This window comes from Limosilactobacillus oris DSM 4864 (genome assembly GCF_001434465.1).
Classification (GTDB): Bacteria; Bacillota; Bacilli; order Lactobacillales; family Lactobacillaceae; genus Limosilactobacillus; species Limosilactobacillus oris.
In genome coordinates, this window is record NZ_AZGE01000002.1 from 1 (window position 1) to 202,663 (window position 202,663).

The window sequence follows — 202,663 nt, forward strand, 5'->3', positions numbered from 1 at the left end:
CCATCAGTACTTAAAATTGTAGAGCCAATGAGATAGATAGACAGTCGTTGATGAAAATCAGCGGCTGTTTTTATTTTTAAATTAGTTAAACGCTTTAACGAACGATTTACTTATTGAAAACCGTTATAGTTCGTGTTATTTTATTAGGTATTGAGAATTGATGAGAGGTAATTAAGAAATGGAAGAAAAAGCACAACTATTAGTTGGACCGGACGAAAAAATTTCGACAACGGAAGCGACCCTGCTAGGACTACAGCACGTCCTAGCAATGGACGTTTACGTGCCGCCAATCATTCTCGCCGGGATGCTGGCAATGGGGGCCGCTGATTCAACTGGTCTCCTGCAAGCAACTTTTTTGGCGGCGGGGATCGGCACGATTTTGCAAACGGCACTCTTTATGAAGATGCCGGTGTCGCAGGGACCGTCATTTGTTCCGCTGAGTGCCGCTGCTGGTGTTGTGATGGCCAGCGGGGGTCTCAAAGGAGCTGGAATGGCGACCTTACTAGGCGCCTTGGTCGTCGGGGCCGTCCTGCTAATCCTTCTCGGACTGAGCGGGGTATTTCAAAAGATTATTAACTACCTGGTACCGGCGGTGGTCGGGGGAACCATTATCACCTGTGTGGGCCTGTCTCTAATCCCGTCCGCCCTGAATGATAATATCTTTGAGGCGGCTGGCAACGTCTACCAGAATATGGAGCTGGCAGCGGTGACCGCGCTGACTCTGCTAATTTGTGTCGGCATTAGTATTCGCTTCCCGAGAGTTCAAAAGCTCTTTAAGGCTGGTTCGATTGTCATTGCCTTATTAGTTGGAACTGCGCTCAGTGCAAGCATGGGCCGCTTTGACTGGCACTCTGTTGCGACCGCCCCCTGGTTTAGTCTGCCCCAACGAACGATTCTCCACTGGGGAATTCACTTTGACCTTACGGCGATTTTTACCTTTATTATTATCTACGCGATTTTGACGACTGAGACAACCGGAACTTGGTTTGCCATGGGCGCCGTCACCAACCATACGATTACGAAGAAGCAATGGAATCACGGAATCGTCGGCGAGGGGCTAAGCTGTCTGATTGCTGCCTTTGCCGGGACAACCCCCGTAACGGGTTACTCCACCAATGCCGGAATTATCTCGATTACTGGAGTTGCAAGCAAGCGGGCCTTTATTTCCGCCGGCTGCTGGTTTATTCTCCTCGGCTTCTTTACTAAGTTGTCAGCGTTTCTGGCAGCGATTCCCGCACCGGTTATTGGGGGAGTATTCGCCATCATTACCGTGACGATCATGCTGAATGGCTTGAACGTCATCCGTAATTTAGATACGGGCGAAAGCGACATCTACGTTATCGGCTTGCCAATTATCCTGACGATTGCCCTGGTTCTGCTGCCTAAGCACGTCCTAAACGCGGCACCGCAGATGTTGCAATACCTGTTGGGATCACCAATCGCGATTGCAGCGATTACCGCGATTATTCTTAATATCTTGATGCCGCGGCGGCAGCACCTTTAAAATCTGGATGAAGGTAGTTAATTTTGTAGAAAACGATGCCGTAGCTGGCTTTTCATCGAAAGTTCAAAACGGCTGTGTTTGATTTTTCCAACCAAACACAGCCGTTTTATTTTTGCGCTCACTTTTTATTATCTTGAAAAAACTTTACAAAAAGATTGCAAAATAAATAAATTGATTTAAACACTTGATATGACTGGGATTCTTTAGTATTATGGATAGGTGCTTGAGCATTGGCGGGCAGTTTTGCCCTGCCCCCATACTGGTTTAAGCTGCGAAGTGTTGATGCGGAAGGTTGCGACACACCCGGCCGCTTTGCCACAGGATGTGGCGGTAATTTCCGCGGAGCTAGTCAAATTTTAAATCTGACGAAGGAGGGAACATAATGGCAAATCAAAAGATTCGTATTCGGTTAAAGGCTTATGAACACCGTATCCTTGACCAATCAGCAGACAAGATTGTGGATACCGCTAAGCGGACAGGTGCTCAGATTTCAGGTCCAATCCCGTTACCAACTGAACGGACTATCTACACGGTTATCCGTTCACCACACAAGTTCAAGAAGTCTCGGGAACAATTTGAAATGCGGACTCACAAGCGTCTGATCGATATCATTGACCCAACACCAAAGACTGTTGACGCATTAATGAAGCTCGACCTGCCAAGTGGTGTTGACATCGAAATCAAGTTGTAATTATTTCTACTTAATTTATTAAAACAATTAAATTGGAGGTGTACTCATGGCCAAAGGAATCTTAGGTAAAAAGGTTGGAATGACTCAAGTATTCACTGACAATGGTGAATTAGTTCCAGTTACTGTTATCGACGTAACGCCAAACGTTGTTATGCAGATCAAGACCGTTGAAAATGACGGTTACAACGCTGTTCAACTGGGCTTCGATGACAAGCGCGAAATCTTGAGCAACAAGCCTGAACAAGGTCATGCAGCAAAAGCAAATACAACCCCTAAGCGCTTCATCGGTGAAATCCGTGACGCTGAATTAGGGGATGACATCAAGGTAGGAGACGAAGTTAAGGCTGACGTCTTCGCTGAAGGTGAAACAGTCGACGTTACGGGTGTTACCAAGGGTCATGGTTACCAAGGTAACATTCACAAGGATAACCAGTCACGTGGACCAATGGCTCACGGTTCTCGTTACCACCGTCGTCCAGGTTCGCTGGGTGCCATCATTAACCGTGTCTTCAAGGGCATGAAGCTCCCAGGCCGGATGGGTAACAAGACTGTTACGATGCAACACTTACAAGTTGTTAAGGTTGACTTGGATAACAATGTCTTGCTCATCAAGGGTAACGTTCCTGGCGCTAACAAGTCATACGTTACGATTAAGAACTCTGTGAAGGCTAACACTAAGAAGAGCCTGAGCAAGCAACACAACAAATAATCAGAAAGGAGGAAGTTAATAATGACTAGCGTTAATTTGTACAAGCAAGATGGTAGCCAAAACGGCACGATCGAATTAAACGCCGCTGTGTTTGGTATCGAACCAAACCAAAACGCTGAATTTGATGCTATCCTGCGTCAACGTGCTTCTTTGCGCCAAGGTACCCACGCCGTTAAGAACCGTTCTGCGGTTAGCGGCGGTGGTAAGAAGCCATGGCGGCAAAAGGGTACTGGTCGTGCTCGTCAAGGATCAATTCGGGCACCACAGTTCCGTGGTGGTGGAATCGTCTTCGGACCTTCTCCACGTTCATACAAGTACAACCTGCCACGCAAGGTTCGTCAACTTGCAATCAAGTCAGCACTTTCCCAAAAGGTTCTCGACAACACATTAGTTGTTGTTGATGCATTGAACTTTGATGCACCAAAGACCAAGGAATTTGCTGGGGTAATGAACAACCTGAACGTTGCTGAAAAGGCCTTGATCGTTGTTACTGACGACGACAAGAACGCTGCATTATCAGCACGCAACCTGGCAAACGCAACTGTTGTTACTCCTGCCGGGGTTAACATCTTAAACGTTGCTGACGCCCAAAAGGTAATCATTACTAAGTCAGCTCTTTCTCAAGTAGAGGAGGTGCTCGCATAATGGAAGCACGCGATATTATTTTACGTCCAGTTGTTACCGAAGCCTCAATGGCCGGGATGGACGACAAGCGTTACACTTTTGATGTTGATTTACGGGCAACTAAGACTCAGGTCAAGAATGCCATTGAAGAAATCTTCGGTGTGAAGGTTGTTAAGGTTAACATCATGAATGTTAAGGGCAAGAAGAAGCGTCAAGGTCGTTACGTCGGCTACACTAAGCGTCGTCGTAAGGCAATCGTTACTCTTTCTGCTGATTCAGATGAAATTAAGCTGTTCAACGACAACAGTGAAAACTAATCATTAAAAAAAGGAGGAAAACATAGTGGGAATTCGTAAGTACAAACCTACTACTAACGGTCGCCGGAACATGAACGGTTACGACTTCGCTGAAATCACGAAGACGACGCCTGAAAAGTCATTGTTGGCTCCATTAAAGCACACTGCCGGCCGGAACAGCTATGGTCACATTACTGTTCGTCACCGTGGTGGTGGTGTTAAGCGTCAATACCGGATCATTGACTTTAAGCGGATCAAGGATGATGTTCCTGCAACTGTTAAGGCCATCGAATACGATCCAAACCGTACTGCTAACATCGCACTCTTGGGTTACGCTGATGGTACCAAGTCATACATCATCGCTCCTAAGGGTCTGAAGGTTGGCATGACTGTTCAATCTGGTCCAGATGCAGATATCAAGGTTGGTAACGCTCTTCCATTGAAGAACATTCCAGTTGGTACTGTTATTCACAACATTGAATTAAAGCCAGGCAAGGGTGGTCAGCTTGCTCGTTCAGCAGGTGCTTCTGCTCAATTACTTGGTAAGGATGAAAAGTACGTCTTGGTACGTCTTTCATCTGGTGAAGTACGGATGGTTCTTGCTACCTGCCGTGCCACTATCGGTACTGTTGGTAACGACGAACACGCCCTCTTAATCAAGGGTAAGGCTGGTCGGACCCGTTACGCTGGTCAACGTCCACACGTTCGTGGTTCTGTTATGAACCCTAATGATCACCCACATGGTGGTGGTGAAGGTAAGCAACCAGTTGGTTTACCATCTCCTCTGTCTCCATGGGGTAAGAAGACCGTTGGTAAGAAGACACGTTCACATAAGGCTCGTTCAAACAAGTTCATTGTTCGTGGTCGGAAGCGCGGTCCACACACTCGTTAATATATTACGTTTATTACCCGAGAGGAGGTACACTAAATGGGTCGTAGTTTGAAGAAGGGACCTTTCGCCGATGCTTCGTTACTGAAGAAGGTTAAGGAGCAGGAAGGTTCTGAAAAGAAGACGGTCATCAAGACCTGGTCACGTCGTTCTACCATTTTCCCAAGCTTCATTGGTTACACATTTGCTGTTTATGATGGTCGGAAGCACGTACCAGTTTACGTACAAGAAGACATGGTAGGTCACAAGTTGGGCGAATTCGTGCCAACTCGTACTTTCCACGGTCACGCAACTGATGACAAGAAGACAGGTAAGTAAAGGAGGGTGAATTAAGAAATGGCTGAAAACATCACTTCCGCTAAGGCAACTGCCAAGATGGTCCGTGTTCCTGCCCGCAAGGTTCGCCTTGTTTTAGACGCAATTCGCGGCAAGAGCGTTGCTGAAGCATTCGCTATTCTGAAGTTCACCAGCCGTGGTGCCGCTTCAGATGTTCAAAAAGTCTTAAATTCTGCTGTTGCAAACGCTGAAAACAACTTTGATTTAGATCGTGCTTCATTGGTTGTCAGCGAAGCCTACGCAAACGAAGGACCAACTTTAAAGCGGTTCCGTCCTCGTGCAAAGGGTTCTGCTTCACCAATTAACAAGCGGACTAGTCACATCACAGTGGTTGTTACAGAACGATAGGAGGAATAAATAGTGGGTCAAAAGATCAATCCTAATGGTTTTCGTGTCGGAGTCATTCGCGATTGGACTGCAAAGTGGTACGCTGATAAAGACTTTGCTAACTACCTGAACGAAGACCTTCGGATCCGTAAGTACATTGAAAAGCGACTTGCTGATGCCTCTGTATCAACCGTTGAAATTGAACGTGCCGCAAACCGCGTCAACGTTTCAATTCACACTGCCAAGCCAGGAATGGTTATTGGTAAGGGTGGTTCAGAAGTTGAAGCACTTCGTAAGGAATTAAACAAGTTAACTGGCAAGCGTGTCCACATCAACATTGTGGAAATCAAGAAGCCAGACTTGGATGCACACCTGGTTGGTGAAAGCATCGCACGGCAACTCGAAGCACGGATTGCTTTCCGTCGTGCAATGCGTGGAGCAATGCAACGGGCTATGCGTGCCGGCGCTAAGGGTATTAAGACTCAAGTTGCTGGTCGTTTGAACGGTGCTGATATGTCACGGGTTGAATCATACTCTGACGGTACTGTTCCATTGCACACTCTCCGTGCCGACATTGATTACTCTTGGGATGAAGCGAACACTACTTACGGTGTCCTGGGTGTTAAGACTTGGATCTACCGTGGTGAAGTTCTTCCTACCAAGAAGAATGAAAATGATGATGAACAAGGAGGGAAGTAAAACATGCTAGTACCAAAGCGAGTAAAGCACCGTAAGGTTCAACGTGGTCACATGCGTGGCGAAGCTAAGGGTGGCAAGACGGTTACCTTTGGTGAATTTGGTTTGCAAGCACTTGATTCCCACTGGATCAGCAACCGGCAAATCGAAGCCGCTCGTATTGCGATGACTCGTTACATGAAGCGTGGTGGGAAGGTTTGGATCAAGATCTTCCCTCAACTTTCCTACACCAGTAAAGGTGTTGGTGTCCGGATGGGTAACGGTAAAGGTGCTCCTGAAGGATGGGTTGCTCCAGTTAAGCGCGGCAAGGTAATGTTCGAAGTAGGGGGCGTTTCTGAAGAAGTCGCTCGTGAAGCTTTACGTCTTGCCGGTCACAAGTTGCCAGTTCGCACTAAGATCGTACAACGTGAGGAAGTAGGTGGACAATCTAATGAAAAGTAAAGATTACGTACAAGAACTGAATGGATTAACCACTGACAAGCTACTTGACCGTGAAAAGGAATTGAAGGAACAATTGTTTAACTTGCGTTTCCAATTAGCTACTGGTCAATTGGAAAACACTGCAAGCCTTAAAAAAGTACGTAAGGACATTGCACGGGTTAAGACAGTTCTTCGTCAACAAGAATTAAACAAATAAGAATACGAAAAGGAGGATTAGCGCATGAGTGAAGAACGTAATGCACGCAAGGTTTATCAAGGCCGCGTTGTTTCTGACAAGATGGACAAGACCATCACTGTCGTAATCGACACTTACAAGAGTGCCCCAATTTACGGCAAGCGTGTTAAGTACTCAAAGAAGTTCTACGCACACGATGAAAACAACGAAGCAAAGACCGGCGACACTGTACAAATCATGGAAACTCGGCCATTATCAGCTAAGAAGCGTTTCCGTCTTGTAAAAGTTGTCGAAAAGGCTGCTACCCTTTAATTAGCAGATAACTCTTAAATTCGTATTCTAATTCTTATTTGTAAATGGAAGGAGGACATTAACCGTGATTCAACAGGAAAGTCGGTTGAAGGTCGCTGATAACTCCGGTGCTCGTGAAATCCTTGTCATCAAGATCTTGGGTGGTTCCCGAGTTAAGACTGGTAACATCGGTGACATTATTGTTGCTACTGTAAAGCAGGCAACACCAGGTGGCGTTGTCAAGAAAGGTGACGTTGTTAAGGCTGTCGTTGTACGGACCAAGCATGGTCTGCACCGTAAGGATGGTTCTTACATCAAGTTTGATGAAAACGCCGCTGTTTTGATCAACAACGATAAGAGCCCTAAGGGTACCCGTATTTTTGGGCCAATCGCTCGTGAACTTCGTGGCGATGACTTCATGAAGATCGTTTCTCTGGCTCCAGAAGTTCTGTAAGATTAACCAAAAATAAGGAGGTGCACAATCAACATGCTCATTAAAACAGGTGACAAAGTTCGCGTTATCGCCGGTAAAGACAAGGGTAAGGAAGGTAACGTTAAGCAAATCTTCGCTGCCCAAAACCGTGTAATCGTTGAAGGCATTAACATGGTTAAGAAACACCAAAAGCCAAGCAACGCAAATCCTAACGGTGGCGTTATTGAAACTGAAGCTGCTATCAATGCTTCAAACGTAATGCTGATTGATCCTTCTACCAACGAACCAACCCGTGTTGGTTACAAGTTCGTTGATGGCAAGAAGGTTCGGGTTGCCAAGAAGTCTGGCAAGACCATCGACTAATCGAGGAAAGGAGGAATAATTACTAATGGAAAACCGTTTAAAAGCTAAGTACGAAAGCGAAATCCGTCCTGCATTGATTGAAAAGTTCAACTACACTTCAACGATGCAAGCGCCAAAGGTCGACAAGATCGTCTTGAACATGGGTGTTGGTGATGCCACTACTAACTCCAAGAACTTGGACGAAGCCGTTGAAGAATTGGGCTTGATTGCTGGTCAAAAGCCATTGATCACTAAGGCTAAGAAGTCCATCGCCGGCTTCCGTCTTCGTGAAGGAATGCCAATTGGTGCTAAGGTAACCTTACGTGGTGAACGGATGTATGATTTCTTGGACAAGTTAATCAACGTAGCATTGCCACGGGTTCGTGACTTCCACGGTGTAAGCAACAAGGCCTTTGATGGTCGTGGTAACTACACTCTTGGTATCCATGAACAATTAATTTTCCCTGAAATTGATTACGATAAGGTTAACCGGGTTCGGGGCTTGGACGTAGTCATTGTTACTACTGCTGAAAGTGATGAAGAATCACATGAATTACTTGCCCAACTCGGCATGCCATTTGCTAAATAAGGAGGTTCCACAAATTGGCTAAAAAATCAATGATTGCTAAGTGCAACCGTCCAGCGAAGTTCTCAAGTCGTGAATACACGCGTTGTGCACGTTGTGGACGTCCGCACTCAGTTTACCGTAAATTCCACCTATGCCGGATTTGCTTACGTGAACTTGCCCACAAGGGACAAATTCCTGGTTTAAAGAAGGCTAGCTGGTAAACAAATCACCGACAAAAGGAGGAAAACATCGATGTCTATGAGCGATCCAATTGCAGATTTCTTAACGCGGATTCGTAATGCTAACATGGCACAACACGAATCAGTTGAGGTTCCTGCATCTAAGATGAAGAAGGACATCGCCGAAATCTTGAAGAATGAAGGTTTCGTTCGCGATGTTGAATATGTTGACGATAACAAGCAAGGCATCATCCGTGTGTTCTTGAAATATGGCAACGACGGTCAACGCGTTATTTCTGGCTTGAAGCGGATTTCAAAGCCTGGTCTGCGGTCTTATGTTAAGGCTGATGCTGTGCCAAAGGTTCTTAACGGATTAGGTATTGCTATTATTTCAACATCTGAGGGTGTTGTAACCGACAAGGTAGCTCGCGCCAAAAAAATCGGTGGCGAAGTTATCGCTTACGTTTGGTAAGATATTATATAAAGCTAGGAGGTGCACGCATGAGTCGTATTGGTTACAAGGAAATTGACTTGCCACAAGGTGTAGAAGTATCCCAGGAAGGCAACGTCGTAACTGTTAAGGGTCCTAAGGGAACTTTGTCACGTGAAATCTCACCTTTGATTAAGATGACGGTTGCTGACAACGTGATTAAGTTTGACCGTGATGATGATTCCAACAAGATGAAGATGATTCACGGTACTACCCGGGCAAACGTTAACAACATGGTTGAAGGTGTTGTTGATGGTTACAAGAAGGTCCTGAAGTTAGTCGGTGTTGGTTACCGTGCTCAATTCAAGGGCAACAAGCTGATTTTGACGGTTGGTTACTCCAACCCAGTTGAAATGGACAAGCCGGAAGATATTGACATTAAGGTTCCTGACAACACTACTATCGAATTAAGCTCCATCAACAAGGAACACCTTGGTGATTTTGCTGCCCAAGTTCGTGCCGTTCGTTCACCTGAACCATACAAGGGTAAGGGTATTCGTTACGAAAACGAACACATCATCCGTAAGGAAGGTAAGACTGGTAAGTAACCTTGAGAGGTTAATCTACCGTCTACGAATTAAACTATACTATTTAATAAGAGGTGACTGTTGTGATTTCTAAACCAGATAAGAACAAGATCCGTCAACGCCGTCACATGCGCGTTCGCGGCAAGATCTCTGGTACTGCGGAGCGCCCACGCTTAAGTGTTTACCGTTCAAACAAAAACATTTACGCTCAATTAATTGATGACGTAAAGGGTGTGACGCTCGCAAGTGCCTCCACAAACGACAGCGAAGTTAGTGGTAAGACGAAGACTGAACAAGCTAGCGGCGTTGGTGCATTGATTGCCAAGCGTGCTGCTGACCAAAACATCACGAACGTTGTGTTTGACCGTGGTGGGTACCTGTACCATGGTCGTGTTCAGGCTTTGGCTGAAGCTGCTCGTGAAAACGGACTTAAATTCTAAGGAAAAGGAGGAATAACCTGCAATGTCAGAATACATTGATCCAGCAAAGTTGGACTTAGACGATCAAGTTGTTGCTATCAACCGGATTACCAAGGTTGTTAAGGGTGGTCGTCGGATGCGGTTTGCTGCCCTTGTTATCGTCGGCGATCGTAAGGGTCACGTTGGTTTTGGTACTGGTAAGGCTCAAGAAGTTCCAGAAGCCATCCGCAAGGCTCAAGCTGCTGCTGAAAAGAACCTGATTACTGTTCCAATCGTTGGTACTACTATTCCGCACGAAGTTATCGGTACTTACGGCGGTGGTAAGATCATGTTGAAGCCCGCCGTTGAAGGTTCCGGGGTTGCTGCCGGTGGTGCGGTTCGTAACGTTATGGACCTGGCCGGGGTTGCCGATGTTACTTCCAAGCGTCTGGGCTCCAACACGCCAATCAGCGTGGTTCGGGCTACTTTCGAAGGTCTGAAGCAATTGAAGAGTGCTGACGAAGTTGCTAAGCTTCGTGGCGTTTCAGTAGATCACTTGGCTGAATAAGGAGGGCACTAATTATGGCTAAAGTTAAAGTTACCTTAATCCACAGTGTTGCCCACCGTGAACCAACCCAACGGAAGACCGTTCAGGCCTTGGGCTTAGGCAAGATCGGCAGTTCAAACATTCTGCCAGACAATGCCGCAACACGTGGTCAAATTTTCAAAGTTGCACACTTAGTTTCAATCGAAGAAGTTAAGTAATTAAAACTAAATAATAAGGAGGTGCCTACCAAATGAAGTTAAATGAATTGAAGCCTGCTGAAGGTTCTCGTTCAAAGCGTCTTCGTAAGGGTCGTGGTCTTTCATCAGGTCACGGTTTCACTTCAGGACGTGGTACTAAGGGTCAAAAGGCTCACGGCAAGACTCGTCTTGGTTTTGAAGGGGGTCAAATGCCACTCTACCGGCAAATTCCTAAGCGTGGTTTTACCAACATCAACCGCAAGGAATACGCTATTGTTAACTTGACTGCCCTGAACAAGTTCGATGACGGTGCTGAAGTTACTCCAGAAGTTCTGGTAGAAAACGGAATCGTTAAGAACTTGAAGAGCGGTGTTAAGGTTCTTGGTAGCGGTAAGCTGGAAAAGAAGTTAACTGTTAAGGCTAACAAGTTTTCTGCTTCAGCGGTTTCAGCAATTGAAGCTGCTGGCGGTAAAACTGAGGTGATGTAATTTGTTCAAAGCCGTCATAAACACGTTAAAGGTTAAGGAGATTCGGAAGAAGATTCTCTTTACCTTATTCGTGTTGATTGTTTACCGAATTGGGGCGGCTATCACTGTTCCTGGAGTTAACGCTGCAGCTTTGCAGGAAATTTCCTCGACCGGGTTAGCATCGATCCTCAATACCTTTAGTGGTGGTGGCTTGGAAAACTACTCGTTGTTTGCAATGGGGGTTTCCCCGTACATCACCGCCCAGATTGTTGTTCAACTGCTGCAGATGGATATTGTTCCGCGGTTTGTTGAATGGAGTAAGCAAGGGGAAGTTGGTCGGCGAAAACTTAACCAGGCAACCAGGTGGTTAACGATTGTCCTTGGATTTATCCAATCAATTGGGATTACCGCCGGGTTCAACGCGTTAAGCACGATTAAATTGGTTAACCACCCCAATCCGCAGACTTACCTAACGATTGGTTTGATTCTGACGGCGGGGACGATGTTTGCTACCTGGATGGGGGACATGATTACCGAACGTGGTATCGGTAATGGTGTTTCAATGCTGATTTTTGCCGGGATTGTTGCACAAATGCCCGGTGCGATGCGGCAACTCTGGGACGATCAAATTGCAGGAGAATCCGGTGCGGCCTTATGGTCAGGAATCGGCTTCATTGCGTTAGTTGTTGTAGCATTATTAATCATTGTGGCGTTCGTAACTTGGGTCCAACAAGCTGAACGTCGGTTACCGATTCAGTATACTCGTCGGACAACTACTTCACCATCAAGCAGTTACCTCCCGTTAAAGATTAACGTTTCTGGGGTTATTCCAGTCATCTTCGCTGGTTCCTTTATTTCAACCCCGCAAACGATCTTGATGGCTTTCCAGCAAAACCATGGTGGTGACACTTGGTATCAAGTACTGACAACGATTTTTAATATGCAATCCGGTCCGGGGATCGCCTTGTATACGTTGTTGATTGTTGTATTTACCTTTTTCTACGCCTTTGTTCAGGTTAATCCGGAAAAGCTCGCAGAAAACTTGCAAAAGCAGGGTTCCTACATTTCTGGTGTTCGGCCGGGAAAAGGAACGCAAACTTTTGTTTCAGGTCTGTTAATGCGTTTAAGTACGGTTGGTTCGCTCTTCTTGGGATTGATCTCCTTAATCCCACTGATTGCCAGCAACGTCTGGAACCTTAGCCAGTCAATCGGCTTGGGTGGGACCAGCTTATTGATCATCGTCCAGATTGCCCTGGATGTTATCCGTCAATTAAACGGGTTAACGATGAAGCGTGAATATATTGGATTTATTCGTGAACCAGAAGGAGGAAATGGCAAATGAGTATGAACCTTGTTTTAATGGGGTTGCCTGGTGCCGGTAAGGGTACCCAAGCGCAAAAGATTGTGGAAGATTTCGATATTCCTCATATTTCAACTGGGGACATCTTCCGTGCGGCAATTAAAAACGAAACGCCAATGGGAGTTGAAGCTAAGAAGTACATCGATAAGGGTGAATTAGTTCCGGATGAAGTGACGAACGGCATTGTTAAGGAACGACTTGCCCAGGATGATACTGCCAAGGGCTTCATGCTTGATGGCTTTCCTCGCAATCTTAACCAGGCTGCGGCTTTGGATAAGATGTTAGCTGAGAGTAACCGGCAATTAGATGCTGTCATCAATATTCACGTCGAACCAGATGTGCTGGTAGAACGGTTAAGTGGTCGGTTTATTTGTCGCAATTGTGGTGCAACGTATCATAAGATTTACAATGCGCCAAAGGTAGAAGGAACGTGTGACGTCTGTGGCGGCCACGAATTCTACCAACGTGATGACGATAAGCCAGAAACGGTCAAGAATCGTTTGGATGTCAACATTAAGTTGAACACCCCACTGGTAGATTACTACCAAAAGCAAGGTGTTTTGCACACGATCGATGGCCAACAGGACATCGATAAGGTTTATGCAGATGTCAAGAAAGTGCTTAATAGTCTCTAAAGATGCTTGATAACTTGCGCTAGACAGCTACTTATGCTAAACTAGGCAAGGTTTATCTAGCTGACAGTGGGGAGTAGTGCGCTTTCCACCGTTTTTACGTAATTTCTTGATTAAGCAAGGAGGAACCGTTTCGTGGCAAAAGCCGATGTGATTGAAGTTGAGGGTAAGGTTACTGAAACCCTGCCTAACGCGATGTTTAAAGTTGAACTGGAAAATGGGGCGGAGATTCTTGCTCATGTCTCAGGAAAGATTCGGATGCACTACATCAAGATTCTGCCTGGGGACCGAGTAAAGGTTGAAATGTCTCCATATGACCTTACCAAGGGTCGGATCACGTTCCGGTTTAAGTAATAATTGTTGATCTAGGAACTCTTAGGAGGATTTTTAAGGATGAAAGTAAGACCATCAGTCAAGCGGATGTGCGAGCACTGCAAGATCGTTAAGCGTCATGGACGTGTTATGGTGATTTGCTCTGCTAACCCAAAGCACAAGCAACGTCAAGGTAAGTAATTTTATTATATAGGAATGGAGGTGCACTAAATGGCTCGTATTGCAGGTGTCGATTTACCTCGTGACAAGCGAATTGTAATCGGCTTAACTTATATTTACGGTATCGGTGATTCCACTGCTAAGAAGATTCTGGAAGCTGCCGGTGTTTCTGAAGATGTTCGTGTTCGTGATTTAACTCCGGACCAAGAAGAAAAGATCCGTGGTCAAGTTGAAAACATCCAAGTGGAAGGTGACTTGCGCCGGGAAGTTTCAATGAACATCAAGCGTCTGCAAGAAATTGGTTCATACCGTGGTATGCGTCACCGTCGTGGTTTACCAGTTCGTGGTCAACACACGAAGAACAACGCTCGTACTCGTAAGGGTAAGGCGGTAACCATCGCTAACAAGAAGAAGTAATTTAATTTTATAAAAAAGGAGGTTAGTACTAGATATGGCAACCAAAAAAGGTACGCGTAAGCGTCGTGCAAAGAAGAATGTTGAAACTGGTGTTGCGCACATTCACTCAACATTTAACAACACTTTGATCATGATTACTGACGTTCAAGGTAACGCCGTTGCTTGGTCATCAGCTGGTGTCTTGGGCTTTAAGGGTTCACGGAAGTCAACTCCATTTGCTGCCCAAATGGCTTCAGAAGCTGCTGCTAAGCAAGCTATGGAACACGGTATGAAGACTGTTGAAGTTGAAGTTAAGGGTCCAGGTTCTGGGCGTGAAGCTGCAATCCGTGCTCTGCAAGCAACTGGTTTGGAAGTTACCGCAATCCGCGATGTAACTCCAGTCCCACACAATGGTTCTCGTCCTCCAAAGCGTCGTCGTGTTTAATGGACATTTGGTGGAGAACCTGTTTTCCACAATTTGTCTTTTGTTAAAAATGCGCACCACGTTTGAAAGGGGTACAGGGATAGAATGATCGAATTTGAAAAGCCAAACATTCATAAAGTTGAAGAAACGGATAACTACGGCAAGTTTGTTGTAGAACCACTTGAGCGCGGTTATGGGACGACTCTTGGTAACTCACTGAGACGGGTTCTCATTGCTTCATTGCCAGGTTCAGCAATTACTACCATGCAAATTGATGGTGTTTTGCACGAATTCAGCACGGTGAAGGGTGTTACTGAAGATGTTACCCAGATTATCTTAAACCTTAAAAAGGTTTCGCTGAAAATCAATTCTGAAGACCAAAAGGACTTGGAATTAGACGTCAAGGGACCTGCTAAAGTAACCGCCGGTGATATTCAAGGTGATAGCGAAGTATCTGTCTTGAACCCTGATTTGCATATTGCAACTGTCGCTGATGGTGCAGAATTACACATTAAGATGACAGCTGATAAAGGTCGTGGTTACCTTTCAGCTAATGATAATAAGGCCCGGATGGAAGATTTGGCCATCGGTGTACTGCCAATTGATTCCATTTATACTCCAATCGAACGTGTAAACTACACCGTGGAAAATGCGCGGGTTGGTCAACGGAGTGATTTCGACAAGTTGACCCTGGATGTTTGGACTGATGGTTCAATTACACCAACCGAAGCGGTTAGTTTGGGTGCTAAGATTTTGACTGAACACTTGGCAATGTTTGTTAACCTGACTGAAACGGCGCAAAATGCCCAAGTGATGGTTGAAAAGGAAGAAACCCACAAGGAAAAGACGCTTGAAATGACGATTGAGGAACTGGACTTGTCTGTTCGTTCATACAACTGTCTCAAGCGTGCGGGAATTAACACCGTTAAGGAACTGACTGATCGGACCGTTTCTGACATGATGAAGGTTCGGAACTTAGGACAGAAGTCATTAGAAGAAATTAAGCTCAAATTAAATGACCTTGGCGTTTCATTCCGCCAGGATGATTAATTGATACCAATTGCAAAGGAGGGAACCAGTTCATGAGTTACCGTAAATTAGGACGTACAAGTTCACAACGTAAAGCTTTATTACGTGATTTAACTACTGATTTGATCGTTAATGGTCAGATTACCACTACTGAAGCACGTGCAAAGGAAGTTCGCAAGACCGCTGACAAGATGGTTACACTTGCTAAGCACGGTGACCTTGCTTCTCGCCGGAAGGCTGCTGCCTTTATCCGTAATGTTGTTGCGGATGTTAAGGAAGACGGCGATGACATTCGGATCCAATCTGCACTTCAACACCTGTTTGAAGAACTTGCACCAAAGTATGCAGACCGGAACGGTGGTTACACGCGGATTTTGAAGACCATGCCTCGTCGTGGTGACGGCGCTCCAATGGTTATCTTGGAATTCGTCGACTAATTACTGACAAACTAAATACGTAATAAAGAATCACTATCATTGATGGCATAGAGCGTTACGATGGTGGGGCGACCCTAGTCTAGCTCGAATGCGGAAACCCCGTGCGCCGCAATGGTAAGTGATTTTTTATTTTAAACGTTTTTTGGAGGCCACTAGCGATGGGTTCGGACGTGCTGCCAGTCGAGGAGACTTTTGGCTGGCAGCAGTTGGGAATGAGCCCCGGTCCCTTAGCTATTTCAAGGATGATAAGGCGGCAGTGCAGCAGCTGACGAGCCAGCTTTTGACCAACTTTCTTCCCCACACAAAAAAGCTCCCCCAAGCAACTAACCAGGTCACTTGGGGGAGTAGGTGGAATTAAATTATCAGGCTAGGCACAGCTCAATACTAGTGGGTAAAGCCGTACTTCTTGAGCTCAGTCCGTTGGTGGCTGACAATGTGGGAGTTATTTAACTCGTCAATTGCCCGCTTCATATCTTCAATGAAGTCGTGGGCCATGTTCATTCCCAGGTCAGCCCGGCAGACAATCCGTTGAACTTCGATGTTGTCGAGGTTTTCCGGCAGTGGGTAGGCTGGTACTTGCCAACCCTTCATCCGGAGACGGTCAGCCAGGTCGTAGAGGGTCCAGTCAACGCCATCGTTAATCTTGTGCTTGTAGCAGACAATTGGCAGTTCGGAACCGTCATTGACGATTTCAAAGTGGCCTAACTTGGCAATTTCACTGGACAGGTAGACGGCAACGTCATGGGTCCGCTTTTGGATTTCCTTGTAGCCATTAAAGCCGAAGCGGACAAAGTTGTAGTATTGACCGATGATTTGCGAGGCACTCCGTGAGAAGTTGATCGCCATGGTCGGCAGTTCACCACCAAGGTAGCTGACCTTAAAGATCAGTTTGTCTGGCAAGAACTGCTTGTCGCGCCAGAGAACCCAACCAATCCCTGGGTATACCAGGCCGTACTTGTGACCTGACGAATTAATGGAAACAACGTTCTTCAGCTGGAAGTCCCACTTGATATCTGGCTCCATGAACGGTGCGTAGAAACCACCTGAGGCGGCATCAACGTGGATGTAAACCTTGTAAGGAGTCGTCTTATTATAGGCTTCGACCAGGTCGTTCAGCTTGGCGATGTTATCATAACGGCCTGTGTAGGTAATCCCCATGATACCAACGATCCCAATCGTGTATTCGTCAACATAGTCCATTACCTTTTCCATGTTAAGCGACTGGTGCTGTTCATCCATTGGGACGGTCCGCAGTTCAATGTCAAAGTAGGTGGCAAATTTTTCCCAGCAAACTTGGTAGCCGGAAGAAATAACCAGGTTTGGCTTGTGGGCGTGAATGTCCAGGCCCAGCTTCTTGGCCCGTTCCCGCCAGGCAAACTTCATTGCCAGGCCACCAAGCATACATGCTTCAGAAGAACCGACCGTGGAAGTCCCCATGTAGTTCTCAGCGGGTTGAGCGTGCCAGAGGTTAGCAATAATGTTAACACAGCGGTTTTCTAGTTCAGCCGTCCGTGGGTATTCTGACTTATCAATGGCGTTTTTATCCATTGTTTCGGCCATGATTTTCGTTGCATTTGGTTCCATGTAAGTCTGACAGAAGGTTGCCAGGTTTTCACGGGCGTTTCCTTCATCCAGAAGTTGGTCCTTAACGATCCGGTAGGCAATCCGCGGTTCCACCGGCTTTTCGTTCAGCTGATACTTTGGAAGAGGGTGATCCGAAGCATAGGAACCAAAAATGGGATCGAGAAAGTTACGATTTTCTTTACTGTTTTTACCATATAATCCAGCCATAAATAGATAACCTCCTAATTTTGATGTGCAGGTTTACTTGCTGTCTCGTTTTCATCTGAAACAGCTTCTGGGACAATGTGATGCTCACCACGAGTAATTGGTGGTACTGCTGGAATGACATCCTGGGCACTGAGGTGCTGGGGATTGTCATTGTGATGGTGGTGCCCCCACTTGTGGTGGAAGGCGTAGATGATAAATGGCAGTATCAGCGCAATAATAAAGCTAATGATTAAGACACCCAGATAAGCGGAATCGGATGATCTTGGCAGCGTGCTCGGCGGAACGAACGAGATACCGAAGGCAAAGAGGGATACTAATAATCCACAGATTGAAACAACGGCCTTGCCAAAGGTTCCACCAGGGATTTCATAGGTACGTTTCAGCTGCTTCTTCTTGAAAATCAAGACGAGGTAGCCAATGAAGAAGAGCAGGTAGCCGACCAGGTAGATAACCACGGTCAGCGACATGGCGGCGAAGAACGAAACGTTATCGCTGCCACCCCCGAAGGTCAGGACCGCGTCCCAGATTGAAACGATGATCCCTTGGACCACGATTAGCGGGATTGGTACTCCCGACTTGTTGGTCTTCCGGAACCACCGGGGAAGAATTCCCTGCTGGGCGGTTGCGAACATCCCCCGGGAAGGGCCAATGACCCAGGAACTAATCTCGGCCATGACCCCAGCGGCAATCATCAACGCAATCAGCTTGACCAGCCAGCCGAGTTGGGGATTGATGTAGAGCAACAGGTAGTTAAAGGCCTGGACAACCCCCGCACTAAGTGAAATTTCCTTGGCTGGGACAACCGCGGCGACGGTAAAGCCACCAAAGGTATCCAGGCAGATTGCGAGGATTACCAGGATGAACATTGCCAAAGGATAATTCCGTTTGGGCCGCTTTAATTCGTTAATGTGCGAAGCTGAGGCTTCGACCCCCATGTAGGCTAAGACAAATGAAACAAAGACTACCAGGGTATTGAGATGAGCGAAGTCAGGGACAAAGGCCCGGGCTGAAAAGCTGAGCTGCAAGGGACCTCCCTTGATGATGTACCAGATTGCTAAAACAAAGAGAATTACTGAAGGAATTAAGATCCCAAGTGAAAAGCCCCACTTGGCGATTCGTGCAGTGTACTTGGTTCCCGCGAATTGTGAAAAGGTCAGGAGCCAGAAGATAATCAGGACCCCAAAGAATTTAATGACGGGAACCTGGTTAAGAGCCGGCCAGTTGAAGACGAATGATAATGCCCCCAAGATGAAGTAAATCATCGTGATAAAACCGACCGTGATTTGAAACCATTGAAAGAAGATGGCCGCAAATCCCCACCGCTCGCCAAGGGTGTGCTTGACCCAGCTGAAAATTCCGCCACCATTCTGGTTCCAACCATTAACGGTTGCCATTTCGGCGGCACAGAGTGCAACTGGCAGGAACCAGAAGATTCCACCAAGGACCAGGAAGAATACCAGGTGCAGCTTGGCGGTAGCAAAAGTTGGGTACTCATACACCGTCAAGACCATTGATGCGGTGAGTGAAAAGAAACCAAATAAAGTTAGGTTTCGGGCGACTTGTTTGCCATTACTATCCATGAGCTTCTCCTTTCTGTTTATGATTTGATAAACACTTTACCCAGGCTTTATTGTTATAAAATCAATTACAATCAAAATGATACTTTTAGTTTAATCATAAAGATTATTAAACTAAAACAGTAACCACGGGAAATGTTTACCTTGCTTATGGTATATCCGGCATTGAACGAAATGTCAAATAATAACCTGATATACGTTTGCCGTATATCTGCTTGATATGAGCTGAGAATTAATTACGGGATTTTGCTTTCGCCTGATAACGAATGGAAAATATATAAGAAATCGGTCCTAAATAATTGCTAAAAGCAGGCAGAGAAGTGAAATATACGGGTGGCGTTTTGGAAAGATTTCCCAATTTACTAACTTTTCCAGCAAAATTCCTGTAACTTAGCGCGGTCTTTGTTAGAATAAAGAAGATTAATTTGGAAAGGAACCGACGGCGTGGACGGGATCAAGTTAGAAAACATTACGTATACATATCCGGGGGCAAGCCAACCGGTGCTCAAAAAGCTCAACCTCCAGCTTCCCCGGGGGCAATGGACGACCCTGATCGGTAAAAACGGGAGCGGGAAGAGTACCATTGCCCGGCTGATCGATGGGCTGCTGGTGGCTGATGAGGGGCAGGTCATCGTCAACGGCCTGACTGTGACCGAAGACCACTTAACGACGCTCCACCGTCAAGTAGGGATCGTTTTTCAAAATCCCGATAACCAGTTTGTCGGGGCGACGGTCGCCGATGACATTGCCTTTGGGCTTGAAAACCAGCAACTGCCACGGGACGAGATGACCAGACGGATTGACAAGGCCCTGGCCCGGGTAGGGATGAGTCAGCTAGCGGATACCGAACCGAGCCTCCTCTCTGGGGGACAGAAACAGCGAGTGGCGATTGCCGGGATTCTCGCCTTAGAACCCCAGGTGATCATCCTGGACGAGGCCACTTCAATGCTCGACCCGGCTGGCCGGCAGACCGTGTTAAATCTCCTGGCCCAGTTGCGGCAGGAGGAGTCACTGACTATTATTACAATTACCCATGATCCGGTGGAAATGACGATGGCCGATAAAATCGTGGTGGTTGACCAGCAGGGAATCGCTGATGAAGGTCCGGCCGGCGAGATTCTCTGCCAAGCCGATCTGCTGCACCGTCTGGGAGTCGGTATTCCCGTGGCTCAAGATTTGAGCGAACGGCTGGCTGCCCTGGGAGTCGCTGTTCCAGCGGGCTACTTAACAACAAACGAAATGGTGGAATGGTTATGCCGGAAATTAAGCTAAATAACGTCGCCTTTGCGTATTCCAATAGTAAGCAGCGTGCTTTGACGGAAGTTAACCTGACAATTCCGGCAGGGAGCTATACCGCCTTGGTAGGTCATACTGGTAGCGGCAAATCAACACTCGTGTCCTTGATTGACGGCCTGTTGAAACCGACGGCGGGGCAGATCACGGTGGGAAAACAGACTGTTGATGCGAGTGCTCGTCGCCAGGACCTGGCTAAACTTCGCCAGCACGTGGGTTTCGTCTTTCAGTTCCCGGAGCAGCAATTATTTGCGGAAACTGTCGCTAAGGATATCGCCTTTGGTCCCGAAAACCTTGGCTGGGGCCAGGAACGGGTGGCTACAGCCGTTCAGGAAGCGCTGAACGCGGTTGGCCTGCCCGCGGACCTGGCGGAACGGTCACCGTTTATGCTCTCCGGGGGCCAGATGCGGCGGGTAGCGATTGCCGGGGTTCTGGCAATGCAGCCGGAGGTCCTGATCCTGGACGAACCGACGGCGGGATTAGATGCCAAGTCGACGGAGCAGTTATTGAACTTAATTGCCACGTTCCACCAGGAAGGCCGGACGATTATCTTGATTACCCACCAGATGGAACAGGTGGCGCGCTATGCCGACCAGGTGGTCGTAATGAACCACGGGCAGCTGGTGACCGCGACTACCCCGGCGCAACTGTTTGCTGATAGCCAGCTCATGGCGGCTAATCAGCTGAACCGGCCGGCCGCGGTTCAGATTGCCCATCAGCTGCGGAAGCGGGGCGTCGACTTGCAGGCAGTGCTGACCCTTGACCAACTAGCGAAGACCCTGGCACCCCGGCTGAAAGGGGGAACGGACTAATGACTAACGCGATTGTTTTTGGTTCCTACGTTCCCGGTGATTCACGTCTTCACCGCCTTGATCCCCGGGCAAAGCTGTTGCTATGTATCGCCTATGTTATCCTCGTTTTCTTTGCCAATAGCTGGGCAACCTGTCTGTTACTGGTAGCTGCACTGCTGGTAACCATGGTGATGAGCAGGGTCAGTTTTCGGCTTTACTGGCGGGGGATTCGTCCCCTGGCATGGATTATTTTGTTAACGGTGGCTTTTCAAGTTCTGTTTAGCACCGGAGGACCGGTTTACTGGCGCTGGTGGCTATTTACTGTGACCCGGGATGGATTAGTCAATTCACTCATTATTTTCTTCCGCTTCATGGTGATTGTTACTGCCTCGACGGTCTTGACCGCGACCACGCCGACCCTGCGGATTGCGGACGCTCTCTCCTGGTTGATGCAGCCGCTGAAGGCCATTAAGGTTCCCGTGAACCAGATTACCCTGATGATTTCGATTGCCCTGCGGTTTATTCCGACCATTATGGATGAGGCGGTCAAAATAGCCAATGCTCAGCGGTCCCGGGGGATGAACCTTGACGAGGGAGGACTGATTCGGCGTCTGACCCGGATGGTTCCAATCCTTATCCCGTTGTTCGTGGATTCCTTTAAACGAGCGGAGGAGCTGGCAACGGCAATGGAGGCCCGGGGGTATGATCCAGCGGCTCCGCGGACGCATTACCGGCAGCTGCACTGGTACCGGCGGGACACGGTCAGTCTGTTGCTGCTGTTGGCCCTGGCAGTAGCGGTACTGACCCTCCGTTTCGTAATTTGACTGTTAGAAAGGAAAAGCAAATGTATCGTTATAAAATTACCTTTGCCTACGACGGGGCGAACTTCTCGGGCTTTCAAATCCAGCCCCACAAGCGAACGGTAGAGCAGGTCCTGAAAAACGCGGTTAATAAAATCGCCAAGTATCCTGACCCGCCGATCAGTGTGATTGGTTCCGGGAGGACTGATGCTGGGGTCCACGCCCTTAACCAGGTCGCCCATTTTGACCTTCCTTACCAGCTGAGCGACGAGTCGATGCGGAAGGCCCTTAACAGTCTGCTGCCCTTAGATATTCTGGTAAAAAAGGCCGAGCGGGTCGACGAAAGTTTTCACGCCCGGTATAGCGCCCACCGAAAAACTTACCGGTACCGGGTCGACCAGGGGGACTTTGTTGACCCCTTCAAGCGTAACTACACGGCGCACTATAAGGTGCCGGTCGATATTGACAAGATGCGCTTGGCTGCTAAGGACTTCATTGGTGAACATGACTTTACGAGCTTTGTGGCCTCGGGGAGCCAGGCAAAGAGCAATGTTCGGACGGTGGAAAAGATTACCGTTGACCGTGATCCAGCGCAAAACGAGGTCGTGTTTGAATTTACTGGTAACGGCTTCTTGTACAACCAGATCCGGATTATGGTCGCCTTCCTCCTGGAGGTGGGCAGCGGCCAGCGCCCGGTTAGCGATGTTAAACGGGTGTTAGCGGCGAAGGACCGAACCCAAGCCCGGATGACAGCCCCCGCTAGCGGCTTGTACCTGGTCAGCGTTGATTACGGTCCTGACGGCAAAAACAATTGACGAACAATCGAGAAGAAGGTATACTAACACTTGGTATTTCTTTTCCATCTAATAACTCGGTACACTATTATATGTAAAAGAAAACAAAATTGGAGGAACTAATCGTGAGAACGACATACATCGCTAAACCTGGTGAAGTTGATCGCAAGTGGTACGTTGTCGATGCTAAGGATGTCCCAATGGGTCGTCTGGCCACCGTCGTCGCATCTATCCTGCGTGGTAAGAACAAGCCAACATTTACTCCCCACGTTGATACTGGTGACAACGTTATCGTTATCAACGCTGCTCAAGTTAAGTTAACTGGTAAGAAGGCATCCCAAAAGATGTACTACCGTCACTCAAACTACCCTGGTGGTTTGAAGCAACGGACTGCCGGTGACTTCCTTGCTAAGGAACCAGAGAAGTTATTGGAAACTGCTATTAAGGGTATGCTTCCACATAACTCCCTTGGTCACAAGATGGGCTTAAAGCTGCATGTTTACGCTGGTGAAGACCACAAGCACGCCGCACAAAAGCCTGAAGCATTGGACATTACAAACTTAATCTAAGGAGGGAATGGAATTGGCTCAAACTGTACAATACAGAGGTACTGGTCGTCGTAAGGACGCTACCGCACGTGTTCGCTTAGTACCAGGTTCTGGTCAGATTACTATGAACGGCAAGGCAATCGAAGACTACATTCCATTTGCCAACTTACGTGCTATTGTTAACCAACCATTTGATGTTACTAAGACTAACGGTCAATATGACGTTATCGCTAACATCAACGGTGGTGGCTTCTCTGGTCAAGCCGGTGCAGTTCGTCACGGTATCGCCCGTGCCCTGCTCACCGTTGACCCTGACTTCCGTGACGCTTTGAAGAAGGCCGGTCTGTTGACTCGTGACCCTCGGATGAAGGAACGTCGTAAGCCAGGTCTGAAGAAGGCTCGTAAGGCTGCTCAATTCAGTAAGCGTTAATATTCGATTGGCGTTTCAAACAAAAAAGCTGGGATTTTGTTCCCGGCTTTTTTTGTTATCACAGATAACAAAGAAAGCAGCACAGTAGCTGGCTGGCAGTTCAGACGCTGATAACTCAGCGCTTGAACTACCCCAAATAGGCGTAGCCATCCTTGCGGGGGTGGGGAAACGAAGTCGCTCACGACTTCTGCCCCACTCCCTTTTGTTTTTAAATCGTAAACCAGTTCCCGCGGGAAAAATGCTATAATCAACATTGGTTATTTTTAAATTATGATTGAACGAACGATTACTCAGGGAGGACACTACCATTGGCAAAGCGGAAGAGAAGAAAATCACGGAAGAATAATTCGGGACTCAAGGTCCTCATCTGGATCCTCGTCATTATCGCGCTCTTCTTGGGCGTTTATGCGGCCCATCACTATTACCGGATCTGGAACCAGCAGCGGATTGAAAAACAGCTGCAGCGCCAGGACCAGCAGGCTAAGCAGGCGTTCATTAAGCAGGTGGCCCCCGAAGCCCAGGCCATGCAGAATTCTTACCACGTGTACGCGTCCGTTACGATTGCTCAAGCAATTCTCGAGTCGCAGTGGGGGACTAGCCAGCTCGCTTCCCAATACCACAACCTCTTTGGTATTAAGGGGACTGACCCGAACACTTCCCGGGTGTTGACTACTAAGGAGTACATCAACGGCCATTGGATCGTCACCAAGGGACGGTTTAAGGTCTATGACAGCTGGAGCGACTCTATCAAAGACCATACCAAGCTGATGTTAAACGGAACTGACACGAATAAGGAAAACTACCAAGCCGTGGTCCAGGCTACCAGCTATCAGCAGGCGGCCCGGGAACTGCAGAAGGCTGGCTATGCGACCGACCCAAACTACGCGCAAAAGTTAATTTCGGTCATCCAGACCTATAAGTTATATAATTATGATAAGTAAAAGTTAAAGGAGCACTTCTTCATGCAAGAATTAAACGAAAAAATCAAGCAGTTTGGGACGGTCCTTCCGGGCAACGTCTTGAAAGTCGACGCCTTTTTAAACCACCAGGTGGATCCGGAGTTAATGTTGCATGTTGGTCAGGAATTTGCCCGGCGGTTTGCTGGTGAGGGGATTACTAAAATCTGGACGGTCGAATCATCAGGAATCGCCCCGGCGGTGATGACTGGTTTAGCGATGAAGCTCCCCGTGATCTTTGCCCGGAAGCACAAGAGCCTGACGCTCAACAATAACATGTACGTGGCGGACGTCTACTCCTATACCAAAAAGACGACTAACCGCATTTCGATTTCAAAGAAGTACGTTGCTCCTGATGATAAGGTCCTAATGATTGATGATTTTCTGGCGAATGGTCAGGCAGTTGAAGGAATGCTGGAAATTGCCGACCAGGCCGGCATCCAGGTTGCTGGAGCCGGAATTGTGATTGAGAAGAGCTTCCAACCCGGCGGCCAGGAACTGCGGGACCGGGGAGTACGGGTAGAATCGTTAGCCCGGATCAAGTCATTGGCTGATAACCAGATTGAGTTTGAAGAAGACTAAGGGGGTTATTAAATGAGTGGGGATGCACTGTATCCAGGAAGTACGCTTGGCATTATTGGAATCAACCGGAACGGCGGGGCGCTGATTGCCGCGGCTAAAAAGGCGGGCTTTAACGTGGGAGTATACGTCGACCACGCTCAGCCGGCAATTACCAAGATGGCCGACTTTACAATCGTTGGTGCCTACAACGATAAGGATAAGCTGACGGAATTTGGCGAAAATAGCGATGCGGTTATTTACCAAACGCCGAATATTGATTCCCGGGTAATCCGTTTTCTGAGCCAGTTTGCGGCGGTTCCTCAGGGGATCAATGGCCTGGAAATCGTTCAGGACCGGCTGATGGAACGGGCCTTCCTGGACCAGATCAACATTAATATCGCTCCTTACGTGACGGTGGTTAGTCTTGACGACGTCTACCAGTCTATTGACTCTATCGGCTACCCGGCCCTCTTAAAGCCGATTCAGCGGGGAATTGGGGAACAATCGATGATGATTTCTCGCCAGTCGGATATTGCCCGGGCGGCGGACTTCATTAGTACGGGGACCTACCTCTTGGAGTCGTGGATCGACCACACCGCGGAGTATACAATGACGGCGGCCACGGATGGGGACCAGGTGGAAATCTATCCCCTAGCGAAGCTGCAATTTTCCGCGGACCGGCAGCTGATTGCCGTTGCCACTCCCGCCGTGGTTGATGATGACCTCTTGACGGAAATGCAGCGGATCGTGAAGAGCGTTGCCAGTTCGCTAGAATACCACGGGGTGTTCTCACTGAACTTCTACGTTACGGCTAATGGCTCCCTGTACGTGAAGAACATTGAGCTGGGGATGACTTCCATTGCCAACGTCTACGACAGCTCCGCTAACGTGACCCAGTACGAGGAACAGCTACGGGCCGCGGTCGGCATGCCATTGCATATTGTGCGGTCGTTGCAGCCGGCCCTCTTGATGGTGATTCGGAAGAAACAGGAGGCCGCAATCCAACGGCAATGGCTGCTCAAGGATAACTGGCAGTTCCGTTTGTTCGACCTGCCAGCGGTTGATGACGATAGTCTGATTGGCTTTGTTTGGGTGACTGGCAGCAGCAGCCTGGACGAGCTGGAGGACCAGGTCGACGACACGGAGGTCTGGGACGAGCCGATTGCCCCGAATGACGCCCCGCAGAATAACGATGACGATGAAATTTTATAAGATCTGAACAACCTGTCAAAAAGGGCCGGACGGCTAGCTAGTCGCGAGGCCCTTGGTTATTTTTCTCGCGGCTTTTTTGTTATAATATTAGCCGATTGAATTTGAAGAGAGGATGGAACGGCGTGAGCAATAGTCAAGCATTATTAGAGGGAATGAACGATAAGCAGGCCGAGGCGGTTCTGACGACGGAGGGGCCACTGCTGGTCATGGCTGGAGCCGGTTCAGGGAAAACCCGGGTGTTAACGCACCGGGTTGCTTACCTGATTGAAGAAAAGGGCGTTTTGCCGTGGAATATCCTGGCAATTACCTTTACCAATAAGGCTGCCAAGGAAATGCAGGAACGGGTCGGCAAACTTCTTGGTGAAGGCGCCCAAGACATCTGGGTGTCAACCTTCCACTCCCTGTGTGTCCGGATTCTGCGGCGCGACATTGAAAAGCTCGGTTATAACCGGGCCTTTACGATTGCCGACACGAGCGAACAGCGGACGCTGATGAAGCAGGTCTGTGCGGAACTCAACATTGACCCAAAGAAGTTTGACCCGCGGAGCATTCTCAGTACCATTTCCAACGCTAAAAATGCTCTGCTGACGCCTAAGGACTACGCCGTCAAGGCCGGCAGTGACAACAATCCCCACAGCATGTACAGTCAGGTCGTGGCTCGGGCCTACAAGCTCTACCAGGAGCAATTAGAGGCCAACCAGGCCCTCGACTTTGACGACCTGATTATGAAGACCATCGAGCTGTTTGAGCAGGACCCGGAAACGCTGGAATTCTACCAGGACCGCTTCCACTACATCCACGTCGACGAGTACCAGGACACCAACGACGCCCAGTACAAGCTGGTCCACATGCTGGCGGACAAGTATGAAAACATCTGCGTCGTCGGGGATGCCGACCAGAGTATCTACGGCTGGCGGGGTGCTAACATTGAAAACATCCTGAACTTTGAACGGGACTACCCCGGTGCCCACACGGTAATGCTGGAGCAGAACTACCGGTCCACGCAGAACATCCTGGATGCCGCCAACGAGGTCATTAAGAATAACAACGGGCGGAAGGATAAGAACCTCTGGACCGAAAACGGGCAGGGAGACAAGATTAGCTACTACCAGGCCCAAAACGAGCATGACGAGGCCCAGTACATCGTCTCCAAAATTCAGGAGGAACATGCCAAGCACGGTTACCACTATAACGACTTCGCCATCCTCTACCGAACCAATGCCCAGTCGCGGGTGATCGAAGAAACCTTCATGAAGTCAAGCGTACCTTACACGATGGTTGGCGGTCATAAGTTCTATGACCGGAAAGAAATTCGGGATATTCTGGCCTACCTGACCCTAATTGTTAACCACCAGGATTCAATGAGCTTTAGCCGGGTCGTCAACACACCGAAGCGGGGAATTGGTCTGACCAGCGTGGAACACCTGCGTGAATTTGCCAACGACAACCACTGGTCCCTGCTGGAAGCCAGTCAAAACGTTGATATTGCCAACACGATTACCGCCCGGACCCGGAACAAGCTGGCTGATTTTGGTCAATTAATCAAGGACCTGGATAAGCAAGCGGAATTCCTGAGTATCACGGAATTGACCGACCAAATTCTGGAACGGTCGGGCTATAATAAGATGCTGCAAAAGGACAATAGTCTGGAGGCCCAGGCCCGGCAGGAGAACCTGGACGAATTCAAGTCGGTGACCCAGGAATACGACAAGCAGCACGCCGACGATGACGTTGATAACCGCCAGAAGCTGGTGAACTTCCTCGCCGACCTGGCCCTGGTGTCCGACCAGGACGACGTTGACGAACAGGCGCCGGCAGTGACCCTGATGACCCTGCACGCGGCTAAGGGGCTGGAGTTCCCAGTCGTCTTCCTGGTTGGGATGGAAGAGGGGATTTTCCCACTGTCCCGGGCCCTGCTGGAGGATGATGAGCTAGAAGAAGAGCGCCGCCTGGCCTACGTGGGGATTACCCGGGCCAAAAAGAAGCTCTACCTAACTAATGCGGTTTCCCGTCTCTTGTACGGGCGGGTGCAGCGTAACCAACCGTCCCGCTTTGTGGAGGAAATTAGCCCCGAATTGCTCGAAGAAGAAGGCAGCGGGATGAATAGCTTTGGCGGCAGCATGCCATTTGACAAGCGGGCAGCCCTCAAGCCGACCTACCGTAGTCAGCAGAAGCACCACTACCGCGATGCCGGCAAGCGGGTGGCCCCCGTTACCAACACCGGAACCGGCGCGGATAAGTTGAGCTGGAAGGCCGGCGATAAGGTCACGCACAAGAAGTGGGGCCAGGGAACGGTTGTTAAGATTAGTGGCACCGGTAACGACATGGAGTTGGAGATCGCCTTTCCTAACCAGGGGGTCAAACGCCTCCTTGCCAGTTTTGCCCCGATCAAAAAGGTGACGGATTAATTAGAGAAGTGAGGCCTAAAGAATGGATAAACAAATACCAGTCGACCAGTTGACGCTGGCGGCGGCCAAGCAGGAAATTGCCCCGCTCAGAGAGCAGCTGACCAAGTGGGGGCGGGAATACTATGAGCAGGATAACCCCTCAGTTGAGGATTATGTCTATGACCGGGCCTACCAACGGCTGGTTGAGCTAGAGCAGCGGTTTCCAGAACTTAAAACTAGCGACTCCCCGACCCAGCACGTTGGTGGGGGACCGACGAGCGAACTGATCAAGGTGACCCACGAAATCCCAATGCTATCGATGGGGGATGTGTTCTCCATCGATGAACTGATGGACTTCAACCAGCGCCAGCAGGATAACGGTGACGTGAGTGTGACCCCCGAGTACAATTTGGAACTCAAAATTGACGGCCTGTCCCTCTCGCTGGTTTACGAAAATGGCCGGCTGGTCCAGGGATCGACCCGGGGAAACGGGAATATCGGGGAAGACGTCACGGCTAACGTCATGACGATCAAATCGATTCCCCACCAGCTCCCGGAACCGTTGAGCTTGGAATTCCGTGGCGAATGCTACATGCCGAAGGAGTCATTCGTCAAACTCAACCAGGAACGCGAAGCGGCGGGCCTGTCGGTCTTTGCTAACCCGCGGAACGCAGCGGCAGGAAGCCTCCGCCAGCTTGACCCCCAGGTAACCGCCCGCCGGGACTTGGCAACCTTTATGTACTACGTGCCGGAGTACCAGAAACTCGGCGTGCGGACCCAGGCGGCGGCCCTTGACCGGATGCGGGAACTGGGCTTTAGCGTGAACCCCCATAACCGGGTGGTGCACAACCGGCAAGAGATTACCGACTATATCGAAGAGTACACCGCTCAGCGGGACCAACTTTCTTATGGGATTGACGGAATCGTGGAAAAAGTTAATGACCTCGACACTGAGAATGCCCTGGGAAATACCGTTAAGGTACCGCGGTGGGAGATTGCCTACAAGTTCCCACCGGAGGAGCAGGCAACGGTCGTCCGCGACATTGTCTGGACGGTCGGCCGGACCGGAAACGTGACCCCGACCGCGGTCATGGATCCGGTTCAATTAGCGGGGACCACGGTCAGTCGGGCTTCACTGCATAATCCTGACTACCTCCGTGAAAAGGACATCCGGCTTGGCGATACCGTTTACCTCCACAAGGCTGGTGACATTATTCCTGAAATTTCCCGGGTCGACTTAAAGAAGCGGCCGGCGGATAGTCAGCCTTACCAGGTGCCAACGACCTGCCCGGTCTGCGGTTCGGACCTCGTTCACCTAGATGATGAAGTGGCGCTGCGCTGCGTCAACCCGATGTGTCCGGCCCAAATCAAGGAGGGGCTCGCTCACTTTGCTTCCCGGAACGCGATGAATATTGATGGCCTCGGTCCAAAGATTATCCAACAGCTCTGGGATAAGGAACTGGTCCATGATGTGGCCGACCTGTACAGCCTGACCCACGACCAATTATTAACTTTAGATAAATTTGGCGACAAATCGGCAGCCAACCTATTGACATCAATTGCGAATAGTCGTAATAATTCTGTCGAGTGCTTATTATTTGGCTTGGGGATCCGTCATGTCGGTGCCAAGGCAGCGCGGCTGATTATGGAGCACTTTCAGAACTTAGACCGCTTGCTGGCGGCTAGTGCCGACGAGGTCGCGGCTGTCGACGGCATCGGTCCGACAATCGGCGACAGTGTCCAGACTTACTTTGCTAACGAGCAGGTGAAGAAGCTCGTTGACGAACTGCGGGCCGTGGGGGTCAACTTTGACTACCATGGTTCGGTAGTGCCGGCAGCCACCGATAGCGAGTGGAACGGCCGCCGGGTTGTCTTGACGGGCAAACTGGAAGAGCTGACCCGGGCGGATGCCAAGCACTGGTTGGAAGCACACGGTGCTAAGGTAACTGGGAGCGTATCAAAGAAAACTGACATTGTCATTGCGGGGACGGCAGCCGGCAGCAAGCTGACCAAGGCACAGGACCTGGGAATTATGGTCTGGGACGAAGCCCGATTTGCCCAAGCAATGAAGGAGGAACAATAAATCGTGAAGCTAACTATCAAGAAAATTGCAACCGCCACAGCGTTGCTGGTGAGCATGGTCGTGCTGGCCTCATGTGGGAAAAATTCGTCGAAGAATTACAGCACTACCGGGTCGGGCAATGGTAACTACCAAGGGGTTATTCAAAACGGCCGTTACAAGACTAGCAAGGCCCGCGGAATTAACGTGGCCCAAAACGATAACCAGCTTAACCAGAAGAGCTTTGAAAGCGGCCTGACTCAGGTTTCCAAGCGGGTCTTTTCACCGAAGAACTATATCTTCCAGGAAGGGCAATACTTGGATACCAGTACCCTGCAAAGCTGGCTAGCACGCAAGTCCGCTAAGAATCCTGAGGGACTCAACCCGGCCCAGGGGAAGAAGAGTGACCCGAATCCTGAGTACGTCCAGCAGATTGAAGAGCAGGACTACATGACGGATAACGGCCGGTCGATGAAGCTCAAGGGAGTGGTGATCGGGGTCGGGATCAACTCCGAGTACAATTACCAAAAGAAGACGGACGGGCCGTCCTATACGAAGAAGATTAGCCAGGACGAAATGGAACGTCAGGGCAAGATTGCTGCCCAGAAGATTTTGACCCGGCTGCGGCAGAAGAAGGCCCTGAAGAATGTGCCAATCGTGATTGCCCTCTACAAGCAGGCTCCAGATGACAGCCTAGTCGGCGGGAGCTTCTTCGCTTACAGCAAGAACAATGGCAACAAGGTTAGCGGCTGGACGAAGCTTGATTACAAGACGATGGTGCTGCCAAAGGCGTCCGCTACGAACGCGCAAAATAGTGCGGACTCAACCGATAACGATAACTTCGCTAACTTCAAGAGCCAGATTCAGAACTTCTTCCCGAACCTGAGTGGGGTGACCGCCCAGGCTCAGTACCACAACGGTAACCTTTCGGGGATGCACATCACGGTAACGACGCAGTTTTACAGCCAGACGGAAATTACCAGCTTTACCCAGTACATTGCCCGGGCTGCTAAACGTTACCTGCCGAGCGGGATTCCGATTGATATCCGGATTCAGTCGGATTCTGAAATGCAGGCAATCGTTTACCGGGATGCCGGTTCTGATACCTTCCGGACCCACATTCTGGATTCATACTAATTCTTAATAGGGGGAGCGTGACAGAAGTCATTTATGACTTCGTCTTCACGCCCCCGCAAGCACAAAGAGGGCTTCAGCGTTCGGCTTTGCCGAGCACTGGAGCCCCTTTGTGTACTGCGCTATTCTCCTTTTATTAAAGTAATCGGGCTTATGTCACAGCCCCTTTGCTATTCCAGCACATAAATCAATAAAAAAATTGCCCATTCTGTGCTAGAATTGTTAAATGTATATATACTTAATTTTGAGAAAAGAGGTCGAAATGATGGCCAGTAAAATCACTGAGCAGGAAGTAAAGCACGTTGCAGAACTTGCTAAGCTGGAATTCCCCCAGGATGAGCTTGAACAATTCACGACTCAGCTGGGAAGCATTATCGATATGTTTGAGGAAATTGCAAACGAAGATACGGACGGTGTCGAGCCAATGACGAACGCGACTGACCGGGTCAACGCCCTGCGCGAGGACAAGGCAGTCAAGGCCAGCAAGGAAGAAACTGCTGCTTTGCTGAAGAACGCTCCGGACGCGGATGACGGTTACATCCGGGTTCCAGTAATCATTGATGAAAGTGAGGATGGCGAATAATGGACTTTTACGAAACTGACCTCAGCCAGCTCCACGATGACCTGGTGAACAAGAAGATCAGCGCCACGGAACTGACCAAGGAAACTTTTGACCACATCAAGGCCAATGATGACCAGGTCAAGGCCTTCCTGACCCTGGACGAAGAAGGGGCCATGAAGCAGGCCCGGGCAGTTGATGAAGCCGGGATCAGCGCTGACCAGCTGGTTGCCGGGATTCCGCTGGCGGTTAAGGATAACATTCTGACCAAGGGCCTGCGGACGACCGCAGCTTCCAAGATGCTGGAAAACTTCAACCCCGTTTACGATGCTACGGTCGTTGAAAAGTTGAAGCAGGCGGGCTACGTTAACGTTGGGAAGACCAACCTGGACGAATTTGCCATGGGTTCTTCTACGGAAAATTCAGCCTTCTTCACCACCCATAACCCATGGGACCTGACCCGGGTACCAGGTGGTTCTTCAGGTGGTTCTGCGGCTGCCGTTGCCGCTGGTGACGTTCTTGGTGCGCTTGGTACTGATACCGGTGGTTCCATCCGGATGCCCGCTTCCTTCAACGGAATTGTCGGCATGAAGCCAACTTACGGGCGGGTTTCTCGTTGGGGAATCATTGCCTTTGGGTCCAGTTTTGACCAGGTCGGCTGGCTGACCCGGTCCGTTAAGGACAACGCCTACCTGACCGCTTTGATTGCCGGCAACGATGAGCACGACACGACCTCCTCACTCAAGGCGGTTCCAGACTGGGCTGCCCAGCTGAATGACTCCACGAGTATCAAGGGCCTCAAGATTGCCGTGCCAAAGGAATACTACGATGGTCTGCGTGCTGACGTGAAGGAAGTTATTAAGGCCGCCCTGGACCACTTAGAGTCCTTGGGCGCGACCGTGGACGAAGTGAGCCTACCTCACACCCACGATGGTGTTCCGGCTTACTACATCCTGGCCTCATCCGAAGCCTCATCGAACTTGCAGCGGTATGATGGGATTCGTTACGGCTACCGTGCTCCAGAAGCGAAGAACCTGGAAGAAGTTTACGTCAAGTCCCGTTCCCAAGGGTTCGGGGATGAAGTTAAGCGTCGGATCATGCTGGGGACCTTCTCATTGTCAGCCGGCTTTTATGACGCCTACTTTAACAAGGCCGCTAAAGTTCGTCGGCTGATTAGTGATGACTTCACGAAGGTCTTCAAAGATTATGACCTGATTGTCGGTGCTACCGGGGCTTCGACCGCCTTTAAAATTGGTGCCGAAATCGACGATCCGAAGACGATGTACATGAACGATGTGCTGACCGTGCCGGTGAACATGGCCGGGTTGCCAGCAATGTCACTGCCGGCCGGCTTCTCCGCTGAAGACGGGATGCCAGTTGGTCTCCAATTAATCGGGAAGCCGTTTGATGAACAGACGATCTACAACACCGGTTACGTCTTTGAACAGACGACGGACTTCCACAAGAAGACTCCACAGTTAGGAGGACAGAACTAAGATGAATTTTCAAACAACCATTGGGCTTGAAGTCCACGTGGAATTAAAGACAAATTCCAAGATTTACAGTCCTTCACCGGTCGAATATGGTGACCAGCCGAACGCTAATACCAACGTTATTGACTGGGGGTACCCCGGGGTACTGCCGACGTTGAACAAGGGCGTTGTCCGTGATGGGATTATGGCCGGCCTGGCCCTCCACGCCCAAATTGCACGGCGGATGCACTTTGACCGGAAGAACTACTTCTACCCGGATAACCCAAAGGCCTACCAAATTACCCAGTCTGCGACGCCAATCGCCCACGACGGCTGGATTGAAATCGAGGTCGACGGTAAAAAGAAGAAGATCGGGATCGAAGAGATGCACATCGAAGAAGATGCCGGAAAGAACACTCACACCAGCAAGTATTCCTACGTCGACTTGAACCGGCAGGGAACGCCGCTGATCGAAATCGTTTCTAAGCCGGACATCGCTTCGCCAGAAGAAGCGGTGGCCTACTTGGAAGCACTCCGGCAACGAATCCAATTCACCGGGATTTCCGACGTGAAGATGGAAGAGGGGTCAATGCGGGTTGACACTAACATCTCGATCCGGCCAATCGGCTCTGATAAGTTTGGAACCAAGACGGAAATGAAGAACATCAACTCCTTCAACTACGTCCGCAAGGCGCTGGCCTTTGAAGAGAAGCGGCACCAGAATGTTTTGCTCTCTGGTGGTCAGATTGCCCAGGAAACGCGGCGGTATGACGAACCGACCGGAACGACGATTTCGATGCGGTCCAAGGAAGGGGCCGACGACTACCGTTACTTCCCAGAACCGGACCTGCCGCCAGTGGAAGTCAGCGAAGACTGGATTAAGGAAATCGAGGGCGAAATGCCGGTAATGCCGGGTGAACGGCGGAAACACTACGTTGACGACCTCGGCTTGTCCGACTACGACGCCATGGTGCTGACCCAGACCAAGGAAATGTCCGATTTCTTCGAGGAAGCAATCAAGGATGGTGGCGATCCAAAGCGGGTGGCTAACTACCTAATGAACGACGTCAACTCCTACCTGAACGACCAGCACGTTGACCTCCAGGACACCAAGCTGACGCCAGCTAATCTGGCTGGAATGGTTAAGCTGATCGACGACGGAACGATTTCTTCCAAGATGGCGAAGAAGGTCTTCAAGGGAATTCTGAACGGGGAAGAACCACAGGCCTACGCTAAGGAACACGGTCTGGTTCAACTGTCTGACCCGGCTCAGCTGCAGCCAATCGTCGATGATGTCCTGGCAAACAACCAGCAATCCGTTGACGACTACAAGAACGGGAAGGACCGGGCTGTTGGCTACCTGATGGGGCAGATCATGAAGCAGACTCACGGAAAGGCCAACCCGAAGATCGTTACCCAACTGCTGATGAAGTCGCTGCAGGCGATGTAGGAGGCTGACGATGCGTAAACGAGCACGGATTATTTACAACCCGACTGCTGGTCGTGAGGCGCTCCGCAAAGACCTGGTCGATATTTTAGATATCTACGAAAAGGCGGGCTACGAAACGAGCGCCTTTGCGACGACCCCGGCGCCGAACTCGGCAAAGAATGAGGCGACGCGGGCGGCCAAGGAAGGGTTTGACCTGATTGTGGCCGCTGGTGGTGACGGGACCTTGAACGAGGTTATCAACGGGATTGCCGGGCTGGAACACCGGCCAACGATGGCAATCATTCCGGCTGGGACCACTAACGACTACGCCCGGGCACTGCGGATTCCCCGTGATGATCCGATTGCTGCCGCTAAGCTGATTTTGAAGAAGAACAAGAAGTTCAAAATCGATATCGGCAAGGCCGGTGACAACTACTTTATGAACATCGCGGCGGGGGGAACGCTGACGGAACTGACTTATGACGTACCGTCGTCGATGAAGTCCCTCTTTGGCTATGCGGCTTACCTGGCAAAGGGGGCCGAACTGCTGCCGCAGATCAAGCCGGTGGACGTTTCAATCAAGTATGATGACCAGGAATACCGGGGCACGGCGTCGATGATCTTGCTGGCGCTGACTAATTCGGTCGGTGGCTTTGAACAGATTGTGCCGGACGCGTCGCTGGATGACGGTAAGTTCACCATGATTATCGTCAAGAAGAGCAGTCTGGCCGACATGCTGGCGCTGATGGCGAAGGCCTTGCAGGGAAAGCACCTCGACGACCCGCGGATTATCTATGCCAAGGCGACCGATGTGGATGTGACCCCATTGAGCAAGGAAGACCGGTTGATGATCAACCTTGATGGTGAATACGGCGGGGACGCACCGATGAAGTTCCACGATTTGAAACAGCACATTGAAGTGGTCGCAAACCTGGATGAAATTCCGGATGATGCGATTACCGATTCAGCCGACTTCCAACGGGTCGAAAAGGACTTCGTGGAAGGTGTCGGCAAGATAAGTGATGAAGATAAGTAATAGAAGTGCGGAGCCAGCTCCTCGACAGAGCGTACGACTAGCTAGAACATTGGTTGGCACGGCAACGGGCCGAGCGAGCATTCACACCTAGGGTACGATCCTGTGCTGGCGAAGCACGTTATCTTGATGAAAGTCGAATCAACAATATAATAACGAAGCCGAGAGAAATGCTGTTTTCTCTCGGCTTTTTGTCTGGGTGCGCCTTTGCTTGAAGCAGTGGGCGGATTTTGTAATAATAGTCATATCGAATAATCGTTAATGGAGGCAAAATCGTGAAAGTAAACGTTCCGGTACATAAAAATGAAGAATACCAGGCCAAGGTAATTGATTTGACCTACGAGGGCAACGGGGTCGTCAAAATTGCTGACTTCCCGGTCTTTGTACCCAACGCCCTGCCGGGGGAAGAAGTGACGGTGCGGGTCACCAAGATGACAAGGAACTTTGCCTGGGGCCGGGTGATGGCTTGGCAGACGAAGAGCGCCGACCGGGTGGACGTAAAAGACAAGAAGTATATCCAGACCGGGATTGCACCACTGGGCCACTTGAAGTACCCGGCCCAGTTGCGCTTTAAGCAGCACCAGATTGAGGAACTATTGGCGAAGGCCCACTTGGATGATATTAAGGTGGCGCCGACGATGGGGATGGAGCGGCCTTACCACTACCGGAATAAGGCCCAGGTGCCCGTCAAGCTGGTCCGGGGCAAGCTGGAAACCGGCTTTTATAAGCGGGGCAGCCACACCCTGGTGCCGATTGAAGACTTCTATATTCAAGATCCGAAAATTGACGAGGCGATTGTCGTCGTTCGGAACCTCCTGCGGAAGTACCACGTGACGCCGTATGACGAGCGGACCGGCAAGGGCGTCATCCGGACGGTGATGGTGCGCCGGGGTTATTACAGCCATGAAGTGATGGTCGTTTTGGTCACGAACACGAAGCGGTTGCCGATGAAAGAGCAGATTGTTGACGGGATCGTGGCCGGGGTGCCGGAAGTAAAGAGCATCGTCCAGAACGTCAATGATAAGCGGACCAATAAGCTGCTGGGCGAAACCAATAAAACGCTGTGGGGCAAGGACGAAATCCATGACCAGTTGCTCGGCATTGACTTTGCAATTTCGCCGCTGTCCTTCTACCAGGTTAACCCGCAGCAGACAGAGCGGCTGTACCAGACGGCGATTGACAATGCAGGGCTGGATGGCGGCCAGACGGTGATTGATGCCTACTGCGGGATTGGGACGATTTCGCTGGCGGTGGCTAAGCACGCCAAGCAGGTCTACGGGGTCGAGATCGTGCCCGCCGCGATTGCGGACGCCAAGCACAATGCCAAACGAAACGGCATTAAAAACACTGAATTCGTGGTCGGAAAGGCCGAAGAGCAGTTTGCCAAGTGGCAGGCGGCGGGCCTGAAGCCGGACGTGGTGATCGTCGACCCACCGCGCAAGGGCCTGGCGGAGTCGCTGATTGAGGCGACCGGCAAGATGGCACCACAAAAAGTGATCTACGTGTCCTGCAACCCAGCCACCCTGGTGCGGGACATTCAACGGTTCGCGGAAGTCGGTTACCACGTCACGAAACCCATCCAGCCTGTTGACCAGTTCCCGCAGACGACGCATGTGGAGTGCGTGACGGTGCTTGAGCGCACAGAAAAATAGCCTATAAGCGCCGGTTTGAAGGTATTCCTGACATATTAAAAGTGTACTAATTCCGCTTTTGACGCTTGGAATTAGTACACTTTTTACTTATTGAGCTAGAGGGTCGAGTGGACAGCGTGCTGGATTTTTGGGTTGTATGTGCAAGTGTCCGTTTTGGAGAGTTGGAGTTGGTTAAGGTGATGAAAGGAGCTGCAATGGTTGACATAACGGGGATAACGCCCGGTGTCAAAACGACTAAATTTAGGTGGCCTAGGTTAAGTGAACAAGTGTACAACAACAGATTATTGACTTATTCCCATATTGTTATGATTTAGCAGGACAATGGCGTACTCGACCTATAATTTAACCGCTAAGGAGAATTTAATATTTATGGATTTAGAAAAATACAAGGTATTAAAAAATAAAAGAATAGCTGAAGTATTAGATGGTGACGAAACATTTGGCGATTTTGAGAGAAACGATACTGGCTCTTATTTTGGTGTTGCTGATTTAAAAATAGCTATGCCGAGATTGAGCGGGCCAGATATTTGTGATGTGGCAAAAACATTTGGCTCGACAACAGAATATACCGGTATAAAGTCTCGATGGCAATATATGTTTGATTTAATTGATTATGGTATTAGTTCGGGAAAAATACCAAGCATACTTGCCTATCTATTTGATGAATCTAATTTTACTAGAGATATTAATACTGAACTAAGTAGGGACGAATTTAAAAAATACTATGAGTTATCTGTTAAAAGTGCACTTGAAAGAATTAACACAATACTTCATTTTGGTGGAAACAAAGTGATTATGGATAATCGAATGGTTTTGATTGTGTCTAATAACACATCAGATCCTGAGATATCCATTAAGAATATAAGAAGCGTAGATCGTGATTATATAAAACTGTTATCTAAGAGAGCAATAGGTAATGTTGATAGTGGAAATTATGATAGTGCATTAACACAAGCTAGAACTATCTTAGAGGAAACCTTTGATTACGTACTTGAAGAGCGGAATATTAAGCCTAGCACTAAAGGTGATATAAATAAACTTTATAAACAAGTTAAAGACGAATATAAAATGCACGAAGATAGAAATGCTGATAAAAGGATCAACCGCTTATTATCTGGGCTAGAAAATATAGTTTCAGCAGTATCCGAAATGCGTAATAAAAATAGTGATTCTCATGGTGTTGGCGAAAAACGGTTGACAATTGATAAACATCATGCACGGTTAGCAGTCAATGCTGCAACAACAATGGCAGACTTTATTTTGTCGGTAGAAAAGAAAGCTAATAGTGAGGATGATTACTAAATGAATAATTTTATAAAACTTCATGTAGAAAGATATAGATTATATCTTCTTGCATTAGGCTTTAGTCTAATAGAATATTCAATAATGGTATATGCTGGAATTTGGGATAAGAAGTTAAATAAATCAATTATTAAAGGAGCGCATGTCTTTTTAAGAGAATATGGTAAATTTGGAGCAATTCCATTAATTGTACTTTTATGCGGATTAATAATCGTTTTGGGGTATTTTATCTTTAAAATACGTATTGCTTCTCGAAGTTATTGGGCGTTAACTCTTATTTCATTAATTGTTATGCCAATAATTTTTTTAGAGTGGCTGAGTAAAGTACACTTAAACTCGCTGATATCTTTAGGAACTGTCATTTGCTTTATATGGGTTTCATATACCGTTATAGTTGGTACTATTTGGTTATATGACTGGATAGTAAAAGATAGTCAGACTATGTTAGCAAAACTTACTTTTATCTGGAGTGTGCTAGCAGCCTTACTTGGTTATAGTATTGGGAGGTCAAAATAATGCGTAAATTAATAATGGAGGATCAACCAATACCTATAATTACAGGGGTAGTCGGGTTAATTGTAAACCTGATTTATTTCTTCAATGCAAATAGTTTTCTAAAAAATTATGGTATTAAAAATTTTAACAATTTTACTGAAGTCGTTCCAAAAATAATACAAAATAATGATGTAGAACGACTAGCTCTACTGGCTGGTGTAGGGTCGGTATTGATTATAGGCCTATTGGTAGTTACATGGTATTGTGCAATTAGGCCGGTCATAGATGCAGTTTTTGAAAATAATGTTTTGTGGTGGTTCACAATATCAATATATATTCTTAATGTGGTAATGACGATAGCTTTGATTAGAGCCGTACTCTTGCTATGGGGTATTCTTGTGATTTGTGGGGTTTATTCTGCGGCAAATTCGAATTCCGCATCATAAAAAAAGACACCCAGCCAAAATAACTGAGTGCTGTCATGCTAAATATTTACATCATAACTTTAATCACTTCACCATCTTTGAACGTGAACTCCATGTAGCGTTGAAAGATGGTGATTTTTTCGATTAATCGGCGAACTAGTTGCGGATCGAATTCTTGAAGACCATGTTGATGTTCATCCACAAAATCACTGACCTGGTCGATATTGTGGAGCCTAACTTGATTTTCGGATTCAATCTCCTGGACCTTTTCCTTTTGTTCACGTAGTTCCATCACTTGCTGCGTGAGGTCGTTGCAGTTTTGATGCTGGTTAGCTGCTTGGATTAGCTTTAACTGCGCCTTTTCTAGTCGTTTATCCAGCTCATCAATCGTAGGACCTTTAGAATTCTTAACGATTTTCATGATATTGGCTTTGATTTGCTTATCCGCCAATTCATGACTTTCGATTAATTGATTGATGGCGTCCAGGGTAGCGGCTTTGAGAAAAGGTTCCTTGATATTGCGGATCATGCAGCGCCGGCCTTTTTTATTGCGTTTGATACGGCTGGCACAGCGCCAAACTGCAACCTTAACAGGGTTGTACCACATATTTCGCTGAAAGATGTCACCGCATTTGCCGTAGTAAACTCGTTGGGAAAAGCAGTACTTGCTGTTGATCCGTCGGTGTTTGCCGTTCTTAGTGGTGATTCCGTTGTGGCGCCGCCGGATCAAATTCTGCACCTGCATAAAGACGGACCTGGGAATGATGGCGGGATGATCGTTCTCAACATAATATTGCGGCATGATGCCATTGTTTTTAACGCGTTTCTTGGTTAGGAAGTCAACGGTGTAAGTTTTCTGTAATAGAGCATCGCCCATATACTTTTCATTCTTGAGGATCAAGGCAATGCCGCTAGAGTGCCAATTAGTTTTCTTGCCACCCGTTAAGGCACCGTCTGCCTTAAGCGATTCGGCAATTTGCTTCATCGTCATCCCTTGCAGGTAGCTGTAGAAGATCCGTTTGACCGTTTTGGCTTCCTCTGGTTCAATCACCAGGTTGCCATCTTTATCCTTGGTGTAGCCGAGAAAGTGATTATGGTTGATCAAAACTTTGCCTTGCTGGTAACGGTATTGCAAGCCGAGCTTAACGTTCTGCGATAACGACTCGCTTTCTTGCTGGGCAAGTGAAGCCATGATGGTGATGAGCACTTCACCTTTGGCATCCATGGTGTTGATATTTTCTTTCTCGAAGAAGATGGCTACATTGATGGCTTTAAGGTCACGAATGTATTTTAAACAATCGATTGTGTTTCGAGCAAAACGGCTAATTGACTTGGTGACAATCAGGTCAATCTTGCCTGCCTTGCAAGCCTTGATCATTTTATTGAATTGATCACGCTTTTTAGTATTAGTCCCCGAGATACCATCATCGGCAAAGATTCCAGCAAATTCCCAGCTGGGGTCTTTTTGGATCAATTCTTTGTAGTGGCTAACCTGTGTTTCATAGGAGTTAGCCTGTTCATCGAGTTCAGTGGAAACCCGGCAGTAGGCAGCAACTCGCAGCCTTTCTGATTGTGGTTCATCTGGCGAACGGTTAATATTGTTGCCGCGTTGCTGATGAGCTGGAATGATACGTACTTTACCCAATTAAATCCACCTCGCTTTTAATGATGCTATACAGATATTCTGCTTGCTTTAATGGTTTGTTAAAACGCTAGCGAATTACCTCATGATAGAAATGCTGGCTGACACGGACTTCCTTTGGCAGGTGTTCAGCTAAATTCAGCCCGCATTTGAGTTGAAAGACAATTTTGTGTTGGCTATTAGCTTTGATGGCCTGAACAAAAGTTTTGAATACTTTAGAATCAAAGTTCTTCATCATTTGTCCTTGCTGGCACCAGCGAAGGAGATCACGAAAATCTTCCAGGCTATTAGCCTTATCAGTATTGTTACTGTTGATTTGCTTGATCCGTTGTTGGCATTGATAGGTACTTTGTTCCAGTTCAGCAGTTTGATTAATGTACATTACCTTATCGATTAAGGCTTTTTCTAATAAGCTCATCAGCGTTTCAGCTTTCTGATCGTTGGCTTTAATTTGCTTAGTTAACTTACCTAGTTCTCCGTCTGGATCATTGAAATGTTCTTTTAACTCTTGTACCAATGGTGAGAGCAAAAATTTCCTGCTGAAAATTAATTTATTCATCATGGTGCAAAAGGCATTTTGAATGTTTTTTAGGAATTGCCTTTACTGGACAGCCCTTTGCTGAATGCAAATGCTTTTGACAAGCTCAGCGATCTTATTAGAACGTGTCTGACGCTTGAAAGTGTAGCCACAATGTTTACAAAGGATCTTGCCGGAAAATAAGTAGTGTTGTTGATACTTATGACTGCCGGGCTCGGTATTTCGCTTCCTTTGTGATTGGAATTAGTACACTTTTCGTGTCTTGTGATAGGGATTGAGCGGACAGTATGCCAGATTTTAATGTTGAGTATACAAGCGTCCGTTTTGGTAAAATAAAGTAAATTAGCAAGTACAACCGTAGGAGAGCATCAAAATGATTATGTGGACCATTCAGCCTTATAGCGTATACCAGCAGTTGGTAAAAGATGGCTACTTTTACTGTGATCCCAACCAATCAGAAAATTTGCAATATTCTGATTTTCGCTTAGCCTATCGATGGATGATCAAGCAGTTAAAGGCCAAGGTAAATCCACCTTGTAATCAAATAACCACACCGTTGTGGGCCTGGTATCGGAGTCATGATTATTGTCATCAACGTCCAGACTTCCGGTGGTCTAAAACTTATTCAGATGAGGTATGTATTGAGTTTGATATTCCGGAAGAGGAAGCCCTTTTAAGTGATTTTGAAGGCTGGCATTTCGCTCTAAATAATTGGTATTACTCGTCGGCGACTAATGATGAAGACTGGGAGCGAGATGAAAAGTGGTTTGCTAATTTAAGCAAGCATAAGCAACAACGTGTTAAGGAAAAGTCTTGGCAGAGAATCTTTGATATTACTCCACGGTATGGTGAGTGGACCAGAAATGGTGACGCAGTTCAAGGGTGTTTTTGGCTATTGCAGATGAACCAGGTGCGCAAGGTGTGGAGACTGAAGAAGGGAGAAAAAGTTCATGAAATTTATTCAGTATAATCTCACCGGGGACGTGGTTGAAGAATACTCGACTGATATTAGTAAATGGTCGGCTTACCCGTTAGGTGAGAAAGTGCGCATCACCACAATTACTGGAAAAGAATATGTCGGCTTTTGGAATACCTTCATAATGGATCATCAATTGCCAACAGAAATTAAAGTTGACTTGGATGAGGAAACGGGGGAACTTAGAAGTAATAAAGATATCGCGGATTATGTGCCCGTAAAGGAAATTGCCAAGGTAGAAGCCATTTTACACAGCAACCCACGGTGGGGGACACGGGCGACAAATGAATTTGTCTTTGCAAAGCCGGTAAAAATAGATCCTGAAATAAGCTCATTTTTTAAAAACTGGCCACAAAAAAGCACCCAGCCAAAATAGCCGAGTGCATATCCCGAGTATTCAAATTCTAACTTTAATTATTTCAACATCTTTGAATTAGAACCCGTGGAATAAAATAAGATAATTTTAGGTAGTGAGCACGGTCGTTATGATTCCGAAAAGTATCCCGATAATCAGAGTAAAAGTGCTAAACTGGTAGAAAAGGTTTGGGAGGCCCAATTTATGCCCAAAGCATTATTAATTATTGACTACACCAATGACTTCGTTGCCGATGACGGTGCGCTGACCGTCGGCAAACCCGCGCAGCAGCTTGATTCTTACCTCACGGAACTGGCTGAGCATTTCTATAAAAATGGCGACTACATTATTTTTCCCACCGACGCTCATCATTTGCACGACCCTTTTCACCCGGAATCTAAGCTCTTTCCGCCACATAATATTATTGGAACGCCAGGACGTACTCTCTATGGTAAAGTTGGCGAATGGTTCCAGGACCATCAGGACAGCGAACGGGTCTACCAGTTTGCTAAAAACCGCTACTCATCTTTTCAAAACACCAACCTGGATAACTACCTGTGCGAGCGCCATATTACCAATTTGTGGATTAGTGGTGTCTGCACCGACATCTGTGTCCTCCATACGGCCATTGGTGCCTACAATCTTGACTATCAACTGACGATTCCAAAGCGTGGCGTTGCTACTTTCACGCCACACGGTGATGAATGGGCCTTTGACCACTTTAAGAACAGCCTCGGTGCTACCATTGTTGAATAGAAGTGAGAAATAGTAAAAGCATTCTAGCTCGAGATATGAAAATCCGGCCATTGATTTTTGGAATTCCAGAAATCAATGGCCGGATTTGTCTTATATTAATTAAAAATAATCCCTGGCCAAAATAGCTGAGTGCCGGATAGCTTAAATGTGTTTTGACAGTACCTTACATTGTAGGGAAATGCTGGAATATTCCTCGCAATAGTGTTCCGAGAATGGGAAGGATGAGGGTATAACGGTGCTTGAACGTAAAACAGCTATTAAAGTAGCACCATTTCTGGACTGCAATAGCATATATTGATTTAAATATTTCTCATAGTTAATTAAAATGGGCGAAATAAAACTTCATAGAAATTAGTTAGGGGGAGGTATATCAGATTAGCAAACTAAATAGAAATTGAGGTATACTTGGAGCAAAAGCTTGATTTGCTGGTAATCTTTTAGTGTATTCCCCATATACGTGGGGGTGATCCCTATTGAAGTCATGCGACGGCACGTTTGAGGAGGTATTCCCCATATACGTGGGGGTGATCCTAAAAAAGAATGGAGATGAAGAGTCTCCTCTTCGTATTCCCCATATACGTGGGGGTGATCCCAGGGGATGCTTAAAGGCACGACGCCACGGGTCGTATTCCCCATATACGTGGGGGTGATTTTTATGCGGTATTCCGTGCCCTATTTTTCTTCTGTATTCCTCATGTGAGTGTGGGCTTCCGTACTTGCCACTTTCTTTCCGGCATTATGTCCTATTCTCAGTGTGTGTGTTATGCCAGGAAGCATTCCAACGGTGCTTCCTTTTTAAGTGCGGAGGAAAATAATCATGAGTAAGGAATATTATTGTCAAGGCGATGTGTTGTACTTTGATTTTGGTACCCTGGAGGGAAATGAAATCGGGGGTATTCGGCCAGCAGTAGTATTATCTACGAATACCTACAATAAGCACACACATTCATTAATTGTGCTGCCAGTTACTACTCGGGGCACTAATTTTAACTGTTATGTACCTTTGTACGGGTATAAGAATGTTCATGGACGAGTTAATACAGCACAGATCTACAGTTTTTCGACAGATCGAGCGAGGTCAATGGCAATTGATCATTTAACATTCGAGGACTTTCGACGTGTCCGTTTAAGAACAATGGAGAATATTTTGTAATAGGTTAGCGCATGAAGAAATTTACTTACTTTTCGTGCTCATGAAAAACTAATCCTATGTAAGAATTAATTATGGTAAACTTGTAACTGGTTTCACAACGACGAAGCCAACCAACGCAATTTGCTACGCTGATTGGCCTCGTCGTTGTCGTATATGTATGTTTGGAGGATATTGTGCTATGGAACTTAATAGTTTGACCTTGATATTATTGGCAGCTGTAATTGTTTGTACTATTGCGACCTACTTGGTATATAAACAGCAAGGGAAAAGCAACTTTGTGTATGGAGTTGCCATTGTAACCGCAATTGTTTTTGTATTATTTTGTGGGGTGGGCCTAACTACTCATCATAAGAACTCAAAATATATCAATGCCTATAATGATATATGCAAACATGCTAAAGCGCTTAATGATATTGCAAATAATGGGTATAGTGCAGCTTCAAAAGAGGATAAAGACCATGGTGTGGGCCATCATTTTGATGCCATGAAGAAAGATCTTAGTGTAATGAAGGAAAATAATACAGGTAAGTATAACTTAATAAGTAAAGCAGAATCAAAACGAGATAAAGCAAGTGAACCATTTGAAGATGGAGAAATGCCAGTGTCATTTGGTTCATCAGCTGGATCATTGGATGATCCATCATTATTTAAAACAGTACAATGAACCGTTTAGAGAGCTAGAAAATATTATTAACACAAAACAAACTGAGTAAAATGACAGTTTTATAAAGAAAATTTCGATGGTAAAATAAAAAAGTGCACTGGTGACCACCAATGCACAAGCCTGATTATAGGAGCTGATCCGATTGGAGAAGTTCTTCATTGCGCTTGGCTGGTGGTGTATGGCAGTACACCAGAATAGGAGCGCTTTTGCTAAACTTATCAGCCCAATTGTTGAAGTAATATAACTTCACTGTGGCTATATCATAGCATGGTTTAGCGACTTGAGCGACCGTTCAGCATTTATGCTGGACGGTTTTTCTGTTATTAGAGGCAAACGAGTAGTGAGCAATCATTACTCGTTTTTTCGTAAAGAAAATTTAGTCGAAATTGTGATCATAAAAACCAAATCAGTGGAAAGAGGTAATCATCATGTCAATTACGATGAAAGATGTTTTTATTACTTGGAATAACTCACTTACGTCCGCGAATACTATGAAGAAATATAACCTATCAGTAAAGCTATATTTCCAAATGGTTCTAGGAAAAGAGCCATATGATATTTCGGAATCAGATCTAAAGAATTTATCGTATGGCGATACGGTAAATAAGTTTGTTGCTCCATTACGAAATAAAGGGGTAAAAGATTCAACGATAAAAAGTCATTTGATTTAATCTTGGCTTATTCGTGCCGAAATTTCTTTTGAAAATAATAATTGCTTTAAAATTTTAAATTCAAGGATAATTAATAGTGGTTTTATTAAAGAACTCACATAGTTTTTTCCTGGTCGTTACCTTGAGAGTAGTGAAACAAGGTAACTGAAATATTGTACTATTATGGCAATAAATTGCAGGTTGTAAGGATATAATAATACTTCCATATGTGTGTGGGAGTGATTTCATGTCCAGTGTCCAGACTCGGAAGTTCTAAAGGTATTTCCCTGAAGTAGCCTCAATTGATTTTTATAATAATTCTGGTAAACGATTAGCGCAAATTAATGTAGGTGGGAGACCACATAATCGATGGGAAAAAGTACTTCTAAATACTCATATAGGTTATTTTCATGATGAAATTGGAGGCACCAGAAAAGTTAATTATTATGAGCGTGGCCTTGTCGCTAAAGTAAAGTGTATATGGAATGAGGACCAGTAGTTTAACAGGGAGAACAAGGCTTCATACATTGATGTGAATTTCGGCTGAAAGAGGTCGAGACACGTATGGTAGTCGGAGGTGTTGGTTCAATTCCAACCGCCCTCACTCTGCATCTGCAATCAGCAGGTGCTTTTTTGTGCCTCAGATTATGTCATTTTCTATGTGAGTGTAGATGGTGATCCTGGCGTATCCTTATTGCAAGACATTATAATGACAATGTTCACATTGCATTCAACCCCTGTACTTGCTAAAATTGCAGTGAAACGTTTTCATGGGGGAATATAAAATGGGTAAGCTGTCAAAACAAGCACTTTCATTGTGGGCAAAGAAGGAAAATCGGGAGGGCCAAGAACTATGGCTTCCATTAGTTGCACACTTGGTTGATACTAAAAATGTTATCAGCTGGTTGTACAGCCATTGGTTAAATGACAGCCAGCGTCAGCTTTTACAACAAGATTTAACAGCGTCTGAAATTGAACAACTGGTTAAATTTGTTGGCTATTTTCATGATATTGGTAAGGCCACTCCAGCTTTTCAAACGAAACCTTCTTATAATCGTGATTACGCTCTTGACGATGAACTGACAGAAAAGCTCTTGCAAAGTGGATTTGAAAAACTTGCTGAATATAATCCTTCTTCACGAAGTAAATCTCCTCATGCTCTAGCTGGAGAGACCATCTTAGAAAACGCCGGTTTGAACACATTTGTCGGTGCTATTATTGGCGCCCACCATGGTAAAACTGTTGGGGAATTTTTTGATTCCCAACGGCAATTTAATACATATACTAGTAATTATCTTCTATCTGATGGCAATGAAAACTTGCAAGCAGAATGGCAAAAAACTCAGCAGGAGTTAATCGACTATGGTCTGTCAGTGACTGGTTTTACCAGTTTAGAGGAAGTTCCACAAATCACGCAGCCCCAAGCAGTTTTACTAACGGGTCTGCTAATTATGGCTGACTGGATAGCCTCCAGCGAGTTCTTAGGTACTGATCAAAGCCAACCGATGTTTCCACTAATTAGTCTTGACCAAGGCTTCACTGATTTAGATATGGAACAGCGTTTTGAACAGGCAATTACTACGTGGGATATTAGTGGTCATTGGACACCTCAAATAATTTCTAACGTTGATCAGCAATATGATAAGCGTTGGCATTTCAACCCACGACCGGTTCAACATTTGATGTCAGAAGTGATTGGTCAAATTGCCGATCCTGGAATTATTATTGTTGAAGCGCCGATGGGAATTGGTAAGACAGAGATTGCCCTAACTGCTGCCGAACAACTTGCTTTCATGACAGGGGCATCTGGACTATTCATGGGCCTACCAACGCAGGCTACGAGTAATGCGATGTTTAGTCGGGTTGACAAATGGGTTGATAAGTTAGCAAAGGAAGAGAACGTTAGTCTGCCAATTCGCTTAATGCACGGGAAAGCCCAGTTTAACCGTGAAATGAAAAGTCTCCCCAACGCTCAAAACATAGATAGTCCAAATTCGGTCGTGGTTAACAGTTGGTTTTCTGGTAAAAAATCAATGCTAGCAGATTTTTCGATTGGAACAATTGATCACTTACTATTAATGAGTTTAAAGCAGAAACATCTTTTTCTTCGCCACCTGGGTCTTAGCGGCAAAATTGTGATCATTGATGAAATCCATGCCTACGACACGTACATGTCCTCGTATTTAAAGCGGGCTTTACAGTGGTTAGGTACATACCATATTCCAGTAATTGCCCTATCTGCGACCCTACCGAAGGAAAAGCGAACTGAATTAGTGAAGGCCTATTATCGGGGGAAATATGGTCATCAATTGGAACAAACGGATAATGCTTGGCGAGATAGCCAAGCTTATCCGCTATTGACTTACCTTGATGGAACGGAGGTAAAGCAATACAACCAGTTCCCTAAACCGACTAAATCCCAGGAAGTTAAAGTTGTTCGCTTGGATTGTGATGATCAACAGTTAGTAGCTAAGGTAGCTGATAGCATTAAGAATGGGGGTATCGCTGGAGTAATCGTCAATACCGTTAAACGAGCCCAGGAACTTTCCCGCTTATTACCAAAGGGGCTGCCACAAATTGTCTTGCATTCCGCCTTCTTAGCACCGGACCGAACTAGATTAGAAGAACGGCTTCAAGCCGCTATCGGCAAGGGAGCTGAGCGCCCAGAAAAGTTGGTTGTAATCGGGACCCAGGTGCTAGAGCAATCATTAGATATAGATTTTGACGTTTTGTTTACCGATATTGCACCGGTTGATTTGATTCTGCAACGAATGGGAAGACTACACCGTCATGACATTCACCGACCAACCGGCCTAGCAACGCCAACTACCTATGTATTGGGGATTAATGCCTTTGGTGATTACGGCGATGCAAATGAAGCAATTTACGAAAAGTATTGGTTGATGAAAACTGATCACTTTCTTCCTGAAACTGTCAAGTTGCCAGCCGATATTTCACCATTGGTGCAGGCGGTTTATGACCCTGTAACTGACAAGGAAGTTTCTGAGATCGAAGAGGCAAGTGCTCAGACGGAACAGGCTGAAAAGATAGCTAAAAGGAAAGCAAGAGTTTACCAGATTGCTGTCCCTAAAGAGCACGAGAATCTCTATGGCTGGCTGGATCGAGATCAACAAGGAATAGCAAATGATGATGCCGCAGCAGAAGCTGCTGTCCGTGATATTAAGGAGACGCTGGAGGTAGTAATGATTAAGCACACTCCGGTTGGCGATTTCTTAGTTGACGGAAGAAACTTGACCGATGTTGACGAAAGTGAAATTGCACAACAAGTAATCCGCCTGCCTAACCGGATAACTCCGGACATTGCGAAGGCAATTGATGAATTAGAGAAGCGGACGGATAAGTATTATCATAACTGGCAAGACAGTCGATGGCTAAAGGGGATGCTTGCTTTACCGTTAGATGAACGTTTAAGCGCCGAACTGTTGGGCTGGCGGCTTAGTTATTCGCCTCAATTGGGCTTGCAGTATGAAAAGGACGAAGAAAATGAGTGAGAAAAGTTTTAATTTGGTGACTGAGCCCTGGATCAAGGTCATCGATGAAGATAACCTTGAGCAGACTGTGTCACTAGAACAATTATTTACAAACGCTGCCCACTATCAGCAGCTTGCTGGCGAGATGAAATCGCAGGACTTAGCAATATTACGGTTTCTATTAGCGATTTTAACCACGGTATATTCCCGCTATAATGCTGATGGGAAACCATATGAATGGTTGACGATTGATGAGCAATCAATGCGACCGGTGTCTTTTGATGAAGATGAATTTGAAGATAGTGGCAAAGACGACTTACTACAAACTTGGAATGGCTTGTACCATGCACAGCATTTTACAGAGATTGTGACCCGTTACCTGCAGAAGTACGCTGACCGCTTTGACCTTTTAAGCTCAGAGCATCCTTTTTACCAAGCTACACGGGCCCAGTACGATTCACTGGTGCCGAAAAATAAGGTTGTTGCTAAGGGAAAAGGAACCGTGGCGGTTAAGCAGATGAACCGGACGATTTCGGAAAGTAATAACAAGCCGGATATTTTCTCGCCTAATACATCACCGCATAAAAATGACCTTTCGCTTGCGGCGTTAGCCCGTTGGCTGATTACTTACCAAAACTTTACGGCGGTCACTGATAAGACCAAAGTAGTTGCTAAGGAAAAATTTTCTGTTTCACCTGGTTGGCTATACGGCCTTAATCCAGTTTTTGCGACTGGGAATAATCTTTTTGAAACGCTGATGCTGAACTTAGTGTTAGTTCCCCAAGGGGTTGATTTAGAAATTGAAACCATTAGCCAGCAGCTAGCTTGGGAGCTCCCAATTGAGGAGTACGTTAAAGCCCGGCTCACGGGGATTGTACCGGGGAATCTAGCTGAGCTTTACACAATTTGGTCACGGGTGATCCATATTGAGTGGGATAATGGGCAGCCGTTGATTTTTAGTGCGGGTTTGCCGAAACTTGATAATCACGAAGCCTTTTTGGAACCGATGACAATTTGGAAATTTAACAAAAAGGACAAGGAGTGGCAACCCAATTTACGTTGGCTGAATTCATTAGGCAAGGCGATGTGGCGCAATTTTGGTCAGTATATAAGTGTTCAACAGGCAGAGAACAGTCAGCGCGAACCAGGAATTGTTACTTGGCTCCATCTATTGCAAAGTAAAAAAACAATTGCAGATGAGACAGCTTTGCGCCTCACTACAGTAGGCTTGATTAACGATGGTAACGCAACATCCCAATCACCCGCTGCCGAATTCGCTGATGAAATGCAGATTAACGCAGATGTTTTGTTTGATCCCAACCCGGAAAAACGCCTTCAGTGGCCGAAACGGATTGAGGACACTGTTGAAATGACTGAAAAAGTTGGTGCACTTGTCTGGTACTTTGCAAATCACATTATGGAACTTCGCGGTGTGAAGGATGATGGTGCGTTTGCCAATCGAGTGTCAGCTCGCTTTTACGAACGGCTAAACCGGCCCTTCCGAGAATGGTTGGCTGGTTTGACCAATAATGACGAACGTGATGAGAAAGTTAACCTTTGGAAACGGACGGCTAAACAGGTCGCCGTGCAAACGGCTGATGAATTATTAAACTCAGCAACTCCGCAGGATATTCGGGGAAGGGTAAAAAATGCTGATGGTGACCAGCACAATATATTTACCTATTACCGGATCTTTAGGGCTTCTGTCAACAAGGTGCTGGGAATCGAAGGAGGAAAGAGCTAATGGCGCGGATTGAAACTGTTACAAGCCGAATTATTCATCAAATTTGGGGGAATGGTAACCCAAACAAGGCGGTGTTAGCAGCACTGCGAAATACCAATGATGTCTTGAACAAAAAAGCAACGGTAGTGTGGCCACTACTATTGGATGCTTTGGCAAAGAATGACCTAAGTAAAACTGGACGACCAACATCAGCTGAACGGGCAGTTTTTGCAGCCTTACATTGTTACGCTGTTTACCAGCAGGGGAATCAAGCCAGCTGTGGATATGCGGACAAGGGCCATGGCGGGAAGCCGCTTTTTAAAGCCCTAGCTGAGCTGCGTAAAGATCCAACAACCCGCGCGGCAATTGATCGTCGGGTGCAAAACGTTCTCGGGAATACTAACCCTGGTAGTGTCATTAACGCGGTTGGCCATCTTACCTCAATCTTAAAGAGTCGCTCATCGCAAGAGGTGATAAACTTTGCTCAACTTGGGCAAGATTTCTACTACCTTCAATTTAGTAATGAGAGCGCCCGCGAGGTTAGCTTAAAGTGGGGGCAGCAATATTACTGGCAGTCGGGAAAGCAAGTAGCTGAAAAAGGAGAATAACTATGAACAAGCCTAATTTATATGTTGATATCAATGTTTTACAATCGGTCCCTTCATCAAACATCAACCGAGACGATACCGGTGCACCGAAAACAGCATATTACGGGGGCGTAGTCCGGTCACGGGTTTCTTCGCAAAGCTGGAAACGCGCAGTCAGGATGTTGTTTAAGGACCAAAGCGCGGATGCGGAATGGCTAGCCGGTATCCGGACAATGCGGGGCCCGCTGTTGTTAGCAAATGAATTGCAAAAGCAGGACTCGAACCTGTCGTCAGATGAGGCAATGGAACAAGCTGTTGCGGTCTTCAATAAGGCTAAAATTAAACTTGATAAGAAGACCAATCAGACGAAGGCATTGTTGATGTTGAGTCATGGGCAGATTGAAAAACTAGCTGAATATGTTCTCCAAAACTCGGAGCTGGATAGCAAGGCGGTAAAAGAAGTCCTCCAGGGTAACCACTCATTGGACATGGCGCTTTTTGGCCGCATGGTTGCTGATGATCCGTCGTTAAACGTTGACGCTGCTTGTCAGGTTGCCCATGCTATTTCGACTCATGAAATTGTCCCTGAGTATGACTACTACACGGCAGTTGATGATGAAAAGGCAGATGATGAATCTGGTTCGGCAATGATTGGGACGATTGAATATGACTCGGCTACACTGTACCGGTATGCTAACGTTAACGTCAATGAGTTAGTTCACAATCTCGGAGATGTCGATACGGCGGTTAAAGGGCTTCAACTTTTTGTGAAGGATTTTGTTCTATCCATGCCGACAGGGAAGCAAAACAGTTTTGCCAATAAGACGGTGCCACAATACGTTCTGGTAACGGTGCGGGAAGATACGCCAGTTAACCTTGTCTCCGCATTTGAAGAACCGGTTCAGTCCCGTCATGGCTACTTACAACCATCAGTGAAGCAGCTAGAAAAAGAATATCAAGATACCCAGCAATTTGTTCAAACGCCGCTTGCTAGTGTTGTGGTGACGAATAAAGAATCAAAAATCAATACGAAAGCGACTGATGTTGATGACTTAGTAAGTAAGGTTACCGAAGTCATTGAAACGAGGGTTAGCGATGAAAACCTTAACGATTAAGCTGACGGGGCCACTACAATCGTATGGTAACGAAGCAACTTTTAGTCGGCGAACAAGTTATCACTACCCCTCTAAAAGCGCAGTTATCGGTTTAATTGCCGCCGCGCTGGGTTACCGACGGGGAGACTTGCGAATCAAACGGTTAAATGAGTTAAAAATGGCGGTTCGGATTGACCAGCCAGGACGGACCTTAACTGATTTTCAAACGATCGAGTATAACCAGAAAAACGGTAAACGAAGCTTGTCCTACCGTGATTACTTACAAGACGCGGTTTTTGTTGTCGCAGTCGCGGGTGAAGACCAGCAAATTAAATTGATTGAAACAGCACTCCACCACCCTAAATTTCAACTATTTCTAGGGCGGCGGGCGAATGTACCAGCAGGACTATTGGTAACGCAGGTTTTTGATGAGGAGAACCCTGCAGTTGTACTTAGACAATATGAATGGCAGGCTGCTAAATGGTATCAACGACAGCAGCGGCAGCCAAAATATGTAGCAGAAATAATTGCAGATGCTGACTTAGCAAAAGCAAATTTAACAACGTTCGTGAAAGATAATGTCGGTAGTTTTAGTCAGGATCACCGATGGCACTCGTATCGGACAATTATTAGTATGGATGTCGAATTGGAAAACAGACAGTATCATGGTCAGGATACCAGCCATGACATAATGGCAAATCTAGAGGGATGATCTATGTATATATCACGGGTAGAAATTGATGATCGGAATCGTCGTAAAATTAACGATTTAAGCCATTTAGGTGCTTACCATAACTGGGTTGAGAATTGTTTTCCAAGTGAAATTGCTCAGCATGAACGACGTCGCCATTTGTGGCGAATTGATCAGTTACATGGTAAACGTTATTTGCTCATTGTGAGCGAGGATAAGCCAGAGGCGACAGGAATGTTAAGGTATGGTGTTGCTGGGACCGCGATGGTTAAAAAATATCAGCCGTTCCTAGAAAAGATTACGTTAGGAGAGGTAATGCAGTTTCGGTTGACGGCTAACCCGACATACCGGACTGATGGAAAAGTATACCCCCACATTACTGTTGATCAACAAAAAAATTGGCTACTACGAAAAGCTGCTGCAAACGGTTTTGAAATTATGAAGAATTCAGATGGTAGTAATGCCTTTGATCCGATTAGTCGAGATTGGCCGGTTCTGTATCATCAACGGCAGGTAAAAATAAGTCGGGTCTCTTTTGAGGGTGTTTTACGTGTTACTGATGTAAATAAGTTTAAGGATGCGTTAACCCATGGAATTGGCCGCGAAAAAGCGTATGGAATGGGGATGCTCACAGTAATCCCCTTGAGGAAGTAATAATGGTTAGTAATTATGGAGCCCCTAAAACGGAATTAGGCGAGCTAGGCCGCGTTCAGGATCGAATTACCTTTTTATATTTAGAACACGCTCGGCTTAACCGCCAAGACAGTGCGGTCACAGTTGTAGACCAACGGGGAACTGTTTATATTCCGGCAGCAATGGTTAGTGTTTTACTACTTGGACCGGGAGTTGATATTACTCACCGAGCAATGGAATTAATTGGTGATTCTGGAGTATCAGTAGTGTGGGTCGGTGAACATGGGGTTCGGCAGTATGCTCATGGCCGCTCCCTAGGTCACTCCGCTCGTTTCCTAGAGCAGCAAGCCAAATTGGTCTCCAATCGACGGTCACGTGTGATGGTGGCACGGAAGATGTATCAAATGCGTTTTCCCGGTGAAGACGTTTCCAAGCTAACAATGCAACAGTTACGAGGAAAAGAAGGAGCACGGGTTCGTCGGGTATATGCGGAGCAGTCAAAGAAAACCGGCGTTGCCTGGGAGAAACGGGAATACAAAGTTGATGATTTTAATGCGTCGACACCGATTAATAAGGCATTGACAGCAGCTCACCAGGCCCTCTATGGCTTGTGTTGTAGTGTGATCGTTGCTTTAGGCGCTTCGCCCGGGTTAGGCTTTGTCCACACTGGGCACGATCTGTCATTCGTTTATGACTTTGCGGATTTGTATAAGGCGCAATATTCAATTCCGGTAGCTTTTCGGATGACAGCTAAGCATGGGAATAATGACATTGCGGACTGGACTCGTCGGGGAATGCGGGATGCGTTTGCTAATGGGAAATTAGTGGTTCAAATGGTGAAAGATTTGAAATTTTTGCTAGAGATTGATGACGAGGTAACAGCGGAAACAATGCACCTGTGGGACGATCGCCAGGGGTTGCAAGAGTTTGGTGTTCAGTATCATGAGTTTGATAGTGAGGATGAGCAAAACTGATTGTTATAGCATTAACGAAAGTGCCAGCAGCTTTACGAGGAGATTTAACCAAGTGGTGCCAACAAATCCAGACAGGGGTTTACGTCGGTAATGTCAATGCACGGGTTCGTGAGCGATTATGGGAACGGATCGTTAAGAATATTGGCCAGGGTGAAGCAACACTTGTCTATAATACTAATAATGAACTTGGCTATATGTTTCGCACAACGCGCAAGGATAAAGAAGTGATTGATGCGGATGGAATTCCACTCGTCAAATCCCTGTTCCAAACTCAAACAACTAAGCATGGTTTTAGTAATGCTTATAAGTATCATCAGGCTAAAAAATTTAGTCACCCGAAGATTAAGGGATTAGACTTTGTTAGCTTAGATTTGGAAACAAGTGGATTGAATCCATCCTCTGCGCAGATTATTTCAATTGGAGCGGTGAAACGAGTAGCTGGGCACACGACAACTTTTTATCGGTTAGTAAAGCTGGAATCGGGCAAGAAAGTGCCGGTGGATATTGCCCGCATGACTGGATTAAATAATGAGCGTTTAGCTGCGGAAGGCGTGTTAGTTAAGGAAGCATTGATAGACTTGCAGGCCTTTACGAAGGGCCTGCCAATTGTTGGTTATAACTTACTTTTTGATGAACGCTTTTTGCAAACTGCAGTTATTAGAACGGGCATTGTTCAGTTTAATAATAAGATGGTAGATGTGTTGCCATATGTTAAGACGACTGATAAGTTTTGCGATAATTATCATTTAACAACTGTCCTAGCCAAGTATGGCGTTAAAAATGAGCAACCACACAATTCATTAGCGGATGCAACAGCGACTATGGAGCTAGTTGATAAACTCATTAAAATTTACGGCTTTCGAATATAAAAACCGCGGCCCATCAGGGATCTTTTAGTGTATTCCCCATGTACGTGGGGGTGATCCCTCGGTGAACCTGTAAATGCAGGGTGTACGTTTGTATTCCCCATGTACGTGGGGGTGATCCCTGTCATGGTGCCCAAGAAAGATGGTACAGAAAGTATTCCCCATGTACGTGGGGGTGATCCCTGACATGGTTAGTCCTCCCTTAAATACTTGTGGTATTCCCCATGTACGTGGGGGTGATCCTCACCTTTATCGAATTTCATATTCCCCTCTTTTGTATTCCCCATGTACGTGGGGGTGATCCCTTTTAGGCGCCTTAGGGCGTCCTGAACTTTATAGTATTCCCCATGTACGTGGGGGTGATCCCCAGTTCGTGAACGAGTGTTTGCTTAACGTGCTGTATTCCCCATGTACGTGGGGGTGATCCTAGTGCCGCAGCCAATTGGGTTAGGCCGAATCAGTATTCCCCATGTACGTGGGGGTGATCCGAATTCGACGGTTACAAGGACCACATGGATGTTGTATTCCCCATGTACGTGGGGGTGATCCTAACCCCCTTTCGTTTAAGCACAGTTTCTACTGGTATTCCCCATGTACGTGGGGGTGATCCTGTATTTTCTACGCCTGACAGGGATGGTCGATAGTATTCCCCATGTACGTGGGGGTGATCCCATTTAGCTCATACCAAGGACTTACTAGCAGAAGTATTCCCCATGTATGTGGGGGTGATCCCATTTTAGAAAGCGCTGGACCGGCCTTTCCACCGTATTCCCCATGTAAATGGGGGTGATCCCGGACAAACTACTTGGCGGGACGATCGGCGGCCGTATTCCCCATGTATGTGGGTGGATCCCATATACGTAGGGCTAAGCTATCGCATTTCTCGTACGGTATGTTGTATAATACAACCATTAACTTTTGGTATTCCCCATGTGTATGGGGGTGATCCTGAAACGATATTCAATGAGATGGATATCCAAGCGTATTCCCCATACTTGTGGGGGCAATTTACTATTAGTACTTTCTTTGATAGTATTCAGTTGCGTTGATATATCAAGGAGTACGTATTTCCTTAATTTGCGCCACTATTGCAGTGCCAGAAAAAGGCGTTGTAGTAGTGGCTTTGCTATTTTTTAAAGAGCAGCCCCATATTTACATTAAGGATTATCAGCAATTTTTCTTGAATAAGGGATAATAATCCTGTATTTATATTAGAGAGCCCCACTGTTTTAAATAGGAATTAGAAGACCAGGAGGTGACCTTTTTGAGAGAATACAAAAATAAGGAAGAACTCAAAAGTGAAATTAATAAGTCATTCGGAAAATATATTTCTGAATTTGAAAACATTCCAGAAGCTATGAAGGATAAACGGGTCACCGAAGTTGATAGAACGCCAGCAGAAAATCTTGCTTATCAAGTGGGGTGGACGACCCTCGTCCTCAAATGGGAAGAAGACGAACGGATGGGTCTCCAGGTTAAAACACCATCAGATAAATTCAAATGGAATCAACTGGGTGAGCTATATCAGTGGTTTACGGACACCTACTCACATTTATCCCTGCAAGAATTGAAAATAAAATTAAATGAAAATATTAATTCTATCTATGCAATGATCGACTCACTGAGCGAGGAAGAATTATTTAAGCCTCATATGCGAAAGTGGGCCGATGAAGCAACTAAAACAGCGGTTTGGGAGGTATATAAGTTTATTCATGTAAATACTGTTGCGCCTTTTGGAACTTTTCGAACTAAAATCAGAAAGTGGAAGAAACTAGCGCTATAAATTTTAAAAGTTTCATGAATCGTTATTAAGTGTGAACACCTACAATCCCCCATATTAAAAACACCTGACATTCAGCTTTATTAGGTTGAGTATCAGGTGTCTTATTTGTGTCACTGCTTCTCTTCTTCGTCAACCTTCTTAATTACCCGTTTAACTTTATCCAGGGGGTAGGGAACCTCGCTGCGTTTATAATAATGCTTACTCGTGACCGTCAGTTCTTGTTCGCTATCACCCTCGCCGACTGGCACTAGGACACTATCCCCTGGTCGGATCGTGTCATCATCAGTCAAGTAGTTATACTCACGGCCGTCCTCGAAGAACTTAACGCCGATGTAAATCACCTCATCCAGGCAGCGCCGCCTCCGCGTGTAATAATTGCTATTTAACAGGGCACCAGTTTGGAATATCCAGCAGCTCGTCAATCGTATGCATCAAATCAGCCCAAGGCGCAGGGAGACAATAGCGCTCGTAGTCCCCGCTAAACCTAACAGCCGGTAATATTCGCCGCTTAATCAGGCAGTTAAAATGCCCCAGTTGCCCATTATCCTCCGCTGCATTGGCCGGGATACCCGGAATAGTAGCCGTAAAATCAACCGGATTAAGACGGTCAAGCAACGGCAGCTCACTTTCGGGCCACTGGAAGGTCGTGGTGACTACCGGTCCGTCGGCAAATTGGCGGCGGTAAGTCACCGCATTAGGCACGCGCGTTAGCACTAGCTGTTCCTGGTACCCGTCGTCTTCCTCATAGTTGACCACGAATTCTTCAATGAAGTCCTCGCGGCCATTACCGTCGAGAGCCATCAAGTCGGCGCGGTTTAAGCAATCACGGATTTCCATTGCTAGCTGGTTGATTACCGGCTCATCGGTTGGGTAATCATTAAAAGTCCAGGAGTCACCGTCACCACTCCAGATGGTGGTAGAAAGCGTGGAACTAGGATTGCTACCGTCCGAGCGGCTGCCAAAGTAATTGAGCAATACCAAAATGCGTTTTAAGAAAGATGCGGCCTTCGCGGGCGCAACCTGAAAATACTCAGTGGGTTGTCCAGCAATCGGCCGGCGCTGGTAATCGTTAAAGACCAGTGACCGAGAAGTGCAGCTGCCGTCGATATTAATCGTCAATTCCTGTCCCCACTTGCCACCAGGAATCTGGCTGTCGTGCCAGGGCATATAAGGATTTCCAAACCAGATTACTGCTTTTTGCGGCTGACCAAAACTCTGCAACAAACTACTTTGCTGATTCTCCATGGAGGTCCCCTCCCTTAGTGAGTTGAAATAGTTAAAGGAAGTATAACTATCTTTGCAATAATTATACTTCCTTTATTTAGTGTCCACGATGCTTATTGCGATGTTTTTGAACGCGCTGTTGGTAACGTTGCTTTTTCAGCAACCGCTGGTGGGCGGAGCGTGTAGCTTTTCGTCTTAGCTGCTATGTGTAAAATTCAAATTTTTCGTTCAGCTCCGCAAAAAAGGTATATGCTATTCAAAAAGCGGTGATTTTAGATGCGGCAAATTCCGGTTAAACAGGCCCAGACAGAGCTGAAACGGCTTGTAAAAGTAAAAACCAATCAGCGAGTTACCTTACTCACAAATAAAAAGGACCGTTCCCTGACGATTACCAGGACGAACGGTCAACTGACCCTTACTGAGCAGGGCTACGTCGACCAAACAGTAACGTATCCCACCAGTGTTGCCAAACACCAACTGATGGCTGCCTTTAAACGGGAATTTCCGCGCAGCCACCAGCTCTATATCAGCCACGAACAGTTATGAATTACTAAGGGGAGCAAGTTAAATGGAAGTTAATTTTTATCAGGCGGGCTGTAAAAACTTTTTCAAAAAGCATGTTCAGCAAACTGACTTAATTAAAAGCCGGATAACGGCCGCAATCGACCAGGAACGACTGACGGGGATGAGCAAGGTTAAGCTCGCCAGCAGGCACCGGGTCAATGGCTGCCCGGTATATGAATTTCGTCTCAATCTAGGGAAAATTGGTTCCGCCAGACTTGCTTTTACAGTCGCAAATGAGCAGGCTACGGTTTACTTTATTAGCAGCAAATTGCAGAAGAGCTCCTTTAGCCACGATGTTGAGCGCATTATTGAGAAAATTTGCTAGCATTGTAAAATTCAATAGCGCAGGAGCTGGGTGTTGGTCAAACGCTGATAAATTAGCATTTGGCCAACACCAAATAGGGCTAGTTTCGCGTCGAAAGATAAACACCAAAAATCAGCTCGTCAGCCGATTTTTGGTGTTTTTTCTCCCTTTAAATTGACTTCGCATTGTTCCACTTGTATGTTTTAGATGCTAGGAAAGCTCAATCCTGGTCAATCCGTTTAATGACCTTCGCCGGACCACCGCCCACGACGACATTCGCTGGGACATCCTTGGTAACCACCGAGCCGGCAGCAATCACGGCCCCGTCACCAATCGTTACTCCAGGGCAGATGGTACTGTGACCACCAATCCAGACATCGTTGCCGATGGTGACCGGCTTGCCGATTGCCAACCGCTCCTGCCGGCCCTTCGCCGTCAGCGGGTGGTTGACGGTGTAAATATCCGTATTCGGTCCAATCCAGACGTTATTGCCAATGTTAACCGGGGCAATGTCGAGGACGGTTAAGTTATAGTTAGCGAGGAAGTTGCCGCCGACATGGATGTTCTTGCCGTAATCCACGTTGAGCCGGCTGTGGACCACCAGGTTCTTCCCGGCCGAGCCAAAGATTTCCCGGGCCTTCGCTTCCTGCTTTTCCGGTTCGTTCTCGGGAATGGCATTAAACTCCTGACAAAGCGCCGCCGCGTTGATCTTTCGACCGGCCACTGCGGGGTCATTGAACTTATACCATTCGCCGTCTTCTAACTTTTGCAATTCGCTTTTTGTCATTTTAAGCCTGCTCCTTACTGATTAACTGCTTTTCTTCTGGAAAATCCGCTGATAAAGAAAGGTTACGTAAGTCCTTGAAGTTTTGCAAAGTTTCCGTGTACTTTTCGATTGCCAGGTCGGATGAAACCTTCCCTAGTGGCAGGCGGGCTGGTAAATTATCCAGATGATTTTGTACCTGGTTGATGATGATTGCGGCCGCCTTAACCGGGTCACCGGGTTCGTGATGGGCGCCGTCAGCCATCTGCTTAATGAAGTCACCAAACTGGTTGTAGTCCTCGTGGGTTGGCATTGTCTTGTTAGAGGAACGGCCAGCCCAGTCAGTCCGGAAGCCGCTCGGTTCAACCAGCATCGTCTTGATCCCGAGGTCCTTAACTTCCTTGGCAATTGATTCGGTAATCCCTTCCACGGCATATTTAGTTCCGTGGTAGAAGGCAAGGGTTGGGAATGAATATAGGCCGCCGATGGAAGAAAAATTGACGATTACACCGGACTTTTGCTTGCGCATAATCGGCAATATTTCCCGGGTAATATCTACTAATCCCCAAACGTTGACGTCAAACATATACTTAACGTCAGCGAGGTTGGATTCCTCAAAGGTTCCGAAGTAGCCGAGACCAGCATTGTTGACCAATACGTCAACCGTGCCGAATGCGGTTACGGCGTCTTTAGCCGCATTTACAACTTGTTCGTGGTTGGTGACGTCTAAGATGACCTTGGCAATCTGGCCGTGGTTGTATTGGTCGAGGTAGTCTAGTTGGCCGAATTTCCGGGAAGTGGCGACTAGGTTAACGTCGTCGCGTTGGGCCAACTGGGTTGCTAACTCCTTACCAAATCCGGTGTGGGTTCCAGTTACTAACCATGTCTTTTTCATCATTAAACTCTTCCTTTCAACTCTTTAGTTTCGAATTTCATATGTTATGATACGAGTTAAACTATAGTTTAAGTCAACAGGGAAAGGGGATTTTTAAATGCGCTATTCAATTGGTCAGGTTGCAGAAAAGTTAGCTGTGCCGACGTCGACCCTCCGCTTTTACGATAAGAAGGGGTTACTGCCGTTTGTCGACCGGGATGAAGCCGGGCGGCGTAGTTTCAAGGACAATGACCTGAACTTCCTGGAAGTTATTGAATGTATGAAGAAGTGTGGGATGACTATTAGTGAAATCCGCCATTTCATCGAACTCTGTATGGCCGGGGACGTTACCCTGGATGCTCGCTATGACCTCCTAGCAAAAGAAGAAGCGGCGGTAACCAAGCAGATTGCGGAATTACAGGAACAACTCGCCTTCCTCCACTATAAGATGTGGTATTTTAAGACCGCCGTAGAAGCTGGGACGGAGAGGATCCACACGGTTGAGACTGACGAAGGTGAGCGGGTGGCACCCGATATTCAAGAACAGTATCGGGCCGCGCTTGCCAAATGTCACGATATCGACGAGCTAATTAAATTGGGGCAAAAATAAACTATCCTGTCTGCCGGCATTCGTGTTGGAAGCGGGAAGTATAATCCGTCGTCAAGACTAGCTAGTGTTTTATTTCCTGGGAAATTCTCCGCCAGGAGCCTGCTTAGTCACTGCTGGTTAATCCATATAACATTTAAGGGGCCAATCAGATTGAATGCAGTGTCAATCTGACTGGTCCCTTGATATTACTTAATCTACTAAATACTGTTTAGCGTTCGTCACCCGAACCAAAAATGTCAAGCAGGCTGACGAAGAGGTTGATAAAGTCAAGGTATAACTGTAAGGCCCCCAGGACTGCCAGTCCATTGACGGAGAGTTCATCCCCGTAGCCGGTATAAATGCTTTTCATTCGTTGGGCATCCCAGGCGGTTAGAATGGTGAAGATAATGACAGCAATAACGGAAAGGACGTAGTTGACCGCGGGGCTATGGAGAAAGAGGTTCACTAGCATGGCAATAATCAGTCCAACCAGAGCGGCCGTCGCGTATGAACCTAACCGTGAAAAATCACGGTGAGAAAAAGTACCAATCAGGGCCATCGTGAGAAAAATTCCCGCGGAGGAAACGAAGGCGGTCGCAATATCGGCACCAGTATATGAGCCAGCAATAAAGGCAAAAGTGATCCCGTAAATAACCGCGGTAATGATTAGCAGGACGAAGCTCACACCGGGGCTCCGGGTAGCGTTAAAGCTGATTCCAAAGGTGAGGAAGATGGGGAGGAGGATGATTAGCCAAATTCCCCACCGGTTATTGGTCAAGAAAGCAGTGAACTGGTTAGCAAATACGTTAGCAACCAGCCAGGCAGTCAGAGCAGAAATTAATACCGCAAACGTCATTAAGCCATACATCTTTGTTAAGAATCTATTCAACCCACTAATATCGGCGACCGGCCGCCGGTCTGAGGGAAATCTATCCATAACTGACACTCCTTTCACAAAGTTAACTCACTATTTATTTATATGATATAAAGAAAGTAATTGAATTGCAATTAATTAGCAGTGATGGGGAAGGGAGAGAGATGAGCTGCTGGCTTATTACGTAATAATTATTTATAATATCGTTAGTCAACGGTAGAATAACGCAATAAATGTGCTAATCCCAGGAGGAGATTTATAAATGACTAACCCAGTAATCGAAGAATTGCGGCGGGCAGGGGTTCAGTATCAGCTGCTCAACCATCCCCCAGTGTATACTGCTCAGGAAGCGGACCGGTACGTACAGGGTCACCAGTTTGCCCGCACGAAAAATCTCTTCTTGCGGGCCAGGCAGGAATTTTACCTGGTAATCGTGGACGAAAAGAAGCGCTTAGACCTACGGGCACTTCGAAAGCAGCTTCACAGTACACGGTTGCAGTTTGCGACGGCAGAACAGCTCCGGGAACGGTTAGGAATTACCCCCGGGGCGGTCTCACCGCTAAACCTTATCAATAACTCAGGCCATGATGTACGGGTGGTGATGGACCGGACGATTGTTGAACAGGAACGACTCATCGGCTGCCACCCCAATACCAACCGGCAGACAGTTATCCTAGCACTTCCCGCTCTTCTGGCGTTGCTGAAACGCTGGGGGAATGAGGTCACTATTTTGGACTTATAGAAAGAGGCTTTTTCAATGGCTTATGATTTTAAGAAGGAACAACGAACCTTATACCGCCCTGGTGAGCAGCCGCTCGTGGTGGACGTCCCGGCAATGACTTTTTTGACTGTTTGGGGGCATGGGGACCCTAACCAGCCGGGAAGCGAATACCAGCAGTCGATTCAGCTCCTGTATGGGCTTGCGTATACTATTAAGATGAGCAAGAAGGGACCCGTTCAACCGGCGGGGTACTTTGATTTTGTCGTCCCGCCGCTGGAGGGCTTTTGGTGGCAAGAAGGGATCAACGGGATGGACTACGAGCAGAAGGAAAAGCTGGCGTTCATTTCCTGCCTCCGGGTTCCTGACTACGTGACCCCGGCAGTCTTTGACTGGGCAGTCAAGGAAGCCACGGCCAAGAAGGGACTTGACTTTTCCCGGGTCAACCTGCAAGTCCTTACGGAGGGAAAGTGCGTCCAGGTGCTGCACCGAGGGCCGTTTGATGATGAGCCCGCGACGGTCAGCAAGCTCCAGCAGTTTATCGAGCAAAATAACCTGCAGCTGGACTACTCTGACCAGCGGCACCACCATGAAATCTACCTCTCCGACCCGCGGCGCACAAAGGTGGAAAATCTTAAAACGGTGATTCGCCTCCCGGTCAGCTAACAGCCGTGGGGTCAGCAGATTCTTTGGATAACAAAGCGCTTACCGTAGCAGCGGTGGACACTTCCGTTAAATAGTTGCTTGAAGCTACACCTTTTGGCGAACTATAATCGACAATATTGGCATAAAAGAGAAAGGAAGTCGCAAGAGGTTTGAAAAAATTAATCCATAATCACTTTTTTGCCCTGCTTGCCTGGGTAGTCATCCTAGTGATCTCCCTGGTGGCGCTGCCAAACGTCAACCAGCTAACGCGGGAACACTCACAGATCACACTGCCTAACAGCACCCAGAGTCAAATTGCACAGACAATTGAACAACAGCACTGGGGACACCACGTTAATAACACCTACCAGGTCGTGGCGGTCTTTAGCAACGGTAACCAAAAGATGTCGGCCGCTGACCGGCAAAATGTCCAGAAAACGGTCGACCGTTTGCAAAAGCACCAGGACGAATACGGAATTAAGGCCGTGATGGGCCCCAACGATAATGCTGCCACCCGGAAACAATTAATCTCTAAAGACCAGACAACCCAACTGGTTCAGTTAAACATCAGTAAAAAGCACGGGACCCTGCAAAAAATTAACCGGCAGCTGTCCACGGCGGTGAAGACCACTGGCTTAAAGACGTACATTACCGGTGCCGACATCTTAAACGATGACTTCTCCGGTGCCGTGCAGCAGGGGATCAAGAAGACGGAAGTAATCTCAGTAATCTTTATCTTTATTGTGCTCCTGATCGTCTTCCGCTCCCCAATTACCCCGCTGATTTCGCTGCTGATGGTCGGGGTTTCCTTCATGACCTCGTTTAGTATCGTTACTAACCTGGTTGATAAGTTTAACTTCCCCTTTTCCAACTTTACACAGGTCTTTATGATCATTGTCTTGTTTGGGATTGGGACCGACTACGACATCCTCCTTTACAACCAGTTTAAGGAAAACCTTGGTAAGGGGATGGAGAAGTGGGCCGCGACGAAGGATGCCCAGGAAAAGGCTGGCCGGACGATCTTATACTCCGGTTCGTCCCTCCTGATTGGGTTTACCTCGCTGGGCCTGGCCCGGTTTTCGGTGTACCAGTCGGCCGTTGGGGTCGCGATTGGGGTCGCGGTCCTCTTGATTGTCCTTCTCACGCTGAACCCGTTCTTTATGGCGGTGCTCGGCAAGAAGATGTTCTGGCCGGATAAGCGGTTTACCGGTGAATCGAGCAGTAAGATTTGGCAGCGAATGGCCAATAATTCCGTTCACCACCCAGTAATCACGTTGATTCTGGTGTTCGCTATCCTCCTTCCCATTGGCTTGGTCAATCGTAACCAGCTGAACTACAACGACGCTGATGAAATCAGCAATTCTACTCCGTCTAAAAAGGGCTTTAACGTGGTGGAAGACCACTTTTCTAAGGGGACTGCCGAACCGGTGACGGTTTATATCAAGTCTAACCACCGGCTTGATAACGAAAAGAACCTGCTGCTAATTGATCGCCTGACGAACCAGCTCAAGGATAGTGCTGACGTGAAGACGGTAACGTCCGTGACCCAGCCAGCAGGCTCGAAGGTTCGTCAGCTGTATGTCAACAACCAGCTCCAGCAGCTGACCGGCCAGCTTGGTGCAGCCCAGAGCAGTCTGTCCCAGTTGTCCGCGGGTTTGACTGGTCAAGCGGCAATGCAGGCTGCGGCGACCGGCAGCGCTAGTGGAGCCGCGTCAGAACAGGCGATGATGGCCGGAATGGGTCAGATGTCGTCGGGCCTGCAAGCTGGCGGTGACTACCTCAGCGGCCTGCAAAAGTCGGCCGCGGCGGATAGCTTTTACATTCCGAATAACCAGCTTAAAAACGCGGAATTCCAGCAGTCAGTTAATAATTACCTGTCCGCTGACAAGAAAACCGCTAAGCTGATGGTAATCCTGAACTCAAACCCGAGTGCTAGTCGGGCAACTACCGCAGTCAACGGTCTGACCAAGATTAGCAAGTACTCGCTAAAGGGGACTGCCCTGGGGCACGCGACGGTGGTCGTTGGTGGTCAGAGTTCCAAGATCAACGATACCAAGACGGTTGCCGGTGGCGACTTTATGCGGACCGCCATTATTATGATTGTGGGGATTGGCTTAGCATTGGTTTACGTTACCAGGTCACTCCTCCAACCGGTTTACGTGCTGGGGACCCTGGTGACGGCCTACATGGCTTCGCTATCGATTACCCACTTACTGACCCGGTTGATTCTCGGACGGCCGATGCTGACTTGGAACACGCCGTTCTTCAGCTTTATCATGCTGATCGCCCTCGGTGTCGATTACAGCATCTTCCTCATCATGCGTTACCGGAATACTGACAACCAGCACCACCTGCCGACGGAGCGGATCGTAATGGCCGCGTCGGCAATCGGAACGGTGGTCATTTCGGCCGCGGTTATCCTGAGTGGGACCTTTGCTTCATTGATTCCATCGGGGATTCCAACCCTAATTGAGGTGGCGATGGCGGTAATTATCGGGCTGATTATCCTGGTAATTATCATTCCACTGGTCGTTCCAAGCACGATCCACCTGACCTACCCAATGCGGTCAGCAATGCGTGATAATCAGGCTAAACGAAAGGGAGCGGAACAGAATTAGTTCTCGTTAACCCGCCCAAAGAATAAATGAGCCCCAGGGATCGGCTTTGCCGAGCTCTGGGGCTCACTTCGTAATAGTCTCAAAAACCCGGTGTGAGCCTTTCGAGTGCTTCACACCGGGTTTGCTGTTTAGCTACTGGTTAATAATTTCCTGGTACTTTTGCGGCACCCAGCGAATCAGTTTGTACAAGCCGTAGAAACTCAGGGCGGTTAAGCCGGTCAGGGAAACGACCAGGAGAACGGTAAACCATCCCGCCTGGTGGAAACTGAGCACTGCCGTGTTGCGTCCTTTTCGCTGGTCAACGGTCGGCGCCCCGACACAAGAGCGCGAGTAGTGGCGCAACTGGTGTCCGTTGACCACTAAACGGGATTCCTGGTAGGTCACGATTGGCAAGCGTACGGTTCCAGCATGGGTGGCCCGCCAAGTCAGTTGGAGCCGGCCGCCCGGCAGGACCGTGTGCTTGAACTCCTTCGAATGGCCGATAATCTGGTCCTGGTAGGCGTAAGACCGCACGTATTTTTTATGCAGGTATTTTTCTGGAATTGGCAGGTAGTCTGGGGCCCGCTTTTCCACCCGGAGGAGGAGCTGCCCGGGGTAGTCATTATGAACCGCACGCCGAATGCTCTTTGTGTTTGGCGTTACCCAGGCAAGGGCGGATGAAGTATTCAAGACTTCGTCCGACTCATAAATGGCGGTGCGTTGGAACACGCTGGTGGTGGTGGGAATCGCCACTTGGAAGAGGGCGAAGAGGAGCAGCCCTGTGATGACTCGGAGCCGGAGTTTATCAGCTTTAGGCGCCATCACGAGCTGCTGGCAGCTGCAGGCGACTCCCGTCAGCAGCAGGGGATAGGCGATTACCGTCAGGCGGTTGGGAAACTGCAGGGTAGTCTGTAAGCCTGGCAGCGCGTGCTGGACCATTGACCAGGGGAACCAGACCGAGCTGATGAAGAGGATTACGGCCCCCATGATAGTAACCGTGGTGTTGACGAGTGACTTGCGGAAAGTCACGAGGACGTACAGTAGCTGGAGCAGGAAGAGGAGCCAGCAAAAATAGATCAGGTAGTCCCGGGTGCTTGAAAAGCGGGAGGCCTTCAGGGCGTTATCGACCATGTCAAACGGCGCTGGCTTGGCAATGTGGTTGTGGAGGTTGAGCATCAGCAGGGCGCCCCAGACGTTGGCGGTCAGGACAATCGTTCCCGCGATTGCCTTGAGGGTCGCCACCAGCATCTGTCCCCGGTGGTTCGTTCGGATTAGTCCAATCACGAAGAAGGGGACGAGGGTGAGCGTGAAGAAAAGCGAACTGAGGAGGTGAATCTGAACAATAATGGTCATCAGGCTCATTAGTGGCAGCCAGTGGACAGGGCGTGCTTGATCCTGGAGCATGGTGATGCCCAGCATTATCATGTATGGTGCAAGCGCCGCCCCCCAGGCATTCATGTTCTGCGCTAGTTCCCAGCGGGGTAGCCAACCGAGGCAGAGAAAAATCATGCTGACAAGGAGGGCAATCCGCCGACTGGCCTTGACCTTGATTGCCAGCTGGTACATGCCCACGCCACCGATGAAATAGACGAGGAAGCTAGAGATGACCTGGTAGCGGAACCAGGTGCCCAGCAGGCCGAGGAGGATCCCGTTAAGGTAGGCAAAGAGGGGACCATAGACGGCATTGATTACCCGGCCACTTTGCTGGAAGGAAAAATTACTTTGAAAATAACTCCAGCTGCCCTGCTGAATTTGCTTGGCAGTATCGTAGAAACGGTTGAAGTGGAAAATTGAGTCAGTACCGAGAATAACCCCGTGAGAAATCAGCTGGGGGTACATAATGATGTAGATCATCGTGGCAATTGCCAGGTAAGGCAGGGCCCAATTAAGCACCTTTTTGCATTTTACTTTCATTATCCATCTCACATTTTACTTTAGTAGTTAACACAATTATTACTATTATAAGCTAATTAGTATTAGGCTGCTGAATGAATTTGAACCGTTTTACCCAAATTGTCGCAAAATCCGCCAACGTGGAATCGCTTTCGGGGTGTACAATAACGGTATCTTATGAGTGAAAGCAGATGAAAAAATGATCTCCATCTTCCTGTCCGCCGTCTCCGGTGTCCTGATTATCCTAATAATGGTCGTCGTCGGCTTCGTGCTGAACGAGCGCGGCTGGTTTAACGAACAATCGCCCAGAATTATTTCCCGGCTCGTCACCCAAATCTCGCTTCCGTGCTACATGGTGACCACGATCATGCACGACTTTTCGGCGGGGCAGTTGAAGACCCTGCTACCGGACCTTCGCTATCCGGTGATTTCCATGCTGATTCTCTTTGCCCTTTCCTTTGCGGTGGCACGAGCAATTGGCATCAAGCGCGCCCACATTGGTCTCTTTTCGTCGATGTTTTTTAATTCCAATACCGTCTTTATCGGCCTGCCCATCAACCTTGCCCTATTCGGCAACTCATCGATCCCGTACGTTCTCGTTTACTACATGGCGAACACGACCTTTTTCTGGACACTGGGTGTCTGGCTGATTCAAAGAGACGGTTTGCACGAGGCCAAGATCGACCCACTCACGGCCCTCAAGAAGATTTTTTCGCCGCCACTGCTGGGCTTTATTCTGGGGGTCATTTTAGTAATGCTCCACGTCAGCCTGCCGAAGTTTATCATGAGTGACCTCTCCTACATCGGCGCCCTGACGATTCCGATGTCGATGATCTTTATCGGGATTGCGATTTCCAACGCTGGCCTCAGCCGGATGCGGCTTTCCCGGGACGCCTGGGGAATTTTATTGGGCCGTTTCCTCTTTGCACCCGCGCTGATGGCCCTGTTGGTATTGCCGAGTTCAATGTCGCCGCTGATGAAGCAGGTCTTTATTCTCCAGGCTGCGATGCCAGTAATGACTAACGCCCCGGTTGTTTCGAAACTCTACCACGCTGACGATAGCTACGCCGCCATCATGGTGACGGAAACGACGGTTCTGAGCGTGATTGTGATTCCAATCCTAATGGTAATCATCAAGACCTTCCTGTAGGATTTCTTGGTAAAGGCAACGAAAGTACGCTATTATTGAAAGGGTAAAGGGAGTGCGAGAATGAAGATGGTAGACTTAGTAATCGTTCGTCATGGTCAGAGCCAGGCCAACCGGGATAACATTTTCACCGGTTGGACGGATGTCCCGCTGACACCGAAGGGAATTGAGCAGGGCGTCGCGGTCGGCAAGGCACTCAAGCGGACCGGCATTCAATTCGCCGATGCCAACACGTCCTACATGGCCCGGGCGATTGTCACGACTAATATTATTTTGGGTGAAATTGACCAGTTATATATTCCGGTCCACAAGACCTGGCGCTTGAACGAACGCCACTATGGCGCCTTGTCCGGGAGTAATAAAGCTGTTGTGAAGGCGGAAGTCGGTGCTGACCAGCTGCACCGCTGGCGGCGAGGTTATACAGAAGTGCCACCGAAACTTACGCACCACCAGCACGACCGCCGTTACGACCGGCTTGGGGTACAAATGCCGTTGAGCGAAAGCCTGGCGATGACCCAGCGGCGCTTGCTGCCGTTTTGGCAAGACCAGGTGGCTCCCCGGCTCCTGGACGGCAAAAACCAACTGATCGTAGCCCATGGGAGTTCGTTGCGGGCCCTGATTAAATACCTGGATAAAATTCCAGACGATGAGATTGACCAGGTTGAAGTACCAAATGGGAAGCCAATCTGGTATCGGTTCGATGAGCACCTGCACGTAGTTAAGAAGACCTTTATCACGACGGAGGATGAATAAGATGGCAATTCATGAGATTGAAAACAATCCAGGGCTGACGGGACAAGTACGCCTGATTGACAACGTTACTTACGCGGCAGTGGATGGGCGGCCGCTTAAAATGGCGATTCTGGAGCCCTGGACCCAGCGCTTCCCCCTCAAATACCATCCTGCACCCCGGCCGCTGATCGTCTTTGTCCAGGGGAGCTCCTGGCGGGTTGGCAAGATGGGGGAACAGATTCCTCAGTTGGTTCAGTTTGTTAAGGCGGGCTATGTTGTGGCGACGGTTCAACACCGGAATACCCTCGATGGCTACCCGTTCCCAGCCTTCCTGGAGGACGTTAAGACGGCCATCCGCTACCTGCGGCGGCGAGCAGTTAAGTTTGCAATCGACCCCGACCGGGTAGCGATTTGGGGGACGTCCTCCGGTGCCAACGCGGCAATGCTGGTCGGCCTGACCGGTGATGATCCCCGTTATGCTGGTCACCTCTATCGAACTGAGTCCGACCGGGTCAACGCGGTCGTCAGCTGTTTTGCCCCGATGGATGTGCTCGACACCTTCGACTACACGGCGGCGGTTCCGGGTAGCGAACTGCTCAAGTTCTGCTTGCTGGGGATGGACCGCAAGAAGTGGCCGGAAATTGCTAAGGAGATGAGCCCGCTCGACCAAGTCAAACCGGGACAGGACTACCCACCATTCCTTCTCTTTCACGGTGATGCTGATAAGGTCGTCCCTTACCAGCAGATGGTCAAGATGTACGATAAGCTGTCAGCGGACGGCTATGATGTCGCTGCTTACCGGGTAAAGGGTGCCAACCACGAAAAGGACTTCTGGAGCGAGCGAGTCTACCAGACCGTCTTGGAATTCTTGGATAAAAAAGTGAAGTAAGTAAAAAAGGAGTGGAAAATAACCTCCTTGACAAGGCGTATGACTAGCCTAGGACGATAGTTGACACGGCACGGGTCGGCTATCGTTCGTAGGCAAATAGCCTTGTGGTTACGACACGCAGTTAGCCTATTGGTTTTCCACGTTATCTTTATAATAGTTAAGAACTAGCAAGAGACTGGTGAGAAAATGAAGTTTTCTCCCAGCCTCTTTTGCTATCTATTAAATTTATTCTTTTAGGCCAGCGTTCCCATTGGGTCCCATGGCTTGAGGACGATTGGCTCTTGAGCCTGTTCCTTCAGCAGCTTGTCAGACAGGTACTTCTTGTTGATGACAACCTGGAAGCAGTACTGGTCCATCCACTCGTCGCTCATGACGAAGTAGCCCTTGTGACCGACCTTGTTGCCCCAGGAGTTTTCGACCTTCCACTTGGTTGGCTTGCCGTCCACAATGTCAACCCCGGTCAAGACCATTGCGTGGTCCATCATGCTCTGACCGTAATCAAGCATTTCTGCCTTGGTCATGTCGAGGTCCACGTCGAAGAGTTCGTCGTACTTGTAGGTGTTGAGGGCCATAATCCCGAGCTTGGTTTCGGAGTACTTAACGACATCGGAACCGAACCAAACGCTTTCGCCGGCCTTTAACTGATCAATTGCCAGTTGCTTGAATTCGTCCATTGGCAGGTTGAGGTGCTTGATCTGGCGACCACCGACCACGTTCCCTAGCATATCAATGGTGTAGGTCTGGTGGTACTTCTTGTCCGCGGTCGGGGCCTGGATGATTGATACGTAGTCGTCCAAGTTCCAGCCGACGTACTTCTTAAAGAATTCCTGCGGCGTGATGTTGGCGTCGCGGTGGTATTCGTTATCCTTCTTGGTCCGGTATTCGAAGTCAAAGTGTTGGACTGGTTCGCCAAAGGTGTAGGCCAACATCCGGTAGACCTCGTTGAGCATCTTCTGCCGGGTGGCGTTTAATTCGTCTTCGCTGGCGTGGTCGTTGTTGATCATCCCCCGCAAGATGACGGCGTCGTGGCGGAGTTTGTTGTTTAAGACGTCGTTGATTCCCCGGGAGTTGCTGGAGTTGAATGATTCTGGCATGGCGGCCTTTGGCATCACCCCGTACTTGCTGATCAGGGCACAGAGCATATCCCATTGTCCACCGTCGCTTTGCGGTGCAGCCATCAGCCAGGATACCTTCCGGCTATCAGTGGGCTTGTTGGCCGTCCGAATAACGTTTTCGTAGAAGTAGTTGGCCTTTTCAAACTTGTCCCAGAAGAATTGGTAGGCCTGGGAAAGCTCAAAGTTGTCGGGCAGGTTGAACTTTTGCTGCATTTCGTGGCGCATGGTGTTAAGTGCGGCAAACATCCAGCAGCGGCCGGATTGCTTTTGGTCGGCCACGTCTCCCGTCTTGAGGTCAATCGAAAAGTGCGGGGTATCGTCAGCAATGGAGTGCCAATCAAAGCTGGCGTTGCGGACCCCGTTTTTGGTGACGGTGCGCTCTAAGACGCGACTGTCCCGCCGGCTGTTGTAGTCGGCCCGGAAATTAGCGATGTCTTCGTCAGAAATGGAAAAACTCATTAAAAATCCTCCTTAGCATTACTTAAACTTTATTATAAAACAAAACGAACAGGGAGTGGGACAGAACTAGCTTGTCTAGTTCGTAGTCCCACCCCCGCAAGGATGGATACGCCGCGCAGCAAGCCTATTTGGGGTAGCTCAAATGCTGATTTATCAGCGTTTGAACTACCAGCCAGCTACTGCGTTGAGGCATTACTAGCTTTAAAATATTAAAAGGTTGGGTTAATTCCCAACCTTATCTAAATATCCGTTACCGGGCGTGCAAAACTTTCGGACCATCCTGGGTGCCGACGATGACGTCGTTGACCCGGTTGAGGAAGAGACCGGTTTCGACGAGCCCGACCATGTGGATCAGTTCGTCGGCCAGTTCTACCGGGTGGTCAATTTCTTCCAGGTGGAGGTCGATGATGTAATTCTTCTCGTCGGTCAGGAACTTGTGGTCACCGTCCATCCGCCAGCTTGGCTTGTAGCCCTTCTTTTCCAGCCGGTTGAAGACCAGTTGGGCGCCAAAGGGGATGACTTCGACTGGCAACGGGAACTTGCCGAGCTTGTGGACCAGCTTGCTTTCGTCAACGATCCAAATGATCTTGTTGGAGGCATTGGCAACGATCTTTTCCCAGAGGAGGGCGCCACCGCCACCCTTGATTCCCTGGAAGTCGTCGCTGACCTCGTCGGCCCCGTCGATGCATAGGTCGATGTGGTCAACGTCGTCAATATCCTTGATGGTAATTCCCAGATCACGGGCCTGCTTAGCTGTCCGGGTGGAAGTCGTAACCCCGATGATGTCGGTGAGCTTGCCTTCCTGGACCTGCTTGCCGAGTTCATCGACCATGTAGCGAACGGTGGAGCCTGTTCCCAGGCCGACGATCATGCCGGACTTAATGTACTTGACGGATTCCCGTCCCGTTTGTGCTTTTAATTCGTCTTGATTCATTTTCATCCTCCTAGTTGAGATTGATCCGATCTTTTGGCAATAGCAGTTCTTGGTATTCCGGATGCTGCTTAAACTGGGCCTTAGCGTAAGGACACATCAATTTGACGGTCCAGTGCTGCTCCTTGGCGTAGTCCACAAAGTGTTGAACCAGCTGGGCAGCGATGCCCTGGCCCTGGTAATCAGGGTGGACAAATACCCGTTCCACCACGACCCGGTCGTCGCTGACGGCGGGGAAACTGATTTCGCCAATCAACGGCTGACCAGGGTCACTGGCAACAATCCGGTGATCTTCAACTTGAAATTGCATCTTAATCACATCCAATCAACTTTAATTTTCAATAAAGTCAGCTGAAAAGTCAAGCTAAGCAATACCATTCACTTTTAATCTATCCTATAATATTAAAAGCACTGATTACGTTAACGAGGTGAATGAAAGTGAAACGTGGATTTAAAATTGTCACAGCCAAGAAGGACCAGGGGCTAACCCTCCCCCAGCGGCAGACAGCTCAGGCCGCAGGGTATGATTTTGCTGCCTCAGAAGATTTTACCTTACCCTCAATTTGGAAGGGGAATTTTCTCAAAGCACTGTGGACCCTTCACCAGCAAAAGCAGCTGGGCGACGCTGATTTTCAGGCGGCGGATAAGTGCCTGAAACCATACCTGGTCCCAACGGGCATCAAGGCCTACATGGGCAAGGACGAGTTCCTCCTGTTAGCCAACCGGTCGAGTGGTCCCCTCAAGCGGCGGCTAATCCTGCCTAACGGGATTGGGATTGTTGATGCCGACTACTATGACAACGAGAGCAACGAGGGAGAAATTTTCTTCCAATTAATTAACTTTGGCTTGAAAGATTACCACATCAAGAAGGGCGAACGGATTGGCCAGGGAATTTTCCTGCCCTACCTGCTTGCCGATGAAGAAACAGCCCCCCAGGCCCAGCGAACTGGTGGCTTTGGTTCAACGAAAAAGTAAGGAGAAATAAGGAATGGCAAAGGTACGGACACAGTACGTGTGTCAAAATTGCGGTTATAGCTCCCGCCGTTACCTTGGTCGGTGCCCCAACTGCGGGGAATGGAACTCGTTGGTAGAAGAACAAGTTCAATCAGAAAGCAAGGCCGCGCCGACGCGGGCAACGACGACCCTGACCGGGTTGGTTGCTAAGCCGCAAAAAATTAGTGAAATTAATAGTAAGGAAACGCCCCGGGTTAAGACCAAGCTCAATGAGCTGAACCGGGTTCTCGGTGGTGGGATCGTTCCTGGCTCCCTAATCCTGATTGGTGGGGATCCCGGTATCGGGAAATCAACCCTCCTTCTTCAGGTTTCCGGCCAGCTCAGTGACGAACACCACCGGGTCCTGTATGTTTCAGGAGAGGAAAGCGGCACCCAGATTAAGATGCGGGCAGAACGCCTCGGCGTGTCCGGGGATGAATTTTACGTTTACCCGGAAACCAATATGGATAGTATTAAGGAAACGATCCGTGACCTCAAGCCCGAATACGTAGTGATTGACTCTGTCCAAACAATGCAGGCAACGGACGTCAGTTCAGCAATCGGTAGTGTTTCTCAAATTCGGGAAGTTACTGCCCAGTTGATGCAAATTGCCAAGAGCAATAACATTACGGTTTTCGTCGTGGGCCACGTGACTAAGGGCGGTGCCTTAGCCGGGCCGAAGATTTTGGAGCACATGGTGGACACGGTGCTCTACTTTGAAGGGGACCTCCACCATACTTACCGGATCCTCCGCTCGGTCAAAAACCGTTTTGGCTCGACCAATGAACTGGGGATTTTTGAAATGCACACCAACGGCCTCAGTGAGGTCCAAAACCCCTCAGAGATTTTCCTTGAGGAACGACTTCGTGACGCCACCGGCTCTTCCGTAGTGGTTTCCCTGGAGGGGACGCGGCCCATTCTGGTAGAAATTCAAGCCCTGGTGACTCCCACGGTCTACGGGAATGCTCAGCGAACTGCTACCGGTTTGAGTCGAAACAGAGTATCATTGATAATGGCCGTCTTGGAAAAGCGGGCCAACCTGATGCTGCAAAATCAGGATGCCTACCTCAAAGCAGCGGGCGGTGTCAAGCTGGATGAACCGGCAATCGACCTGGCAATCGCGGTCAGCATTGCTTCCAGCTACCGGGACAAGGGGACCCGTCCCGCTGACGCCTTCGTTGGCGAAGTCGGTTTGACCGGTGAAATTCGCCGGGTGAACCGGATTGAACAGCGGGTCGCTGAGGCGCAGAAGCTCGGCTTTGAACGAATCTTCATCCCCAAGAACAACTTAAAGGGGTGGACACCACCAACCGGGATTGAGGTCGTCGGGGTTACGACTTTGCGTGAAGCACTCCGGCTGGCCCTCGGCTAGGTTAATTTTAAGGAGGGATGCAATTAATGCTGAAACGAATAATTCGCTTGATTTATATTTTGCTTGGGGCAACGGTTGGTTTTTACTACCTGCCACTGCTCTGGGATGTTTTTAACTGGCAACTTGACCGTTCGCTTTTGTTCTTCATGGATGTTGCCATCGGTGCTATTATTTTTTGGTTATTATCCTTAGCACTCATGAAGCCAACCCTGAACGTGATTCACCAGGTGGAACACGACCTGACCAGCAAGAGCCCGATTTATATCTTCTTTGGGGCCCTGCTCACAATCCTGGGCCTTGTGCTGGCCGTCCTAATTTCAATTCCCCTCTGGCGGACACGGATTCCGGTGATCAACAATGTTTTGCCGATTCTGCTGATGGTCGTCTTCAGTTACTACGGCTTTAAGATTGGGACCTCACGGTTGGATGATTGGAAAAACCTGGCAACCCTGCGCCGTAATAAGGAAGCCGGGGGTCAGCATGAGGTCATCAAGCAACAGGACGCCAACTATCACCATTACAAGATTTTGGACACTAATATCCTGATTGATGGGCGGATCTACGACCTGGTCAAGACCGGCTTCTTAGAAGGAACCCTACTGGTGCCGAATTTCGTCCTCTACGAGCTGCAATACATTGCTGACTCGGGCGAAAGCATCAAGCGGGTCCGCGGTCGGCGGGGCTTAGATATTTTGAATAAGCTGCGCAAGGAAAAAATCGTTCCAATCGAGATGTACGACGGTGATTTTGAGGATATTCCGGAAGTCGATAGTAAGCTGATTGCCCTCGCCAAGAAGGTTAACGGGGCGATCGTCACTAACGACTACAACCTCAACAAGGTCATCCAGTTCCAAAACGTTGATGTCTTAAACATCAATAACCTGGCAAAGTCGCTGCGTCCACGGGTCATTCCGGGCGAAAAGCTCAACGTGGTCGTGGTCAAGAAGGGGACCGAACGCCAGCAGGGGGTTGCCTACCTGGATGATGGCACGATGGTCGTAGTTGAGGATGGCCGTTACTTCATGAACCAACCGATTGAGGTCGAGGTCACCAGCGCCCTCCAGACGGATGCGGGGCGGATGATTTTTGCCCGGCCGGTACACTCCCAAAAGGGAATCAATAGTCAAAACCCTGCCAAGGATAAGAAGGACAAGAAGTAGTCTCAAAATGATGAATTAATAATGGCTAGGTGCGTGACGGCACACAACCAGTCTTTCGAAAGCAAAATGGGCTGTGACATAAGCTCTATTACTTTAACAAAAAGGCGAACAGCGCAGTACACAAAGGGGCTTCAGTGCTCGGCAAAGCCGAACTCTGAAGCCCTCTTTGTGCTTTCTAAAGACTAGCTGCGCGTCTTCACGCTCCCATCTGTGTACTGCGCCGTTGTTTGGCTAGCTAGTACAAAAAAAGAGATAGCTTGGGAGCTATCTCATTAGGGAGTATTACGATAATCTTGGGGGAGATTTCGCAATTTTTATTATTTTTTCGGTTACTATTGGGAGGAGTAATTGAAAAATAATAGGTTTCATTGAATGTAGTAAGGATTGCTCCTTGCTACGGTTATTATAGTAACAATTAAATGTGAAGAAAGTATGACCAAAATTCCAAAAATTGTTTATGGTGAGAAAATCCCGAACCGGTAGGCCGAATGTGTTAAAATTATTGGGAAGATTTCAATCAACGATGGGAGAAGATCAAAATGCTGAAGATATACAATACTTTAACCCGGCAAAAAGAAGAATTTAAGCCCCTCCACCCGGGGGTTGTTAATATGTATGTCTGTGGTCCCACCGTTTATAACTATATTCACATTGGCAACGCGCGTAGTGCCATCGCCTTTGATACCGTTCGTCGCTACCTTGAGTTTAAGGGCTACCAGGTCAACTACGTTTCTAACTTTACCGACGTGGATGACAAAATGATCAAGGCCGCTCATGAGCAGGGGATTACCGTGCCCCAACTGGCGGATAAGTTCATTCAGGCTTTTATGGCGGACACGACGGCGGTTAATATTGAACCGGCAACCAGGCACCCCCGGGCAACCGAAAATATTCCCGACATTATTGCCTTTGTCCAAACACTGATTGAGAAGGGGTATGCTTACGAAAGCGACGGGGATGTTTACTACCGGGCGCGGAAGTTTGCCCACTATGGTCAGCTGTCTGGGCAGTCGATTGACGACCTGGAAGTTGGTGCCAGTGAACACGTCAGCGCCGATGAGATTGGCAAAAAGGAAGACCCGATGGACTTCGCCCTCTGGAAGGCGGCCAAGCCCGGTGAGATCAGCTGGGATTCCCCATGGGGCCAGGGTCGTCCCGGCTGGCACATCGAGTGCTCGGTAATGTCCACGAAGTACCTCGGTCAGACCCTGGATATTCACGCCGGTGGGCAGGACCTTGAATTTCCCCACCACGAAAATGAAATTGCCCAGAGTGAAGCGGCGACTGGCCAGCCCTTCGTCCGCTACTGGATGCACAATGGCTTTGTAACGATTGGCAAGGACAACGAGAAGATGAGCAAGTCCCTGCACAACTTCATTACTGTCCATGACATTATCAAGACGGTCGACCCGCAGGTGCTGCGCTTCTTTATGGCAACGACCCAGTACCGGCGGCCTATCCAGTACAGTGAGGATAACCTGACGGATGCTAAGAATAACCTGGAACACATCCAGACCGCTTATGACAACCTGACCTACCGGCAGCAGGACGCGGCAACGGGAGACGATGCACTGGTGACCCAGCAGTTGGCAGACTTTACCGCGCGCTTTACCACGGCCATGGATGATGATATCAACGTGCAAAACGGGATTGCCGTGGTTTATGAGCTGGTCAAGGCGGCCAACACTTACGCTCAGCAAGCAGCAGTCAAGCAGGGAGCCCTCCAGGCATACAAGGACAAGCTGGCCCAGCTGATCAGCATTTTTGGCATCAAGCTCGTTGCTCATGATAACCACATTGACGACGAGCAGATCAAGGCGCTGATTGAGGAGCGGAACCAGGCCCGAAAGAACAAGGATTTCGCCCGCAGTGACCAAATTCGGGATGAATTAAAGCAACAGGGGATTATCCTTGAAGATACTCCCCAGGGAACGCGTTACAAGAAGGAGCAGTAATAAGCAAAAGTATGGAAGAAGCAAACTACCAGCAGTTGAACGGGATTGCGCTCGCCTACCTTGGCGACGCCGTCTATGAAGTATTTATCCGCCAGCATTTATTAAGCACGGGGCTTAGCAAGCCCACCAAGCTGCAGCACATTGCGACCCACTACGTCTCAGCAAAGGCTCAGGCAGCGCTGATCGACCTGATGAAGGCTGATGAGCTCTTGACCGCGGAAGAATGGGCCTACTTCAAACGGGGCCGCAACGCTAACAGCCACACCCACGCCAAGCACACCTCGGTGCTGACTTACCGTATTTCGACGGGGTTTGAGGCCCTGATGGGGTACCTCCAGCTTTCAGGGCAGCAGGAACGACTGGCTGAACTAGCAGCATGGTGTATTAAACAAGTTGAAGAAGGGCGGACAAAGCATGAAAACTGAAAATACTGACTTTATTATTGGGCGCCACCCCGCGGTAATGGCCCTCAAGGCCGACCAGGAGATTAACAAGGTATTCGTCCAGGCCGGACTGAAAGCGGACGCGATTGCGGAAATCATTAAGCTCGCCAAGCAGAAGCGTCTGGTAGTTTCCACGGTTCCGAAGACGAAGCTGGACCAGCTGACTGACCACCAAAACCACCAGGGGGTAGCGCTGGCAGTGGCGGCTTACCAGTACGCTGACTTGGACGACCTCTTTGCAAACGCCGCCCAAAAGCATGAGGACCCGTTTTTCCTGATTTTGGATGAACTGGAGGACCCCCACAACCTGGGCTCGATTATTCGAACTGCTGATGCGGCTGGGGTGCATGGGATTATCATTCCCCGGCGCCGGGCAGTGGGGTTGACGTCGGTCGTGGCGAAGACTTCAACGGGAGCGTTGGAACACGTACCCGTTGCCCGGGTCACTAACCTCGTTCAGACCGCCAAGGAGTTGAAAGACCGTGGTGTCTGGCTCTTTGGAACTGACATGAAGGGGCGGGACTACCGGACCTGGGATGCCCATGGGGCCGTTGCACTGGTAATCGGTAATGAAGGCAAGGGAATTTCGCCCCTGCTCAAGAAGAGCTGCGACGAGATGCTGACGATTCCGATGATTGGCCACGTTCAGAGCCTTAATGCCAGTGTTGCCGCCAGTCTGTTGATTTACCAGGGCTTTAATTCCCGGCACCCCTTATAAGCCCGGTTAGCTTGCTTTTCCCTGGGGATCCGTGATAGTCTATATTGTACGTGGAGGTGTTAGTATGTCCCGAAAGAAGGTGGCCTTGGAATGTACCAAGTGTGGGGCGCGGAACTATACGGTGGCCGCTAATCCACACCGCCAAGCCCGGTTAGAGCTGCGCAAGTTTTGCAAACATTGCGGGGAATATACATTGCACCGCGAGAGTAAATAGTGGAGGATACTATGCACTTGATTCGATTTATTAAAAGTGTTAATCATGAAATGAAGCTGGTTGTTTGGCCAACGGCACGGGAAAACCGGCGGGATACGACAATTGTTATTTCCCTGACCCTATTTTTCGTCCTGTTCTTTGCCCTCTTCGACTGGTTAATTCAATCATTTATGAAGCTATTTGTTTAACAATAGTGGCAAAACAAATAGTGGTCTGTTATACTAACTGTGATGAGCTTCGTGGAGATACGAAGTTTTTTTATTTTGGCAAAAGTTAAATCAAAGAGGAGGATTCATCGTGGAATCGCATGAAAAACGTTGGTATGTGCTGCATACCTACTCTGGTTACGAAAACCGGGTGAAGAGCAACTTGGAGTCACGGGCCCAATCAATGGGGATGCAGGACTACATCTTTCGGGTAGTGGTTGCGGAAGAAACGGTTCGGGAAGTTAAGGATGGCCAGGCTAAAGAGGTCACTGAAAATACTTTCCCCGGTTACGTCCTGGTCGAAATGATCATGACTGACCAAGCGTGGTACATCGCCCGGAACACGCCAGGGGTAACCGGATTCTTGGGTTCTCACGGTGGTGGTTCCAAGCCAACGCCACTGCTTCCCGATGAAGTAGAACGGATTATGAAGCGGATGGGGGCTGACATTACCGTCAGTGATATTGACGTCAAGGAAGGCGACACCGTCAAGGTAATTGCCGGACCGTTCGCTGACCTGACCGGGAAGGTTACCGAAGTCGACCATGAAAAGCAGAAGCTGAAGGTCAATGTCGAAATGTTTGGCCGGGAAACGTCTGCCGAATTAGGCTTTGACCAGGTCGACACGGTGGAATAGTTGAACTTCGCGAGGGGCCGCCCCATTAGCAGTTGCTTCGCGGAAAGGGCAACATCCAGGCTTGAAATGCCCGCCTAATTATGGTATTTTTTTAAGGTATGCTATTAACATACTGTGGGAGAGGTAAATTTTCTGCCTCATCATGACCACAACACGGACTAAGGAGGTTTTGTCTCGTGGCAAAGAAAGTAGCTAACGTTGTCAAGTTGCAAATTCCTGCCGGTGCAGCAACACCAGCTCCACCAGTAGGTCCTGCACTTGGACAAGCAGGTATTAACATCATGGGCTTCACGAAGGAATTCAACGCACGGACTGCTGACCAAAAGGGTATGCTGATCCCAGTTGTAATTACCGTTTATGAGGACCGTTCATTTGACTTCATTACTAAGACGCCGCCTGCTGCTGTCTTACTGAAGAAGGCCGCTGGTGTTGAACACGGTTCCGGTGAACCTAACACGAAGAAGGTTGCTTCTGTAACCAAGGACCAAGTTAAGGAAATCGCCGAAACGAAGATGCAAGATCTAAACGCCGCTGACGTTGAAGCAGCGATGCGCATGATCGAAGGTACTGCACGGAGCATGGGCTTCACTGTTGAAGGCTAATTGCTCGGCAGTCCGGACGTACCATTAAAGTGGTGCGTCTCCGTGGGAGGTATTAACTCCGCTAGACCACATTTGCAAGGAGGAAAAAACACAAGATGGCTAAGAATCGTGGTAAGAAGTACCAAGATGCGCTTAAAAAGGTTGACACTAAGAAAGCTTACGCTGTTAACGACGCAGTTCAATTGGTAAAAGACATTGACTTTGCTAACTTTGACTCATCAATCGAAGTTGCATTCAACTTAAACGTAGATACTAAGCAAGCAGACCAGCAATTACGTGGTGCCGTTGTTTTGCCTAACGGTACTGGTAAGGACCAAACCGTGATCGTCTTCGCTGAAGGTGACAACGCTAAGGCTGCTGAAGAAGCCGGTGCTGACTTTGTTGGCTCCGATGACTTGGTAGAAAAGATCCAAGACGGCTGGTTAGACTTTGACGTTGCAATCGCTACGCCAAACATGATGCCTAAGGTTGGTCGCCTGGGTCGGGTCCTTGGTCCTAAGGGCTTAATGCCAAACCCGAAGACTGGTACGGTTACGATGGACGTTGCCAAGGCTGTTTCTGACGCCAAGGCTGGTCAAGTAACCTACCGGACTGACCGAGATGGTAACGTTGCTGTGCCATTTGGTAAGGTATCCTTTGACACTGACAAGCTGGTTGAAAACCTGAAGACGTTGGAAGACATCGTTGTTAAGGCTCGTCCTGCTTCAGTGCGTGGTACTTACATCAAGCACGCATCCATCGCTTCAACTTTCGGCCCAAGTGTTACGCTTGACCTGGAAAGCTTCTAAGCATGGGATAATTAAGAGAGGCTGGGAATTAACTCAACCTCTTTAATATTTTGTAGATTAATAATGCCTCAGCGCAGTAGCTGGCTGGCAGTTCAAACGCTGATAAATCAGCGTTTAACTAACCTAGCCATCCTTGCGGAGGTTCGAAGACAAACACCCCAAATCAGCTTGCTAGCCGATTTGGGGTGTTTTTTCTCACTCTCTTTTTTATTTTTTAAATTAATTTACTGATGGTAACGGCCGGTTTGAACCAAATTTAATTTAAATTAGCTTCTTGCAAAATGTGCTTCACAATCGCAACTTTGTATTGTATACTACAAAACAATGATATTTCTATTAGAAATATCTAATTTATTATTAACCACGAATAAGGAGTGACGACAATGACAGAGTTTAAATTTTCTAAACGAGTTCCAGCAGACGGCACGGATGCGGTTGGGGCCATTTTAAAGGCAGCGGCGGATCCGCAAATTATTTCCTTTGCTGGTGGTCTGCCAGCTCCTGAATTATTCCCGGTTAAGGAAATGCAGGCGGCGGTTGACCTGGCTTTTGAAGAACACGGCCAAGAAGCCATGCAATACGGGGCCGCTAAGGGGGTAACCGCCCTGCGTGAACAAATCTTAGAACACGTCAAACAAAAGGAAAACGTGACGGGTGAGTTAGAAAATGTCCTGGTAACCACCGGTTCTGAACAGGTGCTGGACTTAGTAGGGAAAGCGTTTGTCAACCCTGGCGACACCGTCCTGGTTGAGCAACCGACCTACCTTTGTGCCCTAGACGTCTTCAAGTCTTACGGTGCTGATTTCGTCAGTGTCGAGATGGATGATGACGGGATGAAGATGGACGCCCTCGAGGCAGCGCTGAAAGCGAACCCATCGACTAAGTTAATCTACACGGTGCCAAACTTCCAGAATCCGACTGGGCGGACAATGCCAGCGGACCGGCGCCAAAAGCTCGCCGAGTTGGCTGCTAAGTACGATGTCCTGGTGTTGGAAGACAACCCGTACGGTGAGATTCGCTTTGCTGGCCAGCACGTGCCCGCGGTTAAGTCCTTTGACAAGGATGGCCACGTCCTTTACATGAGTACTTTCTCGAAGACTCTGGCCCCCGGCTTCCGGCTCGGCTGGTTAGTGGCCGATGCCAAGGTAGTTGATAAGCTGACGGTGCTTAAACAGTCTGCTGACCTCCATACCGACAACCTGGCCCAGTACGCCGTGGTTGAATTCCTGGCGCATAATGACTTAGACGCCCATGTTAAGGAAATCAGCGCGCTCTATGGCAAGCGCAAGGAATTGATGGTTGAAGGAATCAAGGAATACTTCCCGGCCGGCGTTAAGTACACCGATCCGGAGGGCGGAATGTTCCTCTGGGTTGAAGTGCCGGGGGTTGATGACACGGTTGAGTTATTTAAGCAGTGTCTGGAACACAGCGTGGCCTTTGTCCCGGGCGACCCGTTCTTTGCTGGCAAGCCACAGCCAGGGGCCTTCCGCCTGAACTATTCCAATGCCGAAGAGGACAAGATCAAGGCGGGGATGAAGCAGTTGGGTGAAGCCCTCCAAGAAGCAGTAAAGTAAATTAATTTAATTTATAGAAAAAATGACCTCCAGAGTTGTAGAAAGCTCTGGAGGTCATTTACGTTAAGTTCGAATTATTTTAATTTCATGCTCTCTAATGGTACCAGGTGTGTGTGGTGCCGTAGCTTGTAATAGAAGTAGAAGAAGATAAAGAGCGGGACGGACATGTAGGTAATCAGGATGTTGGACCAGTCCAGCTTGATGAAGGCGTCAACGTTCTGTCCAGCAATCACGATGACGCAAAGGACAAAGGCAAAGATGGGGCCAAACGGGAAAAGGCCGGCGTGGTAATCCAATTCGTCCAACGTATGGCCCTGCCGCAGGAAACCACGGCGGAAGCGGAAATGGGCAATAGCAATCCCCAGCCACTCCATAAAGCCGCCTAAACTATTCGCGGAAATCAGGTAGTTGTAGACATTGGGACCGATAAATTGGAGGGCCCACATGGCGAGGCTAAGCGCGGCCATTGCCAGGAAACTCAAAATGGGAATCCCCCGGCGGTTAACGGCCCGAAATCCCTTCCAGAGGAAACCGTCCATTGACTGGGAGAAAAGAATCCGGGAGATAGCGTACAGCCAGGAGTTAGCCGATGACAGGACCGCAATTAAGATTACAAAATTCATGATGCCCGCGGCGTAGCGCAGCCCCGCATACTGGAAGATCAGCGTGAAGGGACTGGTGATAATGTCCTTGACGTCGGAACTCAATAGGTTCTTATTCGTGTAGGGCAGGATGCAGGCGATGACAAAGATCGTCAGGACGTAGAATAATAAGATTCGCCAGAAGGTTGCGTGGATTGCCCGGGGAACACTGTGCTGCGGATCGGCAGACTCACCGGCGGCAATGCCGACCATTTCGGTTCCCTGGAAGGAGAAACCGGAGACGACAAAGGCACTGATGATACCGGGAATTCCGTTGACAAACGGCGCCTGCTTGTAGGTAAAGTTCTTAAAGCCGAGCGCGTGATGCCCGCCGATTAGGCCCATGATAACTGCAATGCCGACAATTACGAAGATAACTACGGCCGCGACTTTGAGCAGGGCCAGCCAAAACTCGGTTTCCCCGTATGCCCGGACCGAGAAATAGTTAATGATAAAAATAATGACAAAGGCAAGCAGGCTGAAAATCCAGCCGGGAACGTGGGGAAACCAGAAGTTCATAACGATGCCAACGGTTGACAGCTCAACTGCCACGGTAATCGCACCGCAGAACCAGTAATTCCAGCCCATTGCGAAGCCGAGCGCTGGGTCGACGTAGCGGTTGGCGTACTCCGCAAACGACCCGCTGCGGGGATTATAGGTTGCCATTTCAGCTAGACTGGTCATCAAAAAGAACACCATTAGTCCCATAATGGAATAGGCGACGAGGCTGCCACCGGGACCCGCCGTGGTGATAGCTGAACCGGAGGCAATAAACAAGCCGGTACCGATCGTGCCGCCAAGAGCAATCATTGACAGGTGGCGGGACTGGAGCGTGTGCCGGATATGGCCTTGATTATGCAAATTAATCACTCCTTCTTTACGATACCCAGTTTAATGATTTCCTTACTTAATGTAAAATGCTTATTTTAGAAGAATTATAATTCGAAAAAGGAATCGGGATAGATTGCAAAAGGTGCTTTACAGCAAGCCAACGACTATGCTATACTATCAAAGTTGATTAAATATGACTCTGCCTAAGACTCAGGTGGCACCTGCCTTAATATTGCCTGCCGAGGAAGAAATGTAAATTCCTTCTCTATGTCTGCGGTCATAGGGATTTTTTTATAAATCCGATCAAAATACATTGCAGGAGGTGAAAATTCATGAGTGAAGCAGCTATTGCTAAGAAGGCGGAAGTCGTTAAGCAAACCGCTGATTTGATTAACGCCGCCCAATCAGCTATCGTTGTTGATTACCGTGGTTTGACTGTTGCCGAAGTTACTGACTTACGTAAGCAACTCCGTGATGCCGGTGTCAAGATGTCAGTTATCAAGAACAAGATTCTTGACCGGGCCGTTGAAGGTACCGACTACGAAGATCTGCGGTCAACTTTTGTTGGTCCAACTGCTGTGGCTTTCTCCGATGAGGACCCAATTGCCCCAGCTAAGATCTTGAAGAAGTTCGCTGACGACCACGACGCTCTTGAAATCAAGGGTGGCTTCATCGAAAAGAGTGTCAAGACTCTTGATGAAATCAACGAATACGCTACGATGCCTAGTCGTGAAGACCTGTTGTCCATGCTTGCATCTGCATTGCAAGACCCAATGCGGAAGATTGCCCGGGCAGTCAAGGCCGTTGCCGACAAGGAAGACGAAGCCGCATAATTACCGTTTATCGGTTCAATATCAAATCAAAATCAATTACCTAAATATTGGAGGAAATAAACATGGCTTTTGATAAGGATGCTATCATTGCTTCATTAAAGGAAGCATCAATTTCTGACCTTAACGATCTTGTTAAGGCAATCGAAGAAGAATTCGACGTTTCAGCTGCTGCTCCAGTTGCTGTTACCGGTGCTGCCGGTGGCGACGCTGCTGCTAAGGACAGCTTCACTGTTGAATTGACTGAACCAGGTGCCGCTAAGGTTAAGGTTATTAAGGCCGTTAAGGACATCACTGGTGTTGGCCTGAAGGACGCTAAGGACCTTGTTGACGGTGCTCCTTCTGCTATCAAGGAAGACGTTAAGGAAGACGAAGCTAACGACATCAAGGAAAAGCTTGAAGCCGCTGGTGCTACTGTTACCCTTAAATAGTTCTTTAGCGAGGTTGGGTATTAACCCAGCCTCTTTTTTATTTTAAAATTAATTCTGTCACGGCGGAGCTGACTTATTATTAGGAATTGAAAAAAGGGGAGTGAAATGAGGGCGTGTAGCGCACTCCCGCTTTTTTATAGGTGCTGCCTAGAGGTGAATAGATCACCGCACACCTTCAATTCTGTTATCTACTGATTAGCCGTTTAAAAGCCCGCCGGCACTTCTTTCTTATGATTTGATTTTTATTAGTCGATAGTCAAGGAAAGCTACTAGCCATTATCAATCACTAGGTCGCCAAAATATCGATATAAAAAATTTAATCGTCCTTGAAAGTAAGCGCTTTGCGTTGTACACTTAACATGTAATAAGCAATTATTGTTAAACTGTGATAAGTTATTTTGTTTACTGGAGGGGATTAACAATGGATATTGTTAGTTTAGCGCGTTTCCAGTTTGCAATGACGACGGTTTTCCACTTTTTCTTTGTTCCGTTTACTATTGGGACAGGGCTCGTCGTTGCAATCATGGAAAGCATGTATGTCCATACGAACAACCCGTCATATAAGAAGATGACGAAGTTCTGGGGCAATATCTTTATGCTGAGTTTCGCAGTCGGTGTCGTTACCGGGCTGATCCAGGAATTCCAATTTGGGATGAACTGGTCGGACTACTCCCGTTTCATGGGGGACATCTTTGGTGCGCCACTGGCCTTTGAAGCCCTGCTGTCGTTCTTTATTGAGTCTACCTTCATTGGTCTCTGGGTCTTTACCTGGGACCGGATCAAGAAGGGTCTGCACTTATTCTTCATGTGGATGATTGTTTTCGGGACCATGACGTCCGCCCTGTGGATTTTGACGGCGAACTCGTTCATGCAGCACCCGGTTGGCTTTACTGTTCGTAACGGTCGGGCCGAAATGGTTGACTTTGGGGCCCTGCTTTCTAACCCGCAATTAATTTTTGAATACGCCCACGTAATGCTGATTGCCATCTTGACTGGGGCAACCATTATTACCGGTTTGGCCGCTTTCCAATTATTGAAGAAGCGGGCACTATCCGATGAAAACAAGCTGATTTACCACAAGACGATGCGGGTCGGCTTGACCTTGATGCTGATCTTCTCACTGGGTGCCATCGTCGCCGGTGATATGCAGATGCAGTACCTGATCAAGGAACAGCCAATGAAGTTTGCGGCAACCGAAGCGGTTTACAAGACCACCAAGAGTCCGGCACCGTGGACGGTCGTTGGGATTGCCGATACCAAGACCCATCAGGTCAAGGGAAAGGTTGAAATTCCTGGTGTTCTGAGTGTTCTTTCCTACCACAAACTGTCTGGTTCAGTTGAAGGGATGGAAGAAATTAACGCCCAGCTTGAAAAGAAGTATGGTACCCACATTGATGGGCAGAAGATGAATTACTACGTTCCGGTTAACACCCTCTTCTGGAGTTTCCGGGTAATGTGTGGCTTTGGGGCATTGCTTTTCTTGGTATCAATCGTCGGTTTGGTTATGACCAGGAAGAGTAAGCCAACCCTTTACAACCACCGGTGGATGCTTTGGGTCTTGGCAATTTTGACCTTCTCACCATTCTTAGCCAACACTGCTGGTTGGTTCATTACCGAATTTGGGCGGATGCCATGGACGGTTTACGGTCTCTTTACCGTTGCCCAGAGTGTTTCGCCAAACGTTTCGGTTGCGTCACTGTTGACGTCCAATATTGTTTACTTCGTCCTCTTTACCGTTCTGGCAATTATCCTGATTGCACTGATCGTTCGCTTCCTGCGTAACGACCCAGTGGAATGGGATGAGGCCCAGGCAGATAAAAAGGCCACGGATCCATTCGCAAAGGGGGCCTTCTAAATGTCATTTCTGCAAATCTTATGGTTTATCCTGATTGGCGTCCTGTTTGCGGGCTTCTTCTTCCTGGATGGCTTCGATTATGGGGTCGGTATGGCTGTTGGCACGCTTGCCCACAACGAGGGTGAACGGACGCAGCTGATCCGGTCAATTGGTCCGGTCTGGGACGGCAACGAGGTATGGCTAATCACTGCTGGTGGTGCCATGTTCGCGTCATTCCCGTACTGGTACGCAACCCTGTTCTCTGGTTACTACCTGATTCTACTGCTGATCTTGGTCAGCTTGATTCTCCGGGGTGTTTCCTTCGAGTTCCGGGCAAAGAGCTCTGATAGCAAGAAGCCGATTTGGGACCGGATCATGGCCTGGTCCAGCTTCTTTGCTCCTTTCCTCTTCGGGGTGATGTTCATCTCGATGATCAAGGGGATGCCAATTGATGCCGCGGGCAATATCCACGCCCACTTCTTTGACTACTTTAACTGGTTCTCAATCGTTGGCGGGATTGCCCTGGCACTGCTGACCTACCTGCATGGCCTAAACTACATTACCTTGAAGACCAAGGGGCCAATCTCTGAACGGTCCCAAAACTACGCCCAAGCACTCTACTGGGTACTGTACGTTGGTGAAGTAGTCTTCGCACTGCTCCTATTGTTCCAGACCGACTTCCTGGCGGTTCACCCAATTGCCACGCTGGTATGCCTGGTTCTGATCGTCGGCTTCTCTGTTTGGGCCCACGTTTCGACCTTTAAGAACAAGCAGGGGCAAGCATTTACAGCGAGCGGCTTAACCTTGATTGCGCTGGTTGCACTGATTTTCTGTGGACTCTTCCCACGGGTAATGATTTCTTCAATCAGCAGCAAGTTTGATTTGATGATTCAGAGTGCATCCTCATCCAATTACACCTTAATTGTGATGACGATTGCTACGGTTATTTTGGTACCATGCGTCTTGGCATACACGGTCTGGGCTTACTGGATCTTCCGGAAGCGGATTGCGATGCCACGCGTAGGGGAGGCAAATTATTAATGATTGATCGAGAGCTATTTCAACTCGCGGGAGCTAAATCAATCAGTCGAAAGCTTGCGGGACTGGACGTTCTGCAGGCTTTTTTGATTGTTGGACAGGCGCTGGCACTAAGCGCCGTGATCACACAACTGTGGCGGGGACATGCGCTAAACTGGCCGCTGCTGCTGGCGTTTGCGGCGTGCTTCACCGGCCGCCAGCTCTTGAACTGGCTGAGTGAACGCTGGTTAGACCATTACGCGGGGCAGACTGCGCAAGTATTACGCCGCCGGTTGCTGTCCAAGCTCTTCCAACAGGGCCCCGCGCTGGTGCAAGCACAGGGGACGGGGAGCATGATTACGATGGTTCTTGACGGGGTGGCGGAAGTCCGTCAGTACATCAAGCTAATCTTTTCAAAGACCCTGACGATGATGATCGTACCGGTGATTGTCCTGGTTGCGGCCGGCTTCTTAGACCTGCGTTCGGCAATTATCCTGCTGATTATGTATCCGTTGATCGTAATGTTTATGATTATTCTCGGGAAGGCGGCCCAGGCGAAGGCGGAGAAGCAGTTTGGCAACTTCCAGAAATTATCAAATAATTTTATTGATTCACTGCGGGGAATTGCGACCTTGAAGTACTTGGGCCTGAGCAAACGCTATTCCAGGAGCATTTTCAATTCGAGCGAGCACTTCCGGGAACGGACGATGCGGGTGTTGAAGATTGCCATGCTGTCGACCTTTGCGCTGGACTTCTTTACGACCCTTTCGATTGCGGTAATTGCGGTTTACCTCGGTTTTGACCTGATTAAGGGGAAAATCGACTTATATCCCGCCCTCGCCGTTTTAATCTTGGCGCCGGAATATTTCCTGCCGATTCGCAACTTTGCCAGCGACTTCCATGCGACCCTCAACGGGAAAAATTCGTTTAAACGGATTCACCAGTTGATTAACCGTCCGGTGGCGCCGACTGCCGACCTTTCCCTGCATGAATGGCAGGCGGGGGACGAATTAAAGCTGGACCAGGTTCAGTTTAAGTACCCGAATGGGGTTGCCATCGCGCCCCTGTCACTGGGGATTCGTGGCTACCAAAAGGTCGGCATTATTGGGATGAGCGGCGCCGGGAAGACGACCCTGATCAACCTGCTCAGCGGCTTCTTGACCCCTACCGCCGGCCAAATTACCATCCAGGGGCAGGCCGCGACCACCCTTGATATCCCTGACTGGCGCAAACAGCTGCTCTATATTCCACAAAACCCGTACGTCTTTACGGCGACCCTGCGGGAAAATATCGCCTTCTACACCCCGGACGTTAACGATGAGCAGGTCTTGCAGGCAATCAAGGTGGTTGGCTTAGAGGACCTCCTTGCCGACCTGCCAGACGGATTGGACACTGTAATCGGCAGCGGCCGCCGGGTGCTGTCCGGTGGCCAGGCCCAGCGGATTGCCTTAGCCCGGGCCTTTCTGGATAAACAGCGGCGGGTCATGATCTTTGACGAACCGACTGCCCACCTGGATATTGAAACCGAGTTAGATTTGAAGAAGCGGATGCTGCCGTTGATGGATCACCGGCTGGTATTTTTCGCTACCCACCGGCTGCACTGGATGAAAGAGATGGATTATATTTTGGTGATGAATCATGGCCAGTTAGTTGGGCAGGGGACCTTTGCTGATCTCCAGCAGCACAATGAATACTTCCAGCAGTTGATGAAAGAAATGCGGGGTGAAGACTAGATGTTTAAGCGGATTCCCTTATTACGCGCCTTAAAAGCTGACCGCTGGGTGCGGCCCTTTTTGCGACGTTACCGGAAAACGTTGATTTTTGCAATTTCCGTTGGAATCGTTACTTTTATCTGTGGCGCCGGGTTAATGTTCAGTGCCGGTTACTTAATCAGTAAGTCGGCGACCCGGCCAGAGAATATCCTGTTGGTCTACGTACCAATTGTTTTGACCCGGGCTTTCGGAATTGCCCGTCCAGCCTTCCGTTATCTGGAACGGCTGGTGAGCCACAACTGGGTACTCAAGATGACTTCCCGTTTGCGGCAGCGCCTCTACGATACTTTAGAGCATGATGCAGCGTCGTTTTCTAGCAAGTACCAGCTTGGTGACATCTTGGGGCTCCTGTCCGATGATATTCACCACATCCAGAATTTATACCTGCGGACCCTCTTCCCAATGTTCGTGGCCTGGGGATTGTACGCCCTGATTGTGGTTGCCTTCGGAATCCTGTCTCCGCTGATGGGACTGTGGATGTTGCTCCTCTTTGGCCTGATGATCTTTGCCATCCCGCTCTGGTCAGTGTTGGTCAACGGGGCCCGGCAGGAGTACGAGAAGCAGGTTAAGGACCAGCTCTACGTTAACCTGACCGATAACGTTCTGGGAATTGCTGACTGGGTGCTGGCTGGGCGGAGCAATGCCTACCTCCAGCTTCACGACCAAAATGAACAGCAATACCTGGCAACTGCCCGGGCCATGCACAAGTTTGAGCGGCTACGCGACTTCTTGATGCAGGTACTGGTCTTGCTGTTAGTGCTTAGCCTGGTTATCTGGGGTGCGGCCCGGTTCGGCGGTCAACCCGGTGGCCCGGCAAACTGGATTGCGGCCTTCGTTTTAGCGGTCTTTCCGCTGATTGATGCCATCGCGCCCCTGCCTGCCGCAGCCCAGGAGACCAACGTCTATACCAATTCCTTGGTGCGGTTAAACGATCTGCCGGCACTTGCGGAGCGGCTAAGCACGGCGCCAGCTATTAAGGCCCCCTATGAGCTGAAGGTTCAGGATCTCCACTACACTTATCCCCAAACGAGCAAGGAAGTGTTGCGGGGCATTAATTTAACCATCAAGCCGGGGGAAAAACTGGCAATCCTGGGACGGAGCGGCGCCGGGAAGAGCACCCTGGCAGCACTGCTCCGTGGCGACCGGATCCCGTCAGCTGGGAAGGTAACTTTGAATGGGGTCCCGACCGACCAGTTTGGTGACCAGATTGCTGACTACATCAGCGTCATCAACCAGCAACCCTACCTGTTTAACACGACGATTGCCAACAACATTCGGCTGGGAAATGAAGAGGCGAGCGATGATGACATCTGGGCGGTCCTCCGAAGAGTGGGGTTAGCCAAGATGGTGGCGGCCCTGCCCCATGGTTTAGACACCAAGGTTGATGAGGCGGGCCTGCGCTTTTCTGGTGGGGAACGCCACCGGTTGGCTCTGGCGAGGATTTTGCTCAAGGACACGCCAATCATCCTGCTGGATGAACCGACAGTCGGTCTTGACCCGATTACCGAGCAGGCCGTTATCAATACGATTTTCGAGCAGCTCGCTGGTAAAACGCTGATTTGGATTACCCACCACCTGCAGGGAATTGACCAGGTCGACCAGGTAATCTTCATTGAGGATGGTCAGCTTGCCATGCACGGGACCCCGGCAGAATTATGGCAAAGCAACCAGCGTTACCGGAAACTAAAAAAAGCCGACCAGGGACTTTAATCCTGGCGGCTTAGTTGCTGCGCTTTAGTAGGCGGTTCGTCATTTGTTGTAAGAACAGACGTGCTTTTGTGGCCGGAAGTTTAGTCAACTCAGTTAGCGCCCCCTGGGTGAACTGGGTGGCGAGCTGCCGGCTCTTTTCAACGGCGCCCCCGGCAATGACGTCCTGTTGAACCCGCTGGATGTCTGGCGCTGTTAACTGGCGTTCCTTGGCAAGCAGGGGCTTGATTTGCTCGGCAGCGGCCGGTGTTTCCAGGGCCATTAGCAGGGGGAGGGAGTAGACCCCGGTGGCGAGGTCTTCAAGCACGGGCTTATTGAGCTTCTTTCCCCCGGTATAGTCGAGAATATCGTCCAGCATTTGGAAGGCAATCCCCAGCTGCTGACCGAAGGCGGCGGCGCTTGCTACCTGTTCAGTGGTGGCCGCCGCGAAGTAGGCTCCTTCCTGCGCCGCCAGCTTGAACAGGGCGGCGGTTTTCCCCCGCACGTTGGCGAGGTAGTCGTCGAGCGTTTGCTGGAGGTTAAAACGCTGGTCCATCTGTCCCAACTCGCCATCTAGGATCTGCCGCATTGCCCGGGCGTTGACCTGCAGGTAAGGAGAAGCGGGGATGGCTTCCAGGAGCAGGTCGAAGAAGACCGTGAAGAGCAGGTCACCAGCGTAGACTGCGGTGTCCTTGCCAAAACGTGCTTGGATACTGACGGCTCCCCGCCGTTCGGGTGAATCGTCGATGATGTCATCATGAATTAAGGTTGCCATGTGGAGGACTTCGATCGACGCTGCCAGTTTAATTAAGCGTTCATCGTTCCGGCTGCTTGGCGTAAAAATCTGACTGGTCAAGAGGAGGAGGGCCGGCCGGAGGTACTTGCCGCCATTGTTCGCCATGGTCAATAGGGCGGTGTGCAGCTCCGCATTTTGGCAGTCAATGCGTTCTTGGATGCACTGGTTGACGGCTTTGAGTTGGGTGCTGATAAGTGGATAAGTTTGCCAATTGTTATTCATAGTAATGATTTTCCTTATATGCTGTCTTTAGTTATAATTATACCGAAAGGATGTGGTTTAGTGTCGTTAAATGTGTTCTTGGAGCTAGTTGAAATCAAGGCGAAGACGGCGAGTGTGGTACCCTTCCTATTGGGAATGGCGTTTAGCCTGTATTACTTCCACTCGCTGAATTGGCCCTTAGCAATTATCTTTTTCGTGGCAATGCTCTTATTCAACATGGCGGTTGATATGCTTGACAACTACAACGATTATAACCATGCAGTTGATAAGCAAAACTACAAGCGGAAAACGAATATTATCGGTCGTGAGCAGCTCTCCCCCCGACTGGTATTAACTTTATTAGTCAGCTTTTCCGTGGTGGCTGCCCTGCTGGGATTATGGCTGGTTTACCAAGCCGGGTGGCCGGTCCTGTGGATGGGAATCTTTTGCTTTGCGGTCGGAATCCTCTACTCATCCGGGCCGCACCCGCTTTCCAGCTTGCCACTAGGGGAACTATTCTCTGGCTTTACGATGGGCTTTATGATCGTCCTGCTCAGCGTCTACCTGAATTCCTACCAGCAGTTTGAATGGAACTGGGCAACGCTATGGCGGGTCTTCATTGTCGCCTTGCCTGATGAATTATGGATTTCCAACCTGCTCCTGGCGAATAACATTTGTGATGCCCAGGAAGATGAAGATAACCAGCGGACGACCATCGTCCACTTTATTGGTAAGCGCAACGCCCTAATCGCGTTTTCAGTCAAAAACGTGCTTGCGTTTGTCATGATTATTATTTCGCCATTTTTGAAAATTGCGCCAATGACTGTATGGCTGTCACTTGTTATTTTACCGTTTACTTATCACCAGAACAAGTTGCTGATGGAAAAGCAGGTGAAGAAGGAAACCTTTATCTGCGGGGTTAAAATCCTGCTGGTCGGTTCGCTGGCTCAGCTGCTTACCTACTGGCTCGGTGTTTTAATCTAATAAGCATAATTGGAGGAACTGAAAAATGAAAAAAGTTGTTGTATTAGGTGCTGGCTATGCCGGCCTCAAGACCGTCGTTGAGTTGCAAAAGAAGTGTCGGGGACAGCTCGAGATTACCCTGGTCGATGAAAATGACTACCACTATGAGGCAACTGACCTGCATGAGGTTGCTTCCGGGAACCTGCCGGCTAGCAAGATTACTTTCCCAATCACCGATGTGTTAGATCCACGGATGACGACCCTGATCCTGGCTCACGTAGCGCGGGTCGATGAGGAGAAGCACCTGGTAATCCTGGATGGACATGCGCCGCTGGAATACGATTACTGTGTCTTTGCTCTCGGCTTCGTTTCTGAAACCTTTGGTATTAAAGGCGCGGCAGAAAACAGCCTGCCAATGACCGACGTCAAGGAAGCGGAAGCCATCCATGAGCACATCATCAAGCAGATGGAAGACTACCGGCAGACGAAGGACGAAAATGACCTGCGGATAATCATCTGCGGGGCTGGTTTTACCGGAATCGAACTAGCCGGGGCCCTTGCTGATGCCCGGGTGCGCTATGCTAAGCTCGCTGGGGTCACGCCAGACCAAATTAAGATTGACATCATTGACGCTTCCAAGCGGCTTCTGCCAATGTTCAATGATAAGCTCGCCGATTATGGGATCAAGCTCCTGGAGAAGCTGGACGTCAACATCATTACCGAAGCCCTGATTCAGGAAATCCAGCCGGGCGTGGTTCTGTACAAGGGCGCAAATGATGAAGAGGGGACCCCATTGCACAAGATTGTGGGCAACACGATTATCTGGACGACCGGGGTCAGCGGCAGTCCGGTCGTGGCTGAATCACACCTGCAAGAACGGCGCGGCCGGGTAATGGACACAGCCCACCTGACCGCTCCTGATCATGATAATCTTTACATGATCGGTGACGTGGCTGCGGTAATGCCACCTGATGGCAAGCGGCCATACCCAACCACTGCTCAGATTGCCCTGTCGATGGCTAATTACGTTGCCAAGGACATCGCTGCCCGGGTCAAGGGGACGAGCCGTCCGGGGGCCTACACTTACAAGTCCCTGGGGACGGTGGCCTCCGTCGGTAACACTCGTGCCTTTGGTGAAGCTGGGGGCCACTCCTTTAAGGGCTATCCGGCTTCGGTCATGAAGAAGATGATTATGAATAAGTCGCTGATGGAATTGGGCGGCTTCAGAGAACTGTTTGCCAAGGGCCGTTTCGACCTTTACCATTAGAATGATGAAAGAGAGCGTGACTGAAGTCATTTCACGCCCCGTCGTATTTTTTAGAAAGCACAAAGAGGGCTTCAGAGTTCGGCTTTGCCGAGAGCACTGAAGCTCCTTTTTTTATGGACATATTTACGGTTAAATGTTTAGGAGGTTGTTGGTCAATTGTACTATTCTGCGACAAATTAAAGAAAACGCTTACCAACGGCCAAGCTAAATAAGTTAAAATAAAGGTGTCAGCTAAGACAAATTTTAGGAAAGGAAGGTCTAGTTCAATGCTATTTCAAGTTTATGGTAGCCAATCAGGTTGGCAATTTTTCGGTTGGATTCTCGTATTTATTTGCCTGGTGGTTACCAACGAAATCGCCCGGCGGACGAGAGTCGGCGGCCTCTTCTTCTTTGTGGTCCTCCCGATTGCACTGACGATTTACTTTATTGCCATTTACGTCTGTGCTGGGCAGGGGCAAGCCTGGGCGCTGCACAATCCGACCTATGTTCATATGAACAGCTGGTTCCACTATGCCAAGCTCTATGCGGCGACCTTCGGCTGTATCGGTTTTATGATCCTCAAGTACCACTGGGGACACCTGGGAAAGGCTTACTGGTTTAAGATTTTCCCGTTCGTGATTGTGGCGATTAATATCTTTATCGCCGTGGGGAGTGACTTTGAGTCGGCGATTCGGGGGATGCACGCCCTCGAAACGACCGGTAGCCAGTGGTGGCTCTCCTCCGAAGGGGTGTGGCTCTACGGTGGCTGGTGGAACGTCCTCAACGGCCTGGCCGGGATTATCAATGTCTTCTGTATGACCGGCTGGTTCGGGATTTACTCCTCCCGTAATGAGCAGGATATGCTGTGGCCGGACATGACCTGGGAATTTATCCTGGCCTACGATGTCTGGAACTTCGAGTACACTTACAGCAACCTGCCGACCCACTCTTGGTACTGTGGTTTGGCCCTGCTGTTGGCACCAACTTTTGCTGCTGAATTCTGGAACAAGGGTGGCTGGATTCAAAACCGGGCGAACACCTTAGCAATCTGGTGTATGGTTGCCCAAGTCTTCCCGCTCTTCCAAGATCACAGCAAGTTCTCAGTTCTGCCCGTTCTTTACAAGGACGGGGTCATGAACCCGGCAGTTCACCCAACTGCTGCTGGTCCGCACATGATGGGAATCATTGCCGTCTTCTCAATTGTAATTAACGTGGTTGTCTTCACGGATATTTGGAAGCGGGCAATCAAGCAGCACATCAACCCATACCTGCAACCGGTATTCGTTGGTACCAGGGATTACGACGAAGCAATGGCCCGTCGTTAATACCGCTGCTTTAGTAATAGTGGGGAGCGTGATTATCTGCCTCCCATTGACGCGCAGGCTCCAGAGTTCGGTTTTACCGAGCACTGGAGCCTGTTTGTGTTTATTAAAGTTTCCAGCTCCCATTATCTATTCTCCAACAAAGAGAGCTCTGGCTACTGTTGTGAGCACGCAAAAAACAGCATAAGAAAAGACCCGTGAGCGACGGCAACAGCTCACGGGTCCGTGTGATTAACGAAGAACGTGCTTCGTTTTAGTGACTGCCAGCATGGTGAACATTACCAGCAGAGTGGCTCCGGTATCCATAGTAGAATTGGAGAATTGCAACTAAGATGTTGATCCAATTCATTGCGGTAAACCAGCCGTCAATTCCACTTCCGACTGGCCCGGCCATGTAGTAGACACAGAAACCGATAATAATGGCACAAACATTAATCCAGGTGAAGGTCTTTTGCAACTTCTGATCGTCGAGTCTGAACCACATCCAAATGACGTTAATAACGAACCAAATGGCTAGAATCCAAAATACAGTGTTAAACATAAGACATCCCTCCTTAGATCATATTGGTTACCGCGAATAATAAATAACGTTATTTATTATTCACTTTAATTATAACTTCACTTTGCGATAAAGCAAAGCATAACGGTTTTAAAATGATTATTAATGGATTAAAACGAGCAGATTAATCCATTGAGGAACACCAGTCAACTTTTATCCTAGTTATCCGCTTTCCGCTCCTTTAAGAGTTCAGTAATCTCCTTGAGGTATTCGGCTTCCGGCGATGGCTTGGCTGGTGCTGGCGCCTCTTTTTTCCGAAAGCGGTTGATTCCCTTTACCAGCATGAACACTACGAAGGCAATAATCAGGAAGTTGATTACGGCATTCAAAAAGGCACCGTATTTGAACTGGGCGTCGCCGACGGTAAAGACGAGGTTGGAGAGGTCGATTTTACCGACAAAGAGTCCCACCAAGGGGTTGATTAAATTGGTGACGAGTGAGTTGACGATTGACGTAAACGCAGCCCCGACAATGATCCCAACGGCCATATCAATGACGTTGCCCCGGGCGATAAAGTCCTTAAATTCTTTGAGCATAGCATCCTCCTTGATTATTTTAGTAACCATATTGTAGCAAATAGGGAGGGGACTTAGCTATCTTAGGCGCTGAACTTAATTAAAAATCAAGGGAAGGCGCGGAATAAGCAGTGCGGGCAGCTTCTTGGATAAATAAGAGTGAGCAAAAACGCTCAAAATCGGCTAGCAAGCTGATTTTGAGCGTTTGTCTTTCGCTGCGCGGTTAGGTGCGAGGTAGATTGATTGATTTAGGTAATTGGTAATTAGTTAGTTTTCTTCGACACCCGTACCGTTGTAGCAGCGTTCCAGCAGTTCCTTCAACTGGCTAACCAGTGGTTCTACCGGGTTAGTCGTCGTACATTGGTCTTCGTAGGCCAGGACGGCTAATTCATCAACGACCTTGTCGAATTCTTCACGGGAAACCCCGTTCGCCTTTAAGCTCAGGGTAACCCCACATTCATGGGCAACGTCGATGTACTTTTGGGCGTATGCTTCGGCCAGTTCTTCATCCGTGTTGCCTTTAAGGCCGATGAAGCGGGCTAGGTCAGCGTAGTCCTTAGTAGCGTGGTAAGTTTCGTAGTGTGGCCAGAGAGCCAGCTTTTGCGGCCGCTTGGCGTTAAAGCGGATTACCTGTGGCATGGCGATGGCAATCAGCAAACCGTGAGGGAGACCGAACGCCCCACCCATCTTGTGGGCCAGGGAGTGGGTGATTCCCAGGAAGGCCTGTCCGAACGCCATCCCGGCCATCGTGGAGAAGTCGTGCATCTTCCGCCGGGCAAGCTTGTCGCCCTGAACAGACTTCGGCAGGTATTCCATCGCGCCCTTAACGGTTTGCAAGGACCAACCACGGGTGTAATCAGTTGCCATGACGGAAACGTAGGATTCAGTGGCGTGGCAGAGAACGTCTAAACCCGTGTAAGCAGTCGTCTTAGCTGGCACAGTTTCTACGAACTGGGAGTCAACGATGGCGATGTTTGGCGTCAAGGCGTAGTCAGCCAGTGGGTACTTCACGTGGGTCTCGGAGTCGGTGATAACCGCGAATGGCGTTACTTCTGAACCAGTCCCGGAAGTCGTCGGAATCCCGATCAGTTGGGACTTGGTTGGCTTCTTGATCTGGTAAGCCCGCTTCCGGATATCAAGGTACTTTTGCATTACCCCGTACCAGGAAGTTTCTGGGTGCTCGTAGAACATCCACATTGCCTTAGCAGCGTCCATTGGTGAACCACCACCGAGGGCGATGATCGTGTCCGGCTTGAAGTCGTTCATCATTGCGACACCCTTTTCGACGGTGTGCGTCGATGGGTCTTCTTCAACGTCATCGAAGACGAGGAATGGGGTTTCGTTTTGCCGTAAGCGGAGTTGGTCGATGACCCGTTGAACGTAGCCCCGCTTGCTCATTCCGGGACCAGTAACGATGAAGGCCCGGTTAATGTTTGGAATATCGCGCAATTCTTTCAGTGAATTCCGTTGAAAGTATACTTTTGGGGGAATCTTAACCCATTGCCGGTTTTCCCGCCGCTTAGCGATTACCTTAATGTTTAAGAGGTCCCAGTCAGTAACGTTGTGAGAAACGGAGTTACCACCGTAGGAACCAGTCCCCAGGGTCAGGGATGGGGTCATGTTGTTATAGATGTTACCAATCCCACCGATACCTGATGGGGAGTTAACGATAATCCGGGAAGCCCGCATTTCGAGGCCGTACTTGGTTGCCAGGTCGTCATCCAAGGTGTGGATAGCGGCCGTGTGCCCTTCACCACCGTAGTGCAGCAGTTGCCGACAGATGTCAAAGGCATTTTCATGGGAGCTAGCCCGATACATGGTTAGCACTGGTGACAGCTTTTCGGCGGACAGTGGGTAGTCATCACCAACACCGTCGATTTCGGCAATCAGGACCTTAGTGTTGTCAGGGACGTTCTTCAAACCGCACATTTCCGCGATGGCGTTAGCAGAACGGCCGGCGATTGGGCCCCGTACTTGGTGCCGTTGTGGGTCAATGAAGCCGTCGGAGAAGGTTTGCAGTTCGTTTGGCTTAACGAAGTAGCAGTTCCACTTCTGGAATTCTTCCTTAACTTGGTCGTAAATTTCGTCATCAACTACGACGGAGTTTTCGGAGGCACAGATCATTCCGTTATCGAAGGTCTTGGAAAGAACGATGTCGTAAACGGACCGTTCGATGTTGGCTGACTTTTCGATGTAGGCCGGACCGTTACCAGGACCAACCCCTAAGGCTGGGTTACCAGAACTGTAAGCGGCCTTAACTAAGCCGGGACCACCAGTAGCCAAAATCGTGGCGATGTTCGGGTGCTGGAGCAGGGCGTTCGTGTTTTCACGGCTGCATTGTGGGATCCATTGGATCATGTTCTTTGGCGCACCCGCTTTTTCAGCAGCTGCCTGGAGGATCTTCGCGGTCTTTACGGAAGATTCAAAGGCCTGCGGGTGGAACGAGAAGATGATCGTGTTCCGGGTCTTGGCGGAGATGATTGACTTGAAAATCGTGGTGGAAGTAGGGTTGGTAACAGGAACTACTCCGGCGATGATTCCCAGTGGGTCCGCAATGGTGATCGTTTGGTCTTCGTCGTTGTTTTCGATGATGCCAACCGTCTTGTCATGGCGGATGTTGTTCCAGATGTATTCACTGGCGTAGATGTTCTTGATGGCCTTATCTTCGGCAACACCACGGCCAGTTTCATTTGCGGCGCTGACCGCTAAGTCCATGTGATGTTCTTCCGCTGCCAGAGCCATGGCCTGACAGATGTTATCTACTTGCTCTTGTGTAAAGTTACGCAACTGGTCAAAAGCAACTTGGCTCTTTTGAACCAATCCATCGATCAGTTCGTGGGCCGCTTGCTGCTTGTCTTGCTCAGTTTGCTTTTGCTCAACTTGATGTTTCTTTGAAGTTGCCATAATCAAGTTTCTCCTTCGTTTCTTATGTTTTTGTTACCTTTTGAACATGATTAATAGTACACTAGGCGGCCGTTCTTTTCAATAGTCTTGTGACTGATTGCACAATGGTTGATAGGAGTGAATTCGCTTCCAATCTGATGGTAGCAAGGCCGTGGTTGCTACAAAAAAGATTGGTATAAATTTAGTTTAGGTCCAGTTTGCGCAATCGGTTGCACATTTGACGATGATCACTGGTTCACAATTGCTAGAGGACGGGGGAGAAACCAAAAAGAGTTGTGACATAGGTCCTATTACTTTAATAAAAAGTGAACAACGAGGAATGACTACGCTAAGCCATTTTTAGCTTTAAAACAAAAAAGAGACTGAGTTAATTCTCAGTCTCGAATGCTGGTTTCTAACTATTTATAAAGAATCAATCCTTAGGGAAAGGTTAGTCCCGGGAATTCTTATCTTTTCCGGCATTAGGGTCCATGATCCGGTAATCGTCATCCTTCATTGCTTCCACTTCACCAAGCCGGTAGCCGTTACCAACCTGGCTAAAGAAGTCGTGGTTGGAAGTGGAAGTAGAAATCCCGTTCATTACGACGGGGTTGACGTCAGCTGCCGTATCTGGGAAGAGTGGATCCTGCCCCAGGTTCATGAGGGCCTTGTTGGCATTGTAACGGATAAAGGTCAGAACGTCATCGGTCCACCCAATCTTGTCGTACAGCAGGTGAGTGTACTTCTCTTCGTTATCGTAGAGTTCGTACAGGAAGTTGTACAGCCAGTCTTTCATGTCCTGCTGTTGCTTTTCGGTCCGTTCATGCAGACCCACTTGGAACTTGTAGCCGATGTAGGTACCGTGGACAGATTCGTCACGCAAAATCAACTTGATGATTTCCGCCACGTTGTTTAACTCGTTGTGTCCCAGGTAGTAGAGGGGAGTATAGAAACCAGAATAGAAGAGGAAGGTTTCCAGAAAGACGTTAGCAACCTTTTTCTTTAACGGATCTTCCGCCGGGTTCAGGTACATGTTAGCAATCTTCGTCGCTTTGTTCTGCAAGTACTCTTCGGTATCGGACCAGTTAAAGATTTCGTCAATTTGGTCGGGAGTATTGAGTGTGGAGAAGATAGTGGAGTAACTCTTGGCGTGGACGGATTCCATGAACTGGATGTTGTTCAATACCGCTGTTTCGTGCTGGGTCTTAACGTCTTCTTTGAGGGCCGTCAGCCCGGCCTCAGATTGGACGGTGTCCAGCAGGGTCAAGCCCCCGAAGACGTGGCCCACGGTCCACTGGTGGTCTTCATCGAGGTTGCGCCAGTCGTCCATATCATTGGAAACCGGGATCCGGGTGTCCAACCAAAACTGTTCAGTCAGTTTCTCCCACGTTGCCTTGTCAATCATGTCGGAAATCTCATTCCAATTGATGGCCTTATATTGGTTTAATGGTTTAAATTCTTCAAGTTTCATTTACCTAGCCTGCTCCTTAAATTAATCAACCTATAATATTTTAATTGCATTCAAATTTTAGCAATGATTTTTATGAAAATCAAATGACGCAGCTTTCACACTGGTTGGCACCAATCTCGTCATTATCATCCGTAAAGGTCCGGATGTAGTAAATTGACTTGATTCCCTTCTGGTAGGCATAGTGCCGGAGGATATTCAGGTCACGGGTCGTCATCTTGTTGGTCCGGCCATTCTTCCACTCATAGAGGCCTTCCGGGATGGTTGACCGCATGAAGAGGGTCAAGGACATGGATTGGTCAACGTGTTGCTGTGCGGCGGCATAAGTGTCAATGACCTTGCGCATATCGATGTCGTAAGCGGAACGGTAGTAAGGCATCGTGTCATTAGACAGGTATGGCGCTGGGTAGTAGATCTTCCCAATCATCTTTTCTTGCCGTTCTTCGACCCGGTTGATAATTGGGGTCAGGCTGGCAGTGGAGTCATTGATGTAGGAAGTGGACCCGTTTGGTGCCACGGCGAGACGGTACTCATTGTAGAGCCCGTCCTGCATGACCTTTTCTTTGAGGGCTGCCCAGTCGGCTGGCCCTGGGATGAAGATTCCGTGGAAAAGGTCTTTAACGACGTCAGATTGTGGTCCCAAGTCCTTAGTGGTGTACTTATCGAAGTAGGAGCCATCAGCGTAGCTACTCTTATCAAAGTTATGGAAAGTTTCTTGCCGTTCCTTGGCAATTTCGTTTGAAGCGACTAATGACCAGTAGTTGAGCAGCATGAAGTAGACGCCGGTAAATTCGATGGCAACCGGGCTGCCGTACTGGATATGGTTTTTAGCCAGGTAACTGTGGAGCCCCATTGCTCCCAGACCAACGGAGTGGGCGAGGGCGTTACCGCGCTTGATACTTGGGACGACGGTAAGGTTTTCAACGTCACTAATGTGGGTTAAGCCCCGCATCATGGCACGGACGGAGCGGCCGAAGTCTGGACTATCCATCATGTTAGCGATGTTGGTAGAACCGAGGTTACAGCTGATGTCGGTTCCCAGAGTTTCGTAAGACTGGTCATCGGCAACCTTGGATGGGACCTGAACCTGGGCGATTTCTGAGCAGAGGTTGCTCATGACGATCTTACCGTCAATCGGGTTGGCCCGGTTAACCGTATCGATGTTGATGATGTATGGGTAACCCGATTCCTGCTGGAGCTTACTGATTTCATCTTCCAGGTCCCGAGCATTAACCTTTTTCTTGCGAATTTCATCATTAGCGACCAGGTTGTCATACTCTTTGGTAATGTCAACGTAGGAGAAGGGTTTGCCGTAAATCCGTTCCACGTCGTAAGGGCTAAAGAGGTACATATCCTCGTCCTTTTCAACTAACTCATAGAACTTATCGGGAACCGTAATCCCAAGGGACAGGGTCTTTAGCCGGATCTTTTCGTCGGCGTTTTCTTTCTTAGCACCGAGAAATTCAATAATATCCGGGTGGAAGACACTCAGGTAGACCACACCGGCCCCTTGCCGCTGGCCGAGCTGGTTGGAATAGGAGAAACTGTCTTCCAATAATTTCATAACCGGGACAACCCCACTAGCGGCCCCCTTGATCTTTTTAATTGGGGCGCCAGCCTCCCGCAGGTTGCTGAGGTTGATCCCAACGCCACCGCCAATCTTGGAGAGCTGGAGCGCGGAGTTGATAGTCCGGCCAATCGTGTTCATATCGTCAGTAGCCTGGATGGCAAAGCAGGACACAAATTCCCCCCGCCGTTTTCGGCCGACGTTAAGAAAAGTTGGGGTAGCAGGCTGGTAGCGCTGGTGGATGATTTCGTCCGCCAGGTCCATTGCGAGTTCTTCATCCCCATCCGCTAGGTAGAGAGCGTTCATTGCGACCCGGTCAATGTAGTTTTCCAGGTAGTATTCCTTGTCATCCGTCCGGAGAGCGTACTGGGCATAGAACTTGTAGGCTGCCATAAAGGAGTGGAAGTGGAAATCCTGAGCCTTTAAGTAGTCATAGAGCTTGGTCAAAAAGGCTGGGCTGTACTTGTCCACAAAGCCTTCTTCGATGTAGTCATTATCTTCTAGCCACTGGAAGCGGTCCGTTAATGAGGCAAACTGCTTGGTGTTGGGCCGGACATTTTGGGCGATGAAATCCGCCAGTGCTTCCTGGTCCTTGTCCAGTTGGATCTTGCCGTTACGGGGGATATTGACTTCGTTGTTGAGGTCGTAGTATTTAACTTTGGTAATATCAATGTCAGATAAGGCCATGATTAGTAAGTGCTCCTTCTAAAGATTGCTGAAACAATAAGCAAACCAGGCACGCTCATGGGTGCGCCTGGTTTGAAACGGGGTCGGATATCAAATTAGTTAGGCCAGTGCCTGCAAGCGATCCGGCCGGAAGCCAGAAAAAGCACTGCCGTTAGGTAATTTGACTACTGGGGTGGCCAGAAAACCAGCTGCCTTTAGCTGGTCAACGTATTCCGGCTGTTCGTCAATATTGTGTTCAACAAAGTTGATTTGGTGCTGTTGCAAAAACTTTTTGGTCATCTTGCATTGGATGCAGTTGTTTTTAGAAAAAACAGTAACCATAATGAAAACCTCCCAGGAAATTAATTCGTAGTTGATGTTACTAAGTATAGCTGGAATATCGAAAAAATCAATTAAAAAAAGTACCACATATTGTGAATGACAATCAGTGAAACACAATATGTGGTACGGAGCACGCTGACTATTTTAGCGTGAAACTTTTTTATTTAATCACTAGATAAGTTTTCGGAACTAATTTAATATTATACACTGAATTAGGACGAGATGGCGAAAAATTTGAGGAAAGTTTGCAATGGAAAAAGAACAACAAAAATTTATGGCGGCGGCCTTAGCTGAGGCCCGGCAGGCAGCAATCTTAAACGAGGTGCCGATTGGGGCAGTCGTGGTTAAGGATAATCAGATCATTGGACGGGGGCACAATATGCGGGAGCATTTCCAAGACGTCACCTACCATGCTGAAATGTTAGCAATTATGGAGGCCTGTGAACGACTTCATAGTTGGCGGTTGGAAGATTGTGACCTGTATGTGACCCTGGAGCCTTGCATTATGTGCAGCGGCGCCATTATCAATGCCCGGATTGCCAATCTCTATTACGGGGCGGCTGATCCTAAAGCCGGGGCGGTTGATAGTCTTTACCACCTACTGGCTGATTCACGGCTGAACCACCAGGTCCGGGTAGAGAGCGGAATTATGCAGGCTGAATGCAGTCAGGTGCTAAAGGAGTTCTTTCGGGCAATTCGGCGGCGGAAAAAGGCCGCCCGCAAAAAAGGTCGGGCAGGAGACTAGCATTTCCGACTGAAGTAGTGTATTATACTAATTGCCGTAAGGCCTTAGGGCAAGGGTGCGCTTACGAACCGTGTCAGGTCCGGAAGGAAGCAGCACTAAGTTTGATGTGCCTTGTGCTCTAAGTTTGATTGAAATTAAAGCGGGAGAGCTGTCGTTAGCCACAGCTCTCCCTTTTATATTCTTAATTATTCCAAATTTGTTGGGAAGAGCAGAAGTTTTATTATCGAAAATTAGCAGAAAGCTAGTATAATATTTAAGTAATGTACTAAGAATGAAGAAAGGAAGCCACGCGATGAGTTACCAAGCATTATACCGGGTTTGGCGTCCCCAGCGCTTTGACGAGCTAGTGGGGCAGCAGGTGGTCACGCAGACCCTGAAGAACGCAATTGTCACCCACCAGATTAGTCACGCTTATCTCTTTGCGGGGCCCCGGGGGACCGGTAAAACATCTGCCGCTAAAATCTTTGCCAAAGCCATTAACTGCCACCATCTAAAGGATGGCGAGCCGTGCAATGAGTGCGCTATTTGTAAGGCAATCACGCACGGCCAGCTCAATGATGTGATCGAAATTGATGCCGCCTCAAATAACGGGGTGGAGGAAATTCGGGATATCCGGGATAAGGCCAAGTACGCGCCGACCCAAGCGGATTACAAGGTTTATATTATCGACGAAGTGCATATGCTGTCGACGGGAGCCTTCAACGCGCTGCTCAAAACGCTGGAAGAACCACCGGCAAACGTGGTCTTTATCTTGGCAACGACTGAGCCGCACAAGATTCCTTTGACAATTATTTCTCGGGTGCAGCGCTTCGACTTTCGGCGAATTTCTGCCCAGGACGCTTATGAGCGGATGAAGTATATCTTGGACCAAAAACAAGTCCAGTATGAAGAAAAAGCCCTCTGGGTGATTGCTAACGCGGCCGAGGGCGGAATGCGTGACGCCCTGAGTATTCTTGACCAGGTATTATCCTTCAGTGATAACCAAGTCCAGCTCAAGGATGCTCTGACGGTGACGGGGAGTGTTACCAAGCAGTTGCTGGAAAAGTATTTCTTTGAAGTAACGGCTCACAAAAGTGCCGACGCCTTGAACACGATGAAGGACATCCTTAATGCGGGTAAAGACGGGCAACGCTTTATTGAGGACTTGATTTCCTTCATCCGGGACGTACTCCTGTACCAAGAATCACCCCAACTCATCATGGTCGAGAGTACGGGACTGACCGACGAGGACTTCCAGAAGATGAGTGCCGCGGCCCCGGCAACGGTCTTGTACCAGATGATTGACGCGCTTAATGGCATTCAAGAGGAGATGCGGTTCACCACTCACCCCGACGTTTATCTAGAAGTGCTGACGGTTAAACTGGGGCAGATCGATGACCAGTCGGCGCCTGCCACCACCTCGGTGCCAGCAAAACAGCCGCAGTCAACTAGTGCGGACCAGCAGACGATTGCCCAGCTAGAGGCAACGGTTAAACAGCTACAAGCCAAGGTCAGTCAACTACAGGCGGCCCCACCGACGGCCGCCGCGGCAAAGCCCGTTAAGCAGCCGAGCCAGCCCCGGGTTCAACAACGCAACGTGGAGGTCAAACTCAGTCAGATTAACCCGGTGCTGGGCAAGGCGACCCGGCGGGATCTGGTGGAAATCCAGGGGCTCTGGCAGGAACTCCTATCGAAACTCAGCGTTCCCCAGCGGTCGCTGCTCCATGTTTCCAAACCGGTGGCAGCCAGTACCGGCGGTGTAATTGTTGCTTTCGACTATGCCTTCCTCTTTCAGCAGGCGATGGATGACTCGGCCCTCCTGTCCAGTATGGAACAGGGCTTACAGGAACTGACGGGGACCGAACGCAAGGTGGTGTTTGTACCGAAGGATAAGTGGCCGCAAATCAGGCGAGAATATATCCGGGACCACGGACTGGATAAACGCCAACCGGCTAATGAGGCTCCGGCTCCGACGCCAGCTAGCCAGCAGGATTCGGCGGAGGCGGCCAGTGCTGACCAGCAATCCCCGGCAACCGGCGATTCAGCCGGGCCGGCTGATCCGGTCAGCAAGGCGGAAGAGCTTTTTGGCAGCGAAATCGTTAAAGTAGAAGATAATTAATAGAAAAGGAATGATGGATAATGATGCGCGGAATGAATATGCAGCAGATGATGAAGCAGGCTAAGGCAATGCAGAAGAAAATGATGGCCGAACATGAAGAACTGGCTAAGCAGGAATTCATTGGGAAGGCTCCCGACGACATGGTGACGGCGACGTTCACGGGGGATAACACCCTGGTTGACTTGAAGATCAAGCCGGAAGCAGTTGACCCTGACGATGTAGATATGCTGCAAGACCTGGTTGTTGCCGCTATTAATGACGGGATGAAGCAGGTTAATGACGCCACTCAGCAGAAACTGGGCAAGTACACGCGCGGCATGGGGATGTAGGCACGATGCAGTACCCAGAACCACTAGCTAAGTTGATTGAGAGCTACACCAAGCTCCCCGGAATCGGCCAAAAGACCGCGACCCGGCTAGCCTTTTATACTTTGGGGATGCAAGAAGACGACGTGACTAACTTTGCTAAGTCGTTGTTGTCGGCGAAGCGGGATCTTCATAGTTGTAGTATTTGCGGCAACATTACTGAGGATGACCCGTGCCCGATTTGTCGGGACAAGACCCGTGACCAGTCACAGATCCTGGTGGTCGAACAGTCGCAGGATATTATGGCTCTTGAGCGGATGCACGAGTACCATGGCCTTTACCACGTCCTCCACGGGGTAATTTCACCGGTAGCCGGAACGGGACCTGAAGACATTAACATTGCTAGTCTCCTGAAACGGCTGCAAAAGAACGAAGAGGTCAAGGAAGTTATCATCGCGACGAACGCGTCATCTGATGGCGAACTAACGGCCGGCTACCTTGCAAAGTTAATCAAACCGGCTCAAATCAAGGTTACCCGACTAGCCCATGGCTTGTCAGTCGGGGCTGACATTGACTACGCTGATGAAATGACGTTGTTTAAGGCGGTTCAAGGACGAACGGAGATGTGAAAATGCTGTTTAAACGTCAGTCCGACCGGGTTAAGCAGGCCCGAAACCAACACTTGCTGGACACGATTTATGATACTAAGGCGAGCTGGGATCACGCCCGCGAAACCCAGCGGGCCGTTTATGAGGCCAACGTCAGCAGTGAGCTGCGTGACCGGGCAAAGATCCAAGAGCAAAAGTACCTTTACCTATACAACATTGCCCGGCGGTGTAAGGTGCATGGCAAGTTGAATAAGGGGGTCATCAGTCAGTGAGTGCGCAAGTACAGGGAAAATTTATTTCGTTTGAGGGCCCGGATGGAGCAGGGAAGACCAGTGTCCTCCGGGCGATTCAGCAGCAACTGGTTGACCAGCTGGGTGCCGACCGGGTAATGTATACGCGGGAACCGGGGGGCAACCACATCTCGGAGCAGATTCGCCAGGTATTATTTAGTCCCGAAAATACGGATATGGATGGCCGGACTGAGGCGTTGCTGTTTGCGGCCGCTCGGCGTCAACATATCGTTTCAGAAATCGTCCCTGGCTTACGGGCGGGCAAAGTCATCCTGTGTGACCGCTACGTTGATAGTTCGATTGCCTATCAGGGAGCGGGCCGCCACCTCGGCGAGCAAGTGATTTGGCAGATGAACCAGTTTGCAATCGATGGCCTGCTGCCTGACCTGACAATTTACTTAGACGTCGAATCGGAAGTTGGCTTGCGGCGGATTGCCGAGCACCGGGCTGACCAGGTGAACCGGTTGGATGAAGAAAAGCTGGCCTTCCACCAGACGGTGCGGGCCGCCTACCTTCGCCTGTACCAGGCCCACCCGGATCGGATCAAACTGATTGATGCCGGCCAGCCGTTGGACCAGGTGATTGCCGCTGTTGCGCAAACAATTCACCAGCGTTTTCCAGACCTATTTGAATAACAAACATTAGGGGTGAGTACGATGAAAATGATTATTGCAATTGTTCAATCTAAGGATAGCAACCGCCTGCGGAAGGCCTTCAACAAGGCGGAAATCCAGGTTACCCAACTATCCACGACCGGGGGCTTCCTTCGGGAGGGCAACGCAACCTTCTTAATTGGGGTCAAGGATGACCGGGTCCAGACGGTTCTCGACGTAATCAAGAAGAACGCGGAATCGCGGGAACAGTACGTGACCTCTCAAATGCATATCGACGCTGAGGGTGGGTCAGCCTTCCCGGTTAATGTGCGTATTGGCGGGGCGACCGTTTTCGTATTGCCGATTGAGCAGTTTCTTAAATTTTAAGCAGGTGATCTAGGTGGCAGGCAAACAAGCAACGACAGCCCAGGAACTCCAGCCAGGCTTAGTTGAACGGCTGAAGAGGGTAATTGATAACCAGGAATTGGCACACGCTTACCTCCTCGTTGGCCCTGCTGGTTCAGGAAAAAGTGAAGTGGCGCGGTGGTTAGCATTGCACCTCTTTTGCTTGCACCCGCAAAATAACGAGCCCGACTTGACCTGCCCGGAATGCCAACGCATTTTGAGCGGCAACCATCCTGACGTGGTAGTCGCTGCACCAGAGGGCCGGCAAATTAAAGTTGACCGGATTCGTTACCTTAAAAGCGAGTTTACGAAAAGCGCGATGGAGGGGAGTCAAAAACTCTTTATCATCCAAGATGCGGAGAAAATGACCACCAGTGCGGCTAACAGCTTGCTGAAGTTTATTGAAGAGCCGGGGCCGGGAACCTACATTTTGATGTTGACTAGCAATAAGAGTGCCGTCCTGCCGACGATTCAATCCCGGACCCAGGTATTAGAGATGGCCCCGCTAAAACGGGCGGACCTCCTCGGGGTGTTGGCTGACCGGGGGATTAGCCACCGCCTTTCACAAGTGGCGGTAGGGCTGACTGACTCGGTAGCAGCAGTCGAGGCGTGGTGTGCGGATGACTGGTTAGCTAATGCCATCCAGGGAGTGCTCCGGTGGTACCAGCATGCCAGTGCCGGGCAGATGATGGCCTTTGTTGACGTGGCGACGGACCTGGTCAAACTGGCCGGCCATGACCGGGAACACCAGCAGGTACTCTTGGACTTGATTACCCTCCTCTGGCGGGATACCCTATTGGTGGCGAGCGGAGTGACTGAAACGACCCGTTTACATTTTACGGATGAACTGGAGTTGCTTCGTCAGGTCAGTCAACAGCACTCGCTCAAGCAGCTACTTGCGGTCAGCCAGTTAACGTTGGCCACCCGCCACCAGCTAGAACAAAACATTAGTTTTCAAAACGTCAGTGAGCAGTTGACGATTCAAATTGTCCAGACTTTGAACGGGAAAACGGGGGCGCGCGCATGAACGAAAACCAGCAGCAAAATAATATCTACGACAACCTCGCCAAGCTGGGGAGCCACTTGACGGAAATGGGGAACGAACTGGCGGCGTTAAAGTCGCAACTGAACGTGGCTCTGGCTCAGAATGCTGAGCTGACAATTGAAAATCGCCACCTTCAAGAGGCCATCAAGAAGCTCCGGGACCAGCACGGGGAACAACAACTTTCCACGGGGCGCCGGACGTTAAATGAGCTTTATCACCAGGGCTTTCACGTTTGCCGAAAACACTTCGGCGAACGCCTCGCCCCCCATGAAAGCTGTATTTTCTGTGATGAGGCCATTTTTAGTGGCATGGACGAACAGAGTGGAAGACAGGAGTAAGTGTGATGCAGCAGGTAAGCAGTTTTAATAATGAACAGACGGGCCGTCTCTATCTTGTGCCGACCCCGATTGGCAACTTGGACGATATGACCTTTCGGGCCATTAAGACCTTACGGGCAGTTGACTTGATTGCCGCTGAAGATACGCGTCATACCCAGCAGCTGCTCAATCATTTTGAAATTACGACCCGCCAAATCAGTTTTCACGAGCATAATACCGAGCAGCGGATCCCAGAACTGCTGGCTAAGCTCAAGGCGGGGCAGCAGATCGCCCAGTGCAGTGACGCGGGGATGCCGTCGATCTCGGACCCGGGAAAGGAACTGGTCGCCGCGGCAGTGGCTGCTGGAATCCCGGTTGTGCCACTGCCCGGTGCCAATGCTGGCCTGACCGCCCTGATTGCTTCGGGCCTCGCACCCCAGCCATTTTACTTTTATGGCTTTTTGGAGCGAAAACACCAGCAGCAGGTCAGTGAGCTCCAGGCACTTGTCAACCGGCCGGAAACAATGATTTTCTATGAAGCTCCTCACCGGCTAAAAAAAACATTGGCAACGCTGGCCGAAGTATTGGGTGATGATCGGCAGGCCGTCCTAGCACGGGAACTGACGAAGCGTTATGAGGAGTTCAGCCGGGGGACACTGGCTGAATTACGGGATTACTTCATTGACCACCAGCCCCGCGGCGAATTCGTCGTCCTGGTTGCCGGCAATGACCACCCGGCAGATGAGCAAGGTGCGGGCGAAGGGACCCCCGTGGAACAGGTGGACCAGGAAATTGAGCGCGGGTTATCAACGAACGCCGCAATCAAGCTGGTTGCTAAGCGGAACCGGCTCAACCGGCAGGACTTGTACCGGGAATACCACCACATAGGAGAATAATTGTGACAAAGTTGATTCAAAATGCTAATTGCTATGAAATGCAGCACCAGCTGACTTACTATGAGTGCACTGATTCCGGCCATCCCAGTATGAGCATGTTGCTGAGCATGATGACGATGGTATCAGATGCCCATTCGATTTTTGTGGGTTTGGACCGGACCGCGGTTGATAAGAGCGGGGGCGCCTGGGTGATTGTTGGCTATGAGGGACAGCTAGCTCCCCACCAGCCCCATTTTGGCGAACAGGTAATCATTGGCACCCGGGCGCTGGCCTACAACCAATTCTTTGCCCTGCGGGAGTTTTGGCTATCGGACCTTGACCACCAGCAGCAATATGTCCACGTTAAGGCCCTCTTTGTGATGATGGACTTAAAGGCCCGGCGGCTGATGCGGATTCCCGCCGAACTGATCACCCCCTTTGCGTCACCCCTAAAGAAGCGACTGCCGCGGTTAGCTAAGCCGGAGCAGCTGCCCACCAAGTACGCGGCGCGTGACTACCAAGTACGGTACTTTGATATCGACATTAACCACCACGTCAATAATGCCCGCTACCTGGATTGGATGTTGGATCCGCTGGGGCCGGACTTCCTGCGGGGACACCGGCCGGTTGCCTTTAGGATTAACTACGAGGCCGAGGTTCAGGAAGGGGCAACGGTTGAAAGTCGTTACTACCTCAAACGGCAGGAAAAAGGGATCACCACAGTTCATGAAATTTGGGCTGGCGGCCGGTGCTGTACTACGGCCGAACTAGAATGGCAACCAGTTTAGTGATGAATACACGTCTGAAAGTTGGCTTTAGAGTCGATTTTCAGGCGTGTATTCTTTTATCCTCCAGCTAATTCCTGGCGAGCGGTGAATATTAGTTCAGTAATGGATTCCATTTTGGCCCGGCGTAATCATAAGCTATAATGGATTTATAGAGAACTGCGAACCAGATTGAGGAGGGATAGAATGGCCAAATCACTAACAGCAGTAATTTACTTGGAGCCTAACCAGGTAAGTTTACGCATTATTGAACTGCCAAGTCTGAAGGTAGTTAACAATGTTCAGTCTGGCGCCCTGATGGTTGGTACTGAGAAGATTGCCAACTATGCTCAGAATATGGAAGCAATTGTCAACAACCTAGACGGCTTCAAGCAACTGGTCAAGGATTATCAAGTCAAGGAAATATCGTTTTACGGGGCCTTGGAAGACCTGGATGAGGTCACAGCCCAGTACGTGGCCGATCAATTGGAAGTGCGGTCAGGACTCAGAATTCACTGGCTAAACAATAACCAGCTGATGGCCCAATCAATGAGCTGTGTCGTTACCCACTTAGCAGAGTTTAATAAGCTAAGCAAACACTGTCTTTACCTGGTGAGTCTGGGTCTGGATTCGATGACCCTGGCCTTTTTCCACCACGGTAACTTTGAAACTCTGTGGGAACTTGACCTCGGGGGCGCGCAAATCAGCCGCCTGGTGGAGCGCCTGCGGCAAACCACCACTAATCCAGAGGAAATCATCCAGGATTATATCAACAGCAAGCTGGGCTATATTGCCCCAGAACTGATCCAAAAGAAAAAGACGACCCTGCTGATTCAAAATGCGCCGACCCTGGCTAAGCGCTACATTGAGCGCCGGCACCACTTAGGCGAAATCCCTGGGGAAATCTTTAGCAACCCCACCGACCGGATCGACCTGCTGGCACCAAGCCAGCGTCTCTGGGACGAAGAACTGGTCGAGGGGCGCCAACGGGAGCTGCTGGTGCCGAACTACCTGGTAATTGCCCGGGCGGCTGAGTTGATCCACCCGACGAATATTTACGTAACCGACATTTCGGTGATGGACGGGCTGACGAACGGGATTGCCGTTAATAATGACCAGTCGCGTCAGCAGATTCACACCATGATTCGAACTTCGGCCCACGACCTGGCGGAACGGTACGGGGTCAATAATGGTCACCAGCGTTTCGTGACTAGGTTTGCCCTGCAATTCTTTGACCAGCTGCGGCCAATCCACCGGCTAGGCAACCATGAGCGCTTGCTGTTGGAAATTGCCAGCATGGTTGATGATATTGGGAATTTTATCAACCAGAGCGGCCACTACCGCCACTCGGCTTATATCCTGCGGGCGAACCCGCTGATTGGTTTGTCGGACGAGGACAACCGAATTATTGCCGAGGTGGCCCGTTACCACAGTGCGGAGTCACCGACCGCAATGCAGCCGCACTACCGGCACTTGGACGATGATATTCAGCTGACGATTGCCAAGCTGGCCGCGATTTTGCGGGTGGTGGATTCCCTTGATGATTCCCGCCAGCAAAAGATTACGGCGGTCAGCCTCAAGTTGACGAGCGATAATCGCTTGAAAATCAAGGCGACTGCAAACGACGACCTTGTTCTAGAGAAGTGGTCGTTTAGTTCGAAGGCCAAGCTGTTTAACGATGTTTTTGGGATTCAACCGGTCTTAATTGAGAGGGGCAATTAGGAATGTATAAGGACTTTTATAAACCAGAAAACTACGTCAACCGGGAACTCAGCTGGATTGATTTTAATGGCCGGGTTCTCGGTGAGGCGACCGATGTCAGCAACCCGCTGTTGGAACGGGCGAACTTCCTTGGAATCACCCAGAGTAACGTTGATGAATTCTTCATGGTCCGGGTGGCGTCCCTGCATAAACTGGCCGCGGCCAACGTCACGACGACTGATGCCTCGGGCCTTACGCCAGAAGAGCAGCTCAACGCCGTTAACCGCAAGGAACATCGGATGGTCCAGGAGCGTTACGAGATTTACAACCAGCAGATCATTCCCCAGTTAGCCAAAGAGCAGATTAATATCCTCCATATCAAGGACCTGGATCAGAAGCAGTACGAGTTCATCCGGCGCTACTTCAACGATGAATTGATGCCGGTACTGACACCAATGGCGGACGACAGCTCCCGGCCGTTTCCGTTTATCTCCAATAGCTCCCTCAACATTGCCATCAGCTTGCGGCGGGATCCGACCGCCCGGCAGCCTGGCAAGCGTGAAACCCTGGAAGGGGACCAGGAGGTTAATAAGAAGCAAAACGAGCCCCACGATGACCGTCAAGAAGCAGAAATTAAATTTGCGACGGTCCGGGTGCCTGAGATTTACAAGCGCCTAGTCCGTCTGCCGGGTGAAAACAACTTTATTCTGATTGATGAGCTGGTAAAGGAATTCCTGTCCATGCTCTTCCCGGGATACCAGATCTTGGCGACAGCGACTTACCGGGTCATGCGGGACATGGACCTGGACGTGGCGGAAGAAGATACTTCCGACTTGCTGCGGGCCGTCAAGCACCAGCTCCGGGAACGGGAACACGGTCAGGTAATGCGCCTGGAGGTTGAAGATACGATTGATGAGTGGCTGGAGGACCAGCTGATTGATAACCTCCACGTCTCGGAACGGTCAATTTACCGGGTGGACGGGCCAGTTGACCTGACCTTCCTGAAAAAATTATCGGGGATGGTCGATGACCATGCTGACCTGCGCTTCAAACCGTTCAAACCCTACTTAAACCCCCAGCTGGATATGGAGCATAACATCTTCAAGGCCATCCGCCAAAAGGATTACCTGGTCCAGCACCCGTATGACAACTTCGACGCGGTGGTCAACTTTATCCACCAGGCGGCGACCGACCCCGCCGTGCTTGCGATTAAGATGACCCTCTACCGGGTTTCCGGCAATTCACCGATTATCAAGTACCTGGGAATGGCGGCCCAGCAGGGAAAGCAGGTTACCGTGCTGGTCGAGGTCAAGGCGCGGTTTGACGAGCAGAATAACGTTCGCTGGGCCCAGCGGTTGGAACAAATGGGCTGCCACGTCATCTACGGCTTGGTTGGCTTAAAGACCCACTGTAAGGTCGCCCTAGTAATCCGACGGGACGAGGATGGCTTGCGCCGGTACATGCACCTGGGAACCGGAAACTATAACGATGTCACCGCGCACTTCTATACTGACATGGGGCTGTTTACCTGTGCCCATGAATTAGGGGTCGACATGACCAACCTCTTTAACATGCTCTCCGGTTTTGCCCGTCCGCCGTACTTCTACCAGCTGCGGGTTTCGCCAGACGGGATTCGTAACTTCATCAACCAGAAGATTGACGACCAGATTGCGGTCGCCAAGTCCGGCAACCCGGCCCTGATTCGGATGAAGATGAACTCCCTGTCGGATAAGCAGATTATCGCCCACCTCTACGACGCAGCAGCTAACGGGGTCAAGGTTCAGTTGCTGGTGCGGGGGATTACCTGCCTGCGCAACGACCTCCCGGAATTGCATAACAATATCGAAGTCCACTCGATTGTCGGCCGCTTCCTGGAACACTCCCGGATCTACTACTTTGAAAGCAATGGTCACGAGGAAATCTACCTTGCCAGTGCCGACATGATGACCCGGAACTTGAACCGGCGGGTAGAGGAACTGTACCCGGTTACCCAAGCCGATACCAAAGCCCGGGCTATCCAAATCTTTGATATTATGTGGCGGGATAACGTCAAAACGCGGGTCCTGGAAGGAGACCACTATGAACGGCTGGATCGTGACGGTGCGGCACCGTTTAATTCGCAGGAATACTTTGTTCAAGAGGCGGTCCGCCTGAACAAACAGGATAATAAGCAGCAAAAGGCCCGCCGGCACTTCCCAAATGTTTTTGAGACCCTCTCGAAACACGTCCCGAGCCTGCACTTAAAAGAAAAGGATGATGCTAATGGCAAAGACGACTAGACTCGCGGTGATTGATCTTGGTTCCAACTCGGTCCGGCTGAAAATTAGTGAACTGCTCCCGGATAATGAGGCCGTGACCAAGCAATATGTTAAACGCTACGTCCGCCTCTCTTCGCAAATGGGTCCGGAAAAGACACTGAAAAAGGAACCGGTAGAACGAACGCTGGATGCACTGTGGGAATTTCGTACCATCTGTGATCAGTATTCGCGCCTCAAGGTGATTGCGGTAGCAACGGCGGCAGTCCGACAGGCGCAGAACCAGGCGGAATTTCTGCAGCGGGCGAAAAAGGAGACCGGTTTTGACATTCAAGTGATTTCCGGAGCCCAGGAAGCCTACCTCGACTACGTGGGGGTAACCCATAGCTTAGAAATAGACCGGGGACTAATTATTGATACCGGGGGTGCCAGCATGGAGCTGGTCGGTGTGGAAAGCGGGGCGGCCGAAGAAACCATCAGTATCCCGCTGGGTTCGGTGATTTTGTCCCAACGTTACCACCTCGGCGATCAAATTCAGGCTGCCAACCTTTTTGACGCCATGGTTGAAGTTGATGAGGCCCTGTCACATCAGCGCTGGCTTAGTCGCTTCCGGGGCAGCCGAATTATTGCCCTGGGCGGTTGCAACCGGGCCCTGGCCAAGATTTACCGCTGGCGGAACGCGGTTGCTGGCAAGGCGGCCCCCATTCATGGCCTGACGATGACTTCGACAACGGCTTTTCAGATCATGCACGAACTGCTGGAAGGCGACCGGGCAAGCCGGGCGGCCATCCGGGGGGTTACCCGGGAACGGGCCGACGTGATTGTGGGCGGCCTTCTTCCACTGCTAGCCCTAATGCGTCAGCTAGCGATTGATGAGGTCGAGTTCAGCAACAGCGGTCTTCGTGAGGGGCTCCTGTTCAAGTACCAGGAGCACAAGCTGGACTTTGGCTAGTTTTACTTTCTTTTACTAAAATTTACTAATTATTTTAGTAGGTCTGTGCTACAATTTGGGTAAACAGAGTTCAGTCGTCAGTTACTGGCGGTAGTTGAAGCAAGGAGGAAATAAGATGGCAATTCTAGTTGCTGGTGGGGCCGGCTACATTGGCTCCCATATGGTGAAGAACTTGGTAGAACATGGTGAAGACGTGGTTGTCGCTGATAACCTGTCAACGGGTCACCGGGACGCAATTAACCCGCAGGCTAAGTTTTACGAAGGTGATATCCGGGACCGGAAGTTTTTGGACCAAATCTTTGAGAACGAAGACATTACCGCGGTAGTTCACTTTGCGGCCTTCTCAATTGTGCCAGAATCAATGAGCAAGCCATTGAAGTACTTTGATAACAATACGGGTGGAATGATCACCCTGCTGGAAGCGATGCATGATCACGGGATCAAATACATCGTCTTCAGTTCAACTGCCGCGACCTATGGGGTTCCTGAACACATGCCGATCAAGGAAACGGATCCGCAAAAGCCGATTAATCCTTACGGCCTGAGCAAGCTGATGATGGAAGAAATGATGGCCTGGGCAGACAAGGCATACGGGATTAAGTTTGTTGCCCTCCGGTACTTCAACGTTGCGGGAGCGGCCCCGGACGGCACGATTGGTGAAGACCACGGTCCAGAAACCCACCTAGTACCGATTATCCTTCAAGTGGCGCAGGGGAAGCGGGACGAACTAAGCATCTTTGGCGACGACTACAACACCCCGGACGGGACCAATGTGCGGGACTATGTTCACGTCATGGACCTGACTGATGCCCACATTCTGGCAATCAAATACTTGGAGGCCGGAAACAAGAGCAACGCCTTTAACCTCGGCTCCTCAACCGGCTTCTCCAACAAGCAGATGCTAGAAGCAGCCCGGGAAGTTACCGGCAAGCCGATTCCTGCTAAGATGGCACCGCGGCGGCCAGGGGACCCCGACTCGCTGGTAGCAGCCAGTGATAAGGCCCGGGAAGTGCTGGGCTGGAAGCCGAAGTACGATGATGTTCACGACATCATTGCCACGGCCTGGAAGTGGCACTCGACCCACCCTAAGGGCTACGATGACCGGGACTAATTTAAGAGAAAACGTTACGGGCTGAGAAAGTCCGCTGTAAAATAGCCTTCAAAGCTCGGTAAAGCCGAACTCTGAAGGCTGTTTTTGCGTTCTCAAAGAAGGGGGAGCCTATTGCTGCGACTTGCTAGTCCTTAGCGGTGTTATGACCGGGTTTGCTGACCAGTGGAAACCGCTGTCCGTCGCGTAATTTAAGAGTTTTCTTTTTGCGCCCGACTTTCAACCAGCAAAAGCGGGGTGGGTGTGATAAGATGGTCTATGATTGAAAGGATGATCGAAATGAAAGTACTTGCCATTGACACCTCAAATCACCCAATGAGTGTTGCCCTAGTTGAGGATGAGCAGCTGCTCGCCACTACGACTTTGAACATGGTTCGCAATCACAGCATCTACCTGATGCCGACAATTGATAACCTATTTAAGCTGGTTCAGTGGACCCCCGCGGACCTTGACCGGGTCGTTGTGGCCCAGGGACCTGGTTCGTATACGGGAATTCGGATTGCCGCGACGACTGCTAAGACACTGGCGGACACGCTGAAAGTTGCGCTGGTGGGTGTTTCCAGCTTGGAAGTAGTCGCACGCAATGTCCTCCCCACCAGTGACCAGGTAATCGTGCCCTTCTTTGACGCCCGCCGGGGAAACGTCTTTGCCGGAGCCTACCAGTGGCAGGACAGTCGGCTTGTCAACCTGATTGAGGACCAGCACTTGGCAATGACGACCCTGCTGGACCAATTAGGTCGGGTGGACCGGCCGGTGATTTTACTGGGCCACTTGACCAAGCGAATCCAGGACCAGTTTGATGACCTGCCGGCAAACGTGAGCCTAGCACCGCGGGCGTACGGGATTCCATCGACTTATCAGCTGGCACTGGCCGGGGAAGACCGACCAGCGGTCCAAGCAATTGATCCCTTTGTGCCGCACTACCTGCGTATTACTGAAGCGGAAGCCAACTGGCAGAAACTACACCCAGGAGAAAATAGACAAAATTATGTTCGAGAAGTTTAAGTCATGGTACCACTGTACCATTAATGCCCGTCGACAACCGTTCCTGGATTTTAGTCGGCGGCTAGTCATGATTCAGGGCCGCCACTTTACGGTCCGGCAGGCAACTGAACAGGATATTAACCGGATGGTGCAGATTGAAGAGCGGATTTACGGAACAGCACCGTGGAGTTACGCTGCTTTTCAGCTAGAATTACAGCGCCACCATGACCGTCTGTACCTTGTGATTACCAGCGATGAAGAGGTTGTTGGTTTTATCGGGACGGCAGTGGATTGGTACCACTTGGACCTCCACATTACCAACCTCGGGGTGACGCCGGGATGGCAGAAAAAGGGCCTGGGAACGTATTTGATTAAGACCGCGGTAGCCTATGCCCGCCATTTGCAGCTCCGTTCCCTGAGTTTAGAAGTGCGGGTGCATAACTTGGCCGCCCGGCACTTGTATGAACAGTTTGGCTTTCGTGAACAGCAAATCAAACACCGTTATTATTTAGATAACCACGAGGACGCGATTGATATGCAGGCAGACCTTTTGAGTAGAGGAGAATAAGAGCACATGGCAGAACGAAACTTAATTCTTGCCTTTGAGACAAGTTGTGATGAAACAAGTGTGGCGGTTATTGAGGACGGAACGAAGATCCTCTCTAACATCGTGGCCACCCAGATTGACAGCCACCAGCGCTTTGGCGGGGTGGTGCCGGAGGTTGCGAGTCGGCACCACATTGAGTGGATTACCCGCTGTATTGACCAGGCATTGACTGAAGCGGGCGTTGACTACCCAGATCTAATGGCCGTGGCTGTTACCTACGGCCCGGGCTTGGTTGGTTCTTTGCTAGTCGGAGTTACTGCGGCGAAGGTGGTTGCCTGGGCGCACCACTTACCGTTAATTCCGGTAAACCACATGGCGGGGCACCTCTATGCCGCCCGGTTTGTGGGGGAATTTAAGTATCCCCAGATGGCCCTGCTGGTTTCCGGCGGGCACACGGAGCTAGTGTACATGCCCAAGGAACATGAATATGAAATCGTCGGTGAAACCCGTGACGACGCCGCTGGTGAGGCCTATGACAAGATTGGTCGGGTCCTGGGCGTGAACTACCCGGCGGGGAAAACGATTGACGAGTGGGCTGCCCAGGGGCAGGACGCTTTCCACTTCCCCCGGGCAATGGAAAAGGAGGATAACCTGGACTTTTCCTTTAGCGGACTCAAGAGCGCCTTTATTAACACCGTCCATAACGCTGACCAGCGGGGGGAAGAACTCAACAAGTATGATTTGGCAGCCAGCTTCCAGCAAAGCGTGGTTGACGTGCTGGCAGAAAAGACGATGCGTGCGCTTGACCAGTACCCGGTTAAGCAACTGATTCTTGCCGGCGGGGTCGCGGCTAACCATGGCCTACGTGACCGGCTGGACCATGATATGGCTAAGTACCATTCCAACGTGACTATGCTGCAAGCACCGCTCAAACTCTGCGGAGATAATGCCGCAATGATTGGTGCGGCGGCGGCAGTCGACTACCGGCATGGCGACCGGGCCGCGTGGGACTTAAATGCGGTTCCGGGACTGATGTTTGACCGGGCAAAGGAATAGGTTGTTTTCCCGCACTATCTTTATAAGAGTTAAGAAGAAATAACGAAGAGACTGGGCATTAAACCCAGTCTCTTCGTTACTTTAAAGATAACAATACGACGGCGCAGATGGCAGGCAGGTCAAATGGGTTAGCTGCGCGTCGACAGGGTGGGACAGTTCTGTCCGCCGCCCATGTTTAACCATTAGCTTTATTAACCGCGTCCATCACGGCATAGCGAAAGCCGTTTTTTTCCAAAGCTTCGACCCCGCGGATGGTGGTGCCGCCGGGAGAGGTTACCTGGTCACGGAGCTGGGCAGGAGTCAGCCCGGTTTGGAGGGCGAGCTTGCCGCTGCCGTTGACCATGCTAGCGGCGAGCCGGTAAGCAGTCGACCGGTTCAGACCGTATTTAACGCCGGCATCTCCCAGGGCGTCCATCAAGACATCGACGAATGCCGGCCCGCAACCGCCAATGGTGCCTACAATGCCGAGCTGGCTTTCTGGAACCCTGATGATCTCTCCTAGTGGAGTCAGCACGTGGTTGATTTTGTCAAAAGCAGGTGCCATAACGTGGCCTCCTAAGGCAAGGCCAATTGTTCCGGCATTAACTGCTACCGGAATGTTGGGGATGATGGCAGCGAGCGGGTTAGTGGGCAGGATTGCAGCAATGTCCGCCAAGCGAATCCCCGCGGCTGCAGAGATAATTACTGTGTGGGCGGGGAGGGCTGCTAGTTCCTCCAAGACCGCCAAGGTGACCTTGGCAGGCGTGGTAATTATAACGACGGCTGACTTTTTGCTGACTACTTCTTCAGAGCTGTTAACCAGACGGAAGCCGGCCTCCTGAGCAAACTTGCTAACCCGTGGGTTGACCGGGTTCATACCGATAATATCATCCTCGTGCTGGTTCAAGAGCCCCTTGATAATTGCTGAGCCCATCTGACCCACGCCGATTACTGCGATTTTCATTTCATCGTCCTCCTCTGAGTTGTTGCCCCTATTTTACAATAGAAGCGGTGGTTAAAACTTAATTTGGGGAAACAATTGACATTACATTAAAGAAAGATTAAAATGCGATTAATAAGAAATGTAAAACGACGGATGAGTACGTTCCCGTTGGGGCACACAGAGAGCCTCTGAAATGCTGGAAGGAGGTTGCTGACGGAACGAAAAATGGTCTGCCAATTGTTTGCGCTGACGAGCTATTTGAGTGAGTTGGCGCCGGGTGAGTTCCGCTAACAACTCCAAGTGTAGTAACTTAGCAAGGCTGTTGCTGTGAGGCAGCAGTAAATTAAGGTGGTAACGCGGGAGCCCTCGTCCTTTTTGGATGGGGGCTTTTTGAATTTAATGGGGTGGTAAAGGTGAAGATAAAAGTAGCACTGGGACAATTTAATATTCAGTTTGCGCAACCGGCAGCAAACCGTACACGGGTGCGGGAACTGGTTGCCGCCGCAGCAGATGGTGAGGCGGACGTGGTCGTATTACCGGAAATGTGGAATACCGGTTACGCCCTTGATAAGTTGCCGGCGCTGGCGGACGAAGGGGGCCAAGAAACGTTGGCGTTGCTTCAGGAGCTGGCTCGTCAGTACCAGGTGGGAATCGTTGGCGGCTCGGTAGCGGTCAAAATTGGCCCGCACTTTGTTAACCGGACACTTGTGGTTGATCCATTAGGAAACTTGCTGGGACAATACGATAAGGTCCACCTCTTTGGACTGATGGCGGAAGACCAGTACCTGCAAGCTGGCAATCAGGAAAACTACTTCCGGCTGGCCGGGGTCCCCAGCGCCAGCTTCATCTGTTATGACCTCCGCTTTCCGGAATGGATTCGGACTGTTGCCCGTCACGGGACTGACCTTTTGTACTTCCCGGCGGAATGGCCGGCGGTGCGGATTCCGCAATGGGAAATCCTGCTGCGGGCGCGGGCAGTCGAAAACCAATGTTTCGTGGTGGCCGTAAACCGGGTTGGCGACGATCCGGATAACCACTTTAATGGTCACTCTCTGGTAATCGATCCCCTGGGCCGGGTAATTGCCGATGCGGGGGAGCGTGATGGAGTCATCTTTGCCGAGATTGACCTTGACCAATTGGGAACGGTAAGGGGACCGATTCCGGTCTTTGCTGACCGGCGCCCAGAACTATATAAATAAGAGAAAAGGGGAATAAGCATGGAATTTCAACAATCACACTTACTTGATACACTGCCGAAGCAGTTCTTTGCTAACCTTGTGGCAAAAGTAGGCCAAAAGGTTGCCGCGGGGGTTGACGTTATCAACCTGGGGCAGGGGAACCCCGACAAGCCAACCCCTGACTATATTGTTCAAGCGACCCAGAAGTGGGTTGCTGATCCACAGACCCATAAGTATTCACCGTTTCAGGGCCTGCCAGAATTTAAGCGGGCGGCTGCCGACTTTTACCAAGAAAAGTACGGGGCCCACTTTGACCCGGAACAGGAGGTCGCTATTCTTGGCGGTTCCAAGATTGGCCTGGTTGAACTGCCCTGGGCGTTGATGAATCCGGGTGATACCTACTTGCTGCCGGATCCTGGCTACCCGGATTACTTTTCCGGCGCGGCCCTGGGCGGCGTTAAGTTTGAGACGGTTCCCCTGCTAGCGGAAAATAACTTTCTACCGGACCTCCAGTCCATCCCGGAGGAAGTTGCCCGGCGTGCGAAGTTCTTTTACCTCAACTACCCGAATAACCCAACCGGTGCAGTGGCGACGAAGGAGTTCTATCAAGAACTGGTGGCGTGGGCGCAAAAGTACCATGTGGGAATTATTAGCGACTTCGCCTATGGTGCCTTGGGCTTTGACGGGCAGGCACCGTTGAGCTTCATGCAGACTCCGGGGGCCAAGGAGGTCGGAATTGAATTTTATACCTACTCCAAGACCTTTAACATGGCCGGCTGGCGAATTGCCTTCGCGGTGGGGAATCGGGACATTATTAGTGCCCTGAACTTAATCCAGGACCACCTGTTTGTCAGCCTTTTTCCAGCACTGCAAAAAGCGGCAATTGATGCGCTGCGGGATTCCCGGCGGGACGCGGCCATTGCGGAAATCGTTCACCGCTATGAGGAGCGGCGCGACGCCTTCGTTAACGCCGCGGAAAAAATCGGCTGGCACGCCTTTGTTCCGGCTGGGACCTTTTATGCCTGGATGCCCGTGCCGGACGGTTACAGCAGTGAATCCTTTGCCGACCTGCTGTTGGATAAGGCCGGCGTGGCGGTCGCACCCGGAAATGGTTTTGGCGAACATGGCGAGGGCTATGTGCGGATTGGCCTTTTGATCTCGCCAGAACGGCTGGAAGAGGCAGTGGAACGGATTGGCAAGCTAAACCTATTTCAATAAAATGGGGCGGGCTGTGACATTAATCTGGTTACTTTAATAAATGCAAGAACCAACTAAGCTCCAGTGCTCGGCAAGACCGAACTCTGGAGCTTAGTTATACTTTCTAAAAGACTGGCTACGTCCTAGTCACAATTAATTTTCCTGATCAAAGTTTTCCAACTCTTCGGCCGCTGCCGTCCAGTCCAATTCAACTTCTTCGGACTGTGCCTTGAGCTGGTCAAGTTCCTTCTGCAGGTCGGTCAGCTTGCCGATATCGGTTGCCACCTCCGGCTTGCTCATCTCTGCTTCAATATTGGCTTGCTGGTCTTCTAGCTGGGCCATCTGCTTCTCTAAGTCGTCGACTTTTCGTTGCAGCTTGCGCCGGGCCCGTTGCTGGTCCTTGCTTTGCTGGTATGATTGCTTCCCCTGTGAAGAGGCGGGAGAGGACTGGGCTGAGCTTGCTGGATTAGGTGCCGTTGCCTTAGCAACCGTGGCGAGGTAGTCATCGTAGTCACCCTCGTAGTGCTTGATGCCGTCTTTGCGCATATCCAGGATGTCGGTTGCCACTTGGTTGATGAAGTACCGGTCGTGAGAAACGAAGAGGACCGTGCCAGGGAATTCGTTGATGGCACTCTCGAGGACTTCCCGACTATCGATATCCAGGTGGTTGGTCGGTTCATCCAAAATCAGGAAGTTGATTGGCTGAAACGAGAGCTTAGTCAGTTCTAAGCGGGCCTTTTCTCCCCCTGATAGCTCGTGGACGACCTTATAGACGTCATCGCCGACGAAGAGAAAACTTCCCAGGAGGGAGCGAATATCCTTTTCCGGTACTTCTGGATGGTCATCCCATACTTCTTCCAGCACCGTCTTATCAGCGTGAAGTTGCTGCTGTTCCTGATCGTAGTAGCCAACGTCCAAGTTGGCGCCGAATTTAACGCTTCCGCTGACCGCCGGAATTTTATTGAGGATGGTCTTGAGCAGGGTTGATTTGCCAATCCCATTCGGGCCAATAATTCCGACCCGGTGGGGCTTACGAACTGCAAAGGACAGGGGGCCAGCCAAGACTTGATCGTCATAGCCGACCTTGAGTTGGTCAACATCCAGCACTTCATTGCCGCTGGCCTTTTCGCTGTGGAAATGAAAGTGGATGGACTGGTCATCGGTCACTGGACGGTCCAGCCGCTCCATCTTTTCCAGTTGCTTGCGGCGGGCCTGAGCACGCTTAGTGGTCGATGCCCGGACGATGTTACGGTTTACGAAATCCTCCAGTTTAGCAATCTTTTTTTGCTGCTGGTCGTAGTGCTTCCACTCCGCCTTTAGCCATTCCTGCTTGTGCTGGACAAACTGAGTGTAGTTGCCGGTATAGTGCCGGAGGGTGCGGTTGTCTAAGTCATAGACGTCCTTGACAACGTGGCCCAGAAAGTAGCGGTCGTGGGAAACAACCAGCAGGGCGCCCTGGTAGCTCTTGAGGTAGTCTTCTAGCCAGGCCAGCACGTTCATATCCAAGTGGTTAGTTGGTTCGTCTAGTATTAGCAGGTTGGGTGCCTGTAATAAAATCTTAGCCAGTGCCAGCTTGGTCTTTTGCCCACCGGAAAGGGCGTTGACTGGAGTGTCGTAGTATTCTTCGCCGAAGCCAAAGCCGGTGAGGATGCCCCGCATTCGGGATTCATACTCAAAACCGCCCCGTTTTTTAAAATCCCCCTGGAGGCGGTCGTACTGTTCCATTACCCGGCCGTATTGGTCGGTCGTGGCGTCAAGGGTTGCCAGCTGCTTTTCCAGGTCATGGATCGTCTGTTCTTCTCTATGCAGGTCGGCAAAGACGGTATCAAGCTCTGCCCAGATGTTGTTTTGACTATCTAAACCCTGGTCCTGGGCCAAGTAGCCGATGGAAAGGTCCTTCGCCTTGCTGATGGTTCCTTCGTCGGGACTGGTAATTCCCGCAATCATTTTTAACAAAGTAGTTTTGCCGGCTCCGTTGCGGCCAACCAGCGCCGTACGGCCGTGCTCCTGGATTTGCAGGTTAATATTATGGAAGAGAACGTCGGCCCCGAAGCGGCGCTCGACGTCGTTTGTTTGCAACAGAATCATTTTGAAACCTCGCTAATATCATTATGCTAACAATCATTATTTTAGCAGATTTCCCCTTATTTTATTAAAAAAGTGGAATTATTTTGTATACCGCTTCACAAAACGACGGTTAATTGCTAGAATAGTTAGGAACTAAATTTCACAAGAGCGACGTGGCCGTTCAACTAATAAGTTATATCCCAATCACTTTACAGGACACGTCGCAAAAGAAGATGAATAGGGGGATAAAGATGACAACAAAGAAAATACCACGGGCGACGGCGCGGCGGTTACCTATCTACTATCGCTACCTGACGATTTTACTGAACGCGAAGAAGGAACGGGTCTCATCGACCGAACTATCCGAAGCGGTTCAAGTTGATTCGGCGACGATTCGGCGGGACTTTTCCTACTTTGGTGAACTGGGAAAGCGGGGCTATGGATATGACGTAGCGAGCTTGTTAAAGTTCTTTAAGGGGATTTTGCACCAGGATTCACTGGTCAGCGTGGCCCTGGTCGGGGTCGGTAGCCTGGGAAGCGCCCTGCTGAACTTCAACTTCCACCAGGACACGAACCTGCGGATTAGCGCGGCCTTTGACACTAAGCCGGAATTAGCGAATAAGATCAAGAGTGGGATTCCGGTATACCCGGCAACGGATATTAAAAAGCAGCTCCAGGAACAGCAAATTGACATTGTCATTTTGACGGTTCCCGGCGAACATGCTCAGGAGGTTGCGGACCAGCTGGTTGAAGCCGGTGTCCGGGGAATCCTAAACTTCTCACCAGTCCGCCTTTCCGTACCGAAGGAGGTTCAGGTACAAAATATTGACCTGACTAATGAACTGCAAACACTGATTTACTTTATTAAGAACTATTCTGATAATAAGAAATAGTGATATTTCCCGTCTGATACTCTGGGGTGTCAGCGGGATTTTTTATTACCTGAAATAGTCAAAATTAGTCAAACTTATCAGTTGCTTTTTAGGTCAAGGGTGGTGTATAGTAAGAATTGCGGTTAGCACTTAACAAGCAAGAGTGCTAAAAGCAAATTTATTAATTAACAAGATGGAGGGATTGACGTGTTAAAACCATTAGGAGATCGCGTTGTTCTACAAGCTGAAACTGAAGAAGAAAAGACGGTTGGTGGGATTGTCCTTGCTTCCAACGTAAAGGAAAAGCCGACTACTGGTAAGGTAATTGCCGTTGGTGAGGGACGGACCCTTGATAACGGTCAAAAGCTTGCTCCAGCTGTTAAAGAGGGCGACCGGGTACTGTTTGACAAGTACGCCGGCAATGAAGTTGAATACAACGGCGAAAAGTACCTTGTCGTTCACGAAAAGGACTTAGTTGCTGTAATCGACTAGCATAATATAAAGATAGAACATAACACTTTAAAAACAAATTTCTTATTTGAGGTGACAATATAATGGCAAAAGACATTAAGTTTGCAGAAGACGCCCGCGGCGCAATGCTCGCTGGTGTAGATAAGCTGGCTGATACCGTTAAGACAACGATGGGGCCAAAGGGACGGAACGTTGTTTTAGGTCAAAAGTACAGCAACCCTACGATTACTAACGATGGGGTTACGATTGCAAAGAGTATCGACTTGGAAGACCCATTCGAAAACATGGGTGCTAAACTGGTCGCTGAAGTTGCATCTAAGACTAACGACATCGCTGGTGACGGGACGACTACTGCCACTGTACTGGCACAGGCAATCGTTAACGCCGGCATGAAGAACGTTACTTCTGGTGCTAACCCAGTTGGCATCCGGCGGGGGATTGACAAGGCCACCAAGGCGGCTGTTGAAGCACTGAAGAGCATGTCACACGAAGTTAAGACGAAGAGTGACATTGCCCAAATTGCTTCCATTTCTGCTGCTAATCCAGAAGTTGGTAAGCTGATTGCCGACGCCATGGAAAAGGTTGGTCACGATGGTGTCATCACGATTGAAGACTCCCGTGGTGTTGACACGAGTGTTGACGTTGTTGAAGGGATGAGCTTCGACCGTGGTTACATGTCCCAGTACATGGTAACTGACAACGATAAGATGGAAGCCGACTTGGACAACCCATACATCCTGATCACCGACAAGAAGATTAGCAACATCCAAGACATCTTGCCATTACTGCAAAGTGTTGTTCAACAAGGCCGTGCCCTGTTGATCATTGCTGATGACATCACTGGTGAAGCTCTGCCAACCCTTGTTTTGAACAAGATTCGGGGAACCTTCAACGTCTGTGCTGTTAAGGCACCTGGCTTTGGTGACCGGCGGAAGGCTCAATTACAAGATATCGCTGTTTTGACCGGTGGTACTGTTATCTCCGACGACCTGGGGATGAACCTGAAGGACGTTACCGTTGATCAATTAGGTCAAGCTAACAAGGTTACTGTTACCAAGGACGCAACGACGATTGTTGACGGTTCCGGTGCTAAGGAAGCAATTGCTGAACGGGTTGACCAAATTAAGCAGGCAATTGCAAACACGACTTCAGACTTTGATAAGGACAAGCTGCAAGAACGCCTGGCAAAGCTTTCTGGTGGGGTTGCCGTTGTTAAGGTCGGTGCCGCTACTGAAACCGAATTGAAGGAAAAGAAGTACCGGATTGAAGATGCTTTGAACGCTACCCGGGCTGCTGTTCAAGAAGGTTTCGTACCTGGTGGTGGTACTGCCCTGGTAAACGTTATTCCAGCACTTGAAAAGGTTGAAGCCAGTGGTGACGAATTGACTGGTGTCAACATTGTTAAGGCTGCCCTGGAAGCACCTGTTCGTCAGATTGCTGAAAACGCTGGTGTAGAAGGCTCAGTAATCGTTAACGAATTGAAGGGCCAAAAGGAAGGCATTGGTTACAACGCTGCCGACGACAAGTTCGAAGACATGGTTGCTGCCGGAATCGTTGACCCAACGATGGTTACCCGTTCTGCCCTGCAAAACGCAGCCTCAGTTTCTGCCTTGCTGTTAACGACCGAAGCAGTCGTTGCTGACAAGCCAGAACCAGAAGGCAGCCAACCAGCCGCACCACAAGGCGGTGCCGGCATGGGCGGTATGATGTAATTTGAAGTTAAGTTAAAGAAAAAGGGGGCTGGGAATTAATCCCAGCCTCTTTGCTATTTTAAACATGATAAGGCTACAGCGCGGTAGCTGGCCGGCAGTTCAAACGCTGACCAATCTTGAGCTTCCTTAAATGGGCTAGCTGTGCGTCGACGGGGTGGGACGATGAACTGGTCAAGCCGGTTCTGCCCCACTTTTTTGTTTAGGGGGAATATTTCCCGGGAAATATGAGCAATTATGGCGAAAATCAGAATTTTCATCGCCATGGTGATTGAAAAGTAGGATAATTAGTTGTAACATTGTTCAGTCATACGAGGATGATAAAATACTTAATACTTAACTGAGTAGGAGGATAGCAATGTGGCGTTATCTTAAACGTGTATTAATTGGGAAACCATTGAAGACCCTGGATGAGGGGCAAACGCACCTGACGAAGTTCAAGGCGCTGGCTATGCTTTCGTCTGACGCGATTTCGTCAGTGGCATATGGTCCTGAGCAAATTACGACTGTCCTGGTAACACTCTCAGCGGCAGCGCTCTGGTACTCGGTACCGATTGCCGCAATTGTGCTAGTCTTGCTGCTGGCAATTACCCTTTCGTACCAGCAAATTATCCGGGCATACCCGAGCGGCGGTGGTGCTTACATTGTTGCCACCCAAAACTGGGGAAGCAATGGGGGACTGGTTGCCGGCGGTTCGCTGCTGGTCGATTATATGCTGACCGTCGCGGTTTCCACGACCTCTGGGGTTGAGGCGATTACTTCCGCTGTGCCGGCCCTCTATAAATTTTCGATTCCGATTGCGATTATCATTGTCCTATTGATTATGTTCATGAACCTGCGGGGGATGAGCGAGAGCGCTAACTTCCTGACGGTGCCGGTCTACTTTTTCGTTATTATGATTTTTATCATGATTGTGTGGGGAATTTATAACGTGGCGACAGGCCACATTCATTACCAAGCCCCGGCTGACTATGGCACGCCGGTTGCTGGGATGAGCGTTGTCCTGTTTATCCGGGCTTTCTCTGCCGGTTCCTCATCGCTAACCGGGGTGGAAGCCGTTAGCAACGCGGTACCTAACTTCAATAAGCCTAAGGAAAAGAACGCTGCGACGACCCTGGCAATTATGAGTGCTATCTTGGCCTTCTTCTTCATTGCCATTATCTTCTTCAGCTTCTTCATCGGGGTTGTGCCCAATGGCCGCACCACGGTTCTCTCCCAAATTGCCCTGGCGATTTTTGGTGGTCATGGGATGGGCTTTTACCTCTTGCAGCTGTCGACGGCCATGATTTTGGCGGTAGCTGCCAACACTGGTTTTTCAGCCTTTCCGATTTTGGCTTTTAACATGGCAAAGGATAAGTACATGCCCCATGCCTTTATGGACCGTGGGGACCGGCTAGGTTACTCGAACGGGATTATTTCCCTGGCGGTCGGGGCCATTATCCTTATCTTGATTTTCCATGGGCAAACCAACAGCTTGATCCCCTTGTATGCTGTCGGGGTGTTCGTACCGTTCACCCTCTCCCAGTCCGGAATGATTATTCACTGGTTCCGGAAGCGGGAAGGCTGGTGGGTTGGCAAAGCCTGCATTAACTTTGTCGGCGCGGTCATTTCCCTTTCGCTAGTAGCCTTCCTGTTCTGGCAGCACTTTGGCAATGTTTGGCCATACTTGATCATCATGCCACTGCTCCTTTATATGTTCCACAAGGTCCACAGCCACTACATCAAGGTGGCGGCCCAGTTGCGGGTAGCTGAAAAGACGAAGGTTCAGCTCCACGATTACGATGGGGCGACGGTGATCGTCCTGGTTGGTAACGTCACCCGGGTGACCCGGGGGGCAATCAACTATGCACGGTCAATTGGGGACTACGTCATTGCCATGCATGTTTCCTTTGATGAAAATCCGGGCAAGGAACATAAGACGGCCAATGAATTTAAGGCCGAGTATCCGGATGTCCGGTTCGTGGATATTCATTCTTCCTACCGGTCAATTGCCAAGCCGACGTTACGCTTTGTTGATGTAATTGCCAAGCGGGCGGAAGCGCGGAACTACTCGACAACTGTCTTGGTACCGCAGTTTATCCCTAAGCACCCTTGGCAACTAGCGCTGCATAACCAGACCAGTGTCCGGTTGCGTGCGCTGCTGAACTCACGGGAAAACATTATCGTGGCCAGCTATAACTACCACCTTCACGAGTAACGGGGTGTTATAAATGTCAAAACGACAGATTTTAATTGGCGGTGCATTTGCCATCGGCCTGTTCCTAATGGCGGGCTATACAATTGATAACCGGGGCTTCCATTCGGGAATCTACGGAATCCTCGGCAGCATTTTACTTGTGATAGCGTACCTGGGAGCGTTTTGGCCCCAAATCAAGGCCGGCGACCGTCACGCTCGCCGGCTTGCCTGCTGGTTGGCGGCTTTGCTGGGCCTGATAATTATCTTGGATATTGCAGAAGCATTACTTGCATAAAAAGCGGTGTGCACTCATAAAATTAGGAAACGTCCCAAATTGGCTGTTGAGCTAATTTGGGACGTTTGGTGTATCTCATGTAAATTTATTCAGCAGGATTATATGGGATTTCGTGAAAATGACTGCCCATTTTTTGAATCTCTAATTGGTGGTTAAAACGGTTTTGTAGCTGGGCAATTGTGTCATCGGCCGTAGCTTCGTTGATAAAAACGTTTGTGGTGACGTTGACACCATAATCTTCATTGCTGACGGCTAGCTGGTGCTCTTTGAGGTAGTAGAGGAGGGCATCATGCTGGCGATAGCTGACAGTGATAGCGATTTGCAGCTGTTTGATTCGCTGGACGACTCCTGCGCGGTGGACGGCTTCGGTAGTAACGTTGCTGTATGCACGGATGAGGCCGCCCGCCCCCAGCTTGATGCCGCCGAAGTAGCGGGTGACAACGGCGACGACATTATGGAGCTTCGCCATCTGCAGCGACTCCAGGATAGGGACCCCTGCCGTCCCACTCGGTTCCCCATTGTCACTCTCCCGCTGAACCTGGTCCTGGTCCCCAACGAGGTATACAAAGCAGTTGTGATTGGCCTTTCGGTTGGCTGCCTGTACTTCCTTGATGAAGTTCTGGGCGTCTTCTTCACTGCTGATCCGCTGGAGTGAGCAGATAAAGCGAGATTTTTTGATTACTAGCTCGGTTTGGCTAGCGTTGGCAATGGTTAAAAAGGGTGTTGTCATAATTTAAACTTCTTTCGTGAAAAAATATGGTTTATGCGTATTTAAATAGTGAAGGGGGGCATTGAGATGCTGGAAGATTATTATGGCCGCCGGGTCCTGGTGGGACGAGATGAAATAGTGCCCGCACACGTTCAGACCCTACCGACAATCACGGTTCAAACAAGAGAAATCATCTGTCACCGGTGCGGTCAGCGGACTCCTAAGCTGGTTGCAGCACTTCCTAATAACGAGTATTACTGTCCCCACTGTATTAACCTGGGGCGAGTTTCAACACTATGCAAATTTTATCATGTTCCGGAGCCAAATCAATTTACGATTAGTCAGCCGGTCCTGACCTGGCGCGGTCGGCTGTCGCCATTACAAGTTACGGCTGCACAGCGTGTCACTGCTGGTATGGTGGCCCACCAGCGCCAGCTCCTCTGGGCGGTCACCGGTGCCGGCAAGACGGAAATGATTTTCCAGGGAGTGGCTGCCTGTTTGGCACGGGGAGAACGGCTTGCAATCGCCTCACCCCGGGTCGACGTCTGCTTAGAGCTCTATCCCCGTTTGCAGGCGGCCTTCACTAATACGGAAATGGCTCTTCTGCATGGCCGGCAGTCACAACCGTACCGCTATGCACAATTAACGGTGTGTACGACTCACCAGCTGTTACGGTTTTACCATGCCTTTGACAACTTGATCATTGATGAGGTTGATGCCTTTCCGTATGCTGCTAATCCGGTTCTTTTTTATGCTAGTCAACAGACAAGTAAAACGCAGGGGGGTCAGCTTTTTTTGACCGCTACTCCGGGTGAATACTTGCTCAACGAGGTCCGGCACCGCCGCTTGCAAGTGACCTACCTGCCCTTACGCTATCATGGCCACCTCCTGCCTGAAATCAGGTGTCACCTTGCCCGGCATTGGCGACGACAAGTTCAAAGGGGGAGGTTGCCGACAGAGATGTGGCGGCGATTGCAGACCAGTTTACACCAGGGGCACCGTTTCCTGCTTTTCGTGCCCCACGTTGCTGACCTGACGACCGTAGCCCGGGCTTGCACTCGTCACTTCCCTGCCACGAGCTTCACAACTGTCCATGCGCAGGATCCAGAGAGGCTGGAGAAAGTGCAGGGGATGCGTGACCAGCGGTATAGTTTTTTAATTACAACGTCGATTTTAGAACGCGGAGTGACCTTTCCAGAAATTGATGTTTTTGTACTCGGGGCCGATGATGATATCTTTTCGAGCGCGGCCCTTGTCCAGATTGCTGGTCGGGCGGGCCGGTCTGCCAGTCGGCCCGGTGGTCACGTTGACTTTTGGCTGACTGCCCGTTGCCGGCGGGTTAGCAGGGCCATGCGGCAGATTCGGTATATGAATCAGAAGGGGCGGTGCTGTCAGCGTGAACTGTCTGCTATGTAACGGCCCAGTCGCTGCCAAGTTAACGATTCGGGAGCTCATTTGGCCCGGGCGCTTAGTTATGCCGGTAGTTTGTCCGAAGTGCCGCCAACAATTTATGCCTCTTGAGGGCGAACAACGTTGTCCCGCCTGTTGCCGTCTGCAGGATACTTCCCAGCTCTGCCCAGAGTGCCGCTGCTGGCGCCAAATGTATTCCTGGAAGCTAACTCACCAGGCCCTGTACTGTTATAATACGGCGATGAAGGAGTTTATGCACCAGTATAAATTTGCCGGGGACTACCGTCTTCGGGCTGTCTTTGCAGCTGAATTCACGGCAGCAATTCGTCAGAAGCGCGCAGAGGTCGTGGTGCCAATTCCCGTTACCCAGGCCACCATGGCGACCAGGGGATTTAACCAGGTTACAGGGTTGCTTGGCGGTGTTAAGTTAACGCCGTGTTTCCAGCACCGGACACTAGAAAAGACCGCCCAGTCTCACAAGAGCCGCCGGGAACGTCTCCAGACACCCCAGCCGGTTGCCCTTAGCGGTCCGGCAGCTGATCTGGCTGGGAAACGGGTCTTATTAGTCGATGATGTTTACACGACCGGGCGCACTCTCTACCACGCCGCAGACTTACTCTATCAGGCTGGGGCAGCTAATGTTATAAGTATTTCTTTAGCCCGTTAAATTACTTTAAATGATTTGTGAATAAATTTGTGAATTAATGATAAGTACACTATAATATAAGTAGGATATGAGAAGAGTGGTCCTTCTGATATCAGAACAAGCGATTGCTTGGACTGAAAGGAGAGAAGTACAATGTTAAAGTTCAATATTCGTGGTGAAAATGTTGAAGTTACTGACGCAATTCGGGACTACGTGGTGAAGCGGATTAGCAAGCTGCAAAAGTTCTTCGAAGATAGCGTCGAAGCAACTGCCCACGTGAACTTGAAGGTTTATCCAAACCGTACTTACAAGGTTGAAGTTACTATTCCGCTCCCGTACTTAACATTGCGGGCTGAAGAAACCTCTAATGATATGTATGGCAGTGTTGACTTGGTAACCGACAAGCTGGAACGCCAAATCCGGAAGTACAAGACCAAGGTTAACCGGAAGTCCCGTGAAAAGGGCCTGAAGAACCTTGAATTCGTTCCTTCAGATGATGACTCTGCAAGTGATGAATTAAAGATTGTCCGGACCAAGCAAGTCTCACTCAAGCCGATGGACCCTGAAGAAGCGGTTCTGCAAATGGATATGCTGGGTCATGACTTCTTCGTTTTCCAAGACGCTGAGACCAATGGGACGAGTATCGTTTACCGTCGTCGCGACGGCCGGTACGGTTTGATTGAAGCAGAATAAATCATGTCCGGTGAGGATACTCATTGGTAATTGCCTCTAGGATTCGGGTGCCGAGTTCTAGGGGCTTTTTGTCTAGTGCAATTGGTTTTCAATCGCCCGCCAACGTGGTAAAATGTTACAGTTAGAATTAAAAATATAATTGGCTTGAGTAGTACCTTTTATTCAGAACTCAAGCCTGAATTAGGAAGGACGCTTTTATGGCCAACATTTTAAAAAAATGGATTGAAAGCGATCGTCGTGAATTGCGGCGGATTAATAAAATAGCTGATAAGGTTGAGTCTTATGCTAAGGCGATGGAAGAGCTCAGCGATGACCAACTGAAGGCAAAGACGGACGAGTTTCGTCAGCGTTACCAAAAGGGGGAATCACTAGACGCACTCCTACCGGAGGCCTTTGCGGTTGCCCGGGAAGGCGCTAAGCGGGTTCTCGGTCTGTACCCATTTCACGTTCAAATCATGGGGGGGATTGTCCTCCATGAGGGGAACATTGCCGAAATGAAAACCGGTGAAGGGAAGACCCTGACCGCGACGATGCCGGTATACCTAAATGCCATCTCCGGGAAAGGGGTTCACGTTATTACGGTGAACGAGTATCTTTCCAAGCGGGATGCCACTGAAATGGGGCAGTTATACAACTGGCTCGGTTGCAGTGTTGGCATCAACAACTCCGAAATGAGCCCTGACGAAAAGCGCCAGGCTTACCAGGCGGATATTATGTATTCCACCAACAGTGAAATTGGTTTTGACTATCTGCGGGATAACATGGCGGTCTACAAGGAAGATCAGGTTCAGCGGGGCCTGAACTACGCCATCGTCGACGAGGTGGACTCGATTTTGATTGATGAAGCCCGGACGCCGTTGATTATTTCCGGGCCAGGAACGGGAACTTCAAAGCTGTACAAGCAGACCGACCGCTTCGTTAAGCAGCTCAAGAACGAAGTCGATTACAAGATTGACCTGGAATCTAAGACGGTTTCACTGACTGACGAGGGGATTAAAAAGGCAGAAAAATACTTTAACCTGAAAAACCTTTATGATCCTGAAAATACGGCCTTGACCCACCACCTTGACCAGGCACTGCGGGCTAACTACATCATGCTTCTGGATAAGGACTACGTGGTTTCTGACGGTGAAGTGCTGATCGTTGACTCCTTTACCGGACGGGTTATGCAGGGCCGGCGGTTCTCTGACGGCCTCCACCAGGCAATCGAAGCCAAGGAAGGGGTCAAGATCCAAGAAGAAAACAAGACGATGGCCAACATTACCTACCAGAACTTGTTCCGGATGTACAGCAAGCTGGCCGGGATGACCGGGACTGCTAAGACGGAACAGGAAGAATTCCGGGAAATTTACAACATGGAGACCATCACGATCCCAACTAACCGACCAGTTGCACGGAAGGATGAACCAGACCTCCTTTACCCAACCCTACAAAGCAAGTTTGCGGCCGTGGTCAAGCGGATCAAGAGCTTGCACGCCAAGGGACAGCCAATCCTGGTTGGGACCGTGGCGGTGGAAACGTCTGAATACCTTTCCCACCTGTTGGACCAGGAACACATCCCGCACGTGGTTTTGAACGCCAAGAACCACGCTAAGGAAGCCGACATTATCAAGAACGCCGGCCAGCGGGGGGCAGTAACGATTGCCACCAACATGGCCGGTCGGGGGACCGATATTAAATTGGGCCCTGGTGTGCGGGAACTCGGTGGCCTAGCTGTTATTGGGACTGAACGACACGAGTCGCGGCGGATTGATAACCAGCTCCGGGGCCGGTCTGGTCGGCAGGGTGACCCGGGCTTATCCCAATTCTACCTTTCCCTTGAGGATGACCTGATGAAGCGGTTTGGTGGCGAACGAATCAAGGCTTTCCTTGACCGGATGAAGGTTCAGGGGGAGGATGCCGTAATCAAGAGTCGTTTCCTAACCCGGCAAGTTGAGTCGGCTCAGAAGCGGGTTGAAGGGAACAACTATGACTCCCGGAAGAACGTGCTTCAGTACGATGATGTAATGCGTGAGCAACGGGAAATCATCTACAAGGAGCGGCAACAGATCATTACGGAAGGCAAGTCCTTGAAGTGGGTCCTGATGCCGATCTTTAAGCGGACCATCCAACGAGAGGTGGAACAGCATACCCTAGGTGATGAAAAGGTTTGGGACCTGCAAGGAATCGTTGACTTTGCCGAAGAAGTGCTGGTTAAGCCAGACACTGTTTCCGTGAAGGACCTCCAAGGCAAGTCACAGGATGAGATGGTTGACTTCCTGATGAGCTTTGCCGAAAAGGTTTACGATGAAAAGAAGCAGATTTTGACTGACCCGTCCCAGATACTGGAATTTGAAAAGGTCGTTCTCCTGCGGGTGGTTGATTCGCACTGGACCGATCACATCGACATCATGGACCAGTTCCGGCAGTCTGTCGGCCTCCGGGGGTACGGTCAGCTGAACCCGTTGGTGGAATACCAAACGGCGGGCTACCACATGTTTGAGCAGATGGTGGCTGATATTGAATACGAAACTACCCGCTTATTTATGAAGTCTGAAATTCGGCAAAACGTTACCCGCTAAGCGTGGCAACTAAGAACATTACTACAAGGTACGGCAGTTCGGTGACCCATGGCGGTACCACTGCCGTATGTTTGTAACTGGAGGAATTGTTGATGGAATTAAGTGAAGCCAAGAAGAAAATAGAAGCAATGCAGCAGGAAGCTGCCCGCTTCGGGAGGTCTCTTTGACCTCGATGCCCTTGACGAGCAAATCGCGGAAAATGAGCACCAGATGGCCCAGCCTGATTTTTGGAATGATAATGAAAGGGCTCAGAAGCTGATTAACGACAATAACGATTTGAAGGCCAAACGCGACACCTACGTTGCCCTCCGCGACCAGCTGGCGGACTTGGAAACAAACCTGGAACTGCTGGAATTAGAGCCGGATCCGGAGCTGGAAAAGGAGTTTGCGACTAGCTTTGCCCAAACTGAAGAGGCCTTGCAGCAGTACCGGCTTAACCAGCTGCTGAGTGAAAAATATGACAGCAAAAACGCCATTCTTGAAATCCACCCGGGGGCAGGGGGGACGGAAGCCCAGGACTGGGGTGAAATGCTCCTACGGATGTATGTCCGCTGGGCCGAACAGCACGGCTTGACGGTGGAGACGGCTAACTACGAGCCCGGTGAAGTCGCCGGGATCAAGAGTGTGACCCTGCTGATCAAGGGGCACAATGCCTTTGGCTACCTCCGCAGTGAAAAGGGGGTCCACCGGCTGGTCCGGATTTCACCATTTGATTCTGCTGGCCGGCGCCACACCTCATTTGCGTCGGTCGATGTAATGCCTGAACTGGATGATAGTGTCGAGGTTGACATTAACCCGGCCGACCTGCGGGTAGACACCTTCCGCTCCAGTGGGGCTGGTGGTCAGCACATTAACAAGACCGAATCGGCGGTCCGGATCACCCACCTGCCAACCGGACTGGTGGCTTCTTCACAGGCGGAGCGGTCGCAGTTGCTTAACCGGCAGACCGCGATGAATATGTTAAAGTCAAAGCTGTATGAACTAGAAGAGGAAAAGAAGGCTAAGGAGCGGGCTGAAATTGAGGGCGAACAGCTCGAGATTGGCTGGGGCTCCCAGATTCGCTCCTACGTTTTCCACCCCTACACTCTGGTAAAGGATAACCGGAGTGGCCATGAAACCCATAATGGGCAAGCGGTGATGGACGGGGACCTCGATCCCTTCATCAATGCCTACCTGCAATGGAAACTCAGTCAGCAAAATCCGCAATAAAAGCGATTGCAGTTCCGCTGGAAAGTCGTTAAGATTTAAGGTAAAGGAGTGGTTAGATGAGGGAAAGTCGACGGAAACGGTTAACCAGGTCCGGGTCTGACCGGATAATCGCCGGTGTCTTTGGGGGCTTTGGTCAGTACTTTAACTGCTCAGCAAACTTCCTGCGAGTGGCGTATGTGATCCTCAGCATCCTCAGTGGTATTGTCCCTGGCGTCATCATCTACATCATTATGGTGCTGATTATGCCGCCGGATCCCCAGCATCCCGGCTTTTTGGGCTTCATCAAAAGCCTGAGCGATTGGCAGCAGGGAGTAGCCACCAGCCACAATCAGCGGCGCAAGCGGCGGACGCTGACTGATGTAGAAGAAAAAGATATTAAAAGAAATGGAAGATCATCATGACATTTTGGAAGAAAGTGCTAATTGACACTGTCCTGTTTATTGCCCTTGCCAGCTTATTTGTTGGTACGGGGATGTTCTATGTGGGCAGTGCCTGGATGGCCTTACTAGCGGCGTTTATTTTGGCAATTCTTAACGTCGCGGTTAAACCGATCCTATTGATTTTGTCACTGCCAATTAATATTTTGACCCTTGGTTTGTTCAGCATTGTTATTAATGGCTTGATGCTTGAGCTGACCTCCCATTTGATTGGCTCTTACAATTTTGGCTTTTCATCTTTTTGGTCGGCAATGCTCATCGCCATCATCATGTCGGTCTGCAACACGATCATTAGTAGTCATCAGAATAATTATTAAGGAGTGAGCGAGCGTGCCAAACCATGTTACTGTGCAGGAATTAGTTGATAAGGTCCGTCTAAAGGTTTTGCAGGGGGAGGATTACCTTGGCCGCACCATAACGACCAGTGATATTTCCCGGCCGGCCTTGGAGTTTGCCGGTTACTTCAAGCACTATCCGGCCATGCGGATCCAGTTGCTCGGGATTACCGAAATTTCCTTCTCGAAGGACCTTACCCATGACCAGATGGTGGAGTACATGACACGGATGTGTACTCCGCAAACACCGTGCTTCGTCATCTCGACGAACCTACCGATCCCCGCGGAATTGAAAACGGCAGCGGAAGAGGCCCATATCCCAATCCTGGGGACCCACCTGACTTCATCACAAATCCTAAGTAACATGACCTCCTACCTGTTGGGCCGGCTGGCCCCCCGGAAGTCGCTCCACGGGGTATTAGTTGACATCAGCGGGGTCGGTGTCCTGATTACCGGTGACTCTGGTGTTGGTAAGAGTGAAACGGCCTTGGAATTGGTTCGGCGCGGTCACCGGCTAGTCGCGGATGACCGGGTGGAGGTCTACGCGCGGGACGAGCAAACCCTGATTGGGACAGCCCCGGCGATTTTGCAGCACCTGATGGAAATTCGGGGAATTGGAATCATTGATGTTTCGACCCTTTACGGGACCGGGGCGATTATGCCGGTGGACAACATCAGTCTGATCGTTCACCTGGAGACCTGGACACCGGATACCAAGTTTGACCGCCTGGGGGACCGGGGGGATACCCAAACCATTCAGGGGGTTATCCTGCCGAAGGTCTCGGTACCTGTTAAAACGGGGCGGAACCTCGCTATCATCATTGAATCAGCGGCGATGAACTACCGGGCCGAGACGATGGGCTACGACGCTACGAAGACTTTTGATGAAAACCTGAACCGGCTGATCAAGCAGAATTCGGCTCGTGATAGCAAGGAGCAGGGGAAGTAATGGCGGCGGTAGCAGCGGCGCTGAACCCGATTGCTTTTCAGCTCGGCGCCATCCAGGTTCACTGGTACGGAATCATCATCGCCAGCGGGGTTGTGCTAGCGCTGGTTCTAGCGGTTCGCGAGGGCCAGCGGCTAGGAATCCCTGAGGACGACTTTTACGATTACCTGCTCTGGGCAATTCCCACAGCGATTATTTGTGCCCGGCTTTACTACGTAGCCTTTCAGTGGCCGTACTATTTCCGCCACCCGGGAGAAATTATCGCGGTCTGGGACGGCGGCATTGCAATCTACGGCGCAATCATCGGGGGCTTTATCACCCTGGTAGTTTTTTGCCGCCAGCGTCACTTAAAGCTCTGGACCATGCTGGATGTTATTTCACCAACGCTGATTATGGCGCAGGGAATTGGCCGGTGGGGCAACTTTATGAACCAGGAAGCCTTTGGCGGGGTTACTAGCCGGGCAGCCTTGGTTGCCCAGCACATTCCCGCTTGGATCATTAACCAGATGAACATCGGCGGTGCTTACCGGGTGCCGACCTTTCTATATGAGTCACTCTGGGACCTCAGTGGTTTTGTCCTCTTGATGCTTTTGCGGCACCGTCCCCACCTGTTCAAGCAGGGGGAAGTCTTTTTGACTTACGTGATCTGGTATGCCGCGGGGCGATTCGTCATTGAGGGACTGCGGACTGATAGTTTGATGCTGGGGCCAATCCGGATTTCCCAGCTGCTATCCGTGCTTTTCCTGGTCGCCGCACTGGTTGTCATGGTTGCCCGGCGACGGACGAAGAAGTTGGCATGGTATTGGACAAGTAAATAGGATTTTAGTTAAGGAGAATGGTTATGGCAGAAAAAATTGCAGTTTTAGGTGCAGGCTCATGGGGAAGTACCCTTGCTAATATGCTGGTAGAAAATGGTCATTCCGTGATGTTGTGGGCGCGCAACCAAAAACAGGTCGACCGTCTAAACACCGAACATCGCAATCCAGAATACATGAAGGACCTTGTCTATTCCGATCAGTTAGTTGCTACCACTGATATGCGGGCGGCCGTTAAGGATGCCGCGGTTATTCTGATCGTCATCCCGACCAAGGGCCTTCGCCAGGTCGCCAAACAGTTGGATCAATTGCTAGGGGAACTCCAGCAGCAGCCGTTGATCATTCACGCGACCAAGGGACTGGAGCAAAACACCTATAAGCGACCATCCGAAATGCTGAAAGAGGAAATTGCCCCTGAGCACCGGCGGGGGATCGTGGTACTGTCTGGTCCTAGTCATGCGGAGGACGTTGCCATCAAGGACATGACTGCGGTCACGGCAGCCAGCACGGAGATTGATAATGCCAAGGAAGTCCAGAAGCTCTTTAGTAATTCCTATTTCCGGGTCTACACCAACGATGACGTAATCGGAGCTGAATTTGGCGCGGCCTTGAAAAATATTATTGCCATCGGGGCGGGGGCGCTCCAGGGACTGGGCTACCACGATAACGCCCGGGCGGCCCTGATTACCCGGGGACTTGCCGAGATTCGCCGGCTCGGGGTTGCCTTTGGTGCGAACCCAATGACCTTCATTGGCCTGTCCGGGGTCGGTGACCTGGTAGTAACGGCGACGAGTAAGAATTCACGAAACTGGCGGGCTGGCTACCAGCTAGGCCAGGGGCAAAAACTCGCTGACGTGATTCAAAACATGGGAATGGTAATTGAAGGGGTCTACACGACAAAGGCGGCCTACGAGCTGAGCCGGAAGCGCCAAGTCAAGATGCCGATTACCGAGGCCTTGTATGAAGTCCTCTACTCTGGCAAGGACATCAAGGATGCTATTTCCCAGCTGATGAGTCGGGACTTAACGTCAGAAATCGAATAAATATGGTAAAATACTCTTGGAAGACTTTGAGAGAAATTGAAGTTACGAAAGGACTTATATTGTTATGAAACGTGTTCGCAAGGCAATCATCCCAGCAGCGGGATTAGGTACTCGTTTTTTGCCTGCTACTAAGGCATTAGCCAAGGAAATGCTGCCAATCGTTGATAAGCCAACGATCCAATTCATTGTTGAGGAAGCACGCAAGTCGGGGATCGAAGACATCGTCGTTGTTGATGGTAAGAATAAGCGGTCAATCGAAGACCACTTCGATTCCAATCCAGAATTGGAAGATAACCTCCGCTCCAAGCATAAGGATGAGATGCTGAAGCTGGTAGAAGAAACGACGGACGTCAACATTTACTTTATCCGCCAATCCCACCCGCGGGGGCTCGGGGATGCCGTGCTGACTGCGCGGGACTTTATTGGTGACGAACCGTTTGTGGTAATGTTGGGTGACGACTTGAACAACATTAACAACAACGGCCAGCCGCTGACGAAGGAACTGATTGAAAGCTACCAGCAGACTGGCGCTTCGACCCTGGCGGTAATGCGGGTTCCTCACGAAGATACCGCTAAGTATGGTGTGATTAACCCAAGCAAGGAAGTTACCCCGGGTCTGTACAACGTGACGAGCTTTGTAGAAAAGCCCGCACCAAAGGACGCACCAAGTGATTTAGCCATCATCGGCCGCTACGTCTTTACGCCAGAAATCTTTGACGTCTTGGCTAAGACTAAGCCGGGCAAGGGGAACGAAATCCAATTGACTGATGCTATCGATACTCTGAACCAAACTCAACGCGTCTTTGCCCGTGAATACAAGGGTGACCGTTACGACGTTGGTAACAAGTTTGGCTGGGTCAAGACTAACATCGAATATGGGTTGAAGCATCCCCAAGTCAAGGATGAGCTGCGTGAATACATCAAGGCATTAGGAGCCCAACTGACAGCTGAAGACAAGAAGAGCAGCAAGTAAGCACGAATAAGGTACCGCGGCTAATTTGGTCATGGCACCTTTTTCTTATTTTTAGTAAGCAAAATGATAGACAAACTGTTTGTCAACGATTATCATGTGGATAGTAATTCGCTTGAGGAGGAATGAATCATGGCAGAAGAGAAAAAATACGATGTCATTATTATCGGTGCCGGCCCTGGTGGGATGACGACGGCGCTGTACGCTTCACGAGCTAACTTGAAGGTTGTCATGCTGGACCGGGGAGCTTATGGTGGTAACCTCAACAACACTGCTTCAATCGTGAACTACTCCGGCTTCAAGGACGTGCAAGGTCCAGAGCTGGCGGAAAAGATGTACCAGGGAGCAACCCAGTTTGGTGCAGAATATGCCTACGGAACCGTTACGAAGGTTGAAGTCGATGGGGCGAACAAGAAGGTCACGACTGATATGGGGGAAACCTATGTTGCCCCCGTTGTGGTAATTGGGACCGGTTCTGACCACCGCAAGCTCGGCGTACCGGGTGAAGAAGAGTTTGGTGGCCGGGGCGTTTCCTACTGTGCAGTCTGCGACGGGGCCTTCTTTAAGGGCAAGCACTTGGTTGTTGTCGGTGGCGGTGACTCCGCGGTGGAAGAAGGGCTCTACCTAACCCAGCTGGCTTCCAAGGTGACTGTTCTGGTACGGCGAGGTGAACTCCGGGCTCAACCAATGCTCCAGGATGAGGCCAAGAAGAACCCAAAGATGGAGTTTGTCTTCAACACGAGCGTTACTGAGATCATGGGTGATGACGTCAAGGTGACTGGCGTCAAGACCCACAACAACGAAACCGGTGAAGATGGTGAACTGGCAGCCGATGGGGTCTTTATCTATGTCGGTAATATCCCGCTGACTAAGCCCTTTGCCGACCTGGGAATCCTGGACGACCAGGGCTGGGTCAAGACTGATACCGTGATGCAGACCAGCATTCCGGGAATCTATGCCATCGGTGATGTGCGCGAAACGCCGCTGCGGCAGATCGCCACTGCCGTTGGGGACGGTGCCATTGCCGGTCAACAGGTTTTCCAATACATCAAGAGTCAGGAATAATAATCTGATGACAAAATCCGCTCAACGGACAAGATGTTCGCTGAGCGGATTTTATTATTCTTCTTGCCAGGATGACATTTACGCAGCTGATCTGAGTTACTACCCAATCAGTAAGTTTTTAACCACCACTGGCCGCTGCCTGAAAAATTTTCCAGTGCTTTGAATAAAAGTTTAGTAAAACAATGAGTAAAAACGGCACCCACCAGGAAGATGCGGTATACTATGTACAGATTAAAGAAGTAAAGGAGACTTTATTGTGAGCTGGAAAGACACATACCAAGTATGGAAAGAGCGGACTGATTTAGAGCCTAAACTCAAGCAAGAATTAGCCGCCATGACCGATGAACAGGAAATCAAAGACGCCTTTTATGGCCCACTGTCCTTTGGTACCGCCGGAATGCGGGGCTTGATGGGACCCGGAATCAACCGGATGAACGTGTACACGGTTCGGCAAGCAACGGAAGGTTTGGCTACTCTGATGGATTCACTCGGCGATGAAGTCAAGCAGCGCGGGGTGGCGATTGGCTATGATTCCCGGCACAACTCCTACCGCTTCGCCCATGACTCCGCTCGGGTGCTGGGAGCGCACGGGATTAAGGTTTACATCTACGACAACGTTCGGCCAACGCCTGAATTATCATTTGCCGTTCGCCAGATGGAAACTTACGCTGGAATTATGATTACTGCCAGCCACAATCCGAAGGAATACAACGGTTACAAGATTTACGGTGAAGATGGGGGCCAGATGCCGCCGAAGGAATCCGACATGATGACCGGCTACATCCGCAAGATTGATGACATCTTCGACATCCAACTAGCCGATGAGCAGGAAATGCTGGATAACGGCTTGGAAACCATCATGGGTGAAGACGTTGACCATGCCTACCTCCAACTGGCAAAGGAAGTCACGGTCAACCCTGAACTGGCTAAGCAGTATGGCAAGGACATGAAGTTCGTCTTCACGCCCCTGTGCGGAACTGGCCGGATGCTGGGTGAACGGGCCCTCCGTCAAGCCGGCTTTACCAACTTTACGATTGAACCTACCGAAGCCCAACCGAATGGTGACTTTCCTGGCTTGGAGCACCCGAACCCAGAGTTCCCCGAAGCCTTCGTTCGCTCAATTGCCCTAGGGAAGAAGATTGACGCTGACGTCCTGATTGCGACCGACCCAGACGCGGACCGACTGGGGTGTGCCGTTCGCCAGCCAGACGGTGAATACCAGTTGCTGACGGGGAACCAGATTGCCACGATTATGCTGGCCTACATCCTGGAAGCCCGGAAGCAGGCGGGGACCCTGCCAAAGAATGCGGCGGCTGTTAAGTCAATCGTTTCCACCAACTTTGCGGCTAAGGTTGCCGCGAGCTACGGTGTCGATATGATTAACGTCCTGACCGGTTTCAAGTGGATTGCGGACCAGATTCACCAGTACGAAACTGGCAAGGCTGACCACACCTTCATGTTTGGCTTTGAGGAAAGCTACGGCTACCTGATTAAGCCATTCGTTCGGGACAAGGACGCCATCCAGTCACTGACCCTGCTGGCAGAAGTTGCTGCTTACTACCGGAGTCGTGACATGACCCTGTACGATGGCTTACAGGAACTCTTTAAGAAGTACGGCTACTTCCGTGAAAAGACGATTGCCAACACTTACGCCGGGGTCGACGGTCCTGCTAAGATTCAGAACTTAATGAAGAAGTTCCGGGAAGAAGCTCCAGCTGACTTTGCTGGTCACAAGGTGGCAGTCACCGAGGACTTCTCCAAGGGCACGAAGACGACCGCTGACGGCCAGGTCAGTGAGTTGGGGATTCCAGAATCCAACGTCCTCCGCTACGTCTTGGACGACGAAACTTGGATTGCTATTCGCCCATCCGGAACTGAACCAAAGCTGAAGTTCTACATCGGTACTAGCGCTGACTCACTGGACAAAGCCAATGCTAAACTGGCTGACTTTGAAAAGGCACTGCAAGCATTTGCCGAAGAATAAATTAATTTGAAATCAAATGGGGCTGTGAGGTGGCTGAAACCACGTCGCGGCTCTTTTTATAATGGTCAGATTATTAGACGAATGCATGTTTGCATGATACACTAAAATGTGTCTAAATTAGCGGTATGGCGCCGCAATAAGCAACGGGAGGAACAGCTTGTGATTTATCGTCAAGCAGACCGAAAATTTGACCTAGTTTCTGATTACCAGCCGACCGGGGACCAGCCGGAGGCCATTGACCAGCTGACCAAGGGAATTGAAAATGGTGATAAGGCCCAGATCTTGCTGGGGGCCACTGGGACCGGGAAGACTTTTACCATTTCTAATGTCATCGCAAACGTCAATAAACCGACCCTCATCTTGTCACATAACAAGACACTGGCGGGGCAGCTGTACGGCGAAATGAAGAAGTTCTTCCCCCACAATGCCGTCGAATACTTTGTCTCCTACTATGACTACTACCAACCAGAAGCCTACGTCCCATCGAGCGACACCTACATCGAAAAGGACGCCTCCATTAATGATGAAATTGATAAACTGCGAAACGCCGCCACGACAGCCCTATTAGAGCGTAACGACGTGATCGTGGTTGCCTCGGTGTCCAGCATTTTCGGCTTAGGGAACCCAAATGAGTACCAAAATAGCGTCATCTCTCTGCACGTCGGCCAGGAAATCGACCGGGACTTCCTGCTGCGGCAGTTAGTGACCATCCAGTACGACCGGAACGACATTGACTTCCAGCGGGGCCGGTTCCGGGTACACGGTGACGTGGTGGAAATCTTCCCTGCTTCCCACAGCGAAACCGCACTCCGGATTGAGTTCTTTGGGGATGAAATTGACCGGATCCGGGAAGTCGACGCCCTGACCGGCGAGGTGAAGGGCGACCGGGAGGAAGTTTCGATCTTCCCTGCCACCCACTTCATGACCAACGAGGACATTATGGACGTAGCCCTGCCGGAAATCGAGCAGGACATGAAAAAGCAGGTCAAGAAGTTTACCGACGAGGGAAATTTGCTGGAAGCAGAACGTCTCCAGCAGCGGACGACCTACGACATCGAGATGATGCGGGAGATGGGTTATACCAACGGGATTGAAAACTATTCCCGTTACATGGACCGCCGGAAGCCAGGCGAACCACCGTACACCCTGTTGGACTTCTTCCCGAAGGACTACCTGCTGGTGGTTGACGAATCGCACCAGACGATGCCCCAGGTACGGGGGATGTACAACGGTGACCGGGCCCGGAAGCAGATGCTGATTGACTACGGCTTCCGGTTGCCGAGTGCCCTCGATAACCGGCCGCTGAAACTGAATGAGTTTGAGCAGCACGTCAACCAGGTCGTCTACATGTCGGCCACCCCGGGTCCCTACGAGCAGGAGCAGACTGACCACGTGGCTCAGCAGATCATCCGGCCGACCGGTTTGCTTGATCCGACGATTGAAGTCCGGCCGGTAATGGGACAAATCGATAACCTGGTTGGTGAAATTAATAAGCGGATTGAGCGGCACGAACGGGTCTTTGTGACGACTCTGACCAAGAAGATGTCGGAGGACTTGACCGATTACTTAAAGGACCTCGGTCTCAAGGTCAAGTACCTCCACAGTGATATTAAGACCCTAGAACGGACGCAGATTATCCGTGACCTGCGGCTGGGAAAGTTTGACGTCCTTGTTGGGATCAACCTGCTCCGGGAAGGGCTAGACGTGCCGGAAGTTTCCTTGGTGGCAATCCTCGATGCCGATAAGGAGGGCTTCTTGCGCAACGAGCGCTCACTAATCCAAACGATTGGCCGGGCGGCCCGGAATGAGCACGGGGCGGTCATTATGTATGCCGACGAGGTTACGGAGTCGATGCAAAAGGCGATTGACGAAACGAAGCGGCGGCGGTCAATCCAGATGAAGTACAATGAGGACCACCACATCACGCCTCATACAATCGTTAAACCGATCCAGGAAGCCATTTCGGCGACGAAGGAAACGGCCGATACTGGCGAGCAGGCAGACAGCACGGAATTTACCACGAAGGACTTTGCCAAGCTGTCTAAGGATGCCCAGGCAAACATGGTCGATGAGCTGACCGAGCAGATGCGGGCGGCGGCTAAGCGGCTCGACTTTGAACAGGCGGCCACCCTTCGTGATACTGTTATGGAATTAAAGGCGCAAATGACCGGCAAGAAGACCAAGCCGGGACGGAAAGTGAAGTAGAGGAGGGATAATCCGTTGGCAAACGATAAGATTATTATTCACGGGGCTCGGGCCCACAACTTAAAAAACATCGATGTTAAGATTCCCAAGAACAAACTGGTGGTTATCACCGGCCTGTCCGGGTCCGGAAAGAGTTCACTGGCCTTTGACACCCTGTATGCCGAGGGACAACGCCGTTATGTGGAAAGCCTCTCCGCCTATGCCCGGCAGTTCTTAGGTCAGATGGACAAGCCCGATGTTGACTCCATCGACGGCCTGTCTCCGGCAATTTCCATCGACCAGAAGACAACCTCGCATAACCCACGGTCGACGGTGGGAACCGTCACGGAAATCAATGACTTCCTCCGGCTACTGTGGGCGCGGGTCGGCACACCAATCTGTCCAAACGACCACATCCCGATTACCAGCCAGTCGCCGGACCAGATGGTCGACCGGGTGCTGGAATTACCCGAGCGGACCCGGCTGCAGATTCTGTCGCCAGTCGTCCGTTCAAAGAAGGGGACCCAAAAGAAGGTCCTGGCAACGATTAAACGAGAGGGCTTTGTCCGGGTCCAGGTGGATGGTGAAACCTACGACCTCGATGAAGTTCCGGAACTAAACAAGAATCAGGAACACACGATTAACGTGGTTATTGACCGGATTATCGTCAAGGAGGGGGTTCGGTCCCGGCTCTTTGACTCCTTTGAAGCGGCCCTCCGCCTCAGCGATGGCTACGCAATTGCCGACGTGATTGGCGGCGAGCCAATTCCCTTCTCCGAAAAGTATGCCTGCCCAATTTGTGGCTTCACGGTTGGCGAACTGGAACCGCGGCTCTTTTCTTTCAACGCACCGATGGGGGCTTGTCCGGTCTGTGAGGGCCTGGGTTCCAAGCTGGAAGTTGACGTTGACCTCGTGGTGCCCGACCGCAGCAAGACTTTGCGTGACGGGGCGATGGCACCCTGGAACCCGATCTCGTCCCAGTACTACCCACAGCTCCTAGAACAGTTCTGTCAGTCAGTTGGCATCGACATGGACACGCCGTTCAATAAGTTGCCGAAGAAGCAGCAACAGCTGGTCCTCTACGGCAATGGTGACCAGACCTTCCACTTCCACTACGAAAATGACTTTGGCGGCGTGCGGGACGTCGACGTACCCTTTGAGGGGGTCGTTAACAACGTTAAGCGGCGTTACCGGGAAACCAATTCTGACTTCACCCGGGAGCAGATGCGCAAGTACATGACCGAGCTGCCGTGTCCAGCCTGCCACGGCTACCGGCTGAATGAGCGGGCGCTGGCTGTAAAAATCTCTGGTCAAAACATCGGCCAGGTATCTGACCTGTCCATCAGTGATGCCATTGACTTCTTCAAGCAGGTACAGTTGTCCGAGCAAAACGAGCAGATTGCCCGGCCGATCCTCAAGGAAATCCTCGACCGGCTGACCTTTATGAAGAATGTTGGAGTCGAGTACCTGACGCTGAGTCGGTCGGCCCGGACCCTGTCCGGTGGGGAAGCCCAGCGGATCCGGCTGGCGACCCAAATTGGTTCTAACCTTTCAGGGGTGATGTACGTCCTTGATGAACCATCGATTGGGCTCCACCAGCGGGATAATGACCGTTTGATCTCGTCGCTCAAGGCAATGCGGGATCTCGGCAACACTCTGATCGTGGTGGAACACGATGAAGATACCATGCGGGCTGCCGACTACATCATTGATATTGGTCCTGGCGCCGGCGAGAACGGTGGTCAGGTGATGGCTGCCGGCACACCGAAGCAGGTGATGCGGTCCCGGAAGTCGCTGACCGGCCAGTACCTTTCCGGTAAGAAGTTTATCCCGGTTCCGGCAGAACGGCGGTCCGGGAATGGTAAACACATTGTAGTTAAGGGGGCCGCGGCGAATAACCTGAAGCAGATTGACGTCGACTTTCCACTTGGCAAGTTTATCTGCGTGACCGGGGTTTCCGGTTCCGGCAAGTCGACCCTGGTCAACCTGATTCTCAAACGGATTTTGGCCCAGAAGCTCAACAATAATTCTGCCAAGCCGGGGAAGTATGCTTCCATCAGCGGGGTCAAGAATATCGAAAAAGTCATCGACATTGATCAGTCACCGATTGGCCGGACACCGCGTAGTAACCCGGCCACCTACACCGGGGTCTTTGACGATATTCGGGAGCTTTTCGCCCAGACCAACCAAGCTAAGGTGCGGGGCTATACCAAGGGCCGCTTCAGCTTCAACGTTAAGGGCGGCCGCTGTGAGGCATGTCATGGGGACGGAATTCTTAAAATTGAGATGAACTTCCTGCCCGACGTGTACGTCCCGTGTGAGGTTTGCCACGGGACCCGCTACAATTCAGAGACCCTCGAAGTGGAATACAAGGGCAAGAACATCGCGGAAGTCTTGAACATGACCGTCTCGGAGGCTCTGAAATTCTTCAGTGCCATTCCAAAGATCCGGCGGAAACTCCAGACAATCGAAGACGTGGGCCTCGGCTACGTCCACCTGGGGCAGCCGGCGACGACCCTGTCTGGTGGGGAAGCCCAGCGGATGAAGCTGGCGGCTGAACTGCACCGTCAGTCCCACGGCAAGAGCTTCTATATCCTGGATGAACCGACGACGGGGCTGCACATGGACGACATCAAGCGGCTCCTCGGCGTCCTTCAACGCCTGGTCGATGCTGGCAACACCGTCCTGGTGATTGAACACGACCTGGACGTGGTGAAGTCTGCCGACTGGCTGATTGACCTGGGACCCGAAGGCGGAGATGCTGGCGGAAACGTTGTGGCGACGGGAACGCCAGAGGAAGTCGCCCAGGTCAAGGAAAGCTATACCGGCCGGTACTTGAAAGAGATGTTGGACCGGGACCAACAATGGGCGGCGGACCGGGCTGCTAAGAAGAACAAGTAGATAGTTAAAACAGCTAGGAGTAAACTCAGTTTCTTAACTGTTTTATAGATAATAATGCCTCAGCGCAGTAGCTGGCTGGCAGTTCAAACGCTGATAAATCAGCATTTGACCAACCCCAAATAGGCTTGCTTCGCGTCGTAGCCACCCTTGCGGAGGTTCCCAGAGGCTAGCTTCGCGTCGAAAGACAAACACCGAAAATCTGCCAGCCGATTTTCGGTGTTTTTTCTCACTCTCTTAAATTAAATAGTACTATATTTACATTTAATATTATACAAGATATAATATAGTTGAATTAAGTGAGGTGAACAGGATGAAAATACAAATCACAGCAGAGTTGCTCGATGGGGTGGTGCTGGCGATCCTTAAACAAGATGACTACTATGGCTATGCACTGACCCAGCGTGTGCAGTCGGTTATTGATATTTCGGAGTCGACAATGTATCCGGTCCTGCGCCGTTTGAAGAAGAGCGGGGACCTCACGACCTATGACAAACCGTACCAGGGCCGTAACCGGCGCTACTATCAGCTCACGGCGGCTGGTGAGCAGCGCCTAACGGAAATTTTGTCACTTTGGGAGCAGTATAAGGGGAACCTGGACCGAATTTTTTATCAGCGAGGTGAGGAATAATGAACGCACGGGAGAAATACATCCAAGAATTAGAAAAATATTTAGTTACTTTGCCGGCAGCAGAGCGCGCGGATGCAGTTGACTTTTACAACGAGTTTATCGAGGACGCTCACTACGATACGCGGGAGCAAATCGTCGCTGAGTTAGGAACGCCACGGCAGCTTAGCCACCAAATTTTGGCGGACTACTCGATTAAGGCTAACGAGAAGGACGGCGGGGCAGGGAAACCGGCCTCGACCAAGTCCAGCTGGCGGGTGTTTTGGCTAGTCCTGATTGCCATCGTGACCTCGCCAATTACCCTGGTCCTCAGCGTCGTAGCGTTTGCTATCCTGATTACGGCCTTAGGGGTCGCCATCGGGATTATCATTGGCCTGCTCGGCGTGATCGTAGGGCTGCTGGTGACGGCGGGAGCGATGCTGTACCTGGGCTTTGGCCTGCTGGTAGCGGCACCGATGACCGGGATCTTCTACCTGGGAATTGGCCTGGCAGTGCTGGGGGGCTTCCTGATCTTTATTCCGTTAGGCTACTGGATTATCCGCCTGTTGGCACAGGGAATCGCGAACCTTTCTAAGTTTCTTTACCAAAAACTCCAGGGAAGGAGGACAAAGTAACCATGAAGAAGTTATTTAAAATTAGTCTGGGACTCCTGATTGTTGGCTTGATTCTGACCGCAATCGGCTTCTGGGGCCATGGCGCCCGCGACGTCCATTTTGCCGGCCCCAAACCAGTAATTACCAAGAACGTCAGCAAGAGTTTAGTGACGAACCAGCACTTTGACCGCCTCGACATTAACGCCGCTACGGCGGACATCAGGGTTAGAACTGGTCGTGAGTTTAAGGTGAGCTATCAGGGAAGCAGTGCTTTGCAACCGAAAGCAGCCATTACCAACCAGCTGGTGACGGTTAAGCAAACGCAGGCCGTTTACGGGACTATCTGGGGGAGCAATAGCAGTGCGGACGTAATTACGATTACCGTCCCCAGGGGAACCAAGCTCGCCGGAACGATTAAGACGACCAGCGGCGACGTCACGGTTAACGGGGTCGACCTCACTGGAGTAACGATTGACGCTCGGGACGGGGATGTTGACTTGCGGGATTTGACGGTCGAAGGCGGCAAGGCCCGGTTGGAGTCTGGCGACTTTACCAGTCGAAACGTTACCTTCCGGGGCAACTACTTTGTAAACAATAGCGACGGCGATAATGAGGTCGTTGACGCGCGCGTCGATGGCTACTTCCTGAAGACGACGGACGGTGATAACGAAATTGACGGCGCCGACCATGACAGCGGCCAGCAGTCAGCCAATGAGAATGCCGCGAACCTTCTCCACCTGACGAGCGAAGACGGTGACAACACGATCAAGAATATTCAAGCAGTTGAATAAGTCCATGGCGGTTGCCGGGAAAAGTTCCCGGGCCGCCTTTTTGCTGTCGTGGTAAGATGGGAACAGAAAGGCGGCGGTTTCTGATGATTTTATTAAGTTCCTGTTTAGCAGGTTTCAACGTTCGTTACGATGGTGGCAATGCCCGGCGGCCACTGGCGGTCAAACTTCTGGCAATTGGGGCTGCCATCACGGTTTGCCCGGAAATCATGGCCGGCTTTACCACCCCGCGGGAACCTGCGGAAATTCAGGGAGGAACGGGAGTTGATGTCCTGGCAGGCCGGGCGCGGGTGGTAACCAAATCTGGAGCTGATGTGACAGCCAACTATCTGATGGCGGCGCGGCAAGTCCTCGCAATTGCCCAGAAACACCAGGTGACAGTGGCCTACCTGAAACAAAAGAGTCCGGCCTGCGGAAGCAAGGTAATCTATGATGGTAACTTTGCTGGTCAACAGATAGCCGGTCAGGGGGTGACGGCCGCCCTCCTGCAGCAACACGGGATCCGAGTTTTTGGCGACGAAGAGCTGACTAAAGAGCACGTCGCGCCCTTTTTATCACCGGCAGTGGTCAAGTTATTAGACAAGCACAATCTTGTGGAATGATTACTGGGAAAAGACACGCCCGGCATAGTTGTGGTACAATATTAAAAAAGTTGTCTGAGAAGGAGAATTGGTGATGACGGAAAAAATGAAAGTGGTAATTATCACCGGCATGAGCGGGGCCGGGAAAACCCTCGCGGTCCACAGTTTTGAAGATTTGGGCTATTTCGTGATTGATAATATGCTCCCCAACTTAGCGGAGAAGTTTGTCGACGTCATTGAGGAGTCCGGTGAATTTAAGAAGATTGCGATGGTGATGGACTTACGGTCACGGGGCTTCTATGACCAAGTCCTGCCGACTCTGCACAAACTGAAGGAACGCGCGGACCTTGACGTCAAGCTGCTCTTCTTAGACGCAAATAACGTTAAACTGGTTTCCCGCTATAAAGAAACCCGCCGCCTGCACCCATTGGCACGGCAGGGTCGGATCCTGGACGGGGTGGAAATGGAACGGCAATTGCTGAGTGAGCTGAAGAGCCGGGCGGATGTGATCATTGACACCACCGATTTGACTCCCCGGAACCTCAAGCTGCGGATTGACAAGCTCTTTAGCAATGGTGAAGAAAGCAACTTCTTTGTTGAGGTAATGTCCTTTGGCTTTAAGTACGGCCTCCCCCTGGATGCCGACATCGTAATGGACGTCCGCTTTCTCCCCAACCCCTTCTACCTGCCCGAACTAAAGTACCTGACCGGGAATGATGCGGCGGTGCAGGAGTACGTTATGAAGAGCACGGCGGCGCAAGAGTTTTACGCTCATCTGCGGTCGTTGTTGGAAAACGCCCTGCCTGGTTATATTAAGGAGGGCAAGAGCAGCTTAACGGTAGCAATTGGTTGTACGGGTGGACAGCACCGGTCGGTAACGATTGCCAACAAACTGGCCGCGGGGCTTAAAAAGGATGGTTATAAGGTTAATCTCTACCACCGTGACATCAGTAAGGCGCAGTAAGAGGGGAGTGAACGTGGATGATGCATAAGCCGAAAATAGTTGTTATCGGTGGTGGGACTGGCCTGCCAGTCGTTCTCCGGGGGCTTCGTGACCAGGATGCCGACGTGACGGCAGTCGTGACGGTTGCTGATGATGGCGGCTCGTCGGGAATCCTGCGAAATTACATTAACGTGGTGCCGCCGGGTGACATTCGTAATGTCCTGGTGGCCTTATCAGAAATGTCACCATTAGAATTAGATGTCTTTCAGTACCGTTTCAAGAGTTCGGACCAGTTTTTCGCGGGACACGCTATCGGCAACCTGATTATCTCAGCCTTGTCTGAAATGCGCGGCGGAATTTTTCCGGCGGTCCAGGAACTCTCCCAGATGATGAAAATCCGTGGCCATGTGTACCCGGTCGCTAACGAACCACTGACCCTCAACGCGGAATTTACTGATGGGTCAACAATTAGCGGAGAAGCTGAAATTACGGCGGCTCACCAGCGAATCAAGCGGGTCTGGGTAACGTCAGCAGACGGGGCGGATGGTGACCAGATCCAGCCGGTACCGGAAGTCCTTCAGGCAATCAGAGCGGCTGATCAGATCGTGATCGGCCCAGGAAGCCTCTTTACCAGTATCCTACCGAATTTAATGATTAAAGCGGTCCGGGACGCGGTATGTGAAAGCAAGGCGGAAGTTGTCTACATTTGCAACATCATGACCCAAAAGGGCGAGACCGACCACTTTACCGACGCTGACCACGTGCGCGTTCTCAATAGCCACCTGGGACAGAACTTTATCGACACCGTCCTGGTCAATATCCAGCCGGTACCGAAAAACTACCTGGACTTTAAGCAGTGGAACGAGATTTCTCAGCCAGTGGGGCACGATTTCCAGGGCTTGCGAGACCTAGGCTGCCGGGTTATCAGTGCTAATTTTCTCCGCTTGAAAGACAACGGGGCTTTCCATGACCGTGATCGGGTAGTAGCCGAATTGATGAACCGCCTCCACCAGGTCCACGAATAGAGGAGGAGAGAAATGTCCTACGCGAGTGAAGTTAAAAAGGAACTGACGGCGATTAAAGTCCACCAGAAGAACGCCCAGGCGGAACTGATGGCGTTAATCCGGATGAACGGCAGTATTGCCATTGCCAATCGCCAGTTAATTCTTAATATCCAAACAGAAAATCCGGCGATTGCCCGCCGGATTTATTCGCTGCTGAAAGAATTTTACAATGTGGAAAGTGAAATTGTGGTGCGGCGGAAGATGAAGTTAAAGAAAAACAACCAGTACATTGTTCGCCTGCGCTATTCTGCCCAACGGGTCCTTGATGACCTGGGGATTTTGCAAAACTTCCAGATCAAAGAACAGGTACCGTTAGACCTGCTCAAGGATGAGTGGATGGTCCGCTCTTACTTACGGGGGGCTTTTCTAGCAGGGGGGTCCGTTAATAATCCGGAGACCTCCAGCTACCACCTGGAGATTTACTCCCTGTACGAGGAGCACAACGAAATGATTGCCCAGATGATGAACCAGTTTGGCCTCAATGCCCAGACGACGGCCCGGCGCAGTGGTTACATTGTTTACCTCAAGGAAGCCGAAAAGATTGCCAACTTTATGTCATTGATCGGGGCGACTAACTCGATGCTCCAATTTGAAAACGTCCGGATTGTCCGCGATATGCGAAACTCGGTCAACCGGCTGGTGAACTGCGAGAATGCCAACATGAACAAGATTGCCAACGCCTCAACCCGGCAGATTGAAAACATCAAGCTGATCGAAGATACCGTTGGTCTGGCAAGTCTCCCGGATAAGCTGCGTGAAATTGCTCAGACCCGGCTGAACCACCAGGAGGTTAGTCTCAAGGAACTTGGCCAGCTTGTCCCGGGTGGGCCAATTTCTAAGTCGGGCGTCAACCACCGCTTGCGGAAACTGAATGCCTACGCCGATGAACTCCGCACGAGCAAAACAGTTTAAACTAAAAAAAGAAGCTGCGAATTTTCACAGCTTCCTTTTTAGTACCCGCGCTTACTTTAAGCTCGAATTGTTTTCCATGATGCCATCCAGCAGACCATAGTCAACCGCTTCTTGAGCAGTTAAGTAGTGGTCCCGTTCGGTATCACGGTTAATCTTTTCAATTGGCTGACCGGAATTCTTAGCCAGAATTTCGTTAATCATCTTCCGGGTCTTCAGAATTTCAGTAGCAGCAATTTCGATTTCAGTTTGTTGACCTTGCGCACCGCCAGATGGTTGGTGAATCAGCACTTGGGAGTGTGGTAAGCCAAACCGCTTACCCTTGGTCCCGGATGAAACTAAGACACTCGCCATGGAAGCGGCCATCCCGATAACAATCGTCTGCACGTCGGACTTGATGAAGTTCATCGTGTCGTAGATTGCCATCCCAGAGGTAACAACACCACCAGGAGAATTGATGTAAAGGTAGATATCTTTAGTTGAATCCTGCGCGTCCAAGAAGAGGAGCTGCGCAACGATTGAGTTTGCCATTTCGTCTTCGATTGGACCAGATAACATGATAATCCGGTCCTTCAGAAGCCGTGAGTAAATATCATAAGCACGTTCACCGCGTGATGACTGCTCAATGACAGTAGGAACTAAGTTCATTATGTGGCCTCCTTGTAATTAGCACTCGTTAGCAATCATTGCTAACTGATATTAATACTATACTCGGTTGGTCAAAAAAGGTCAAATATTTTATCTCCTATTGGCTAAAAAAGAAAGAGGGGATGACAGCCTATTTGACCTGCCAGCCGCCTACTGCGTTGCTGTATTTTGGGTTTTAAAATAGTAAAGAGGCTGAGTTTATTCCCAACCTCTCTTCAATATTATTGATTTTAGTGGTTGATGTCCGTGCAGAGCAGGGCTAATTCAGTTGCAGCACTCTGCCGGTCTAAGGCACGCCAGTCAGCGGTCGTAATAAAAACGTTCAATGATTTCGTGTTAGTCATAATAATGCCCTCCTGGAGCTAATTGCTTTTTTATTTCGTAGCTCTTAATCATATCTTGTATACTACACTCGATTGGTCTATAATGCAAGACCTAATATATCAGTATTTAAAAGCTGATAATATCGAATTGGTCTAGTCATCTTTGCGGATGCAGTGGCGGAGTAGGCTTCCACTTGCTAGTAAAATGTCATAGTAAAAGGAAGAATTTAGTAAATTTTTTGGCAGAAGAAGTTGAAATGAGCCCGCTTGTAAATGCTTTTTGACCAGGACTTGCTTTTTATTAGCTGGCCCGGTATAATTGGAACGTTAATTAATTTACGTACACAATAAGGAGGCATATTAGCTATGCGTAAAGCACACCCATACGGCGTTCAGGGCCGTCGCCCAATTGCTCCTAAGTACAAGCGAGCATTAAAAGAAAAGAAGATTGAAGCTATTCGCAAGTGGGCTAAGGAAAAGCCAGCTGACGAAAAGTAATTCATAAAATAAAGGAGACCGGGAGTGACTCGGTCTCCTTATTTTTTTGCCGTAGTGGGGAACGGGGATAGTAAGTGGAGGTGGAAATTATGGAAAAATTAATGAGGCGGCTGACTTTGTGGTCCGGGCTGGGCTTCCTCGTGACGGGGGCCTGCTACGGACTTTACCCCCAGCGTTTTCTCCTAACAATCGTGATTACATTATTGGTTCTCTTTTACCAGCTTGGAATGCGCCTGATAGTTGGCAACTGGCTCGAACCGCGCCTGCAGCTCAGACCATCTGCGGCTTGGTTTAAGGTCGGGGCCGGTGAACGACGCCTTTACCGATTACTCAGGGTGAAAAGGTGGAAGAAGTGGCTGCCAACGTATTCACCGGCAAAGTATGACGTTCGCCAGCATTCCCTCGCAGACATCATTAAAACGATGACCTATGCGGAGGTGGACCATGAGTTAATGCTGCTCCTCAGCTATCTTCCCGTCTTGCTAGTCATTCCCTTTGGCGATCCGGTGGTCTTCATCATCAGCTCGGTCGCTGCCAGCCTGGTCGAAGTGCCATTTATTGTCCTCCAACGCTATAACCGGGCCCGGTTAGTTAACGTCCTTCGCCGGCAAGCAAAGCGTCGTCCGCAAAATAAAATGTAGTTAATATGGCAGTCAAAGTAAATAAGGATGGCAAATTTTCCCCAGATTAAGGTACTATATCTGCTAACAATGACCTCCTGATTTGGGCTAGTTGAGCTTCAAATCAGCCAAGGGTAAGAATTGAAGAGCGAGGGAGCGGGCGAGAGTGGTCACTACATATTTCGCCTGCTTTTTGATTATCAAATAAACAAAAAAGGCTTGGAAGTCGGAACTTCCAAGCCTTAAATTATGCGCCCCCCGAGAGTCGAACTCGGATCTCGAGAACCGGAATCTCACGTGCGATCCATTACACTAAGGGCGCGTCATCAATCGACAAGTAATATAGTATCTTATCCCTAAATGGATTGCAAGCATTATTTGAAATTTTTAATCGAAATAGCGCTTACACCATAAAATTCGAAATTTATGAGTTGATTGAATAGACAATTCCCCAGAAGATGAGTATTATAAATGTCGTAAGGTTTTGTACCCTGTTTAACAAGCTAGCTTGGCTGACTTATTGAATGAGGTATTTACTCAATTTTGTTTTTCCTAAAGGAGGAAATTGCAGTATGACTGTAAAGATTGGTATTAACGGTTTCGGTCGGATTGGTCGCTTGGCTTTCCGTCGGATTCACGAATTGAACACTGACGAAATCGAAGTTGTAGCCATCAACGACTTGACTACTCCTTCAATGCTGGCTTACTTGCTGAAGTACGACTCTACTCACGGCAAGTTCCCTGGTGAAGTTTCATCAACTGACAACGCCATCGTTGTTGATGGCAAGGAATACCCTGTATACGCAGAACGCGATGCACGGAACATTCCTTGGGTAAAGAACGACGGTGTTGACTTCGTTCTTGAATGTACTGGTTTCTACACTTCAGCAGAAAAGTCCCAAGCTCACTTGGACGCTGGTGCAAAGCGTGTTCTGATTTCTGCACCTGCTGGCAACATTCCTACTGTTGTTCCTGGTGTTAACCTTGACACTTTGAAGGCTGACGACAAGATCGTTTCTGCCGGTTCATGTACCACTAACTGTCTTGCACCAATGGCTTACTTCCTGAACAAGAGCTTTGGTATCAAGGCTGGTACTATGACCACTGTGCACGCCTTCACTTCTACCCAAGCTATCCTTGATGGCCCTCGTGGTAAGAAGATGCGTAACAACCGTTCTGCAAGTGTTAACACTATTCCTCACTCATCTGGTGCTGCCAAGGCTATCGGCCTGGTTATCCCAGAACTGAACGGTAAGCTTTCTGGTCACGCTCAACGTGTTGGTGTTGTTGACGGTTCCCTGACTGAACTTGTTTCCATCATGGACAAGAAGACCACTGTTGACGAAATCAACGACGTTATGAAGAAGGCTACTGAAGGTAACGAAGCATACGGTTACACTGAAGACCCAATCGTATCAACTGATATCATTGGCTCTACTTACGGTTCCGTATTCGACCCTTCACAAACTGAAATCATGGAAGCCGATGACGGTTCACAATTAGTTAAGACTGTTGCTTGGTACGACAACGAATATGGTTTCACCAGCAACATGATCCGGACTCTGCTTCACTTTGCAACTCTGTAATTCATCCCTGACCAAGGAAATGAATTAATGGCGGGAGGAGGAAACTCCGCCCGCTTTTTTAACAAGAAGGAGGTAAATACTCACATGGCTAAATTAACTGTTGAAGACCTTCCTTTAGAAGGCCAAAAGGTATTGATGCGGGTTGACTTCAACGTTCCAATTAAGGACGGCGTTGTTGGCGACGACAACCGGATCGTGGCAGCACTGACAACGATTAGGTATGTGATTGACCATGGTGGCCGGGCAATCCTGTTCTCCCACCTGGGTCGGGTAAAGAAGGAAGAAGACAAGCCGGGCCTGTCCATGCGTCCAGTCGCTGAACGGCTTTCGAACTTGCTGAACAAGCCGGTTACCTTTGTTCCCGTAACTGAAGGCAAGCAATTGGAAGACGCCATCGACAACATGAAGAACGGTGATGTTTTGCTCGTTCAAAACACCCGTTACGAAGATGTTAAGGACGGCGAATACGTCAAGCGCGAATCCGGCAACGATCCTGAATTGGGCAAGTACTGGGCTTCACTGGGTGACGTCTTCGTTAACGACGCTTTCGGTACTGCCCACCGGAAGCACGCTTCCAACGTTGGGATTGCTACTAACAAGCCGGGCAAGGCTGCTGCCGGTTACCTGATGGAAAAGGAAATCAAGTTCTTGGGTGACGCCGTGGACAACCCAGAACGGCCATTTGTTGCCATCTTAGGTGGTGCCAAGGTTTCCGACAAGATCGGCGTGATCGACAACCTGCTCGACAAGGCCGACAAGATCATCATCGGTGGTGGGATGGCTTACACCTTCTACGCTGCCAAGGGGATCAAGGTTGGTAACTCCCTAGTTGAAAAGGACAAGATCGACGTTGCTAAGCAAATCCTGGACAAGGCCGGTGACAAGCTGGTTCTGCCAATTGACAACGTTGTCGCTGACAAGTTCAATAACGATGCTGACACTAAGGTCGTTGAAGGCGACATTGATGACGGCTGGATGGCCCTCGACATTGGTCCAAAGTCCGTGGAAGAATTCGAAAACGTTCTGAAGGATGCTAAGACCGTTGTTTGGAACGGCCCAATGGGTGTCTTTGAAATGCCAAACTTCGCCAAGGGAACGCTGGAAATCGGTAAGTTCCTTGGGACTTTGACTGACGCTACGACCATTGTCGGTGGTGGGGACTCTACTGCTGCCGTTAAGGAATTGGGCGTCGCTGACAAGCTGACCCACATTTCCACTGGTGGTGGTGCTTCACTGACTTACCTTGAAGGGAAGACTCTGCCAGGAATTGCTGCAATTTCTGAAAAGTAATAATAATTAGTTACGAAGAGGACGGTAACCGTAGATACGGTTTCCGCCCTTTTTAGGAGGAATTAAGATGCGTATTCCGATTATTGCCGGCAACTGGAAGATGCACAAGACGGTAGCGGAAGCGGTGGCTTTTGTTAACCAGGTTAAGGATCAGCTACCACCAGCTGACCAGCTGCAAACGGCACTGGCGGCGCCCACCCTTTCCCTGGTTCCGATGGTTCAAGCAGCTGCCGGGTCCCCGCTGAAAGTAATGGCGGAAAACTGCTATTACCAAGACGAGGGGGCCTATACTGGCGAGACGAGTCCCTACGCTCTCTACCAGGCGGGAATTCACCACGTGATCTTAGGCCACTCGGAGCGGCGGAACTACTTCCACGAAGACGACGAATTAATTAATAAAAAGGTAAAGGCGGCCCTCCGCAACGGCCTGTGTCCAATCGTCTGCTGTGATGATACGATGGCTCGGCGAATTGCGGCTGATGATAAAATCCACTGGGCAGTCAACCGGATTTTAGCTGACCTGAAGGGGCTGAGCGAGGCGGATATCTGTAATGTCACCGTAGCTTACGAGCCTTCTTGGGCGATTGGCAGTGGTCAAAGCGCGGATTCCGATCAAGCCGAGGAGGGTTGCTACCTAATTCGTCAGACTATCAATGATATGTACGGGGAGGACGTTGCTAATAATGTTCGGATCCTCTATGGCGGCAGTGTGACGCCGGCCAACGCCAGGGCAATGATGGCAAAAAGCGATATTGATGGCGTTCTGGTAGGCACTGACAGCCTCGATCCCCGGACTTTTTTAGAAATAGTTAACCATTAAATGCTTGTTTTTAGTTGTGCAAAATAATACAATATTACTTGTAGTAGCGCGATTGCTATCGAATTTAAGACAGAGGAGAGATTCATCAAAATGTCACTTATTACAGATATTTATGCACGTGAAGTTCTTGATTCACGTGGTAACCCAACTGTTGAAGCAGAAGTTTACACTGAAGCTGGCGGTGTTGGCCGTGGAATCGTTCCATCAGGTGCTTCAACTGGTGAACACGAAGCCGTTGAATTGCGTGACGGCGACAAGGACCGTTTTGGCGGCAAGGGTGTTTTAAAGGCCGTTGCCAACGTTAACAACGTGATTGCCAAGGAAATCGTGGGGATGGAAGTTACTGACCAAATCGCCATCGACAAGGCAATGATCAAGTTAGACGGTACTCCTAACAAGGGTAAGCTTGGTGCCAACGCTATCTTAGCTGTTTCACTGGCTGCTGCCCGGGCTGCTGCTGATGAATTACAAGTACCTCTTTACAACTACCTTGGCGGTTTCAATGCTCACGTATTGCCAACGCCAATGATGAACGTTATCAACGGTGGTGCCCACTCTGATAACAAGGTTGACTTCCAAGAATTCATGATTATGCCAGTTGGTGCGCCAACTGTTCGTGAAGCTATTCGTTGGGGTTCAGAAACTTTCCACGCCTTGAAGAAGGAATTGGAAGCTGCCGGCAAGGTAACCTCTGTTGGTGACGAAGGTGGATTTGCTCCTGACTTTGCAAACAACGCAGAACCATTCGAATACCTGATCAAGGCCATCAAGGATGCTGGTTACAAGCCAGGCAAGGACATTGCCATTGCCTTTGACGTAGCTGCTTCCGAACTGTGGGACGACGACGCTAAGAAGTACAAGCTCCGTTGGTCCACTGGTGAAGAATACACCACTGAAGAATGGATTAAGTACCTTTCTGACATCATTGAAAAGTACCCAATCGTTTCTGTCGAAGACCCAATTGACGAAAATAACTGGGATGACTGGGTAACCCTGACCAACGAACTTGGCAAGAAGGTTCAACTGGTTGGTGACGACTTCTTCGTTACTAACACTGACTACCTGAAGAAGGGGATCAAGATGGGGGCTGCTAACTCCATCCTGATCAAGCTTAACCAAATCGGTACTTTGACTGAAACTGTTGAAGCCATCGAAATGGCTAAGGAAGCGGGTTACACTGCCATCGTTTCCCACCGTTCTGGTGAAACTGAAGACACGACCATCGCTGACCTGGTTGTTGCTACGAATGCCGGACAGATCAAGACTGGTTCCATGAGCCGGACTGACCGTCTTGCTAAGTACAACCAACTGATGCGGATCGAAGACAACCTTGGCGACGTTGCCCAATACAAGGGTATTCACTCATTCTACAACCTGAGTGAGCAAGCTCGTCAAGATATCGAAAACCGTTAATTCTCAGCCAGAATTAATGAGCAAGGGCGCTAGGCAACCGACCATTACTCGGACCTAGCGCCTTTTTGCTATCAAGGGTTGAAAACGCTTTGTTTTCTGGCAAGAGGAGCTATATAATATTAGCGAAACCGCCATTAAGCAGGACGGAACGAGGAGGAAGAGTGATGGCAAAAGAGATTAGAGGGATCGCCGCAAGTGAGGGGATTGGCATTGCCCCGGCTTACCGACTGGTGGAGCCAGACCTGCATTACGAGAAGCGGCGGATTGCAAACCCGATGGTCGAGTACAAACGTTTCATGCAGGCCGTCGACGCGTCAAGCGCTGACTTGCAGCTGTTAAAAGACCGGGCAGCCGGTCGGTTGACGCCGGACGACTTAGCGATTTTTGACGCCCACATTGCCATCCTTTCTGATCCGGAGCTGTTAAAGCAGGTTAAGCAGCAGATCGACCAGCAAATCTGTGCTGAGGAGGCAGTCGATACCGTAACGACCCGCTTTGCCCGCACCCTAGCCCAACTGTCCGACCCCTACATTCAGGAACGGGCGGGGGATGTTCGGGACGTTGCCAAACGCCTGCTCAGCCACCTCTTGGGAAAGCACCTGCCGGATATCGGGGCCATTAACCAGCCAGTTATTATTGTGGCGCACGAAGTTACCCCCTCTGATACCTCACAGATGGATACCCGGTTTATAAAGGGCATCGTGACCGACCTGGGAGGCCGGACTAGCCATGCCGCAATTATGGCCCGGACACTGGGAATTCCAACGGTGGTCGGAACTGACCACATTACGCGGGCTACGAAGGATGGGCAGCAGCTCGTTGTCGATGGCCTGCAGGGAACGGTGGTGGTAGGGCCAGCCGCGGACCAGGTCGACCACTTTACCGCCAAGGCGCAGCAACTGGCGCGGGAACAAAAAGAATGGCGCCAGCGGGTCAACGCGCCGTCAATTTCTAAGGACGGGCAACGGTTTGAAATTTCCGCCAATATTGGCAACCCGAATGACGTCGCCGCGGCAGTTCAACAGGGGGCTGATGGCGTGGGACTCTTTCGGTCCGAATTTCTCTACATGGGCAGTGACCATATGCCGACGGAGGATGAGCAGTATCAGTCTTACCGTCAGGCCCTAATTGGGATGCAGGGGAAGCCGGTGGTCGTCCGGACGCTGGACATCGGCGGGGACAAGCCCTTGCCTTACCTGCCGCTTCCCCGTGAAATGAACCCTTTCCTGGGCTACCGGGCAATTCGAATCAGTCTCAAGCATCCGGCCATCTTTAAGGCCCAACTGCGGGCGCTGATTCGGGCGTCCGCCCATGGTCCGTTGTCAATTATGTTTCCGATGATTGGAACCATCGCTGAGCTGCGGGCGGCGAAGAAAATTTTTAACGAGTGCAAGCGTGAGTTACAAAAGGACCAGCCCGGCCTGGGAAACAGTATCAAGCTCGGGATGATGATTGAAGTCCCGCTGGCGGCGATTAATGCCGAGCAGTTTGCGAAGGAAGTCGACTTCTTTAGCATCGGGACCAACGACCTGATCCAGTACAACTTCGCGGCCGACCGGGGCAATGATGAGGTGGCGTACCTCTACCAGCCGCTAAACCCGGCCTTCCTTGGCTTGCTCAAACACGTCATCGACGCCGGACACCGTCATGATACCAAGGTTGCCATGTGTGGCGAGATGGCGGGAGATAGTATCGCCTTGCCGCTGCTGATGGGGATGGGGCTCGACGAGTATTCAATGTCTTCATCATCGATCCTGCGGACCCGGACCTTAATGAGCAAACTTGATACGAACGAGTGCGCCCGGCTAGCAGATGAGGCCATCAACCAGTGTGTGACCGCCGGGGAAGTCCGGGCCCTGGTTAAGGAACGCCTGGGCGAAATCAACTAGCAGCAACTGGTGCTTATTAACCGGTGGAGAACGAAAGAAAACATCGTTCTCCACCGGTTTTACTTTAAATTATTAAGTTGATCCCGGTAATTCGGCGAAAGAATTAAAAAAAGATTAGAAATCCGTGGAAATCAAAGAAAATTTATAATATACTTTGAAACTGATAAATGAAAAGAGAAGGGAATCTGATTGGATATGAAGAAATCTGCACCAGAATTACGGCGGTCAATGACTGCGGGCCAAATGGAAATGATTTCACTTGGTGGCGCCATCGGGGTCGGCCTTTTCATGGGGGCTACCTCGACGATTAAGTGGACGGGGCCGTCAGTTTTACTTTCCTATGCCTTTGTGGGCTTAATCCTGTATATTGTCATGCGGGCTCTGGGAGAAATGATTTACGTCAACCCGGGGACTGGCTCCTTTGCGGATTACGCGACCGAGTATGTCCACCCGCTGGCTGGTTACCTTGCCAAGTGGGCTAACGTGTTTGAGTACATTGTTGTCGGGATGTCTGAAGTGGTGGCGGCAACCGAGTATCTCAAGTACTGGTGGCCGCATATGCATACCTGGCTAGCCGGAATTATTATCATTATCTTCTTGGTTCTTGCCAACCTCGCCAGTGCAAAGGCCTACGGGTCGCTTGAATTCTGGTTCGCGATGATCAAGGTCATCACGATTATCTTTATGATTTTACTGGGCTTTATGGTAATCTTCTTTGGCTTTGGCAACGGTGGTCACCCGACTGGTTTTAGCAACCTGTGGTCCCACGGTGGTTTCTTCACCGGTGGGGTGTCCGGCTTCTTCTTCTCCATGTCGATCATTGTCGGTTCCTATGAGGGAATCGAACTCCTGGGAATTTCTGCCGGGGAGGTTGCCGACCCGCAAAAGGCCATTGTCAAGTCGGTTAAGTCAGTACTTTTCCGGATTTTGATCTTCTACATTGGCGCGATCTTCGTGATTGTCACGATTTACCCTTGGAACCAGCTGAGCAGCGTCGGCTCACCATTCGTTTCTACCTTTGCCAAGGTTGGGATCACTGCCGCAGCGTCCATTATTAACTTCGTGGTCCTGACGGCTGCCCTGTCCGGTGCTAACTCGGGAATTTACAGTTCCAGCCGGATGCTCTTTAAGCTGGCCCATGAGGGGGACGCGCCAAGTATCTTTGGACGCCTTTCCAAGCGGGTGGTCCCCCATGCGGCAATCCTGGGGATTTCCGGCGGGATTTTGATTGGTTTCATCATCGATATCATTGCCTCGATTTACAGCAAGTCCACGGCGAACATGTTCGTGGTCGTCTTTAGCTCGTCCGTCTTGCCGGGGATGATTCCGTGGTTCGTCATTCTACTGGCCGAATTGCGTTTCCGGCACAACAACCCGGACTTGATGGCACAGCACCCGTTCAAGCTGCCCCTGTACCCGTTCTCCAACTACTTCGCGTTTGTAATGTTAATCGTGATTGTAATCTTTATGTTCATCAACCCTGATACCCGGGTTTCCGTGATTGTCGGTGCGCTGGTTCTGATTTTCGCGGTGGTCGTTTACCTGCTTCGGCACGGCTTTGACCGGCAACGGGGCTAAGCGATAACTGAATAATGCCTAACCGGCTAAGGAAGTTCTAGTGTTCCTTAGCCGGTTTCGTAGTACAATGGGGTAGTTTAAGTTTAGTTGAAAGGAATTATCTACATGCAGAAGGGTGAGTTTATCCGTCAACATAACCAGCTAGTCCAGGTCGGGCGGGCAATTTTGATCGGCCTGTTGACCGGCCTGGTCGTCAGTTTGTTCCGCCTGGCGATTCAGAAACTATTAAACCTTGTAACAACCTGTTTTCAGTACTTTCACCAGCATCCGGCCGGCTTGATTTTCTGGGCGCTTGGTTCAATTATCCTTGCCCTGCTGTTGGGCTGGTTGACCCAGCGGCACCCTAACATTAAGGGGTCAGGGATTCCCCAGGTTGAGGGGCAGCTCACCAGCCAGTTTGAGGAAGAATGGTGGGCGGTTCTTTGGCGGAAATTCTTTGGTGGAATTCTGGCGATTGGTTCGGGGCTCTACCTTGGACGGGAAGGACCGTCGATTCAACTCGGGGCCACGATCGGTCAAGGGGTTGAGGAAAGCCTGCACGCGGGCAAACTGAACCGCCAGGTGGGCATTGCCAGCGGAGCGGCTGCCGGGCTCTCCGCCGCCTTTAACGCACCGATTGCAGCCACGATTTTTATCCTAGAGGAGGTCTACCATAACTTTTCGCCGGTCATCTGGCTGGCGACTTTCGTCAGTGCCCTGTGTTCCAACATGGTTTCCCTCACGATTTTCGGTCTCCACCCGGTTCTGGACGTGCCCTACCGGTATATGCTGCCGACCCGCTACTACTGGCACTTAGTGGTGCTGGGGCTGGTCCTGGGCTTACTGGGCCGCCTCTACCAGCTGGTGATCCTCCGGCTTGATTCGTGGACGGCGAAGCTCACTTGGCTGCCCCCGTTTGCCTATCCCGTTGTTCCCTTCCTGCTGGTAATCCCGATTGCCTGGTACCTGCCGGTCACGTTAGGTGGCGGGAACCGGCTCATTGGTGAGCTGACCAGTTTGCCCTTCTCGCTCAGCCTCTTTGCGGGCCTCTTCCTCCTCCGCTTTGTCTTTTCAATGGTTAGTTATAGTTCACAGCTGCCCGGGGGGATTTTCCTGCCGATTCTGACCCTCGGAGCTGTTCTGGGGGCGGTATACTGCGCGTTGATGGTGCGTTGCGGTCTCTTGCCCGCCCAGTACCTGCCAAACTTTATTATCTACGCCATGGCCGGCTATTTTGCCTGCATCAGCAAGGCCCCCTTTACCGCCATCCTTTTGATTACCGAAATGGTCGGGTCGCTTGCCCATTTAATGCCCCTGGCAATTGTCGCGATGGTGGCTTACTTGGTAGTGGATAGTCTCCATGGGGAACCAGTCTATACCGCGATGTTCAACAACTTTATTGGTAAACACCAGGATAACCACCCCCAGGAAGTCGAAATGTCGGTGACGATTTACGCTGGGGCACGTCTGGACGGCAAGCGGATCATGGACTATGACTGGCCCGCTAATAGTATTGTCACGAGTGTTTACCGGGGTGAGCAACGGATTATTCCAAACGGGCAGACCAAACTGGCGGCTGGGGACACTCTGATTATTCAAGTCTGTCAGAGCAGGACTGGCAAGGTTCTCGGCCAGATTTCCCGGGCGGCGCATTATGCGGATGTATAGAAATTACTGCTTTAGTATGATATGATATTCAAGATATAGTGGGTATAAATTAGGAGGAAATTTCCTTGTATAATACTTTAATGACAATTTTTCTAATCGTATGTGTGATTCTGATTGCGTGTGTAATGATGCAACCAGCCAAAAACGATAACGATGCGATGTCAGCCTTGACCGGTGGCGCGGGCGACCTCTTTTCCCGGCGGAAGGCCCGGGGATTTGAGGCGGTCATGCAGATTGTAACGACTATCTGTGGGGCGTTATTCTTCATTCTGGCATTGGCGCTGGTTTACGTGTCATCACATTAACTTGATTATGCCCCCTGCTAGCTATGCTTCAGGGGGCTTTTTGTTGGGAGTGGGGTAAAGATGAAGACCTATACTGGCGAAACCTGCTTTTTCCCCCATAGCGGCAAGCGGGGAGTGATCCTCCTGCACGCCTATACTGGGAACAGCAATGATGTTCGGATGCTGGCCCGCCACCTGAATTGGGCGGGGTACACCGTTTGTGCGCCCCTCTTTACGGGCCATGGCGGCGATCCCCGGAAAATTTTGCAAACCGGCAACCCCGATGAGTGGTGGGATGATACCCGGATGGCAATTTTTCGGCTTAAAGATTACGGCCTGACCCAGATTGCCATTTTTGGCCTATCACTCGGCGGACTTTTCGCAACCAAGGCCCTGGAAGAGGATCCTAGTTTAGCCGGTGGCGGCGTCTTTGCGTCACCGATTACCAGTTGGGGCGCGACTAACGTTCCGGAATATTTCCCCCGTCTGGCTGCCAAGTATTACCGGCAGCATGGCCTGGCGCCAGATTTGATCCAGGAACGCCTAAACTGGTTAGACGCGCGGCTTCCCCAGCAGCTAGGGGCAATTCAGCAGTTGACCAAGGAGCTGGATCAGCGGCTCGGCCAGATCAAGCGGCCGTTTTTCATCGCCCAGGGCGGGGCCGATGAGATGATTGATCCGCGTTCGGGAGCTACCCTGCGGGATAAGCTGCAAGCTCAGGGAACCCCGGTTGATTACCACTATTACCCAACGGCAACCCACCTGTTGACGGTCAATTCTGCCCACCGTCAACTGTTTAACGACGTGGAACACTTTTTAAATAACTTATTTGAGGTACAAAATGACAAGTAATAGTTTAAACTTAAAAGATGAAATTAGCGCCTTCTTAACGAAGAATGCCGGGATTAGCTATTCGGCGGAACGGATTGCCCATGCACTGAACATGGACAACGCCGACCAATTTACCCCGATCATCCAGACCCTGGCGCAGCTCGAACGGGAAAAGAAGGTTCGGGTGACCGACAAGGGCGAGTTCGAAGCGGTCATTAAGCAGGAACCGATTACTGGGACTTTTCATGGCAACGATAAGGGTTTTGGCTTCGTAGAATACGATCCGGACTTGCCGGATATGTATGTTAACCCTGACCATACCCTGCACGCCCTCAATGGCGACACGGTGGCGGTCAAGGTTCTGCGGCCGGGAGATCCAGCCGCGGGGCAGGGGCCAGAAGCTCAGGTTACTAAGATTATTGACCACAATTATGAACGGGTCGTGGGGGAATTTAAGCAGGAAACGGTCGGCAACTACATCGGCGAAATCCTGCTCAAGGACAAAAAGTTATCCCAGTACCGTTTCTTCGTTACTGATAAGGGGTTAAAGCCCATGGACGGCGAGGTCGTGACCGCGACCGTTACGACCTACCCGAGTGACGAATCACCGCAGGCAATGACTGGTGCGGTGACCGAGGTCATCGGAAACAAGGACGAACCGGGGATTGATATCCTGTCGGTGATTTACGCCCATGACGTTCCGCATGAGTTCCCCAAGGAAGTAATGGACCAAGCCAACAAGATTCCCCTGCACGTTCTGCCAGAGGAAAAGAAGGGCCGCAAGGATATTACCAATCAGCCGCTGGTGACGATTGACGCCATCGAGTCAAAGGACCTTGATGACGCCGTGGTGGCCTGGAAGATGGACAATGGTCATTACCACTTAGGGGTCCACATTGCCGACGTCAGCCACTACGTCCAACCGGGGACGCCGCTGGACAAGGAAGCCTTCAAGCGGGGGACTTCCGTTTACCTGACCGACCGGGTGGTTCCAATGCTGCCGAAACGGCTGTCTAACGGGATTTGTTCTCTGAACCCGGGTGAAGAGCGGCTGGCGATGAGCTGTGAGATGGAAATCGATGAGCAGGGCCGGGTCGTTAAGCACCGGATTTTCCCAAGTGTGATGAAGTCCCACGCCCGGATGACCTACAAGGCGGTCAACCGGATCCTGGAAGCCCATGACCAAAAGACGATCGACCAGTATAAGGACCTCGTGCCGATGTTTGAGACGATGGGCGAACTTCACAAGATCTTGCTCAAGAGCCGGAAGCGGCGGGGAGCAATTGACTTTGAAGCTCCTGAAGCGAAGATCATCGTTGATGACAAGGGGCACCCGATTGACATCCAGCTCCGTGACCGGGGACTGGCGGAACGGATGATTGAATCCTTCATGCTGGCGGCCAACGAAACGGTGGCGGAACACTACTTCAACGAGCACGTGCCGTTCCTCTACCGGATCCACGAAACGCCGGATAAGGACCGGGTGAAGGCCTTTGTTGACTTCCTGAACGTCTTTGGCATTGATGTCCACGGCGACATCAACAACGTCAAGCCGAAGATGCTGCAAAAGGTTCTCAAGGACGTCGCTGGGAAGCCTGAGGAACAGATGGTGCAGGTGATGATGCTGCGGAGTATGCAGCAGGCTAAGTATTCTGACGAGGAGTTAGGGCACTTTGGACTGGGGGCAAAGTACTACACCCACTTTACTTCACCGATTCGGCGGTACCCTGACGACACGGTGCACCGCCTGATTAAGTGGTACGACCAGCATGGCAAGGGTGAACGTGCTAAGGCAGCCTGGCGAGACCAGCTGCCAGAAATTGCCGAACACACCTCAGTGACTGAGCGGCGCGGTATTGATACCGAGCGGGATGTTGATAGTATGAAGAAGGCCGAATACATGGAGGACCATGTTGGCGAAACCTTCGACGCGGTGGTCAGCTCGGTCATGAAGTTCGGTCTCTTCGTGGAATTGGAGAACACCGTTGAAGGGTTAATCCACATCAGCGTGATGAACGATGATTACTACGAATATTCTGAAAAGCACCTGGCCCTGATTGGGCGGAAGACGCACCGGATTTTCCAAATTGGTCAGCCGGTGAAGGTACGCTTGAAGCGGGTTGATAAAGACCTGCGGGAAGTTGATTTTGAACTCGTCAATCCGCAGGACGCGCCGACGACCAAGATTCGGGTACCGCATGAACATGACAACCGTCGTCGTGGCGGCGGCCGGCGTGGGAACCACGGTCACGTTAAGCGCCACGATCGTCGGCAGCATAACGGCAACGTTAATAACCGTCAGATCAACCGTGGACAGACGCGCCACCACAACAATTCCCGTGACCACCATTCACAGGGACGGCGCCACTAATAACTAATGGAGGGATAAAATGGCCAAAAAATCCCCACAAAAGAATAACGATAACTTAATTGCCCAAAACAAAAAGGCCCGTCACGACTACTTCGTGACGGACACTTACGAGGCGGGACTGGTCCTGACCGGGACTGAGATCAAGTCGGTTCGGGCCCACCGGGTCAACCTCAAGGACGGCTTTGCCCAGATTAAAAACGGCGAGGCCTGGCTGATGAATGTTCACATCAGCGAGTATGATAACGGCAACATCTTTAACCAGGATCCTCTGCGTAACCGGAAATTGCTGCTCCATAAAAAGGAACTCCACCGGTTGACCGGGGTCTTACAGGATAAGGGGGTTACCCTGATTCCACTGAAGATGTATATTAAGCACGGCTATGCCAAAGTCCTGCTGGGAGTTGCCAAGGGGAAACACCAGTACGACAAGCGGGAAGCAATCAAGCGCCGGGAGCAGAACCGTGAAATTGAACGGGTAATGAAGCATTATTAGCAGAAAAACGGCAGCGTTGTGTCACGAAACGGGCATGACGCTGCCGTTTTGACTGAGACAGGCTGGCCAATCATTTGCTAGGATAGTATAATTGGAGCATTAAAATTGAAGGAGCAAGCTAAGCAATGAAAAAGGGACTTGACGCACCGCTGGTACCAATTATTTTCACGGCCTGTGGGCTGGTGGGGATGATTCCAGCCTGGAACTCGCACCAACTGTATAACTTCTTTTTCCCGGTATTGATGCTGGTCCTCGCGACTATCTTTGTCCACACCAGTTACTGGGGGAAGTACGCCATTATCCGGCAAACGGTCGCGGCATTAAAAATCCCCCAAAATAGTCAGGTGCTCGACCTGGGGACTGGGCACGGGACGGTTTTATTAGCGGTGGCGGGCAAACTTCAGCGCCCTGGCAAAGTGGTGGGGATCGACCTGTGGAAGTCTGCTGACCAGTCGAGTAACTCCCTTACCGCGACACAGCAAAATATTGAAGCAGCCGGGGTCAGTGATGTTGCCGAAATCAAAACCGCTGATATGACTAAACTGCCCTTTGACGATGAAAGTTTTGATTATGTTTTTGCTAGTTTAGCGATCCATAACGTCAAACCCCAGGCGCAGCGCGAGCTAGCTCTCCGGGAAGCATTGCGGGTCCTCAAGCCGGCTGGCTACTTGGTTATTATTGATTTGGAACATGTCGGCGAATTTAAGCGCTACTTAAACGAGCAAAATTGCCGCCAGGTCAGTGTTAAGCGAGCCGGGTTTAATGGCCTGTGGGGCTGGCTGCCGACCCGGATCCTGGTTGCCGAGAAGTAGGCGGAGATACGGGAGCAGGCCGGTTGTGGAGAAGCGTGACTATAATTGAAAAATTCAGAGAATGAAACAAACACCGCCAACCGGCTGACCAGCTGATTGGCGGTGTTCGTCTTTCTGCGTTGTTGCAATAGCTAAGAGGCTGAGATTTCTCCCAGCCTCGTCTTAACCTTACTGTTTGATTTTAAAGTTCATTTCCAGATCGCCTTCAAGTGACCGGTTGGTAAAACCGACGCGCTGCTGGTTAACCTGTCCACTGCGGGCCCAGTGGTCCAGCACACTGGCAATTAAAATTGCTAGGGGTTCATCTGCTTCGCGTTCCACCTGGAGCTCATGGTAGTAGGTGCCGGTGAGCTGGACAGGTTTGATAGCAAAAACGAGCCGACCGCCGCCAAAGACCCGGTAGCGGTTGCCCAGCGGCGAGCCGACAATAATCCAGTTTAGGCCCCGAATGTAAATTACCTGGCGGACAAAGCCAAAGGACTTCCCAACGGTGCCGACCCGCTGGCGGTGCTGATAAAGGGCAAACTTTGGCAGTAAGCCGAGCGAAAGCTGCTTGACTTCAGCGAGGAGGGCCCCATTGATTGCATAGAGGGAGAGAACATCATGGTGCAACCCCCACTTGCCAGCGAGAAGGTACCGGGACTGCCCCTGCTGGTCCTGAATGATCGTTGTTCCATGAAGGTCCGTCGAATGATCTCGAAGATACAACTGCCGCACGAAGTCACCACCATCCTTGATTAATTATTAAACCTATTCTACCAGCTTGGTCAGCAAATGACTAATCTTGACCCTCGCAAAAGCGTTTTCAGTTCCACTGTTACCAGTAAATCAGATATGATAAAATAAAAAGCGAGGTGCAAAATAGTCATGAAACAATTAATCCACAATGACTGGTGGGATGTTTTGAAGCCCCAGTTTGAAAGCCAGTCCTATTCACAGCTGCATGATTTCTTGAAAACGGAGTACACGCACCGGACGATTTACCCGGAGATGCACCATATCTTCGAGGCGTTCGAGTGGACTCCCTTTCACAATGTCAAGGTCGTGATTTTGGGACAGGATCCCTACCACGGTCCCCATCAGGCCCATGGTTGTAGTTTCTCTGTCTTACCGGGGGTGGCGGTTCCGCCCTCGTTGCAAAACATTTATAAGGAATTGCAGAGCGACGTTGGCTTTCAGCCGGTGAACCATGGTTACCTCAAGCACTGGGCTGACCAGGGCGTGCTATTGCTCAACTCCGTCTTGACGGTTCGGGCGGGGCAGGCATATTCTCACCGGGGACACGGCTGGGAACAGCTGACGGACGCGGCAATTCACGCCCTGTCTGAACGGCCCCAGCCGGTTGTCTTCATCCTGTGGGGCCGGGCCGCACGGGACAAGAAGAAGCTGATTAATACGAACACCAACATTATTCTGGAGTCGCCCCACCCGAGCCCGCTGTCGGCTAACCGCGGATTCTTTGGGTCACGACCGTTTTCCAAGACCAATGAAGCACTTCAGGCGATGGGAGAAAAGCCGATTGATTGGCAACTGCCGGCAAACCCGGAAGTTGATGAAGGCCCAGCGGATCAGCTGCCGAAAAATGCTTAGGATCAATTGAGGAGGTACTTGCATAATGGAATTATTTGAAGAGATTGCTGCCAAGGTAAAGGGACAAAACAAGACGATCGTTTTCCCAGAGGGGGAAGACAAACGGGTCCTTGGTGCTGCTGTTCGTCTGCAACAAGATGGTCTGCTCAAGCCAATTTTACTCGGCAAGCGGAGTGAAATTGAAGCAACTGCCAAGGAAAATGGTTGGGATATTTCTGCCCTGACGATTTTAGACCCTGCTGAGTACCCGGCAGCGGACAAGCAAGCAATGTTTGATGCTTTGCTGGAACGGCGCAAGGGCAAGAACACTCCTGAGCAGGTAGAAGAAATGCTCAAGGACGTTAGCTATTTTGGAACCATGCTGGTTTACATGGGCAAGGCTGACGGGATGGTTTCCGGGGCGGTACACTCCACCGGTTCGACTGTTCGTCCAGCTCTGCAAATTGTAAAGACGAAGCCTGGTTCTCACCGGATTAGCGGGGCTTTCTTGATGCTCAAGGGCGACCAACGGTACATCTTTGCGGACTGTGCGATTAACATCGAATTAGATGCGCCAACGATGGCTGAAGTGGCCGTCCAGAGTGCCGAAACGGCTAAGCTCTTTGGGATTGACCCTAAGGTGGCTCTTCTGAGCTTCTCTACCAAGGGTTCGGCCAAGGGCGACATGGTTACCAAGGTTGCCGAAGCCACGGAGAAGGTTCATGAATTGGCACCAGACCTTGCTGCCGATGGTGAATTGCAATTCGACGCGGCCTTTGTACCGGAGGTCGGTGAATTAAAAGCACCTGATTCCAAGGTTGCCGGTCATGCCAACGTCTTTATCTTCCCAAGCTTGGAAGCTGGGAACATTGGCTACAAGATTGCCCAGCGCTTTGGTGGCTTTACCGCGGTGGGTCCAATCCTGCAAGGACTGAACGCCCCAATTGCCGATTTGTCGCGGGGCTGCAACGAGGATGACGTTTACAAGGTTGCCCTGATTACGGCAGCTCGGGCATAAATAATAACTAATATTTACAAAGCTCAGAATTACGGAAATTATTCCCAATTCTGAGCTTTGGTGCTTTATTAATAGCGTTAATAGGCCTGCCAGCCTAGCACGAGGGCTAAGATGATTGCCACGGCGCCAACCACTTTTTTGATTACTTTTTCGGGAACGTAGCGAACGATTACGGGCCCAATGTAACCACCAATAAAGAGGCCGATTAGCAATGGCCCAATCACGCTCCATTGAATTGGCAACAGGCAGATGAACATGATTCCAGACACGCAGTTGTTGCAAAAGGAGGCAAAGTTGCGAATAGCGTTGTAGGTGGCGTACTTGCCGCCAATCACTTTTGATAAGACCGCAATCATTAATAGTCCCGACGCGGCGCCGAAGAAACCATTGTATAAGCCAATCAGCATGACACTGAGCCAGTTGACCGTGACTATGAAAGTACTCTGTCGTAAATTCGACCGAGGTTCCTTCTTGTTTGGTCGCAGAAGCAGGATGCCAGCTAACAGGATGAAAAAGGGAACAATCCTTTTAAAACCGGTGTTGGAACTGTGGATGAGAATCAGGGCGCCTAGGATACTTCCACCGGTGCTGATTAGGGCAACTAGGATGGCTGTTCGCCAATGATTTTTGAGTTCTCGTAGCGAGGAAATGACGGTCCCAAGCCCGGCACCAACTGTTGCGACGGTGATCGTGGCATTAGCAGTGACGGGGGCAATCCCGATTGAAATTAGGACCGGGTATAAAGTGAGGGAGGCCATGCCGATAATTCCCGTTAATATTCCAGCTAGTAGACTCATTGATAACAAAAAAGCCGTTGAGAGCATAAAAAATCCTTTCTCAACGGCACAATTTTGTTTCGGGTACGCCTGCACTTACCGATTAATTTAATTCTCCAATAGCATAGCCAGTTCCCGTTGGAATGTCAACCCAGTCTTAGAAAGTCCGGGGCGATAGCTGTCCTTTGTGTTCCCATTACCGATAGGCTACAATAGGGACAAGCAATAACTTTACTGAGGTGAGTACAATGCAGACAGTTGAAATGGACAGCCGGGAGGCCACGATTGCGCTGGGCAAAGCGATTGGCGCACAGCTGGCCGCTGGCGATGTCCTGGTGCTCGATGGTGACCTGGGTGCTGGCAAGACCACTTTTACCAAGGGCCTGGCCCAAGGATTGGCGATTCCGGATATCATCAAGAGCCCGACCTTTACGATCATCCACGAATACCACGATGGGCGCCTGCCCCTTTACCACATGGATGCCTACCGCCTGGAAAACGGTGGTGGCGAAGACCTGGGTTTGGAAGAATACTTTGACAGCGATGGGGTCAGTGTTGTTGAATGGGCTGAATTTGTTGAGGATGAATTGCCAGACGACTTTTTAGCGATTCATTTTAAGCGGACGGCCGACGAAAATAAGCGGGTCCTGGAATTTGAACCCCACGGGGCCCACTTCCAAAAGCTGCTAGCTGATGTGGTGGCTTAAATGGCTGATGAAGTGCACATCAAACTGGCGACGGCCGACGATGCGGCAAAGGTCCTCGACTTCCTCCGCCAAGCAGCTACGGAGAGCGATGCCGTATTAATTCCGCACCTGGCCGATGTAACAGCAGAGCAGGAACGCCGCAATATTGAAATGATTAACAGTTTTGACGACTGTGTGATCATGCTGGCAATGTTAGGAAACCAGCCAATTGGGATTGTGACGGTCATGGTCTTGGAAAAGCAGCCGAATGCTGGCGAACTCGGCGTAGTGGTTGCTAAACCATACTGGCGCAATGGTATTGGCCAACTATTAGTGGGGGAGGCCGAATACTGGTTCCAGAATTACAGCAGCCTCCAGCGGCTGGTGCTGACGGTATTTGCTGAAAACGTTCCGGCAATCCGCCTCTACCAAAAACTCGGCTTCCGGCAAACCGGGCAACACCGGGACGGCCAGCGGAAAGTCTTAGAAATGGAATACCAAAATTAGGAAAACGAGAGAGTGAGAAAAGACACCCAAAATCGGCTAGCAAGCTGATTTTGGGTGTTTGTCTTTCGACGCGCAGCTAGCCTATTTAGGTTGGTCAAATGCTGATTGATCAGCGTTTGAACTGCCAGCCACTGCGTTGTTGCATTTTTATCTTTAGAATAGTAAAAAGACTGAGTTAATTCTCAGTCCCTCGTGGTAGGTACGAATGTTTGACAATATCACGTGACCGCCCTGGAAGCTGAGGGGCTAGTGGCGGTTAAACATCTGCTTGATGTTCCGCAAGAAGGAACCCCGTTCCTGCATGTCGTCGACCGGCTGGGTGACTTCAACGCAGCCGATGTACTTGCCCTGGTCGTCGTGCAGGGCGTAGAAGGCGATGCTAATGGGACGCTTGTGGTAGTGAATCAGGATCTTGATGGAATCACGGTCACCACTGTGCATTTCATGCAAAACCTGCTTGACCCGTCCCTGGCTGTGGCCGGGTTGAACCTCCAAGACGTGCTTGCCGAGGTCATCATCGGTTCGTTTGAATAATCGGTGCCGGTTTGCCGATGACCAGCGGACAATGTCGTTTTCGTCAATGAAGTCGAATTCGACCGGGATCGTAGTAAAAATGGCGTTGAGCTGGGTGGTCGTTAAGGCCCCGCCATGTAATGGAATTTCTGCCATCGTAATCATTCTCCTTTATTATTCTAGCCAACCATCTTGATGAACGGCCGCAGGCGCTGGCTACCAAAGTGCTGTCCCTGGTACAGCAGGATATTAGCGCAGGCCTGCGCGTCATCGAGTGCGTTGTGGTGGTGATGCAAGTCAATGTTGAGGGCATCGCAGACTGTGTTGAGCTTGTAGTTGCTCAAACCCGGTAAAAGCCGCCGGCTGCTGACAACGGTGTCCAATGTTTGGTAGGCTGGCGGCTCAATTCCGTAGTGCTCAAGGGTGCTCTTGAGGACCCCGTTATCAAAGCGGTTGTTATGGGCAATTACCAGCTTTTCGGGGGTGTAGAAGCCCTTGATGTGTTCCCAAACCTCGGGGAAGGTGGGAGCGTCAGCGACATCGCGTTCGTGGATGCCATGAATTTGGACGTTGCGCCAGAAGAATGGGGTTTGGGGGTTGATGAGGGTGTAGAACTCATCGGCAATTTGATTGTCACGGACAATGGTCAGGGCGAGTGAGCAGGCACTATAACGTTTCGCACTGGCCGTCTCAAAGTCCATTGCAATAAAATTCATTCAATTCTGCCTCCTTAGTAGACCGTTAATAGCTTAATTGTACAAATGGCCGCCTGCTTTTGCAATTAAATGATACAATATCAGGGTAAGCAAATTTATGAACTAGGATGAGGAATAATAATGGCTAATATGATGACAGAGTTCCCGGAGATTGAAATCAAGCAGGACGAACCGTTAATGCACTACACGTATACCCACACTGGTGGTCCGGCTGATTGGCTGGCCTTCCCTAAAAATGTGGAAGAGGTCCAGACACTGGTGGCTTATGCTAATGACCACCAGTTACCGCTGACCGTGCTTGGCAACGCCAGCAACTTGATTGTTCGTGATGGTGGAATCGAGGGCCTGACACTGATTTTGACGCGGATGAATAAAATCAGTGTGTCGGGTAACCGGGTCACTGCCCAGGCCGGCGCCGCCTACATTGAGACCACAATTGCGGCCCGGGACCACAGTCTGACTGGGCTAGAATTTGCAGCTGGGATTCCTGGCAGTATCGGTGGGGCCATCTTTATGAATGCTGGGGCCTACGGTGGTGAAACCAAGGAGGTCGTGGAGAGTGCCACCGTGCTGCTGCCCGACGGCACGGTTAAACGGCTGAATAATGAAGAATTAGACTTTGGCTACCGGCACAGCAGTGTGCAGGATAACCATGGGGTCGTGCTCGACGCCACCTTTAGTCTCCAACCCGGTGACCACGATGAAATCGCCGCAAAGATGGATGAATTAAACGCCCGTCGCGCTGCTAAACAGCCCCTGGACCTGCCATCCTGCGGGAGTGTTTTCAAACGACCCACGGGCTACTTTGCCGGTAAGCTGATTCATGACGCGGGCCTGCAGGGGTATACGGCAGGTGGTGCCCAGGTATCGACCAAGCACGCTGGCTTTATCGTTAATATTGACCACGGAACCGCGAATGATTACGTGGCGGTGATCCACCACGTCCAGCAAACGGTCAAGGAAAAGTTCGGCGTGAGCCTGCAAACTGAAGTCCGAATTATTGGCCGCAATTAGATAACAATCAAGTGCGACGGCTGACCATTATGGCAGCCGGTCGCTAGCAAAAATGACCCCCAGGACCTGGCTTTTGCCCGGTTCTGGGGGTCATTTAGCTTAAAATATGTCGGGAGTTAGATCATTTTGCTTGCCTGCTGGGTAAGTTTGAGGAGCCAGTAGACAATCAGCTGCATTCCCGTCAGGATTAAAATAAATTCCACCGTCGGCCAGGACCAGATCCCCCAGAGCTGCTTGAAAAACCAGGAGGGGGTAAACAGGAGGTAGATGGAGTGGAGGCGCAAAAAGCGGCCGATGTAAATGCCCGTGCTGGCGGTCAGCATGAAGAGGACGAGCCAGCAGTATTGGAGGCGGGGATGGTGCGGGCTGGTCAATTGGGTGAGCTGACGGGTGGTATGGTCGAGGCTGATGGTACCGAGAATCAGACAGGAAAGCGCGCAGACCAGCATCATGGCAAAAATCAGCCACATGACCGGGTCGGTTTTGAGAATCCCGGTGACGTTGGTGTGGGGATGGAGCCATGAGAGGTGGAAGAGGTCCGTCGAAACGTAGGGTGCGTTAGGATAAAAGAGGAGCCAGATGACTAAAAGCACCCAGAAGGCCAACGCGCGGCGGTCATTGAATCGGCGCAGCAGCATCCCGATTTCAATTGGCAGGTAGCCTAGAAAGGTGTTGAAAGCCATGAAATCATAGGGTGGTTTGACGAAGACTGCTAATAAGATTATCAAGGACCAGAAATAAAGCCGGATAAGCCAGCAGAAAGTGGACTGTTTCATAAGGATGCTCCCTTTGCTAAGTTGATACTTCCAGGATAACAGATTTTTATCCCTTAAAATGATATAATATGAACGTGAATTTAGAGGATGGTGAAGATGCTATGCAGTTTATTGTTTCACTTCTGACGTGGCAAAACTTAATTCGCCTGATTGATATCCTCGTAATCTGGTTTTTGATTTATGAATTGCTGATCTTAATTCGGGGGACCCGGGCGGTCCAGCTCTTCCGCGGGATTCTGATAATTATCCTGGTAAAGGTAGTCAGCTGGTATGTCGGGTTGAGTACCGTTTCCTGGCTGATGGATCAGGTCATTAACTGGGGGGTAATTGCGATTGTGATTATCTTCCAGCCAGAAATTCGGCGGGGACTTGAGCACTTAGGACGCGGGTCGTTCTTTACCGCTCACCAGACGACTAACGAAACGGAAGAAGAGTTGATCAAGCAGCTGGACCAGGCAATCCAGTATATGTCAAAGCGGCGGATTGGGGCGCTGATCAGTATCCAGATGAATACTGGCCTGGAAGAATATATTGAAACCGGGATTCCGCTGGACGCCGATATTTCTGGGGCCCTGCTGATCAACACCTTTATCCCTAATACACCGCTGCACGACGGGGCGGTCATCATCAAGGATAACCGGATTGCCGTCGCGGCCGCCTACCTTCCCCTCTCGGACAGCAAGCTGATTCCCAAGGAACTGGGAACCCGGCACCGGGCCGCGGTCGGAATCAGCGAGGTGACGGACGCCCTCACGATTGTAATTTCTGAGGAAACGGGTGAAGTTTCCATCACCAAGGATAATGAATTGATTCGCAACATGTCGCAGAGTGACTACCTGAAGTTCCTGCGGGCCCAGCTCTACAAGCACGAGCCCCAGCACAGGGATAATTTGCTGACTAAGCTCTATGCAAAGTTTGGACGTCGGGGAGGTGGCCGTCATGAACAGAAATAATGATGGAATCTTTAGCCGACGGTGGGTGCTGCGCTTGCTCTCGCTGATCCTGGCGATTTTCCTGTTTATTTACGTGAACGGGAGCAAAAACGGTTTTCTCCGGCAAAACACCCGGGATAGCAATGAAAATAGTGCCTTGATGTCCAACCGGACAGCTAGCATTCGAATGCCGCTCAACATTACGGTTGATAACGACCGCTACGTTGTGACCGGCTACCCCCAGTACGTGAAGGTTAAGGTCAGCGGGCCGTCCGCCTTAGTCACGACGACGAGCAATACCCAGAATTTTCGGGTGTATGCTGACCTGAATGATCTCGCACCAGGTGAACATCGGGTGGCGGTGAAGACCAGCGGCCTTAATTCAGACTTGCACGCGGTGACCGAGCCACGGTATATTAAGGTTAATATCCAGCCCCGCAAGACAATCAATATGCGGGTGGACGTCCGGTTGAGCAACCACGACCTCGAAAATGGCTATACGGTTGGCCGCCCACGGATTGATACTGACGTGGTCCAGGTAACTGGCTCGCGGGAAGAGGTCAACCGGGTCAGCCGGGTAATTGCTTTCGTGGCAGTTCCAAATGACGCTAAGGGAACCTTCCAACGGCAGGTGACCCTGCAGGCGGTTGATAAGAACGGCCAGACGCTGAACGTGGTTATCATGCCGAAGGTAACTGGCGTCACGATTCCAGTTAGCCGGGGGAATGATTCAGCATCGAGCAGCGACAGCACAAGCGACTCCCGGTCGAGCAATTCAGCTTCGACTAGCCGGGGAAATAATCAGACTGCTGACAGCGATGCCGACAGCAGTTCGTATTCAACAAACGATTAAAGGAGAAAAATGATGAAACTTAAATATTTTGGTACAGATGGTGTTCGTGGGGTGGCAAATAAAGACTTGAGCCCCGAACTGGCCTTTCGGGTTGGCCGGGCGGGCGGTTACGTCTTGACCCGTCATTCAGACCGGAAGCAGCCCCAAGTCCTAGTGGCACGGGACACCCGGATTTCTGGTCAAATGCTGGAAAATGCCCTAGTCGCCGGCCTGCTATCCGTTGGGATTGAAGTCCTCCGGCTCGGTGTAGTCACGACTCCGGGAGTAGCATACCTGGTTCGGGCTCAAGATGCGGACGCGGGGGTCATGATCACCGCTAGCCACAACCCGATTAAGTACAACGGGATTAAGTATTTTGGTGGGGACGGCTTTAAGCTGTCTGATGAACTGGAATACGAGATCGAACAGCTGCTTGACGCCCCGGAAGACACCCTGCCACGGCCGTCTGATGAAGGCTTGGGAATGGTGGCCGACTACCATGAGGGGGCATTGAAGTACACTTCCTTCCTGGAACAGACTGTTTCGACCGATTTGAGCGGCCTCAAAGTGGTCGTGGACGCTGCTAACGGGGCCACGAGCGGGTTTGTGCCGAACCTCTTTGCGGACATGAACGTTGACTTCGTTCCCATCAATGCCCAGCCGGATGGCCTGAACACCAACCTGCACTGCGGGTCGACCCATCCTGAGGGCCTGCAAGAAGCTGTGGTGGAAAACCAGGCGGACCTCGGAATTGCCTTTGATGGTGATGGGGACCGTTGCATCGCCGTTGATGCTGATGGTAACATCGTTGATGGCGACAAAATTATGTACATCTGTGGGAAATACATGGATAGCAAGGGGCTGTTGAAGAAGGATACGGTCGTAACTACTGTGATGAGCAACCTGGGAATGTACAAGGCGTTGGAAGCGCACGGGATGAAGAGCGTTAAGACTAAGGTTGGCGACCGCTACGTCGTTGAAGAAATGTTAAAGAGCGGCTACAACCTCGGTGGCGAGCAGTCGGGCCACATTATCTTCCTTGACCACAACACAACTGGTGATGGGATGCTGACCGCCCTTCAGCTCCTCTCGGTAGTGAAGGAAAGCGGGAAGACCCTGGCTGAATTGGCGAGTGATGTTACCACTTACCCACAGGAACTGTTGAACATCAAGGTGGCCGACAAGGGTGCCGCCATGCAAAATGACAAGCTGCGGGCAGTCATTGGCGAAGTTGAAACGGCGATGGCTGGCAACGGGCGGGTCCTGGTCCGGCCAAGCGGAACTGAGCCGTTGCTGCGGATTATGGCGGAAGCGCCGACTAAAGAACTGGTTCACCAGTACGTGGAAAAGATCGGCGACGTTGCCCGAGCAGAACTGGAAGTTGAATAATAGTTAAAACTAGCAAGAGACTGGTAAGAAATTTCTTCCAGCCTCTTTGCTATTTTAAAGCTCATTGTGTCCCGGTATGGGGCGGATTAGGGAATTCCAGCGGAGCTAGACCAATTAAGTGCAACCGATTGACAAATATTTTTAAAACTTGTACTATACAATACAGTTACGCGAAAGGTAGCTATTTCGGAGATATCTATACCAATTCAACGAATTAAATGCTAACTAAAAAAGGATGGAATTAATATGTGTGGAATTGTTGGAGTTACAGGTACTGACAACAGTTTATCAATCTTGATTGAAGGGTTGAAACGGCTGGAATATCGTGGTTACGACTCCGCTGGGGTCTACGTCAACGACCAGAATGGCCATGACTACTTGGTCAAGCGCCCGGGACGGATTAGCAATCTGGAGGCGGCACTGACGGATGACGTCCATGGCTTAGCCGGGATTGGTCACACCCGCTGGGCAACCCACGGGGAGCCAAACGAGGCCAACGCGCACCCGCAATACTCTCAAGATGACCGTTTCTACCTCGTTCACAACGGGGTAATCGAAAACTATGCTCAACTAAAGAAGGAGTATTTGGCGGACGTCCACTTTGCTAGTCAGACTGATACCGAAGTGGTGGTTCAACTGGTTGACAAGTTTGTCGTGCAGGACCAGATGACGACGGAAGCGGCCCTGCTGAAGGTGCTGCGCCTGATCAGTGATGATTCTTCCTATGCCTTTGTCCTGATGGACCGGGAACAGCCGGATACCCTGTACGTGGCTAAGAACAAGAGCCCGTTGCTGGTTGGTCTGGCTGATGGCTACAACATGGTCGGCTCTGACGCGATGTCGATGATCAAGCAGACCAACCGGTTCATGGAAATTGAAGACCACGAGCTAGTGATTGTTAAGCCGGATCACGTTACCATCAAGGACTTTTCCGGGAACGAAAAGCAGCGGGATACCTTCACCGTGGACATGGATGAAAACGCGGCTGATAAGGGGACTTACCCATACTACATGCTGAAGGAAATTGATGAACAGCCTGCCGTAATGCGGAAGCTGGTTCAGGAATACTTTGGCGATGATGACCAGCCTCACATCGACACGGAGTTACTGAAGGCAATGGCGGAGGCGGACCACCTCTACATCATTGGTGCTGGAACCAGCTACCACGCCGGTTTAGTTGGCGCCCGGATTTTTGAACGTCTCTGCGGGGTTCCAACGACCGTTCATATCTCATCTGAATTTGCCTACGAACAGCCGCTGCTGTCAAAGAAGCCGTTCTTCATCTTCCTCAGTCAAAGTGGGGAAACCGCGGATAGCCGTCAGGTCTTGGTAAACGTCAATAAGAATAACTGGCCGAGCCTGACCATTACGAACGTGGATAAGTCAACCCTCTCCCGGGAGGCGACCTTTACGGAACTGCTCTACGCTGGTCCTGAAATTGCCGTGGCTTCTACTAAGGCCTACACGGCACAAATCGCCGTGGAAGCCATCCTCGCCAAGGCCCTTGGTGAATACCTTGGTAAGCAGGCGGCGAAGGACTTTGATGTTAAGCACCAGCTGGGCTTAGTTGCTAACGGGATGCAATCCATTACCGATAGCAAGAAGACGCTGGAAGAGGTGGCGGCCCGCTACCTGTCAAAGCCACGGAACGCCTTCTACATTGGCCGGGGTATTGATTGGACCGTCTCCCTGGAAGCTGCCCTCAAGCTCAAGGAAATTTCTTACGTTCAGGCAGAAGGGTTTGCTTCCGGTGAGCTCAAGCACGGGACGATTGCCTTGATTGAAGACCAGACTCCGGTAATCGGGATTATTACCCAGGACCGGACCGCGGGCTTGACCCGGAGCAACCTGGATGAAACCAAGGCGCGGGGTGCAAGCACGATCACGATCGTTGCTCGCCACCTGGCCCAGGAAGATGACACCATCGTCCTGCCGGATGTTGATGAGGTGCTGACGCCGTTGCTGAGCGTCATCCCGGCACAGCTACTAGCTTACTACACTAGCCTGGGGAAAGGACTGGATGTGGATAAGCCCCGGAACCTTGCCAAGTCCGTTACTGTTCAATAAAAAATTAAGAGAGTCGGTGAAGGTGCTGTTTGACAGCGCTCTCCGGCTCTTTATTGGTTTAAAAACGGTTCTTAAATTGACATTTTTAGGATTTACTGTTGACTTATTACTGTGTAACCGCTATCATAATAGTTGCAAGGTATTAAGTATTTACCTTCTAATCAATTCTCTTTCTCTCTTATGCCAATCACCGTCATTTTGACGGTGATTTTTCGTTTTAAAGTCCCTATAATGGTTAAGAGAAGGGAGAAGGACGTCTTGGAAAAACAACAGCAAGTATTAACACTGATTGAAGAAATTACTCGCAATGATGGGACGAGCTACTATGAGATTGGCAACATGGTCCATAATGGCCGGGCCGAACTGGCAGCCGAACGGGGCTTTATTAAGCAGGTTCGGATCCTCCAGCTTAATATTCCCCATTCCCGGAATGTGATTAAGTATGAGGACTATGTCAATAGCCACTACCAGATGCAGGATGAGTCGATGGACCACTGGGAGGAGTGGAAGCGAACCCCAGAAATGGACCAGGTCGTGGAAGATATTCTCAAGGAAAACCACGTCGGCTAGGAAATCATTAACCAGCGACCAGAGAACCGCTGATGGCTTTCAGTGCTTGTGTCCAGCCTGCGGTTAGGTTTACAGGCTCAACGGAAATGAAGTGGTGGGGAGCGTGACAGAAGTCATTTACGACTTCGTCTTCACGCCCCCGCAAGCACAAATAGGGTTTCAGAGTTCGGCTTTGCCGAGCACTGGAGCCCATTTGTGTACTGCGCTGTTCGCTTTTTATTAAAGTAATAGGACTTATGTCACAGCCCTTTACTGTTTTAAAAATAAAATACAGCAGCGCAGGAGATCGCTGGTTGGGGTACAATGAACCGGGTCAGCTCATTCTACTTCATTCGTCGTTTTTAATCGGAAAAAAGGCTATACAGTCGCTGGTTAAGCCAGTATAATTTTATGAGGAGTAAGAGAAAAGTGGAGGTTTTTGGAAGATGAGAGCAGCAATGCAGAGGCGCAGTCAATATATTACAGGTATTGATGGCCTGCGTACTTTAGCGGTACTAGGAGTGATTATCTACCACCTATTACCGAATGTACTTCAGGGGGGCTATCTGGGGGTTCCTCTTTTTCTATTGGTTTCGGGTTATTTTGTTACATATCAAGTCACGAAGCACTTTGATCGTGACGGGTCCTTCGATATTCGCGGTTTTTACAAGCGGCGGTTTAAGCGCCTGTATCCGGTAATGATTGCGATGCTGGTACTGACCACGGCGTATATCACCCTGTTTGCCCGTCCCCTGCTGCACCATATCAAGGCGACGGTCATTACCAACTTGCTTTGGGTTTATAACTGGTGGGAAATTAAAAATGGTCAGTCCTACTTTGACCAGTTTGGGGGCGCGTCACCATTTACCCACCTCTGGACCCTCGGCGTGGAGGCCCAGTTTTACCTGCTGTGGCCAATCATTCTCGTGTGGATGCTGCACCTGCTCAAGCGGCGGACGGTCAAGTGGCTGGTTCTGCTCTTGGCAATTTTATCAGCTGTCGAAATGGCAATTCTCTATGACCCGCAAAACATTAACCGGGTGTACTACGGGACGGACACGCGGGCCTTTTCCCTTTTGCTGGGTGCCTGGCTTGGTTTGACTTGGCCGCTGGATAAGCTGCCGCGCAACCTGATCCGCTCGGACGTGGAAAAACTCAATGGAATCGGGATTGCCGCAATTGTCCTTACGGTGATTGGCTTCTTCACGCTGAACGGCCAGAACCCGGCCACCTACCGCGGAGGGATGTTCTTTTACAGCATCGTCGGGATGGTTCTTGTGGCAATGATTTTACATCCGGGCGCTTCACTGAATGGCTGGCTGACGAACCGGTTCTTTTCCTGGGTCGGCAAACGGTCCTATGGGATTTACGTCTACCAGTACCCGGTAATGATTTTCTATGAGCGGTGGGTTCACGTGGGTTTGCACCCGCTGATTAACGCGGTGATCGAACTGCTGATTATTGCCATTATCAGCGAGCTGTCTTACCAGCTGCTGGAACGGCCGTTAGCCCACTATGATTGGACAAATGTCCGCCAGGATTTGTGGAATTTACGGTCCGTCACTTGGCAAGGAGGAATCAAATTGGCATTTAGTATTTTGACACTCGGAATTGCGCTGTTCGGCTTTAGTCAGCCGGATCACCAGCCAGCAAAGAACGTGGTTCAAGCGCAGATTGAACGCAACCACCAGCTGGCGGCGCAAAATAACAAACAGATTGCGGAGGGCAAGAAGGCCTCAACGGCTCAGCCAACGAAGCTGGAGAAGGAATATAACCTGACCAGCGACCAGGTCAAAAAACTGCAGAACGTTAAGATTACGGCAGTCGGGGACTCGGTGATGGCGGATGCCGCTAGCAGCATTCAGAAGCTGATGCCGCAAGCATACGTTGACGCCCAGGTCGGCCGGCAGGGAGCTGATACGCCGGCCGTGATTGACCAGCTCAAAGCCCAGGGCCACCTTAACAAAATCGTGGTTCTCAACCTGGGAACTAACGGTGCGATGACCAAGGAGACCATTAACCAAATCCTGTCGGGAATTGGGGCCGACCACCAGGTCTTCTGGATTACTGCCCATGTCCCGACGCGGCCATGGCAGCAAACCGTTAACCGGCAGATTAAAACGGCCGCTAAGCAGCATAAGAACGTTCACGTCATCGATTGGTACCAGGAGAGCAATAATCACGCTGACTGGTTTGCCGCTGACAATGTTCACATGGATGAACAGGGGAACGTCCACTATACCCGGATGATTGCCAAAGCAATTTTGAATAGTAAATAGGGGTGGCTTAATTGGTAGATGACGACCAGTTATTGGACCAGGCGGTAGATGTTTACCTGACCGGGTTGAAGGGCCTCGGCAACTTTATTTCTCAACCGTCTGCTGAGTACTCATTGTCGTTTGAGCAGTACATGATTTTACGGACGATTAGCAAACAGCCGGGGATTAAGCTGATGGAGATTGCCGAACAGCGCCAGGTGACCAGGAGCGCAGTTTCGCGCCAACTGCGGGTTTTGATGGCGAATGAGTACGTGCGTCAAAAGCCCGACCCGCGTGACCGGCGGCGGCAGTCTTTGACGGCAACACCGCTGGGAAAACAAGTTGAAGAGAGAATCAGTACAAAGGTCCAGCAACGGTTCAGCAGGTGGGTCAGTGTGTTTGGCAGCGACCGCGGCAAGCAGCTGTTGGACCTTCTAGCTGAATTTAACAAGCAGATCGTGCAAGGGGAATTGGATGAAGGTAAGGAGCAACGAGCAAATGATTAAGATGATTGCCTTGGACTTAGATAACACTCTTCTGAACAGCCGGAAGGAGATTTCAGCACGGAATGAGGCGGTGCTCAAGAAGCTGCATGAACAGGGGATCCACGTTGTATTGTGTACCGGGCGGCCGATTAACGCCATCTGGCCCTATATTGAGCAGCTGGGGCTGACTGCGGCAGAGGACTATACGATTACCTTTAATGGTGGCCTGGTAATCAACAACCTTACAAAGGAGCACCTGTTTGAGCGTGGAATGGCGAAGCAGGATCTCCAGCCGTTGCTGGGCTTCGTGGAAGCAAACGAAATCCCGCTGAATGTTTTGGACTTCGACCGGGTATACGAGCTGAATGATTTTCCCGGTTCGATTTACCGGACGGTCCTAAAGAACATCAAGTTTGAAAGCATCGCCAGCCGTCACCTGCCGGAAAAGGTATACAGCAAGGCCGTGATGGCAATCACCCCTGAGGAGTTGGCGCCAATCATCAAGCACCTGCCGGCCAGCCTGAAGCAGAAGTACCATGCGGTGCAATCGCAGCCGATGATTATGGAGTTCCTGCCGCTGGGCGTTAATAAGGCGGTGGGTCTCAAGGCCCTGCTAAGTCACTTTGGTGAGGACTTCAGCAACTTGATGAGCTTCGGGGACGCGGATAATGATTTGGAAATGATTCGGGCGGCGGCCCAGGGGATTGTCATGAAAAACGGCCTGCCTCAGGTAAAAGCGGCCGCGACGGCAATTACCGATAGCAATAATAATGACGGAGTTGCCAAGTATTGTGAGCGGTATTTTGCAACACAATTGTAATAAAAAGCCGGTTTAGCAGGCATAAAGGAAACGAATTTACGGGAATTTATTAAGAATTTCTTGTAAATTCGTTTTTTTAGTGGGGCCTTGTTCAGTAGTTATCACACTCGCAAAGGAATGTAATCCCAACGGGCAGTAAGGATTACTGGCTGCTGATAATTGGGTCGAACATAAGATTACAGTAGATTAACAAGTTCATGCCGAAAAAGGGGAAAGAGAAAAGAAGCTGTTACAAGATGGTAAAGTTCGCCGTGTAGTATAGAGAGCGTTGAACGAATAATCAGATTAATAAAGGATGGTTGTTTTACATATGAATACTAAGAAAAACTTAGTTAAAGTCTTTACTACTCTTGGGGTGGTTGCATTAGGAGTTAGCACGACTGCTGTGGTCGCTAACGCCGACATGGTTTACACCGTTCAAAGTGGTGATACCCTTTCGAGTATTTCTTACAAATTCGCCAAGGACAACAGCTTAATTAATGAAATTGCTAAGGACAACAACCTTAGCGATATTAACCAGCTGCACGTTGGCCAAAAGCTCCTGATCAAGGGCAACGGTGAGATTGCGCCGTTGAATGATAACGATCAGAATGCTGCTAGCCAAAACAGCAATGAAGACAAGGACGCGGCGCAGAAGACGAGCCAGTCCGCTAATCTCAGCAGCAGTGAACAGGCTGCCAAGGAATGGATTGCCCAGCGGGAATCTGGTGGCAGCTACACCGCGCAAAACGGGGTTCACTATGGTCGTTACCAATTAGACCTGGCTTACCTCGGTGGCGATCTCTCGCCGCAGCACCAAGAAGAAGTCGCCCAACAGTATATGCAAAACCGTTACGGCTCCTGGCAGGCCGCCCAGGCCCACTGGATGGCTAACGGTTGGTGGTAAACGGCCGACGAGCATTTCGGTAAATTTAGAAGTGATAAGAGAGTGGGAAATAACCTTCTCGACAGGGCGTATGGCTAACCTAGAACGATAGTTAGCACGGCACGGGCCGGCTAGCGTTCGTAGGCAAATAGCCTTGCTTCGCGGCGTTAGACACTAGCCCTGTGGTTACGACACGCAGTTAGCCTATTGGTTTCACACGTTATCTTTATAATAGTTAAGAACTAGCAAGAGGCTGGGAGAAAACCATCGTTTTCTCCCAGCCCTTTAGCGATATTCAGGGCAAAATTGATGCACGGGGTGGCCGAGTATGTTATGATACATAACGTACCGGGGATGTTTTTTGGATTCGACAGGTATAGGTCGAGTTTCAACTGCGTTTCGAAGGTTGCGTCTTCGTAAAAACGCTCAGTTTTAAATTATAACTGCAAACAATAATTCAAACTCTTACGCAGTTGCTGCCTAACAAGTAGCACGCGTAAATCTACTTCGGGTTCGTCCATGATGCGAATGTAGGTTTCATATCTTAGTGGACTACGCTCCCTGTTCCCGTTTGAAGCAGTGAGAAGAGATCAATCAAGCTAGCTAGTCATGGTGGCCCTGATCAACGGCGTTTTGGCTAGTGAATCCTAAATAGTTGAGATACGAACGTAGAGGTTGAAATGGCGATATGCTTGGACACGGGTTCGACTCCCGTCATCTCCATTTTAAAAGGCGTGGCTGATTGTCAATGGTGTTAAACGTTGACAATCAGCTTTTTATTTTCCTCCCGAAGTTGGCGGCGAAGCCCTTGGGAACAATCCACGGCCAATTTTCCTTTCCTGCTAGTGGCGGTACGGCTGGCTTGTTTTCCGCTACCGCTGTTCAAAGGCTAAATTGTCTAATCTCCTTTTAAATTTTCACGGGAGAAGTATATAATGATGAAAGATTAACTAAAGGGGGCGGGACGTCGTCGAAACTAAAGCAAGTATTATCATTGAGGATTTTTCAGCGCTCGGTCAGATTTCACTGGTGGCCGCAACGACAATTCTTCAAGCAATGGGGATTACGACCGCTCTCCTGCCCGCTACGGTCCTGTCCACCCAGACTGAGGGCTTTGCCACCCCAGTCGCCTTGGACACGACCAACTGGCAACAGGCGACTGCCCGGCATTGGGCCCAGCTCCAGTTGCCCTTCCAGGGGGCCCTGGTTGGTTACCTCGGTAGCGCCCAGGAAGTTCACACCGTCCGCCAGATCATCCACGATTTGGCCCCCAACCAGCTTGTGGTCGACCCGGTGATGGCGGACCAAGGCCGCCTTTATCCGGGCTTGCAGGCTACGTACCCCGCAGCCCTCTGCGACCTGTGCCGGGATGCGACCGTGCTGACCCCCAACTGGACCGAACTGTGCCTACTGACCGGGCAAAGCGTCAGTGAGCCCAACCCGGAAGACTGCCTGCACATGGCGAAACTGCTCCATCAGGGCGGCATTACCGGTCAGCTGGTCGTTACCGGGATCCACCAGGATGGCCGAATTGGCTCCTGGCTGGTCCACGGTGACCAGCTGCTGTTTAGCGGGACCGATTATTTCCCGGGACATTTTTATGGAACCGGGGACTGCTTTGCGGCACTCCTTTACGGCTACTTAACGCGGGGCAGTGGGTTGCGCACTGCCGTTGACCAGGCTACCCAGGCCCTCGCCGTCGCAGTCGAAGAGACCGCGGCCGTACCTGCGGGTGAGCGTTTGCTGGGAATGCAGCTCAAGAAGTTAGTGACTTATTTAACGAGGGAGAAATAGCAATGCAAAAACAAGTACAAACTAAAAAAATGACCTTGGCGGCAATGCTCTTGGCGCTGGCAATCGTCTTCGGCCGCCTCTTTTTAATTCCGTTACCGTGGACGCGGGGCAACGTGAACCTTTGTGATGCCGCCATTTTTATTGGGGCCATGCTGCTCGGTCCCTGGTATGGAGGTACGATCGGGGGCTTTGCCGGCCTCTTCTTAGACCTGATTTCCGGCTTTGCTCAGTACGCTCCGTTTTCGTTTATTGCCCACGGACTAGAGGGCTTGCTGACCGGCCTGGTAATGCGCTGGCTGCCAGGGCGTTGGGGCCGCTTTCTGGGCCTTGCAGTTGGAATTATTGTGATGGTGGTCTGCTACTTCTTTGCCGACTCGTTCCTGTACAATTGGGCGACCGGGACACTGGGGGTTATCCCTAATACCATCCAGGGACTGATTGGAGCATTGATCGCGCTCCTGTTTGCTAAACCCCTGCGGCGGCGCCTGAATATTTCACTTAAATAGAGTTAAAGGAGGATCATTGTGAATATACTGATGATTGAAGACAACCATTCCGTCTGTGAAATGATGGCAATGTTCTTGAAAAAGCAAAATTGGCAGTATGAGTTTGCCTATGACGGGGTGGAAGCGGAGGAAAAGTTTAACGCTGCCCCGGACAAGTGGGATGTCATCTTGCTGGACCTTAATTTACCCAAGAAGGATGGGATGCAGGTGGCTGCGAATATTCGGCGGGTTTCGCCGACGGTACCGCTGATCATGCTGACCGCCCGGGATACCGAGAGTGACCAGGTGCTTGGCCTGGAAATCGGTGCTGATGACTACGTTACCAAGCCCTTTAGCGCGATTACACTGATTGCCCGTATCAAGGCCCTCTATCGCCGGAGCCAGCTCGCTAAGCAGCCGGCAGAACAGCCGGGGACTGCTGACCGTGATTTTGATGTTAAAACCAAGAACTTCCGGATGAACACTAAGACCCGGGAAGTCTTTCTCTATGACCAGCAAATTGATGACCTGACACCAAAGGAATTCGACCTTCTCAAGACGCTGGCTTCCAAGCCACGGCAAGTGTTTACCCGGGAGCAGCTCCTCCAGCTTGTCTGGGACTATGAATACTATGGGGATGAACGGACTGTCGATGCCCATATCAAGAAGCTCCGGCAGAAGCTGGAAGACTTGGGACCACAGGTAATTAAGACGGTATGGGGAGTAGGCTATAAGTTTGATGACGAAGCTGACTAAAATGAAGTTAATGTACCGGCTGATGCTCAGCTTTTTCACCATCATCGTAATTTTGATGGTGATTTTAAGTATTTCCTTTATTAAGGTGACTAACCAGTCGATGTACCAGGATACCTGGCGGCAGCTCCGGCAGGATGCCGATAGTTTGGTCGAGGATTCAATTCGCTACGACCCGGTTGACCACTCCTTTGCCGGTTTTGTAACTCCTGCCCTGCATTCGGATGCCCGCTTGCTGAGCCATCAGGACGTTCATTTTGCCATTTATGGACGGGACCAGGAACAACTCTTTGCCAGCAACGGCTTTACCCCAACCATTACGGCTGCTAAGTGGGCTAAGCTGGAAAAGGGGGAGACCATCTACGTTAAGATGACCACTCCCCGGCTTTCCAAGCAGGTTGCGGCAACTAATATGCCCCGAATGACCGAAATTATCCGCCCTTACCGTAACAAGAACAAGCTGGTAGCTGTAGTAGCGATTGCGACCTTTGTGTCGCCGATTGAACGGAATATGCACCAGATCAAGCTGAACTTGTTAGTAGCGCTCCTCTTCGCCGGCTTGATGACATTGCTGGTCAGCTACTTCTTTTCCCGGTCAATTACCGTTCGGATCAAACGACTGCGTGAGCTGACCCACCAGGTTGCTAAGGGCAATTACGATGTCCGTCTGCGGATTTTGGGTAATGATGAAATTGGTGACTTGGGGCGGAGCTTTAACCAGATGACGGCCTCACTACAGAGTTCGCACGAAGAAATCCACTCCCAGGAGGAGCGGCGGCGTCAGTTTATGGCCAATGCCGCTCATGAAATGCGGACCCCGTTGACGACGATTAACGGAATCCTTGAGGGACTTCAATACGACGTGATTCCAGAAGAAGATAAGCAGCATAGCATCGAACTGATGCAGAATGAGACCAAGCGGTTGATCCGCCTGGTCAACGATAATTTGAATTACGAAAAGATTCGGACAAACCAAATTTCGATGGAACGAAAGCTGTTTGACGCGTCTGCGGTTCTCCAAAACCTCAAGGAGCAGTTAGGAAAGAAGGCCCGTGCGCAAGGCGACCAACTGGAATTGTCAGTGCCAGACGGTCTCTTGGTATATGCCGATTACGACCGCTTCGTGCAAATTATGTTTAATATTATCCAAAACGCAATTCAGTTCACGGAAAATGGTGTGATTAGGATCAGCGGTCAACAGCGAGGACACGGGACGCAGTTTGTCGTTCAGGATAACGGTATCGGGATGACAGCTGAGCAGCAGGACAATATCTGGGAACGCTACTATAAGGCCGACAAGTCGCGGATGAACACCAAGTACGGGGAGTCCGGGCTGGGACTGGCAATCGTTCACCAGCTGGTCCAGCTCCATGGCGGTAAAATCACGGTAACAAGTGAATTGGGCAAGGGGAGTACCTTTACAATTTTCTTCCCCGATAGTCAAACCGCCCTGCGTAACCAGCAAGCGAAAGATGAAAATTAAAGGTTTGTTCCAATAAGACCAATTTTTTATCAAAGGTTTCACTTACTATTAGTGCCAGCATTTTAACCGGTAGACCAAAATTTCCGGACTTGTGCAAGCGTTTCTAGTGTGATAGATTATCATCTTGTAGATTGATTGATAGGAGAGAATTGTTATGGTGTTAACTTATCTACTTGCATTGGTGCCGGCTGTCGGTTGGGGGATTATGCCCCTGATTACCGGTAAAGTTGGTGGCTCGACGATTAACCAGACCTTTGGAATTGGTGCCGGGGCCACAATCATTGGTTTGATTGCTTTCCTAACTGCACAGCTATCGGGTAACCCCGGTGCCGTGGTCGTTAGTGCTCGCGGCTTCTGGATTTCCGTTATTTGTGGGGCGCTCTGGTCGACTGGTCAAATTGGTCAGTTTGTGTCCTTCAAACGGATGGGCGTTTCTAATACTATCCCGCTATCGACCGTATTCCAACTGATTGGGAATTCCCTAATTGGGGTCATCATCTTTGGTGAGTGGCATTCTACGGCGGCCCGCCTGATTGGTTTTGGTGCTTTGCTTGTCGTAATCATTGGTGCCCTGATGACCTCCGTGACCGACGAAAGCTCTGGTAAGCGGGTAACGGTTAAGAACTTCTTCTTCCTGCTGTGCACGACTTTTGGTTACTGGGTTTACTCCGCCTTTCCAAAGATTCCATGGCTTAAAGACGAAAAGTCGTTGGGAATCTTTCTGCCAGAGATGATTGGGATTTTGATTGGTGCTGTGATTTACACTTTTGCTTCTGGCAACGCGAAGGCCTTTAAGCAAAAGGAGCAGTATTTAAACATCTTCGGGGGCCTTTCCTGGGGAATCGCTGCCCTAGCCTATATCTTTGCTGGCCGGGCGCTTGGGGTCAATGTGGCCTTTGTCTTTACCCAGATGAACGTGGTAATCGCCACTATCGGGGGAGTGTTAGTATTACATGAACACAAGACCCGCCGCGAAATGGCCTTTACGATTGCCGGAATTATTTTGATTGTCGCCGGGAGTATCTTGACGGCATTTGCCCACTAAATAATTTCCCGGGAAATCAATAGAAATAAAACAACTAAGAGGCTGAGAATCAACTCAGCCTCTTAGTTGTTTTAAAGGTGATAATACTAGAACGCATCAGCGGCGGTGGGACGCTTTAATATGGGAAACTGCCTAGGTTATCGTCTTCAGTGATTTGACGGACTGCCTTGGCAGGAACACCGAGTACCAGCGAGTTGGCCGGCATATCCTGTGTAACGACGGCGCCTGCGCCGATGACACAGCCGTCGCCAATTGTGACCCCTGGGCAGATTGTGACGTTGGCAGCTAGCCAGCAATTGCTGCCGATCGTAACGGGTTTGCCGTACTCGTAATCAGCAAAGCGGCCGTCTGGAAGCTGTCGTGGGTTACGCTGCTGGTAACGGAGCGGGTGCATGGCGGTAATAATGGAGACGTTCGGGCCGCACATGACGTTATCGCCAATGGTGACGGGACAGGTATCGAGAATCGTTAAATTGGCATTGGCGTAGAAATTATCACCAAGCGTTGTAAAACGCCCATAGTCGACAAACATGGGACCCTGAATATAGGTGCTAGCACCATGGTTGGGGAATAGTTTTTCGATAATGGCTGTTCGTTCGACGGTATCTTCATCCGTAGTCAACGTGTAGTCACGGCACAGGCGGTGAGCGAAGTGGGCGAACGCGTCTAACTCCGCAGTGGCTGGGCAATAGGGCTTGCCCGCCAGCATTCTCTTGGTATTTTCTTCCATCTTAATTCACTCCTTTACTGTTCTAAATACTATTATGGCAGTGTTTAGGAGCCTCTACAAGCACTAAACAAATTTGCCCTTTCCGATTGAAACCGACTACATTATCCGCTATTATGATTAAGTAAAATAATTTATTTTAGAAAGAAGCGCTTATAATGACACAGGTAAAATTCGATAGCAGTGCTTTGAAACAATTTGTTCATGACAACGAACTCGGTGAAATGCAGGCAATGGTCAAGGCCGCGGATGATGAACTCCGCAACGGGACCGGTGCCGGGGCCGCTTACCGCGACTGGCTCCACCTGCCAAGCGAGTACGACAAGGATGAATTTGAGCGGATCAAGCAAGCCGCTAAGAAGATCCAGTCCGACTCCGACATCCTGGTTGTCATCGGAATCGGGGGCTCCTACCTCGGTGCCCAGATGGCAATCGACTTCCTCCACAATACCTTCTACCAGGCGCAGGACGCCAAGGACCGGAAGTACCCACTGGTCATCTTTGCCGGGAACTCCCTCAGCTCGACCTACGTTCACGACCTGCTTCAATTGATCGGTGACAAGGACTTTTCCGTCAATGTCGTTTCCAAGTCCGGGACGACGACCGAACCGTCCATTGCCTTCCGGATTTTCAAGAAGAAGCTGATTGAAAAGTACGGCCTGGAAGAAGCTAACAAGCGGATCTACGCCACGACCGACAAGGCCAAGGGCGCATTGAAGACCGAAGCCGATGCCAACGGCTACGAATCATTCGTCATTCCTGATGGGGTCGGTGGTCGTTACTCCGTTCTCTGCCCGGTTGGTCTCCTGCCAATCGCCGCTTCTGGTGCCGA

Annotated in this window: 206 protein-coding genes, 1 tRNA gene, 2 other RNA genes, 1 CRISPR repeat array and 1 other annotated feature; of the genes, 177 read left to right on the forward strand and 32 right to left on the reverse strand. The window is 50.0% G+C overall.

Annotated features, from left to right (window positions below; translation table 11 throughout):
• Positions 1–178: 178 nt before the first annotated feature.
• The 30 genes from FC49_RS01445 (at position 179) to rplQ (ending at position 15,897) form a co-directional block, all read left to right on the forward strand.
• On the forward strand, positions 179–1,504 hold the full coding sequence (locus FC49_RS01445) for a uracil-xanthine permease family protein (RefSeq protein ID WP_056983880.1): 1,326 nt from the start codon (positions 179–181) through the stop codon (positions 1,502–1,504).
• Between the two features lie 382 nt (positions 1,505–1,886).
• Complete coding sequence (gene rpsJ, locus FC49_RS01450; RefSeq protein WP_003714487.1) at positions 1,887–2,195, forward strand: 30S ribosomal protein S10; 309 nt, start codon at positions 1,887–1,889, stop codon at positions 2,193–2,195.
• 46 nt (positions 2,196–2,241) lie between these two features.
• Complete coding sequence (rplC, locus tag FC49_RS01455; RefSeq protein WP_003714508.1) at positions 2,242–2,904, forward strand: 50S ribosomal protein L3; 663 nt, start codon at positions 2,242–2,244, stop codon at positions 2,902–2,904.
• Between the two features lie 21 nt (positions 2,905–2,925).
• A complete protein-coding gene (gene rplD, locus FC49_RS01460) occupies positions 2,926–3,549 on the forward strand; it encodes a 50S ribosomal protein L4 (protein ID WP_056983881.1) in 624 nt (207 codons plus the stop codon).
• On the forward strand, positions 3,549–3,845 hold the full coding sequence (rplW, locus tag FC49_RS01465) for a 50S ribosomal protein L23 (RefSeq protein WP_003714478.1): 297 nt from the start codon (positions 3,549–3,551) through the stop codon (positions 3,843–3,845). The genes rplD and rplW overlap by 1 nt, the downstream gene beginning before the upstream one ends.
• A 25-nt stretch (positions 3,846–3,870) precedes the next feature.
• Complete coding sequence (gene rplB / locus FC49_RS01470) at positions 3,871–4,716, forward strand: 50S ribosomal protein L2 (protein ID WP_003714468.1); 846 nt, start codon at positions 3,871–3,873, stop codon at positions 4,714–4,716.
• Between the two features lie 36 nt (positions 4,717–4,752).
• Complete coding sequence (rpsS, locus tag FC49_RS01475; protein ID WP_003714506.1) at positions 4,753–5,031, forward strand: 30S ribosomal protein S19; 279 nt, start codon at positions 4,753–4,755, stop codon at positions 5,029–5,031.
• Positions 5,032–5,049: 18 nt separating this feature from the next.
• Positions 5,050–5,397 carry a 50S ribosomal protein L22 gene (gene rplV / locus FC49_RS01480; protein WP_003714490.1) on the forward strand — a complete coding sequence of 116 codons (348 nt, stop codon included), beginning with the start codon at positions 5,050–5,052 and terminating at the stop codon, positions 5,395–5,397.
• Positions 5,398–5,409: 12 nt separating this feature from the next.
• The gene (rpsC, locus tag FC49_RS01485; RefSeq protein ID WP_003714496.1) at positions 5,410–6,075 is read left to right on the forward strand and encodes a 30S ribosomal protein S3; all 666 of its coding nucleotides are present in this window, start codon (positions 5,410–5,412) and stop codon (positions 6,073–6,075) included.
• Positions 6,076–6,078: 3 nt separating this feature from the next.
• Complete coding sequence (gene rplP, locus FC49_RS01490) at positions 6,079–6,513, forward strand: 50S ribosomal protein L16 (RefSeq protein ID WP_003664555.1); 435 nt, start codon at positions 6,079–6,081, stop codon at positions 6,511–6,513.
• Complete coding sequence (rpmC, locus tag FC49_RS01495; protein ID WP_003714473.1) at positions 6,503–6,709, forward strand: 50S ribosomal protein L29; 207 nt, start codon at positions 6,503–6,505, stop codon at positions 6,707–6,709. The genes rplP and rpmC overlap by 11 nt, the downstream gene beginning before the upstream one ends.
• A 24-nt stretch (positions 6,710–6,733) precedes the next feature.
• Positions 6,734–7,000, forward strand: coding sequence for a 30S ribosomal protein S17 (gene rpsQ / locus FC49_RS01500; protein WP_003714501.1), 267 nt, complete (start codon positions 6,734–6,736; stop codon positions 6,998–7,000).
• 64 nt (positions 7,001–7,064) lie between these two features.
• Entirely contained in the window at positions 7,065–7,433 is a 369-nt protein-coding gene (gene rplN, locus FC49_RS01505) for a 50S ribosomal protein L14 (protein ID WP_003714461.1), read from the forward strand.
• Between the two features lie 33 nt (positions 7,434–7,466).
• Positions 7,467–7,775, forward strand: a complete 309-nt coding sequence (gene rplX, locus FC49_RS01510) for a 50S ribosomal protein L24 (RefSeq protein ID WP_003714494.1) — start codon at positions 7,467–7,469, stop codon at positions 7,773–7,775.
• 25 nt (positions 7,776–7,800) lie between these two features.
• Positions 7,801–8,343, forward strand: a complete 543-nt coding sequence (gene rplE, locus FC49_RS01515) for a 50S ribosomal protein L5 (RefSeq protein ID WP_003716075.1) — start codon at positions 7,801–7,803, stop codon at positions 8,341–8,343.
• Between the two features lie 14 nt (positions 8,344–8,357).
• Positions 8,358–8,543, forward strand: coding sequence for a type Z 30S ribosomal protein S14 (locus FC49_RS09705; RefSeq protein ID WP_003664547.1), 186 nt, complete (start codon positions 8,358–8,360; stop codon positions 8,541–8,543).
• Positions 8,544–8,574: 31 nt separating this feature from the next.
• Complete coding sequence (gene rpsH / locus FC49_RS01520; RefSeq protein WP_003714522.1) at positions 8,575–8,973, forward strand: 30S ribosomal protein S8; 399 nt, start codon at positions 8,575–8,577, stop codon at positions 8,971–8,973.
• A gap of 29 nt (positions 8,974–9,002) precedes the next feature.
• The gene (gene rplF / locus FC49_RS01525) at positions 9,003–9,539 is read left to right on the forward strand and encodes a 50S ribosomal protein L6 (protein ID WP_003714509.1); all 537 of its coding nucleotides are present in this window, start codon (positions 9,003–9,005) and stop codon (positions 9,537–9,539) included.
• Positions 9,540–9,592: 53 nt separating this feature from the next.
• Positions 9,593–9,958 (forward strand): 50S ribosomal protein L18, encoded by a 366-nt coding sequence (gene rplR, locus FC49_RS01530; RefSeq protein ID WP_003716171.1) that lies wholly within the window; start codon positions 9,593–9,595, stop codon positions 9,956–9,958.
• Positions 9,959–9,980: 22 nt separating this feature from the next.
• Positions 9,981–10,484 (forward strand): 30S ribosomal protein S5, encoded by a 504-nt coding sequence (rpsE, locus tag FC49_RS01535; RefSeq protein ID WP_003714463.1) that lies wholly within the window; start codon positions 9,981–9,983, stop codon positions 10,482–10,484.
• Positions 10,485–10,498: 14 nt separating this feature from the next.
• On the forward strand, positions 10,499–10,681 hold the full coding sequence (rpmD, locus tag FC49_RS01540; protein WP_003714480.1) for a 50S ribosomal protein L30: 183 nt from the start codon (positions 10,499–10,501) through the stop codon (positions 10,679–10,681).
• 32 nt (positions 10,682–10,713) lie between these two features.
• On the forward strand, positions 10,714–11,148 hold the full coding sequence (gene rplO / locus FC49_RS01545; protein ID WP_003714516.1) for a 50S ribosomal protein L15: 435 nt from the start codon (positions 10,714–10,716) through the stop codon (positions 11,146–11,148).
• 1 nt (position 11,149) lies between these two features.
• The gene (gene secY, locus FC49_RS01550; protein ID WP_003714482.1) at positions 11,150–12,469 is read left to right on the forward strand and encodes a preprotein translocase subunit SecY; all 1,320 of its coding nucleotides are present in this window, start codon (positions 11,150–11,152) and stop codon (positions 12,467–12,469) included.
• Positions 12,466–13,122 carry an adenylate kinase gene (locus FC49_RS01555; RefSeq protein WP_003716083.1) on the forward strand — a complete coding sequence of 219 codons (657 nt, stop codon included), beginning with the start codon at positions 12,466–12,468 and terminating at the stop codon, positions 13,120–13,122. The genes secY and FC49_RS01555 overlap by 4 nt, the downstream gene beginning before the upstream one ends.
• Positions 13,123–13,254: 132 nt before the next feature.
• Positions 13,255–13,473, forward strand: coding sequence for a translation initiation factor IF-1 (gene infA / locus FC49_RS01560; protein ID WP_003664537.1), 219 nt, complete (start codon positions 13,255–13,257; stop codon positions 13,471–13,473).
• 39 nt (positions 13,474–13,512) lie between these two features.
• Positions 13,513–13,632: a 50S ribosomal protein L36 gene (rpmJ, locus tag FC49_RS09710; protein ID WP_003714521.1), complete on the forward strand. Its 120-nt coding sequence runs from the start codon at positions 13,513–13,515 to the stop codon at positions 13,630–13,632.
• Positions 13,633–13,662: 30 nt separating this feature from the next.
• Positions 13,663–14,028 (forward strand): 30S ribosomal protein S13, encoded by a 366-nt coding sequence (gene rpsM, locus FC49_RS01565; RefSeq protein ID WP_003714460.1) that lies wholly within the window; start codon positions 13,663–13,665, stop codon positions 14,026–14,028.
• A gap of 34 nt (positions 14,029–14,062) precedes the next feature.
• Entirely contained in the window at positions 14,063–14,452 is a 390-nt protein-coding gene (gene rpsK, locus FC49_RS01570; RefSeq protein ID WP_003664532.1) for a 30S ribosomal protein S11, read from the forward strand.
• Between the two features lie 84 nt (positions 14,453–14,536).
• Positions 14,537–15,481, forward strand: a complete 945-nt coding sequence (locus tag FC49_RS01575; RefSeq protein WP_003714497.1) for a DNA-directed RNA polymerase subunit alpha — start codon at positions 14,537–14,539, stop codon at positions 15,479–15,481.
• Positions 15,482–15,513: 32 nt separating this feature from the next.
• A complete protein-coding gene (rplQ, locus tag FC49_RS01580) occupies positions 15,514–15,897 on the forward strand; it encodes a 50S ribosomal protein L17 (protein WP_003714475.1) in 384 nt (127 codons plus the stop codon).
• Positions 15,898–16,281: 384 nt separating this feature from the next.
• Here rplQ and gad read toward each other — a convergent pair whose 3' ends face one another.
• Positions 16,282–17,688 (reverse strand): glutamate decarboxylase, encoded by a 1,407-nt coding sequence (gene gad, locus FC49_RS01585; protein ID WP_056983883.1) that lies wholly within the window; start codon positions 17,686–17,688, stop codon positions 16,282–16,284.
• A 14-nt stretch (positions 17,689–17,702) separates the two neighbouring features.
• Positions 17,703–19,268, reverse strand: coding sequence for a glutamate/gamma-aminobutyrate antiporter (gadC, locus tag FC49_RS01590; RefSeq protein WP_056983885.1), 1,566 nt, complete (start codon positions 19,266–19,268; stop codon positions 17,703–17,705).
• 441 nt (positions 19,269–19,709) lie between these two features.
• Between gadC and FC49_RS01595 the strand changes: the two genes are divergently transcribed.
• The 20 genes from FC49_RS01595 to FC49_RS01690 all read left to right on the forward strand — a co-directional run bounded on the left by FC49_RS01595 (position 19,710) and on the right by FC49_RS01690 (position 40,618).
• On the forward strand, positions 19,710–20,537 hold the full coding sequence (locus tag FC49_RS01595) for an energy-coupling factor transporter ATPase (protein WP_003714523.1): 828 nt from the start codon (positions 19,710–19,712) through the stop codon (positions 20,535–20,537).
• On the forward strand, positions 20,519–21,370 hold the full coding sequence (locus FC49_RS01600) for an energy-coupling factor transporter ATPase (RefSeq protein WP_056983887.1): 852 nt from the start codon (positions 20,519–20,521) through the stop codon (positions 21,368–21,370). The genes FC49_RS01595 and FC49_RS01600 overlap by 19 nt, the downstream gene beginning before the upstream one ends.
• The gene (locus FC49_RS01605; protein ID WP_003714485.1) at positions 21,370–22,173 is read left to right on the forward strand and encodes an energy-coupling factor transporter transmembrane component T family protein; all 804 of its coding nucleotides are present in this window, start codon (positions 21,370–21,372) and stop codon (positions 22,171–22,173) included. The genes FC49_RS01600 and FC49_RS01605 overlap by 1 nt, the downstream gene beginning before the upstream one ends.
• Before the next feature lie 20 nt (positions 22,174–22,193).
• Positions 22,194–22,964 carry a tRNA pseudouridine(38-40) synthase TruA gene (gene truA, locus FC49_RS01610; protein ID WP_003714511.1) on the forward strand — a complete coding sequence of 257 codons (771 nt, stop codon included), beginning with the start codon at positions 22,194–22,196 and terminating at the stop codon, positions 22,962–22,964.
• Positions 22,965–23,068: 104 nt separating this feature from the next.
• Positions 23,069–23,512 (forward strand): 50S ribosomal protein L13, encoded by a 444-nt coding sequence (gene rplM / locus FC49_RS01615; protein ID WP_003714513.1) that lies wholly within the window; start codon positions 23,069–23,071, stop codon positions 23,510–23,512.
• A 7-nt stretch (positions 23,513–23,519) separates the two neighbouring features.
• Positions 23,520–23,921 (forward strand): 30S ribosomal protein S9, encoded by a 402-nt coding sequence (gene rpsI, locus FC49_RS01620; RefSeq protein WP_003714520.1) that lies wholly within the window; start codon positions 23,520–23,522, stop codon positions 23,919–23,921.
• Positions 23,922–24,229: 308 nt separating this feature from the next.
• The gene (locus tag FC49_RS01625) at positions 24,230–24,862 is read left to right on the forward strand and encodes a glycoside hydrolase family 73 protein (RefSeq protein ID WP_003714467.1); all 633 of its coding nucleotides are present in this window, start codon (positions 24,230–24,232) and stop codon (positions 24,860–24,862) included.
• Positions 24,863–24,883: 21 nt separating this feature from the next.
• A complete protein-coding gene (locus tag FC49_RS01630) occupies positions 24,884–25,459 on the forward strand; it encodes a xanthine phosphoribosyltransferase (protein ID WP_003714488.1) in 576 nt (191 codons plus the stop codon).
• A gap of 12 nt (positions 25,460–25,471) precedes the next feature.
• Positions 25,472–26,650, forward strand: a complete 1,179-nt coding sequence (locus FC49_RS01635) for an ATP-grasp domain-containing protein (protein WP_003714465.1) — start codon at positions 25,472–25,474, stop codon at positions 26,648–26,650.
• 122 nt (positions 26,651–26,772) lie between these two features.
• Positions 26,773–29,058 carry a DNA helicase PcrA gene (gene pcrA, locus FC49_RS01640; RefSeq protein WP_056983889.1) on the forward strand — a complete coding sequence of 762 codons (2,286 nt, stop codon included), beginning with the start codon at positions 26,773–26,775 and terminating at the stop codon, positions 29,056–29,058.
• Positions 29,059–29,080: 22 nt separating this feature from the next.
• On the forward strand, positions 29,081–31,120 hold the full coding sequence (gene ligA / locus FC49_RS01645; RefSeq protein ID WP_056983891.1) for an NAD-dependent DNA ligase LigA: 2,040 nt from the start codon (positions 29,081–29,083) through the stop codon (positions 31,118–31,120).
• 3 nt (positions 31,121–31,123) lie between these two features.
• On the forward strand, positions 31,124–32,233 hold the full coding sequence (locus FC49_RS01650; protein ID WP_003714498.1) for a CamS family sex pheromone protein: 1,110 nt from the start codon (positions 31,124–31,126) through the stop codon (positions 32,231–32,233).
• A gap of 262 nt (positions 32,234–32,495) precedes the next feature.
• Positions 32,496–32,813, forward strand: a complete 318-nt coding sequence (gene gatC, locus FC49_RS01655) for an Asp-tRNA(Asn)/Glu-tRNA(Gln) amidotransferase subunit GatC (protein WP_056983893.1) — start codon at positions 32,496–32,498, stop codon at positions 32,811–32,813.
• The gene (gene gatA, locus FC49_RS01660; protein WP_003716124.1) at positions 32,813–34,285 is read left to right on the forward strand and encodes an Asp-tRNA(Asn)/Glu-tRNA(Gln) amidotransferase subunit GatA; all 1,473 of its coding nucleotides are present in this window, start codon (positions 32,813–32,815) and stop codon (positions 34,283–34,285) included. Before gatC ends, gatA begins: the two co-directional genes overlap by 1 nt.
• A gap of 1 nt (position 34,286) precedes the next feature.
• On the forward strand, positions 34,287–35,711 hold the full coding sequence (gatB, locus tag FC49_RS01665; protein WP_056983895.1) for an Asp-tRNA(Asn)/Glu-tRNA(Gln) amidotransferase subunit GatB: 1,425 nt from the start codon (positions 34,287–34,289) through the stop codon (positions 35,709–35,711).
• A 10-nt stretch (positions 35,712–35,721) separates the two neighbouring features.
• Positions 35,722–36,726 carry a diacylglycerol kinase gene (locus FC49_RS01670; protein WP_003711540.1) on the forward strand — a complete coding sequence of 335 codons (1,005 nt, stop codon included), beginning with the start codon at positions 35,722–35,724 and terminating at the stop codon, positions 36,724–36,726.
• 272 nt (positions 36,727–36,998) lie between these two features.
• Positions 36,999–38,375, forward strand: coding sequence for a 23S rRNA (uracil(1939)-C(5))-methyltransferase RlmD (rlmD, locus tag FC49_RS01675; protein ID WP_191980123.1), 1,377 nt, complete (start codon positions 36,999–37,001; stop codon positions 38,373–38,375).
• A 369-nt stretch (positions 38,376–38,744) separates the two neighbouring features.
• Positions 38,745–39,677, forward strand: coding sequence for an abortive infection family protein (locus tag FC49_RS01680; RefSeq protein ID WP_056983898.1), 933 nt, complete (start codon positions 38,745–38,747; stop codon positions 39,675–39,677).
• Positions 39,678–40,193, forward strand: a complete 516-nt coding sequence (locus FC49_RS01685) for a hypothetical protein (RefSeq protein ID WP_056983900.1) — start codon at positions 39,678–39,680, stop codon at positions 40,191–40,193. It begins immediately after the preceding gene.
• On the forward strand, positions 40,193–40,618 hold the full coding sequence (locus FC49_RS01690) for a hypothetical protein (protein ID WP_056983902.1): 426 nt from the start codon (positions 40,193–40,195) through the stop codon (positions 40,616–40,618). Before FC49_RS01685 ends, FC49_RS01690 begins: the two co-directional genes overlap by 1 nt.
• Before the next feature lie 46 nt (positions 40,619–40,664).
• On the opposite strand, the gene FC49_RS01695 is transcribed toward FC49_RS01690, so the two are convergent.
• Together FC49_RS01695 and FC49_RS10120 are read right to left on the reverse strand one after the other, a co-directional pair.
• Complete coding sequence (locus FC49_RS01695; protein ID WP_056983904.1) at positions 40,665–42,242, reverse strand: recombinase family protein; 1,578 nt, start codon at positions 42,240–42,242, stop codon at positions 40,665–40,667.
• A 67-nt stretch (positions 42,243–42,309) separates the two neighbouring features.
• Positions 42,310–42,801: a hypothetical protein gene (locus FC49_RS10120; protein ID WP_235804858.1), complete on the reverse strand. Its 492-nt coding sequence runs from the start codon at positions 42,799–42,801 to the stop codon at positions 42,310–42,312.
• A gap of 349 nt (positions 42,802–43,150) precedes the next feature.
• Here FC49_RS10120 and FC49_RS01705 point away from each other — a divergent pair, with 349 nt between their 5' ends.
• From FC49_RS01705 to FC49_RS01770, 14 genes are all read left to right on the forward strand, one after another.
• On the forward strand, positions 43,151–43,747 hold the full coding sequence (locus FC49_RS01705) for a DUF3841 domain-containing protein (protein WP_056983906.1): 597 nt from the start codon (positions 43,151–43,153) through the stop codon (positions 43,745–43,747).
• Entirely contained in the window at positions 43,728–44,129 is a 402-nt protein-coding gene (locus tag FC49_RS01710) for a hypothetical protein (RefSeq protein ID WP_056983908.1), read from the forward strand. Before FC49_RS01705 ends, FC49_RS01710 begins: the two co-directional genes overlap by 20 nt.
• Positions 44,130–44,312: 183 nt before the next feature.
• Positions 44,313–44,864 carry a cysteine hydrolase family protein gene (locus tag FC49_RS01715; RefSeq protein ID WP_056983910.1) on the forward strand — a complete coding sequence of 184 codons (552 nt, stop codon included), beginning with the start codon at positions 44,313–44,315 and terminating at the stop codon, positions 44,862–44,864.
• Between the two features lie 817 nt (positions 44,865–45,681).
• Positions 45,682–46,017, forward strand: coding sequence for a type II toxin-antitoxin system PemK/MazF family toxin (locus FC49_RS09720; protein WP_082603548.1), 336 nt, complete (start codon positions 45,682–45,684; stop codon positions 46,015–46,017).
• Between the two features lie 178 nt (positions 46,018–46,195).
• Positions 46,196–46,681, forward strand: coding sequence for a hypothetical protein (locus tag FC49_RS01720; RefSeq protein ID WP_056983913.1), 486 nt, complete (start codon positions 46,196–46,198; stop codon positions 46,679–46,681).
• Between the two features lie 1,435 nt (positions 46,682–48,116).
• Positions 48,117–50,843, forward strand: coding sequence for a CRISPR-associated helicase/endonuclease Cas3 (locus FC49_RS01730; RefSeq protein ID WP_056983917.1), 2,727 nt, complete (start codon positions 48,117–48,119; stop codon positions 50,841–50,843).
• A complete protein-coding gene (locus tag FC49_RS01735) occupies positions 50,836–52,566 on the forward strand; it encodes a type I-E CRISPR-associated protein Cse1/CasA (protein WP_056983919.1) in 1,731 nt (576 codons plus the stop codon). Before FC49_RS01730 ends, FC49_RS01735 begins: the two co-directional genes overlap by 8 nt.
• A complete protein-coding gene (gene casB / locus FC49_RS01740) occupies positions 52,566–53,153 on the forward strand; it encodes a type I-E CRISPR-associated protein Cse2/CasB (RefSeq protein WP_003711530.1) in 588 nt (195 codons plus the stop codon). Before FC49_RS01735 ends, casB begins: the two co-directional genes overlap by 1 nt.
• A gap of 2 nt (positions 53,154–53,155) precedes the next feature.
• Positions 53,156–54,247, forward strand: a complete 1,092-nt coding sequence (gene cas7e / locus FC49_RS01745) for a type I-E CRISPR-associated protein Cas7/Cse4/CasC (RefSeq protein WP_003711524.1) — start codon at positions 53,156–53,158, stop codon at positions 54,245–54,247.
• The gene (cas5e, locus tag FC49_RS01750; protein WP_056983921.1) at positions 54,228–54,938 is read left to right on the forward strand and encodes a type I-E CRISPR-associated protein Cas5/CasD; all 711 of its coding nucleotides are present in this window, start codon (positions 54,228–54,230) and stop codon (positions 54,936–54,938) included. The genes cas7e and cas5e overlap by 20 nt, the downstream gene beginning before the upstream one ends.
• Positions 54,939–54,941: 3 nt before the next feature.
• Entirely contained in the window at positions 54,942–55,571 is a 630-nt protein-coding gene (cas6e, locus tag FC49_RS01755) for a type I-E CRISPR-associated protein Cas6/Cse3/CasE (RefSeq protein ID WP_003711544.1), read from the forward strand.
• Positions 55,572–55,573: 2 nt separating this feature from the next.
• A complete protein-coding gene (gene cas1e / locus FC49_RS01760; protein WP_003711509.1) occupies positions 55,574–56,524 on the forward strand; it encodes a type I-E CRISPR-associated endonuclease Cas1e in 951 nt (316 codons plus the stop codon).
• Complete coding sequence (cas2e, locus tag FC49_RS01765) at positions 56,521–57,393, forward strand: type I-E CRISPR-associated endoribonuclease Cas2e (RefSeq protein WP_081453967.1); 873 nt, start codon at positions 56,521–56,523, stop codon at positions 57,391–57,393. The genes cas1e and cas2e overlap by 4 nt, the downstream gene beginning before the upstream one ends.
• A 29-nt stretch (positions 57,394–57,422) precedes the next feature.
• A CRISPR array of direct repeats spans positions 57,423–58,183; the repeat unit is 28 nt; unit sequence GTATTCCCCATGTACGTGGGGGTGATCC.
• 471 nt (positions 58,184–58,654) lie between these two features.
• Entirely contained in the window at positions 58,655–59,173 is a 519-nt protein-coding gene (locus FC49_RS01770; RefSeq protein ID WP_003711546.1) for a ClbS/DfsB family four-helix bundle protein, read from the forward strand.
• Positions 59,174–59,283: 110 nt separating this feature from the next.
• On the opposite strand, the gene FC49_RS10125 is transcribed toward FC49_RS01770, so the two are convergent.
• Together FC49_RS10125 and FC49_RS01775 are read right to left on the reverse strand one after the other, a co-directional pair.
• Positions 59,284–59,514 (reverse strand): hypothetical protein, encoded by a 231-nt coding sequence (locus FC49_RS10125; protein ID WP_235804859.1) that lies wholly within the window; start codon positions 59,512–59,514, stop codon positions 59,284–59,286.
• A 37-nt stretch (positions 59,515–59,551) separates the two neighbouring features.
• A complete protein-coding gene (locus FC49_RS01775) occupies positions 59,552–60,418 on the reverse strand; it encodes a hypothetical protein (protein ID WP_235804860.1) in 867 nt (288 codons plus the stop codon).
• A gap of 255 nt (positions 60,419–60,673) precedes the next feature.
• Here FC49_RS01775 and FC49_RS01780 point away from each other — a divergent pair, with 255 nt between their 5' ends.
• Both FC49_RS01780 and FC49_RS01785 read left to right on the forward strand, forming a co-directional pair.
• Positions 60,674–60,943, forward strand: coding sequence for a hypothetical protein (locus FC49_RS01780; RefSeq protein WP_003711551.1), 270 nt, complete (start codon positions 60,674–60,676; stop codon positions 60,941–60,943).
• A 22-nt stretch (positions 60,944–60,965) separates the two neighbouring features.
• Complete coding sequence (locus FC49_RS01785) at positions 60,966–61,286, forward strand: hypothetical protein (RefSeq protein WP_003711511.1); 321 nt, start codon at positions 60,966–60,968, stop codon at positions 61,284–61,286.
• Positions 61,287–61,485: 199 nt separating this feature from the next.
• Here the strand turns inward: FC49_RS01785 and FC49_RS01790 are convergent, their stop codons facing one another.
• The gene (locus FC49_RS01790; protein ID WP_056983923.1) at positions 61,486–62,052 is read right to left on the reverse strand and encodes a sugar O-acetyltransferase; all 567 of its coding nucleotides are present in this window, start codon (positions 62,050–62,052) and stop codon (positions 61,486–61,488) included.
• A 1-nt stretch (position 62,053) separates the two neighbouring features.
• Complete coding sequence (locus FC49_RS01795; RefSeq protein ID WP_056983926.1) at positions 62,054–62,926, reverse strand: SDR family NAD(P)-dependent oxidoreductase; 873 nt, start codon at positions 62,924–62,926, stop codon at positions 62,054–62,056.
• A gap of 94 nt (positions 62,927–63,020) precedes the next feature.
• Between FC49_RS01795 and FC49_RS01800 the strand changes: the two genes are divergently transcribed.
• The gene (locus tag FC49_RS01800; protein ID WP_003711508.1) at positions 63,021–63,512 is read left to right on the forward strand and encodes a MerR family transcriptional regulator; all 492 of its coding nucleotides are present in this window, start codon (positions 63,021–63,023) and stop codon (positions 63,510–63,512) included.
• A gap of 208 nt (positions 63,513–63,720) precedes the next feature.
• Here FC49_RS01800 and FC49_RS01805 read toward each other — a convergent pair whose 3' ends face one another.
• Positions 63,721–64,428: a Bax inhibitor-1/YccA family protein gene (locus tag FC49_RS01805; protein ID WP_003715976.1), complete on the reverse strand. Its 708-nt coding sequence runs from the start codon at positions 64,426–64,428 to the stop codon at positions 63,721–63,723.
• 199 nt (positions 64,429–64,627) lie between these two features.
• Here FC49_RS01805 and FC49_RS01810 point away from each other — a divergent pair, with 199 nt between their 5' ends.
• The 3 genes from FC49_RS01810 (at position 64,628) to FC49_RS01820 (ending at position 68,346) form a co-directional block, all read left to right on the forward strand.
• Positions 64,628–65,107 carry a prolyl-tRNA synthetase associated domain-containing protein gene (locus tag FC49_RS01810; protein WP_056983928.1) on the forward strand — a complete coding sequence of 160 codons (480 nt, stop codon included), beginning with the start codon at positions 64,628–64,630 and terminating at the stop codon, positions 65,105–65,107.
• Positions 65,108–65,122: 15 nt separating this feature from the next.
• On the forward strand, positions 65,123–65,749 hold the full coding sequence (locus FC49_RS01815) for a GyrI-like domain-containing protein (RefSeq protein ID WP_056983930.1): 627 nt from the start codon (positions 65,123–65,125) through the stop codon (positions 65,747–65,749).
• A gap of 149 nt (positions 65,750–65,898) precedes the next feature.
• Positions 65,899–68,346, forward strand: coding sequence for an MMPL family transporter (locus FC49_RS01820; protein ID WP_056983933.1), 2,448 nt, complete (start codon positions 65,899–65,901; stop codon positions 68,344–68,346).
• A 132-nt stretch (positions 68,347–68,478) separates the two neighbouring features.
• Here FC49_RS01820 and FC49_RS01825 read toward each other — a convergent pair whose 3' ends face one another.
• Entirely contained in the window at positions 68,479–70,239 is a 1,761-nt protein-coding gene (locus FC49_RS01825) for a hypothetical protein (protein WP_003716057.1), read from the reverse strand.
• Between the two features lie 178 nt (positions 70,240–70,417).
• On the opposite strand from FC49_RS01825, the gene FC49_RS01830 reads away from it, so the two are divergent.
• The 3 genes from FC49_RS01830 to FC49_RS01840 all read left to right on the forward strand — a co-directional run bounded on the left by FC49_RS01830 (position 70,418) and on the right by FC49_RS01840 (position 72,986).
• Positions 70,418–71,368 (forward strand): AEC family transporter, encoded by a 951-nt coding sequence (locus FC49_RS01830; protein WP_003711527.1) that lies wholly within the window; start codon positions 70,418–70,420, stop codon positions 71,366–71,368.
• Between the two features lie 66 nt (positions 71,369–71,434).
• Entirely contained in the window at positions 71,435–72,118 is a 684-nt protein-coding gene (locus tag FC49_RS01835) for a 2,3-bisphosphoglycerate-dependent phosphoglycerate mutase (RefSeq protein WP_191980124.1), read from the forward strand.
• Between the two features lies 1 nt (position 72,119).
• Positions 72,120–72,986 (forward strand): alpha/beta hydrolase, encoded by an 867-nt coding sequence (locus FC49_RS01840; RefSeq protein WP_056983937.1) that lies wholly within the window; start codon positions 72,120–72,122, stop codon positions 72,984–72,986.
• Between the two features lie 233 nt (positions 72,987–73,219).
• Here FC49_RS01840 and FC49_RS01845 read toward each other — a convergent pair whose 3' ends face one another.
• The 3 genes from FC49_RS01845 to FC49_RS01855 form a co-directional block, all read right to left on the reverse strand.
• Positions 73,220–74,560 (reverse strand): C1 family peptidase, encoded by a 1,341-nt coding sequence (locus FC49_RS01845; RefSeq protein WP_056983940.1) that lies wholly within the window; start codon positions 74,558–74,560, stop codon positions 73,220–73,222.
• Between the two features lie 250 nt (positions 74,561–74,810).
• The gene (rpiA, locus tag FC49_RS01850; protein ID WP_003716016.1) at positions 74,811–75,494 is read right to left on the reverse strand and encodes a ribose-5-phosphate isomerase RpiA; all 684 of its coding nucleotides are present in this window, start codon (positions 75,492–75,494) and stop codon (positions 74,811–74,813) included.
• Positions 75,495–75,504: 10 nt separating this feature from the next.
• Positions 75,505–75,801, reverse strand: coding sequence for a GNAT family N-acetyltransferase (locus tag FC49_RS01855; protein ID WP_004564559.1), 297 nt, complete (start codon positions 75,799–75,801; stop codon positions 75,505–75,507).
• A 128-nt stretch (positions 75,802–75,929) separates the two neighbouring features.
• Here FC49_RS01855 and FC49_RS01860 point away from each other — a divergent pair, with 128 nt between their 5' ends.
• From FC49_RS01860 to FC49_RS01910, 12 genes are all read left to right on the forward strand, one after another.
• Positions 75,930–76,466, forward strand: a complete 537-nt coding sequence (locus FC49_RS01860; RefSeq protein WP_039930098.1) for a dCTP deaminase/dUTPase family protein — start codon at positions 75,930–75,932, stop codon at positions 76,464–76,466.
• 13 nt (positions 76,467–76,479) lie between these two features.
• On the forward strand, positions 76,480–77,856 hold the full coding sequence (gene radA, locus FC49_RS01865; RefSeq protein WP_003716164.1) for a DNA repair protein RadA: 1,377 nt from the start codon (positions 76,480–76,482) through the stop codon (positions 77,854–77,856).
• Between the two features lie 26 nt (positions 77,857–77,882).
• Complete coding sequence (locus FC49_RS01870; protein ID WP_004564561.1) at positions 77,883–79,016, forward strand: PIN/TRAM domain-containing protein; 1,134 nt, start codon at positions 77,883–77,885, stop codon at positions 79,014–79,016.
• Positions 79,017–79,555: 539 nt separating this feature from the next.
• Positions 79,556–80,971, forward strand: a complete 1,416-nt coding sequence (gene cysS, locus FC49_RS01875; protein WP_003715902.1) for a cysteine--tRNA ligase — start codon at positions 79,556–79,558, stop codon at positions 80,969–80,971.
• Positions 80,972–80,982: 11 nt separating this feature from the next.
• On the forward strand, positions 80,983–81,396 hold the full coding sequence (locus tag FC49_RS01880; RefSeq protein WP_004564552.1) for a Mini-ribonuclease 3: 414 nt from the start codon (positions 80,983–80,985) through the stop codon (positions 81,394–81,396).
• Entirely contained in the window at positions 81,386–82,132 is a 747-nt protein-coding gene (rlmB, locus tag FC49_RS01885) for a 23S rRNA (guanosine(2251)-2'-O)-methyltransferase RlmB (protein ID WP_003716118.1), read from the forward strand. Before FC49_RS01880 ends, rlmB begins: the two co-directional genes overlap by 11 nt.
• 64 nt (positions 82,133–82,196) lie before the next feature.
• Positions 82,197–82,346: a 50S ribosomal protein L33 gene (gene rpmG / locus FC49_RS09725; RefSeq protein ID WP_081453980.1), complete on the forward strand. Its 150-nt coding sequence runs from the start codon at positions 82,197–82,199 to the stop codon at positions 82,344–82,346.
• A gap of 11 nt (positions 82,347–82,357) precedes the next feature.
• Complete coding sequence (secE, locus tag FC49_RS01890) at positions 82,358–82,534, forward strand: preprotein translocase subunit SecE (protein WP_003716062.1); 177 nt, start codon at positions 82,358–82,360, stop codon at positions 82,532–82,534.
• Positions 82,535–82,643: 109 nt separating this feature from the next.
• On the forward strand, positions 82,644–83,189 hold the full coding sequence (gene nusG / locus FC49_RS01895; protein ID WP_003716015.1) for a transcription termination/antitermination protein NusG: 546 nt from the start codon (positions 82,644–82,646) through the stop codon (positions 83,187–83,189).
• Between the two features lie 176 nt (positions 83,190–83,365).
• A complete protein-coding gene (gene rplK, locus FC49_RS01900) occupies positions 83,366–83,791 on the forward strand; it encodes a 50S ribosomal protein L11 (protein WP_004564550.1) in 426 nt (141 codons plus the stop codon).
• Between the two features lie 95 nt (positions 83,792–83,886).
• The gene (gene rplA, locus FC49_RS01905; protein ID WP_003716166.1) at positions 83,887–84,579 is read left to right on the forward strand and encodes a 50S ribosomal protein L1; all 693 of its coding nucleotides are present in this window, start codon (positions 83,887–83,889) and stop codon (positions 84,577–84,579) included.
• Positions 84,580–84,962: 383 nt separating this feature from the next.
• A complete protein-coding gene (locus tag FC49_RS01910; protein WP_056983942.1) occupies positions 84,963–86,153 on the forward strand; it encodes an aminotransferase-like domain-containing protein in 1,191 nt (396 codons plus the stop codon).
• Between the two features lie 74 nt (positions 86,154–86,227).
• Here the strand turns inward: FC49_RS01910 and FC49_RS01915 are convergent, their stop codons facing one another.
• Positions 86,228–87,604 (reverse strand): amino acid permease, encoded by a 1,377-nt coding sequence (locus tag FC49_RS01915; protein ID WP_225349487.1) that lies wholly within the window; start codon positions 87,602–87,604, stop codon positions 86,228–86,230.
• 205 nt (positions 87,605–87,809) lie between these two features.
• Positions 87,810–87,926, forward strand: a sequence feature (ribosomal protein L10 leader region).
• 31 nt (positions 87,927–87,957) lie between these two features.
• Here FC49_RS01915 and rplJ point away from each other — a divergent pair.
• The 6 genes from rplJ to cydC all read left to right on the forward strand — a co-directional run bounded on the left by rplJ (position 87,958) and on the right by cydC (position 95,219).
• Complete coding sequence (gene rplJ / locus FC49_RS01920; protein WP_003716123.1) at positions 87,958–88,458, forward strand: 50S ribosomal protein L10; 501 nt, start codon at positions 87,958–87,960, stop codon at positions 88,456–88,458.
• Positions 88,459–88,520: 62 nt separating this feature from the next.
• Complete coding sequence (rplL, locus tag FC49_RS01925) at positions 88,521–88,886, forward strand: 50S ribosomal protein L7/L12 (RefSeq protein WP_056983944.1); 366 nt, start codon at positions 88,521–88,523, stop codon at positions 88,884–88,886.
• Positions 88,887–89,307: 421 nt separating this feature from the next.
• Positions 89,308–90,741 (forward strand): cytochrome ubiquinol oxidase subunit I, encoded by a 1,434-nt coding sequence (locus tag FC49_RS01930; protein WP_056983946.1) that lies wholly within the window; start codon positions 89,308–89,310, stop codon positions 90,739–90,741.
• A complete protein-coding gene (gene cydB / locus FC49_RS01935) occupies positions 90,742–91,761 on the forward strand; it encodes a cytochrome d ubiquinol oxidase subunit II (RefSeq protein ID WP_003715919.1) in 1,020 nt (339 codons plus the stop codon).
• A complete protein-coding gene (gene cydD, locus FC49_RS01940; protein ID WP_056983948.1) occupies positions 91,761–93,470 on the forward strand; it encodes a thiol reductant ABC exporter subunit CydD in 1,710 nt (569 codons plus the stop codon). Before cydB ends, cydD begins: the two co-directional genes overlap by 1 nt.
• Positions 93,471–95,219, forward strand: coding sequence for a thiol reductant ABC exporter subunit CydC (gene cydC, locus FC49_RS01945; protein ID WP_056983949.1), 1,749 nt, complete (start codon positions 93,471–93,473; stop codon positions 95,217–95,219). It abuts the gene before it with no gap.
• Positions 95,220–95,229: 10 nt separating this feature from the next.
• Here cydC and FC49_RS01950 read toward each other — a convergent pair whose 3' ends face one another.
• Positions 95,230–96,213, reverse strand: a complete 984-nt coding sequence (locus FC49_RS01950; protein ID WP_003716167.1) for a polyprenyl synthetase family protein — start codon at positions 96,211–96,213, stop codon at positions 95,230–95,232.
• A gap of 60 nt (positions 96,214–96,273) precedes the next feature.
• Between FC49_RS01950 and FC49_RS01955 the strand changes: the two genes are divergently transcribed.
• The 3 genes from FC49_RS01955 (at position 96,274) to FC49_RS01965 (ending at position 99,726) form a co-directional block, all read left to right on the forward strand.
• Positions 96,274–97,176, forward strand: a complete 903-nt coding sequence (locus FC49_RS01955; protein WP_003715937.1) for a prenyltransferase — start codon at positions 96,274–96,276, stop codon at positions 97,174–97,176.
• Between the two features lie 25 nt (positions 97,177–97,201).
• Positions 97,202–98,422 (forward strand): NAD(P)/FAD-dependent oxidoreductase, encoded by a 1,221-nt coding sequence (locus FC49_RS01960; protein WP_056983951.1) that lies wholly within the window; start codon positions 97,202–97,204, stop codon positions 98,420–98,422.
• 266 nt (positions 98,423–98,688) lie between these two features.
• Positions 98,689–99,726, forward strand: coding sequence for a DUF5692 family protein (locus FC49_RS01965; protein ID WP_056983953.1), 1,038 nt, complete (start codon positions 98,689–98,691; stop codon positions 99,724–99,726).
• Between the two features lie 250 nt (positions 99,727–99,976).
• On the opposite strand, the gene FC49_RS01970 is transcribed toward FC49_RS01965, so the two are convergent.
• The 6 genes from FC49_RS01970 to nrdH all read right to left on the reverse strand — a co-directional run bounded on the left by FC49_RS01970 (position 99,977) and on the right by nrdH (position 107,723).
• Positions 99,977–100,264, reverse strand: a complete 288-nt coding sequence (locus FC49_RS01970) for a hypothetical protein (protein WP_056983955.1) — start codon at positions 100,262–100,264, stop codon at positions 99,977–99,979.
• A 176-nt stretch (positions 100,265–100,440) separates the two neighbouring features.
• Positions 100,441–100,818 (reverse strand): large-conductance mechanosensitive channel protein MscL, encoded by a 378-nt coding sequence (mscL, locus tag FC49_RS01975; RefSeq protein WP_003716095.1) that lies wholly within the window; start codon positions 100,816–100,818, stop codon positions 100,441–100,443.
• A 246-nt stretch (positions 100,819–101,064) separates the two neighbouring features.
• Positions 101,065–103,701 (reverse strand): bifunctional acetaldehyde-CoA/alcohol dehydrogenase, encoded by a 2,637-nt coding sequence (gene adhE / locus FC49_RS01980; protein WP_003715960.1) that lies wholly within the window; start codon positions 103,699–103,701, stop codon positions 101,065–101,067.
• A gap of 430 nt (positions 103,702–104,131) precedes the next feature.
• Complete coding sequence (gene nrdF, locus FC49_RS01985) at positions 104,132–105,151, reverse strand: class 1b ribonucleoside-diphosphate reductase subunit beta (RefSeq protein WP_003715922.1); 1,020 nt, start codon at positions 105,149–105,151, stop codon at positions 104,132–104,134.
• Positions 105,152–105,230: 79 nt separating this feature from the next.
• The gene (gene nrdE / locus FC49_RS01990) at positions 105,231–107,402 is read right to left on the reverse strand and encodes a class 1b ribonucleoside-diphosphate reductase subunit alpha (RefSeq protein ID WP_056983957.1); all 2,172 of its coding nucleotides are present in this window, start codon (positions 107,400–107,402) and stop codon (positions 105,231–105,233) included.
• Between the two features lie 99 nt (positions 107,403–107,501).
• Positions 107,502–107,723: a glutaredoxin-like protein NrdH gene (gene nrdH / locus FC49_RS01995; protein ID WP_004564562.1), complete on the reverse strand. Its 222-nt coding sequence runs from the start codon at positions 107,721–107,723 to the stop codon at positions 107,502–107,504.
• Positions 107,724–107,973: 250 nt separating this feature from the next.
• Between nrdH and tadA the strand changes: the two genes are divergently transcribed.
• The 19 genes from tadA to tsaD all read left to right on the forward strand — a co-directional run bounded on the left by tadA (position 107,974) and on the right by tsaD (position 124,371).
• The gene (gene tadA / locus FC49_RS02000; protein WP_004564549.1) at positions 107,974–108,468 is read left to right on the forward strand and encodes a tRNA adenosine(34) deaminase TadA; all 495 of its coding nucleotides are present in this window, start codon (positions 107,974–107,976) and stop codon (positions 108,466–108,468) included.
• A gap of 41 nt (positions 108,469–108,509) precedes the next feature.
• Positions 108,510–108,596: signal recognition particle sRNA small type (gene ffs / locus FC49_RS09730), an RNA gene on the forward strand.
• A 164-nt stretch (positions 108,597–108,760) separates the two neighbouring features.
• Entirely contained in the window at positions 108,761–110,566 is a 1,806-nt protein-coding gene (dnaX, locus tag FC49_RS02005) for a DNA polymerase III subunit gamma/tau (RefSeq protein ID WP_004564569.1), read from the forward strand.
• A 20-nt stretch (positions 110,567–110,586) separates the two neighbouring features.
• Positions 110,587–110,895, forward strand: coding sequence for a YbaB/EbfC family nucleoid-associated protein (locus tag FC49_RS02010; RefSeq protein ID WP_003715920.1), 309 nt, complete (start codon positions 110,587–110,589; stop codon positions 110,893–110,895).
• 5 nt (positions 110,896–110,900) lie between these two features.
• The gene (recR, locus tag FC49_RS02015; RefSeq protein WP_004564572.1) at positions 110,901–111,500 is read left to right on the forward strand and encodes a recombination mediator RecR; all 600 of its coding nucleotides are present in this window, start codon (positions 110,901–110,903) and stop codon (positions 111,498–111,500) included.
• A 2-nt stretch (positions 111,501–111,502) separates the two neighbouring features.
• On the forward strand, positions 111,503–111,751 hold the full coding sequence (locus tag FC49_RS02020) for a YaaL family protein (protein ID WP_056983959.1): 249 nt from the start codon (positions 111,503–111,505) through the stop codon (positions 111,749–111,751).
• On the forward strand, positions 111,748–112,404 hold the full coding sequence (tmk, locus tag FC49_RS02025) for a dTMP kinase (protein ID WP_004564558.1): 657 nt from the start codon (positions 111,748–111,750) through the stop codon (positions 112,402–112,404). Before FC49_RS02020 ends, tmk begins: the two co-directional genes overlap by 4 nt.
• A 21-nt stretch (positions 112,405–112,425) precedes the next feature.
• Complete coding sequence (locus tag FC49_RS02030; RefSeq protein WP_003715934.1) at positions 112,426–112,749, forward strand: cyclic-di-AMP receptor; 324 nt, start codon at positions 112,426–112,428, stop codon at positions 112,747–112,749.
• Positions 112,750–112,762: 13 nt separating this feature from the next.
• On the forward strand, positions 112,763–113,794 hold the full coding sequence (gene holB / locus FC49_RS02035) for a DNA polymerase III subunit delta' (RefSeq protein WP_056983961.1): 1,032 nt from the start codon (positions 112,763–112,765) through the stop codon (positions 113,792–113,794).
• Positions 113,791–114,150, forward strand: coding sequence for an initiation control protein YabA (locus tag FC49_RS02040; RefSeq protein WP_003715931.1), 360 nt, complete (start codon positions 113,791–113,793; stop codon positions 114,148–114,150). The genes holB and FC49_RS02040 overlap by 4 nt, the downstream gene beginning before the upstream one ends.
• Before the next feature lie 5 nt (positions 114,151–114,155).
• Positions 114,156–115,025: a 16S rRNA (cytidine(1402)-2'-O)-methyltransferase gene (gene rsmI / locus FC49_RS02045; RefSeq protein WP_004564571.1), complete on the forward strand. Its 870-nt coding sequence runs from the start codon at positions 114,156–114,158 to the stop codon at positions 115,023–115,025.
• A 2-nt stretch (positions 115,026–115,027) separates the two neighbouring features.
• Positions 115,028–115,792, forward strand: a complete 765-nt coding sequence (locus tag FC49_RS02050) for an acyl-[acyl-carrier-protein] thioesterase (RefSeq protein ID WP_004564548.1) — start codon at positions 115,028–115,030, stop codon at positions 115,790–115,792.
• 183 nt (positions 115,793–115,975) lie between these two features.
• Positions 115,976–117,490, forward strand: a complete 1,515-nt coding sequence (locus FC49_RS02055) for a hypothetical protein (protein WP_056983962.1) — start codon at positions 115,976–115,978, stop codon at positions 117,488–117,490.
• Between the two features lie 2 nt (positions 117,491–117,492).
• Positions 117,493–119,748, forward strand: coding sequence for an RNA degradosome polyphosphate kinase (locus FC49_RS02060; RefSeq protein WP_056983964.1), 2,256 nt, complete (start codon positions 117,493–117,495; stop codon positions 119,746–119,748).
• Positions 119,732–120,676 (forward strand): Ppx/GppA family phosphatase, encoded by a 945-nt coding sequence (locus tag FC49_RS02065; RefSeq protein ID WP_056983966.1) that lies wholly within the window; start codon positions 119,732–119,734, stop codon positions 120,674–120,676. Before FC49_RS02060 ends, FC49_RS02065 begins: the two co-directional genes overlap by 17 nt.
• 115 nt (positions 120,677–120,791) lie before the next feature.
• The gene (gene galE / locus FC49_RS02070; protein WP_003716054.1) at positions 120,792–121,787 is read left to right on the forward strand and encodes a UDP-glucose 4-epimerase GalE; all 996 of its coding nucleotides are present in this window, start codon (positions 120,792–120,794) and stop codon (positions 121,785–121,787) included.
• 276 nt (positions 121,788–122,063) lie between these two features.
• A complete protein-coding gene (gene tsaB / locus FC49_RS02075) occupies positions 122,064–122,789 on the forward strand; it encodes a tRNA (adenosine(37)-N6)-threonylcarbamoyltransferase complex dimerization subunit type 1 TsaB (RefSeq protein ID WP_004564557.1) in 726 nt (241 codons plus the stop codon).
• A complete protein-coding gene (gene rimI, locus FC49_RS02080; protein WP_034537886.1) occupies positions 122,773–123,336 on the forward strand; it encodes a ribosomal protein S18-alanine N-acetyltransferase in 564 nt (187 codons plus the stop codon). Before tsaB ends, rimI begins: the two co-directional genes overlap by 17 nt.
• Before the next feature lie 6 nt (positions 123,337–123,342).
• Positions 123,343–124,371, forward strand: coding sequence for a tRNA (adenosine(37)-N6)-threonylcarbamoyltransferase complex transferase subunit TsaD (gene tsaD / locus FC49_RS02085; protein WP_056983967.1), 1,029 nt, complete (start codon positions 123,343–123,345; stop codon positions 124,369–124,371).
• A 175-nt stretch (positions 124,372–124,546) separates the two neighbouring features.
• Here tsaD and proC read toward each other — a convergent pair whose 3' ends face one another.
• Positions 124,547–125,314 carry a pyrroline-5-carboxylate reductase gene (proC, locus tag FC49_RS02090; protein WP_056983969.1) on the reverse strand — a complete coding sequence of 256 codons (768 nt, stop codon included), beginning with the start codon at positions 125,312–125,314 and terminating at the stop codon, positions 124,547–124,549.
• A 392-nt stretch (positions 125,315–125,706) separates the two neighbouring features.
• Here proC and FC49_RS02095 point away from each other — a divergent pair, with 392 nt between their 5' ends.
• Positions 125,707–126,492 (forward strand): carbon-nitrogen family hydrolase, encoded by a 786-nt coding sequence (locus FC49_RS02095; protein ID WP_003711266.1) that lies wholly within the window; start codon positions 125,707–125,709, stop codon positions 126,490–126,492.
• A gap of 18 nt (positions 126,493–126,510) precedes the next feature.
• On the forward strand, positions 126,511–127,689 hold the full coding sequence (locus tag FC49_RS02100; protein ID WP_003711261.1) for a pyridoxal phosphate-dependent aminotransferase: 1,179 nt from the start codon (positions 126,511–126,513) through the stop codon (positions 127,687–127,689).
• Between the two features lie 132 nt (positions 127,690–127,821).
• Here FC49_RS02100 and FC49_RS02105 read toward each other — a convergent pair whose 3' ends face one another.
• Positions 127,822–129,756 (reverse strand): ABC-F family ATP-binding cassette domain-containing protein, encoded by a 1,935-nt coding sequence (locus FC49_RS02105; protein ID WP_056983971.1) that lies wholly within the window; start codon positions 129,754–129,756, stop codon positions 127,822–127,824.
• Positions 129,757–129,986: 230 nt separating this feature from the next.
• Here FC49_RS02105 and FC49_RS02110 point away from each other — a divergent pair, with 230 nt between their 5' ends.
• From FC49_RS02110 to FC49_RS02130, 5 genes are all read left to right on the forward strand, one after another.
• The gene (locus FC49_RS02110) at positions 129,987–130,628 is read left to right on the forward strand and encodes a redox-sensing transcriptional repressor Rex (protein ID WP_003711264.1); all 642 of its coding nucleotides are present in this window, start codon (positions 129,987–129,989) and stop codon (positions 130,626–130,628) included.
• Positions 130,629–130,814: 186 nt separating this feature from the next.
• Positions 130,815–131,099, forward strand: coding sequence for a co-chaperone GroES (gene groES / locus FC49_RS02115; protein WP_003711270.1), 285 nt, complete (start codon positions 130,815–130,817; stop codon positions 131,097–131,099).
• A gap of 62 nt (positions 131,100–131,161) precedes the next feature.
• The gene (gene groL, locus FC49_RS02120) at positions 131,162–132,790 is read left to right on the forward strand and encodes a chaperonin GroEL (RefSeq protein WP_003711290.1); all 1,629 of its coding nucleotides are present in this window, start codon (positions 131,162–131,164) and stop codon (positions 132,788–132,790) included.
• A gap of 355 nt (positions 132,791–133,145) precedes the next feature.
• The gene (locus FC49_RS02125) at positions 133,146–134,984 is read left to right on the forward strand and encodes an APC family permease (protein WP_056983974.1); all 1,839 of its coding nucleotides are present in this window, start codon (positions 133,146–133,148) and stop codon (positions 134,982–134,984) included.
• Positions 134,985–134,997: 13 nt separating this feature from the next.
• Complete coding sequence (locus FC49_RS02130; protein ID WP_003715998.1) at positions 134,998–135,258, forward strand: hypothetical protein; 261 nt, start codon at positions 134,998–135,000, stop codon at positions 135,256–135,258.
• A gap of 85 nt (positions 135,259–135,343) precedes the next feature.
• On the opposite strand, the gene FC49_RS02135 is transcribed toward FC49_RS02130, so the two are convergent.
• Positions 135,344–135,988 (reverse strand): YigZ family protein, encoded by a 645-nt coding sequence (locus FC49_RS02135; protein ID WP_056983976.1) that lies wholly within the window; start codon positions 135,986–135,988, stop codon positions 135,344–135,346.
• Positions 135,989–136,054: 66 nt separating this feature from the next.
• On the opposite strand from FC49_RS02135, the gene FC49_RS02140 reads away from it, so the two are divergent.
• From FC49_RS02140 to whiA, 22 genes are all read left to right on the forward strand, one after another.
• A complete protein-coding gene (locus tag FC49_RS02140) occupies positions 136,055–137,383 on the forward strand; it encodes an ATP-dependent helicase ComFA (protein WP_056983978.1) in 1,329 nt (442 codons plus the stop codon).
• A 184-nt stretch (positions 137,384–137,567) separates the two neighbouring features.
• Positions 137,568–138,044 (forward strand): ComF family protein, encoded by a 477-nt coding sequence (locus FC49_RS02145; protein WP_235804861.1) that lies wholly within the window; start codon positions 137,568–137,570, stop codon positions 138,042–138,044.
• A 132-nt stretch (positions 138,045–138,176) separates the two neighbouring features.
• Positions 138,177–138,716: a ribosome hibernation-promoting factor, HPF/YfiA family gene (hpf, locus tag FC49_RS02150; protein ID WP_003715938.1), complete on the forward strand. Its 540-nt coding sequence runs from the start codon at positions 138,177–138,179 to the stop codon at positions 138,714–138,716.
• 197 nt (positions 138,717–138,913) lie between these two features.
• Positions 138,914–141,277 (forward strand): preprotein translocase subunit SecA, encoded by a 2,364-nt coding sequence (secA, locus tag FC49_RS02155; RefSeq protein WP_056983982.1) that lies wholly within the window; start codon positions 138,914–138,916, stop codon positions 141,275–141,277.
• A gap of 92 nt (positions 141,278–141,369) precedes the next feature.
• Positions 141,370–142,486, forward strand: a protein-coding gene (gene prfB / locus FC49_RS02160; protein WP_100069024.1) for a peptide chain release factor 2 whose coding sequence is annotated in 2 segments (ribosomal slippage) — positions 141,370–141,441 and positions 141,443–142,486 — 1,116 coding nt in all. Because the reading frame shifts where the segments join, the coding sequence is not laid out codon by codon here.
• A gap of 56 nt (positions 142,487–142,542) precedes the next feature.
• Positions 142,543–142,887: a PspC domain-containing protein gene (locus FC49_RS02165; protein WP_003711275.1), complete on the forward strand. Its 345-nt coding sequence runs from the start codon at positions 142,543–142,545 to the stop codon at positions 142,885–142,887.
• Positions 142,884–143,240 (forward strand): phage holin family protein, encoded by a 357-nt coding sequence (locus FC49_RS02170; RefSeq protein WP_056983985.1) that lies wholly within the window; start codon positions 142,884–142,886, stop codon positions 143,238–143,240. Before FC49_RS02165 ends, FC49_RS02170 begins: the two co-directional genes overlap by 4 nt.
• A gap of 13 nt (positions 143,241–143,253) precedes the next feature.
• Positions 143,254–144,207 carry an HPr(Ser) kinase/phosphatase gene (hprK, locus tag FC49_RS02175; protein ID WP_003711277.1) on the forward strand — a complete coding sequence of 318 codons (954 nt, stop codon included), beginning with the start codon at positions 143,254–143,256 and terminating at the stop codon, positions 144,205–144,207.
• Positions 144,207–145,022 carry a prolipoprotein diacylglyceryl transferase gene (gene lgt / locus FC49_RS02180; RefSeq protein WP_003711276.1) on the forward strand — a complete coding sequence of 272 codons (816 nt, stop codon included), beginning with the start codon at positions 144,207–144,209 and terminating at the stop codon, positions 145,020–145,022. Before hprK ends, lgt begins: the two co-directional genes overlap by 1 nt.
• Positions 145,023–145,045: 23 nt before the next feature.
• Entirely contained in the window at positions 145,046–146,062 is a 1,017-nt protein-coding gene (locus FC49_RS02185; RefSeq protein WP_003711271.1) for an NAD(P)H-dependent glycerol-3-phosphate dehydrogenase, read from the forward strand.
• 64 nt (positions 146,063–146,126) lie between these two features.
• Positions 146,127–147,035, forward strand: coding sequence for a UTP--glucose-1-phosphate uridylyltransferase GalU (galU, locus tag FC49_RS02190; RefSeq protein ID WP_003711272.1), 909 nt, complete (start codon positions 146,127–146,129; stop codon positions 147,033–147,035).
• Positions 147,036–147,164: 129 nt separating this feature from the next.
• Positions 147,165–148,097, forward strand: a complete 933-nt coding sequence (gene trxB, locus FC49_RS02195) for a thioredoxin-disulfide reductase (protein WP_056983987.1) — start codon at positions 147,165–147,167, stop codon at positions 148,095–148,097.
• A 256-nt stretch (positions 148,098–148,353) separates the two neighbouring features.
• A complete protein-coding gene (locus FC49_RS02200) occupies positions 148,354–150,081 on the forward strand; it encodes a phospho-sugar mutase (RefSeq protein ID WP_003714058.1) in 1,728 nt (575 codons plus the stop codon).
• A gap of 159 nt (positions 150,082–150,240) precedes the next feature.
• Positions 150,241–152,286, forward strand: a complete 2,046-nt coding sequence (gene uvrB, locus FC49_RS02205; protein ID WP_003714138.1) for an excinuclease ABC subunit UvrB — start codon at positions 150,241–150,243, stop codon at positions 152,284–152,286.
• 15 nt (positions 152,287–152,301) lie between these two features.
• The gene (uvrA, locus tag FC49_RS02210) at positions 152,302–155,166 is read left to right on the forward strand and encodes an excinuclease ABC subunit UvrA (RefSeq protein ID WP_056983990.1); all 2,865 of its coding nucleotides are present in this window, start codon (positions 152,302–152,304) and stop codon (positions 155,164–155,166) included.
• Between the two features lie 310 nt (positions 155,167–155,476).
• A complete protein-coding gene (locus FC49_RS02215; RefSeq protein WP_003714115.1) occupies positions 155,477–155,794 on the forward strand; it encodes a PadR family transcriptional regulator in 318 nt (105 codons plus the stop codon).
• On the forward strand, positions 155,794–156,405 hold the full coding sequence (locus FC49_RS02220; RefSeq protein WP_003714128.1) for a DUF1700 domain-containing protein: 612 nt from the start codon (positions 155,794–155,796) through the stop codon (positions 156,403–156,405). The genes FC49_RS02215 and FC49_RS02220 overlap by 1 nt, the downstream gene beginning before the upstream one ends.
• Positions 156,406–156,407: 2 nt before the next feature.
• Positions 156,408–157,175 carry a DUF4097 family beta strand repeat-containing protein gene (locus FC49_RS02225; protein ID WP_056983991.1) on the forward strand — a complete coding sequence of 256 codons (768 nt, stop codon included), beginning with the start codon at positions 156,408–156,410 and terminating at the stop codon, positions 157,173–157,175.
• Between the two features lie 83 nt (positions 157,176–157,258).
• Positions 157,259–157,774: a 2-thiouracil desulfurase family protein gene (locus FC49_RS02230; protein ID WP_056983993.1), complete on the forward strand. Its 516-nt coding sequence runs from the start codon at positions 157,259–157,261 to the stop codon at positions 157,772–157,774.
• A gap of 73 nt (positions 157,775–157,847) precedes the next feature.
• Positions 157,848–158,717, forward strand: a complete 870-nt coding sequence (gene rapZ / locus FC49_RS02235; RefSeq protein WP_056983996.1) for an RNase adapter RapZ — start codon at positions 157,848–157,850, stop codon at positions 158,715–158,717.
• A 17-nt stretch (positions 158,718–158,734) separates the two neighbouring features.
• A complete protein-coding gene (locus FC49_RS02240; protein ID WP_003714140.1) occupies positions 158,735–159,721 on the forward strand; it encodes a gluconeogenesis factor YvcK family protein in 987 nt (328 codons plus the stop codon).
• A gap of 12 nt (positions 159,722–159,733) precedes the next feature.
• Positions 159,734–160,672: a DNA-binding protein WhiA gene (gene whiA / locus FC49_RS02245; protein ID WP_003714062.1), complete on the forward strand. Its 939-nt coding sequence runs from the start codon at positions 159,734–159,736 to the stop codon at positions 160,670–160,672.
• A 51-nt stretch (positions 160,673–160,723) separates the two neighbouring features.
• On the opposite strand, the gene clpP is transcribed toward whiA, so the two are convergent.
• The gene (gene clpP / locus FC49_RS02250; RefSeq protein ID WP_003714133.1) at positions 160,724–161,317 is read right to left on the reverse strand and encodes an ATP-dependent Clp endopeptidase proteolytic subunit ClpP; all 594 of its coding nucleotides are present in this window, start codon (positions 161,315–161,317) and stop codon (positions 160,724–160,726) included.
• Between the two features lie 689 nt (positions 161,318–162,006).
• Here clpP and FC49_RS10300 point away from each other — a divergent pair.
• On the forward strand, positions 162,007–162,138 hold the full coding sequence (locus FC49_RS10300; protein WP_003714049.1) for a hypothetical protein: 132 nt from the start codon (positions 162,007–162,009) through the stop codon (positions 162,136–162,138).
• 89 nt (positions 162,139–162,227) lie between these two features.
• Positions 162,228–162,779, forward strand: a complete 552-nt coding sequence (locus tag FC49_RS02255) for a glycosyl-4,4'-diaponeurosporenoate acyltransferase CrtO family protein (RefSeq protein WP_003714104.1) — start codon at positions 162,228–162,230, stop codon at positions 162,777–162,779.
• Between the two features lie 229 nt (positions 162,780–163,008).
• Here FC49_RS02255 and FC49_RS02260 read toward each other — a convergent pair.
• Positions 163,009–163,080, reverse strand: a tRNA-Arg gene (locus tag FC49_RS02260).
• 250 nt (positions 163,081–163,330) lie between these two features.
• Here FC49_RS02260 and gap point away from each other — a divergent pair.
• The 12 genes from gap (at position 163,331) to FC49_RS02320 (ending at position 177,772) form a co-directional block, all read left to right on the forward strand.
• Positions 163,331–164,344 (forward strand): type I glyceraldehyde-3-phosphate dehydrogenase, encoded by a 1,014-nt coding sequence (gene gap, locus FC49_RS02265; protein WP_003714064.1) that lies wholly within the window; start codon positions 163,331–163,333, stop codon positions 164,342–164,344.
• Positions 164,345–164,428: 84 nt separating this feature from the next.
• Positions 164,429–165,634: a phosphoglycerate kinase gene (locus tag FC49_RS02270; RefSeq protein WP_056983998.1), complete on the forward strand. Its 1,206-nt coding sequence runs from the start codon at positions 164,429–164,431 to the stop codon at positions 165,632–165,634.
• A 67-nt stretch (positions 165,635–165,701) separates the two neighbouring features.
• Positions 165,702–166,454: a triose-phosphate isomerase gene (tpiA, locus tag FC49_RS02275; RefSeq protein WP_003714126.1), complete on the forward strand. Its 753-nt coding sequence runs from the start codon at positions 165,702–165,704 to the stop codon at positions 166,452–166,454.
• A gap of 90 nt (positions 166,455–166,544) precedes the next feature.
• Complete coding sequence (gene eno / locus FC49_RS02280) at positions 166,545–167,867, forward strand: phosphopyruvate hydratase (RefSeq protein ID WP_003714071.1); 1,323 nt, start codon at positions 166,545–166,547, stop codon at positions 167,865–167,867.
• Between the two features lie 164 nt (positions 167,868–168,031).
• Complete coding sequence (ptsP, locus tag FC49_RS02285) at positions 168,032–169,756, forward strand: phosphoenolpyruvate--protein phosphotransferase (protein ID WP_056984000.1); 1,725 nt, start codon at positions 168,032–168,034, stop codon at positions 169,754–169,756.
• 195 nt (positions 169,757–169,951) lie between these two features.
• Positions 169,952–171,334: an amino acid permease gene (locus tag FC49_RS02290; RefSeq protein ID WP_056984026.1), complete on the forward strand. Its 1,383-nt coding sequence runs from the start codon at positions 169,952–169,954 to the stop codon at positions 171,332–171,334.
• Between the two features lie 105 nt (positions 171,335–171,439).
• Positions 171,440–172,981 carry a ClC family H(+)/Cl(-) exchange transporter gene (locus FC49_RS02295; RefSeq protein ID WP_056984002.1) on the forward strand — a complete coding sequence of 514 codons (1,542 nt, stop codon included), beginning with the start codon at positions 171,440–171,442 and terminating at the stop codon, positions 172,979–172,981.
• 65 nt (positions 172,982–173,046) lie between these two features.
• Positions 173,047–173,286, forward strand: coding sequence for a preprotein translocase subunit SecG (gene secG, locus FC49_RS02300; protein ID WP_003714054.1), 240 nt, complete (start codon positions 173,047–173,049; stop codon positions 173,284–173,286).
• Between the two features lie 60 nt (positions 173,287–173,346).
• A complete protein-coding gene (locus FC49_RS02305; protein ID WP_003714073.1) occupies positions 173,347–174,117 on the forward strand; it encodes an alpha/beta hydrolase in 771 nt (256 codons plus the stop codon).
• Positions 174,107–176,467: a ribonuclease R gene (gene rnr, locus FC49_RS02310; protein WP_003714099.1), complete on the forward strand. Its 2,361-nt coding sequence runs from the start codon at positions 174,107–174,109 to the stop codon at positions 176,465–176,467. The genes FC49_RS02305 and rnr overlap by 11 nt, the downstream gene beginning before the upstream one ends.
• Positions 176,468–176,486: 19 nt before the next feature.
• Entirely contained in the window at positions 176,487–176,960 is a 474-nt protein-coding gene (gene smpB / locus FC49_RS02315; RefSeq protein WP_056984004.1) for an SsrA-binding protein SmpB, read from the forward strand.
• A gap of 125 nt (positions 176,961–177,085) precedes the next feature.
• Positions 177,086–177,772 (forward strand): class I SAM-dependent methyltransferase, encoded by a 687-nt coding sequence (locus tag FC49_RS02320; RefSeq protein ID WP_056984006.1) that lies wholly within the window; start codon positions 177,086–177,088, stop codon positions 177,770–177,772.
• A gap of 168 nt (positions 177,773–177,940) precedes the next feature.
• Here the strand turns inward: FC49_RS02320 and FC49_RS02325 are convergent, their stop codons facing one another.
• A complete protein-coding gene (locus tag FC49_RS02325) occupies positions 177,941–178,489 on the reverse strand; it encodes an LURP-one-related/scramblase family protein (protein ID WP_056984008.1) in 549 nt (182 codons plus the stop codon).
• A gap of 150 nt (positions 178,490–178,639) precedes the next feature.
• Here FC49_RS02325 and FC49_RS02330 point away from each other — a divergent pair, with 150 nt between their 5' ends.
• The gene (locus tag FC49_RS02330) at positions 178,640–179,362 is read left to right on the forward strand and encodes a uracil-DNA glycosylase (RefSeq protein WP_003714078.1); all 723 of its coding nucleotides are present in this window, start codon (positions 178,640–178,642) and stop codon (positions 179,360–179,362) included.
• 25 nt (positions 179,363–179,387) lie between these two features.
• Entirely contained in the window at positions 179,388–180,359 is a 972-nt protein-coding gene (gene pta, locus FC49_RS02335) for a phosphate acetyltransferase (protein ID WP_003716121.1), read from the forward strand.
• A gap of 77 nt (positions 180,360–180,436) precedes the next feature.
• On the opposite strand, the gene FC49_RS02340 is transcribed toward pta, so the two are convergent.
• The gene (locus FC49_RS02340) at positions 180,437–181,183 is read right to left on the reverse strand and encodes a sulfite exporter TauE/SafE family protein (protein ID WP_003714088.1); all 747 of its coding nucleotides are present in this window, start codon (positions 181,181–181,183) and stop codon (positions 180,437–180,439) included.
• Between the two features lie 200 nt (positions 181,184–181,383).
• Between FC49_RS02340 and tsaE the strand changes: the two genes are divergently transcribed.
• Together tsaE and FC49_RS02350 are read left to right on the forward strand one after the other, a co-directional pair.
• A complete protein-coding gene (gene tsaE / locus FC49_RS02345; protein WP_003714052.1) occupies positions 181,384–181,842 on the forward strand; it encodes a tRNA (adenosine(37)-N6)-threonylcarbamoyltransferase complex ATPase subunit type 1 TsaE in 459 nt (152 codons plus the stop codon).
• The gene (locus FC49_RS02350; RefSeq protein ID WP_003714136.1) at positions 181,843–182,328 is read left to right on the forward strand and encodes a GNAT family N-acetyltransferase; all 486 of its coding nucleotides are present in this window, start codon (positions 181,843–181,845) and stop codon (positions 182,326–182,328) included. It begins immediately after the preceding gene.
• Between the two features lie 246 nt (positions 182,329–182,574).
• Here FC49_RS02350 and FC49_RS02355 read toward each other — a convergent pair whose 3' ends face one another.
• Both FC49_RS02355 and FC49_RS02360 read right to left on the reverse strand, forming a co-directional pair.
• Positions 182,575–182,997 carry a PAS domain-containing protein gene (locus tag FC49_RS02355; RefSeq protein WP_056984011.1) on the reverse strand — a complete coding sequence of 141 codons (423 nt, stop codon included), beginning with the start codon at positions 182,995–182,997 and terminating at the stop codon, positions 182,575–182,577.
• Positions 182,998–183,020: 23 nt separating this feature from the next.
• A complete protein-coding gene (locus tag FC49_RS02360) occupies positions 183,021–183,557 on the reverse strand; it encodes a 3'-5' exonuclease (RefSeq protein ID WP_003714093.1) in 537 nt (178 codons plus the stop codon).
• 120 nt (positions 183,558–183,677) lie between these two features.
• Between FC49_RS02360 and murB the strand changes: the two genes are divergently transcribed.
• Entirely contained in the window at positions 183,678–184,571 is an 894-nt protein-coding gene (gene murB / locus FC49_RS02365; protein WP_003714127.1) for a UDP-N-acetylmuramate dehydrogenase, read from the forward strand.
• Positions 184,572–184,687: 116 nt separating this feature from the next.
• Here the strand turns inward: murB and FC49_RS02370 are convergent, their stop codons facing one another.
• Entirely contained in the window at positions 184,688–185,347 is a 660-nt protein-coding gene (locus tag FC49_RS02370; protein WP_003714129.1) for a DUF1361 domain-containing protein, read from the reverse strand.
• 101 nt (positions 185,348–185,448) lie between these two features.
• On the opposite strand from FC49_RS02370, the gene cdaA reads away from it, so the two are divergent.
• From cdaA to FC49_RS02440, 15 genes are all read left to right on the forward strand, one after another.
• Positions 185,449–186,300 (forward strand): diadenylate cyclase CdaA, encoded by an 852-nt coding sequence (gene cdaA, locus FC49_RS02375; protein WP_003714141.1) that lies wholly within the window; start codon positions 185,449–185,451, stop codon positions 186,298–186,300.
• The gene (locus tag FC49_RS02380; RefSeq protein ID WP_003714118.1) at positions 186,287–187,132 is read left to right on the forward strand and encodes a CdaR family protein; all 846 of its coding nucleotides are present in this window, start codon (positions 186,287–186,289) and stop codon (positions 187,130–187,132) included. Before cdaA ends, FC49_RS02380 begins: the two co-directional genes overlap by 14 nt.
• A 12-nt stretch (positions 187,133–187,144) precedes the next feature.
• Positions 187,145–188,500: a phosphoglucosamine mutase gene (glmM, locus tag FC49_RS02385; protein ID WP_056984013.1), complete on the forward strand. Its 1,356-nt coding sequence runs from the start codon at positions 187,145–187,147 to the stop codon at positions 188,498–188,500.
• A 246-nt stretch (positions 188,501–188,746) separates the two neighbouring features.
• On the forward strand, positions 188,747–190,567 hold the full coding sequence (gene glmS / locus FC49_RS02390; protein WP_003715965.1) for a glutamine--fructose-6-phosphate transaminase (isomerizing): 1,821 nt from the start codon (positions 188,747–188,749) through the stop codon (positions 190,565–190,567).
• 231 nt (positions 190,568–190,798) lie between these two features.
• On the forward strand, positions 190,799–191,137 hold the full coding sequence (locus FC49_RS02395; RefSeq protein WP_418287931.1) for a hypothetical protein: 339 nt from the start codon (positions 190,799–190,801) through the stop codon (positions 191,135–191,137).
• 425 nt (positions 191,138–191,562) lie between these two features.
• Positions 191,563–193,395, forward strand: coding sequence for an acyltransferase family protein (locus FC49_RS02400; RefSeq protein WP_056984015.1), 1,833 nt, complete (start codon positions 191,563–191,565; stop codon positions 193,393–193,395).
• An 11-nt stretch (positions 193,396–193,406) separates the two neighbouring features.
• Positions 193,407–193,880, forward strand: a complete 474-nt coding sequence (locus FC49_RS02405) for a MarR family winged helix-turn-helix transcriptional regulator (RefSeq protein ID WP_003714135.1) — start codon at positions 193,407–193,409, stop codon at positions 193,878–193,880.
• A complete protein-coding gene (locus FC49_RS02410) occupies positions 193,873–194,679 on the forward strand; it encodes a Cof-type HAD-IIB family hydrolase (RefSeq protein WP_003714107.1) in 807 nt (268 codons plus the stop codon). The genes FC49_RS02405 and FC49_RS02410 overlap by 8 nt, the downstream gene beginning before the upstream one ends.
• A 310-nt stretch (positions 194,680–194,989) precedes the next feature.
• Positions 194,990–195,565, forward strand: a complete 576-nt coding sequence (gene apf, locus FC49_RS02415; protein ID WP_003715932.1) for an aggregation-promoting factor — start codon at positions 194,990–194,992, stop codon at positions 195,563–195,565.
• Between the two features lie 329 nt (positions 195,566–195,894).
• Positions 195,895–196,270: a transfer-messenger RNA gene (gene ssrA / locus FC49_RS09735) on the forward strand.
• A gap of 303 nt (positions 196,271–196,573) precedes the next feature.
• Positions 196,574–197,338 (forward strand): PfkB family carbohydrate kinase, encoded by a 765-nt coding sequence (locus tag FC49_RS02420; RefSeq protein WP_056984016.1) that lies wholly within the window; start codon positions 196,574–196,576, stop codon positions 197,336–197,338.
• Between the two features lie 2 nt (positions 197,339–197,340).
• Positions 197,341–197,844 carry an ECF transporter S component gene (locus tag FC49_RS02425; protein WP_056984018.1) on the forward strand — a complete coding sequence of 168 codons (504 nt, stop codon included), beginning with the start codon at positions 197,341–197,343 and terminating at the stop codon, positions 197,842–197,844.
• A gap of 18 nt (positions 197,845–197,862) precedes the next feature.
• Positions 197,863–198,579, forward strand: coding sequence for a response regulator transcription factor (locus tag FC49_RS02430; protein ID WP_056984020.1), 717 nt, complete (start codon positions 197,863–197,865; stop codon positions 198,577–198,579).
• A gap of 1 nt (position 198,580) precedes the next feature.
• A complete protein-coding gene (locus tag FC49_RS02435; RefSeq protein ID WP_003714132.1) occupies positions 198,581–200,059 on the forward strand; it encodes a sensor histidine kinase in 1,479 nt (492 codons plus the stop codon).
• A gap of 154 nt (positions 200,060–200,213) precedes the next feature.
• Positions 200,214–201,104 carry a GRP family sugar transporter gene (locus FC49_RS02440; protein WP_056984022.1) on the forward strand — a complete coding sequence of 297 codons (891 nt, stop codon included), beginning with the start codon at positions 200,214–200,216 and terminating at the stop codon, positions 201,102–201,104.
• A gap of 115 nt (positions 201,105–201,219) precedes the next feature.
• On the opposite strand, the gene FC49_RS02445 is transcribed toward FC49_RS02440, so the two are convergent.
• Positions 201,220–201,834 (reverse strand): sugar O-acetyltransferase, encoded by a 615-nt coding sequence (locus tag FC49_RS02445; protein ID WP_056984024.1) that lies wholly within the window; start codon positions 201,832–201,834, stop codon positions 201,220–201,222.
• Positions 201,835–201,989: 155 nt separating this feature from the next.
• On the opposite strand from FC49_RS02445, the gene FC49_RS02450 reads away from it, so the two are divergent.
• A partial coding sequence (locus FC49_RS02450) for a glucose-6-phosphate isomerase (RefSeq protein ID WP_478212002.1) occupies positions 201,990–202,663 on the forward strand: 674 nt, incomplete at its 3' end.

Bases quoted from the DNA above. Each gene is read 5' to 3' on its own strand.
- rpsK (WP_003664532.1), top strand. From the start codon at position 14,063: ATGGCAACCAAAAAAGGTACGCGTAAGCGTCGTGCAAAGAAGAATGTT.
- rplO (WP_003714516.1), top strand. From the start codon at position 10,714: ATGAAGTTAAATGAATTGAAGCCTGCTGAAGGTTCTCGTTCAAAGCGT.
- ptsP (WP_056984000.1), top strand. From the start codon at position 168,032: ATGGCAAAAGAGATTAGAGGGATCGCCGCAAGTGAGGGGATTGGCATT.
- FC49_RS02130 (WP_003715998.1), top strand. From the start codon at position 134,998: ATGTCAAAACGACAGATTTTAATTGGCGGTGCATTTGCCATCGGCCTG.
- recR (WP_004564572.1), top strand. From the start codon at position 110,901: ATGCAGTACCCAGAACCACTAGCTAAGTTGATTGAGAGCTACACCAAG.
- rlmB (WP_003716118.1), top strand. From the start codon at position 81,386: ATGAAAACTGAAAATACTGACTTTATTATTGGGCGCCACCCCGCGGTA.
- proC (WP_056983969.1), bottom strand. From the start codon at position 125,314: ATGAAAATCGCAGTAATCGGCGTGGGTCAGATGGGCTCAGCAATTATC.
- FC49_RS01835 (WP_191980124.1), top strand. From the start codon at position 71,435: ATGGTAGACTTAGTAATCGTTCGTCATGGTCAGAGCCAGGCCAACCGG.
- FC49_RS02140 (WP_056983978.1), top strand. From the start codon at position 136,055: ATGCTGGAAGATTATTATGGCCGCCGGGTCCTGGTGGGACGAGATGAA.
- cysS (WP_003715902.1), top strand. From the start codon at position 79,556: ATGCTGAAGATATACAATACTTTAACCCGGCAAAAAGAAGAATTTAAG.
- groL (WP_003711290.1), top strand. From the start codon at position 131,162: ATGGCAAAAGACATTAAGTTTGCAGAAGACGCCCGCGGCGCAATGCTC.
- FC49_RS02220 (WP_003714128.1), top strand. From the start codon at position 155,794: ATGAACGCACGGGAGAAATACATCCAAGAATTAGAAAAATATTTAGTT.
- rnr (WP_003714099.1), top strand. From the start codon at position 174,107: ATGACAAGTAATAGTTTAAACTTAAAAGATGAAATTAGCGCCTTCTTA.
- FC49_RS01960 (WP_056983951.1), top strand. From the start codon at position 97,202: ATGAAAAAAGTTGTTGTATTAGGTGCTGGCTATGCCGGCCTCAAGACC.
- FC49_RS01825 (WP_003716057.1), bottom strand. From the start codon at position 70,239: ATGAAAGTAAAATGCAAAAAGGTGCTTAATTGGGCCCTGCCTTACCTG.
- mscL (WP_003716095.1), bottom strand. From the start codon at position 100,818: ATGCTCAAAGAATTTAAGGACTTTATCGCCCGGGGCAACGTCATTGAT.
- secE (WP_003716062.1), top strand. From the start codon at position 82,358: ATGCACTTGATTCGATTTATTAAAAGTGTTAATCATGAAATGAAGCTG.
- clpP (WP_003714133.1), bottom strand. From the start codon at position 161,317: ATGAACTTAGTTCCTACTGTCATTGAGCAGTCATCACGCGGTGAACGT.
- gad (WP_056983883.1), bottom strand. From the start codon at position 17,688: ATGGCTGGATTATATGGTAAAAACAGTAAAGAAAATCGTAACTTTCTC.
- rpsQ (WP_003714501.1), top strand. From the start codon at position 6,734: ATGAGTGAAGAACGTAATGCACGCAAGGTTTATCAAGGCCGCGTTGTT.
- FC49_RS01715 (WP_056983910.1), top strand. From the start codon at position 44,313: ATGCCCAAAGCATTATTAATTATTGACTACACCAATGACTTCGTTGCC.
- FC49_RS01950 (WP_003716167.1), bottom strand. From the start codon at position 96,213: ATGAATAACAATTGGCAAACTTATCCACTTATCAGCACCCAACTCAAA.
- cas5e (WP_056983921.1), top strand. From the start codon at position 54,228: ATGAAAACCTTAACGATTAAGCTGACGGGGCCACTACAATCGTATGGT.
- tsaE (WP_003714052.1), top strand. From the start codon at position 181,384: ATGCAGACAGTTGAAATGGACAGCCGGGAGGCCACGATTGCGCTGGGC.
- FC49_RS02030 (WP_003715934.1), top strand. From the start codon at position 112,426: ATGAAAATGATTATTGCAATTGTTCAATCTAAGGATAGCAACCGCCTG.
- FC49_RS01870 (WP_004564561.1), top strand. From the start codon at position 77,883: ATGCTGAAACGAATAATTCGCTTGATTTATATTTTGCTTGGGGCAACG.
- cydD (WP_056983948.1), top strand. From the start codon at position 91,761: ATGATTGATCGAGAGCTATTTCAACTCGCGGGAGCTAAATCAATCAGT.
- FC49_RS01680 (WP_056983898.1), top strand. From the start codon at position 38,745: ATGGATTTAGAAAAATACAAGGTATTAAAAAATAAAAGAATAGCTGAA.
- FC49_RS01800 (WP_003711508.1), top strand. From the start codon at position 63,021: ATGCGCTATTCAATTGGTCAGGTTGCAGAAAAGTTAGCTGTGCCGACG.
- rplD (WP_056983881.1), top strand. From the start codon at position 2,926: ATGACTAGCGTTAATTTGTACAAGCAAGATGGTAGCCAAAACGGCACG.
- ligA (WP_056983891.1), top strand. From the start codon at position 29,081: ATGGATAAACAAATACCAGTCGACCAGTTGACGCTGGCGGCGGCCAAG.
- rpsH (WP_003714522.1), top strand. From the start codon at position 8,575: ATGTCTATGAGCGATCCAATTGCAGATTTCTTAACGCGGATTCGTAAT.
- FC49_RS02165 (WP_003711275.1), top strand. From the start codon at position 142,543: ATGAGGGAAAGTCGACGGAAACGGTTAACCAGGTCCGGGTCTGACCGG.
- FC49_RS01970 (WP_056983955.1), bottom strand. From the start codon at position 100,264: ATGTTTAACACTGTATTTTGGATTCTAGCCATTTGGTTCGTTATTAAC.
- nrdF (WP_003715922.1), bottom strand. From the start codon at position 105,151: ATGAAACTTGAAGAATTTAAACCATTAAACCAATATAAGGCCATCAAT.
- FC49_RS02295 (WP_056984002.1), top strand. From the start codon at position 171,440: ATGCAGAAGGGTGAGTTTATCCGTCAACATAACCAGCTAGTCCAGGTC.
- murB (WP_003714127.1), top strand. From the start codon at position 183,678: ATGGCTAATATGATGACAGAGTTCCCGGAGATTGAAATCAAGCAGGAC.
- trxB (WP_056983987.1), top strand. From the start codon at position 147,165: ATGGCAGAAGAGAAAAAATACGATGTCATTATTATCGGTGCCGGCCCT.
- secA (WP_056983982.1), top strand. From the start codon at position 138,914: ATGGCCAACATTTTAAAAAAATGGATTGAAAGCGATCGTCGTGAATTG.
- rpmG (WP_081453980.1), top strand. From the start codon at position 82,197: ATGTCCCGAAAGAAGGTGGCCTTGGAATGTACCAAGTGTGGGGCGCGG.
- FC49_RS01965 (WP_056983953.1), top strand. From the start codon at position 98,689: ATGCTATTTCAAGTTTATGGTAGCCAATCAGGTTGGCAATTTTTCGGT.
- FC49_RS02320 (WP_056984006.1), top strand. From the start codon at position 177,086: ATGAAAAAGGGACTTGACGCACCGCTGGTACCAATTATTTTCACGGCC.
- FC49_RS01630 (WP_003714488.1), top strand. From the start codon at position 24,884: ATGCAAGAATTAAACGAAAAAATCAAGCAGTTTGGGACGGTCCTTCCG.
- rpmD (WP_003714480.1), top strand. From the start codon at position 10,499: ATGGCTAAAGTTAAAGTTACCTTAATCCACAGTGTTGCCCACCGTGAA.
- FC49_RS02270 (WP_056983998.1), top strand. From the start codon at position 164,429: ATGGCTAAATTAACTGTTGAAGACCTTCCTTTAGAAGGCCAAAAGGTA.
- gatB (WP_056983895.1), top strand. From the start codon at position 34,287: ATGAATTTTCAAACAACCATTGGGCTTGAAGTCCACGTGGAATTAAAG.
- FC49_RS02135 (WP_056983976.1), bottom strand. From the start codon at position 135,988: ATGACAACACCCTTTTTAACCATTGCCAACGCTAGCCAAACCGAGCTA.
- rpmJ (WP_003714521.1), top strand. From the start codon at position 13,513: ATGAAAGTAAGACCATCAGTCAAGCGGATGTGCGAGCACTGCAAGATC.
- FC49_RS01445 (WP_056983880.1), top strand. From the start codon at position 179: ATGGAAGAAAAAGCACAACTATTAGTTGGACCGGACGAAAAAATTTCG.
- cas6e (WP_003711544.1), top strand. From the start codon at position 54,942: ATGTATATATCACGGGTAGAAATTGATGATCGGAATCGTCGTAAAATT.
- FC49_RS01840 (WP_056983937.1), top strand. From the start codon at position 72,120: ATGGCAATTCATGAGATTGAAAACAATCCAGGGCTGACGGGACAAGTA.
- cydC (WP_056983949.1), top strand. From the start codon at position 93,471: ATGTTTAAGCGGATTCCCTTATTACGCGCCTTAAAAGCTGACCGCTGG.
- FC49_RS01690 (WP_056983902.1), top strand. From the start codon at position 40,193: ATGCGTAAATTAATAATGGAGGATCAACCAATACCTATAATTACAGGG.
- FC49_RS02330 (WP_003714078.1), top strand. From the start codon at position 178,640: ATGAAACAATTAATCCACAATGACTGGTGGGATGTTTTGAAGCCCCAG.
- FC49_RS02055 (WP_056983962.1), top strand. From the start codon at position 115,976: ATGGCCAAATCACTAACAGCAGTAATTTACTTGGAGCCTAACCAGGTA.
- FC49_RS02445 (WP_056984024.1), bottom strand. From the start codon at position 201,834: ATGGAAGAAAATACCAAGAGAATGCTGGCGGGCAAGCCCTATTGCCCA.
- truA (WP_003714511.1), top strand. From the start codon at position 22,194: ATGTATCGTTATAAAATTACCTTTGCCTACGACGGGGCGAACTTCTCG.
- nrdE (WP_056983957.1), bottom strand. From the start codon at position 107,402: ATGGCCTTATCTGACATTGATATTACCAAAGTTAAATACTACGACCTC.
- FC49_RS02410 (WP_003714107.1), top strand. From the start codon at position 193,873: ATGATTAAGATGATTGCCTTGGACTTAGATAACACTCTTCTGAACAGC.
- rplC (WP_003714508.1), top strand. From the start codon at position 2,242: ATGGCCAAAGGAATCTTAGGTAAAAAGGTTGGAATGACTCAAGTATTC.
- FC49_RS01855 (WP_004564559.1), bottom strand. From the start codon at position 75,801: ATGCAATTTCAAGTTGAAGATCACCGGATTGTTGCCAGTGACCCTGGT.
- FC49_RS02440 (WP_056984022.1), top strand. From the start codon at position 200,214: ATGGTGTTAACTTATCTACTTGCATTGGTGCCGGCTGTCGGTTGGGGG.
- FC49_RS01730 (WP_056983917.1), top strand. From the start codon at position 48,117: ATGGGTAAGCTGTCAAAACAAGCACTTTCATTGTGGGCAAAGAAGGAA.
- FC49_RS02215 (WP_003714115.1), top strand. From the start codon at position 155,477: ATGAAAATACAAATCACAGCAGAGTTGCTCGATGGGGTGGTGCTGGCG.
- rplW (WP_003714478.1), top strand. From the start codon at position 3,549: ATGGAAGCACGCGATATTATTTTACGTCCAGTTGTTACCGAAGCCTCA.
- FC49_RS02225 (WP_056983991.1), top strand. From the start codon at position 156,408: ATGAAGAAGTTATTTAAAATTAGTCTGGGACTCCTGATTGTTGGCTTG.
- lgt (WP_003711276.1), top strand. From the start codon at position 144,207: ATGGCGGCGGTAGCAGCGGCGCTGAACCCGATTGCTTTTCAGCTCGGC.
- gatA (WP_003716124.1), top strand. From the start codon at position 32,813: ATGGACTTTTACGAAACTGACCTCAGCCAGCTCCACGATGACCTGGTG.
- apf (WP_003715932.1), top strand. From the start codon at position 194,990: ATGAATACTAAGAAAAACTTAGTTAAAGTCTTTACTACTCTTGGGGTG.
- FC49_RS01845 (WP_056983940.1), bottom strand. From the start codon at position 74,560: ATGAGTTTTTCCATTTCTGACGAAGACATCGCTAATTTCCGGGCCGAC.
- gatC (WP_056983893.1), top strand. From the start codon at position 32,496: ATGGCCAGTAAAATCACTGAGCAGGAAGTAAAGCACGTTGCAGAACTT.
- cydB (WP_003715919.1), top strand. From the start codon at position 90,742: ATGTCATTTCTGCAAATCTTATGGTTTATCCTGATTGGCGTCCTGTTT.
- FC49_RS02125 (WP_056983974.1), top strand. From the start codon at position 133,146: ATGTGGCGTTATCTTAAACGTGTATTAATTGGGAAACCATTGAAGACC.
- casB (WP_003711530.1), top strand. From the start codon at position 52,566: ATGGCGCGGATTGAAACTGTTACAAGCCGAATTATTCATCAAATTTGG.
- FC49_RS09720 (WP_082603548.1), top strand. From the start codon at position 45,682: ATGAGTAAGGAATATTATTGTCAAGGCGATGTGTTGTACTTTGATTTT.
- nrdH (WP_004564562.1), bottom strand. From the start codon at position 107,723: ATGGTTACTGTTTTTTCTAAAAACAACTGCATCCAATGCAAGATGACC.
- FC49_RS02380 (WP_003714118.1), top strand. From the start codon at position 186,287: ATGAACAGAAATAATGATGGAATCTTTAGCCGACGGTGGGTGCTGCGC.
- FC49_RS01705 (WP_056983906.1), top strand. From the start codon at position 43,151: ATGATTATGTGGACCATTCAGCCTTATAGCGTATACCAGCAGTTGGTA.
- FC49_RS01915 (WP_225349487.1), bottom strand. From the start codon at position 87,604: ATGATTGCTCTTGGCGGCACGATCGGTACCGGCTTGTTTATTGCCTCC.
- FC49_RS10120 (WP_235804858.1), bottom strand. From the start codon at position 42,801: ATGATGAATAAATTAATTTTCAGCAGGAAATTTTTGCTCTCACCATTG.
- whiA (WP_003714062.1), top strand. From the start codon at position 159,734: ATGTCCTACGCGAGTGAAGTTAAAAAGGAACTGACGGCGATTAAAGTC.
- FC49_RS02360 (WP_003714093.1), bottom strand. From the start codon at position 183,557: ATGAATTTTATTGCAATGGACTTTGAGACGGCCAGTGCGAAACGTTAT.
- rplF (WP_003714509.1), top strand. From the start codon at position 9,003: ATGAGTCGTATTGGTTACAAGGAAATTGACTTGCCACAAGGTGTAGAA.
- rsmI (WP_004564571.1), top strand. From the start codon at position 114,156: ATGCAGCAGGTAAGCAGTTTTAATAATGAACAGACGGGCCGTCTCTAT.
- FC49_RS01710 (WP_056983908.1), top strand. From the start codon at position 43,728: ATGAAATTTATTCAGTATAATCTCACCGGGGACGTGGTTGAAGAATAC.
- glmM (WP_056984013.1), top strand. From the start codon at position 187,145: ATGAAACTTAAATATTTTGGTACAGATGGTGTTCGTGGGGTGGCAAAT.
- tadA (WP_004564549.1), top strand. From the start codon at position 107,974: ATGGAAAAAGAACAACAAAAATTTATGGCGGCGGCCTTAGCTGAGGCC.
- cas7e (WP_003711524.1), top strand. From the start codon at position 53,156: ATGAACAAGCCTAATTTATATGTTGATATCAATGTTTTACAATCGGTC.
- rplX (WP_003714494.1), top strand. From the start codon at position 7,467: ATGCTCATTAAAACAGGTGACAAAGTTCGCGTTATCGCCGGTAAAGAC.
- FC49_RS01795 (WP_056983926.1), bottom strand. From the start codon at position 62,926: ATGATGAAAAAGACATGGTTAGTAACTGGAACCCACACCGGATTTGGT.
- FC49_RS02290 (WP_056984026.1), top strand. From the start codon at position 169,952: ATGAAGAAATCTGCACCAGAATTACGGCGGTCAATGACTGCGGGCCAA.
- FC49_RS02145 (WP_235804861.1), top strand. From the start codon at position 137,568: ATGTATTCCTGGAAGCTAACTCACCAGGCCCTGTACTGTTATAATACG.
- FC49_RS01930 (WP_056983946.1), top strand. From the start codon at position 89,308: ATGGATATTGTTAGTTTAGCGCGTTTCCAGTTTGCAATGACGACGGTT.
- gap (WP_003714064.1), top strand. From the start codon at position 163,331: ATGACTGTAAAGATTGGTATTAACGGTTTCGGTCGGATTGGTCGCTTG.
- FC49_RS02230 (WP_056983993.1), top strand. From the start codon at position 157,259: ATGATTTTATTAAGTTCCTGTTTAGCAGGTTTCAACGTTCGTTACGAT.
- FC49_RS01775 (WP_235804860.1), bottom strand. From the start codon at position 60,418: ATGGAGAATCAGCAAAGTAGTTTGTTGCAGAGTTTTGGTCAGCCGCAA.
- FC49_RS01720 (WP_056983913.1), top strand. From the start codon at position 46,196: ATGGAACTTAATAGTTTGACCTTGATATTATTGGCAGCTGTAATTGTT.
- galU (WP_003711272.1), top strand. From the start codon at position 146,127: ATGAAACGTGTTCGCAAGGCAATCATCCCAGCAGCGGGATTAGGTACT.
- FC49_RS01600 (WP_056983887.1), top strand. From the start codon at position 20,519: ATGCCGGAAATTAAGCTAAATAACGTCGCCTTTGCGTATTCCAATAGT.
- FC49_RS02060 (WP_056983964.1), top strand. From the start codon at position 117,493: ATGTATAAGGACTTTTATAAACCAGAAAACTACGTCAACCGGGAACTC.
- tsaD (WP_056983967.1), top strand. From the start codon at position 123,343: ATGGCAGAACGAAACTTAATTCTTGCCTTTGAGACAAGTTGTGATGAA.
- hpf (WP_003715938.1), top strand. From the start codon at position 138,177: ATGTTAAAGTTCAATATTCGTGGTGAAAATGTTGAAGTTACTGACGCA.
- FC49_RS01575 (WP_003714497.1), top strand. From the start codon at position 14,537: ATGATCGAATTTGAAAAGCCAAACATTCATAAAGTTGAAGAAACGGAT.
- tpiA (WP_003714126.1), top strand. From the start codon at position 165,702: ATGCGTATTCCGATTATTGCCGGCAACTGGAAGATGCACAAGACGGTA.
- FC49_RS01810 (WP_056983928.1), top strand. From the start codon at position 64,628: ATGACTAACCCAGTAATCGAAGAATTGCGGCGGGCAGGGGTTCAGTAT.
- rpiA (WP_003716016.1), bottom strand. From the start codon at position 75,494: ATGAATCAAGACGAATTAAAAGCACAAACGGGACGGGAATCCGTCAAG.
- FC49_RS01785 (WP_003711511.1), top strand. From the start codon at position 60,966: ATGGAAGTTAATTTTTATCAGGCGGGCTGTAAAAACTTTTTCAAAAAG.
- rplV (WP_003714490.1), top strand. From the start codon at position 5,050: ATGGCTGAAAACATCACTTCCGCTAAGGCAACTGCCAAGATGGTCCGT.
- FC49_RS01830 (WP_003711527.1), top strand. From the start codon at position 70,418: ATGATCTCCATCTTCCTGTCCGCCGTCTCCGGTGTCCTGATTATCCTA.
- rapZ (WP_056983996.1), top strand. From the start codon at position 157,848: ATGACGGAAAAAATGAAAGTGGTAATTATCACCGGCATGAGCGGGGCC.
- smpB (WP_056984004.1), top strand. From the start codon at position 176,487: ATGGCCAAAAAATCCCCACAAAAGAATAACGATAACTTAATTGCCCAA.
- dnaX (WP_004564569.1), top strand. From the start codon at position 108,761: ATGAGTTACCAAGCATTATACCGGGTTTGGCGTCCCCAGCGCTTTGAC.
- rplJ (WP_003716123.1), top strand. From the start codon at position 87,958: ATGAGTGAAGCAGCTATTGCTAAGAAGGCGGAAGTCGTTAAGCAAACC.
- rimI (WP_034537886.1), top strand. From the start codon at position 122,773: ATGTTCGAGAAGTTTAAGTCATGGTACCACTGTACCATTAATGCCCGT.
- rpmC (WP_003714473.1), top strand. From the start codon at position 6,503: ATGAAAAGTAAAGATTACGTACAAGAACTGAATGGATTAACCACTGAC.
- FC49_RS02400 (WP_056984015.1), top strand. From the start codon at position 191,563: ATGAGAGCAGCAATGCAGAGGCGCAGTCAATATATTACAGGTATTGAT.
- cas1e (WP_003711509.1), top strand. From the start codon at position 55,574: ATGGTTAGTAATTATGGAGCCCCTAAAACGGAATTAGGCGAGCTAGGC.
- rplA (WP_003716166.1), top strand. From the start codon at position 83,887: ATGGCTAAGAATCGTGGTAAGAAGTACCAAGATGCGCTTAAAAAGGTT.
- FC49_RS01815 (WP_056983930.1), top strand. From the start codon at position 65,123: ATGGCTTATGATTTTAAGAAGGAACAACGAACCTTATACCGCCCTGGT.
- rpsS (WP_003714506.1), top strand. From the start codon at position 4,753: ATGGGTCGTAGTTTGAAGAAGGGACCTTTCGCCGATGCTTCGTTACTG.
- adhE (WP_003715960.1), bottom strand. From the start codon at position 103,701: ATGGCAACTTCAAAGAAACATCAAGTTGAGCAAAAGCAAACTGAGCAA.
- gadC (WP_056983885.1), bottom strand. From the start codon at position 19,268: ATGGATAGTAATGGCAAACAAGTCGCCCGAAACCTAACTTTATTTGGT.
- FC49_RS02065 (WP_056983966.1), top strand. From the start codon at position 119,732: ATGGCAAAGACGACTAGACTCGCGGTGATTGATCTTGGTTCCAACTCG.
- FC49_RS02395 (WP_418287931.1), top strand. From the start codon at position 190,799: ATGGTTAAGAGAAGGGAGAAGGACGTCTTGGAAAAACAACAGCAAGTA.
- FC49_RS02010 (WP_003715920.1), top strand. From the start codon at position 110,587: ATGATGCGCGGAATGAATATGCAGCAGATGATGAAGCAGGCTAAGGCA.
- FC49_RS02255 (WP_003714104.1), top strand. From the start codon at position 162,228: ATGGAAAAATTAATGAGGCGGCTGACTTTGTGGTCCGGGCTGGGCTTC.
- rplP (WP_003664555.1), top strand. From the start codon at position 6,079: ATGCTAGTACCAAAGCGAGTAAAGCACCGTAAGGTTCAACGTGGTCAC.
- FC49_RS02240 (WP_003714140.1), top strand. From the start codon at position 158,735: ATGATGCATAAGCCGAAAATAGTTGTTATCGGTGGTGGGACTGGCCTG.
- cdaA (WP_003714141.1), top strand. From the start codon at position 185,449: ATGCAGTTTATTGTTTCACTTCTGACGTGGCAAAACTTAATTCGCCTG.
- FC49_RS02350 (WP_003714136.1), top strand. From the start codon at position 181,843: ATGGCTGATGAAGTGCACATCAAACTGGCGACGGCCGACGATGCGGCA.
- radA (WP_003716164.1), top strand. From the start codon at position 76,480: ATGGCAAAGGTACGGACACAGTACGTGTGTCAAAATTGCGGTTATAGC.
- FC49_RS02305 (WP_003714073.1), top strand. From the start codon at position 173,347: ATGAAGACCTATACTGGCGAAACCTGCTTTTTCCCCCATAGCGGCAAG.
- FC49_RS02020 (WP_056983959.1), top strand. From the start codon at position 111,503: ATGCTGTTTAAACGTCAGTCCGACCGGGTTAAGCAGGCCCGAAACCAA.
- rplQ (WP_003714475.1), top strand. From the start codon at position 15,514: ATGAGTTACCGTAAATTAGGACGTACAAGTTCACAACGTAAAGCTTTA.
- FC49_RS02170 (WP_056983985.1), top strand. From the start codon at position 142,884: ATGACATTTTGGAAGAAAGTGCTAATTGACACTGTCCTGTTTATTGCC.
- rpsI (WP_003714520.1), top strand. From the start codon at position 23,520: ATGGAATTGGCTCAAACTGTACAATACAGAGGTACTGGTCGTCGTAAG.
- rplE (WP_003716075.1), top strand. From the start codon at position 7,801: ATGGAAAACCGTTTAAAAGCTAAGTACGAAAGCGAAATCCGTCCTGCA.
- eno (WP_003714071.1), top strand. From the start codon at position 166,545: ATGTCACTTATTACAGATATTTATGCACGTGAAGTTCTTGATTCACGT.
- FC49_RS02355 (WP_056984011.1), bottom strand. From the start codon at position 182,997: ATGGCAGAAATTCCATTACATGGCGGGGCCTTAACGACCACCCAGCTC.
- rpsJ (WP_003714487.1), top strand. From the start codon at position 1,887: ATGGCAAATCAAAAGATTCGTATTCGGTTAAAGGCTTATGAACACCGT.
- FC49_RS01605 (WP_003714485.1), top strand. From the start codon at position 21,370: ATGACTAACGCGATTGTTTTTGGTTCCTACGTTCCCGGTGATTCACGT.
- FC49_RS01790 (WP_056983923.1), bottom strand. From the start codon at position 62,052: ATGACAAAAAGCGAATTGCAAAAGTTAGAAGACGGCGAATGGTATAAG.
- FC49_RS01805 (WP_003715976.1), bottom strand. From the start codon at position 64,428: ATGGATAGATTTCCCTCAGACCGGCGGCCGGTCGCCGATATTAGTGGG.
- FC49_RS02110 (WP_003711264.1), top strand. From the start codon at position 129,987: ATGACAACAAAGAAAATACCACGGGCGACGGCGCGGCGGTTACCTATC.
- galE (WP_003716054.1), top strand. From the start codon at position 120,792: ATGGCAATTCTAGTTGCTGGTGGGGCCGGCTACATTGGCTCCCATATG.
- FC49_RS01910 (WP_056983942.1), top strand. From the start codon at position 84,963: ATGACAGAGTTTAAATTTTCTAAACGAGTTCCAGCAGACGGCACGGAT.
- FC49_RS02100 (WP_003711261.1), top strand. From the start codon at position 126,511: ATGGAATTTCAACAATCACACTTACTTGATACACTGCCGAAGCAGTTC.
- FC49_RS02340 (WP_003714088.1), bottom strand. From the start codon at position 181,183: ATGCTCTCAACGGCTTTTTTGTTATCAATGAGTCTACTAGCTGGAATA.
- FC49_RS01735 (WP_056983919.1), top strand. From the start codon at position 50,836: ATGAGTGAGAAAAGTTTTAATTTGGTGACTGAGCCCTGGATCAAGGTC.
- FC49_RS02425 (WP_056984018.1), top strand. From the start codon at position 197,341: ATGCAAAAACAAGTACAAACTAAAAAAATGACCTTGGCGGCAATGCTC.
- FC49_RS02370 (WP_003714129.1), bottom strand. From the start codon at position 185,347: ATGAAACAGTCCACTTTCTGCTGGCTTATCCGGCTTTATTTCTGGTCC.
- tsaB (WP_004564557.1), top strand. From the start codon at position 122,064: ATGAAAGTACTTGCCATTGACACCTCAAATCACCCAATGAGTGTTGCC.
- rpsM (WP_003714460.1), top strand. From the start codon at position 13,663: ATGGCTCGTATTGCAGGTGTCGATTTACCTCGTGACAAGCGAATTGTA.
- FC49_RS01880 (WP_004564552.1), top strand. From the start codon at position 80,983: ATGGAAGAAGCAAACTACCAGCAGTTGAACGGGATTGCGCTCGCCTAC.
- FC49_RS02185 (WP_003711271.1), top strand. From the start codon at position 145,046: ATGGCAGAAAAAATTGCAGTTTTAGGTGCAGGCTCATGGGGAAGTACC.
- FC49_RS01555 (WP_003716083.1), top strand. From the start codon at position 12,466: ATGAGTATGAACCTTGTTTTAATGGGGTTGCCTGGTGCCGGTAAGGGT.
- FC49_RS02105 (WP_056983971.1), bottom strand. From the start codon at position 129,756: ATGATTCTGTTGCAAACAAACGACGTCGAGCGCCGCTTCGGGGCCGAC.
- glmS (WP_003715965.1), top strand. From the start codon at position 188,747: ATGTGTGGAATTGTTGGAGTTACAGGTACTGACAACAGTTTATCAATC.
- FC49_RS10300 (WP_003714049.1), top strand. From the start codon at position 162,007: ATGCGTAAAGCACACCCATACGGCGTTCAGGGCCGTCGCCCAATTGCT.
- FC49_RS02040 (WP_003715931.1), top strand. From the start codon at position 113,791: ATGAACGAAAACCAGCAGCAAAATAATATCTACGACAACCTCGCCAAG.
- rplL (WP_056983944.1), top strand. From the start codon at position 88,521: ATGGCTTTTGATAAGGATGCTATCATTGCTTCATTAAAGGAAGCATCA.
- rpsE (WP_003714463.1), top strand. From the start codon at position 9,981: ATGTCAGAATACATTGATCCAGCAAAGTTGGACTTAGACGATCAAGTT.
- pta (WP_003716121.1), top strand. From the start codon at position 179,388: ATGGAATTATTTGAAGAGATTGCTGCCAAGGTAAAGGGACAAAACAAG.
- FC49_RS02435 (WP_003714132.1), top strand. From the start codon at position 198,581: ATGAAGTTAATGTACCGGCTGATGCTCAGCTTTTTCACCATCATCGTA.
- FC49_RS01780 (WP_003711551.1), top strand. From the start codon at position 60,674: ATGCGGCAAATTCCGGTTAAACAGGCCCAGACAGAGCTGAAACGGCTT.
- FC49_RS01685 (WP_056983900.1), top strand. From the start codon at position 39,678: ATGAATAATTTTATAAAACTTCATGTAGAAAGATATAGATTATATCTT.
- FC49_RS01670 (WP_003711540.1), top strand. From the start codon at position 35,722: ATGCGTAAACGAGCACGGATTATTTACAACCCGACTGCTGGTCGTGAG.
- FC49_RS01635 (WP_003714465.1), top strand. From the start codon at position 25,472: ATGAGTGGGGATGCACTGTATCCAGGAAGTACGCTTGGCATTATTGGA.